The following is a 230,686-nucleotide window of genomic DNA, read 5'->3' as shown; positions in this document are numbered from 1 at the left end:
CATCTCTGAACTCATCAACTATTCTGCCGCTTTCTGGACTGTTGTCCTGGTCAACGCCCTTGGTGTTGCCCTCTTCTTCCTCTATACTAAGAGCTTCTTTCTTAAAAGGAACCTGAACCAGGCGGTGCATTAAATAAGGATATTTATTCAAAGCCTAAAATAATGGGTGTTTTTCTATTGTAAATGCGAGAAATTTAGTAATTTTGCAGCGCAAAAGAGGATGAGGCCATCAGAAAACCATTAAAAAGGGATAAAAAACGGCTTAACCAGGTAAACAATTGCTTGAAAATGGAATCAAAAGAGAACAACTGGAGCGTAGGGGAAATCGTTACCTTGTCAAAAACAAAGAAACCGCTGAAAAAGAGCGGTTCGAGGACATTTGTACGTTATGTCAACTCACGTTATATCTGTATTCGTGAGGCGAAAGACGGTCAGCGTGGCATCTTGCTGAAGGTTCTTGGCAAGGCCATGGTCGACGATATAGCGATGGTTAACAGCGAGCCGTTTTGCAAGGACTTTAGCGAGGATTTGTTTGAGAGTACCACCTATTTCAGTTATCCTTTCCCTTCTACCGATGAAGTCAAGGAGGTGCTTAGCATCTTCCGCGAGCATCCTGGTCTCACCGCTGTTTTCGAGAAGGCTTCGATGCACATCAATCCCAACTCAAAATACTGGGTGCGCGAGACGTCCAGCCGACTGCTGTTCATGAAGAAGCCTCGCTATTACGATGCCCCTTCCGACACGCTTAGCAAGGCTTCCGATGATATTATTGCTTACCGTTTGACGGTGGTGTATTTCACTCCGTCGGAGTTGGTGTGGTAAACTTTCCGCTGGCTTTCACCGAGGTGCCGTCTTTAGCAGCACGGGTGTAGCCCCTAGTCCAATAGCTCCAGTCGAAGCGATTGTCGTAGGCTAGTTTGAAGACGATATCCTTAGAGGTGCCGTCATCCATATAGCCCCTGAAGTAGGTATCGCTCAGGCTGTATTCATTGATATAGACATCGTTCCAGCTGTCGGCATAGTTGATGCGGATGCTACCCTTGTAGATCTCCCAAGTAAACTCGCAGTAATAATAGTCGCTGTAGCGGCTGTTAAGGTCGTAGTCAACCTCGTAGCCCCAGCCTCCGTATGCACAGTCACGCTCAAAGTACATTGTGGTGCGATAGGTGTCGCCCGTCAGTCCCCAGCGATCGTAGTAGTAAGTATCGATAAAGCCCGACCAGGTGCCATCGAGTGTGCGAGCCTCCTCGCGGTCTTCCATATCCTCCCAAAATTCAACGTCACAGCTTGTGAAGGTCGTCAATGCCATTGTGGCTATTGCGATATAAGTAAAAATCTTTTTCATAATCGTAACATTTTAAAGGGTTCAACTTGTTTTTGATAGTGCAAAGATAGTAACTATATGGCAAAGCCGCAAGGCGTTTTTCCTATTCTATGATAGGAAAAAACCTATTGTTGAGGAGAAAACCCCTCTAACTTACTCAAGGAATACAGTACATCGTGTGTTGTATCGTACACTTTTTGTACAACCCAGAAAAGAAAAAGACGCTGCAAATACCTGATTTACAGCGTCTTTGCTTTTTAAGCTTGTACCCAGACCCGGGGTCGAACCGGGACGGGTTGCCCCACTGGTGTTTGAGACCAGCGCGTCTACCGATTCCGCCATCTGGGCTCGAAAAGCGGGTGCAAAGTTACAAAGAAAAATTGATTCCTGCAAAAGAATCTACTAAAAAAAACAAATAATGGACATTTTACAAAGAAAATCTTTGGTTTTGTCGAAATTGTTTTGTATCTTAGCACCCTGAAAAATGACTAGAAATCTGATATATGGAATTTTCAAACAGTAACTACTGTATTATCTTGGCTGGTGGCCGAGGTAAGAGATTATGGCCTTCGAGTAGAATGGAGCGTCCTAAGCAGTTTGTAGACTTTTTTGGAACAGGACGTACACAGTTGCAGTCTACCTATGACCGCATCGCAGGCATACTTCCCAAAGAAAATATTTTTGTTTGTACCTGTAAAGAGTATGAACACTGGGTGCGAGAGCAGTTGCCTGAACTGCCTGAAAAACGTATCATGACGGAGCCGGTGAACCGTAATACGGCGCCTTCGGTGGCCTGGGTAGGTGTGTGCATTCATCGAGAGTGTGCCGATGCACGCATTCTGGTGATACCTTCCGACCAGTTTATCATCAATGAGGAAGCTTTCCGTCGGAACGTGCTCGATGGTCTGAAGTTTGTCAGCGAGAACAATATCATGCTGACAATGGGCATTAAGCCCTCACGTCCTGAGCCGGGCTATGGTTATATACAAATAGGTGAGCCTACATTGTTTAGCGGCATCAACAAGGTGCAGTCGTTTACGGAGAAGCCAGAGCGCGAATTTGCCCGTATGTTTATGGAAAGCGGCGAATTTCTGTGGAACACAGGTATGTTTCTTGCTAATGTGACCTATCTGCGCGATTTTTTCCTGGAGGTCATCAAAGATATGCCTTATCGTATGGCTAACCTGCTGACGATGGAGCCAGAAGAAGCACGCCAGCAATATGTGGCCACCCACTATCCCTCATATCCCAACCTGTCGATGGACAAAGCTGCGCTGGAGATGTCGGAAAACGTCTTTGTGATGCAATGTGACTTCGGATGGGCCGACTTAGGCACGTGGCATGCCATCTATGAGTGCATGCAGAAGCAAGAAAACGATAACGTGGTGATTGACTCGGAGGTGATGATGGAAGACAGCAAGGGCAACATTATCAAACTGCCGAAAGGGCATGTAGGTGTCATCAACGGACTGGAAGGTTATATCGTGGCCGAAGAGGGCGACGTACTTCTGATATGCAAAAAGAGCGACTCATCGTCGCTCATTCGCAAGTATGTCAATGAGATTGGCATACGCTATGGAGAGAAATATATTTAACCCTTGAAGGCTGTATAAATCTTTTCGGCTATCTGCTGCATCTCCTCAGAAGGGAGTTGCAGCTTTTCTTTTCTGAAGTCCACATCGCCCTCGCTATTCATAGGAATCAGGTGGATATGTGCGTGGGGCACCTCGAGGCCCAGCACCACCTGTGCTACCTTCTTGCAGGGGAAGGCTTTCTTCAGGGCCACAGCCACCTGCTTGGCAAAGAGTTGAAACTCGGCCAGCTCGTCGTCGTCCATATCGAAGATATAGTCCACTTCACGACGAGGAATCACCAATGTATGGCCTTTGGCCAGGGGATTGATGTCAAGGAAGGCATAGAACTTCTCGTTTTCTGCACATTTGTAGCTGGGAATCTCGCCAGCAGCAATCTTACTGAAAATATCCATTGTTTCTTTTTTCGTTATGACGTTATAACGTTATGACGATATAACGACTTGATTCATTATCCAACAGTAATCTTCTCGATGCGGAGCTTGATGGTGCCGCGAGGAATCTTCACCTCCACCTCATCGCCCACCTTATGGTTCAGCAGACCCTGGGCAATGGGGGTCTGGATGCTAATCTTGCCCTCACGCAGGTTAGCCTCACTCTCGCTGACGATGGTATAGGTCATGCGGGCCTTGTTGGCCAGATTAGTCATCTCCACCTTCGACAGGATCTGCACAGAGTCAGTACTCAGACGAGAGGTGTCCACAATCTTAGCCTCAGTAATCTGCTGCTTCAGCAGATTGATTTTCGACTCCAGATGAGCCTGGGCTTCTTTGGCAGCCTCATACTCACTATTTTCACTCAGGTCGCCTTTGTCGCGTGCTTCAGCGATGGCGGCCGATGCCTTGGGGCGTTCAATACCCTCTAAACGTTTCAGTTCGGCTATGAGTTTGTCATAGCCCTCTTGTGACATATAAGCCATATATTTCTTCTTTTTAAGTTGTTATTTACAGTTTTTTCCTAAGTCAGCAAAAAAGAAAGAATCCCGACTGTTCTCTCAGAGTCGGAATCCTCGTTATCTCTCAACCTGTTGTCTTTTCTACTTTTACTGGGTGCAAAGATAAGGCTTTTTTCCGAATCAACCAAATTTTTCTAAAAAAATTCGTTTATTCCTTTTCTAATTTGTATCTTTGCAGGCAGATAACTAATTGACTATAACAATGATGAAACGATTCTACGTATTGATAGTTGCCATGCTGACCTTTGTGACGGCAAGTGCACAAACCGAGATGACAACGACGGAAGGCAAGACGCTGTATAAAACGACCAGCAAGAGGCGAGTGTCTATCCACGATCCCTCGGTGGTGTTTAATCCAACGAGCAACCGCTATTATATCTTTGGTTCGCACAAGGCAGGAGCCTATACCACCGATATGATGAACTGGACTCAGGCCAATCCCAAATGGAAAGTAGGTTCCAACAACAATGCTCTCAACAAAAATGCTTTCGTGACCCCTGCCGTCAAGAAAGTAAAGAAAGGTGGTGTGGAGGTAGACTTCCCGCAGTTTAATGCGATGGATTGGGCTGGTAAAACCGATGCCAACTACAATATAGACGGCAATATGTGGGCACCCGATGTCATTTGGAACCCTACGATGAATAAATGGTGTATGTATCTGAGCATCAATGGCGACAAATGGCACTCAAGTATCATTCTGCTCACTGCCGACAATATCACAGGTCCCTACCTGTATCAAGGCCCTGTGGTCATCAGTGGTTTCGACAATGGCGACCATTCTTTCAAGGATACCGATGTGGAGTTAGTGCTGGACACACTCGACGCCCTTCCCTCGCGCTATAACGGCACTTGGGCCACCACAACGAAGCCCAGTCTTCCAAACAACATCGACCCTTGCGTGTTCTATGATGAGGAAGGTAAGCTGTGGATAGCCTACGGCTCGTGGTCGGGTGGCATCTTCATGCTGGAACTTGACGAGGAGACAGGCTTGCGCGACTACGACGTGACCTATACGACCAGTGGAGGTGACCCCTACTTTGGCAAGCGTATAGCTGGTGGCTATTATGTATCGGGCGAAGGACCATATATTGAGCATATTGGCGACTACTACTATCTCTTTATGAGTTATGGCTTCTATTCACCTGACGGCGGCTACGAGATGCGCGTATTCCGTTCCTCCAATCCAGACGGTCCTTATAAAGACGCCTCAAACCATAATGCCATCTTCACATCTTATGTGATGAACTACGGCACAGGCGACAGTGACACACGCGGCATGAAACTCATGGGTGCCTATAATCATTGGGGAGTCCAGACGGTAGGTGAGTGTGCTCAAGGCCACAACTCCATCATCGCAGCCCCAGACGGTCGCACCTATCTGGTTTATCATACCAAGTTTAACAATGGCACCTCAAATCATCAGGTTCGCGTCCATCAGGTTTTCGTCAATAAAGACGGTTGGCTGGTGGCTGCCCCCTTTGAGTATAACGGTGAGACCATTACAGACGAACAGATTGCTACGACCCAGCCATTCACAGAGGAAGAGCTGGCAGGTACTTACGATCTGCTGATACATAAATACAAGATGGATTATCAGAACATGGAAGAGGTGACGCCTATCAGTATCACCCTGTCTGCCGATGGAAAGATTCGGGGCGACAAGAATGGTTCATGGAGCATTGAAGAAGGCACAGGCTATATCAGGCTATCCCTTGGTGGCATCATCTATAATGGTGTGGTGTTCGAGGAGACGATGGACGGGAATGGCGCTAACGTCATCAGCATCACAGCCATCTCAAAATCAGGCGTCAGTGTCTGGGCCTATAATCCTACGTTGCCCTCCACAGGCATCAAGGACCTTAAAACCTCACAAGGTCTTAAGGATGCATGGCACACCCTCGATGGACGTTGCCTCAACAGCAAGCCTACAACCAAGGGTCTATACATTCAAAACGGGAAAAAGATACTGATACGCTAAACTACAGCAAGTCCAGACAACGCTCAATGAATATGCCGCAGCAGCGATCTTCCACATCGCGGTTGCGGTATATCATTTCTCGCACCACATCCATTGCCTGACGAGTGCTGGCAGAGAGCGACTCCTGCTTCATCAGATGACCAATGAGCACAGCAGAGAAGATATCACCTGTGCCGTGATACAGTCCAGGAATCTCGTCGTAGTCGTGGAAGAAATACTTGCCTGTGGTAGCATCATAGCCACACACCTGATTCTTGTTGTCGATAAAGCAACTGGTGATGATAGCAGAGCGTGTACCTAACTTCACCAGCTTGTCGAGTAATTCACAAGCCTCGCGACGCGTCATACCTTCCTTCTTGAAAGGTTCACCAACGAGATGGCAGGCTTCTGTGTAGTTTGGGAATATCAGATGTGCCACGCTGACCATCTCACGCATCAGTCGCACCTGGTTCTCGCCTATACCATTATATAATTTACCACCATCGCCCATCACTGGGTCCACAAAGATGGTGCATCCTTGTTCAGACTGGTCGCGGCAGAACTGTTCCACCAGTCGCGACTGCTCCTCGCTGAACATCAATCCCGTACAGATAGCGTCAAAGCGGAAGCCCAGTTTTTTCCATACAGGGAGCGTCTGGCGCATATAATCCGTGGTGTCCTGCATAGCAAAATCACCATAGTCAAGGGTGTTAGACACTAATGCCGTTGGCAGATTAAAAGCGGGAATACCCATATACGACAGAATAGGCAGCATGGCAGCCATACCTACCTTGCCATATCCTGCAACATCGTTTACTAAAAGAACCTTTTTCAACTATTATCTATGAACTAAGAATTATGAACTATGAATTAACACAAAGCAGGTTTTTCTGCAACTGCTGTACACTACTGGCTCCTACCAATACAGAGGTAACGCCACGCTGCTGCAGAATCCATTCCAACGCCATCTGCGACAGAGGCTTGTTTTGCGCCTGAGCCTGTTCGTTATAAGTGCGAAGCTTTGCTAACAACTCTTCTGTCAGCATGCTCTCTTTTAGGAATTTTCCTTTCGACATACGAGAATCTGCAGGAATGCCATTGAGATAACGGTCTGTCAGCAGACCTTGAGCCAATGGCGAGAACGAGATGAAGCCGATACCCTTCTCAGCACAGAAATCCAGGATACCCTCTTCCTGAGGCGCACGGTCGAGCATATTCAGGCGACCCTGATAAATCAACATGGGCACATCGCGCTCACGCAGGTACTGCTCAGCAAACTTTGTAGCTTCCAAAGGCCAGCGCGAGATACCTACATACAAGGCTTTTCCACTACGTACAATATCCACCAAAGCCTGGAGTGTCTCCTCCAGAGGTGTCTCAGGGTCATAACGATGACTATAGAAAAGATCCACGTAATCCAGGTGCATACGCTTCAGACTCTGGTCGAGCGAAGCCATCAGGTATTTCCTGGAACCCCAGTTGCCATAGGGACCAGGCCACATGTCGTAACCTGCCTTTGTAGAGATGAACAGCTCATCACGGTAAGCACGGAAGTCATCGTCCATCAGTCGACCCATCGTTTCCTCTGCCGACCCATAGGGTGGGCCGTAGTTGTTAGCCAAATCGAAATGTACGACGCCGTGGTCAAAGGCGTAATGGGTAATCTCTCTGGCTCGTTCGTAGGAGTCAACACCTCCGAAGTTATGCCAGAATCCCAGTGACACCTTTGGCAACATAACCCCAGAGCGTCCACATCTCTCGTACTTCATTCCCCCGTCGTAGCGCAACGGGTCGGCAAAATAATTATCCATACTTTTACAAGTTACAGGCTGCAAAATTACGAAAACTTTATGAGAATCAAGGCCTTTTTACTATTTTTTCGTATGGAAGCCCTACAGATTACAATTAAAAAACGTAAAACCTGCATCTATTCGAAAAGTTTGCTGTAACTTTGCACTCTCTATACATATATAATAAGGTACATGAGTCTGACAGGATTAGTAAGACCGCTGTTTGCTAAACGATGGCGGGAACTGGAGAAACATAATAACCAAGGCGAGCAACTGCAACGCGATGTGCTCACCCATCTATTGGCAAAAGCCAAAGATACAGAATACGGACGTGAGCATCTGTTTGGTGCCACAAAGTCGTATGAGGACTTCGTACGCAACAACCCCGTTAACACCTATGAGGAGTTGAAAGGCGACATAGACCGCATGCGTCAGGGTGAGAGTGATGTGTTGTGGCCTGGTCGCGTGAAATGGTACGCCAAGTCGAGCGGCACTACCAACGACAAGTCTAAGTTCATCCCAGTATCGCCCGATGGCTTGAAGCGGGTGCACTATCAGGGTGGAACCGATGTGGTGGCCCTCTATCTGCGTAATAATCCCCAAAGCAGGATGTTTGACGGCAAGGGTCTCATCCTGGGTGGCAGTCATGCACCCAACTACAACCTGCCCGGGTCGCTGGTTGGTGACCTTAGCGCCATCCTGATAGAGAATATCAATCCGTTGGTTAATCTGGTACGAGTACCGTCGAAGCAGACGGCTTTGCTGAGTGATTTCGAGGTGAAGCGTGACCGCATAGCCCGTGAGGCGATGAACAAGAACGTGACCAACCTTAGCGGTGTGCCCTCGTGGATGCTCTCTGTGCTGAACCGTATGATGGAGATTACGGGAAAGACCCATCTTGAGGAGGTGTGGCCCAACATCGAGGTGTTCTTCCACGGCGGTGTAGCCTTTACGCCTTATCGTGAGCAGTACGAGAAGCTGATAACCAGTCCCAATATGCACTATATGGAGACCTACAACGCCAGCGAGGGTTTCTTCGGTATTCAGGACGATCCCACAGACAAGTCGATGCTGTTGATGCTCGACTATGATGTGTTCTATGAGTTCCAGGAGATGGGAACCGACACCATCGTGCCGCTATGGGGTGTGGAGAAGGACAAGAACTACGCCATGCTCATCTCTACGTCGTGTGGCCTGTGGCGCTATATGATTGGCGACACGGTGAGGTTCACTTCCACCAATCCATATAAGTTTATTATCTCTGGACGCACCAAGTCGTTTATCAATGCCTTTGGCGAGGAACTCATCGTAGATAATGCCGAACAGGGACTGAAATATGCCTGCGAGAAGACAGGGGCCCAGGTGCTGGAATATACGGCGGCACCAGTCTTTATGGACCAGAATGCCAAATGTCGTCACCAGTGGCTCATAGAGTTCTCTAAGGCACCAGAGAGTCTGAAGCAGTTTACCGATATCCTGGACCGTAAGCTGCAGGAGCTGAACAGCGACTATGAGGCCAAGCGTTTCAAGGATATCACCCTGCAGCAGCTGGAGATTATCCCAGCCCGTAGCAACCTCTTCAACGACTGGCTGAAGTCGAAGGGCAAGCTGGGTGGCCAGCATAAGGTGCCCCGACTGAGCAATAGTCGTGAGCATATTGATCAATTACTAAAGATGAACGCATGAGGAAACTCTTCTATATCATAGTAGCCATTTGTTGCATCGTCAGTTGTGCCAGGATGGGCAGCCCCGATGGTGGTTGGTACGACGATACCCCACCACGTGTGGTGAGTTCTACTCCACTGGATCAGGGCGTCAATGTGAAGACCAAAAAGGTGACTATCAACTTCAACGAATATATCAAGTTGGAGGATGCACAGAACAAGGTCATCATCTCGCCGCCACAGATAGAGATGCCTGAGATTAAGGCTACGGGCAACAGAATCATCGTGGAACTGAAGGATACCCTTAAAGACAGCACAACCTATACTGTGGACTTTAGCGATGCCATTAGCGATAATAATGAGGGTAACCCCATGGGTAACTACACGTTCAGCTTCTCTACTGGCGACCATATCGACACGCTGGAAGTGAGTGGCTATTGTCTTAAAGCTGAAAATCTGGAGCCTATCAAAGGTATGTTGGTTGGGCTCTACGATAATTTCGAGGATTCTGCCTTCCACACACAGCCCATGATGCGTGTCTCACGCACCAACGGTAGTGGACGCTTCACCATCAAAGGTGTGGCACCAGGCACCTATCGCTGCTTTGCTCTGCAGGACAATGACGGAGACTTTGTGTTTGGACAGAAGAGTGAGATGATTGGCTTCAATCACGACAGTATCAAACCTACTTGGAAGTTCGACACACGTCCTGACACGATCTGGGCCGACTCGCTCCATATCTTGGATATCGTCTCCGTAGGATATACTCACTTCCTGCCCGATGATATTACCCTGATGTGCTTCCAAGAGCCGCAGACAGATCGTTTTCTACTGAAGACAGAACGCAAGGATCCAGAGAAGATTGCGATGTACTTCACCTATGGCAGTGACTCGTTGCCTCGTCTTCGTGGTCTGAACTTCGACGATACAAATGCCTTTATTCTAGAGGCTTCACAAAAGAACGACACGCTGACCTATTGGCTGGCCGATACCACGTTGGTTAACCAAGACACGCTGCTCATCGAGGCTACCTATCTGATGACAGACTCGACAGGTATGCTGGTCGAACACATCGATTCCGTAATGGAGTTTACTGCCAAGGTGTCGTACGAAAAACGCCTGAAGGATAAGCAGAAGGAATATGAAGACTGGAAGAAGGAGCAGGACAAGAAAAAGAAGCGCAAGGAACCCTACGACAGTATGATGGCGGTAAAGCCTCTGACGGTGAAGATGTCTGCCAATGGACGCGTCGCACCTAATCAGCGTTTCTATATGGAGATGCCACAGCCTTTAAATCGTTGTGACACGTCAGCCATCCACCTGAATATGGTTGTAGATAGTCTGTTGAAGCCTGTGCCCTGCGAGTTGCGCCAGTTGTCTGTCAGACGTTACGAACTGGTGGTTGAATGGCAAGAGGGTGAAGAGTATAGTCTGGAGATAGACTCGGCTGCCTTTGAGGGCATCTATGGGCTGACATCGAATACGATGAAACAGACCATCAAGGTGGGTACAGTGGATGATTATAGCTCGCTATTGGTAGAGGTCAGCGGTGTGTCTCTGACAGACTCTATTGTGGTGCAGCTGCTTGACGGCTCCGACAAAGTGGTGCGTCAGAGTGTGGCCGACGCAGAGGGCGTGGCAGAATTCCTTTACTTGAAACCAGGCGCCTACTACCTGCGAGCCTATATCGACAAGAACGGCAACGGTCAGTGGGATACAGGCAACTATGACCAGAACCTGCAGCCAGAGCCCGTCTACTATCATCAAGACAAGATAGACTGTAAACAGAAATGGGATGTCAGCCGCGAGTGGAATCTCACGGCCCGTCCACTCTATAATCAGAAACCGATGGCCATCACCAAGCAGAAGCCAGATAAACAGAAGCAGCAGCTACGCAACCGCAATCTGGAGCGTGCTCGTGAGTTAGGCAAGGAATATATACCAAAAGGCATTTAAAAAAGTAAGAATATGGAAAACAGAAGTATGAGCAAGCTAATGAGTATTGTGAAGAAAGGATTACTATTCGTTTTTTTCACTATTGTTCCGTTATCCGTCTCTGCACAGCAGTGCGGTATTGAAAACAAAGCGTTCGGTAATGGCGAGTTCTTGGCCTACGACCTCTATTTCAACTGGAAGTTTGTATGGGTAAAGGTAGGTTCGGCCTCAATGTCTACCGTCAGTTCTACTTTTGGTGGTCAGAAGGCTTATCGTACTAGTCTGACCACTCGTGGTAACAATAAGTTGGATGGTGTCTTTATCATGCGTGACACCCTGCTCTCTTATTGCAGCGCCAAAGACCTGTCGCCACTCTATTTCCGTAAGGGTGCCCTTGAAGGCAGTCGCTATTATGTTGATGAGTTGTGGTACTCCTATCCCCGCAATCACAGTCGACTGAGGATGCACCGCATCGATGCCGATGGTGAGCAGCATTGGCAGGATAAAGAATACACGGACTGTGTGTACGATATGATGAGCATCTTCTTGAGAGCCCGCAATTTCGACGGCTCTAATCTCAAGGAGGGCGATATTATCCCCATGCCTATCAGCGATGCCCGTAGTCTTACCAATTCATGGCTCACTTACAGAGGCAAGGACACGTTTAAGGTCGAGGGTTCTAACGAGAAGTTCCGCTGCCTGGTATTCTCGTTCTATGAGCGCGAGGACGGTAAGAACCACGAGCTGATTCGCTTTTTCATCACCGATGACCAGAACCACATCCCAGTACGCCTCGATATGTTCCTGAGCTTTGGTTCTGCCAAGGCTTTCCTAAAGGCTTACAAGGGTATTCGGAGTCCTATGACATCGAAGATTAACTAAAAAAAGAGGCTGTCAAAAGCCTCTTTTTACTTTTTCTCTCTTTTTGTTTTTATCCTTTCAGCGCTCTCATGGCGTTGAGCACTGCCAGCATGGTGACACCAACATCGGCAAAGACGGCGAGCCACATGGTGGCTAGACCGAAGAAGGCCAGGATGAGGACAGCCACCTTGATGCCAATGGCAAACCAGATGTTTTGTCGGGCAATGCCAATGGTGCGGCGAGCTATGCGGATGGCCGTAGCAATCTTCGTGGGCTGGTCGTCCATCAGCACCACATCGGCAGCCTCGATAGCAGCATCGCTGCCTAAGCCTCCCATAGCAATACCCACATCGGCACGAGCCAGCACGGGTGCATCATTGATGCCGTCGCCCACAAATGCGAAGAGGTTTGAGGTTTGAGATTTCTTGCCTTGCAAGCGTCTTTCGGCCGAGCGGATGTTTGAGATTTGGGTGACCTTGTCTGTGGGCAGCAGTTCAGCATGATATTCATCTATCTGCAGTTGCTGAGCCACACGGGCAGCCACCTCCTCACGGTCGCCAGTCAGCATCACGGTCTTCTTCACGCCCAGTTCCTTCAGTTGCAGGATGGCCTCGGCACTGTCGGCCTTCACTTGGTCGTTAATAACGATATGACCAGCATAAACGTAGGTTGTTGGTTGCACTCTCAACACCGTATCCTCAGCAATGGCCACATGCACTATCGTTCCTTCGTCGCCGTGGTCACACTGGTGCCATTTCGCCCCCACCATATCCATCATCTTCGTGTTGCCTACGCACACCATCTTATTGCCCACCTTGGCACGAATGCCCTTGCCTGCAATCTCTTCCACATCTGACACATTGCAGCCATCAGTCCCTTCGCTGGGGAAGGCATCACGCAGGGCAGCGCCAATAGGGTGGGTGGTAGAATGCTCCACATGAGCTGCCAGGTGCAGCAACTGATACTCGCTACACACCTCAGGATGCACGGCCACCACCGAGAAGCGGCCATGAGTCAGCGTGCCGGTCTTGTCAAAGACCACCGTATCGACCTTTGACAGGATATCCAGATAGTTGGCACCCTTCACCAGGACGCCCTTTCTCGACGCGCTACCAATACCTCCAAAGAAAGTGAGGGGTACGCTGATGACAAGGGCACAGGGACAACTGACCACCAAGAACATCAGGGCGCGATAGAGCCACAGTGGGAAGAAACTCCAGAAGGCACTAAAGAAAGAGGGTGATAAACGGGTGATGGCAAACGCCATGCCCAGCGGCATGATGATGGCGATAGTTAAGGCCAGGAACACCACGATAGGCGTATAGATGCGGGCAAAACGGGTAATGAAGGCCTCGCTTTGCGACTTGTGCTCGCCAGCTTCCTCAACCAGTTTGATGATTTTCGATACGGTGCTCTCGCCAAAGGCCTTGGTGGTACGCACCTTAATGACGCCACTCAGGTTGATGCTTCCCGAGATGATGTCATCGCCTTCGTTCACTTCCAGAGGCACACTCTCGCCTGTCAGGGCCATCGTGTTCAGACTGGATTTGCCACTGATAATGATGCCATCCAAGGGCACTTTCTCGCCTGGGCGCACCTCGATGACAGAGCCTACAACCACCTTGTCGGGACTTACCGTCTCCTCCTGACCGTCCAAGCGGGCCACATCGGGACGAATATCCATCAAGTGAGAGATGCTTTCCCTGCTTTTTCCTTCGGCCAGCCCCTCGAAATACTCGCCCACCTGAAAGAACAGCATCACAAAGACGGCCTCAGTAAACTCGTTCTCGGCACCAGGCAGAAAACCAATGCAGAGGGCACCTACAGTGGCCACCGTCATCAGGAAGTGCTCGTTGAAAGGATTTCCATGTGCCAATCCCTCGACAGCCTCTTTCAGCGTGCCTGCACCTATTATTAAATAAGGTACGAGATAAACCAGCAGCAACTGCCACGTGGCCAGTGCCAGAGTCTTCTCTACTACGATGGCGGCAATCAGTAGCACTACAGCTACTGCTATTGTCCACAACTGGCGATGTCCGCCGTGCTCATGATGATGCTCATGATGGTGCTCATGATGGTGTTCATGATGATGTTCGTGGTGCTCATGACCACAACATGCGTGTTCGTGATGATGATGTTCGTGTGACATAATACGCTTGTTTCTTTAATTCTGGGTGCAAAGGTAAGATGTTTTTTTCGCAACTTGGTTGCAAAGTACCAACTTTTCACCCCTCACCTTTCACCTTTCACCATTTTTTATTATCTTTGCACCATGTTTAGTCAACAAGATTGTGAACAATTGCTCACAGAGCATGGTATCAAACCCACCGCCAACCGCATCGTCGTAGTCAAAGCATTGGCTGATGCAGAGCGGCCTATGTCGCTCACCGAACTGGAGTATAAGATTCTTTCTATCGATAAATCGGGTGTTTTTCGTGCGCTTGCCCTCTTCCGTGAGCACCATCTGGTACATGTGATTGAGGATGGTGGCGACGGCGTTCGCTATGAGCTTTGTCATAGTCATGATGGACATGACCACGATGATGACCAGCACGTACATTTCTACTGCGAGCGTTGTCACCGCACGTTTTGTCTTTCCGACATTCCAATACCGGCTGTCGAACTCCCTTTAGGTTATCGTCTCTCCAGCATTAACTATATGGTCAAAGGCCTCTGTCCGGAATGCTTATGTAGAGAATAATTGTAAGTTTTCTAGTCGAAGACGGCTGAAAATTAAAAAAATGTATTATCTTTGCAGACGTAAAACAATAACGAGCGCAAAAGAAAATTACAAGGTGCATATGAAAAGATCGTTTTTCCCCAAGGTTATCATCATGGCAGTCGTTGCCTTGGCAGTGCTTGCGGCTTGTGTAGGAAAGAGCACTCAGAACGTCATTCCAGATAAGTCGATGTACAGCAGAGCCGACAGCATGGTGATTCAAGCTGGTCAGGTAGGCGACTTCGAATGCGTTATCGCCCTTGCCGATAGTCTGGTTGATGCTGGGGAGCTTTCTCCTATCCGTGCCGACAACTACCGCGGTATTGCATATATCAGTATGGGACAGATGCAGAAGAGTATTGATTGTTTCCGTCGTGCCAGTGGCAATGACAACCCGCCAGCCGAAGATTTCTGGGAGTATATCAATGCCGGATCGAATCTTGCCCATCTGCAGAATGCGCAAAACGACCTGGAGGGGGCTATCGGTACTGCACTTCATTTCATAGAACGGCTCAGCGGTGTGGACAGTCCTCGCCGGGCAAGAGAGCTGCATAACCTGTACTTCTGTCTGGGTAACACCCAAATGAAACTGGAACGCCATGACGAAGCCGATAAGAGCTTTAACGAGGCTTTCTACTGGCTTGGAATATGCGTTGACAACGACTCTACGGGCATTGAATTGAAAGGTGCTCTGACCACTCTGGAGAACATTGCCACTGCTCAGCTTAACATTGCACAATACGATGAGGCCGAGAAGTGGCTTAACCGCGAGGATTCTCTACTGGCCATCTATAAAACAAGTGCCGTGGCCGACTCGGCCGATGTGGACTTCTATCGCGCCTTGATAACCCTTAATCGAGCTCAGATTTGTCAGGCTCGAGGGCAGGAGGCTGAGGCCGCCCGCTATTATGATGACTATGCTGCCAGCGCATACGGAAACAGTGTAGAAGGACGCATTAGCGGCTGTGCCTATCTAATGTTGGCCCACCGTTATGACGAGGCAGCCTATAACTACACCTTCCTCAACGACTTCATCACGGGCAGGGCGATAGAGTTTGACCTCGAGACTATTGCTGACGATCTGCTGCCTAAGTTCCGCTCTCAATACTACGCTGGACAGAAGGACTCTGCCCTGCAGATGGCTTTGCAGATTGCCGAGGTGTATGACTCGGCACTGATACGCCAGAAGCGTAGTGATGCTGCTGAACTCGCTGTCATTTATGATACACAGGGAAAAGAGCGCCAGATAGCCGAACAGGAGTCCAGGTCCCAATTCCTTACTGTGGTAGCTATTGCCGTAGGCGTCGTGGCGCTGTTGATTGTGATATTTGCCATCTATATGTTCCGTCTGTGGCGCATCACCAAGGAGAAGAACCGCATATTGGCCCAGCAGATTACTGAGGCAGTGGAGTATAAGGAGAAACTCAGAGAGCAAAAGAAGAGTCAAGCCGTCATAGAAGACAAAAAGGTGGGGGCAGGACTCAGCATCTCTGACTTCACTGCGCTCACCGACGAACAGCTCTTCCTCTGTCTGCGTGACTTGATTGAGAACGAGCATCTGTTCTTGCAACCAGATTTCGGTCGCCAGACGCTCATGGAACATACTGGTCTCTCTAAAGAGTGCATTGGTGCCGCCTTCGCCCAGGGTAGCGGGAGCAGTTCGTTGCCAGCCTACGTCCGTGAGTTACGTCTGGACTATGCCATCAGACTGATGAACAATCAGCCCGATATCAGTATAGACACCGTGAGTCAAGGCAGTGGTTTTACCAGCGCCGACACTTTTACCCGAAATTTCCGCGCAAAATATGGTATGACGCCAACAGCTTATAAACAAACAATTATCGACGCATAGCCGACAACTTGTCGGAAACGTCCGACGGTTTGTCGAAACATCCGACCATTTGTCTGAAACCATCCGACCATTTGTCCGTGCTCTTGCGAGTACGGACTTTTTCTTTTATCTTTGCAAATGAAATCCTAATTCATACGTCTTTCTTTACTAATATATAATTATTACCTGTCGTTTTAAACGACGAATGTGAATCTACTACTGACCTGAGGCACGACCCGACACTCTGACGACTGCTGAGAAGCATGTTCGTCGGAGTCGGGGAAATGCCGAAGGAGACAAAAGAGAAATCAAAACAAACAAAACAATAACAATTCAAGATAGACAAGTATATGGAAATAACAACCCTGATGATTCTGATGGCCTCAGCACTGGTGGTGCTTGTCATCTTGGTACTCGTGTTGGTGCTGAACCTGTTTAGCAAAAACGATGAGTTGAAGGAGAAAAACGACGTCATCGTTCGTGAGGTACGCCGCAATCAGGACCTCATTGACCGTGCTGTACAGAATGGTGTGAAACGCGCATCGTTGCTCTCACAGTTTTAGTTATACGGTACCAAATTATTAATTACCATTATCGTTTTTTATCTAAAACTTCATTCAACCTTTTTGTTTTTCGTTCGTCCAATCTGCAAGTAACTCAAAAGACGATATGAAAAAAATGCTTTTATTGGCACTGCCTTTACTGATGAGCAGTGTGTGTCATGCTGAGGATATTACCATCCGTTACAACGGCACCTCGGCAAAAGTGGAACAATCATTGAAAGACAGCGTGAAAGTTACCGTGAAAGGCGCCAACGTCAACATCGAGAGCCTTTATCAAGACCATAAGCTCACCCTGCTATTGAAGGGCAAGAGCGATAATGGACAACTCACCCTGAAGACTGCCGGCAAGGCCAAGGTAACGCTCCAAGGACTGAATCTTACCAGTCAGGAAGGAGCACCGCTCGACCTGAAGAATAAGAAGAAGGTGGAGGTGGTGGCTGTCAAAGGTACGGAAAACACGCTTTCCATCACAGCCTGCAACGATACCGTCAACCACAAGGCGGCTGTTATCTGGGCCAAAGACAAGCTGCTGCTTTCTGGTAAGGGAACACTCAACATCATTGCTACTGGCGATGGCTGTAGAGGTATCAAGACCAAGAAGGACATCACGATCGAAGACCTCACGCTCAATGTGACCACCTCTGGTGATAACCTGGGAGAAAAGCCTTTCGGCTTTGGTGATTTCGGTGGATTTGGTAATGACAGCACGATGTTTGGAGGCTTCCCTGGTGGTATGCCTAATTTTGGTGGTGGCATCCCTGGCTTCGGCAATGATAGCACCATGCGTGCTAATTTTGGCGGTGGAATGCCGAATTTCCCCGATGGAATGCCGAATTTTGGCGGTGGAATGCCTAACTTTGGCGGAGGTTTCCCTGGTTTCGGCAATGATAGCACCATGCGTGGTGGTTTCCCCGGTGGAATGCCGAATTTTGGCGGTGAAATGCCGAATTTTGGCGGAGGCTTCCCTGATTTTGGAAACAGAGAAGAGAATGGTGAAGACGACGAAGATGGCGAAGGCGGTGGCATGGGCTTTGGCGGCAAGCACAAATATATTGCTTCAACCAAAGGCATCGCCTCGAAGGGCAAGATTACTATCAACAGCGGCAATGTCACCGTACGTACCACTACCGCAGGTGCCGAGGGCATCGAGGGTAAGAACGGTATCGTGTTCAATGGCGGCAATGTAGATGTGATGACTACCGACGATGCCATCAACGCCAATGCCTGTATTGAGTTCAATGGTGCACACGTCATAGCTCGCAGCAGGGGCAACGATGCCGTGGACTCTAATCCCAAGAACGGATTCTTCATGCCTTTTGGCAACAATAATACCTCTCAAGACGATGCAGACCCTGCTATCATCGTTCGCGGTGGCACCGTCTATGCCTGGAGTCAGGTAGGTTCGCCTGAAGAGGGTATGGACTGCGACTTTGCCCCACTCGTGGTTGAGGGCGGCACCATCTTCTCCGTTGGCGGCGGCATGGGTGAGATGCCTTCTGTGCCCTCCAACGCGCACGCCAAGCAGCCCACCGTCCTGCTCATCGGTCTCGATGTTGTGAAGAACGAACCTATCTCTATCTACGAAGGCAACAAGCTGCTCGACACCGTCACCATACCCTTCTCCTTGAAGCGCAGCGCCAGTCTCGTCACTAACGCCGCCTTCAAGCTGGGCAACACCTACACGGTGAAGACAAAGGGTTACGAAAAGACCTTTACCCTTAACGAGAATTTCACAGCCGTACGATAATGACCATACGAAAGAATGAAGAGCACACGGAGATTTTCGTGTGCTTTTTTTGTTTCTGTGGTTAAAAGAATACAAATATGAGGTTAATGAATGTATAAATTTGCTGACATTCGAAAGAAACAGGTATCTTTGTGGCCGCAATCATCAATGATTAAAAACACTCATGAAGAAAACCATCCTTAACGCTTTTCTCATTCTCGTTGCGCTGCTTTTTGGCAATGTAACGGCACAAGCCGACGTCGTCAAAGGTCGTGTGGTAGATGCCGAGACCAAGGAGCCGCTGCCCGAGGCACAGGTAACATTCGAGACACTCGACTATGGCTGGATATGGGCCTATTTTAAAACAGACTCGCTGGGCTGCTTTTCCATAAATGCAGAAGGTCGCAACACAGTAACAGCCGCGATGTTAGGCTATTACTCCAAGAAGAAAACATTCCTCGCCTTCAGCGATAGTAGGAAAGACACACTCGACCTGGGTGATATCGAACTGACCATGTCGCCACAGATGCTGAAGATGGTAGAGGTGAAGGGCCGCGCCCGTCGCTTCACAGTCAAGGGCGACACCATCGTCTTCCATCCCGAGGCATTCCACCTGCAAGAAGGAGCCCGCCTTGACGAGCTCATCCGCCAGTTGCCAGGCGTGCAGGTTGACGAAAACGGCACGCTCTCATGGAACGGCAAGCCCATCCGCATCACCATGGGTGGCCAGAGTCTCCTGGGGGGCGATGATATCGTGGGGCAGTTGCCTGCTGAAGCTGTGCAGGACATCAAGGCCTATAACAAGCAGTCTACATTCAGCGAGCGCACGGGCAAGGATGACGGCACAGAGGATATGGTGCTCGATCTCACCATCAAGCCCGGCTTCCTGGATCGCTGGTATGGCGACGTGACGGCCAGCGCGCAGAGCCCTCAGCACTATGAAGGCTTGCTGGTGATGAACCGCCTGTCGATGACCGACCCCGTCTTGGTCTTTGCCGATGTCAACAACACAGGAGCGAGTCATGAGCGCAACATGCGCGACTGGACCATCTTTAGTGGCGGCAGGGGCTACGGTATCGAGCAGGGTCTTTCCACTGGCTATCAGCACAACATGCCCAAGAAGATGGGCACCCACGACCTGGAGAACTCTTACGATGTCACTGGCGGTTTGATTCACCATGATGATTGGAAGACCAGCAACCAGATTACGGAGAACTACTTCCCCAATACCGCTGCCACCCGTTCCACCTCCGAGAACTATCAGCGCAGCCATTCCCTCGCGCCAAGACTCAAATTCGAGGTGGATTGGAGCCCCGACACTCTCAACACCTTCTATCTGACTGCAGGTGTGAATTATTCCAAGACACGCTCACACAGCCGTCAGACCGTCGAGGAAGAGGAGATGCAGGCTGGCACCTCCGTCTATGCGCCAACGCTGTCGCAACTCACCTCCCAGCACGATGAAGGACACCGTACCAGCCTCTGGTCTCGCAGTGGATGGGAACATTTTGTCAAGGACGGCTCCTTTGGCATCAACTACTACATCAGATACCAGGAGAATAAGACTGAGAGCTGGACCACGCGCACCATCACCTCACATACCGCATCTATCAGCTCCTCGCAACTAAACCAGTCTCACACCTCGCCCTCAAATACGTTCCAAACCTTCGGCGAGGTCTTCTTCAACCGCTGGCTCACTAAGAATTGGCGCGTGAAAGCATCCTACAGGCTGGATTACACCCGCGACCGTAGCGACTGCGACTTCCTGACAGACGGCTTGGTTGACGACGCCAACAGCTATCAGGACCATCACACCACCCTGATTCACGACTTTAACATCAGTCAGACCATCAATCTCGCCCCCTTCCAGCTGCTGCCCAACGTCTCAGCCCGATGGATGCGCGAGAGTCAGGACTACCAGCGGGGACAGCTCGATACGGCTGCCGTGCGTCATAGCTTCCAGATAGACCCCTCATTGCGTGCTAACTGGAAAATCACCAAGACTATCGGCTTCGAAGTGAACTATAGCTTCAAGACCAAAAAGCCCACCTTGCTCAACACGCTGGCCTATCGCGACCTCACCAACCCGCTCTTCATCGTAGAAGGCAACCCCCAGCTGAAGGACACCCACACCCACGAGGCCTCGCTGTCATATAAGATGGTATTGTCAAAGAGTCAGACCTCGTTCAACCTCACCATGAGCTATCGCTCTTCTGACCGCGAGAACATCAGCGCCCTTACCTACAACCCCATTACTGCTGTCTATGTCAGCCGTACAGAGAATGTGAAGGGCGGCCAGGCATGGACGTTCCGTCTGAACCTTGACCAGGCTTTGGGCGATTACTTCCGTCTGCAAAATGATCTGAACATCAGCACCGAGCAGCGCTATGGCTACCTGACCCTGCTGTCCACGCAAACGGAGCGTACCCTCAACCAGCAAAGCAGCTTCCATCCAAAAGACAAGATCACCCTCTCATTCGACCACACCTGGCTGAAGACCTCTGTCTTTGCCGAGATTGACGCCAATCGCCAGCGTTACGATGCCTCACCCGAGCAGAACACCACGCTGTGGAACAACAGATTTGGGCTCAAGGGCGAGGTCACAGTAGGCAACTTTGTCTTCAACACCGACCTCACGGAGAGCACCCGCCGAGGCTACAACGTGCAGTCGATGAACAAGAACCTCCTTTTGTGGAATGGCTCTGTGACTTGGAAGATTCTCAAGAACAAAGCCAAACTGGGCTTGGAGTTCGAGGATATCCTCAACAACGAGGACAGCTTCCGTGCCGACCAGACCGCCTACCAGAAGACCACCTCGTGGAGCGACTTCCGCCATCACTACGTCGGCATCAGCTTCACCTATCACCTTGATGCCAAGAAAAAGGACTAATATACAGTAAATATCATCATGAAACTAAAAACCATCATCACCATCCTGCTCGTCCTCGTTGCAATGACGGGGCTGGCAAATACTTACAAAACCATCAAGAGCCCCGTGGCAATGGCCTGCGTAAATGTGTCGGATGGTGAGTTGAAAGTCCGTGAGGTCATCATGCGTGACACGGCGACGACCGTACATTTCACGATGGAATACGAGAAAGGACATCACTTCCGCTTCGTCAAGGAGAGTTACCTCATGGACGAGGACGGCCACCACTATCCGTTGCGCTCAGCCGAGGGAATCGCCCTCGACGTATGGGTGCAGTCGCCTGAAAGCGGCGTGACCAACTTCACGATGCACTTCAAGCCATTGCCGAAAAAGGTGCAGGTGTTTGACTTCATCGAGGGCGACGGAGCTGGTGCATTCATGCTGCTTGGCATCCACGACGGTCATGTCAAACTGAATACCCCTACGATGCAACAACTCTCTGCTGCCAATCCATTCACACTACCAGACTATTGGTTCAACACTGCCGCCATCACCATTCGCGGACGTATCGAGGGGTATGATGCAGAACGCTTCGGATTCAAATCGTTGGAAGGTTTTGTTGGCGATGTTTTTGCGAAGGAGAATGGCATGATGGTCATCGACATCGCCCCAGACGGCTCGTTCGAAAAACAGTTCATGGCCAGCTATCCCGTCAGCACTAAGCTCTACGCCAAGGAGACGAAGGTTGATTTTGACGAGATACCCTTCTTTGCGCTTCCTGGTGAGACTATCGACATCACAGTACGGAGAAACGCTGAAGGCTGCCATGAGTGCGTCTATCATAATGGAAGTAGCCACGAGGTAGAGCGATGGCTGAAATCGAAATTAATGACGGGCAACCTGAGTAATCAGCTGGCATTGTTTCAAGGCTCCTTCAGCGATGCCGCGATGCTGGCTGAGGAGGTGTGGCAGAATATGCTTTATCGCATCGGCATGGTGAGTCATCGCGACCATTTCACACCGATGGAGGTGCAGCTGGCACTCTCCGACGCACAGGTCTATCTGGCTAATGCCTTCTTAGATTATGCCATGACGATGAAATACTACGTCAGAAAACAGGTTGACGGCGTGTATTATGACGAGATTGTTGACAGCGTCAACTGGAAAGCGCTCAATGACGTTAATAGTTACGCGCCTTTGCACCGCGTCGATTTCAATAATCCTTTGATGATGTCAAACAGCCATTTGTATTCCCTTGTCAACCGCATCCAGTATGCATCACCCGCCACGCGAGCCTATTTCAGCGCCGCAGGTCAACAGCGGTTGGATGATTACTATGCGGTTTTGCGCAAAATGCTCGGCAGCAAGGACAACACTCTCATGGCCCAACTCTGTTTGTACCAACAGATGCTGACGGAGTTCCGTAGTTGGCGGACGGAGAAAGAACGTACCATAGAGGCATTGAAGAACTCGCCTAATTTGCCTGACTCGCTAAGACAAAGCGTATTGAACAACATCCCTACCGTAGAGTCGAAATATAAGATGTTCAGCAACACGTTTACGCATCCCTACGTCAAAACCAAGGCCGATGAATTCTACTCTCAGGAAATGGGGCAGACGGAATGGGCAACGCCCCTGCCCGATGCGCCGATGGCCGACCTCATCCGCTCGCTCTCAGCCAAATATCCAGGACGCTATCTCATGTTAGACTTCTGGGGCATGAGCTGCGCCCCCTGTCGTTCTGCCATCCAGGAGAGTAAGGAACTACGTGCCGAGATAGCCAAGCGCGATGATGTGAAACTTGTCTTTATTGCTGGCGAGCGCACCCTCGAGGGTAGCGATGCCTATAAGAAGTACGTGGCCGAGTGGTTAGCCGACGAAGAGACCGTCTGCGTCACCAACGACGACTTCACCCGCCTGCAAGAACTCTTCCACTTTTCTGGCATCCCTCACTACGAAACCATCACGCCCGACTGCCGCCGTGTCCGCGATGACCTGCGACTTCAGGGCTTCTGGAACTTCGACAATGAACTGAAAAAGCTAATAGAAAGGCTGAAATAACAAAAAATAAGACTGAAAAACTCATGAAGAAACAGTTTTGGATCATGGTGAAGCAGTTTCTGCTCTACCTCTTACTTGACCAGGGAGTCGCTGTGATATTGATGATTCCGTTAGTGATTTATGGCGCAATACAAGGCTATAAGGGAGAGGCGATGCAGGATCTTCTGACTACGTCAAGCGGTGCCTTATGTATAATGATAATGTGCAGCATCTTGACGATAACGGTATTCCTGAAGAAACGATATGTCAGGCTGAGGCCAGGACGCATAGCCCGCACAGACTGGACTAGGGCAGCAGGCTATGCCGTGCTGATAGCATGGGGCTGGATGTTTACCGAGGCGGCTCTCTTGCAAATCGTCGATGTTGACTCACTCTTCCCGCAAGAGGAAGAACATTTCGAGTCGATGTTGAAATTATTTGCTAATCCCCTGGGTCTTATCGCAGGAGGCATACTGGCACCTATCGTCGAGGAGATGGTCTTTCGAGGCGTATTGGTGGGCGGCCTGCTCCGTATGCGACAAAAACCTTGGGTGGCTATCGTACTGCCAGCCCTTGTCTTTGCCCTTTTCCATGGCACCTTTACCCAGATTGTTGGCACCACCATCTTCGGCATCATCTGTGGTTGGCTCTATTGGCACACAAAGAGTCTCCTGCCAGGTATCCTCGTCCATATCGTCAACAACACTACGGCATTCGGTATAGCAGTATTCAGCGACGATCCTAACGCCGATATTCCCATGATTTACTGCCTGCTGTTTCTCGTCATATGCCCACCCCTGCTGGCAATCGGCTTAAGGTGGTATAACAAAAACGCACCAACTCAGCAATGAGTTGGTGCATTTTACTTTTTACCTTTACATGCATCCCATGCAAGAAGTCGTCTCCAGCGCGTGTTTAATGTATTTCGCTGACGCATTTTGATTGAAAAATCCGCCTCCCCCGTGGGCGCGTAAATTTTTTCTCGTGGGCGCGTAAATTTCCTCTCTCAAATGCATCGCAAAAGTACTACATTGGTATTGAGTCTGTGACAAATCGTGGTCAAAGTGGTCATGGTCAAAATGGTCAAAATTGATTTCGGGAACGCGGTCATTGCTCACTATATATAAATAATTTATTTATATTATAGTGGCGGTTTTGACAGTCTGTTTTCGATTTTGACAAATGACCAAATGACCAAATGACCGCGCCACACACACTGATTGTATAAAAAAGTTAAAGATATTTCAAAATAAAATGAACGATTTCCCGTTTCAAGTGTATGCTATTATTAAATAACCCTCTAAAGAACAGAATGAAAATTGAAACCATTACCACCATCCTGCTTGCCCTCGTCACAATGACAGGACAGGCTCAAATCAAATGTCATGTTGTTGGGACTGTTGCTGATGGTGTGGAGCGCCAGACATTCTACATAGCGCAGCAAAGCACTGCAGACTATAATAATAAGGAATGGATGGAGGTAAACGTTAAGGATGGATGTTTCGCCCTCGACATTGAAGCCGACAAGACGGAGATGTACGAAATCATAGAAGACCATTTCCAAGGCGGGCACTTCGCCCTCTTTCTTCTGGAGAACGACACGGTACGTATCGATATCACACCCGATGACGATGGTGCACGTCTGGAGGTAGTTGCTGGAGGACCTGAGCAGGAGAAGTGGCTGAAGATGCAACGTATGTCCAAAGACATCTTCTTTCAAGAGGCAGAGGCGTTAGATCACAAACTAGACTCCATGTATGATAATGACCTCCTCTATTCCGAGGCATATAATCGCTTGATGGAGGAGCGCAAAACGTATGACCGTGCTAATCCCGACCACGTTCATGCCCTTGAAGTGATCTACGCACGAAGAGACTCTATGCTGCACGATAAAAGTGCCTACTCGCCAGAGGGTCGTAAATTGGTGCAAGCAAACGACTCACTTCATGCACAGGTTGACGCCTGGATAAAAGCTTACAAAGCCGGCCATCCGATGCTCTACGGGTTGCTTAACTTGGAGACAAGTATGCGATATACATACGATGACATAAACGAGGCGCAGCCTTATCTAGACGAATACCATCAGCTATATGAGCACCTTTTCCCAGAGCATCCTGCTCACCGCCGCATCGCATTAAAAGAACGTGGACTTCGCCTGCAGCCAGGACAGCCATACTTTGACGATTACGAAGCCGCAACTGTCGATGGAGAGACCGTCAGCGTCGGCTCTCTCTATCGTGGACAAGTAGCCATCATCATTATGTGGGGCTCATGGTGTGGTCCATGTCGCGCCCATGCCAAGGCACTCATCCCCATCTATGAAAAATACCATGATGCTGGACTTACCGTTGTTGCCATTGCCCGCGAGTGGAACATGGACTCCTTCCACAGTGCCATTGAGCGTGATAAATACCCGTGGCCCAGCCTTGTGGACTACGAAGACAAATACAGTGTGTGGGAGAAGCATGCTAACAAGGGCGGATCTGGCAAGATTCTGCTCATCGACCGCGATGGCACTATCCTCTCAACCTCCAGCGATGCTCAAGAGTTAGAACCAATAATCAAAAAAGCACTAAACATATAATAAAACATGAACAAGCAAACCATTACCACCATTTTGCTTGCCTTCGTCACAATGACTGGGCAGGCACAAAGTCAACAACAGGAAGAACAGAACCAGGATACGACCATCAACAACGAGATGAACGCTATACTGACAGAATCAAAGCAGAACACCAGCAATCCTACACTTTTCCGTCAGAACATCTACAAAATTGTCAATGGCATTATAGAAAAGCATCCCAATCATATCGCATCATCGTTCCTTATCGATTGGTGCAAAAGCAGCTTTACACCCACTCAAGCCCTTGGACTGCATGGAGAAGCCATTGAAAAGAAACTGGCAGAACTTTTTGAACCATTTGATGAAAAAAATTCAAAATAAAATGAACGATTTTGCGTTTCATGTGTATGCTGTCATGAAATAACCCCAAAACAAGAACAGTATGAAACGGAAAATGATGACACTTCTGGCAGCCGTCACGATGATGACAGGAGCCAGCGCACAGGAAACGGAACGTATAGACAGGAACGAGATTCTGCCCCTATACAGTAACGTGGAGAAGACTGACAGTCTGTATAACTTCTGGAACACCTACGTACAGGTGCACCCCAAGGACGAGGTGGCTTGGCGTAACCTCTTCGACGTGTCGGAGAGAAAGATATTCAATATGGTGTCGGCTACCAAGGACTGGAATGGCGGCGAGCAGCTGCGCAAGCAGTTGAACGTGGTGGGACGTATGGAGAAAGCCATACCCGGTACCTACACCTTTTATTATAGTGCCTACGAGGGCTGCTATCTGCCAGAGGAAGAAGAGAAGCTCTATAAGGAGCATGACATGTTGACGCTGTATGCGCACTACGATGAATATGCCGACTCTGCCATCGCCACACTGCCCGTCAAGGCCTTGGCCGCTGACTACGAGCGCTGGATACAATACCTCATCCCGAAGTGTGACACCGTGAGGATCAACAGCCTCTTGAAACGTTTATACGAGAGCGGACAGTATCCGGAGGAGACATTGCAATACCACTTCAACGAGCTGCAGGGCATGGACGAAGGTGCCGTCTATTGTGGGGCCCACGAGGGCGACATCATCGGCAAGCTGATACTGCAACGGGTGTTGGGCGTGCATCAGGACAAGATTCTCTATGACGAGAATGCTGCTATGAATCCCGAGTATCTGAAGGTTGTGTTTAAGCACATCGGCATTCCCTTCGACATGGCATGGTTTGAGGAGGGTCTCTACGACCAGGTGGCGAAACAGCGGTCTATCATGAGCTATATCTTCGAACACTCGAAGCGACCCGTCTATCTGTCGGCCCATAATATGAAGCAATATGTGTTAGGACTGGGACTGAAGGACGAGGATAAGGCCCGACTATACAACGAGGGACTGACCATGCGCTACTCCGCCAAGCCCTACGACAATATGGCTGTGAAGCGCCGCAACATAGAAAAGCGCTACCGATTGGAGTACCTGCGCATGCCGTTCCACCCTGAGATAAAGGACACACAGCTCTTCTCGTTCAGTGCCGACGCCTACGCCATGAACTACATACGACTGCTGCACGACCAGCTGCCCTACTACAAGCAGCATAACAAGGAGCGCTATCAGTGGCTACGCGACATCTTTACCGACATCATAGAGCGGTTGGAGAAGGAAAACTTCGATGTGGATGAATTCAAAGGCTATCTGAAATGAGCATCTTTCATCTGAAACCCCTGCGCCAGCAGACTGACGAGCAACTGATGACGCGTGCTGCGGCAGGCAGCGATACAGCTTTCGAAGAGCTGTATCGCCGCTATGCCCGTCGACTCAAGGGCTTCTTCTTCATGCAGTTGGGCGGTGACGAGGAGTTGGCTGCCGATGCCACGCACGACGTCTTTCTCAGAGCCTACGAGGCCCGCGACCGCTATCAGGAAGGTCGCAGGGTGGATACGTGGCTCTTCACCATCGCCTATAACATCTGTCGTAATCACTATCGCAGCAATGCCTACGAGGCACAGCTGATGGCCTCGCTGGATGCCGAGCCCGTGACAGACCAGCAGATAGAGGTGGAACTCGATGCTGCCCTGCTCGACGAGGCGCTCGCACAAGTGCTCTCAGAGCTGCCTGCCCCCCTGCACCAGCTGTTCTCTCTCCACTATCAGGAGGAACTCACCATCCCGCAGATTGCCGAGATCGTCGGCATTGCTGAGGGAACGGTCAAGTCGCGACTTCATAAGACAATGAACATGATCCGTAATAAACTCAAGAATTATGCAAATAACAAATGAACAGATTATACAGTCGGCCCGCCGTCAGCGTCAGGCCGTAGATAGTCGCATGGTCGTAGAGCCCTGGAAGCCTCGCCATCGCAAACCTTATGGTCTCGCCGCTGTCATAGCCATTGCTGCCAGCCTAGTCAGCTTCATTGCCGGCTATGCCATTCACGCCAACCTTCAACCTTCTGACGTACAACAGCCGTTGGCACAGGTCGTCGAGGTACAGCACGACACCATTATGCAACAGGAGATAGTCCGCGATACCATCTATCAGACGCGCACCGTGACAAGATATGTGGATAGGCAGATAGCGCAGGCAGATACGCAGTCTGCAGAAGTGGAAACACCATCAGCAACGTCATCGCACCAGATGGCCTGCTCCATGCTCTGTGACGATATCCCCTACGACCTGCTGGCCCAGCCCTAACCCTCGTCGATAAAAGTGAGAATAGGGAAAAGCCTATGCAATTTAGGGAATTTTTTCATCGTAGTTATGGAAAAATGGTTACCTTTGCAGGCGGAAACTTTTTAAAATTAAAAGCATATGAAAGATAATCGTTTATTAGCAGCAGCATTGATTGCAATCGGAATCATGTTTCTGGGATGGTACATCAAGGGTGGTATTGACAACTTTGCCAATAAAGACCGCCACGTAACCGTGAAAGGACTGGCAGAGCGCGAGGTGCCTGCCGACAAGGTGACATGGAGCATCAGCACCAAGGTGACTGGTAACGACCTGCCTATGCTCTATGAGGGCCTCAACCTTCAGACGGACAAAATCAAGAAGTTCTTGAAGCAGAACGGACTCGACGAGAAGGAGATCACCGTCAATCCGCCATCAATCAGCGACCTTGAGGCACGTGAATGGGGCGAGAACAACAAGAACTTCCGTTACATCATCTCAACCACCATCACCGTAGCCACCAACAAGGTGGAACAGGTGAACAAGGCCATCTTCCGTCAGGGCGAGCTGTTGAAGCAGGGCGTGGCCATTGAAAACAGCTATGCCAACTACGAGTATGCCTCGTTCCAGCAGATGAAGCCAGAGATGATGGCTGAGGCTATTAAGAACGCACAGAAGACTGCCGAGCAGTTTGCCGAGGCCAGCAATGCCAGTCTTGGAGAGATTCAGACCGCTGGTCAGGGACAGTTCGAGATTGACGATCGCGACCAGAACACACCTTATATCAAGAAGCTGCGCGTGGTGACCACCATCACCTATTCTTTGAGAAATTAAGCTTAATAAAAGTAAGGTACGCGAAGGGTAATGCCCCGAAGCGTTAAAGATATATAATTCTTGGCGAAAACTTGGTACTTTGTATTGCAAGGTACCAAGTTTTTGCATATCTTTGCCCCCAGAAAACCAAAAACTGGGTAAAAATGAACATTGAAAATGCAAAGTCACAAATGAGGAAGGGCATGCTGGAGTATTGCGTCCTGCTGCTCCTGAAGCATCGTCCTTCTTATGCCAGCGACATTATTCAGCAGCTGAAGAATGCCGAGTTGCTCGTGGTAGAGGGAACGCTCTATCCATTGTTGACCCGATTGAAAAACGATGGACTGCTCGTTTACCAATGGCAGGAGTCCACACAGGGTCCTCCACGTAAGTACTATGCCCTGAGCGAAGAGGGCTCACGTTTCCTCGAAGGTATCGACGGTGCCTGGACGGAACTTGCTAATACCGTCAACTATCTCAAGAACTTGGAAAATTAAACATTAAGCATTAAACATTAAAACATTCAAAGCTGACTTAGTATGAAAAAGAATATCACCATTAACCTCTGTGGACGTCTGTTCCAGATTGATGAGGATGCCTACGAGATGCTGCAACACTATACGGAGTCGCTTCGTGCCTCGTTTGGTAAGGAAGAGGGTGGCGAAGAGATTGCCGACGACATTGAAGAGCGCATTGCCGAGCTGTTCGATGAACTGAAAGGCAATGGCGTGGAGGCCATCACCATAGACCACGTGAAGGATATTATCACTCGCATCGGTAAGCCCGAACAGCTGACTGGTGAGGATGATGAAGAGGAAAGTGGCGCTCGGCCGAAGGACGCTTGCTACCAGAGGGACGCAAGAAAGAGGAATGTGGAAAGTGGAAAGAAGAGAGAGGAAAGTGGTCACCGCTATGACTCGTTCCAAAGTGCTGCCAACGGATTCAGCGAACAGATGAAAGCCAGGGTGGCAGGCAAGAAACTATATCGTAACCCCTTCGATAAGATGTTGGCTGGCGTGCTTTCAGGCTTTGCCGCCTATACTGGCACCGATGCCATCTGGTGGCGAATAGGCTATGTTGTGCTGTTCCTGGCCTCTTTCAGCGTTATTGCCCCCATCCTTAAGTTGCTGCATATAGGCTTCTTCTTGATTCCTATCGAATTGATTCTCATTGTGCTCTATATCGTGCTGGCCATCGTGATTCCTGAGGCGAAGATGCCACAGCAGGTGTTGCAGATGAAAGGACAGGAGGTGACACCCCAGAGTCTGGCCGACGTGGTTATCGACAAGCAGCCGGTGCAGCAGCGCAGCACCCTGGGCACCGTCTTCTCTATCCTGTTGAAGATTCTGTTTGGCATCTTTGTCGCCATTGCCATCATCATCTGTTTCTTCCTCTGCATCTGCTTCCTGTTCTTGCTGATAGTCACCATCACCGCCTTGGTATTCCCCAATTCGGGCATCCTCTATGAGGTGGGTATGGAAGAGATCTATCACGACAACCCATGGGTGCTCGCCGCCTTCGGTGCCTCGTTGTTCGTGCTGCTGCTCATCCCCATCTATGCCATTATCCACATGGTGATGTCGCTGGCCGGGAAGGTCAAGCCCATGAGTATTGTGCAGCGCATTGTCTGGATTGCACTATGGCTGCTGGCCCTCTGTTGTCTGGTGCCGTGCAGCATTAAGATTGCCGACTGTCACAACAAGCATATACAGGAGCGTATAAAAAAGGATTATAACGAGAAATACACCACCTATCAGGGAGCTTTCATGGAGGTGTTCGACAGCGAATACCTCAAGGAGAACGGCTGGCAGTTGCTCACGCATGAGAACTGTAACAACAGCTACGTGCGTCGCGGCGAGCATTTGTCGGGCAACAGACGCAAGCGTTATCTCGATGCGTGGAACGAAGACTGCCTGCAGAGGTATCAGGTAGAGAAGAGCATCAGCGTTGAACCTGGTCAGTATCGTGTATCTTGCAATGCCCGTGCTGAAGGTCATGGGGTGTATATCTATGCCACAACGCCGTCGTCCACACAGCATCCCATCGCCCAGACCGAGATTCCCGCCTACGGCAACACAGGTGGCGAGATATGGGAAGCTGCCGGCGAAGCCCTGCAAAGCGATTCTTTGATGGATAATGTGACGCGTAAGCAACAGAGAGACATTCGTAACGCCAACAACGGTAAGGGCTATGGCTGGAGCAAGGTTGAGGTGATGATTGACATTGAGAAGCCCGAGATGCTCTGCTTTGGTCTGAGCACCGACCCCATGTTCACTGGTCATCCCCACGAGTCGGAGTGGTTCTCGGCCTGCGACTTCAAGGTGGAGCGTATAGAAAAGAAAGAATCAAAATAAGCACAATCATAAATCAAACAATAACAATATGAAAAAACTATTTTCAATTATGCTGTTTGTGGCCTTGGCTATGACAGCAGTAGCACAGAAACAGGTAGTATGGGAAAAGCCGTCGGTCTTTATGGGCAGGTATAACGACGAGTTTACAATCACGAAGGCAGAGCTGAAGCCCACGGAGACCGTGCTTCACATCATTGCCAACTACAACCCTGGCAGTTGGATTCGCTTCGACAAGAACTCGTACTTGCAGACGCCTGATGGCAAGAGATACGGCATCACGGGTGGCTTGAAAACCAACGATTCAGAGACCGACCTGCTGCTCGACTCGCTCTTCTGGATGCCTGAAAGCGGCATAGCCAATCTCGCACTTCACTTCAAGCCCGTACCCCTCGATACGAAGGAGATGGACTTCTCCGAAGGTGATTACGACGGCGCCTTCCGTTTCTGGAATATCTGCGACAGCAAGACCAAGCAGACGGTGGAACTTCCTGCTGAGTGGAAGAACGTAAAGTACGCCAAGGACGAGACCTTACCCGCTGCCAAGATCAATAAAGGCATCGCCACCATCAAGGTGAAGATGCTGGGCTACAAGAAGGGCATGAACATGGATTTCTATGTAGGTGGTTTCAGGCCATTAGGTTCTACAGAACGCTTCGACAAGTTGTTCCCCTTTGCCGACGACGGCACCGTTAGGATTGAGATTCCTTTGTGGCTGGCTCGTGAAGTGACTGTCGGCGTCTCAGGAATGGCATACCCCAGCATCATCATTGCTCCAGGACAAGAAACCGAAATCCTGATGAAGGTCACAAGCGACCATCGGCCATTCGTAGCCTTCAAGGGCTTTATGGCTAAGACCAACATGGATTTGGTAGAAGCTTACCACTCTTTCGAGCCATTTGCAGATGACGATAAGACCTACCTGAAGGTGAAGGACTGCAAAACGAAGGAAGAGCGTCTGCAATGTCTCACCAACATTTTCCAGCAGAATATTGCTGCCATCAAGAAGACAAAACTCACCACAGCAGCGAAAGACCTGTTTTGTATGGCTGCTGAAGAGCGGTTCGTTAGCTGGACGCGCGACTTTACTGCCCAGTTCAGTCCTTTCGGCGTGGACGAAAAGGGAGAGGTATATATGAGCTACGAGAATCTTGAAGAGAAGATGAGGAACAACTGGCAGTTGCTCATGCTTACTGACGAAGAGCGGGCCTACACCTGGAAGTATCTCAATGAGCCAGGGTCGCCTTGCAGCGACGCGTTCTGGCGGGCGGCTTTGTACACGTATAACAAGAAAGCCAAAGAGAAGAATGCCTACAATGTGGTTCTTCGCACAATACCACAAATAATTTCGAATGATAACATTGGAGAAGATCAAATCAACAGCATCGCCTTTGAGGACTGCAAGGCCGTAGTCCTTGATTATAAAGCAGAACAGAAGCGCATAGCAGAAAAACTGAATAACCAGCAGAGCGTGTATTACAAGAAGTTGGACGATGTAGCGCCTGAGAACATCCTACAAACCATCCTCGACAAGTATAAGGGCAAAGCTGTGCTCATCGACATCTGGGCTACGTGGTGCGGTCCCTGCAAGGCTGGTCATAAGGCGATGGCTCCTTGGAAGCAGGAGTTAAAGGGCAAGGATATCCAGTTCATCTATATCACTTCCCCCACCTCGCCCCTCGCCACTTGGCAGGAGATGATCAAAGATATCGATGGCGACCACTATTACCTCACAAGGGATCAGTACAACTATATCCTCAACAAATTCGAGTCGCAGGGCATCCCCACCTACGCTCTCTATGATGCGCAGGGAAAGCAGACCTTCAAGAACATCGGCTTCCCTGGTCTCGAACCTTTCAAGGCGGCAGTAGATAATGTGTTGAAGTAAGGGTAAAAAAGTAAAAAAGAAATGAAATCAACCATTATTACTATTCTGCTCGCTCTTGTCACAATGACGGGCTGGGCACAGAAGAACGAGAGAGTCTGGGACAACGTGGTCTTTGGCAATACCAATGTGGCTTGGAGCGAAGTCACGAAGGTGGGGCTCTACGCTGACCGTACGGAAGTGGGACTGCGTATCAAATATCGTCAGGGTTCATGGATAAGGATTGCCAAGAATACCTTTATAGAAGCCGATGGCAAGCAATATCCCATCAAGGATGCCACCGTGATAGGACTCGATAACCAATACACGCTGCCAACAGCCTCGTTTGACTTCACACTCATCTTTGAGCCTGTGCCACAGCATACAAAGACCTTAGACGTAATAGAGCCAGGTGGATGGGAATACCGGCATCTACGCAATGCCAATGACCTGCCTGAAGGTATCACCGACACTTACTGGCGCAGCGAGAATACGGGCGACTGGCTCGTTGGCTTCACGGCAAACCACGCCGTATATAATAATAAGGTGTGGGATATTGTCAGCCAGACAGAGAAGAAGGATGCTTATAGCCTCATGCTCGCAGGTGGACTGACCATCAAGGTTGACAAGCTGAAGAAAGGCAAGCGCAGCATCACTATCGGCAACGGGAAACCCGTTAGCTGCAGCCCCATCACCACAGCAGCCTTACCCGACTATCCCACGAAGGACTTGCGTACGGGCTTTGTTGATAATGATTACAACGCGAACGACAGCATCACCCTTATTGGATGGATGAAGGATATGCCCGAACGGGCTTGGAAGCAAAGCGGTGAGTTTGAGGTCAGTTTCGCTAATATCTTCACGGACGAGCAGCAAAAGTTCTATGCCAAGATGGACTCGCTGGGACGTTTCAGCCTTCGCATACCTCTTGTCAACACGTCGCAGGCATACCTCGACCTAAGACGCTCATCGGTGGGTACTATCCTGGAGCCAGGCAAGACCTATTTCTTCCTTAACGACTTCAACACAGGACAGAGACTCTTTATGGGCGACGATGCCCGCGTGCAGAACGAGCTGCTTGCCTATCCCGACGAGTGGAATTATGCACGTATTGAGGAGAGTCAGGACGCCATGCAGTTCAAGGCCCAGATGGACAGCATCTGCAATGCGATAAGGATAGAACTGGAGGAGCATATCGCCCTGCGCCCCAACCTATCGCAGCGCTATATTGACTTTGTCAAGGGCTGTTGCCTGACGGGTCAGGGAGAGTCGATGATGCAGGCTCGCTATGACTTGCAGAACCAGATGCCCAAGGAGTATATGGACTTTGTGACTACCGAGTTGTGGCAGAAAGCTCCCAAGCCCTACACCCTCTATCGGCCTTTCCCAACCTTCATGCGTGACTATATTGATTATATGTCGCAGGTCGACTATACTGTTCCTGCTGGAGGTTATACTTTGTATGTCAGCGACGGCCTTTTCTCTTCTGTACTCCGCAAGAACAGAGCCGAGGGCAAGGTCTCTATTACTGATGCAGAATTGGACTTGTTTGACCGCTATGCCACCAGCTATAAAGCTTTCTTAACCGCTCAGTTCAAGGCCCGTGTAGATGCAGGCGCTACGAATATTAATGATATCCTAAACATCGATAGTGTGGTGACGCAGCAGTTCCAGCAACAGGACTGGGTGCAGCAACGTAACGCCCTGTTGGAGCGCGAAGACGTAGCCAAGGTGCTGCAAGACGAGGCGCCCTTCTTCGAGATTTACAAGATTCTGAGAATGTTCGACACGACAGGGTCCGACGCAGTTCTGAAGGATATCGCACTGGCTCACCATTTCTACACTCAGATTGACCAGACGCGCAAGCCGCTTGCACCTGCTATGCTGTCTTTCTTCGAGCAACAAGTCCATCTGCCTGCAGCCCTTGCTTTGGTGAATACCGTCAACGACAAGTATGCCGCCCTCGAACGTTCTGACTTCGCTAACGCCGCAAGCCTGCGTCCGTCATCCGACGTTGAAGGTATGAGCGATGGTGAGAAGATCTTCCGCAAGATCATCGAGCCGTATAAGGGTCGTATCATCTATCTCGACATCTGGGGTACGTGGTGCAGCCCTTGCAAGCGCAATCTGAAGGAGTCGTGGAAGGTAAAGGAAGCCCTAAAAGACTATGACATCGTATATCTTTACCTTGCCAACCGCAGCAGCGACGAGTCGTGGAAGAATGTTATCAAAGAGTATAATCTTACTGGCGATAACTGTGTCCACTACAACCTGCCCGAGGACCAGCAGGCTGCCATTGAGAACTATGTCGGCGTCAATGGCTATCCTACCTACAAGCTGATAGACAAGGAAGGCAATATCCACGACCTGCACTGGCTCCACCACGAAGACATGAAGAGCTTCCTGGAAACCATTGACAAAATGAGTAAATAAAATAGGATACTTATCCGTACTGAAAACAAGGCTCGCTCACAATCCGATGTGAGCGAGTTTTTCTTTTATTCCTGTTTCGGCAAACGTTCCTTGGCCTTGAGATAGGCTTTATAGGAGGCAAAGCCACTGGCTTCTGCCGCTGCCTCCTCGGTGGAGTTAGGATGCTGAGACCTGTAGCGTTCAAAGTAGTTGATACGCAGTCCGTTGACATAGTCGTAGAAACTGCCAAAACGCTCTGTGAAGACACGGGAGACGTAGCTGCGGCTGAAACTGCAACGCTCTACCACCTGTTCGAGTTTCAGATGGGAATCGAGATAGGCGGCCTCAGTCATCACAAACTGCTCTATCTCTGCCGCAATTCTCTCCGTACGTTCCTCCGCCAGCTCGTCGTTCTGTTCAAGGACGACGTCTGCATCGTTCTCCTCAACATCGGAAAGGATGGCTACACGTCGCCATACGGGCATCACATTGAGCAGTAGCACAATATTAAATACGGCGAGTAGAATACTCATGAAAGCCATGACTGTGGGGGAGTCCGTAAGATAGCCTGGCCACAGCATCGGGGTGAGGATGATGGGGGCGAGCCACATGCGGAGGGCATATTCGGCAGGAAAGTCCTCAGGATTGGAATAGTTCACATCGCGAGCCATCTTCACCCACTGCCATACCTGCCACATAGCCACACCACAATAGCCCACATTCAGCGCAATGACTGCCATGATGACGTAGTTCCAGATATGGAGGAAATGAGGACTGAACAGTCCGCTGGGCCACCATGCATTGAGGACGAGGGGCAGCATGGCCAGGGCGGTGATAAGGGCTGCCAGGCGGTTGTAGGTCTTCCACATCTTCCATTGCTTTACGGTGCCAAAGAAGCAGAATATCAACGCGCCGCAGTAATAATAATAGGTACACGGGAAGTACGTCTTCATCAGAAGCCACGCCGACTCGCTCTCAGGGTTCAAGACATAGGGTAAAAGCACGGTGCCGAAAAGATATATCCTCACCTGCATCTTACGATCGGGCCAGATATAGTCTCGGCGTTCCTTGGGAGTACCACAATTGTGTATTCCCCTGACTACGGAAAATATCCAGCAGGTCACAATATAGACTGCTGCCGATAGTCCATACCAATAGATAATGTTTGTTTGTATCATAATCGATGGCAAAGATACAAAATATTTCATAATTCATAATTCTTTTTGAGAAAAAAGCGATAAGACGAGTGCATAATTCATATTTTTTTTCTATCTTTGCCGGAAATTACTGATATACGATGGAACTAGTCTATTTAATTATTGCCATCATACTCCTACTCGCTATGCTCGGGTTTGGATTCTTTCATTATTTCCGTCTTCGGGAGGCAAAACGTCTCGAAGAAGCCTATCATGAACTGGAGATTGCCAATGCCCGTGTAGAAGAGTCGTCACGCATGAAGAGTGATTTTATTCAGCAGATTTCACACGAGATACGCACACCGCTCAACATTCTTTCGGGATTCACCCAGGTGCTCACCACGCCTGGTACGAATTATGATGAAGCCACGCTTCAGGAAATCAGACAGAAAATCACGGAGAACACCGAGCGCATCACCAGTCTGGTCAACAAGATGCTTGAGCTCTCTGACGCCAAGAGCCACACTGTCATGGAATGTCATGATGAAGTCCCTGTGGCACAGATAGCTACAGAGGCCATCAATATGTCGGGCATAGAAAAAGCCCGTCACCTTTCCTTCCATCTCATGGTGTCGCCAAACATTGAGGAGATGACTGTCAAGACCAATCTTCAGGCTGCCGTTCGTGCCCTGTGGCTGGTGCTTGACAATGCTCGCAAATTCACCGCTCCCGCCGAGTCGCGTCAGCATGAGAAGCCTGCCGACCACCAGCAGAAGGTGGTGCTGCGCATCAGTATGTCGTCGCAGCGGCTCTTCTTCTCGGTAGAAGATACGGGCATCGGCATTCCTCACAAGGAAGCAGAGCGTATCTTTGAGGAGTTCGTACAGTTGGATGAGTATTATGACGGCACAGGCATTGGTCTCACCGTGGCCCGTTCCCTGGCACGACGCATTGGTGGTGACATCGTACTCGACACGGCCTATATCGGCGGCTCACGTTTTGTCATGACATTGCCCATCACACAAAAAAAGGCCCATCGGCATGACCGACGGGCCTAGAGGCTTATTTCTTCATCACCACCTTTTTGCCGTTGATGATGTAAAGACCAGGCTTGAGATTTGAGTTTTGAGAATTGAGGTTTGAGATTCTTCGTCCGCTGAGGTCGTAGACGGTATCCTCATTCCACTTTCCACCTTCCTCATTCCACTTTCCACTTTCCTCATTTTTGATTTCATTGATGCCAGTAGCAACGAAGCTTGTTGCCTGAATGGTGGCCGGACCTAAGACGAAATCGGAGTTCTTGGCAGCATCGGTATAGAACACCAGCACATAGTCGCCAGTCTCAGGAATGTCGAACTGGAACGTCTGCTGGGTCACACCCGTGAACTTTTTATCTACCTTACCACCAATGTTGACGTTAGGCGTATAGACCTGCGAGGCCACCTCCTCGCCAGCAAGCGTCTCAATAGCGACGGTGACAGGCGAGAAATCAGACCTGTTCCAGTTGCACAACTTATATCTCAGGGTATAGCGACCAGCATGCAGCGTCATTTGCGAGCGGCCTGTGGGGTCGCCGAACTTTGCCCAGGCGGCCTTCTCCTTGTTGACGGCGTTCTGGATAAGCAGTCCATATTCAAAGGCTTTGGTAGCGTTGGTGAAGCGCAGGATGCGGTTGCCGCTGGTGCTGGCCATTCCACCACCCACGGTCTTCTTGGTGCCATTGCTCACATACCAGTTCTGAGGTACAACGCCCTCTATTTTAAACGTCTGAATCAGGTTGTACGACGTTGTGGTGGCGGTATTGTTCACCTGACAGGTGGCTTCGCCAGTCTTACCCTTGTTGTCAGTCACCACCACACGGAAGTTGTGCTTGCCGTTCTTGGGTGTGGGCAGCGTAACGTTGTAAGGAACTTCTGTCAGTGAGTCAATGAGTGTCTTGCCGTCGTAGAACTCCACCTTCACCACCTGGGAGCCAGTAGCAGCCTTGCCAGTGGCTTTTATTGTGATGTCAGGGAATGAGGCCTGACCTGTGGGAGCGATACAGAGATGGGTCACATCGCCTGAGGGCTCTGTAATCCTTGCCAAGGGCTGGTTCAGCGAGAAGCGTTTGCAGAAGTTCCAGAGAAGATGCGGGTTCTGGTCGTTGGGCCAGTGTCCACCATTATTATATGAATAGAGCCACACCTCGCCGCCGTTGGTGCCACCAGTCCATTTCTCCAGGTCGCCGTCGAACCAGCAGCCGCTTCTGGGTCTATAGCCCGTCTGCTTTGTGTATTTCGTGTGCTTGTCGTGCTTGGCATAGTTCTCTATGTAGCCATGAATATTATATTGTTCGTAGCCAAACACATCGTCGCCATAGGCAATGACCTCCAGCAGATTGACAGGCTTATTACAGCCATTCCAGGGTGTTTGGTTTTGCAGAATGCCGCTGGTAGGAGCAAAGGCTGCTATCTTGTTTTGCATATTGCCTATGCAATGGTGAATCAGCATGGAGCCCATGGAGAAGCCCGACCAGTAGACGCGGTCTGTGTCGATGTCGTAGCGTTCAACCATCTCGTCAATGGTCTTACTCACGAAGTTCTGGTCGTTGGTGCCACCAATATCCCAAGTGTTACCATCGCTGCGCAGATAGGTCACCACGAACTTGGCGGTGTCAATCAGGTTATACATCTTGTCAGAGCCATACTGATACTCAGGGTCTTGGTTCATGCCGTGAGTGATGATAAACAGTGGCGACTTGGCAGGCAGGGAGTTGGGCACATAGACCACCATGTTCCTTGACTTGCCATTCACGGTAATGTTGATTGACTGCTGCTTGTAGGCAAAGGCCTGCAACGAGAGGATAAGGGTTAGGATGACGAAAAGTGTAGAACGTTTCATAATGGTTTGAGATTTTTTGTAATTTTAAGTTGTTATTGTATTTCGGCTGCAAAAGTAAGGCTTTTTTCTGAAACAGCCACTACTTTAAGCAATTATTTTCACTATTTCTTGCTCAAACACGCAAAAAACAGTACCTTTGCAGCCATAATAGGTTGAAACCAGCTGATAATCATTAAACATTCAATATGGAAAAGAAGGTACTAACCATCTGTCTGCTTCTGCTGCCGTTGATGCTGATGGCAGCACCTATTACTCAAGAGCAGGCCAAACAGAAAGCAAGTGAGTTTATGACGGGCCACGCCAAGATGGCGAAAGGCAGGATGCTCAAGGCAGCCCAAGCCCCGTTGAAGATGCAACAGGCTGAGACTGCTGCCAGTTACTACGTATTTAATGTGGGCGAGCAGGAAGGCTTCGTCGTGGTGAGTGGCGATGACCGCACCCCCGCCATCCTGGGCTATGCTGCCAACGGCACCTTCGACGCTGCCAACATCCCTGCCAATATGCAGGCTTGGCTTCAGGGCTACGAGGCCCAAATCAGTAAGCTCGACCAGTATCCCGCAGCTCAGGCTTCCGTTGCCAGCCACGAGGCCATCGCTCCGTTGATAAAAAGCACATGGGGCCAGGGTGCTCCCTACAACTTGATGTGCCCTATAGACCCTTCAAACAACGAGAGTTCTTATTCTGGCTGCGTGGCTACGTCTATGGCGCAGGTGATGAATTACTATAAGTACCCCGAGATGACCACTGCCGTCATTCCTGCCTATACGACAGATTCCTATGGCCTTTCGATGCGTGCCATTGCCAAGACCACTATTGACTGGGACAACATGCTCGACCAGTATGACGATAGTGGCACCGAGGCACAACAGCAGGCTGTGGCACAACTCATGCTGCTTTGCGGTCAGTCTGTAAAGATGGACTATACGGCCTATGGCAGTTATACCTATAGTAGTTATGTTACCACGGCCCTCAGCAAATATTTCGGCTACGACAAGAATGTGCACTATGCCATAAGAAACCTCTATCGTGCTGCCGAATGGGATAATCTCATCTATCAGGAGCTGCAAGAGGGTCGTCCTGTGATTTATCGTGGTTCGTCGTTGAGGGATGGACATGCGTTTATTATCGACGGATACAGCGAAGACGGTCTTTACCATGTGAACTGGGGCTGGAATGGCAACTATGACAGCTACTTCCTGCTTTCTGTGCTCGACCCTTATGTTGAGGGTGTCAATACCACCATTTCGCCAGATGCCTTTAACTTTTATCAGGAGGCTGTGGTGGGCATACAGAAGCCTACGGAGGCAGAACCATCGGAAGATGCGCTGGCCTTGGCAACCGATTATCTGATTATTGATGCATACGAAACCGAGTTTGAGCGTCAGGCCGACGGCACGTTCGTGCTGCCCGTCTATATTAGTATGGTGAATCTCACTGCTACGACTCGCTCCTTCGACATTGGCTGCGGCATCTATAATGACCAGAACGAGCAGGTGGAAGCGGTTAAAATGTTTACGAAAAGGAACCTGGCCTATTATGATTATGGGTGGATGAGTACTACGCTGACATTGCCGGCCAGTCTGCCTGACGGCACCTATTCCATCAAGGCTGTCAGCAGACCCGTCAACACAGATAAATGGCTTATAGGCACTGGTGATTTTGAATATTACATAGGACTGACCATCAAGGACAACGTAGCCTACGCCAGCAGCTTCGGCACCTTCGACCTCAGCGGCACTATTGTCAGCACCATCGGGCAGCCCACCCTGGGCAGCCCTGTGCCCATTCGCGCCACGATTACCAACAATGGCAGAAACTTTAATCAGGCTATGGACCTCATTGTTAATGGCAGTAATATGGGTGGTTTCCACATCGAGGCCGAGGCTGGCGAGACGGTGGATGTTGACCTGAGCTACATTCCAACCCGCAGCGGCGCCAATGAAGTAAGTCTGCAGCAGGAACGCTACAATGGTGGTGTTGTTGCCAGCGGTGTTGTCAACATCCTGGGTTCTGAATCCGCACAGCTGCTGTTCGGCTTTAACGTGAAAGACCGTCGTGTGAATGCCAGCGTGCCTCACACGAATCTCGACGTCACCACTCTCATTCATAACAATAGTCGCAATGCCTACAACAAAAGGGCTTCCATCGTGCTGTACAAACGTAATAATGACGGCGGATGGGATGTGGCAGAGGAGAAAATGCTGAATATGACACTGGCTGGCGACGCCGACAGTCTGCTGCAACTGTCGTTCGAGGGTCTGGAGAATTACACCGACTACTACCTGTATGGCTACTATCTGGGCGATGATGACCACTTCCATGCTAATGACAATGAAGTGGTGTTCCTTACCACCAACGAGTCGGCTGACGGCAAGGAGGATATGACCTATCTGATTAACAACCCCGACTTTGAATGGGGTGAGTCAGGATGGACCATTGACGCCGCATCGGGTGGCCATGTGCAAGTGGGCGGTACTGGCGACAACTACTGCTTCGAGGCATGGAACAACCGACAGTTTGATATCTACCAAAACGTGACGGGACTGCCTGTCGGCATCTACGAGATACAGGTGCAGGGCTTCTATCGCAACCGTCGCGACATCAATGCATGGAATGCTTATCAGGGCGGCAACATCAACGTGCCTGTCTATGTCTATCTGAACAACAGTGCCACACCACTGAAGAACGTATTCGAAGAGCCTGCCGAGGCTGGTCTCTACTCTGGCGACTACTATGTATCGCCTACGGGACTCTACTTCCCCAACGACATGGCAACATCGGCTCAGGCCTTCAGTGCAGGCAAGTATCACCAGAGTGCCTATGGACTCATCATGAACGAGAACGAAGTGGTGAGCATCGGTGTGAAGGGTGCTACAAACCAGAACGGCGACAGCTGGGCCATCTGGGATAACTTCAAACTGACTTACCTCGGCTTCAATCCGGAGTATATGCGTCCTGCCCTGCAGCAGGCCCTCACCACCGCTGACGGTCTGGTAGGACAGATGATGGGCAAGACCGTCTATGGAAAACTGGTCGACGTCATAGCAGAAGCCAAGGCCTTGGAGCAGTCAACAGACGGTGAACAGATGTTCCAGGTGCTGAGCCGACTCTATGCCATCAGCGATGAGGCTGTGGCCTCTGCCACAGCATTCCAGGAGCTGGCCACAGCACTCGAGGAGTTGCAGTGGGCCATCGACACCTATCATGCGGCATCGGCCTCCGTGCAGCAGCAGAGTGTCGACATGCTGGAGCAGACTACGGCCAATGCCTTGAACCATCAGTATGAGGAACAGGACATCTATGTTCTTATCGACCAGATTAACGAGTTGATTGCCAAGCTGCGTATCCCTGCAAATATGGATCATGCCTCTATTACCGACCCTGTAGACTGTACTTCGCTGCTCATCAACCCAAGCTTCGAACATAATGGCGAGAATACCATCGATGGCTGGTACGGATCGGGCTATATCAACTTTGGTAATGATGACTTCCAGAGACAGGCCCTGGCCCTGGAGGTGTTCCAGAACAACCTGACGCTCTATCAGCCAGTGTACAATATTCCTAATGGATGGTATGTCATGCAGCTGTCGGCTTTCTACCGTTTTGGTACGCCTGACCAGGATGCCGAGAGATATCGTCAGGGGGTGACCCAGAGTCATGCCGTGATTTATATGGATGACCCCGTCAATGGTGGCGCTCAGGTGACGAAGCCTCTGGTGGCGCTGTCGTCGGAGCATGCTACTGAGCGACTGAGCAATGGCGAGGAGTGGTTTACAACAGATGGTTTCTATGTGCCAAACGACATGGTGTCGTCAGTTGCCTACTTCAAGGCAGGTCACTACAAGAACCGCCTGATCTTCCATGTCACAAACAACAGCCTGCTGATGGGTATGGCCAAGACCAGCACCGTGGCAGAAGACTGGGTGATGATGGACGATTTCCGCCTGTACTACTATGGTACGGAGCAGCCCAGCGAAGAGATTGTTGGTATTGTCGAGGTAACAAGCTGTACGGAAGATGGCAGAGGTCATGAGCTGTATGACCTGAGCGGACGTCGTGTGTCAAACAGCGCAAAGGGCATCTTAATCCTTCGTCAGCAGCAGCCCAACGGCACCGTGACGGTACGTAAAATAAAACAGTAATAATGCGCCAAGAGCTTGTTCCACACACCGGAGCAGGCTCTTTTCCGATTACAGGGCTATCAATAGGTCTGATAGACCAGGTAGTATCCGTCGGACTGGATGGAGAACGAGTCGGAGAGGGCCTCGTTGAGTGTGCCTTGCCACCATTGGTTGAAAGGTGAACAGGGCCACTTCAGGTTGCTGGAGGCGAGACGAGTGCTGCCGAAATTGAAGATGCTGACTTGCTGACCCTGCAGCGACGAGAACGTCTGGTCGCCATAGGCTGGGGTGAAGAAGCCATAATCGGTGAACATGATGCCATCGACCTGCAGCTCTCGGAAATAGCGCATCAGCAGGCTGATATTGCCAAGGGTGTGGTCTTCGCGCATCCCCGTGGCTCCTAAGTAGGCAATACGATGCCAGCCCTGCGACATACAATAGCGGGTGGCCTTGGTGAGGTCGTTGTCGTCCTGCTCAGAAATCTGAATAAGACGTGAACGGTACTCAGAAGGCACGCTGTCGCCATCGCCAATGACTACCTCGGCATTAGGCAGACGGCGGATGGCTCCGTCGCAACACACCACATGAGGGGCCTGACGGAGAACGGCGAGTGGCACATGATGCGAAGGGAACTCGCCGTTGGCAACAACTACTACATCGAATGCTTTTTCAATCACGGATTATTGATTTAAAAACCACGAACTATTATACTACGGACTGTTTCTTGGCAAGTGAGTTCCACTTGAGATAGCCAGCGAAGGCGATGATGACATAAAGCCCATAGAGGCCGGCCTTGAAGGGTATGCCCTTCTGTATGTAGAGGATGGTGCAGACCACATCGACCACCATCCAGAAGAGCCATTGCTCGACATATTTTCGTGCCAAAGCCCAGAGCCCCACAAAGGAGAGGGCATTGGTGAACGAGTCGAGGACAGGCACTGTGGAGTTAGTCCACCTTATTAATATATAGTAGACCACGCCCCAGGCCACAAAGAAAAAGACGGTGACAGGCAAATACTGTCTGACGGGCATGTGGATGATGGGGAGCGGTTCTTTCTTTGTTCGCGTCTTCTTAAACTTCCACACCATCAGGCCATAGACGGCAGCGAGGGTATAGTAGCAGGCCATACCGGCATCGCCATAGAGTCCGTGCTGCCAGTATAGCACCACATCGAGTGCTGGCATCACGATGCCGATGACCCAGAGGGCGATATGAGCACGATACTCGAGCCAGATGTAAATCAGTCCGAGTATCGTGGTGAGTATGTCAAGCCAGTCGAGCGTCATTTGAAACAGGGCTTATTTAGAAGTTCAATGACAGATGGGCCATGAAGTTGAAGGGGGCAGAGGGTGCGAAGCCGGCTGCCCACTGGTCGCGCAGGGCACCATCGGTGGCGTAGCTGCCGTTATAGGCCACCACCTGACCGTTGGCGTTCTTCTTATAGGCAGGCGCAGCCCATCCGTTATTGTCAAACTCGGCGCTGAAGATGTTGTACATCGAGACACCCAGCGTGATGCTCTTGATGTCCAGGTTCTTATACTTCATGTTGAACGTATAGCTCAGGTCGAGGTTCGTTGAGAAGTGGCCGTCGAGGGCAATCGACTCAGAGGTCTCGTTGCCGTCGGCATCCCATCCCGTCATCGTGTCGAAGCCGGAGTTGGTCATATATTGCTTGCCTATATACTGGCTCTGCACCGATGCCTTCATGCCCTTATAGTTGAACGAGAAGATATTGTTGAAGATAACATCGGGCGAGAACGACAGGGGTGCTTCGCCCACAGAGACGGTGGTGTAGTCGTCGAGGGTGACCTTCGAGTCCTTCACACGGTTTTTAGAGAAGGTGGCGTTGGCATCCCAGCGGAACCAGTCTATAGGCATCCAGGCTGCCTCCAGCTCCACGCCCAGACGATAGCTCTTGGGCACGTTCATAGCCACAGCCTCGCCTATTTCGTTGAGGGCACCCGTCAGCACGAACTGGTCTTTATAGTCCATCCAGTAGATATTAGCACCAGCTGAGAAACGGGGCGACAGGAACTTATAGCCCACCTCAAGGTCGTTGAGGCGCTCTGAGGTCACCGCCAGTCCCAAATTGTCCTCGTAATTGTTGCGAACAGGCTCTTTGTGGGCAATGGCATACGAGGCATAGATCTTATGCTGGGCGTTGATGTCGTAGCTCAGTCCGAACTTGGGGTTGAAGAAGTTGAAGTTCTCGTCCACCACATAGTCGCCGTTGGCATTATAGCCCCAGCTGTCGGCAGGGTCCTGCATGCGGTAGTTGATATGACGATACTGCAGGTCGGCATAGCCGCTCAAGCCCTTGAAGAAGGTGTAGTTGGCCTTGGCATAGACGTTGAAGTCGGTCTTCTTGGCGTTGGTGTTGTAGTAGTCGAAGCCGGGCAGGGCACCCTTGGCATCGCTGAACTCATAGAAATACTTATTGCCTGAGGCATCCTTCCATTTCGCGTCGTTCTCCTTATTATAATAGTACTTATAGGGGCTGGCACTGTTCCAGACGATACGTCCGAAGTGGTCGCCGTCGTATTTGTTCCAGCCACCGCCCAGCACAGCCTCCAGGTTGTCGCGGTTGTTGTAAATCAGCGAAGCCACAGCACCATAGAAGTCGTTTTTCATCTTCTTCTGGCGCACCAGGTCGCCCTTTACAATGGGCTTATACACCAACTGGGCATCGTCGGTCTTCGTGTCGTTGGCATCGGCTGTCCACAGACCATAGCTGGCCCATTTGGCATCAATCTTATACTGCTCGTAGTAGCCCTCACCCCTTGTATAGTGCAGGCCGGCATTAAGGCTCAGGTCATGTGTCAGATACTGGTTCAACAGCAGCTGATAGTTCTGCTGGTGGTAGTTATCTGTCTGTTTGTCGTAGAACACATCGTTGTCCCACGTCATAGCGCCACAAGAGTTGAAGCGGCGGCCATAGATCGACTGCTCGTATTTTGACGTGTAGTCCCAGGCGTGATAGGTCTCCTCAATGCCGTTCCACGTAATCAGCTTCACCACGGTGTTATCGCCAAAGTAACCTGCCTGCAGCAGATAGGAGTTGAGCTTGGTAGAGGCACGGTCCAGATAGCCATCGGAGGTGATGTTCGACAGACGACCCTGGAAGCCCCAATGGTCGTTGATGATGCCTGTGCCGAAACGCAGCGTCTGCTTATGTGAGTTATACGAGCCGCTGCTGACGTCGAGAGCCAGATAAGGAGATATGCCAATGTTCTCGGTCTGCATGTTCAGCGTGGCACCAAAGGCGCCGGCACCATTGGTCGAAGTACCAACACCGCGTTGTATCTGCATAGACTGCACGCTGCTGGCGAAGTCGCCCATGTTCACCCAGAAGAGTTGCGCACTCTCGGCATCGTTCATAGGAATGCCGTTGGCTGTGACGTTGATGCGTGAAGGGTCGGTGCCGCGTACTCTTAATGTGGTGTAGCCTATTCCGTTGCCTGCATCGCTGGTCATCGTCACCGAGGGTGTCAGCGACAGCAGGTAGGGAATGTCCTGTCCAAAGTTTACGGCTTTAATCTGGTCTTGGTTCATGTTGGTGAATGCCATTGGCGTCTTCTTCGAGGCACGAATGGCCACCACCTGCACGTTCTGCAACTCCACATTCTTCAATGAGTCGATAGGCATCTCTGCCAAGTCGCTCGCCGCCTTCTCTTCGGCGGCTGCATTCATAGCAATGAATGCTGTTAATCCTAAAAGAATCTTTTTCATCCCTTTTTACTTTTTAAAGTGTTAATTTTTTAATTGGTACCAAAAAGGGGGGATTGTTCCTGAATATGTTTCTCTATCATCCCTACGCCGGTATAATCCGTATCAGGTTAAGAGGGTATCATCTCAGCCGCCAAACTGACGGCACCCCTTGATAAAATCGGGTGCAAAGGTAGTGCTTTCTTATGAACTGGCCAAACAAATGGAAGAAAAAGAACCAAAAATGGGCGTAAAATACACAAAAAGCAAAAAAGTGTGCAATACGTTTTGCCGTTTCATGAAAAATAGTTACCTTTGCACGCCGAAAAACGGAAAGACAGAAAATAGTTTCTATCCATCATGGGTAATATTGAAATAAAAAAAGTTACTAGCCGAAAGCAGTTGCGCCAGTTCGTGCAGTTCTACTACGATCTCTATCGGGGCGACGAACATGCTGTGCCATATCTATTCTTCGACGAGATGGCCACACTGCGAAGCGATAAGAATCCCTCCTTCGAATGCTGCGAGGCAGAGTATTTCATGGCTTTCCGCGATGGAAAGATGGTGGGACGCATTGCTGCCATCATCAATCATCGCGCCAACGAACGCTGGAATGTGCACCAGGTGCGCTTTGGCTGGTTCGACTTCATCGACGATATCGAGGTGTCGGGTGCTTTGCTGAAGGCTGCCGAGGAATGGGGACGTTCGAAGGGCATGACGGAGATTGCCGGTCCTCTGGGATTCATCGACACAGACCGCGAGGGTATGCTGATAGAGGGTTTCAACGAACTCTCCACGATGTACGTCAACTACAACTATCCTTATTACCCCAAACATATTGAGCAGTTGGGCGGTTTCCGCAAGGATAACGACTATATGGAGTATCTGGTGCAGGTGCCAGAGGTGGTGCCAGATAAGTTTGCCAAGGTTTCCGACATGATTATGCGCCGCTATGGCCTGCGTGTTCATCACTTCACACGCCATGAGTTGGTGCAGGAAGGGTGGGGAAGAAAGGTCTTCGAACTGGTCAACGCCACCTATAAGAACCTCTACGGCTATTCTCAACTCTCGCAACGACAGATTGATAAGTTGGTCAACGACTATATCAAGATTGCCGACCTGAACTTGGTGACTGCCGTGATGGACGGTGATGAGATGATTGGCTTCGGCGTCACCTTCCCCTCGTTCTCACGTGCCTTGCAGAAAACCCACGACGGCAAACTCTTCCCCTTGGGATGGTGGCAGTTGCTACGTATCCTGAAGTGGCACAAGACCGACACCGTCGACCTATTATTAATAGGTGTGCTACCCGAGTATCGTCAGAAGGGTGCCAACGCCCTTATCTTCAACGACCTAATACAGCAGTTCCAGCGCTATGGTTTCCGCTATGCCGAGGCCATGCCGCAGATGGAGGACAACGAGGCCGTCCGCTCGCAATGGCAGTATCTGGAGAGTCGCCAGCATCGTCGTCACCGCTGTTACCGTAAGACGCTCTAACGAGTCACTTTTTACATTGCAAAATAAAAAATCGTACCTCCACCGTACGATTTTTGCATTTTTATTTGGTGGATATGAGTTTTTTATCTACTTTTGCAAACGATAACATTGTCTATCACAAAAAAAACAATTAAAACACAATCAAAGTAATGAAAGGAAACGTCAAGGAAATTATCTGCTGCCGAGCGGTGCGAGGGCGAAGTTGAAAGCTTTTGCTTTGTGCCGACAGGGAGCATGATGCCCTGACGTTAACACCGAAGTGTTCTTTGACTTGTTGTTACAATTGTTGCTTTTGTGATAGAGATTCCTGAAAAGAAGACTCTATGATATTATCGGGCATCTGCTTCGGCATTTGCCTGTAAACTCTTGCGCTCTATTTTACGAGTGTATTTCGTTTTCCGATAACATTCACACACCAAACACACTGACTATTATGAACCATCCACACAGACTCATTTATGATTTCAAGAAACAGAATAAGAAGACCATTTGGAAACACCTCAGCGCAATGGCTGAGAACTATGTTGTCTACTCAGAACATATCAAGGGTATCGCACCCCATCTGGAAAATAATGATATCTACGCCTATACCTTAAGCAACGATCTCGTGTTGGTATGCGTCGACCTTAACGTCAAGGAGGAAGAACTGGCCGACGAAGAGCGATTCTATGACGAACCGCCACTATATTTCTCACAGACTTCCCATCGTGTCAGCCCCGTATGGAAGCTCTCTCAGGCCATGAAGCAGATTTCCGAGAAGCTGGTCTCTATCGAACACGACTATTGGAACGTCTGGGGCGTGTTGCTCTCTGGCAGTCATTTCCTCAATGCCGAAGATATGCAGGGGGTCTGGGAGGCGATGCACATCACCGTCATCGACCAGCTGACCACCATCCGTCGCCATAAGATAGAGGTAAACAATGACCTCGGAATACCCTCTGGCATTGAATTCAGGGAATGTTTAAAGGACCTGCTAACCCCAAAGCCCGAGCAGTCCGATGAGACCAATGAGTCCAACGAGTCTCACGATAATGGCGCTTTCGACGAAGACTTCCAAGCCCTTCTCGACGACTTCATCAAACGTATGGATTCCGAGATCGTCGACACAGATGAAAAATCCGACGAGGAGGAAACAACCGAAGCCCATGACGACGACGAACTGGATAATGACTGGAGCCTCGACGATGACGGACCCTTCGATACCGACGACCCTCTCGCCAATATCGACCTGCCTACCGGTAACATCGAACAGAACGGCAACATCAGCGTACGGGTAAAAATCTTACCCCCCATGGCCAACCCCAGGGAGGAACTCGACAAGCTGGTGGGCTGCAAGGATATCAAGAAACGCATCGACGAGTTGCTGGCACTTACCACCTATAACAAGATGTTGCGCGAGTCGTTCCCTGGCGCCAAGCAGCACGAGGTGTCGCTGCACAGCATCTTCTTCGGACGACCTGGTACCGGCAAGACCACCGTCTGCAAGATATTCGGTTCGCTGCTGCGCGAGGCAGGGGCTTTGTCCAAGGGCCATGTGGTGGTAGCTGACCGAGGCACCTTCATCGGAACCCTTTGGGGCGACGAGGAGCGCAGCGTGCGGCAGGTGCTGGAGAAGGCAAAGGGTGGTGTGCTGATGATTGACGAGGCATACCTGCTCAACGGCAAGCACGACAACGACCCGGGACGACTCGTTATCCAGCTGCTCATGGAACTGCTCGCTGACGAGACACAGCGAGACATCGCCGTGGTGCTCTGCGGATACAAGGAGCCCATGCAGAAGCTGCTCGATATGAACCCCGGTCTGCACTCGCGCTTCCCCAACCGCTTCGAGTTCACCGACTTCACCGTCGACGAACTGCTGGAGATTACAAAGCGTAGACTGAGCGAATACGAATATCAGTTCACCCAGCCCGCATGGCAGAAGTTCAAGGAGGTCATCAACTCGGCCTACCAGGTGCGCGACCCTCAGTCATGGGGCAATGCACGTTTTGTGGCTAACCAACTGGAGCGAATCTACATACAGCATGCACAGCGCTGTGTGAAAGAGCCGCCAAAGGACAAGGCGCAGATCCGTGTGCTGATACCCGACGACATCACTCCCATCGAGGTGCCACGCCCTAAGCCACGCATCGGCTTCTGATATGCGCTTTTATACCAAAACAGACTCGAAAAGTGAAAATATTTTCATTTTTCAGTCTGTTTTTGCATAAAAAACGATGTTTTTGCAAAAAATTTCACTTATCACTTATCACTTATCACTTTTTTTATGTAACTTTGCACCCCGAATTTCGATATCACATCTTTATATATATAACAAGTGCTATGGCAGAAAATTTGGAAGTGAAGGAGCTCGACCAAGTGGTCGTTCGTTTTTCAGGAGACTCCGGCGACGGTATGCAGTTGGCCGGAAACATTTTTTCTACCGTCTCAGCTACGGTAGGTAACGGTATTTCAACATTCCCTGACTATCCTGCAGACATCCGCGCCCCGCAAGGCTCGCTCACAGGTGTATCTGGTTTCCAGGTACACATCGGTTCAGGAAAGGTTTACACCCCTGGCGATAAGTGCGACGTTTTGGTAGCCATGAACGCAGCTGCGCTCAAGACTCAGTATCGCTACGCTAAGCCCGGTGCTACTATCATCATCGACACCGACTCATTCGGTCCTAAGGATCTGGAGAAGGCTCAGTTCAAGACAGAGGATTACCTCGGCGAGATGGGTATCGACCCAGACCGCGTAATCCAGTGCCCACTCACCACTATGGTTAAGGACTGTCTGGCCGACAGCGGAATGGACAACAAGGCCATGCTTAAGTGCCGCAACATGTTCGCACTCGGACTCGTTTGCTGGCTCTTCGACCGCGACCTGAACCTGGTAGGCAACTTCCTGAAAGAGAAATTCGCCAAGAAGCCCGCTATCGCCGAGGCTAACATCAAGGTTATCCAGGCTGGTTGGGACTACGGTCACAACACCCACTCAAGCGCCATCAATGTTTATCGTGTAGAAACCAAGGAGAAGACTCCTGGACGCTATATGGACATCACAGGTAACAAGGCTACAGCCTATGGTTTCATCGCAGCTGCCGAGAAGGCTGGCCTGCGCCTCTACCTGGGCTCTTATCCTATCACACCTGCTACCGATGTTCTGCACGAGCTTTCTAAGCATAAGTCATGCGGTGTAATCACTGTTCAGTGCGAGGACGAGATCAGCGGTTGCGCATCAGCACTCGGTGCTTCGTTCGCAGGTGCTCTCGGCGTAACATCTACCTCAGGTCCTGGCGTATGCCTTAAGAGCGAGGCTATGAACCTGGCTGTTATCATGGAGCTTCCATTGGTTGTTCTCGACGTACAGCGTGGTGGTCCTGCTACTGGTCTGCCAACCAAGAGTGAGCAGACCGACCTGCTGCAGGCACTATTCGGACGTAACGGTGAGAGTCCAATGCCAGTAATGGCTGCTACCAGTCCTGCCGACTGCTTCGACGCTGCTTATCAGGCTGCCAAGATTGCTCTCGAGCACATGACTCCTGTTGTACTGCTCACCGATGCTTATATCGCTAATGGTTCTTGTGCATTCAAGCTGCCAGAGATGGCTAAGCTCGATGCAATTAATCCTCCATATGTTCCAGAGGAGCTGAAGGGTAAGTGGACTCCATACATGCGTGCCGAGAACGGAACACGCTACTGGGCTGTTCCTGGTCGCGAGGGATTCACTCACATCCTCGGCGGACTTGAGAAGGACTCTGAGACAGGTGCTATCTCTACCAACCCAGAGAACCACGACCTGATGACTCGTCTGCGCCAGCAGAAGATTGATAATATCCAGGTGCCCGACCTCGAGGTTGACGGCGACGTACAGGATGCCGACCTGCTGATTGTAGGCTTCGGTTCTACTTACGGCCATCTGCACTCTGCTATGGATGAGCTCCGTGCTAAGGGTTACAAGGTAGCTCAGGCTCAGTTCAAGTATCTGAACCCACTGCCAAAGAACACTGCCGACGTACTGAAGAAGTACAAGAAGGTGGTAGTAGCCGAGCAGAACATGGGTCAGCTCGCTGCTTACCTCCGCATGAAGGTCGACGGCTTTGTACCTTACCAGTTCAATCAGGTAAAGGGTCAGCCATTCGTAGTAGAAGAGTTAGTGAACGCATTCGAGGACATTTTAAAGTAACCGCTTTAGCGCTTTTACAAAGCGTAGCGACTAAAAGAAGTAAACTATTATGAGTTATACAGCACAAGATTTTAAGAAAGGCCAGCCTCGTTGGTGCCCTGGTTGCGGCGACCACTTCTTCCTGGCTTCACTCCATAAGGCTATGGCCGAGATTGGCGTAGCTCCCGAGAACGTAGCAGTTATCTCTGGTATCGGTTGTTCCAGCCGTCTGCCCCACTACATGGCTACCTACGGCATGAACACCATCCACGGTCGTGCTGCTGCCATCGCTACTGGTGCAAAGGTAGCTAACCCCAACTTGACCGTATGGCAGGTATCAGGTGATGGCGACGGACTGGCTATCGGTGGTAACCATTTTATTCACGCCAACCGTCGTAACATCGACCTGAATATGATTCTCTTGAACAACCGTATCTATGGTTTGACCAAGGGTCAGTACTCACCTACCTCACCTCGTGGTTTTGTATCTAAGTCGAGCCCTTACGGCACTGTAGAGGATCCATTCCGCCCAGCAGAGCTCTGCTTTGGTGCACGCGGACACTTCTTCGCACGCTGCGTGGCTACCTATGCCAAGGGTACTGTAGAGGTACTGAAGGCTGCTTATGAGCACAAAGGTGCCAGCGTAACTGAGGTTCTGCAGAACTGCGTCATCTTCAACGACCACTGCCACGATGTGGTTTACAACAACGAGGGCCGTAAGAAGAACGCCATCTACGTACGTCACGGCGAGAAGCTGGTATTCGGCGAGAACAACGAGTTCGGACTGGTACAGCAGGGCTTCGGACTGAAGGTGGTTGAGATCGGTAAGGATGGCTACACCATCGACGATGTATTGGTTCACGATGCTCACTGCGAGGACAACACTCTGCAGCTTAAGCTCGCCATGATGACTCCTGAGGATGGATTCCCCATCGCACTGGGTGTTATCCGCGATGTAGAGGCTCCTACCTACAACGATGCTGTTCACGCACAGCTTGCTGAGGTAAGCGCTCAGAAGAAGTATCACAACTTCGAGGAGCTGCTCGAGACCAATGATATTTGGGAAGTTCGCGAGTAAGTGAGAACAAAGCGAATTTATTCGCTCTGTCGAACGTGAGCGAACTCGAAACGAAGTTTCAGGTTAAATAACCTCGCAAAAGACACATACTTGAAGCCCCGCTTACATCTGTAGGCGGGGCTTTTTTTGCTGATTATTTGGTGTTTTCAAAATTTTGTTCTACATTTGCAGGGTAATTACTAACAATTAACGTCATGAAAGGACGAATCTACACACTACTATCCTTCTTGCTACTGACACTTTCGTGCAAGCATGGTGTTTTCAAATGGAACGGCAAGATTGATAATGCCACGAAATTGTATACTGTCTTGCGGTCATCATAGGGGCAAGCCCCTACACTTGGTTATTTGACCCCTTCGGGGCCCTTATATTCTCCAATTCTCATATACGTCATGATAGATCACTATAGGTCTATCTATGACTATATGTCCCTATCTATAGGGATAGGGACTATATTGTATATAGTCCTTATAAAGCAACTATCGGTATTTCCCGACGACTCTGCGTAAATTCGACCAGAATTCTGCGTAAATTCTCCTCGAATTCTGCGTAAATTCAAGTCGAATTCTGCGTGCAAACTATCGCTCTGGTATGCAGTTCTGTGACTGACGTCATCTTACACCCGTTCCGACGTCATCTTCGGGTGTTTCCGATGGCATCTACGACTCGTTCCGATGATACTTTACCCCCCTAAAGTATCATCGGAACGACCGCAAAAGACCATCGGAACGGATGAAAGGAACGTCAGGAAAGACCCGAAAGTGACTGCCCGAATGAAACCATCAGCCATCTTCCATTTGGCGAGACGTTCACCTGTCTCAAAAAATATGAAGGCTCGCTTCACAGCGAACCTTCACCAAATAAATTAATCAACCATAAACCTTAACCATTAAAAATCTTAAACAATGATTTTTTTCAAAACCATTATCTGGGCTGCAAAGGTACGAATAAGCGAGCAAATAACCAAAAGATTTTTGAGTTTTTTCGAGCGAGAGTATCTTAGACCGTAGGTCAGAGGTACGAATAAGCGAGCAAATAACCAAAAGATTTTTGAGTTTTTTCGAGCGAAAGCAAAAACAAAGGCGGACTCAACATCTGTTGGGCCCGCCTAATAATGTCACACAGATAACACAGAAATCTTGCGTCCCGATGGTAGCAAGCGACCAAAGGTCGAGCGCACAGATTTTTATTTTAAAGGTCCCGCAGAAATAAAAGAAATCACAGAAATTTTTCTATTCTCCCTTCACCTTTCACCCTTCACCATTCACCATGATAAGGTCACACAGATAGCGCAGAAAGCGCAGATTTTTGTATAAAAACAAATTACCGTAATGCGTGTTTGCGCATTACGGTAATTCGTTTCTTAAAACCTAATGTGTTACTTTATTACTAATTTGCCGTTCTGGATGTAGAGACCCTTGCGGACCGTCTGAACCTTCTGACCATTGAGGTTGTAGATGGCGGAGTTGGCATCCTGATGGGCCTTCACGGTGACGATGCCGGTAGACTCGCTGAGCTTCACCTTGTTGGCATTGACCACATTGCCGGTGGCAGCGTCGATGAGCAGGGCAATGATGTTCACCTTGTTGACATCCTGGATGACGGGCTGGCCGGCTGTGTTGACGGCATAGTCAAGATTGAACGAGTACTGAAGCTTGATGGGCGTGTCGGCAGTGGCAGCGGTGATGATGTTGTTTCTGCCAGAGCCACCCCACTGCTCGGAGGTCATGACGGCCACATCGTTGAACACCAGTCCATAGACAGTAGATGCGCCACGGGTGAAGGTGTCCATATACATGGGATAGCCATAGCTGCCGTCGGCATAGTAGTTGCTCTGTCCCCATGTGGGATTGGAGAGTCCGTCGGCAGTTAAGATGTACTCTACAATGAACTTGTTATTGGTCATGTCGTAGGGGAAGGTGACCTCTGCGGCGACGTTGACCATTGACTCTCCGTCGGCCTTTGTTGCAGAAACGTTGATGTCGGCCTGTCCGAACATCTTGTTGCGCTCTGCCAGGTCGTCGGCAATACCCAGGTCTTTCTTACCATAGTTGATGCCGTAGTAGGCATCTACCTCAACGGCGCGGTCCATCCATGCATCGGGGAATCCTTCAACGGTTGAGGGGAACGCGTTGGCATTCATGATTTCCATATCGTCGTCGTTGTGATAGCTGACGAGCACATAGTCGTCGGGATAGAGCTCGGCGAGCTTCTCCAGACCTACGTAGCCACGGGGGCAGTAGCCGCACCATGTGCCGGTGTACTCCTCGAGCAGGGTGCGCTTCTGGGGAACGGTGTTCAGCGCCACAATAGGGATGGTAGCGCTGGCGGTGGCATCCTCGTTGACGGCGTCGTTCACCTTGTCGACCTTGAGGGCCAGCTCGTAGTTGCCCTTGTCGGCGATGGCAGGAATGGTCATATTGACGGTGGCCGACTTGCCGTAGAAGGCATCGACAGTGGTGTTGATGTGCTGCGTATCGGTCTTGCCGGCGAGGCTATAGGTGATGTCGACCGACTGGATGCCCTTGGCACCGTGGTTGGTAACGGTTACGGGAACGGTGAAGTCCTGGCCCGTCATCACATACACTGTCTCATCCTTGGCCATTGAGGCGGCATTGGCCTTGATGCTGCTGCCAGCCAGTTTCACCTGGATGATAGAGCTGCCGTTAAAGCCCTCAGAGACATCGAACCACTTCAGGAAGCCGTCGGAGGTGTGGAGATAGAAGCCACCCTCGTTAACGCTAGGCATGACGGCGATAGGCATGCTGTTGGCCTCGCTGCTGGCATCGTTGATGGTGAGCGAATAACCTACATAGACACCGCCCTCGGGAATGAGATAGGGCTTGTCGAGCTTGACGGTGATGAAGCCGGGCTCGGCAGGTGTGACGGCCTTGACGGCCAGGTCGGCAGCGTTCTTGCCGTTCTCGACGCGCAGCTGTGAGGTGAGGAACACATTGATGTCGGACACTCCCTCAACTTCCTGCAAGGGGAAGGTGATGCTCTCGATGACAGTACCCACCATGGTGGGATCGGCAAGCTTGATGGCTACGTCGTAGGTCTCAGGCTTGTAGTTGTTGGTGACGGTCTTGATGTCGCCGTCGCCAGTATAGAAGCCATAGTCGATGCGGTTGTCGTTCTCGGCCAGGGTCACGTCGGGATAGGCTGGGGTAGCGGCAGCGGGCTGGATCTCAGCGCCCATTCCGAATGCCTCAGCCCAGGCAATCTCTGAGCGATGCTCCTCGCCGCCTCCACGGTAGATGGTCTGAATGCCGAAAGCCTCAGGACCGATGATGTAATAATAAATATAATTGGTGGTGATGTCCCAGTCGTCGGAGTAGCCGTAGGGGATCTCGGTCATCGTGGGCTCCTGCTGTTCTTTGTAGTCATACCAAGACAGCGTCAGGGGCTCAATCACGCCGTTGACCTTCGTATAGAGCTGATAAGAGAGCTTCTCGGGCAGGATGAAGTTGCCCTCGGTGTCGGCGCAAGGAATCTCAAATTCAACAGTACCCCAGCCATAGCCGTAAAGATAATCATCCCAGCCAGCCTCAGAGAGGTTCACTTCGGCAGGAGCAGGTGTGGCAGCCACCTCGACGAACTTTGTCAGCTTGGCGTTGTTGAAGTTATAGAGGTAGTTGACGGCACTCTTGCCGGTATTGAGCAGGAACGGTGTGCTTTCAGACAGGGTCTTAGTGGCAGCATCGTAGGTGAACTCGATGTCGGAAGTGTCGAAGACATAGGTATCTATGTACTCTTCGTACCAGTCGTCCCACTCCTTTTCCGCCTTAGCCGACATCATATATATATGATAGTTCGCTACCTCGTCGGCACCAACATACTGACCGTTCTTGAAGGTCACCTTGTTGCCGCTGATGGTACCCTTCACCCAGTTGTCGGGGAGGTTGCGGTCGATACCCTGTACATAGACGTCGTTGCCATCGAAGCCCACGTTGACCAGTGAGCCGTCATAGCCTTCACCACTCAGCGAATACTGTTCGGTGGTCAGGCCGGCAGGAGCCTCTACCAGTGGGTCTGCCACAGTAGTCATGGTAATGTTCCAGTCGCCAAAGCCACACCAAGAGCCGTCATCATCGTAGGTAAGACCGATGATGTCCTCAGCGGTATTCAGCTTACCAGTAGTGGCGATGGTTCCGTTCGCAGCATTGTAGGCCAACTTGATGGTCTGGTTGTCAGACTTGTAGTACCATCCGTCGTTATAGGTCAGCCTTGATACTTCCAGACAGTAGCCGTCTTCAGGGTAGTAAGTCACGGTCTGAGGCAGCTGGATGGTAATGGTGGAGCCGCTGATGGTTCCCTCGATCCATGTACCGAGGCCGGCCTGCGACACAATGTCCTTGATGTACACCTTGTTGTTTTCGCCGAACACGACAGCGCCTACGGCACCATCAAAATCTGCTTGACCTATGCCGAAGAGGGAGTAATAGTAGGCAGAACCGCTGCGAGAATAGGTTTTCTTAGTACCCTCGGGCTGATCGTAGATGATGTCGGCAGCAGCGCGGCGAGAGGTGCTGTGCTTCCTCACGGCTTTCTTGCCCGTCAGCATGTTGTGGGCTGCGACAGAGGCACGCAAGCCTTTCTGCTTCTCCACGCTATTCAGCATCTGCAGCGACTTCATGGAAGGCTGCTGCTGCTCATTCTTTCCCAGTTGCTGGGCAATAGTAGGAAGATGTTTCTGCGACAGGACGCGCTGCGTCTGTGCAAAACTGCCTGCAACAACAAAGAGTGTTGCCAGCAGAATAAGCGTCATCTTTTTCTTCATAAGCTTATTATAGTTAGTGAATGAATATTTTAATTAAGAAACGAATTAGAATAATTGGAATAATTTATCTCACGAATGAGAATAAAAACTCTTTAATGAGAATAAAAAATATTCGTTCTAATTCGTTTCTTATATTACTTTATTACCCTTTTACCGTTTACGATGTACAGGCCCTTGACGGGACGAGCCACACGGCGGCCCTGCAGGTCGTAGTAGGTGACGGGGCGGCGGCTCTTGACAGCGCTGATGCCCGACGTGCTGTATGTAAACTTAAGTGTGATGGTGGGACCATACTTGTCGACGGTCCACTTCTGGGTGATAACATTCTTCTTGTAGGTAACCAACTGGTAAGCCACTGTGCAGGTGCCTTCGGCCGTGGGCAGCCATTCCGTCTCCATAGACTTCACCTGGCCAGCGCCCAGCGCACCGTCCTGCGTGGTATAGTTGCCCACCTGAGATGCCTGCATGCAGTTTGTGGGGAAGCACGACTGGAAGGCGCCGTTGCTCATCGAGCTGATGATAAAAGCACCGCCACACTGCACCTCGTCGCTGCTCGTATTCTTCACAGAGAGTCCCGAAGGCATGATGATGCCGCCAAAGCCGTCGTCTTCGGCCTCGGTAATGTTCAGCGTGGTACCGTCGGTAACCTCGTTGCCGTTCTTGTCAACGAACTGCAAGGGAAAATCACTTTGTGCCTGAATGGCAAGGGCTGCGAAAAGCCCCAGGCATAACGAAACTATTTTCTTCATAAACCTTTATTTAACGAACTATCTTTTTACCATTTTGGATATAGAGACCCTTGCGGGCTTTCTGGACCTTCTGACCATTCAGGTTGAAGACGGCCTCGGCGGCGTTGTCGGCCTTCAGGCTCTGGATGCCGTCGACAACAGGCAGCTGATACCATACGCCGAAGTTGTCGAAGAAGTAGTCGGTAGCGCTCTTCTCCTCCTGCAGGTTGAAGGCAATGCTGAGCACGCCCTCACCGTTACCGTTGCCGTTGTCGCCCTTGGCCATAGCGTCGGTGACCTCGACATCGGCAGAGAAGTGCTGCCACTCGGCGGTGAAGCTTACATCGCCAATCATGGCCCAGTGCAGGTAGGAGCCAGGAGCGGCGTGAGACTGGGTGGTGACCTTAGCGGCCTGCGAGGCTTTATAGTCGAACTCTACGTGCAGCTTAGTACCCGTTGGCAGGGCCTGGTTGAGCTTGATCCAGAACTGAGAGTCCCAAGCCTGAGCACCTTCGTTCTGGGTGTCGTCGCCAGCCTTCACCACGATGCCGCGGCTGTTGTTCTTGCCGGCACCAGGCACGATGATGGCGTCAACGATATTGGCAGAGGGATATTCCTTGGCGGCATAGCTGGTGACTACCGAGTCGGCGAGGTTGCCGTTGGCGATGGCCTTGATCCAGCCTTCGGGGGCCTCGAGCTCAAGATCGTCGGGATTGACCACGACGGTGTCGGGATCAATGACCTCGGGCTGCTGCAGTTCAATCTTAGCCTTGGCGGCGTTGACAATCTTCTTGTTCTGGTCAACAACCAGGGCGATGATGTAAAGCTGATCCTGCTTCATGGCGTTCTTCAGCGTGGTCTTGGTGGGCAGGGTGAGGGTGTACTCAGCCTCCTTCGACTCGCCGCCAGCCAGGGTGCCCAGAGCAGGGGCCTTGTTGCTGCCGTTGACGTAAGAGCTGCAGAGAGCTACATCGTTGAAATACCAGCCCGAGACAGAGCTCTTGCCGTATTTACCTCCCTTGCAGAAGATGGCCATGTCGTTGCCGACGCCCCATTGTGCTGTTGTGCCCTGATAGTAGTAGTTGGACTGGTTCCAGGCAGTGCCGGTACCCTTGAGGCTGTCGCCCACCACCACGAATTCCAGCGAGAACTTAGAATCGTCGATCAGGGCCTTGATCTCGGCTTTGGCCTCGACCTTCGTCAAGAGGGTGTCGACCACACCACTGACGCTCACCTTAGCCAAGGCGGGTACGGTCATCTCGTCGGCGAAGTCGTTGCAGATGTCGTTGCTGCTGCCGTAGTAGGGGTCTATCTCATCGCCACGGTCCATACGGCACGAGGGTGCGCCGCCGAAGGACAGCTTGGCATAGGCATTGGAATTGATATACATGGCATCGCTTGTGTTATACTGGTGCAGACCGATGCCGATGAAGCGGTCGCCATAGGTCTTGCGTAGCTTCTCCATGCCGATGAGTCCGCGGGGACAGTAGCCACAGCCGGTGCCAGTGTACTCCTCGACCACCACGTTGCGGTCAACCTTTTCGGGCAGGGTGTAAAGGGTAAACTGGGCACCCTGGTCGGCCTGGGCGTTGTCGCTGCCATTGACCTTGGTGATGTTCAGCGTCTTGGTGCTTGCGTGGGCAGCGGTGTCGGCAGGCACGGTGATGCTGATATAGTCGGTATTGTTGAAAGCGATGGGAGAGGTGATGTCGATATGCTGCTCAGCGCTGGTCACACCGTCGGAAGTAATGGTATAGTCGATGCTGCTGAGGGGCGTGGTGCCGATATTGGTAATGGCAAACTGGCCTGTGACAGGCTGTCCCAAAACGGTATAGAAAGGTCCGAAGTCAGCGGGCGTGGCAGCATTCTCGAAGAACTCGCCTTCGAGCAGCACCTGCAGGAAGAGGCTGCCATAGCCATTGCCGTATAAGTTGCTCCACTGAGGTACATTCTGGTCGGTCTTCAAATACAGTCCGTTAGAATTATCGCTGCCAGTGGTGAAAACAGGATACTGGTCGTCCTGCGTGCTTACCTTGCCAATGGTGAACGAATAGCCCACATAGACACCGCCGGCAGGAATGGTGTAGGGCGACGTCAGGTTGACATCGATAGTCTGGCCAGTAGTGGTGACGTTGACAATCTGAAGCGTGTTGGCCGCGGTGATCTTGGAGGGCAGGCTTGATGCCAGCCACACCTTTACGTCTTCGGCACCAGCTGCCGTGAGTCCGAAACGTACGGCCTTGATGGTCTTACCCGAGGCCACAGCCTGGTTGCCGGGAATGAAGATGGCACAATGGTAGGTGTCGGCAGCTTGTACGCCCAGACCTGTTCTCTGTGTGTCTTCAGAAACATAACCCCACCAGTGTTCTTGAGTCTCATTCTGCGCCTGCGCAACAGATGTCAGCAGGAACGCAGCAAAAAAGAATAAAAGCTTTTTAATCATAATGGTTTTGTATTTGTTTGTTGTTTTATCTTAATACTTTGCGTATGGCCTGTTCCACGCCATTGTCGTTATAGACGAAGGCCACGATGCTGAGGTGGGAAGGGTTCCACGTGGCATCGACAGCCTGCTGATAGGTCTGCGTCTTGGACTCGTTGGCATCAAACGTGACAGCCTCGCCCCAGGCGCCGTTGACAGCAGCGCGCAGCACGTGGTTGTGGACATAGTTCTTGTCGTTGATGGTGACGTTATCGTCGTCGATAGGATCGTGACGCGTCTGCGTAGCGGTGATGCTGTCCTCGAGCACCCAGATCTGCAGCTTGCCGTCGTAGGCGCCGATACTCCATTCAGAGACGGTGATGGTTATCTGGTTGCCACTAAGCAAGGCATCAAGACCTATGTCAATGGTCGATGTCTTTGTCATCTCCTCTCTGACTTTGGTCATCCAGTCGGTGTAGTTTACGGCACCATGACGGTTGATGAGGCCCACGGGCTGATATTCCAGTTGCCAGTGATTGTAGTACTCGTCGCCCAGGTCGGTGGCCAGTCCCAGCGTGGTGGCGTTGCCCTTGAATCCTAAGGGTCCGCTGTGGATGCCCACGGCAATAATGCCTTCGCCATAAGCCTCCTGTAATTGTTCGATAACCTTGGTGCCTCTGGGGCAATTAACACACTTCTGACCTGTGAAGTCCTCCAGCAATACGGTACGCTGAAGTGGCTCGGGTTCCACATAGATGAGCCGGTCGTTCTCGTCGATATGGTCACAAGCCATCGTGAAGAGACTTACCAGACTACATAAGAATATCTTGGTTTTCATGTTTGCTTAAAAATTATAGTTGTACGACAGTGTGAAGCCGCGAGTGGCGGGCACAAAGCGGCAGACACCTCCCGAGCAGTTATAGCCGGCACGGGTGCGGCCATAGCCCAGCTGGATGCGATGGGAGTCGAGGTTATAGGTCAGCTGTCCTTGATAGTAATGTGTCTTGGTGTCGCCGTGGTTCCACAGGTCGCTGGCAGTAATCATCCAATGAGGAGCCAGCGACAGCTCGGCAAGGGCAAAGGCCCAGTCGTGCTCGTCCTGACGGGTGGTGAGATACTGCAGTTCGGTGCGCAGCTTGGTGGTGCGTGCCAGCTGGAACATGGCGTCGGCCACGAAGATGTTGGAGTGGATGATACCTCCTTCGCCGCCCTCGATGACAGTCTTGTTGTAACGCTGGTTCATATACATGAGGTTCAGCTTCACATCGCTGGTCAGACGGCGCGTCATCTGGATGTTCAGGTCCTGATAGTAGGTGTCGCTGCCCCATTTGAACCAAGCGCTCTGGATGGCACGGACATAAGAGTAGTTCAGCTTGACGTTCATGCCGTACTTGCCGCCAAGCGGTGTCTTGCGCTTGAAGTTATAACCCACCTCGGCCTGATAGGCCCACTCGCCAGAGGCCAGCTGCGTGGCGTAGGGATAGAGGGCAGCAAGGGTGTAGGTGTGGTCGAGGGTGAAGGCAGGCAGGTGGTTGATGAACAGGGGAGTGCCCATCTGACTGCGCATGCTGCGGAACGACATGTTCTCGCTGCGCTTGGCCTGAAGCAGAATGCTCAGTCCCTTCTTGGAGTAGGAGGTGGAGAGCATGGCCACATGACCGTTATCGTAAGAATAGCTGTTGTCGTACGAGGGGTCTTGGGTCTTCTGTGCATATTCCACCAAAACGCCCCACGGCCCGTGGTTCAGGCTGGTGCGCACATCCCATGCATTAACAAACTTGGGGAAGTTCAGGCGATGGGTGATATCCCAGAAGAAGTCCTCGTCCTCTTCGTATTTGTTCACCCACGAGGCACCAAGACTGAGACGGGTGTCGTGTTGCTGCAGGGAAGGTATCCACTCGTCGAGACTCACCTCGGCATCGGCACCCGATACCAGTCCGCCGTCCCATTTCCAGTAGTGGCGCTGCTTGCCCGAGAGCACCTTGAGGGTGACACCGTTCATGGGCTTTACTATCAGACGGCCACCTAACAGCGAGTTGTCGATGCCCAGCGAACGCTCCTCGTAGCTGCGAAGGATGAACCCCGAGCCAAACTGCTCGTAGAAGGTGCCTGCCGTCAGCTCTACCTTGTCGAGCTTGCCCTTCACCCAGAAATGAGGCACGCCCCAGCCTTTGAAGTCGTTCTCGAAGCCAGGCAACGGATGTTCCATATATTCCATGCGGGCCCCGGCATCGATATACTGGCTCTGTAGCAGCACATCGAGATAGGTGTTGGTCATGAAGTCGCCAGATTCGTAATACTTGTCATCCTCGTTTTGCGTTGACAACAGCATATCGCTCTGAACGCTTCCAGAGACGGTGACATCCTGCTGGCCTTGGGCCGTCAGCATGCTGCACAAGGTCGTGGCTAATAAAAATAATCGTTTCATTCCTTAATGAGTTCGCGTACCTTTTCTATGAGTTCTTCCTCAGCGCCATCGGTATAGCCGTTGTGGCGATAGACAATGTTTCCCTTGCCGTCGCACACCACCACGAATGGTATCATCTGTGCACCCAGCGCCTTGCGGAAGTCGCTGTTGGGGTCGAGCAGCACGTCGTACTCCCAACCGTGGTTGTTGACCAAGGGTTTCACCTTCTGGATGTTCTGTGCCTGGTCTACCGAGACGGCGAAGATCTTGACGCCAGTCTCTTCCTGCCAGTCGGCATAGACCTCGCTGATGGCGTCGAGCTCGCGATTGCAGGGCTTGCACCAGGTGGCAAAGAAATCAATGATAAACGGTTTGCCGTTGTTCGACAGCGTGTCGGTCTTGATAGCCTGGCCGTCCATAGTCTTCAACGTTACAGCAGGCAATTGGGCTGTGGCTGACTGTGAGAGACTTAAAAACGCGATCACCATCATCAGATGGAAAACAATCTTTCTCATACGCAATGTTTCATTTTGATTCTGGGTGGCAAAGGTAGGTATTATTTTCGGAAAGACCAAATATTTTAGCCATAAAATAACTACCCCAAATTGCAAACTCCACTTGACAAACTTAATGAAAACGCTGTGAAACTGCCACGTTTTTGCATCTGCATACGCTCTCTATACAAAAATAAACTACCACCACAACGTGCTAACTCTTTTCTTTTTACTACCTTTGCACCCAAATTTGAAAAAGAAACCATAAAAAAAATTAAGAACAATGCTTAGCACTTACAGGGGACTGCAAATAGTAGAAGCAGCCCGAAAATTCCGACACGAGCATAAGTACGAGCCCAGCAACACCGTGAAGCGCATCGTCAAGATCGCCATCGTTGCCATCGTCACACTGCTGCTCTGGAACATGCCTGCCGAATGGTATGGCATCAACAACCTTACTGTTATTCAACAGCGCGTCATCGCCATCTTCGTATTCGCCACGCTGATGTGGATACTCGAAATCGTTTCATCATGGGCTACCTCGGTGGCTGTCATCGTCATCATGCTGCTATTCTGCACAGATAGCGGTATACTACCCATGGTCAACGAAGAAGAGGTGGGAACACTGCTTTCCTACAAAGGCGTGATGGCCACCTTTGCCGATCCCGTCATCATGCTGTTTATCGGCGGCTTCGTGTTAGCCATCGCTGCCACGAAGACAGGTCTCGACGCTCAGTTGGCCAAGGTGCTGCTCAGACCTTTCGGAACAAGGAGTGAGAACGTGCTGCTCGGATTCCTGCTGATCACGGGCTTGTTCTCGATGTTCGTGTCAAACACGGCTACAGCAGCCATGATGCTCACCTTCCTGACTCCCGTGTTCCGTCAGTTGCCTCCCGAGGGCAAGGGTCGTATCGCCTTGGCTCTGAGTATTCCTGTGGCAGCCAACCTGGGTGGTATGGGTACGCCAATTGGTACACCTCCTAATACCATTGCTTTGAAATACCTGAACGACCCCGAGGGCTTGAACCTGGGTCTGGGCTTTGGTCAGTGGATGATGTTCATGTTCCCCTTGGTTATTTTGCTGCTGTTTGTCAGTTGGTGGATTCTGAAAAAGATGTTCCCCTTCAGCCAGAAAACCATCGAACTGAAGATTGACGGTGAGATGAAGAAGGATGCTCATTCATATATTGTTATCATCACCTTCTTTGTTACTGTGTTGCTCTGGTTGCTTGACCGTGTTACAGGTATCAACTCATATACTGTGGCAATGATTCCTTTCTGTGTGTTTGCACTGACAGGTGTTATCAATAAACGCGACCTTGAACAGGTGAACTGGAGCGTTATTTGGATGGTGGCCGGTGGCTTTGCACTGGGCTATGGACTGAATAAGTCGGGCCTTGCCGAAAATGCTGTTGAGAGCATTCCCTTTGGAGAGTTCTCGCCCGTGCTGATACTGATTCTGGGTGGCGCCATCTGCTATCTGCTGAGTAACTTCATTTCAAACTCAGCTACGGCAGCCCTTTTGATGCCTATCCTCGCTATTGTTTGCGGTGCTATGGGTGACAAACTGGCTCCTATCGGTGGTACTCCTACCGTTCTTATTGGCGTAGCCATAGCCGCATCAAGTGCCATGATTCTGCCCATCTCAACTCCGCCAAATGCATTGGCATTCTCTACCAACCTGGTGCAGCAGAAAGATATGGCCAAGATAGGTATCATCATGGGTATCATCTCTATGGTGCTGGGCTTTGGCCTTGTCTATCTCATGGGTGTCCTCAACGTATTATAAGTCTTAATTTTCCAACAATATGAAAAAATTACTAACAACAGCTCTATTCCTCCTGACAGCCATCATGACTCAGGCTCAGGAGATGCCTGCCATACCTGTTGACGCAGATGTCAAGATTGGTAAGTTAGACAACGGACTCACGTATTACATCCGTCATAACGCATGGCCCGAACAGCGTGCCGAGTTCTACATCGCACAGCGTGTAGGCTCTATTCAGGAAAACGACGAGCAGCGCGGACTGGCTCACTTCCTGGAGCACATGTGCTTTAACGGCACCGAGAACTTCAAGGGTAACGATATCGTGAAATGGTGTGAGACCATCGGTGTGAAGTTTGGCACCGACCTCAACGCCTATACCTCTATCGACCAGACGGTATATAATATAAGTAATGTACCCACGACGCGCGAGGGTATCATCGACTCTTGTCTGCTGATTCTGCACGACTGGGCCGACGGACTGCTCTTGGAGCCCGAGGAGATTGACAAGGAGCGTGGCGTCATCCATGAGGAATGGCGCTTGCGTACCAGCGCTCAGATGAGAATGCTGGAGCGCGACCTGCCCCGTCTCTATCCCAATTCAAAATACGGTCACCGCATGCCTATCGGTTTGATGGAGATTATCGATAACTTCAAGCCCGAGGTGCTGCGTGCCTATTATGAGAAGTGGTACCGTCCCGACAACCAGGCCATCATCGTGGTGGGCGATGTCGATGTAGACAAGGTGGAGCAGAAAATCAAGAATCTGTTCGGCCCTATCAAGATGCCTGAGAACCCTGCTGCCGTGGTGGCAGAGGATGTGCCCGACAATAACGAGGCTATCATCGTGGTGGATAAGGACAAGGAGATGCAGTACAGCATCGTGGAACTGCTGTTCAAGAGTGATCCGATCCCCGATGAGATCAAGGGAAATATGCAGTATCTGGTCATCGACTACCTCAAGGCAGCTTGCCTGGGTATGCTCAACGACCGTCTTGCTGAGTTGGCACAGAAAGCTGACTGCCCCTTCCTCCAGGGTTCTGTGGGATACGGACAGTATCTGCTCTCTAAGACCAAGGATGCCTTCGAGGTTAGCGTCCTGCCCAAGGAGGGTCAGACCGAGGCTGCCCTCAAGGCTGCTTATGTCGAGGCACGCCGTGCTGCCAAGTTCGGATTCACTGCCACAGAGTATCAGCGTTATAAGTCAAACTTCAACAGCCAGCTCGACAAACAGTACTCTAACAAAGAAAAACGATACAACAGCCAGTTTGTCAACCAGTATGTGCAGCACTTTCTGGCAAAGGAGCCCATACCCAGTCTTGACGACTACTATCAGGTGATGAAGCAGCTCACACCTGCTCTCCCCCTCGAGGTTGTAAACCAACTCATGGGCGGACTCTTCGAGGATACCGACACCAACCTCGTGCTGCTCAACATGAACCAGGAGAAAGAGGGTGCTGTTTATCCCACTGAGGCTTCGCTGAAGCAGGCCATCAACGAGGCTCGCGCACAACAGCTCGAGGCTTATGTGGATAATGTGAAGGATGAGCCCCTCATCACCAACATGCCCAAGGCCGGCAAGATTGTGAAAGAGGTTGACGGTCCTAAGTTCGACTATAAGGAGCTGACACTGAGCAATGGCGCCAAGGTTATCCTGAAGCACACCGACCTGAAGAAAGACCAGGTGATCCTGGCTTCTGAGGGCTTCGGCGGTAGCTCGCTCTATGGCGAGGCCGACTTTGCCAACATCAAGATGTTTGACGATGCCATCGAGGCCAGCGGACTGGGTAACTTCTCACACACCGAACTCGAGAAGGCTCTCGCAGGCAAGATTGCCAGCGCTAATCTGGTACTGGGCACCGAGCGCGCCAACATCACTGGCTCATCAACTCCTAACGATGTAGAGACCATGCTCCAGCTGGTTTACCTCTACTTCACTAACATCAACAAAGATCAGGAGTCGTACGACAACATGATGAAGACCACCGAGCTGATGCTGAAGAACAAACTGCTGCAGCCCGAGGCTGTATTCAGCGACTCGCTGACCCTTACCATCCAGAACCACAGCAAGCGCTTTGCTCCACTGTTGATGGACGACCTGCAGAAGGTAAGCTACGACCGCATCCTGCAAATGGCTAAGGAACAGACTAGCAACGCTGCTGCCTTCACCTTCACCATCGTCGGTAACTACGACGAGGCTACCATCCGTCCGCTCATTGAGCAGTATCTGGCTGCACTTCCCGGCGATGCCAACAAAGTAGTGAAGGGTAAGGATGTTGACGAGATGTTCAAGGGTGAGGTCATCAACGACTTCAAGCGTAAGATGGAAACGCCAAAGGCACTCGCCGTCATGGTATGGGCCAACACCGATATGAACTACACACTCGACAATATCATTCGTGCCGACATGGTAGGACAGATTCTGTCGATGATCTACACTGAGAAGATACGTGAGGAAGCAAGCGCTGCCTATAGCGTCATGGCACAGGCCGGACTGAGCCGCGATGACTATCGCACCGTAGGTACGGTACTCGTCTATTGTCCCATGAAGCCTGAGAAGGGCGACATCGCCACGAAGATTATGCTCGACGAGGTCATCAACATGGCGAAAAACGTGGATGCCGAGAAGCTGAACAAGGTGAAGGAATATATGCTGAAGAACGTGGACGACCAGGCCAAGACTAACAACTACTGGATTCGTACCATCGGTCGCTTGCGTGACTACAGCGTCGATACTCACACCGACTACAAGCAGACCGTTCAGGCTCAGACACCTGAGACCATCGCGGCCTTCATGCAGGAGTTCCTGAAGCCCGGCAACCGCGCTGAGATCATCATGCTCCCTGAGGAATAATCCTAAAGGTCAATCAAATTTCAAATTACAAACCTCAAAGGTCAAAGAACTGCGTCAATGAAGATTCTGATAACAGGAGCCAGCGGATTTATAGGCTCATTCATCGTGGAAGAGGCTCTCCGTCAGGGGTTCGACACTTGGGCTGCCGTCAGAGGCAGCAGCAAGCGCGACTTCCTGCAGGACGAACGCATCCACTTCATAGAGCTGAACCTGAGCAGTCAGGAACAGTTGGAGGCGCAGCTCAAAGACCATACTTTCGATTATGTGGTGCATGCCGCTGGTGTGACGAAGTGTCTGAACACCAGCGACTTCCACCGCATTAATACAGAGGGCACAAAGAACTTGGTGCAAGCACTCATCAAACTGCAGATGCCCATCAAGCGCTTTGTGTATCTCAGCTCACTTAGCGTCTTCGGCGCCATTCACGAGCAACAGCCCTACACAGAGATCAAGGAGACAGACACGCCACAGCCCAACACGGAATACGGTAAGAGTAAGCTCGAGGCAGAACAGTGGTTAGAGACTCAAACATCAAACCTCATATCTCAAACCTCAAATCAAGAAGTCCCCTTCCCCTACGTTATCCTGCGTCCTACAGGCGTCTATGGCCCCAGGGAGCGCGACTATTTCCTTATGGCGAAGAGCATCAAGCAGCACAGCGACTTTGCGGTGGGCTATCAGCAGCAGGATATCACCTTCGTCTATGTGCTTGACGTGGTGCAGGCCGTATTCCTGGCTTGCGAGAAGGGTGAGACGGGACGCAAGTACTTCCTCTCTGACGGTAAGGTATATCAGTCGGCTACCTTCTCGAACCTTATCCGTAAGGAACTGGGCAACCCCTGGTGGATTCGTATCACAGCTCCCATCTGGGTACTGCGTGTTATCACTTTCTTTGGTGACAAATGGGGACACCTTACAGGTAAGATCTCTGCTCTGAACAACGATAAGTATCATATTCTGAAGCAGCGCAACTGGCGTTGCGACATTGAGCCGGCTCGTCGTGAACTGGGTTACGAGCCCAAATACACGCTGGAAGAGGGTGTGCCCCTCACCATCAAATGGTATAAGGAGAACGGATGGCTGTAGAGAAAACGAAGAAGGGACTCATTGCTGTGGAGTGGGCCACACTGGTCTACACGCTGATTACCACCATATTTATATTAGTCACCTACGTTAGGCTGACTCATCCCACTGAGATGCTCTGGTTCAGGGCTCAGGCTGTCGTGCTCACGCTGGCCTTGTGGGGTGTCTATCGCCTCTGCCCCTGCAAGCTCACCATGCTCTTTCGCATCACAGGACAGTTCCTGCTGCTCTCCTGGTGGTATCCCGACACCTATGAGATGAACCGCATCTTCCCCAATCTCGACCATGTGTTTGCGGGTTGGGAGCAGTCGCTCTTTGGCTTCCAGCCTGCGCTGTCGTTCTGTCAGACCTTCTCTCACCCCATCTTCAGCGAGCTGCTGTCGATGGGCTACGTCAGCTACTATCCGCTGTTCGTAGGTATCACCATCTTCTTTTTCTTCTTCCGCTACGAGCATTTCGAGCGCACGGCCTTTATCATTATCGGCTCGTTCTTCCTGTTCTATCTCATCTTCATCGTCCTGCCAGTAGCAGGACCGCAGTTCTATTTCAAGGCTGTAGGTGTAGACCAGATAGCGCAGGGCATCTTTCCCAATATCGGCGACTATTTTAATACGATTGAGTTCGACGTCCACAATCGCGATTTCATCTTGCCCATTCCAGGGTGGGAGGATGGTCCTATGTACAAGGCTCTCGTCATTGCCCATGATGCTGGCGAACGCCCTACGGCGGCCTTCCCAAGCAGTCATGTGGGAGTGGCCACCATCGTCATGTGGTTGGCATGGGAAGCTAAGAACAAGAAGTTATTCTTTATCTTCCTGCCCTTTGCTGTTCTACTTTTCTTCGGTACTTTTTACATCCAGGCTCATTATGCCATCGATGCCATTGCCGGTCTCTTCTTCGGCACCCTCTTCTATTTCCTCCTGAAGTGGGGATATAATCTTATTCGATAATTGTTTAGAATCCGCCAGGGAATCCACCGCTTGGGAAGCCTCCGCCAGGGAAGTTGCCGAAGGGGAATTGCATCTTTTTCTCAACGAGCGGCTGGATGCGGGGTTGCCAGTCGGTGTCGAAGCGGGCAATGTTGCGGTCGAGGAAGGCGAGACGGTCGGCAAGCCACTGCTTGAGAATCTGGATTTCCTCTTCATAACTGCTGACACGATAGGCTGCAAACATTCCTGTCATATCAAACTGGAAATCTCCCATCTGTGGGAAACCTTGTCCCATTTGAGGAAAACCTTCTCCCATTGAAGGCATTTCACCCATTTGAGGAAATGCTCCCATTTGAGGAAAACCGCCTTGAGGCATCTCACCCATTGGGGGGAAACCACCGCCAAAGGGAAAGCCCCCTATCTGCGGCTGCTGCGCTAGCTGCTGCTTGCGCTCTTCGCTGACTAACAATTCAGGATAGGTCTCGAAATGATGGTCCTTGGCCTTGCTGAGGAGCTTGGCCTGGCTATCGATAAAGGCATTGATGGCTTTGGTGCTGAGCACATTCTTGCGCAACTGTTGATAGCGGGTCTTCACCGCCTTACGGAAGGCGGGGTCTTGCAACAGTCGTTGCCACATGGCTGGCGTTGGGTTGTTGCTGGCACCTTCGAAGCACCAGGCCTCCAGGTTGTTGGCATTGGCAAAGTTGCAGTTACCATAGGCCAGGTTATAATCCCAAACGGGTCCTGCCACGAGTTTGCCGCCAGTACCATCCTCATGTTGTTTCTCCTTATAAAAATAGGCGCTACGCTTATAACCATCGGCATTGAGACTCAACTCTGTGTGGATGAAATAATCGACAAACGAGGGTACGTCGATATAGTGGGCATAGCCCTTCTGAGGGTCGGCAAAATAGTCGGATTGTATGACCTGTTCCACGGTGTCTATATAGTTCTGTATATAGGCAAACTGCTCTGGCTGCAGGTTTTTCTTCTTGGGATAGATGCATGACCAGATGACCTCGCTGGACATGTTGCCCTCGCCAATGCCGGGCACCTTCGAGGTGAAGGTGGCATCATCGTCGTTGAAGGTGTCGATGCGCAACAGATAACCACCCGTCAGTTCACGTCCGCTGGTGTCGCCCTTCTTCAGTTTGCTGATATCCACACGGTCCTTACCCTTCTTGATGGCTTCCGAGAGGATATAGATGCCACGATACTCTCCATCCACCGTAACCTCGCACATCACCGTTCTGGGTCCCCAATGGCCCATATCACGCCACAGCTGGAAAGCCAGTGGGTCGCGCATCATGGAGACATCGGTATAGGGGGCCAGCAACACCCACTTGCTGTGGGCAGGCATACCTAAGAGACTCACGTCGAGGTCTTTGCCGTCGGCATCGCGTGTCTCGATGGTGTATTTCTTCTGGTTGAAACCAAGTGAGCTGTTGCCACGCAGTTTGATACCGATAGGACCGTCGTAGCCCTCGGTCTTCATGTGAGCCGCCACCTTCTCTTGTGCATTTAGTGGGGTAGAGGTGGTGATGGCGATGGTGGGCAGACTCTTCTGAGCCTGTGTGCTGATGGTGAAAGCCATCATGCAAATGATGGCGATGAGGAGTATCGTTGCCTTTTTCATCTTTTATAGATGGCCTCCCATGCCTCGTACGGAACGAGAGATGAGAGGCCTGGAATATTGAGGTAAATGATTGAATTATCTTCTGGGAGCAGCACCAGCAGCAGGTCTGGCACCAGGAGCACCAAAGCCGAAGCCACCCTGTCCTTGAGGAGCAATCTCGGGCTCGCCATAAACAGAAGCCTCAGCGTCCTTGTCGTTCAACTTGAACACCATGAACTTAGGATTCTGCTCTGTGCAGGGCTTCCAGTCGCCACCTTTCGGACCGTTAGGATCGCTATACTTGGCAAAGTTGGTCCAAGCAGTGAGCATCTTTTCGCTCAGATCCCAGTCGCCCTTGGTCCAAGGACGCCAGCAATGTTTCAGACTCTTGAATACGAACCAGAGGTCAGAAGAGTGGAAAGCACCCTTCAGACGCTGGGTGACCTCAGGATGAGAACCATCATCGGGCAGAGGACGAGCAAACTCGTAAGCCCAAGCCTTACCACCCTTCTCTGCGCGAACCTTACAGAACTCTGCAATGTTGGGAGCCATATTACCCATATCGTTGAGGGTGAAGCCAATCATATAAGGTACATCAGCCAGAGTGCCCTCGCGAGTGGCATCATCGAAACTCTTCACGCTGACATAGCCATCAATCATTGGCATAAAGCCCATGCCCATACGCATCATACCCATCATGCCACCGCCTTGCTGTGCAGGGCTAGTAACCTGCTGATAGATAGTTGGCAGAGCGAAGACGGTCTCGGTAGATGCCTGACGCATCTTCTGCAAATCAGTCATGCCAGCCCAGTCGAACATCTTCTTGGCATTGTTAGCAGCATCCTCGATAGAGCCACCGCTATAACGACCACCCATCATACCACCACCGTTGGGGTTGGGGATGCTGAGGCCCTGTGCACTCATGATGACAGCCTTGTGGAACAAGCCGCGAGCCAGAGGAGACTCACACAGCGTACGAACGCTGCCACCACCGGCACTCTGTCCGAAGATAGTTACGTTATTGGGGTCGCCACCAAACTGGGCGATATTCTTCTTAATCCACTTCAAAGCCTCAATCTGGTCGAGGATACCATAGTTGCCTGATACCTTGTTGGGGCTCTCCTCAGCCAAAGCAGGATGACAGAGGAATCCGAAAATGCCGAGACGGTAGTTGATAGAGACGAGCACCACATCCTTAGCACCCCACTCCTGTCCGTCGAACTCAGGCTCTGAACCAAAGCCCTCACGATAACCACCACCATGAATCCACAAAGCTACAGGTAACTTTTTGTTAACCTGACCAGGAGCCTTAGTCCACACGTTCAGATACAGACAGTCCTCGCTGAAGGCTGCCTCCTTGCCATAGCCCCACTCAGTGTAGTAACCGCCAGTATACTGGATGGCCTGATAGCTGGGGCGACCAAAGGTGTCACAAATCTTCACACCCTTCCAGGGCACTACGGGCTGTGGGGCCTTCCAACGGTTCTCACGGATGGGAGGAGCAGCATAGGGAATGCCACGATAAACAAACACGTCAGAATGATCGTCAGCCACGACGCCCTTTACCTGACCACCTTCGATTGTTAACACAGGATTTTCTGTAGCATGTGCAGTTACTGCCATCAAGAACAGCAGAGGCAAAAACAGTTTTTTCATAATTGGTTATTGTTTAACAAGTGTACAGTTGTTTCGGGGTTATTAATATCAACTACTTAGACTCCTAAACTCGCAAATGGTTTAAAACCCTCAAATAAATTTGGTATTTCTCTCACTTATTCGTACCTTTGCACCATGAAATTAAACGACTTTGAAATCATGGCTCCTGTGGGGAGCCGCGACTCGCTAGCAGCAGCGCTGAAGGCAGGTGCCGACTCCGTGTATTTCGGTGTGGAGCAACTGAACATGCGGTCGCACTCTGCCAACCACTTTACGATTGACGACCTGCGCGAGATAGCAGCCACCTGTAACGAGGCTGGCGTCAAGACCTATCTCACAGTTAATACCATTATTTATGGTGAGGATATCGAAACGATGCACCAGATTGTGGATGCTGCCGTCGAGGCAAAGATATCGGCTGTCATTGCTTGTGACATTGCCGTGATGACCTACTGCCGTAAGGTGGGAATGGAGGTACACCTCTCTACCCAGTTGAATATCTCGAATGTCGAGGCTCTGAAGTTCTACGCTCAGTTTGCCGATGTGGTGGTGCTGGCCCGTGAGTTGAAGATGGAGCAGGTGGCTGACATCTATCGTCAGATAGAGGAGCAGCATATCTGCGGCCCCAGCGGCGAGCAGGTGCGCATTGAGATGTTCTGTCATGGTGCCCTTTGTATGGCTGTAAGCGGCAAGTGTTATATGAGTCTTGATAACACAGGACGCTCTGCCAATCGTGGTGCCTGCATGCAGATATGTCGCCGTTCGTATATCGTCACAGACCGCGAGACGGGTACAGAACTCGAGATTGATAACAAGTATATCATGTCGCCCAAAGACCTGAAAACCATCCGTTTCATCGATAAAATGATGAAGGCCGGCGTACGAGTTTTCAAGATTGAAGGACGTGCCCGTGGTCCTGAATATGTGCTCACCGTGGTGCAATGCTATAAGGAAGCCATCCGAAGCGTGCTCGACGGCACCTTTACAGAAGAGAAAAAGGATGCTTGGGACGAACGACTGGCTACGGTATTTAATCGTGGTTTCTGGGATGGCTATTACCTGGGTCAGACGTTGGGCGAATGGAACTCGAACTATGGCTCGAACGCTACGGAGCGTAAGCAGTATATCGGCAAGGGTGTTAAGTACTTCTCGAAACTCGGCGTGGCAGAATTTGCTGTCGAGGCAGGAACCTTCAGCGTGGGCGACAAGATGCTTATCACCGGTCCCACCACAGGTGCCCTCTATGTCACAGTCGATGAGATTCACGACGATGTGCAAGCCGTAGAGACCGCCCAGCAGGGCACCCGTGTCAGCATCAAGGTGCCAGAGAAGGTGCGCCCCAGCGACAAGCTGTTTAAGATAATTAAGGAATAAAAGTCGGTAAATCGAAATGTCGTAATATCGATATATCGAAAAAATGTGATAACGAAAATAACGAGATAAAATGACAATCAACGAGAGACAAGACGAGATTATTGAGGAGTTCTCGGACTTTGATGACTGGATGGACCGCTACCAGTTACTGATAGACTTAGGTAATGAGCAGGAACCCCTTGACGAGAAATACAAGACAGAGCAGAACCTGATTGACGGTTGTCAGAGTAGGGTGTGGCTGGTGGCTGACTATGCTGACGGTAAGATTCATTTCCAGGCCGAGAGTGATGCCTTGATTGTGAAGGGTATCGTAACCTTACTCATTCGCGTGTTGAATGACTCGACACCCCAGGAGATTCTGGATGCCGACCTCTATTTCATTGATAAGATAGGATTGAAGGAACATCTGTCGCCTACCCGCAGCAATGGCTTGCTGGCAATGGTAAAGCAGATGCGAATGTATGCGCTGGCCTTCCAGACAAAGGGTTAATCATCTTCCTCATCTTCTGGCTCACACCCTTCATCGTAGGCATTGATGCTCTGCAGGTAGAAGTCGCGAAAATCCTGCCAGTGATAAAACGGGGCAACGTCTGTCTTCAGAGGCAGTGTGGCCTCGTTTTCGTTGAGTAGCACCTTAACCAGAATATCCTGATCGTGACAGCCGTTTCTGTAGAACACCAACTGCAGGTTGGCTGCCATAGGAATAATCTTATAGTCGGCCCATCCGCTGTGTTCCATCTTGTCAAGGTCTGATGTCTGAAGGTCATAACCGTTGATTCCCATCAGACATACTAATGGTAGCAGGGCTGTGTCGTGACCAAATCGCAGGGTAGCACTAGGATGGTCTAATTTCAGACAGCTGTCAGCCTGCTCAATGATGTTACGAAGTAGAAAACGCTGGGCAAAAGGCATCTTGCCACCATTGGTGGGAGCAAAGCCAAAGCCTAAGTACCAGAACACATTATCCTTGCGCCAGTTTTCATAAAGTTCTTCATCCGTAAACAGGTCATAGAGCGTCATCTTCTTTCTAAGGTCCATATCCTGCAATACGGAGGCCAGTCGGAAGAGATAGCTGTTAAGCTTCTTGCCATCCACATGCTGGTTCAGATAGGCTGTGTCTGCATAAAGCTGACCTACGACACGCTCCCAGGGCGAGTGGGCATCCACAAAAGCATTGTATAGTCCCACATTCTTCTCGTCAAGTGATTGGGTTGACAGCAATTTGTCGTTGTGTCTTAAATAACCCATATCGTGCTGACTGGCATCGAGTTTGACAGTCAGCTTAGGATTCATAGCCTGCAACTTCAACAGGAGGTTAGCCATTGAGAGAATGCTACGGATGGATGTGGTGCTCTTGGCTTCAATGGTAACATTACCTTCGAACACCTGAGGGAATCGGCGCATCATACGCTCAGCTATCTCCTGCTGTTGGGTAGCTCCCAAAGAGGTCAACTCGCCAGCACGAAGGTGTGCCTCCTGCTCCATCCTGATGACACGCTGCAGCACATCCTTGCCCAGTGGGGTGAGTGCATGTTCCTCGTCGCTTTCCTTCAAGGTCTTGATGACATACTCAAAGTCGTCGGTTTTGGTCGGATAGCGTGAACCGTGACGACCAAAATGACTGATATAAAACGGTTTCTTACCCTTAGGGGCTGACGTCTGTTTATGAGTCGACGGACCAGGATAGGCCAAAAACGACCCTCCTGACAGTCGAAGGTTTTTCTGAATGTCCTTTCGCGAATTTTGGGCCGTGATACAAAGTATCATCCCCAAAGCGCAAAGTATCATAAACAGCTTTTTCATGTCATTTTTTACAATAAGTGACCGCAAAGATACAAAAAAGATTGTTAATGAGATGAAGATTTCAGATTTTTTTGTAATTTTGCGGCATAATTCATGAATTTATGGCAAAGAACACAGTATGGCACGATGACGATTGGCTGCTGTTGATGCAGAAATACCTTCAGAAGCCGATAGGCGTAAAGCCGCTTTACAGTCGTCCGATGGTTGAACTGAGCTTGGAGCTGCACATAGCACCTCAGGTGCTACAGTCTAAGATGCAACAGATTGCCCGGCTGGACACACCACGTATAGAACGTATCTGGAATACCTATAGCCAGAATCCGCGTCGCTTGGCAAGGGCTGTACGTTTGTGGCGAGAGATGAAAGGCTTCGGCTTTGCTGACAACTTCTATGATGGTGTAGAGGTGCAGGAAACCTTTGAGAAGGACTTCCGTTCGCTACCCGAGAATCCGCTTTACACCCCCGTCATGCTTATCCTCATTCTCGACCTTTTCTTCCGTCTGACACCAGCCACAATGGTGGCAGAGACGCCAGAGGTGCAGGAGTTAGCACGACTGTTGAAGTTGAAGCCTACCGATGTGACGCTGGTGCTGAATGTCTTCCAACGCTGTGACCCCTACCTGAATCGTGATAATCAGATTACTTCAGAATTGATGGCTCCTTGTAAGCAAGTGTGGCAACGCTATGGCACCATTGCCACTGAGCAGTTGGCAGCGTATGCTGAAGAACTGAAGGAATACTATAAAAGCTAATGGCACAGAGTCAAGGTCAGATACAGGAACAGAAGCTGGAACAGAAACTGCAGCAGAGCATCTCGCAGCAGCAGCTGTTACAGTCCCAACTGGTGGAGCTACCCCTCCAGCAGCTGGCTGAGCGTATCGAAACTGAGATGCATGATAACCCTGCGCTGGAGACCACCTCTGATGACCCTGAGTTTACGGAATACCCAGAATACAACGATGATTCCGAGACCTCTGACGACTATGATATTCAGCGAGAACGTGAAGAGCGTAGTGATGCGTTGGATGCCGCTCTTGAGAATATTGGACGAGATGATGAAGAATTGCCGGTATATCAAGGTGGGCGCCCTGCCTATGAAGAGCATGAGGATATGGTGCTGGGTGAGTCGCAGTCGTTCTATGACCAGTTGTTGGAGCAGGTGGGCGAGTTAGAACTTTCTGACCAGGACCGTTATGTGATGGAATACCTCATCCGTTCACTTGATGACGACGGTCTGTTGCGTGCCTCCATCGAGGGCATCTCCGACGAGCTGGCTATCTACCATAATATTGACCTCACCAAGGAACAGATTGAAGCCGTGCTCCACAAACTGCAACAGTTGGACCCCCCAGGCATTGGTTCCCGTTCGTTGCAGGAATGTTTACTTTTACAGGTAGACCGTAAGGAAAAATCATCGCTAACGAATCTGATGAAGCGTGTGCTGACCGACTATTTCGATGCCTTCACCAAGAAGCATTGGGACAAGATACAACGAGCCTTGGCACTTGATGACCTGCAGACTGATGAGCTACTGCGCGAACTGCGTCGCCTGAATCCCAAGCCAGGCGCAGCGATGGGTGAGACGATTGGTCGCTCGATGCAGCAGATTACACCCGATTTCATCGTTGATACGCAAGATGACGGCACGGTGACCTTCACACTCAATAGTGGCGACCTGCCGCAGTTGCAGGTATCACAGTCGTTTGCCGATCTGCTCAAGGACTATCAGAACAACAAGGAAGGACTGACCCGTCAGATGAAGGAGGCCCTGCTCTATACCAAACAAAAGGTGGATGCCGCCCAGAGCTTTATCGATGCCGTTCAGATGCGTCGTCGTACGCTGACACTTACCATGAAGGCTATCATCCGTCTGCAGCATAAGTTTTTCGAAGAGGGCGACGAGTCGTTGTTGCGTCCTATGATTCTAAAGGATGTGGCTGAGAAGACGGGATTGGACCTCAGTACCATCTCACGAGTGTCGAACTCAAAATATGTGCAGACCCGCTGGGGTATGTTCCCCCTGAAGTTCTTCTTCAGCGATGGCTACGTCACCGAGAGTGGCGAGGAACTCTCCACCCGTGAGATCAAGGCAGCTCTGCGCGATATCGTCGAAGCCGAGGACAAGCGCAAGCCGATGAGTGATGAGGCCTTGTGTGATGCCCTCAAACAGAAAGGATACCCCATAGCCCGACGTACGGTGGCAAAATACCGTGAACAGCTGGGCATACCTATAGCAAGAATGAGAAAGTAAGAAGAGACAAGAGAAAAGTGACAAGAGAAAAAGGATTCATCTACGGTGCGCGTGTTGTCAGTCTGATTTTCACGCCGTTCTATCTGCCTCTGGTAGGTCTGATAGCCCTGTTCACGTTCAGTTATCTGAACTTGCTTCCGATAGAATATCGGCTGCTGGTTGTCGTGATGGTCTATTTCTTCACCATCCTCCTGCCCACATTCCTCATCCATCTCTATCGTCGTCTGCAGGGCTGGTCGCTATTGGAGTTAGGACAGAAGCGTCGTCGTATTGTTCCTTATGGCATTAGTATCTTCTGTTATGCCATGTGTCTGTGGGTGCTGCAGTCACTCCATATTTACCATTTCGTGTCGAGTATCGTCTTTGGTGCCCTCGTGGTTCAGATTGTCTGTGCCATTATTAATATGTGGTGGAAGATATCTACACATACGGCAGCTATTGGAGGAGTGGCAGGCGCCCTGTTTGTCTTTGCCGACATCTTCGGGTTCAATCCTGTGTGGTGGTTCTGTCTGGTGTTCTTCCTGGCAGGCTTGCTGGGATCGGCACGCATGTATCTGCGTCAGCACACCCTTCCACAAGTGGTGGCAGGCTTCGGCATCGGAATTGTCTGTGCTGTGTTTGGCATCATCTTTTATTAAGGAGAAAAAGTAAAAAGTAAAAAACAAGATATGAAACCAATCGTTAGTATTATCATGGGCAGCACTTCTGACCTGCCCGTTATGGAGAAAGCCTGCAAGTTGCTCGACGAGATGCAGGTACCGTTTGAAGTCAACGCCCTCTCTGCCCATCGCACCCCCGATGCCGTTGAGGAGTTCGCACGTACTGCCAAGGATCGTGGCTTGAAGGTGATTATTGCTGGTGCCGGTATGGCGGCAGCCCTGCCTGGCGTCATTGCCGCTTCTACCACATTGCCCGTTATCGGCGTACCCATCAAGGGCATGCTCGATGGTCTCGACGCCATGCTTTCTATCATCCAGATGCCTCCAGGCATCCCTGTGGCTACAGTAGGTGTTAACGGTGCTCAGAATGCTGCCATCCTCGCTGTCGAGATGCTGGCCCTGAGCGATGAGGCTCTGGCTCAGCGCCTGAGCGACTATAAGAGTGGCCTGAAGGCAAAGATTGAGAAAGCCAACAAGGACTTAGCAGAGGTGAAGTATGAGTACAAGACGAACTAGTAGTGTGGCCCATGTGGGCAATATTGCCATTGGTGGCGACAACCCCATCCGCATCCAGTCGATGGCTACTACCGATACCAACGATACTGAGGGGTCTGTGGCTCAAGCCAAGCGCATCATCGATGCTGGTGGCGAGTTGGTACGCTTCACCACTCAGGGCACTCGCGAGGCTGAGAATATGAAGAACATCTCGGCCCAGTTGAAGGCTGATGGATACAATGCCCCATTGGTGGCCGATGTGCATTTTACTGCCCATACTGCCGATGTGGCTGCACTGTATTGCGAAAAGGTGCGCATCAACCCAGGTAACTACGTAGACCCAGGTCGCACATTCAAGCATTTGGAGTATACAGACGAGGAGTACGCCGCTGAGTTGCAGAAAATCGAAAAACAGCTTGTGCCATTCCTCAATATCTGTAAGGAGCACCACACAGCCGTGCGTATCGGAGTGAATCATGGTTCGCTCTCAGACCGCATCATGAGTCGCTATGGCGACACGCCAGAGGGTATCGTAGAGAGTTGTATGGAGTTCCTGCGCATCTTCCGTCGCGAACAGTTCAACGATGTGGTCATCAGCATCAAGGCCTCGAATACCGTGGTGATGGTAACCACCGTCCGTCTGTTGGTGAAGACGATGGACAAGGAGGATATGCACTACCCCTTGCATTTAGGCGTTACTGAGGCTGGCGAAGGCGAGGACGGCCGCATAAAGAGTGCCGTAGGCATCGGCGCCCTGCTTACCGAGGGCATTGGCGACACCATCCGCGTCTCTCTCTCCGAGGAGCCAGAATGCGAGATACCTGTGGCTCGTAAACTGGTTGACATGATACCAGAGTGCACAGCTCTGCGCGAAAAGGCTGAGGCCAGCATCAAGGATGATACCATCACTCTGGAGGTGGATGCCCCAGACTGGGAGACACTGCAATTGAAAGCTGCTATGGCCGTAGGTGCCCTGCTTATCGATAAGAAGGCCCACAATCTCTCAATTGTCAATTCTCAATTTTCAACTGAAAAGCTCACAGAGCTTTCTGACGCCATTCTGCAGGCTGCCCGTATCAAGTTCACCAAGACAGAGTATATCTCATGCCCTGGATGCGGACGTACACTCTACAATCTGCAGGAGACCATCGCCAAGATTAAAGCTGCCACCAAGGACTTGGTAGGACTTAAGATTGGTATCATGGGCTGCATTGTGAATGGTCCAGGCGAGATGGCCGATGCCGACTATGGCTATGTGGGTGCAGGTAGAGGAAAGATCAGCCTCTATCGTGCTAAGGAGTGCGTTGAGAAAAACATTCCCGAGGCTGAGGCTGTTGACCATCTCTTGGCTTTGATAAAAGAAGATAGAGGATAAAGGTAGGAGTTAGGTAGGAGTTAAAGATACACCTACCTATCTCAAACCCTTTACAGCAGAGCCTTTCCGAAGATTTAGGTAGGAGTGAGGTGTTTTTGAAAGAAACTCATGCTGATTTCTTTTTAAGAGAACAAAAAATCTCCTTTTGAGTCATGGAGATAGGCTCTTTGAGTGAAAGAGATAGGCGTTTATGTTGAAAGGAATAATCCCTTTACCCCTATAGGGATAATCCCTTTCACTGAAAAGTCCTATCCGCATGAGGAAAAGAGATTATCCGGATAAACCTAAAAGATAATCCCCGTATGAGGTTTTCTTTGGTTGCAAATTAACGAAAAAAAAGCAAATTCCATCGAATATTTGGCGTTATTTGAGAGGAAATTTATAACTTTGCACCAATAAATACTTATCAATATGAAAAAAATAGTGAACTGGATGCTCACCGCCATCCTTCTTTGCGGTGCTATGAATGCTCAGGCACAAGTGATGAAAGCCGCCGATTTGGAGAAATATGCCAAGGAAAAGTATGGTGACAAATGGCTCGATGCCGCTGCCAACCTGGCCAAGGAACTGAAGTTCGATAAGAACGAGTCGCTTTCGTATCAGCAGATTATCGAGGCCCCTGGCAAGACCAAGGAACAGCTTTATATTGCAGTTAACTACTGGGTGACTGCCACCTTCAAGGACAAGCAGGCCATCACGTTGAACGATAAGGATGCCGGATGTATCATCATCTCTTCATCCATCGATGGTATTGCCGATCATACAGGTACGTTGAACCGTTATGTGGTGAGCATCACCCCCGTCATCAAGATTGATATCAAAGAGGGTAAGGTGCGTGTGACCTATACCGTTCAGAACTATGATATCCTGAAGGCTGAGAGTGCTGGATGGATTGGCGGAATCCTCGATAATAGCGAGAACCGTACGGAGCGTCAGAACTACTATGGCGACGGAAAACGACTGAAGGGTGACAATACCGACCGCCGTCTGTACGACGAGCAGTGGGAGATTATCAAGCACTATCCCTTTGTGGAAAAGGACAACAAGAAGCGTACTTGCTCGAAGGCGCTTGTGATGACCCACGCCTATTCCAATGCCATCATCGACAAGGTTGAGGAGGCTATTAAGAACGGCATCGTGGGCAATGAGGACGATGAATGGTAAGTGATAAACAATAAGCGATAAGTGAAGAAACTATTTATTGAGACTTACGGCTGCCAGATGAATGTAGCCGACTCCGAGGTGGTGGCCTCGGTGATGCAGATGGCTGGCTACGAGACTTGTGAAAGTCTGGATGAGGCTGATGCCGTGTTTTTGAATACCTGTTCGGTACGCGATAATGCCGAACAGAAGATTTACCACCGCCTGGAGGCGCTGGGCGCTATCAAACGTAAGCGCCCGCTGATTGTTGGCGTGCTGGGCTGTATGGCCGAGCGCGTGCAGCAGGATCTGCTGGAGAATCACGGTGCCGACCTGGTGGCTGGCCCCGATGCCTACCTGACCTTGCCCGACCTGGTGGCTCAGGCAGAGACGGGCCATAAAGCGATGAATATTGAGCTGTCCACCACCGAGACCTATAAGAACGTGGTGCCCCAGCGTTTGCATGGTGCCAAGTTGAGTGGTTTTGTAAGCATCATGCGAGGCTGTAATAACTTCTGTCATTACTGCATTGTGCCCTATACCCGAGGCCGTGAACGCTCCAGGGATGTGGAGAGCATCCTTCGTGAGGTTCGTGACCTGCGTGACCGCGGCTTCAAGGAGGTGACGCTGTTGGGACAGAATGTGAACAGCTATAAGTGCAATGAGACGACATTCCCAGAGCTGTTGCGCCTGGTGGCAGCAGAGGCTCCTGGGATGCGTGTGCGCTTCACCACCTCGCATCCCAAGGACATGAGTGACGAGACCTTGCAGGTTATTGCCGAGGTCCCCAATGTCTGTAAACATATCCACCTGCCTGTGCAGAGTGGCTCGGACCGCATTTTGAAACTGATGAACCGTAAATATACCCGCGAATGGTATCTAGATCGTGTCGCAGCCATCCGCCGCATCATACCCGACTGCGGCCTTTCTACCGATATCTTTGTGGGTTATCACGATGAGACGGAGGAAGACCATCAGTTGAGCCTGAGTCTGATGCGCGAGGTGGGCTACGACTCTGCCTTTATGTTCAAATACTCGGAGCGCCCAGGCACCTATGCCTCGAAACATCTGCCCGATAATGTGGCTGAGGAGGAGAAGATTCGTCGCCTGAACGAGCTCATCGCCCTGCAGACAGAGATGTCGGCCCAGCGTAACAAACAGGATGAGGGTAGGGAGTTCGATGTGCTGGTAGAAGGCTTTTCGAAGCGTAGTCGTCAGCAGTTATGTGGTCGCACGGAGCAGAATAAGATGGTGGTCTTCGATAAGGGCAACCATCATATCGGCGAGACGGTGCGCGTCAGGATTACTGGCAGCACCAGCGCTACACTCATGGGAGAAGCGGTAGAAGGCAATTGAGAATTGAGGATTGAGAATTGAAAGAGAGAGTATTTTTTCTGCTGAAGTTCTTTTTGCTCACGGTGATAATCTTCATCGTGGGCAAATGCGGTTTCATGGTCTATAACCATGATGCAGCCACATGGACGATGGCAGATATGCTGGAGGTGATAGGCCACGGACTGAGTCTGGATGTCTCGACCGCCCTTTATTTCCTGATTATCCCGTTCTTCGTGGCGTGGGCCAGCATCTGGCTACCCATGCCTCGTTGGCTCATGAAGCCCTATTACATCTTTGTGGCTATTGCCTTTTCGTTGGCTTTTGTCTATGACACCTGTCTCTATCCCTATTGGCACTTCAAGCTCGACGCCTTGTGTCTGCAATATCTGGAGACGCCATCAGAGGCGATGGCCAGCGTGTCGACAGGTTACATCCTGTTGTTGCTGCTGGCTCTGATTGTGGTGGCAGTCATCATCTCCCTGGCTTATATCTATGTGGTGCCAGTATATCGCCTGAAGAAAGGCCACTGGTGGGAGTCGTTCTTGTTTGTGCTGTTGATACCAGTCATGGTGATAGCTATTCGTGGCGGTCTGGACGAGTCGACCACAAATATCGGTCAGGTCTATTACTCGCAGAACCAGTTCCTGAACCACTCGGCAGTCAACCCCGTCTTTTCGTTCCTGTCGTCTTTTGAGAAAACCGCCAGCTACGTGCCTGACTATCAGTTTATGGATGATGACGAGTGTGAGGCTATGATGCAGGGACTCTATCCCACCACGAGTGAGAATCCTGACACCCTGCTCACCACGCAGCGTCCTAATGTGGTTGTCATCCTGATGGAGAGCTGTGGAGGCGTCTTCACCCAGGATATCGGCGGAAAGAAAGAGGTGATGCCCAACCTGAACAGACTGGAGTCAGAGGGCGTTTATTTCTCCCGTTTCTACGCCAACTCCTATCGTACTGACCGTGGCACGCTCTGCACCTGGAGCGGTTATCCGTCGTTCCCTCGTTCGTCGGTGATGAAGATGCCTGCCAAGACCCGTCTTCTGCCAGGTATCGCAGGCAGTATGCTGCGCGAGGGCTACACCACGTCGTATCTTTATGGTGGCGACATTAACTTCACCAATATGCGCGGCTATCTGGTGAACATTGGTTTTGAGGACCTGTATTGGAAGACGGACTATACCCTTGAGGAACAAGAAACGGCAGAATGGGGCGTTCGTGACGACATCACCTTCAAGACGCTGTCGCAGATGGTGGAACAGAAGTCACAGCAGGAAAAGCCTTTCCTGATAGGCTATTCCACGCTGTCGAGTCATGAGCCTTGGGATGTGCCCACACACCGTCTTGACGATGAGATTCTGAATGCCTTCAATTATCTGGACGAGTGTATTGGCAACTTTATCAGCGAGATGAAGAAGTCGCCAGCATGGGATAACCTGCTGATTATCCTGCTGCCCGACCACGGTTACAGCTATGGTGAGGTAGGCGAGGAGCATCCTATGCATGACCATGTGCCCATGCTTTGGTTGGGAGGTGCTGTCAAAGAGCCCAGACGCATCACTCAGATTTGTAATCAGACCGACCTGCCTGCCACCTTGCTGGGACAGTTGGGCATAGACCATCAGGACTATCATTTCAGTCGTGATGTGCTGAGCAAGAACTACACCTATCCCTTTGCCACTCATACCTATAATAATGGTATTAGCATGGTGGACAGTACAGGTTTTGCTGTGCTCGACCTGAATGCCAACATGATAGTGACTGACCAGAGCACCGATGCCCAGGCATTGATCAAGAAAGGAAAGGCCATTCTGCAGATGGCCACCCGTGAACTAAAGAATATGAAATGAAGAGACTGTTACATACATATACTGCCCCGCTATTCGCATTGCTGCTGAATCTGTTGCTGGTCTATGTGGTCTATTTCATAGCCCGCGTAGCCTATCTGTTGGATAACTGGAGCTATTTCTCAGAAAGCTTGTCGTGGGAGATATGGCAAGGAGGACTGGTGTTCGACACTTCTGCCATTCTGGTGACCAACATCCCCTATATTGCGATGATGCTGTTCCCTTTGCATTGGAAGGAATGCAAGGTGTGGCATCTGGTGTGCAAGTGGTGGTTTGTTATCATCAACACGCTGGCGTTGGTTCTGAATCTCTGTGATGCCGCCTATTTCCCCTATACCCTACGGCGCACCACGACAACGGTGTTCAACGAGTTCCAGAACGAAGGAAACCTGAGTGGAATCTTCCTCACCGAAACCCTGCATCACTGGTATTTCGTGGTGCTGGCAGTCATCGTGGTCTATGGGCTTTGGAAACTCTATACCACACCCAAATTAGAAGTCAAAAAACTCTCTTGGTGGCGTTATGACCTGATAACGTTTGCATCGTTGGCAGCTGTGGCACCCTTTGTGGTAGCAGGAATCCGTGGTGGTTTTACCACCGCCGTGCGTCCCATCACCATCAGCAACGCCAATCAGTATGTGAACCGTCCTACAGACGCAGCCTTGGTGCTGAATACGCCCTTCTCTTTCTATCGAACCATTGGCAAAAATGTCTTCGTGGTGCCCGACTATTACGAGAGCGAGGAAGAGATGGCGCAGGTCTATTCACCTATTCATGTGCCCAACGACAGCGTGGCGTTTACCCCGAAGAATGTGGTGGTACTTATTGTGGAGAGCTTTGGTAGAGAGTATATCGGAGCCCTCAACAAGACGCTGGAGAACGGGCAGTATAAAGGCTATACCCCCCATATAGACTCGCTGATTGCGAAGAGTACCACCTTTAAGTATTCTTTCTGTAATGGCAGGAAGAGCATTGACGGAATGCCCAGCATCCTGAGTAGTATCCCGATGTTTGTGGAGCCTTTCTTCCTGACGCCATCCTCTATGAATCATGTCTCGGGCATTGCCTCCTTATTAGATACTAAAGGTTATCAGACGGCCTTCTTCCATGGAGCCCAGCGTGGTTCTATGGGCTTTATGGCCTTCGCCCGCAGCACAGGCTTCCAGGAATACTATGGACGAGAGGACTTTAATGAAGACCCGCGTTTCGATGGCGACAAGGACTTTGACGGCATGTGGGCCATTTGGGACGAGCCTTTCCTGCAGTATTACTGTACCAAGATGTCGGAGATGAAAGAGCCTTTTATGACGGCTGTCTTTACGGCATCGAGTCATCATCCCTATGAGATACCAGAGGAATACAAAGACGTCTATCCAGAGGAAGGCATCATCATGCACAAGTGCATCCGCTATACGGATATGGCGTTAGGTAAGTTCTTCCAGGCTGCCAGTCGCCAGCCCTGGTTCAAGAACACTATCTTTGTGTTGACCAGCGACCATACCAATATGAGTGACCACGACTATTACCAGACCGACCTGGGTGGTTTCTGTTCACCTATTATCATTTATGAGCCGGGTGACACCTTGCGTCAGCCTGAGATGCAGGACAAGATAGCACAACAGATAGATATACTGCCAACGGTGATGGGTATGCTGCATTATGACCAGCCCTATTTCGGTTTTGGTATCGACCTCTTCAACACCGCAGCAGAGGATACCTGGGCCGTAAACTATCTGAACGGCATTTACCAGTATGTGAAACATGGCCACGTGTTGCAGTTCGACGGAGAACGCACAACAGCCATCTATGCTCTGCAGGACTCGCTGATGCAGCATAACCTCCTGAATGATAATCCTCAAACGAAAGAGATGGAGCGTGAGGTGAAGGCCATCATTCAGCAGTATATGGAACGCATGACACAAGACAGGTTACAACCTTAGACAGGGCAGATATGAAGAAAAGAAAACTCAGCATACCGCATTTCCAGGCTGCAGCACCTCTGGCTGTGGTCTGTAATATCCTGCTGGTCTATGTGGCTTATTCCATCACCCGTCTGGTATTCTTCCTTGAGAATATCAGACAATATACCCATCTGATGCAATGGGACAGGGCGTGGCAGATGTTCTGGGCTGGCTTGTATTTCGACTCCTCTGCCATCGCCTATACCAATATCTTGTATCTGCTGTTGATGCTCTTCCCTTTGATGAAGAAAGAGACTGCGGTCTATCACCGTATCTGCAAGGGTGTCTTCCTTGTTGTTAATGGCTTAGGGCTTTCGCTGAATCTGATGGACTGCGTCTATTTCCAGTACACATCCCGTCGCACTACGATGTCGGTGTTCAACGTGTTTGGAGCCGATGACAAGGTTGGCAGCATCATTGGACTGGAATTCCTCAATCACTGGTATCTGGTGCTTTTGTTTGTGGTGCTGATGGCGCTATTGTGGATATGCTATGTGACGCCCAAGCCTATCAAGTCGGTTGCCAAGTATTACATCGTCCATAGCGTATCGCTCCTGTTGATAGGATTCCTTTCCTGGGCAGGTATGAGAGGCGGTTTCTGGGACAATCGACCTATCAGATTGAGTACGGCAACCCAGTTTATCGTGCAGCCCAACGATGCCTCGCTGATTCTCAATACGCCATTCTCCATGATTCGTACTGTGGGAAAGAATGTCTATGAGATGCCTGACTATTATGCCAATGAGGAAGAACTGGAAAAGGTCTTCTCACCGATACACGCTCCGTTTGTTGCAGACTCTATCACTACAAAGAAGAATGTGGTGGTGATTATCTTGGAGAGCTTCTCGCGAGAATATGTGGGCTACTTTAATAAAGAGGTGTTGCCTGGCTATGAAGGCTATGCACCCTTCCTGGACTCTTTGGCTTCACAATCGCTGACCTTCCGCTATTCTTATGCCAACGGCAGGGCCAGTATAGATGCGATGCCTGCTGCATTGTCAGGACTACCGATGTTCAAAGAGTCGTTTGTCGCTGCCTCGTGTGCCACCAATCACCTAGAGGGCTTGGCAGGCTGTCTGACCACGATGGGCTATCAGACCGCCTTCTTTCATGGTGCCCCCGCATCAAGCCTAGGATTCCAGGGTTTCACCAAGTCTACAGGTTTTCAGGCGTGTTGGAGTGAGGAAGACTATGATGCAGACCCTCGCACTCACGGCGAAGCTGACTCGGACAACTGGTGGGGCATCTGGGATGAACCCTTCCTGCAGTATTTCCGCATGAAGATGACGGATATGCAGGAGCCGTTCATGACAACTATCTTTACGTTGTCGAGTCATCATCCCTTCCAGATTCCAGAACAATATAAGGATGTTTTCCCTGAGGGAGAACTGCCTATCCATAAATGTATCCGATATACAGACCATGCGTTGCGTGAGTTCTTCCGTGCTGCCAGTCAGGAGCCTTGGTTCAAGAATACGGTGTTTATTCTTATTGGTGATCACGTAAACAAGAGTAATCATGAGGAGTATAAGCGGGGCATGAATATGTTCAGCAGTTCGTTGATTATCTATAGTCCCAGTGGTGACATCACCCCAGGAATGCGTGACGGCATTGCCCAGCATACCGATATTTATCCTACCATGTTGAACTATCTGGGTTATGACAAACCCTATATGGCTTTTGGTTGTGACCTGCTGTCAACACCTGCTGACCAAACCTGGGCTGTCAACTATCTGGACGGCATCTATCAATATGCGAAGAATGGTTATGTGTTGCAGTTTGACGGTGAGAAGAGTATCGGATTCTATAAGCTTACCGATTATCTGATGGCTCATAATTTGGTGGAACAGAGGTCTGAGCAACAGCAACAGATGGAACAAGAGGTGAAGGCCATCATCCAGCAATATATGATGCGAATGCTTGAAAACAGGTTAGTACCAGAGGGAAAGGAGGCAGATAAATGAATCGTCTCAAACAGATAAACTGGCTGAAGCCCGTTACGACTCAATGGCCTTTGATGCTGGCTTATGTCGTGATGATTGGCTGGTCGTCGGTGACTAAGAACCCCATTCCCCGTTGGTTTCTTATCTTTCTACATGCTTATTTGGTAGCAGCATTGGTGACTGTTACCAAAAGCCGTATCATCAAGGGCTTAGCGTATATTGTCATCTACTGGCTCTTCCTGACCGAGATTGTATTAGAGTGGATATTCGGCATGTCCATATCGCCCAATGTGCTGGTACTGTTGGCAGAGACCACGGGTCGCGAGACTACCGAGTTTTTTGAATCATTACTTGACAAGCCTCAGCTATGGCAGGTGGTGCTCTGTGGCATCTGTTTTGTCATAGCGAATGTGATGCTTGAGGTGTGGCGGCCTCGTATTAATCAATGGGTGAAGGGCTGGCTTCGAGTCAAGGTGTTGAAAGTTATTGTGGCAGTGTTATTGGTGTCTGGTTTGGCTTTTAGCTATTATTACGTCAACCTGCTGAGCTGCGACGAGATGAACCAGGTGGATGAGTGGCGTAGTCATATGCGCAATCCCGACGATCTGGTCACAAAAGTGTTGGTTGCCTTGTGGGATGTGCGCCTCTCGGAAAAAGAGATAGACCGTGTGGCCTGGCAGGCAGAACATATTGACGTAGAGCCTCAGACAGAGGCCGATGATTCGCTGAACATCATCTTTGTAATAGGAGAGTCATTTATCCGTGAACATGCAGCGCTTTATGGCTATCCATTGCCAACCACGCCATTCATGTCGACAGAGCAACAGGCAGGTCGTCTTTTTGTCTTTAATGATGTGGTGAGCCCCTATAACCAAACCACTCGTGTACTGCGTAACCTGCTTTGCACAAACAGTCTTGGCGATGGTGAGGACTGGTCGGCGTTCCCGCCTTTATCCGCAGTATTTAAGAAAAACGGTTTCAGGGTTAGCATGTACGATAACCAGAAGACCTTTGACTTGGGACGCCATGTGTTTGCCTTTTCGCTGAGCACCTTCCTTTATCATCCACGAATGTTGGAGGCCTGCTATCAGGAAGTCTGCGACAGCACCTTCGAATATGATGGAGAGCTGGTGGATTATCATCGCCGCCATCTGCCCTCTGAACCTACGAGCCGTCAGTTGATAATCTTTCATCTTATAGGTCAACACGTGTCTTTCCGTTATCGCTATCCCGAGGGCTATGACTACTTTACGGCAGACAGCATTCGCTTTAGACAAGAGGCTTGGCTAACGGATGAGATGAAGGCAGAGATAGCTCATTATGACAATGCGACCCGCTATAATGATGACGTTATTCGGCAGTTGGTCAGCATGTATCAGGACCAGAACACCGTGATGGTTTATCTCTCAGATCATGGTGAGGAGGTTTATGACTATCGTGATAACTATGGACGTGATGACTGGAGTATGGGCAATGAACCTCAACAAGTGTTACGTTATCAGTATATGGTTCCCATGGTGGTATGGTGTTCAGACAAATACCTGACATTACATCCTGAGATGGCCGAACTGCTGAAGCAATCAGCAGATAAGCCTTTTATGCTGGATAACACCTGCCATCTGCTGTTCCGTCTGGCCAATCTGCTTACACCTTATTATAATAATAGGCGAGATATCCTGTCGCCAGATTACAAATGCCCTAAGCGCATCATCAACGATCAGTTTGATTATGATGAGGTGATGGCTAATCAGGAGATGTAAAGACTGTCGAACACACGTGACAGATGGTCGAAATCGCTGAACGATGACAGCTGCAATGGTGCTTTGGCATCAACAATCCAATAAAGATGATTGTTCTGATACATCGAGGCTATCAGGGTGAAAGTGCTGGGTGCTCCTATTAGATAATGACAACGTGACAGCAGACACAAGTCCTCTGTAGGACTGCCATTGGGGAAGTGTACGTGGCTTGCTCCAAACTGCTGCTGATAGAGGTTCTTGTCTAGTTTGGGATCATTGCCACAGATGAAGATTTCTATCTGCTTGTCTGGAAAGAGTGCACAGAACTGTTGGATGATGCTGGCATATTGGTTGTCGTCATAGAAATAATGTCCTCCGCACCAAGTGGCATAGTCGCCCCTGCGGATATGAACGCCTAAGCGAATCACATCGTCAGCATCGTGGCTGAACTGTTGTTCTGTCTTCTTGATAATCTTTTCATCGAAAGCAAACAACTGTAGAATCTCGTCCTTGTATTTATCAAACAGATCGTAGAAACGTATACACCAGCCAGTAGCCAACACCCAACGTCGGGTCTGCAAGATATGCAAATGCTTCTTGTAGTCGCTTTTGAAATCATTAAAGTCGACAATAGGGATAAGTCCCAGTTTCGCAGCATATTTGGCTACGACATAAACCAGGAAGTTATGATGGCGGGTATGACAGATATGGAAGTCCTTGTATTTATATGCGAACCGCATCGACATCGTCTTCCTGCCATGCTCACGCCCCCAAGCGTAGAGATGACCATACTGCAGGATATTATTACAAAGTCTTCCCTTGTCTGTTACGAATATCATGATTGCTCAGTTGTTGATTGTTGTCGTCTTCTCTTCTCCTTAAGTTCTTCTACCGAAGAGATGATGTCCACCTTACCTGTCTCAGGATCCAGTCGCAGGTTGAACTCCTCGCGAGTACGCTTCCAACGTTTATGCGACCACAGCCAATACTGCGGTTCGCGGTTGATGGTCTGCTCAAGCATTTGGAAGTAGGCATCGGTGATGGCGTATTCTTCCATCTGCTGTGGTGTACGAGTGATGAGCTTCAGCTCCACCTCATAGTAGCCTCGTTTGGGCCGGCTTAGATCCATATAGAGAACAGCATGGTTCAGCTTGCGTGCCAACCGTTCAGTACCTGTCAGTACGGGTGTGTCCTGATTCAGGAACTGACACCAATGGTGGATGTTGTTCCAGAAAGGCACCTGGTCGGCAATGTATCCGATGACCACAGGCTTGTTTTCGCTCTTGAACTTCAAGAGCTGGCGCAGGGTCTCTGCCATAGGTATCGATATGGCTCCCAATCGTTGACGCACATGCAGCAACACCTGGTCTACGATGCCGTTTTCCATAGCGTGATAAATCTGTCCGCATTGTGCCTCTTCTGGTGCCCAAAGGGGCAATGAGGTGACCCACTCCCAGTTGCAGTAATGTCCCAGATAAACGGCACACGACTGTCCGTCCTTGACAATCTCGTTGATGACCTCTGCATTCACAAACTTCAAACGCTTACGAATCTGCTTGCGACTGATGGATGTCAGTTTGATGGTCTCTACGGCATAGTCACATAACCACTTATAGAACAGCCGTTCTGTCTGTCGTCGTTCTTTCTCCGTCTGTTCAGGAAACGAGCGGCTTAGGTTCTGTCGAACCACCTTTACCCTGTAGCCCAGAACCTTATAGACCAGTAGATACATCACGTCAGAGCATAGGTAGTGCACCCACAGCGGTAATAACGACAGCAGGTAGACAAGTCCGTAAAGTAGCTTGGCGCGTTTGTTCATGGCGCAAAGATACGAATTTTTTGGGAAACAAGGGTCATGGATAGCGTAATTTTTGATTTTTATCAGATTATTTCATTCTGTTGTCAAATACTCAATCTGCGGATTAAATGTAAAGCCATCCCATAGCCCTCGGTTGTTTTGCTTCAGAAGAGCTTTCTCATCTTCTTTTGGAAGGTGACGTGATTTGATGCGGTGAGCATGAGTGCGGAAGCAGTTCAACTGGGCGAATAGGAAGCGAAACCACCCTTTACGTTTACGTCTCATGAACGACTCATTTCGCACACCATAATATAACTTCCAAGCCTCAGCGGGAGGCATGGTTTTCAATGATGAGACATAGTTCACTCGTGTTTTATGTAAAACGATACTGTCTTTAACCAAAACACCATAGTAACCATTATTCGAAATACGTGTTGTGTATTCTGCGTCATCACACCAAATAAAAAACTCTTTATATGGAAGACCTAATTTCCAAGGAATACTACCCCTGACGAGTAAAGACACAAAAGAAGCCATACTAACGAGGTCTGTTTTTTCAAGAGGTTGACCAGTAGAGCTTAGAATTGATGTCTTCATGCTTTGGTCTTTCAACACGGTAGGACAATTCATCAGATGAGGAGTCCCGTCAATCCATACAACCTTGCTACATACAAAGCCCACCTCATCTACGCTGGTATAAGGCAACAGCTGCTCCAACGCATCTTCTTGGGGAATGGTATCATCATCCATTAACCACATCCAATCAGCATGTGCATAGGCCGCCTGTTTTACTCCTTCAGAGAAGCCTCCAGAACCACCCACATTCTGTTCCATGGTAACAATCTGGAAAATACTATTCTCTTTGGCAAGATTAGCCAAATAGTCAGATGTACCATCAGTGGAATGATTATCAACAATGATAATCTTGTATAAGGGATGAGTCTGATTTAATAATGCACTGATACTTTCTTTCAGAAGAGAAAGCCGGTTATATGTAACAACAATTGCAATTATTTTCATATTATTCCTTGTTTTTGTTTGCAAAGATACTAAAAAAAAGGAAAACGTATGGTTGTTTGATATATTTTTTATATCTTTGTCCTGTGAAAAATAAAGAAGAGAAGGGGAAAAAGATGAGGATACTCTTTTTGCTGAGTAGATTCCTTGACGGCGGCATTGATATGGTGCTCATTGATTATTTGCGCCATTTGTCACAAGACTCTTCATACAGTCTTACATTGGCTATTGCCACAGACATGGGGGATTTGGAGGTTTTTGCAGACCGTATTCCCCAAAACGTTGCAGTTGTTCATATGGTTAAGGCAGATTGTTTGACTCGTTGGCGAAAGCGCAAGATAAAAGAGCAAAAATTGCCTTTGCCTGTGAAGCTCTATGATGAGATTGCACTTGCGCCTTTGCGCCGCTTTCTCGTAAAAAGAGAACTGAAAAAGTTGGCGGCTAACCATGATGTCATTATAGATTTCGATAGCTGCTTTTATTCTTTTCTCCGACATGTTCACGTGCCAAAGGTTGCATGGTTTCACTTCAGTTTCAATCAGTCTTTGCAGCAGAACCGACGTCGTACTCTTCGCATAGGACGCCGATTACAGTATTACAATCGTATTGTATGTATTTCAGAGACTATGCAACAAGAGTGTGAGAGTCTCTTCCCTGAGTTGAAGAATAAGCTTAGTGTTATTTACAATGCGAAAGACCGTGAGACTATACTTGCCCGTGCTTCTGAATCTTTGGAAGACACACGTATTCGTCAACCTTATCTCTTAGCCGTTGAACGTTTGGAAGAGAGTCAAAAGGATTTGACAACCCTCTTGCATGCTTATAGTTTATTGCGCAAACAATGGCATCACACAGAGCCTCTCTACCTTTTAGGTAAAGGTCATTCAGAGGCTTATCTCCAACAGCTGGCTGTGGAACTGGGCATAGCAGAACATGTGCTGTTTCTTGGATTTAGCAGCAATCCTTATCCCTGGATAGCTAATTGCCAGTTGCTTGTACATAGCGCGAAATTCGAAGGCTTGCCCACCATCTTGATAGAAGGCTTGATGCTTGACAGGATGATTGTTGCAACTGACTGTCCTACTGGACCCAAAGAAATCCTGAATAGAGGAAAGGCGGGTTTGTTAACCCCTGTAGGAGATGTTCAAGCAATGGCAGAAGCCATGCATAATGCTCTTACAGATAAAACCTTGCAGACTCAGCTTTTAGTCAATTTGCAGGAACACAGACAGCAGTTTATGTTTTGTCATACAGAAAAACAATTTAAACAACTGATTAACGATATCATATGACAACAAAACAATATGATTTGCTTATCGTTGGCGCAGGCCTCTTTGGTGCCACATTTGCATGTTTGGCCAAAAGAAAAGGACTGAAATGTCTTGTTATTGACAAACGTCCTCATCTAGGAGGTAATGTCTATTGCGAAAACCGTGAAGGTATTAACGTGCATAAATATGGCGCTCACATCTTCCACACGTCAAATAAAGAGGTATGGGATTTTGTAAACTCTTTTGTAGAGTTCAATCGTTACACCAATTCGCCTCTGGCCAATTATCAGGGGAAATACTACAACCTGCCCTTTAATATGAATACGTTTCATGCCATGTGGGGCGTAAAAACACCTGATGAGGCTCAGCAGATCATAGCCGAGCAGCGTCAGGAGGCGTTGCTGAAGATGCAGGCAAAGGGAGCTGTTGAGCCTGCAAACTTAGAAGAACAGGCTTTGCTACTTGTGGGACAAGACATTTACGAGAAACTGATTAAGGGCTATACAGAGAAGCAATGGGGACGATCTTGTACAGAACTACCGGCATTTATCATCAAGCGCTTGCCTGTTCGTTTCGTTTTCGACAATAATTACTTCAATGATCGATACCAAGGCATCCCAATTGGTGGTTACAACCGATTGATTGACGGATTGCTGGATGGTATAGAAACAAGAGTAAATACCGACTTCTTTGCTGACAGGCCAGCCTTGGAGCCATTAGCCGATAAGATGGTGTTTACTGGTATGATAGATGAATACTATGATTATCGCTTGGGACGCTTACAGTATCGTACGGTGAGATTCGAGGAGGAGGTGCTCAATACGCCCAACTATCAAGGCAATGCTGTAGTCAACTATACAGGCAGCGATGTTCCCTATACCCGTATTATCGAGCATAAGCACTTCGAGATGTTTGGTGCAGACATTGAGAAATGCCCCAAAACGGTGATTTCCAGAGAGTATTCAACAGAGTGGCAAGCAGGTATGGAACCCTACTATCCCATTAACGATAATCGAAACAATCGTCTAAGTGCCGAGTATGCCCAACTGGCAGCGCAGGAAAAGAATGTTATCTTTGGAGGCCGACTGGCAGAATACAAGTATTATGATATGGCACCTATCGTCGAAAAGGTGTTATGCAATAGCTACCTTTTAGGCACCTCTGTATGACCGAAAGACAGATAGTATAGGATCTTGTCAAAGATATGCTTCCATCGTTTTATGAACTTCTCATGGCTATATGATTTACGCAAAGACTCGATGTGAAGGCTATAGTCTTTCGTGGTGTCTAAGAGTAAATAACTACCATGGCAAGTTGGTTCCTGGACTGGACGCATATAGTCACCATACATAGATGTGAGAATGGCATCATATCCTATGGGAACAGGCATTTGTATGTCTTCGAAAGGCATATAGAGAGTATCAGAGAAATCTTTAACATTGATTTGTTGGTTGGCATAGTTGTCAAAGTCGAAAGAGATTTCCCCAATATATGAGTCCTCTTTGAGAGGGTGTGCTCTAAATAGATTCTCATAGTTTGCGTAGGCCTTTGTAAAACCTATCTGACTGATTTCCTTTCTTATTCTTTTATGTCTGAAGTATAAAACAGGACTTGAGAAGACCTTCCAGAATCGCATCTTATCACAGTAGCTGAACAACTTTTCTTTCTGTGTGATGACTTGCTGGCGAAGCGTCTCAAGTTCTTTGGCGTCAGAAGGGACAACATCGTAAACGAAGATGTCAATAAAGATACCCATGTGGAATGGCTTGTCAACATCGTTTGGCAGTATGGCAGTCGTGTTTCTCATTCGCAACTGTGCATGTCCACGAGGGTATTCCTTATCACTATAGGCTGTTTGGAAGAAGAAGCGACCAGTAAACTCCTGTTGACTAATCTCGACAAGTTTGTCATAGTCTGGACGCAGCATACCCATGTCTATGTCATCATCCCAAGGAATATAACCATGTTCGCGCACTGTTCCTATGAGGGTGCCAGAATCAGCCCATATTCTCAGGTTGTTTCGTTTACAAACCTCTAAGAGTTTCTTTAATAAAACTAATTGTATGGACCGCACTTCCTTCATTTGATCCGTTACAACAAATGTATTTGCTTCAGTGTTCATGTTTTCAGTATTATACTCCTGTTAACGTTTATTTCTTGCGCTCTTCCATGAGTTTCGACACGATGATAAACTGATAATAGCCGTCCAGCAGGGCATGAATCAAACCAGGCTTTCCATCGAGGAAACCTTTCTTGATGATATATGACTTCACAAAGCGGAAGGTGGGACGGCTAAAGAGTGCCCACAGCCCATAGTTCTTATGGCGACGGCGAGGCAGTTCATAGTCTGAATAGGTGTTAGACTTGCGGAGGATGTCGCTGACGGAGTCATTAGCCAAGTGCTCCAAGGCCAGCTCTTTATGCTTGGCAGGAATACGTACAACGTTGCCATCAACCTCTGGCGAGCAATGGATTACGGCAGGCCAATGAGTCTTCTCCTTTTGGAAGAAACGCAGCACATAGTCTGGATAGGCCGAATGCAGGAACTGTCCCATGAAATAGTTCTTGCGAGGGATGGCAATGCCTGTGGGACCTTGCGACTGTGAAATCTGTGAATAAAGATAGTCCTTCAGCTGAGGTGTTACCACCTCGTCGGCATCTATCACCAACACCCATTTATGAATGGCTTCATGGATGGCAAACTCACGGGCCGGCTCCACGATGGTGTGGCCCTCCTTGGTGAAAGTCACAATCCTGCAACCATATTCGCGGGCTATCTCCAACGTAGAGTCCGTACTCTCCATGTCGCACACCAGCACCTCGTCGAAGCCTTTTACCGACTCCAAAACCTTGCGCAGATGCTGCTCCGCATTCCACGTGTTGATAACTACCGATATCTTATTTTCTTCATTCATCGGCACAAAGGTACAAAATTTTCTCATTTCTCACTTCTCATTTCTCATTTTTTTTGTACCTTTGCGCCGATTAATCATAACCAAGATGGACATAAAGGGAAAAATCAGTTCGTTTCTGAAGCATCCGTTGTTGCACGACTACAGGGTGTTGATGGGTCTGTGGGTGCTGTTGGCAGTCATTGGCGCCATTGCTAAGATGAAGCCTGAGCGCTGTAACAACTTCCTGATATTCAAGGGCACTTTCTGGCATGCATGGGATGGCACCTCGCTCTATGCCGCCTATCCGGAGGAGTATTTCGACGTGAACCACTATGGTCCACTGTTCTCGTTAGTTATTGCGCCTTTTGCGGTGATGCCACATTTCCTGGGTCTGCTGCTTTGGCTGGTAGCATTGACGTTGTTCCTCTATGCCGCCGTCCACTGGTCACAGTTTACGTTGCGCCAGCAGATATTTGTATTCTGGTTCTGTGCCCACGAGCTGCTCACCGCTCTTTATATGCAGCAGTTCAATATCGCCATTGCAGCCATCATCCTGCTGGCCTATTATTGTATAGAGAAGGAAAAGGACTTCTGGGCAGCGTTCTTCATCATGCTGGGCACCTTTGTCAAGCTCTATGGTATTGTGGGACTGGCGTTTTTCTTCTTCTCCAAGCATAAAGGTAAGTTCGTAGGCTCCTTGTTGCTCTGGGCTGTCATCATGTTTGTGGCACCAATGGTGTTTCATGGTCCGGACTATATCATAGGGCAGTATCAGGAATGGCTAACTGGCTTGGCAGGCAAGAACGACGAGAACCTGACGTCAATAGCCCAGAACATATCTCTTTTAGGTATGGTGCATCGCACCACAGGACTCTCGTTTAGCGATCTGTGGCTTATCATACCAGGACTGGTGTTGTTTGCCTTGCCATATGTGCGCTACTTGCAGTTTAGGAATGTGGCATTCCGCCAGACGCTGTTGGCCTCTGTGCTGATGTTTGTGGTACTGTTCTCTACTGGTAGCGAGTCGAGTGGCTATATCATCCCGTTTGTAGGCGTTGTTATCTGGTATACCGCAGCCCCGTGGAAGCGCAATAACTGGGATATTGCCCTATTGGTCTTCGTCTTTGTGCTGAGCAGTCTGTCGCCCAGCGACCTCTTCCCAGCCTATCTGCGCAAGGAGTGGGTACAGCCCTATGCGCTGAAGGCCCTGCCTGTGACGCTGGTATGGCTGAAGCTCAGTTATGAGATGCTGACGAAGAACTACGTAAGGTAACCGATTCCCGTTTCCCGTTATAAGAGTTCACGAAATATCCTGGGCGTCCTTTTACCTCGTTAAAGACTCTGCCAAGATATTCGCCGATAATACCAAGGCTGAGCAGCTGAACTCCACCCAGGAAAAGCATGGTAACCATAATGGTAGGATAGCCCTGAACGGGTTCTCCAAAGAAATTGGTAACTATGATTATATAAATAAGGTAGAAGAACGCAACTACTGATACGACGACACCCATGAAGGATGCTATTCGCAAAGGTGCTGTGGTAAACGAGGTGATGCCATTTATCGCCAGATTGATAAGCGAGAAAGTGTTCCATTTCGATACACCTTCCTGTCGTTCTTGTTGCTGGTAGAAAATGCCTTTCTTTCGGAAACCTATCCACGAATACATTCCTTTTGTATTTCGTTCTGACTCACGCATCTGCCTGAGGGCCTCGATGCACGACTTGTCCAGGAGTCGGAAGTCGCCAGTATCCTTCTGGATAGGGACCTTTGTCGTTGACTGAAGTATTTTGTAGTACCAATGTGAAGTCTTACGTTTTATCCATGACTCCTTGCTGCCCTGTCGCTGTGCATAGACGTCGTCATAACCCTCTTCCCAGTATTTCAGCATGTCTGGGATGACGTTGATGGGGTGTTGCATATCGGCATCCATAATGATAAGGGCATCACTGTCGGCATAGTCAAAGCCTGCCATCATGGCTATTTCCTTGCCATAGTTTCTGGAAAGGTCAATATAGCTGTAGTGATGATCTTCCTCATGTAAACGAATCATTTGTTGAAGCGTATTATCTGTGCTTCCATCATTGACAAGCAAGAACTCCCATTCATAGTTGGGATTGTCTGTCAACACTTGATTCATGTTCTGCCTGATAAGCTGAAAAGAAGCCTCTTCATTATAGGCAGGGAGTAAAATGGTTACCTTTTTCATTGGCAATTAACAAAATCCGTATAGGTGATAAACGTGCTTCCTTGTTTCTTCAGCATCTTGATGAGGTTATCCAGACGTTGTACCATCTGGCATCCACTATGGTTCTTGATGATAAACGGCATCTTAAACTCTGGATGCTCCTTCAGGTCGTAGAACTCCCAGGGATGGAAGTAGGTCACAAAATGTCCGTCGTGCTTCAAGGTGCGACGTACCAGCCAGTGGTAAAGACCCTCGGGCAGGTTGTGCAGCGACAGCCAGAACAGGGGAAAGCGCAGCAGGGGCGTCACAGAGGCGGGAATCTGCAGCACACCATCCTTCATAAAGGGTGTGCGAGGTGCCGTCAGATGCATATAGCGACCTGGTATGAAGGCAGGGTTGAGCGACGAGTTATAGAGATAGCCGGCACGCTTGATCTCTGATTCCACCACAGGAAACATCCTGGGCTGGCGATAGCCATTGACTTTCAGACCCGTCACCTGCTCTACAATCTGTTTCGACTCCACGAAGTCGGTCTCCTTGGGTTGCCAGTGGTCCACACCATGACAGGCCACCTCGTGACCCTCATCCATAATGCGCTGCATCACCTCTGGAGCCAGTCGCGCAAAGTTGCCTGTGCAGAAAAACGTGGCCTTAACTCCGTTCTGCTTCAGCACGTCAAGGATGCGGCGAGTACCTTCACGAGATACCTCCATGCCTTGCTCCAGCGTGAAGTCCACCCCATGCTCTTTGGGTACGTCAAACTCTTCTGTGTCGAAACTTAAAAGTATCTTCATGCCCGTCATACTGAATTTTTGCTGGCAAAGATACTAATAAACGAGCGAAATGCAAAAGAAAAAGCCGTTTTTCTTTCCTTTTCCGTCAGTAAGAATTTTCGGCGATGCTAGAGAGAGAAAAAAAATGATGAATTATAGGTAATGAATAATGAATTATTTGTATCTTTGCATCCGAATTATGGAAGATAGCATCAAAATAGGGCTGGATGCCAAGCGCATTGTGAGAAACGGCACAGGGTTGGGCAGCTACGGACGTACGCTGGCTAACGACTTGGCTGGCATTGACGGGCTGGACCTGATGCTGTATGCACCAGACAAAGGGCGCGACAGCTTGCGAAATCAGGTGGCCGAACGCGAGAACCTGCACTTCTGCTATCCCAATGGCCTCTACCAAACGGCGCTGGGCAAGGCGTTCTGGCGTTCAAAAGGCATTATCAGTCAGATGCAGCACGATGGCATTCAGGTCTATCACGGTCTTTCTGGCGAGTTGCCTGTTGGCATCCGCAAGAGTGGCATCAAGTCTGTTGTCACCATCCACGACCTTATCTTCATGCGCCATCCGGAATACTACCATAGTGTAGATGTGAAGATCTACACCCGCAAGTTCCGACAGACCCTTCAAGAGGCCGATCGAATCGTTGCCATCAGCGAATGCACCAAACGTGACATCTGCGAACTGGGAGGCATTGAGCCCGAACGTGTAGATATCATCTATCAGAGCTGTGCACGCCGCTTCTCCGATTCTCCAGAAAACCGACAGTTATGGCAGGTTCGCGACAAGTACGGACTAGCCGATCGCTATATCCTCAACGTGGGCAGCATAGAGCAGCGAAAGAATGTGTTGCTGGCTGTCAAAGCCTTGAACCGTCTGCCTGAGGATGTCTCATTGGTGATAGTTGGACGACACACGTCTTATGCCGACGAGATTCTGCAATATGTTAATGAGAACCGTCTGCACGACAGAGTGCAGATATTGCATGGCGTGCCTGACGAAGACCTGCCTGCCCTCTATCGCATGGCCGATGCCTTTGTCTATCCCTCACGCTACGAGGGCTTCGGCATTCCCATCATCGAAGCCATCCGCTTGGGACTGCCTGTGGTGGCCTGCACAGGGTCGTGTCTCGAAGAAGCAGGCGGTCCAGACAGCTTGTATGTCGATCCTGACGACGACGAGGCGATGGCCCATGCCATCAGTCAGGTGCTTTTCGGAGTGAAAGGGCGCCAGCGTCGCATCGAGTTGAGCCAGGAATACGTCAAACGTTTCGAGAATACGGGTGCTGCCCAGCGATTTGCCGACTTATATAGAGAAATGCTTTAAGATATGGAAAAAAAACGTGAAGCGCTGAAAAAGCTGCTTTCTGCCGTAGAAAAGGAACTGCTGCACAAACCTAACCGTAAAACCCTCGACCGCCTTTCCCTCTTAGTGGGCTTCCAGGACTGGGACTCCTTTCAGGAAGCTTTGCAAGGCGAGGCCGATGGTCGTACTAACTACGAATCACACGACAGGGATAGCTCCAACTGAGTGACTTGCCATCATCGCCACAGTAAAACAAGTTGTTTTACCTTGAAAAGTATGGCACTTTACAATGAAAGGGATTATTCCTTTAATAGTAAAACAAGTTGTTTTACTGTGACGATAATGGCACCTTTATATTAAACAGAACAGGAACTGCTGGTCAGCATATTCCCATTGTGCAACATGGAAGCGGATGAGGCGGGCCAGAAGGGTGATAACTTTCTGGCGGGGGAGGGTAGAGCGACGTACCAGCTGGTTAAGGGTAAGACGCTGGTCGTGCAGGGCATCGATGAGCTTTCGTACGGCATCGGTATAGGTCATCATAGAGCCTTGCGGGTTTTGCGACTCTCGCCAGATAGCCAGATGAACGGGTGAGGCCACGATGTTCTCGTCGGCAATGCGGATATAGGCCCGCTGTTTGCCATCGTCGCTAACGGCGCAGATGGGGCGCTTCTCTGAGGGAGAAACGGTGGCAACGACAATGGTGCGGAGGCCCCGGCTGCCATCATGCGTATCGGAAGGACTGACATGGAAGGTGTCGAACTTGATGCTGGCCTCAGGATGGCAATAGCGATAGGCGGCCTGGTGCATCATATAGATCTCCTCCTCGTCGCGAACGCCAGACATGTGACCATCATCACGAACGCCAATCAGCAGGCGTCCTCCGTCAGTATTGGCAAATGCCGATACTGACTTGGCCAGCTTCTGGGCATCGGACACCCTGTACTTGAAGTCCTGCTGCTGGTGCTCGCCTTCATTGATGAGGCTCTGAAGATATCGTCTGTCGTCCATTGTAATAGAAATGGGCTACCGTTTTGCAGTAGCCCATGTCCTTATTTCACATATTCTGAAAAGTCTGTGAGATGCATGTCGCCCTTTCGTGCCAGCGTGTCGTGCATGGCGAAGGCGGCAGGCAGGTTGTGGCGTGTCTGGCCCATCTTGGATATCTTCAGATAGTCCCAAAGCAACTGCTTGTAGTCTGGATGTGCGCAGTTCTCGATGATAGCCTCGGCACGCTGGATGGGGCCCTTTCCGCGCAGGTCGGCGATACCCTGCTCTGTGACGATGATATTCACATCGTGCTCAGAGCTGTCCTGATGGCTGACGAAGGGAACAATTGAAGAGATGACACCACCCTTGGCCACAGAAGGACAGGTGAAGATGCTCAGATAAGCATTGCGGATGAAGTCGCCAGAACCGCCGATACCGTTCATCATCTTCGTACCGCTGATGTGGGTAGAGTTGACGTTGCCATAGAGGTCGGCCTCGATGGCGGTGTTGATGGCGATAACACCTAAGCGACGGATAATCTCAGGCGAGTTGCTGATCTCGCTCTGACGCAGCGTCAGGTGCTGCTTGAAGTAGTCCATATTGTCGTAAACCTGCATCAGGCACTCATTGGAAACGGTGAGCGAGCAGGCTGAAGCATCCTTTACACGTCCGTTGAGCATCATGCCTACCACAGCATCCTGCAGCACCTCTGTGTAGATATTGAAGTCGGGCACATGCTTGTCCTGACCTAGGGCACCCAGGATAGCGTTGGCGGTAGAACCCACACCACTCTGCAGGGGCAGGAACTCCTTGGGGATGCGGCCTTTGTGCATCTCCTCAACGAGGAACTCGGCTGTCAGGAATCCGATTTTGTCAGTCACAGGATCGCTGTCTTTGAAGGCACGGGCCTCGTCAGGGATGTTGCACTCAACAACGCCCACTACCTTGTCCTTGGGGATGCTGACGTATGGCAAACCAATGCGGTCGCCTACATGCTCAATGGGGATAGCCTTGCGGTATGGGGGGTCCAGCGGCTCGTAAACGTCGTGGATATACTTGGCATTGGGGTTGTGGAAGCTGTTCAGCTCAAGGATGACGTGCTTGGCCAGATGGGCAGCCGTAGGCGAGATGCCACCAGCGGCTGTCAGATAAACGTGATAGTCGTTGCCCACCTCCTCAATATCACACACCTCGAGGATGGCCCAGTCCAACGGACCATAGAAACCATAGCGCAACTCCTGTGCCATGTGGCTCAGGTGCAGGTCGTTGTAGGGAATCTCACCCATGTTCACATGCTTGCGGAAGTCAGGGTTGGTGGTGTAAGGGGCACGATAGAGGATAGCCTGAGCGTTTGCCAGGTCACCATCGGTGCTCTGTCCAGTAGATGCTCCTGTAAAGATAGCCACCTTGAACTCGCGGCCAGCCTCATGCTCAGCCACAGCAATCTTTGCTAACTCTTTCGTTGTTGCCTTGGCCACACCAGCAGGTGTGAAGCCACTCATGGCGATGTGCTCACCATTCTTAATCAATGCTGCAGCCTCAGCAGCGGTCATACGTGTATAAGCCATTCTAATTGATATTTAGGACGTTTTTTTATTTATAGGGCGCAAAGTTACTAAAAAATGCGAAAAGTAGCACCTTTTTTAATTATTTATTATCTAAACACCTTATTTAATTAATAAATTTTGTATCTTTGCAACGAAAATGAATCAACTTTCGTTGAAAATATAAACCATCATCTGTTTGTGTCTGTTTCGCTTGAGGACATGGGCTCAGGACGACCTTGAGCTTGATCATCCCACTACTTTGCTGCCTTCATGTATTTCTTTGTAAGATAATAAAAGTCCTATGAGAACTCATAGGACTTATAGGGTATAGACTTATTGGGCCTATAGGGCTCATTGGCCCCATTTGCTTGGCTTAGGGTGCTGGGTTGAAACCACCACCAAAGCCTCCACCGAAGCCGCCTCCGCCGAAGCCACCGCCTCCAGGACGACCTCCGCCGAAGCCACCACCGCCACCAGGACGGCCTCCACCGAAGCCTGGGAACTGAGTATCGGCCTCACGTCCAATTTCCAGCAGCAGTTTTACGAGGGCACGGCGACGCTGTGACCATGTGGGATAATCATCGGCACGTAGTACTCTGGGAGAGAAGCCAGGCATACGCATACCGCCACCACCCTGAGGCATAAAGTCCATAGCGCTGGTGGTTACAATGCAAGGCTTGGTTTTGCCGTCGGCCAGCAGACGGTCGATGATAGCGTCGGCACCTCCAATCTTGAACCAGCTCTCCATGGTATCATCCTTACCAGGAATCAGCTGGATAATCTTAGGCATCGACATGCCCTGCTGACGAGGCATGGGTGAAGTATACCATGCTTCTTTGGCTTCCAGGTCATAAGCCACGCGACCATGCTCTATCTCACCTTGAGAAGCGAAGTTGAAGGGCGACAGGGGATTGTCGGCTATGCTGAACTTGAAGCCTCTGTCAGGCGAGAGATACATATTGCTGGGGTCGGCAACGGCTGTTCCGTCAACGATAAAGCAATATTTGAAGGTCTCGAAGATATAGTCTTTCAGTTCTGTGCTCCACACGCCGTCAGAGTCGCGCTCCATGACGATGCTTTCAGGAATCATCTCGCAAAGCAGCTCTACCTTCTTGGCCTCAGGAGCTTTGAAACGGAAGGTGATACCGTCTGGTGTGTATTCTGGAGAGATGATAGGACGTGGGAACAGGCGGGCCATGACACCAGCAGTGAACTGCTGCTCCTGACCAGTCTTGGCGGGAGCGGGCTTGGCTTCCTTCATGGCAGCCTCAGCAGCCTTCTTGTTGAAAAGCAGCGGCAGCGTCTGAGCCAGGAAGCACTTGGCATTCATCCAGGTGTGGCCGAACTTGTCGGTGGTGAAATACTTGACGCTGGTAATGCCCTTCTCGTCGAGGAACTGCATATAGTCGCGAGCATTGCCATAGAGGAAATCGTCAGTACCTACGCCGAGCCAGAAGAGATGAATCTTCTTGTTGGTGTCGGCGGCCTTGTCGTAGACATTAGGAATATCTGTCGAGGTGAATGAGCTGTAAGAGCAGAGGTAAGAGAACTTGTCGAGGTTCGACAAACCATTCATCAGAGCCTGGTTGCCACCACGAGAGAAACCGCCTATAGCACGGTTGTCGCGATCGTTCTTCGTACGATAGTTTGCCTCGATATATGGCATCAGGTCGTTGATGAGGTCCTTGCTGAACACATCGCCGCCAAAGCGCATCTGGGGAGCACCGCCAGCCTGAGCATTATCGGGCTTGGGAGCTAGCAGCTTGGTGGGGTTGCCATAAGGCATCACCACAATCATCTCCTTGGCTTTGTCCTCAGCCAGCAGGTTGTCCATGATATAGTTCACACGTCCCACCTTGTAGTAAACTTCCTCAGTATCGGTGGTGCCGCTGATGAGATAGAACACTGGGTACTTCTTCTGCTGATCCTCCATATAACGGGGAGGCAGATAGACCACAGCATTGTTAGTACCTCCCAGACTCTTAGAATAGTAATGTATATACTCTACACGTCCATGAGGCACCTCACGGATGTCGTGAGGCAGGGCTCCGTTCTTTGAAGGAATCTCCACCAGACTGTTCTTAAAACCCTCGTTGGGGAAATACTGCTGGTTCAGGGGGTCCATCACGCTGACACCGTCAACGATAAAGCAGTAGGGATACATGTCTGGAGCAACAGGTCCCAGCGTTACACTCCATACACCATCGGCACCACGTGTCATTTCTTTCTGTCCTGCAAACTGTACATCGACCAGCACTTTCTTGGCTGAGTCGTTCTGATAACGGAAGGTTACAGTCCCATCATCATTGGCACTCGGTTGCGCTGAACCTGTGATTGCACAGGTCATCAGCGCTAACATAAGCATTGTTTTTTTCATTATTAATATCGATAAAAAAGGTTAGTTATTGAGTTATTTCACGGTAAAATCAAATGACTTCAGGTCCTTGTCCAGTGACGAGGTGCCATAGAGAATCTTATAGCGACCAGGCATGACGCTCAGCTCGTCGATATTCTCGTTGTAGTACTCGAAAGCCTCACCATCGAGAACAATCTCGGCTTTCTTCGTCTCGCCAGGCTTCAGACTCAGCTTCTGGAAGCCCTTCAGGGCCTTGATGGGAGCACCGGCATCATCGAGACGCTTCACATAAACCTGAATAGTCTCAGTGCCTTCACGCTTTCCGGTATTGGTGACAGGAACGGTGACGCTTACCTTACCATCTTTCTTCATGCTCTTGGCGCTGAGCTTACCCTGACCTACGTTGAAGGTGGTGTAGCTGAGGCCGTAGCCGAAAGCATACTGAGCTACGCCAGTGAAGTAGCGATAGGTGCGGTTCTTCATAGAGTAGTCCATGAAGTCGGGCAGGTCGGCAGTAGAGCGATAGAACGTAACAGGCAGCTTGCCACCAGGGTTGTAGTCACCAAAGATGACGTCGGCCAGTGCCTTAGCACCACCCTGACCAGGATACCAAGCCTGTAGCAGCGCATCGTATTCACCCTCTACGCTACCGAAAGCGATGGCAGAGCCAGAGCAGTTCACGAAGATAACGGGCTTGCCAGTCTTGTGCATAGCCTGAACCAGCAGCTGCTGTACCTTAGGTAGTTCGATGTCGGCCTTATCGCCACCTTCGCCTTCCATACGAGCCGAGATACCTCCGATGATGATGATGGCGTCAGCCACCTTCAATTCATTAGCCAGGTCGGTAAAGTCAGCCAGCTTACGCTCGCAGATATCGCCACGCAGCATAGCGAAGTTACCATTGCCACGACGATATTCTATGACGATGTCATAGGTGTTGCCCTCCTCAACATTGAATGACTTATACTCAGCACCGCGACGTCCTCCGAAGCCGAAGCCACGACGTCCACCGCCCTTGTTCTCTTCAACTACCTGTCCATTGACTTTCAGCACATAACCATTATCGGTAGAGAGGGTGTACTTCATCTCGCCGGTGAAGGTGGCGGTGTACTTGCCACTGATGCGAACAGCAAGATTATCGTTGGTGACACCCTCGGCAAAGCCCCAAGCACCAAAGGTTGAGAAGTTAAGCTCGGTATAGTAACCGCTCTTAACGGGATTCTCGAAGTTGGTATTTCTGTCGTTCCAGAATTCCACCTTCATACCCTTGCCGTCGTTGAACTCCTGCAGATGGGGTACAGTGATAAATTCATCGTTAAGCTCACAGGCCTTACGATAGATGATGTTTGCACCAGGCACAGCAGCCTTGATGCCGCTGAGCAGTGAGTGCTGGTGCTCCTTGGTGGGTGTGCCGCCGTAGTTACCATTCAGCAGTTCCACATCGTCGGCATTAGGACCGATGACAGCCAGTGTCTTGATGCTCTTCGAGAGAGGCAGCACGCCTTTGTTCTCCAACAGCACCATCGACTCACGGGCAGCCTGAGTGGCCAGGATGTCGTGTTCCTCGCTACTGATATTAGATGCGGGAATATTGGCCCAAGGCAACATCTCGGCAGGGTCGAACATACCCAGCTCGAAGCGGCCCATCAGGGTCTTACGCAGATGTCCATCGAGGTCAGCCTCTTTGATGAGGCCTTTCTTCAGACCTTCTGTTAGCGACATAAACACCTTTCCGCACTCCAGGTCGGTACCGTTCAATACGGCATCGACAGAAGCTGAGAGTCCGTCCTTGTGTGTCTCGTGCTGTCCACGATTGAAGAAGTTATTGATGGCGTCGCAGTCAGTCAGCACAATACCGTCGTAACCCCACTTGTTACGCAGGATATCAATCAGCAGACGGTCACTGGTGCAACAGGGCTTACCTTCGAAACGCTGATAAGCACACATCACCTCACGAACGTTGGCTTTCTTTACCAATGCCTTGAAGGCGGGCAGATAGGTCTCCCACAGGTCGCGGTTGGTGGGGTCCACATTCATGGAGTGGCGCAGGGGCTCCGGACCGCTGTGTACAGCATAGTGCTTGGCACAGGCATGGGTCTTGAAGTACTTATCGTTATTGCCCTGCATACCCAGAACAGTCTGAACGCCCAGGACGGCATTCATATAGGGGTCTTCACCGCAGGTCTCCTGACCACGTCCCCAACGAGGGTCACGGAAGATATTGACATTAGGACACCAGAACGTCAGCTCAGGGTTGCCAGGATAATAGGTCACACCCATAGGGACGTTGAAAAGCTTCGGGTCATTGTGGTCGGTACGGTTCCAGTTGGCACGAGCCTCGTCGCTCACTTGCGAGAAGACATCGTGTACAAGCTGTGCGTTGAAGGCCGCAGCCATACCAATGGGTTGGGGATACACGGTGTAGTCACCTTGGCGTACACCATGACAAGCTTCACTCCACCAGTTGTAGGAGGGAATGCCCAGACGGTCGATGGATACACTCTTGTTCATCATCAGACCGACTTTCTCTTCGGGAGTTAACATTCCCAGCAGGTTTTCTACACGTTCTGCTCTTGGCAGTTTCGTGTCCTGCCAGGGATACTTTACTTGTTGTGCTTTTACGTTTGTGGCACTCATGACAACGGCTAAGGTTGCCAGCATCATTCTTGTTTTCATGCTTCGTTTTTAATTAATGGTTTTCACACCGCAAAAATACAAAAAATCCGGTGCGTTGACTGCACCGGATGTATCAGGAATTTTTCTGTTTGTCGCATTTAGTGTTTACGGTTGGCTCGTTGCTCCCTATACTTAGCTTTTTGCTTAGCAGAACCACTACCATGAGCCCCCGTAATATACTTTTTCTTCTTGGCCTTGGTTTTCACCTTTCCCTCGTTGGGGTCCTTGCGTTCGCCACCCTTACCGAAGGAAATACCATTCTCAAGAATGCTCTGAAAATCGTCTTCGCCTACTGCCATAGCCTGTGGGTTTAATGATGGAACAGACGAACGCCAGTGAAGGTCATTGCGATGCCGTACTTGTCGCAAGTCATGATGACATGATCATCACGCACCGAACCACCAGCCTGGGCGATGTACTGTACACCACTCTTGTGGGCACGTTCGATATTGTCACCGAAGGGGAAGAAAGCATCACTACCCAGACTCACTTCCGTGTTCTTGGCAATCCATTCCTTTTTCTCTGCCAGTGTCAGCACCTCGGGCTTCTCTGTGAAGAACTGCTCCCAAGCACCGTCACGCAGCACATCATCGTGTTCATCCTCAGAGATATATACGTCGATGGTGTTATCACGGTCTGCACGACGGATACCCTCCTTAAAAGGCAGGTTCAGCACCTTTGGATGCTGGCGCAGCCACCAGATATCAGCCTTCTGTCCTGCCAGACGGGTGCAGTGGATGCGGCTCTGCTGACCGGCACCGATGCCGATTGCCTGACCATCCTTGACGTAGCACACTGAGTTTGACTGGGTGTACTTCAGGGTGATGAGGGCAATCATCAGATCGCGCTTGGCCTCTGCAGAGAAGGTCTTATTCTGTGTGGGGATATTCTCAAACAATGCGGGGTCGTCAAGCTGAATCTCGTTACGTCCCTGTTCGAAGGTGACGCCAAACACCTGCTTGGTCTCAACGGGAGCGGGTTTGTAGTTAGCATCAATCTTGATGACATTATAGGTACCCTTGCGCTTTTCCTTCAGAATCTCGAGAGCCTCAGGGGTGTAGTCGGGAGCGATGACACCATCAGAAACCTCACGCTTGATAATCAGGGCTGTGGTCTTGTCGCAGGTGTCGCTCAGGGCGATAAAGTCACCATAGGATGACATACGGTCGGCACCACGGGCACGAGCATAGGCACAGGCAATAGGTGACTCATCCAGACCAGGAATGTCGTCGACGAAATAGATGTGCTTCAGTGTGTCGCTCAAAGGCAGACCAACGGCAGCACCGGCAGGTGATACGTGCTTGAACGAGGCGGCAGAAGCCAGACCAGTAGCCTGCTTCAGTTCCTTCACCAGCTGCCAGGAGTTGAAAGCATCCAGCAGGTTGATGTAGCCGGGACGGCCGTTAACGACTTCGATGGGCAGTTCAGAGCCATCGGCCATATAAACACGCGATGGTTTCTGATTCGGATTACATCCGTACTTCAAGGGTAATTCTTTCATTTTTGCGATGCAGTTTGGTTTGTGGGTGCAAAGGTACTAATAAGCGCGCAAAATACCAAATTTTCGAGCAGCGAATATATGGAATGCTCCTGATGTTTCTTTGAACTTAGAATTTCCAGCGTAGCTGCAGGTCCAAATCGGTGGTATGCGCTTGTGCTATCTGTTGTTGTCCTGTGCCGATGACAGAGCGGTCAAAATAGTTTGTGTAGCCTAGCTTTGCCGACAGTCGCAGGTTCTTGACAACGTCAGTACGAACATAGAAAGCCAGGCGGAGTCCCTCGCCATAGAACATCGGGAAGGCGATGTCGTGCTGCATCTGATGTTCGTAGAGATAGATGCGGCTGTTGTAATCATCGGTATTGAAATAACCTGTAGCCAGGTTCCACTGCCAGTTTTTCTGTTGCCACCCCAGATGCTCACTCACCATATAACCCTTGCAGGTAGTCTTATAGGCAGAATGCGTATAATCCAACTGAGTCTTGGTACTCCATGCCGTAGGATGGGTATAGGTAACGGATAGTCGTCCCCGGTGTTCGTTGTCAGGAATCAGTGCTGTTGCTTCTTCATTATTCTTCTGTCTCATACGCAGTCTGTGTCGTGCTTTTATGCCCCAGCGCTGTAACTGCCAGTCGCCCTGAAGCAGGAAGTCCCAAGCATGCGAGGTGTCCATCGCCTGATAGCGTGCCCAAGGGAAATAGGCATAGTCAGCATAGCCCTGCAGGTGCAGGTGTCCCATTGGTGTCCACGAGAATCCCAGGTAGAAGCCACTCTCGTTCTGGGCACGGGAGTTATCGCCGAAGCTATGTGCATGATAGCCCGTATAACGATAGCTGTAAAAACGTTGCAGCGCCATTAGACTGAGCGCACTCGATGGCTGAAAGCTAAGAGAATGAATGGTGGCTAGCGCACCATGACGGTCTGTAGCCGTCTCGCCGTTCAGCGAGAAGCGGTGGTGCGTATAGCCGTAGTCCAAGCTCGCATTGAAGAAGTGTTCACCCTGCGGATAGTATCTGCGATAGATGACAGAGGTATCAGGCTGTAGCTTGCGATCCAGCGTTGTCAATACAGCATGAGCCCCCAGATGCAGTCCACCCTGTCTGAAGCTGATGCTGCCCCCAAGGTCCGTCTCGTGGGTGTTGCCTTTCTTCTCGTATTCCGTCGGTGTGCGGTGATAGCCGCTGGTGATGATGGTAGTTGCCGAGCCGTCATCATTGAGGGTGGCATCCAGTGGACGGTAAGAGGCAAAGAGTGTGACGGAAAGCGGTTGTAATACTCTCAGCGTTGCCGCAGCCCCCTGGAAATAGTCGGCCTCAGAACGTGAGCTGTGGACGCGCAGCGTGTTCGTTTGTCGTCCCAGCTTTTGCAGCATGGATAGCTTTCCCAGCGAGAAACTGGTGTTGAGCACCAGTCCTAAACCCGTAGAGACCTTGTATTTTCCGACGATAGCATTCTCCAGACATCCCAGTCGCTGCACCTGTATATAATAAGAATAGGTGTCGTAGCCCCAGGAGTTACGCTGTCCGAAAAACGGTTCGCCAGCATCCTGAGCGCCTATCAGTCCTGCCTTCACATAGTTGCCATACGAGAACTCATAGCGCAGTGAGTGACGGTATTTATATCCCAGATAACCCTGTTCATCGCCTTTCCGCTGATAAAAAGGGATGCGTCCTGTTGCCGTCAGCGTATGTCGGCCCTCTCTGGCAATAGTTGACCATCGTGGAAAGGACGTTGTGTCTTCTGTCTTTTCCTCCAGCGTGATGAAGAAAGGCAGCAACGCCAGCTCACGCTGTCCCATGGACTTCAGCATACGCAGCTCTCCGAAAGAGCGCATAGGTCCATAGCGATAAAGATACTCCATCATCTCCTCTATCTGCTGTTCAGAAAGGAAAGGTAACTGCTCCAGCTCCTCATAACTGGTGCTGTTCAGGTCGATGGGATGTGCCGCCAGTTGCTGCAGACATTCATAATCCTCTGTCAGCTCCTCTTCGTCCATATCCTCAGGGTTGGAGATGTCGTGCCATACTTGTTCCCATGTCGGCTGTTGCTGTGCAAAGGCCGTCATTCCGCATAACAGACACAGGATAACAAGCCAATGTTTCATAGATAGAAGATACTTTCCGGACCCATGTTAAACAGGAGGTCCAAGATGCTGAGGTTGGGCAGGAAGCCGTATTTCTGCTGGTAGACCTGATAATAGGGGCGGGGTATGAAGTCGGGGTCATCGCCAGGATGCTTGGGATTGATGACCTCCCGGAAATCGGCGGGGTGGTGGGGCGTGTATTCTGTGGTGTGGTGGATGGTGGGGTGGATATCGAGTAGCTCGCACATTTTCCGACAGATGGCATCGTTATAGTCAGTGAGGCGTTCCCAGTTGTGCTCCGTGAAGAAAGGACGCAGGTCGTCCTCATAGTACTCAAAGAATGGTGACTCGCCATAAGCCGACTGCAAAGCCTGCCAATGCAGATGGCGCCAGTTGCCGTGATTGCTGATTCTTTGGTTGAAAGTTGAAAGTTGAAAGTTGAAAGAGGATAGTTCTCCTGCATGACAAACAGGCACCGTCAGTGCCTGAATGCCGTTGGTAGTGGCAATAAGGCAACGGTTGCGAAAGGTCTGTTTCGGGAAGGTCTCATACTGTTCAATGAGTACGCTATCATAGCGATACAGCTTCTGATACCATTGAACAGGTCCGAAGTATGTGGTTGACAACAGGGCGGTGGTCATAGGGGCAGGAATGTTCTACTGGTGCGCCAGCCCTTCCAGAACGACTCTTGCGGGTCAAGGCTGTATACCACCATGAAGGCTCGTCCGATGATACGCTCTTCGGCAATGAAGCCCAGTGTATGCGAGTCGATGGTGTTGTCGGGATTGATAGACTCCATCCAGTAATAGTCGCCATCGGCACAGTCGCTGAGGCTGGGCACGATGAGTGTCTGTCCCTCGTGGACGACAGAGTCGCCAGGCAATGCGGCACAGCGACAGATGAGAATCTGACTGTTGTCCTGTGGATGTTCAAACGCCACCAGGTCGCCTTTGCATACCGGATGGCGAACGATGCGTCCATAACCGAAGAAGCTCTCCTTTCCTCCTACTCGCAGGCCGTAGCTCCATCTGTTCACCATGATTCGATCGCCCGCCTGGAATGTTGGTTCCAGACTGCTACCGTCGATGGTGTAGATGGTGACACCCGCTATCCTGATAACCATCATCAGCACGAAGGCTATCAGGAATGCCAGTAGGAATCGGAGGGTCTTCTTCATTTGATATTCTCAACCAAGTTGAACAGGCGGCTCCAGCGGATGCCACCGCTGAAGAGACCACGGTCTGGGTCGCTGCTCCACCAGATAAAGATAGGTTTACCCACGATATGATCCTCGGGCACAAAGCCCCAGTAGCGTGAGTCGGCAGAGTTATGACGGTTGTCACCCATCATCCAGTAGTAGTCCATCTTAAAGGTATAGCTGTCAGCCTTCTCACCATTAATAAATATCTGTCCATCACGCACCTCGAGGTCGTTTTTCTCATACACCTTGATGGGACGTTCGTAGATGGCGATATTGTCCAGGTTCAGTTTGATGGTAGCATCCTTCTTTGGAATCCAGATGGGACCGTAGTTGTCGCGTGTCCAGTCTTTCACCATATTCAGCGGGTAGAGCTCTGCAGGGTTGCTCTCTGTCACAGGCGAGATGGCCTGTACCAGGTCCTTACGTGAGGCCAACACCTGAGCCGTTGCCTCTGTCATCGGCATGATGACGCGGTTGTTGCGGAACTGCTGTGTCAACTGTATCTGTCCTTCGCTACGGAAGTATTTGCGGTCTGCGTCGCTCAGTCCCAGATCCTCACAGGTGATGCCGTTCTCCTCGCAGAAGTCGCTGGTGATGGTAGCACCGTCGTTGAACAGCACATCATAGCTGTACTGCACGTTGTCTGGCTCTTTGTTGGCTTTGCCGTTCAGATAGACGATGTGATTGATAATCTGAAGCGTGTCGCCAGGCAGACCCACGCAGCGTTTCACGTAGTTCTCTCTGCGGTCTGTGGGACGATAGCCGATATCGCCAAACGTATTTCTGTTGAGCACCAGATACTGTCTTCCCCAGTTGTAATATTCGGCAAAACGCTTCATCTGCTCTGTACGTGACAGCGAGTCGATGGGTGCTGCCTGAGGATTAATCTGTTCGTGATAGATCTTTGTGCCGTAGTCATAGCACATGCGATAGTACTCCGTCTGATAGGGATAGTTAGCGCAGATGGTATCGCCGGCGGGATAGTTGAACACCACGATGTCGTTGAGTTCCACCTTACCTAATCCTGGAACACGACGGTATTCCCAATGGGGCCATTCGATATACGACTTCAGGTCGCCGATAGGCAAGGTGTGCTGTGTCAAAGGCACGGTGAGCGGGGTCTCAGGAATACGTGGACCGTAGCTCACCTTCGACACGAAGAGGTAGTCGCCAGTCAGCAGCGACTTCTCCAGTGATGATGAAGGGATGACGTAGTTCTGGAAGAAGAACTGGTTGATGAAATAGACAGCCACCAATGCAAAGACGATGGCATCGACCCACGACATCACCGTGCGCATGGGACCCTCAAGGTCCTGCCACCACTTCCAGTTAATCTTCTTGGTGATATAGGCATCGTAGATAAAGGGAATGACCAGCAGTCCCAACCACGATTTCACCCAGTAAAGGAAGAGCAGATAGAGCACCATTACAATGATGAACTTGGCCCACTGCTTCTTCATATTCAGTTTGGCTTTTTCTCTTTTTTCCATAATTCTTTTAACTTCTTCTATCTCCTTCTAGCTTCTTTAACTCCCTTAGAAAGAAAACATATCGCTGATGGTCAGCAGACCCTGATGGTCCTTGGTATATTCGGCAGCGAGTACGGCACCGAGGGCAAAACCCCTGCGACTGTGTGCATCGTGGGTGATGGTGATGATGTCGGCATCCGAGTCATAGCGGATGGTATGGATACCGGGCACCTCACCTCTGCGGATATGGTCTACACGCAGGTACTTCTTGTCTGTCGTATCTTCCTTCCAGGCCTCCTTGCGGTCTATGGCCTCCACAATCTCCTCGGCCAGGGTGATGGCGGTGCCACTGGGGTGGTCGAGCTTATGCACGTGGTGCGTCTCTTCCATCTCAACGTCGTACTGGGGAAACTGGTTCATAATCTTGGCCAGATAACGGTTCACGGCTGAGAAGATGGCTACACCTATCGAGAAGTTCGAGGCCCAGAACAGCGTCTTGCCGTTCTCACAAGCCTGACGGACATCGTCGCCATGTTCTTTCATCCAACCTGTAGAGCCGGAAACAACCTTTACACCCTTGGCCCACGCCTTCAGATAGTTGCCGTAGGCTGCCTGTGGCGCCGTAAATTCAATGGCAACATCGGCCGATGCAAAGGCCTCGCTCTCAAACTCCTGTTGGTTGTCAATATCAATGATACTCACAATCTCATGGCCGCGGCTCAGGGCTATCTCTTCTATCATCTTACCCATTTTGCCGTAGCCGATTAAAGCTATTTTCATTTTAATTCGAATTAAAAACGGTGCAAAGTTACAACTTTTTTAGGGAGTAAAGGAGTTAAAGGAGTTAAAGGGAGTTAAAGGACAATAGTTTTGCAAAAAAAAGATGTATCTTTGTGGCAAATATAAACCAAAAAGCGACGATTATGGGGAAAAAAGGCGGTAAACGATTGAACAAACGTATGGTTGCCGATGCCGTACAGGCATTGTTCCAGGCCCATCCTGGTGAGACACTGGGTTTTAAACAGATATTCAAGGCGCTGAAGCTAGATACTCATCCTGCTAAGATGCTGGCCATCGACGTGATGGAGGAGATGGCGTGGGACGACTATCTGTCGAAGGTCTCCGACAGCTCGTATAAGCTGAACCTGAAGACGCAGGTGCAGGAGGGAACCTTTATCCGCAAGGCCAACGGCAAGAACTCGTTCCAGCCCGACGATGGCGGCAAGCCTGTCTTTGTGGCAGAGCGCAACTCGATGTTTGCCCTCAATGGCGACCGTGTGAAGGTGGCTTTCATGGCCCGTCGTCAGAACCATATCAAGGAGGCTATCGTTACCGAGATCCTGGAGCGTAAGCACGACCAGGCGGTAGGTATCCTGCAGGTGGAGAAGGACTTTGCTTTCCTCAATGCCGAGGGCAACTTCTTTGTGAGTGACATCCTCATTCCCAAAAAGAAGCTGAAGGGCGGCAAGACTGGCGAGAAGGCTGTGGTGAAGATTACGCAGTGGCCTTCTGCTGAGTCGAAGAATATCGTTGGTGAGGTCATCGACGTCTTAGGCAAGCAGGGTGAGAACAACGTGGAGATGCATGCCATCCTGGCACAATACGGTCTGCCCTATAAATATCCCAAGAAGGTGGAGGATGCCGCCCAAAAGATCAACGCCGAGATCTCGGCTGAGGAGATTGCCCGTCGTGAGGACTTCCGTGATGTCTTCACCTGCACCATCGACCCCAAGGATGCCAAGGATTTCGACGATGCCCTGAGTATTCGCCAAACTTCCAACCTCAAATCTCAAACCTCAAACCTCTACGAGGTAGGCGTTCACATCGCTGACGTCTCTCACTACGTCACCGAAGGCAGCACGATAGACCGCGAAGCCGAACAGCGTGCCACAAGCGTCTATCTGGTAGACCGCACCATCCCTATGTTGCCAGAGCGCCTCTGTAACTTCATCTGTTCGCTGCGCCCTGACGAAGAGAAGCTCTGCTATAGCGTCATCTTCATCATGGACGAGGAGGCCAACATCAAGGACTGGCACTTGGCTCATACCGTCATCAAGAGTAATCGCCGATATGCCTATGAGGAAGTGCAGGAGATTCTTGAGTTGAAAGTTGAAAGTGGAAAGTTGAAAAGTAAAAGTGACACTGATCCCTATGCCAAAGAGTTGCGTTTACTTGATAAGATGGCGAAGAAGTTGCGCGAGCGCCGGTTCAAGAATGGAGCCGTGAAGTTCGACAGGGAAGAACTGCACTTCGATATTGATGACGATGGCAAGCCCACACGTTGCTACTTTAAGAAGTCTACAGATGCCACCCAACTCATCGAGGAGTTCATGCTGCTGGCCAATCGCACCGTAGCCGAGTTTATTGGTAGGAAAGAGGATAGAGGAAAGAAGAAAGAGGAAGGTGGAAAGGCTCAAACCAAGGGTAAGACCTTCGTCTATCGTATCCACGATCAGCCCGACCCACAGAAGCTGGAGAACCTACGTACAGCGTTGGCACCTTTTGGTTATAAGGTGAAGACCAGCGGCACCAAGGGTGCCATCTCTAAGAACCTCAACAAGCTGATGGAGGATGCTCAGGGCGAACGTGAGCAGAAGCTGGTGGAGACACTCACCCTGCGGGCTATGATGAAGGCTAAGTACTCGACGCATAACATAGGTCACTATGGTCTGGCCTTCGACTACTACACCCACTTCACCTCGCCTATCCGTCGTTATCCCGATACGATGGTGCACCGCCTGCTCACCCGCTATCAGGACGGGGCACGTAGCGCCAATCAGGATCACTACGAGGAGCTGTGCGAACACTGTAGTCAGATGGAGCAGACTGCCCAGAATGCGGAGCGCGACTCTATCAAATATAAGATGGTGGAGTTTATGGCCGACAAAGTGGGCTTGGAATTCGATGCGCATATCAGCGGCGTACAGTCGTATGGCCTCTACTGCGAGATTGACGAGAACCACTGTGAGGGTCTGGTGGGTATGCACGACCTCGATGGCGACTATTATGAGTTCGACGAACGCAACTACTGCCTGGTAGGACGCCGTCATCATAAGAAATACCAGCTGGGCGATGCCGTCCGCATAAAGGTGGCTCGTGCCAACATCGAGAAACGACAACTCGACTTCCTCCTCGCTGACTAAACCATAAACCTCCAACCTCAAATGTCAATAAGGTACACAAAGAAGGAAGAAATCTGGAATACTTGGTCCCACGCCGGCGGTGCTATCATGGCCGGCGCCGTGGGCATCGCTTTTATCATCGTGGTGTGTCTGGGCAATATGGACCGCATGTGGGCCGGCATTGGTGTGGGCCTCTACCTCTTAGGTATGACAGGCAGCTACCTGGCCTCTACCATCTATCACGCCCTGAAGCTCAGGAACCCCTGGCGAGAACGTATGCGTAAGTGGGATCATGCCGCCATCTATTGGCATATTGCCGGCTCCTATTCCCCCATCACGCTGATGGCGATGCGAGATCATGGTATGTGGGGCTGGATGCTCTTCACGTTTGTATGGTCCTGTGCCATCATTGGCACCGTTATTAGCTTCATCAAACTCAAGGACCATTCCAACATCGAGACGGCCTGCTTCTGTATCATGGGACTCAGCGTGCTGGTAGCCTTCAAACCGCTCCTCGACACCGTATCTACCAATGCCTTTGTGTGGATTGTGCTCGAGGGCATCTTCTATATCACGGGTGCCGTGTTCTATTCGTTCAACAAGACGAAATACATGCATACCGTATTCCATTTCTGTGTCCTCGCAGGCAGCATCTGCCATATCGTTGCCGTTTGGGACATCCTTATTCGCGACATTTTCTAAACAAACAAAACATAACCTATGAGAACAACTAAACTAACCCAAATGCTGATGGCAGTATTGCTGCTTACAGCGTGTGCCCAATCCTCCCGACTGAAAAGTATCGTGGAAAGTGAAAACGCCACTTGCCCCTATGAACTCGAGGAAGATGTGACTGTTAACAGTGTGGAGCTGACGGATGAAAATACTGTCACCTACTATATTGAGCTGGCAAACCATTTCGATTATCTAATTGATGACGAAGAGTCTAAAGAGATTCTTCATGACGGACTGTTGCACTGGTTTACCGATGGTGACTCGCCGTTTGATGAAGTTGTGAATGCCGTTATCAATGAAGAAGGCTACATAAGCTGTGAAGTGCAGAACTCTAAGGGAGATTCTTGGAATTGTGAGTTCTCAGCCTATAAGCTCAAAAAAGGCAAGGAAGAGAATGACGATATTATCGACAGCGACGACAGCAGCGATGACGACGTAGATATAGACGAGATGGACGACGACACGGTGGAAGAAATGCTGAAGTTGGGCATTAAGGAGGCCGATAACAATATGCCCGAGGATTTGGGCGACGGTCTGACGATGAAGTCCATCCGGCTGAAGGACGCCAACCTGGTTTACACTATTGAGTGCGATGAGGACGAGGTTTCCATCGAATCATTGAAACTGGCGAAAAAAGAGATGAAGACAGCTATGGTTGATATGGTGAAGGAGGGCGACGACGACATAATCTTCATCTGCAAGGCACTGGTAAGAACCAATCGTGGCATGGACTACAAATATGTGGGCGACGTCTCACGCGAGTCCCTCACTATCCATCTGACAACCCAAGATCTCAAGCGTGCGTTAGGACTCTGACACTTAGTGTCTCACGGTCAAACGCCACATCCCCACCTCTTTCTATAAACTGGCTCAAGGCTCCGCTTTGTGCCAGTTCGTGTGGTGTTCCTATCTGGAGTTCTTTCCTCTTTCCACTTTCCTCTTTCCTCTTTCCACTTTTAGTCATCAGCCAGATGGTATCTGCCACCTGCAGCGCCAGTTCCAGGTCGTGTGTCGACAGGAATATCGTTTTCTGCGCCTCGCGACTGATGCGCCTCAACAGCAACAGCATATCCACCTTGCTGGGATAGTCGAGGAAGGCCGTTGGCTCATCGAGGAAGATGACGGGTGTCTGCTGCGCCAGCGCCTTAGCTATCATCACTTTCTGTCGCTCACCGTCGCTCAGCGTCTGCACCATCCGGTCTTTCAGCGGCTCAATGCCTATCAGTGCGATGGCTTCATGGCAGGCTTTGCGGTCAGCTTCGTTCAGTCGGCCCCAGAAGCCCGTGTAGGGTGCTCGTCCCATCTCCACCAGTTCCATCACCGTCATCTGCTGCACGTCGGGTTTCTCTGTCAGCACGATGCCGATGGTGCGTGCCAGCTCACGTTCGCTATAGCTCTCCAGCTCACGGCCCCCAATCATAATGCTGCCGCTGAGTTTGGGCTGAAAGGCAGCCAGTGTCCTCAGTAGCGTCGATTTTCCTATGCCGTTCTCGCCTAGCAGGCATGTCAGTTGTCCGCGTTGCAACTGGGCCGTCAGCCCTTCAGCCACCACTCTGACGCTTTGCTTTGACCTGTAGCCAATGCTCAGGTCGTTCAGTTCCACAGAATTATTGTTCATTCACCAACTTCTTGAGTCTTGATACCTTATGTGCAGCATTTATCTTACAATCTTCGTTGTCGCTCGAATACCAGTAATAAAAATCCTGCAGGATATCCACGTTCAGATCATTCTCCGAGTCATAACCGAAGTCATAGCAGAAGTCCTGCATCAGGATGATGCACTCACCGTCGTACTTGCCGAAGAAATCGCCCTTCGGGTTACCATTCTTATAGGTAGCATCCAGTGGAACCCAGCCATAGCCCTCCAGGTAGAAGTCCACCCACACATGATAGCCGCCGCCCACTGTCACGCAGATGTTATGACGTGAGGGTATGCCCTTATAGCGCAGCAGGTTCACCACCAGTGTTGAGAAGTCGCCGCACTCACCGCCGCCATCCTTCAGTATCTGCTCCAGCGTGCGCCACGGGCCTTTGATATATTTGAAGTTCGAAGCCACATACTCATAGCAGCGGCGTGCATAGTCTATCACGTCTTCCGACTCAGCCCACAGCATGTCGCCAGTCTTCACGATATAGGGGTTCGACGTCACGATATACTCACCTCTGTCGCCCAGATACAGCTTGCAGGGCTCACTCTTAGGGTCGTAGGGCTGAATATTGTTGATTTTCGACACATCCACCACCATCTTCTTCGTGTGTATGTCGAATGTTGTCTCCATGATATATTCCGTGCTCACAAACTCATCACGGTCCACATAGAGTGCCTTGTTACCGTAGTTTTTGTCCGTCAGCACCTTTCCCTCAATATAGTTCAAGTTCTCTACCGTTTGGTAGATGTTCGACTGGGGTAGGGGCATCAGTGCCGAGAACTTAATGATGTGTCCGCTGCCTGACTTCTTAAACGTCACCTTGTTCGACATCTGCCAATTCTCCACATTGGCCGTCTGTATCGTAGGTCCTTGTATCAGGTCGTCGGCCTCCTCGTTCTGGCTACACGACGTCACCATCAGTCCCCACAACCCCCAGCAAACTATCGCTGCCAGCAAGCTCCATTGTCTCATCTTTTCCATATTTATAGTTTTTATTTCTGCAAAGGTACAACTTTTTCAGGCAACTGCAAAATTTTTCGGGAAAAAGAACAGGAGACCCATGCGGCGTTCCCTGCTTTATTATAAAATAAAATAGGTATATAAGTTCGATTGGCAAGTTGTCCTCCTCATCCTCATCGTCCCAGTCATCGTAGCGACGATTTTCTCACTTACTCATTTAAGACATTTGGGATAGGATACTCATACCTTATTCATACCTCATTCATGGCTTATTCTTGGCCTTGGAGATAGAGTTCGCATAGAGAGGTCTATGAGAGGTCTATGAGAGGTCCATGAGAAGTCCATGAGAAGTCCATGAGCAAATATCGGGCAAGGTTTGAGGTATTTTGACCTGAATAGAAGCCCTATCATGTGAATTTATTCGTGTTCCGCAAAAATGAAGAAAGAGGTCAATAATCGTTGAGGATCTCCTGTAGGCGTTCCTTGCGATTCTTCTTGGGACCCTTCTTCCATTTCTTGGGGATGAGGTAGCCGAGGAGGCCGAAGAGGTTGCCGTTAGGCTGGGCACCCGCCAGCTGTAGCTCGCTCTTGGGCAGTTGGAAGCGCTTGTTGAGCTCGGTGTAGTCTTCCACCTCGGGTGCCTTGCCGAAAATTACCACCTCTTTAATATTTAGAAGCTTTGAGAGGAGGAAGATGGTGTCGTGCACCTCGTTGAGGTTGATGAGTCGGCTCTCGTAGTTGACATGTGAGAAGATGAGACTGCGACAGGTGTCGGGCACAGTGACGAAGCCGAGGGTGTCGGCCTGCGTAGTGAGTCCGTTGCCTACGACGTTGGCGCCGCCGACGGGTGCGTTGGTTTCGTAATCTACGACAACCAGCCGTCTCTGGGCAGAGACAGCCTGACAGCACATGAGGGCTGTGACGATGAGTAAAAGTCCGTATGTCGTCTTCATCGGGTGCAAAGTTAGAGAAGGGTAGTGAGGTGTACAAATTATTTTGAGCTATTTAGCCATTATCAAGTCGGATTAACTTAAAAAGTGCACAACTTGTGTGAACAACTAAGAAAATGGGCAGTTTCTTCTTAAGAAACATTAAAAACTAAAGCTTTTAGTTGCATAGAACTAAATTTTTTAGTTACTTTGCAGCGGATACAGATACTGACGCAATTCTGATGAAAGATAAAGCGTTGCACTTTAGAATAGAATTAATTTCAGATATGAAAAGGCTGACAACGAAAGAAAAGGAAATCATGGACCTGTACTGGGAGCACGGGCCGATGTTTGTGAAGGAGCTCTTGGAGTATTACGACGAGCCGCGTCCTCACTTCAACACGCTATCGACAACGGTACGCATACTGGAGAAGAAGGGATTCCTGGATCACAAGCAGTATGGCACTACCTACCAGTACTACCCCACGGTGACTGAGAAGGAATATGGACGTTCGAGCCTGGCCGGTGTCATCAAGAACTATTTCGGCGACTCGTACCTGAGTGCCGTCAGCAGTTTCGTAAAAGAAGAGAAGATATCGGTAGAAGAACTGAAAGAACTCATAGAACAAATAGAAGAATCAAAAGGTTAAGTTATAAACCTCAAATCAAGAAAGTATGATGGAGTTTCTGATATACGACCTGAAGGTAGCTGGCTGCGTGGCGGTATTTTATATGTTCTACCGCCTGATGCTGAGCCGCGAGACGTTGCATCGCATGAATCGTGTGGTGCTGCTATCCACTGCTGTGGCCTCGTTTGTGCTGCCGCTCTGTGTCATCACCGTCCATCATACGGTAGTGGTGCCGCAGACGACGGGTAGCGTGACTGCCGGACTGCCCATGATGGCAGTGGTAGAGGAGTCGCAACCCCTGTGGCAAGAGATGGTGCTGGCGCTGTTCTTTGCAGGCATCGCCGTCACGTTGGGCAAGATGCTGTGGTCGGTGGGTCAGGTGGTGAGCCTGATACGTCGCAGCGAGTGCCATCCGCAGGCCGACGGCACCATCGTTGCCGTTACCGACAAGGATGTGTCGCCCTTCAGCTGGATGCGCTACATCGTGCTCAACCGAAAAGATTACGAAAGTCCGGACCCGGCCATTATGGCCCATGAACGGGGACATATCAGCAAGCGTCACTCGCTCGACGTGCTCCTCGTTGATACACTCACCGTGTTGCAATGGTTCAATCCTGCTATGTGGATGCTGCGCCAGGATCTGCGCGCCATCCACGAGTATGAAGCCGATGCAGCGGTACTCTCTCAAGGCATCAATATGCGTCAGTATCAGTATCTACTTATCCAAAAAGCCGTCCGCGCCTGTGGGTACTCAGTCGCCAACGGTATTAGTCACAGTACCCTTAAAAACCGCATAAATATGATGCTTACCAATAAGAAATCTACACGCATGAGCTGGCTGAAAGTGCTTGCTCTGCTGCCCATCGTGGGTCTTGCCCTGGCGCTGAACGCCGAAACCGTGAACGACTATGTGTATGACAACAGCCAGCAGCAGCCACAGAAGAAGGTGGTGAAGAAAGGCAACGCCAATGCACAGGTGAAAGTGGGCTCGAAGACCGTTGAGGTGAAGAAGGTCCAGCCAGTCAAGACCGCCGAGAAGAAGACTGTAGAAAAGAAAACTACAGAGAAGAAAGCTGTGGAGAAGAAGCCTGTAGAGACGCAACCTGTGGTGGCAAAAGAAACGAGTGACCCCTCGAGAGTCTTCGACGTGGTGGAGGAGATGCCAAAGTTCCCTGGTGGTGACGAAGGTATGATGCAATTCCTGAATAGTGAGGTGAAATATCCCAAAGAAGCTTTGGAGAAGGGCACTCAAGGACGAGTGGTTGTGACGTTCATCGTCAACACAGACGGTAGTGTCTCCGATCCAAAGGTTGTCAAAAGTGTGAATCCCGCACTCGATGCCGAAGCCATCCGAGTTGTCAACGCGATGCCTAAGTGGACACCAGGCAAACAGAATGGTCATACAGTCCGTGTGAAGTTCACCATTCCCGTCACGTTCAGACTGAAATAGAGATATTCAACCGAATGACTTGTATGAAGACTTATCCCGCAGGCAGCGATGCCTGTGGGATTTTTTTTTGCCTTGAAGGCTTAAATAAAACTAATTTTTGGCTTGGGATGATACTCGTATCATGGAAAATGTTTAATTTTGCACGCAATTTTTGAGATTACACATTATTATATTTAAGAGAAAGCATGGATAAAGTAAGTTATGCCCTGGGTCTGGGCATCGGACAGCAACTGGCACAGATGGGTGCCACGGAATTGAACGTGGATGATTTTGCACAGTCAATCAAGGACGTGCTGAGCGGCAGCGAGCTGAAGGTGTCGCATCGTGAGGCACAGCAGATTGTGCAGGACTATTTCGCCAAGAAAGAGGCTGCCATGAATGCCGCACGTGCCGAGCAGGGTAAGGCTGCCAAGGAAGAAGGCGAGAAATATCTGAAGGAGAACGCCAAGAAGGAAGGCGTCATCACCACCCCCAGCGGTCTGCAGTATCAGGTGCTGAAGGAAGGCAACGGCAAGAAGCCTACCGCCAAGGACTCGGTGAAGTGTCACTATGAGGGTTTCCTCATCGACGGTACCGTGTTCGACAGCAGCGTACAGCGTGGTGAGCCCGCTGTATTTGGTCTGCAGCAGGTTATCGCTGGTTGGACCGAGGGTCTGCAGCTGATGCAGGAGGGTGGCAAGTATCGTTTCTTCATCCCCTACCGCCTGGCTTACGGCGAGGGTGGTGCAGGTGCCATGATTCCTCCCTTTGCCACTCTGATCTTCGATGTGGAGCTGATTGAGGTGATGTAATAGATTAAAGATTAAACATTAAAATATTAAAGACAATGAAAAAGTTTTTCTCTGTGGCTATCGTAGCCGCTGTGGTTGCAACGATGATGTCGTGTGGCAACAACCCCAAACCCAGTTTGAAGAATGATGTTGACACCCTGAGCTATGCCATCGGTGTGGTACAGAGCCAGGGCCTGATGGACTATCTGGCCAACGCCAAGGGCGTGGACACCACCTATATCGCAGAGTTCCTGCAGGGTGTGAACGATGGTGCAAAGGCTGGTGACGACAAGAAGAAGGCCGCCTACTTCGCTGGTATCGAGATTGGTCAGCAGATCTCTAACAACATGATGAAGGGTCTGAACTACAACCTGTTTGGTGAGGACTCTACCCAGAGCGTTTCTCTGAACAACTTCCTGGCTGGTTTCGTCAGCAGCGTTACTGGTAAGGACTGCAAGCTGACTGTAGCTCAGGCCGACTCACTGGCTCAGGTGCTGTTTGAGAGCATCAAGGCCAAGAGCGCTGAGAAGAAGTATGCCGCCAACAAGGAAGAGGGTGCCAAGTTCTTGGCAGAGAATGCCAAGAAGGAAGGTGTGCAGACCCTGCCTTGCGGTGTGCAGTACAAGGTGCTGAAGGAAGGTAATGGCGTGCTGCCTGTCGACACCAACGTGGTGGTAGTGAACTACGAGGGTAAGCTGATTGACGGTACCGTGTTCGACGCTTCTGCCAACCACGGTGACCAGCCCGCTGAGTTTGCTGTAACTCGCGTCATCAAGGGTTGGACCGAGGCTTTGAAGGCTATGCCTGTTGGTTCTGAGTGGGAGATCTATATCCCCGAGAACCTGGCTTACGGTGCCAATGGTCAGGGTAACATCCCTCCCTTCTCAACTCTGATCTTCAAGGTAGAACTCTTAGAGGTAAAGTAATGCGGGTATGAGAAAACTCATCCTTATAGCACTCGCCGTTCTGGCGAGTGCTTCGTTTAACAACGTCGACGCTGCTAAGAAGAAGACGAACGACAAGAAGGCACCTGCCATGAAGATGGCGGTGAAGCTTGCCAATAGCAGCGACTCGCTGAGCTATGCCGCTGGTGTGGTGGTGACCAACGGCCTGCTGCCCTATCTGCAGCGTCAGTTTGGTGTGGACACCACCTATATGGCCGATTTTATCGAAGGTTTCAACGAGGCGCTGGATAATATGAACGACCCTCGCATGAAGTCTCGTTTGGCAGGTATGCAGATTGCCAATCAGGTGACCGACCGTATGCTGGCCAGCATCAAGAGCGAGCTGGATAATGCCGTTGACTCAGTGGTTGACCCCCTGTTCTATCGTGGCTTCACCGACATCCTGATGAACGACACCACGGTGATGACTATGAAGAAGGCGCAGGGCATCCACGACCAGAAGATGAAGCACAACCAGGATGTGAAGACCGAGAAGCTGACGAAGGCCGGCAAGGACTTCCTGGCTCAGAACGCCAAGAAGCCCGGCATCAAGACCACTGCCAGCGGACTGCAGTATGAGGTGCTGAAGCAGGGCAACGGTGCTGTGCCCACGAAGACCGACAAGGTGAAGGTGAACTACGAGGGTAAGCTGATCGACGGTACCGTGTTCGACAGCAGCTACCAGCGCGGTGAGCCCGCCGTCTTTGGTCTGAACCAGGTCATCAAAGGCTGGACCGAGGGTATCGCCCTGATGCCTGTAGGTTCTAAGTGGCGCCTCTACATCCCCCAGGAGCTGGGCTATGGTGAGCGTCAGACCGGTAAGATTCCTCCCTACTCTACACTCATCTTTGATGTCGAATTGTTAGGTATAGAGAAATAAATTCGCACTTTTTTCGTAAAAAGGTTGCAAGTTTCAATAAAAAAGTGTACTTTTGCTATCAAAATGCAAAAGTACACTTTTTAAATGGATAAGATTGATAACTTAGACAAGAAAATACTGAGCATCTTGTCAAAAAATGCCCGCATCCCGTTTAAGGATGTAGCAGCAGAATGTAACGTGTCGCGTGCCGCCATCCATCAGCGAGTGCAACGCCTGATAGACAGCGACGTCATCACAGGTAGCGGATTCGATGTCAACCCCAAGTCGCTGGGCTACAGAACCTGCACCTATGTGGGACTCACGCTGGAGCGTGGTTCCATGTATAGAGAGGTGGTGAAGCGTCTGGAGCTGATTCCCGAGGTGGTGGAGTGTCATTTCACCACAGGTCCCTACACCATGATGGTGAAGCTCTATGCCCGCGACAACGAGCAGCTGATGCACCTCATCAACGGCCAGCTGCAGGAGATTCCTGGTGTGATGGCTACTGAGACACTCATCTCGTTGGAGCAGAGCATCAAACGTGAGATTCCCGTACACTTTGAGGAGATAGAATAATATGAAACAGTTTGATCTGAACGCCATTATGGCCGACATGCATCAGACGTTTCCTGTGGCACAGCATCGGCCAATCATTGGTATCACGGGCAATTACGGCGAGCTGACATGTAAACTCGGCGAGGGCTACTACAAGCAGGTGGTGGCAGCAGGAGGTGTGCCAGTCGTCATACCCCCTGTGGCAGATGCTGCCGTGCTGGCCAATACGCTCGACCATATCGACGCCCTGCTGCTGAGTGGTGGTGCCGACATCAACCCGCTCTATCAAGGCGAGGAGCCAGTACCCGGACTGGGAGGTATCAACAGCGAGCGCGACCTGCCCGAGTTGTTGATAACCCGCATGGCCTATAACCGCCAGTTGCCCATCTTAGGCATCTGCCGAGGCATCCAGACCTTGGTGACCGCCCTGGGGGGAAAGGTGGTTCAGGACCTGGGGTCCAATGGATCTAATGGGCTCATCAAGCATTCGCAGGATGCTGACCGCTCGGAGCCTACGCACAGCGTCACCATCGAAGAAGGCTCCACCTTATATAATATATACGGCGGTAGGAGTTACGTCAATTCCTTCCATCATCAGGCCGTAGGCGAGCCTGGTCCCAGTCTGCGGGTGGTGGCAAAAGCTGCCGATGGTGTGATTGAGGCGGTAGAGAGCACGGAGTTCAAGCCTATCGTGGGTGTGCAATGGCATCCCGAATGTATGGGCGAGAGTGGCCTGCCTATCTTTAAGTGGCTCGTTGACGAGGCTGCGAAGCATCAGGAGGTGAAGTGCCTGCATCATCATATACTGACCCTCGACACCCATTGCGACACCCCGATGTTCTTCCCACAGAACGTGGACTTCGGCAGTCGTGACTCCCGCATCCTGGTCGACCTGCATAAGATGACGGAGGGACGCCTCGATGCCACTATCATGGTGGCCTATCTGCCGCAGGACAGGTGGACGAAGGCTGAAGATAAGTGGTTGAAGGATCATGAAGGCTTTACGCCTAAGACCTTTGCTGATGATATCTTCGACAAGATAGAGCAGATGGTGGCTCGCAATAGTCAGTATCTGGCGCTGGCCCGCACGCCGCAACAGTTGTGGGACAACAAATGGGCTGGCAAGAAGAGCATCATGATAGGTATAGAGAATGGCTTAGCCCTGGAAGGAAAAGTAGAAAATATCCGCCATTTCAAGGAGCGCGGCGTGGTCTATATCACCCTGTGTCATAATGGCGATAATGATATCTGCGACTCGGCACGAGGCAGTCAGACACATGGTGGTGTCAGCGCCTTTGGCCGACAGGTCATAGGCGAGATGAACCGCCTGGGACTGATGGTAGACCTGAGTCATGCCCACGAGAAGAGCTTCTATGATGCTCTCGAACTGTCGAAGACACCTATTGTGTGCAGTCATAGCTCGGCACGTGCCCTGTGTGACCATCCCCGCAACCTGACAGATGACCAGATGCGGGCGCTGGCCCAGAAAGGTGGCGTCTGTCAGATCACCCTCTATAACGGTTTCCTGAAGAAAGATGGTCAGGCTACCATCCTCGACGCGATGGCACACCTGGAGCATGCTATCAGCGTGATGGGCATAGACCATGTGGGACTGGGTACCGACTTCGACGGCGATGGCGGCATCTGTGGACTGGCCAATGCCAGCGAGCTGACACTCTTTACCCGTCAGTTGTTGGCACGACGCTTCAGCGAGGCTGACATCCAGAAGATATGGGGTGGCAACTTCCTGCGTGTGATGCAACAGGTCCAGGAGGCAGCAGAATAGAAAAGTTCAAATTACTTATTAAATATCAAACAACAAATTTTATGGCAAATCTATTTTCATTGGAAGGTAAGAACGCGTGGATTACTGGCGCCTCTTACGGTATTGGATTCAACATCGCCAAAGCTTTCGTGGCTGCTGGCGCAAAGACCATCATCTTCAACGATATCAATCAGGAAGCCCTGCAGCGCGGTCTGGACAACTACAAAGAGGCCGGCATCGAGAATGTGAAGGGTTATGTGTGCGACGTGACGAAGGAAGACGACGTGAAGGCACTGGTGGACACCATTCATAAAGAGGTGGGACAGATTGATATCCTGGTGAACAACGCCGGTATCATCAAGCGTATCCCTATGCACGAGATGAAGCGTGCAGAGTTCCAGCAGGTCATCGACATCGACCTCGTAGGACCGTTTATCTGCTCTTCAGCTGTCATTCCCGAGATGATGGAGCGTCGTGAGGGTAAGATTATCAACATCTGCTCAATGATGAGTGAACTGGGTCGTGAGACCGTGTCGGCCTATGCTGCCGCCAAGGGTGGTCTGAAGATGCTGACCCGCAACATCTGCTCGGAGTATGGTGAGTATAACATCCAGTGTAACGGTATTGGCCCTGGCTATATCGCCACACCACAGACAGCTCCCCTGCGTGAACGTCAGGCTGACGGCTCGCGTCATCCCTTCGACTTGTTCATCTGTGCCAAGACACCCGCTGGTCGTTGGCTCGACCCTGCAGAGTTGGGTGGTCCCGCTGTGTTCCTGGCCTCTCATGCCTCTGACGCCGTCAACGGACATGTGCTCTATGTCGATGGAGGCATCCTGGCCTATATTGGCAAGCAGCCCAAATAAAAACGGTAAGATACTACAAACAGAAAAGGCACTCCCGAAGGAAGTGCCTTTTCATTTTTTCTTTACAAAATATTAGTTCAGAGCGTCAGCAAGTTCTGCACCAGCCTTGAACTTTGCAACCTTCTTGGCAGCAATCTTAATCTTTGCCTTTGTTGCGGGGTTGATACCCTCACGAGCGGGGCGCTCGCTAACTGCGAATGTACCGAAACCAACGAGAGCAACCTTGTCACCAGCCTTCAGAGCGTCCTTAATAGCTGCTACTGTAGCGTCCAAAGCCTTCTTTGCATCAACTTTTGAGAGACCAGCACCTGCTGCGATCTTCTCTACCAATTCTGTTTTGTTCATAATTTTGATAGGTTTTTAAATTAAAAATATGGTTTGTTTCCAAATTCTTCCGCAAATATAATTGTAATTCTTTGAAAAACAAACAAAAAAGAAAAAAAAATCACTTTTTTAATGAAAAAAAATGCCTAAAGGCCCATTTTTGTACTAAAAAACAGATATTTTTCGTAATTTTGCGCCCGAAAGAGCAAATTTCTTGTAATAAACGTAATTTTAAACAATAGAAAATGTTTCGAAACATACCTATAGTAACAAAGTATCTGCTCATCATCAATGTGGTGGTGTTCATGATAGAGTATTTCACCACCTTGACGGTTCCTGAGCGCTCGACGCTGGCTGAGTGGGGTGCCTTGCATTTCTTCATGGCTTCCGACTTCAATCCGCTGCAATTCGTCACCTATTTATTTCTGCATGCAAGCTGGTATCACCTGTTTGGAAACATGTTTGCATTGTGGATGTTCGGTTGTATGATAGAAGATGCGTGGGGTCCGAAGAAATTCATAATATTTTACATTCTGAGTGGTATCGGTGCCGGCATCTGCCAAGAAATAGTGCAGTTTGTGGAGTTCTATTTCATGGCTATCTCACAGTTTCCCAGCTCCAGCTTCCAGGATGTGATAACCATCTTGCACAACAGCAACCTGAACGGGGCATGCACCATTGGCGCCTCTGGTTCGGTCTTTGCCGTCCTGCTGGCTTTTGGCATGACGTTCCCCAAGCGGGTTATCGGTGTGCCCCTGACTATCGTGGCATTTATCCTGTTGGAATTGGTCAACACGCATCCTATGATAGAAGGTGTACTGACAATTTTGAACAACCTCTTCTTCATTGCTATCTTCATCACGCTGCTCAGTCCCGCCAGTGCGCTGACACGTTCTCTTTGGCGTTTCTTTTTTATCAAACCTATTGAGGCACGATGGGTGGTGTTGGGATATATCGTGCTGGAGATCTTGTTTATATGGAAATTCCTGCTGGCTGACCCTGTGGCCCACATGGCTCACCTGGGCGGTGCGTTGGTGGGCTTCCTGCTCATCATTCTGTGGCGTTTCATGGATAAGAAGAAGCAGATGAGGGTGGCAAGCACCTACAACCCCAAGAACAACCCCAAGAACGACTGGAAGAGACCTGAAGACGATATGGCGTATAATGCCCGTAAGAAGGCACGTCAGGATGAGGTGGATGCCATTCTCGACAAGATCCGTACGAGTGGCTACGACAGTCTGACGAAAGAGGAGAAGAAAAGGCTCTTTGAGGCCAGTCATGAAAAATAACGATTCTGCACACTCATGTTAGACCACGTTAAGAAAGCCTTTGTGGGCATGCTGACGGGAGCCAGCGTGGTGACGGCGCTGCTGATGGTGGCTGTGGGCTATAGTGACCATATCCACCCCGAGTCGTTTCCGGAACCGCTGTTGGCTTGCATCGGACTGACCTTCCCCTTCTTCATTGTGGCAAATATCATATCGCTGGTAGTGCTGCTGCTGGTCAGATGGAAGCTTTCCATCATCCCCATTGTGGGATTCGCGCTCGCGTATGTGCCTATACGTACCTATTTTCCTATCAATGTGACGAGTGACGGTCCTGATGACTGTATCAAGATTGTGACGTATAATGTGTGCGGCTTTGGCGGCAACTATCGTTATGAGAAGGCGGTGGACACAGTGGCTAACTACCTGCGGCGTATTGATGCCGACATCGTATGCCTGCAGGAGGTGCAGGGCGGCAAGGGCGGCAACGGCTTTCAGAAGATGAAAGAGATTTATCCGTATTGCGACTCCACAAAACTGTCGCTTAGCGAGGTCCTGGTGAATGCGTTAGGCATCTTCACACGCTATCCCATCATCCGTAAGGAAATCATTGACTATCAGTCTAGTTGTAACGGGTCGGTGGCATACTATCTGCAGGTGAATGAGGATACCATCATCGTCATCAACAACCACCTGGAGGCGACCCATCTCTCTTCCGACCAGCGGAAGCGCTATAAGGAAGTACTGAAAGGCGAGATGGAGCAGGATGAGGCCGAGGAGGAGATGATTATGATTTTTGAGAAGCTTGCAGACAATATGCGGAAACGTGCCCCCGAGGCCGAGGCTGTGCACCAATATGTGGAAGCACACAGCGCATATCCCATTATTGTGTGCGGCGACTTCAACGACACACCGATATCCTATACCCGTCATATGATGGCGAAGGGACTGACAGACTGTTTCGTGTCTGCCGGCAATGGTTTCGGTTTGTCATATAATCAGAAAGGATTCAACCTAAGAATAGACCATATGATGTGTTCTTCCCACTTTGAACCCTATCATTGCTTCGTTGACGATAAAATGGATGCCAGCGACCATTATCCGCTGATTTGCAGACTAAAAATGGACGATAATCATTAAAAAATGTATGAAAGTTGCCTAAAAATTTTCCAATGTGTAAAAAAATCACTATATTTGCAGGCTCAATTGCGCGAATTATATAATACATAACATAACAAACAAAATGCAAAACAAAGGAATTGTAAAGTTTATTGCAGTTGCACTCATTCTGGTGTGCTGTTTCTATCTTTCTTTCTCGTTTGTGACTCGCCACTATGAAAGCAAGGCCGAGGCACTGCGTGCAGAACTTGGAAACAAGGCAGCAGAAGAGTATCTGGACTCAGTTTCTTCCGAAGACCATGTGTGGCTCGGAGCATGGAGTCTGGACGAGTGCCGTGAGATGGAGATTGGCCTGGGTCTTGACCTGAAGGGCGGTATGAACGTTATCCTGGAAGTGTCAGTACCTGACATCGTGAACTTCCTCGCTGGTAACAAGTACGACACCGATGAGGGTTATCGTAAGGCTTTCGATGCCGCCAAGGCCGATGGTAAGAACAATCAGTCAGATTTCATCGCTCACTTCGTAGAGCGTTGGAAGGAGTTCGGTGGTGGACGTAACCTGAACGCTATCTTTGCTACACAGCAGTTGCGTGACAAGGTGAACACCAAGAGCACTGACGATGAGGTGATAGCTGCCCTGAATGCAGAGGTGGACGCCGCTATTGACAATGCCGAGACAGTGGTTCGTACCCGTGTCGACAAGTTTGGTGTGGCTCAGCCCAACATCCAGAAGCTGAGCGGTCAGAGCCGTATCATGGTGGAGATGCCTGGTGCACAGAAGGACAAGGATCGTATCCTGAAGCTCCTCGCTGGTAGCGCCGACCTGCAGTTCCACGAGACCTATATGGCTGAGGAGGCTCTGCCTTACATCGCACAGCTGGCTAACGCCTATATGGCTGAGATGAGCAACGTGAATGCTGACAAGAAGGCTGCTGTGGCTGATACCACTGTAGCTGCTGCAGAGCCCGAGGCTGAAGTTACTGAGGAAGCTGCTGCTGACAGCGTGAACGCTCTCGATCTGGCTGCTGCCGCTGCCCAGAAGGAAGCTGGTGTACAGGAAGGTCAGGATGACGTTGTCAACCTGCTCAGCGTGCTCGATACCCGCTTTGCCGGACAGGAGAGCCTCTGTATGGTGGGTTATGCTCACGTTACTGATACCGCTGATGTCAACAAGGTCATCAACTCTGACGTTGCCAAGTCGGTGCTTCCTAAGGAGATGCGTCTGTTCTGGGATGCCAAGGTGACTAAGCTCGAGACTCAGAACGGTAAGAAGGTCAAGGTGCTGGCACTCTATGCCATCAAGATTGTTGACCCCATGGGTAAGGCTCCTCTGACGGGTGACGTAGTAACCACCGCCAAGGACGACTATAGCAACGAGATTGGTAACATCGGTCCTGTGGTGTCTATGCAGATGAACACCGAGGGTACCCGTATTTGGGCTAACCTGACCAAGATGAATGTGGGTCGTGCCATCGCCATCGTACTCGACAACGCTGTTTACAGCGCTCCTCGTGTTAACGGTGAGATTCCTAGTGGTAGCTCACAGATCTCTGGTAAGTTCACACAGGCTGATACCAAGGACCTGGCAAACACCCTGAACTCAGGTAAGATGCCCGCCCCTCTGTCTATCGCTTCTTATCAGATGGTAGGTCCTTCACTGGGTGCACAGTCTATCCAGCAGGGTATCGTTTCATTCATCGTAGCTTTCGTGCTGTTGATGTGTGTCATGATCCTGCTTTATAACTGGATCCCCGGTATGCTGGCCAACTGCGCCCTGCTGTTCAACCTGTTCTTCACCTTGGGTATCCTCACCTCGTTCCAGGCTGCACTGACAATGCCAGGTATCGCCGGTATCGTGCTGACACTGGGTACTGCTGTGGATGCTAACGTGCTTATCTATGAACGTACGAAGGAAGAGCTGCGTAAGGGTCTCAACATCAAGGAGGCTCTGAACAAGGGTTATGCTAACGCCTTCTCGGCTATCTTCGACTCTAACTTGACATCATTGATCACTGGTATCATCCTGTTCGTATTTGGTACAGGTCCTATCCGCGGTTTCGCAACGACCCTCATCATCGGTATCTGCGTATCGTTCTTCACCGCCGTGTTCATGACCCGTCTGGTTTATGACCGTCAGATGAAGAAGGACAAGTGGCAGAACCTCACCTTCTATACCCCGATTTCAAAGAACCTCATGCAGGGCACGAAGTTCAACTTCATGGGTGCATTCAAGACCTCTTACCTGGTATGGGCAGTAGCTGCTGTCATCTTCGTTGTCAGCTTCTTCGTCCGTGGCCTCAGCAAGAGTATTGACTTCACCGGTGGTCGTAACTATGTTGTCGTGCTCGACAAGCAGGTTCCCGTCGAGGATGTACGTGCTGCCTTCACTGGTGCTTTCTCTACCAACGACGAGCAGAGTTCTAACCCCGGTTCACCTGCCAGCACCACCATCATCGCTTTGGGTGATGCTTCTAACCGCACCGTACGTATCTCTACCAACTGGGACTACGACGTGAACAGCCCTGTGGTTGACGACGTTATCGAGGACAGCATCTACAGCGTGCTCTCTAAGGCTGGACTTATCCAGGCCGAGACCACCAAGGATGAGTTCCGTACACCTCCCGCAAACGAAGAGGATAACTCTAAGGGTACCATCGTCAGCTCTACAAAGGTAGGTCCTTCTGTGGCTAAGACCATCACCAAGGGCGCTATCATCAGCGTGCTGCTGGCTCTGATTGCTATCTTCCTCTACATCCTGCTGCGCTTCCGCAACGTGGCCTTCTCTATCGGCTCTATCGTTGCCCTGGCCCTCGATGCTCTGGCAGTTATCGGTTTCTACTCACTGCTGCACACTTGGGTGCCTATGTCACTCGAAATAGACCAGACGTTCATTGGTGCTATCCTGACTGTGATTGGTTACTCAATCAACGATAAGGTGGTGGTCTTCGACCGTATCCGTGAGAACATGGGTCTCTATAACAAGCGTGACCGCAAGAGCCTGTTCAACGATTCGCTGAACCAGACCCTGGCTCGTACCATCAATACCTCAGTGACGACGTTGATCGTGTTGCTCACCATCTTCTTCTTAGGTGGCGACAGCATCCGCTCATTCGCCTTCGCTATGATTCTGGGTGTTATCTTCGGTACACTGTCTTCAATCTTCATCGCAGCTCCTACTGCTTATCTCACCATGAGCAAGAAGGACCGCAAAGAAGATCTTGAGGCCATCTAATAGCAGAAAAAATAGTTTGTCTTTATATAAAGATGTACGCGCATGAGTATGTGCGTACATCTTTTTTTATATCACAGCAACGCTGTTGCTGCAGAGGTGACAACAGCTGATATCCTTCAGCATATCATGTGATGTCCTTCATCTTATCATGTGATAAACTACGGCTTATTCTATTGTTATCCTTTAGCTTGTTCTATTGCTATCCTGCGACTGTATCGTACAGCACATATTCAAGTAAGTTGGTGTAATAGAGTTTATTACCAGGACTTTAAGGAAGCGGCAGTGTAGTGGCCTTCTTTTCCGAGGTCAAGGAATCGAAAATTTTTCATTTAATTTTTGTGAAAAGCATTGGTTATTTTCCGAAAGTTTTGTATCTTTGCACTCGATTTCGGTTGGCAGAAATGGAAAACTTTTTGCAACCCAAAAATGAAAAAGTTATCCAAAACGGAAAACCTATTCACTGTCATAGGCCTAAAAACAAACGTAAAATAACATAATAATGGAAATAAAGAACTTTACCATCACGAAGCGAGATGGCTCTAAAGACCGCTTCTCCTTAGACAAGATTATGAACGCCATTACAAAGGCGTTCGAGAGTGTTGACGAACCCGCTGACTTGGGTACTATCTCCAAGATTATCAGTCACTTGGATATCAAGGATGATATCAAGGTGGAGGATATTCAGAACCAGGTGGAGGTAGCCCTGATGCGCGAAGGTTTCTATAAGGTGGCAAAGTCTTTCATCCTTTATCGTCAGGAGCATACCGAGGATCGTGAGACATTGGAGAAGATGATGTTCCTCTCCGAATATATGGAGTCGGTGAACGCAGCAACAGGTTCGAAGTATGACGCCAATGCCAACGTGGAGCACAAAAATATTGCCACGCTGATTGGTGAGCTGCCTAAATCAAACTTCATCCGTCTGAATCGCCGTCTGCTCACCGAGCGCATCAAGAAGATGTATGGCAAGCAGCTGGCCGACGAGTATATCGACAAGCTGACACACCACTTTATATATAAGAACGACGAGACCAGTCTGGCTAACTACTGCGCCTCTATCACCATGTACCCCTGGCTCATCGGTGGTACGCTGGCCATTGGTGGCAACTCTACCGCCCCCACCAACATGAAGTCGTTTGCCGGTGGCTTCGTCAACATGGTGTTTATGGTTAGCTCCATGCTGAGTGGTGCCTGCGCCACCCCCGAGTTCCTCATGTATATGAACTACTTCATGGGTAAGGAGTATGGTCTGGACTACTACAAGCGAGCTGACCAGCAGGCTGACCTGAGTCTGAAGAAGCGCACCATCGACAAGGTCATCACCGACTATTTCGAGCAGATTGTCTATACGCTGAACCAGCCCACTGGTGCCCGTAACTACCAGGCTGTGTTTTGGAACATTGCCTACTACGACAAGTACTACTTCCAGAGCATCTTCGGCGAGTTCTACTTCCCCGATGGATCACAGCCCGACTGGGACGGTCTTTCTTGGTTGCAGAAGCGCTTCATGAAGTGGTTCAACAAGGAGCGCACCAAGACCCTGCTGACCTTCCCCGTAGAGACGATGGCACTGCTGGTCGACGAGAATGGCGAGTGCAAGGATAAGGAGTGGGGTGAGTTCACCGCCGAGATGTATTCCGAGGGCCACTCGTTCTTCACCTATATGAGCGACAATGCCGACTCTCTGTCGAGCTGCTGCCGTCTGCGCAACGAGATCACCGACAATGGCTTCAGCTATACCCTGGGTGCCGGTGGCGTGTCAACAGGTTCTAAGTCTGTGCTCACCATCAACTTGAACCGTTGTATCCAGTATGCCGTCAACAACAAGATGGACTATCTGGAGTACCTGGGTGGCATCATAGACCTGTGTCATAAGGTGCAGATAGCCTACAACGAGAACCTCAAGGAACTGCAGGCTCACGGCATGCTGCCCCTCTTCGATGCAGGCTATATCAACATCAACCGCCAGTATCTCACCATCGGTATCAACGGCTTGGTAGAGGCTGCCGAGTTCATGGGACTGAAGATTACCCCCAACGATGAGTATAAGGCATTCGTACAGGGTATCCTGGGCTTGATCGAGAAGTACAACAAGCAGTATCGCACTAAGGAGGTGATGTTCAACTGCGAGATGATTCCTGCCGAGAATGTTGGTGTGAAGCACGCCAAGTGGGATCGTGAGGATGGCTACTTCGTGCCACGCGACTGCTACAACAGTTATTTCTATGTTGTTGAGGACGACTCACTCAGCGTTATCGATAAGTTCAAGCTGCACGGCGCACCCTATATCGAGCACCTCACTGGTGGCTCAGCTCTGCACATGAACCTGGAGGAGCACCTGTCGAAGGAGCAGTACCTGCACCTGCTGAAGGTGGCTGCTATGGAAGGCTGCAACTACTTCACGTTCAACATCCCCAACACCGTTTGCAACAAGTGTGGCCACATTGACAAGCGTTATCTGCACGAGTGTCCTGAGTGCCACTCTAAGGATGTGGACTATATGACCCGTATCATTGGTTATCTGAAGCGTGTCAGCAACTTCTCACAGGCTCGTCAGGAAGAGGCCGCACGCCGCTTCTATGCTCACGCAGAAAAAATTAGTAATTAGAAATTAGCAATTAGTAATTATGGTTACCATGCAAGCCTTTCATTTGTCATCCGCATTTGTCTGCGGCATGTCTAATCATAATTACTAATTACTCATTATTAATTACTCATAAAAAAACATCATGCTGAAGTACGTAAATACAGGAGTTGTTTTTCAGGAGATACCCGACGAGGTGACGCTGGCCATCAATATCAGCGGTTGCCCCTGTCGCTGTCCAGGCTGTCACAGCCAGTATCTATGGGAGGACATCGGATTGCCACTCAATACCGAGGCGCTGGATGATTTCATCGAGCGCTTCGGCAACGATATCACCTGTCTGGCTTTCATGGGAGGCGATGCCGACCCGAAAGGAGTATGCATGCTGGCAGAGTATATCCATGTGACGTACCCACAGTTTAAGGTGGCTTGGTACAGCGGTCGCTTGCGTCTGCCTTCCAACATCAAAAAGACCGACTTTGATTATGTCAAGATAGGGCCTTATATCCGTCATTTAGGTCCTTTGAAGAGTCCCACTACCAACCAGCGGCTTTACCGTCAGACGGAGGACGGTAACTTTGAGGACATTACCTACCGCTTTTGGCGCAAGGTGGCTCTGTAAGAAGAGTGTTTTTAGGTAACAAAACGGCCCGCAAACAGAGAGTGTTTACGGGCTGTTTCTTTTTTTGTCTCCCTTAGGGACTGCAGAAGTATATCAGGGTTTGACGAGTACCTTCTTTCCGTTGATGATATAGAGACCACGGATAGGCTTGGCGACTCGCTGTCCGTTGAGGTTATAGTATGTTTGTATAGCTTCGTTCAGACCTCTTATTTCATGGATGCCTGAGGCTTCGTCACCCAGATACTCCAGGGTGAAGTGATCAAACTTACAGTCGTTACTGGTGTAGTTCTTCAGCTCTACGCCAAGGGTCAGCATGCCGTCGGTGACGTTGGTGGTGACGCTGGCGGTGCTATTCTTCAGCTTTGTCATATCGGCCTTGTCGGCATTGGCAAAGAGCCAGGCACCACTATGGATGGTGGAAGCGCTGGTGCGCACGCTGAGACGGTATTTGCCGCTGGGCAGCCCGCTGACCTGCTGAGAGATGGTGCGGTCGGTGAGGTTGCCAGAGCCCTGCCACTTGTTGAAGTAGCTGTCGCCCACCTTGGCAGGCAGGTAGTTGGCATACTCCACTTCGAAGGCGTCGCTCTGCGAGAGTGTCCATCCCACGGGCTGCTTGGCGTGGAAATTGTTGTAGCGGGTGGCGTCGGCATTGGTGATGACGTAGGAGATATCGATGGCATTATCCTCACTAGCCTTGGCGATATTCTCGGCAGCAGCGACGTAGTTACCACGCAGGATGGCGTAGATGTCATAGTGTCCGGCATCGTCGATGGTGTTGTTGCCGCAGATCTCGTTGGACCCATCGTAGCGTCCCAGAAAGCCATCCCTATTGCAAAGCCGCCATGAGGCATCGGGCATAGTGGCATAGCCTGCCACTATGTAGGCACGATCGACCCATCCCTCGCCGTTGTTCTCAGTGCGGTAGGTCCACTCGTTAGGTGCGTCGTTGCTCTGCAGACAGACATCGGGATAGCCTGCACAGGTGATGACGGCATATTGCGGTATGGCAGCCAGGTTGAACTTGATGGGGTTATGGTTGGAGTCAAAGCCATCAATAGTAAAGATGGCCCGTTTGTTGACCTCGGGATAGACGTCAGACTGGTACCACAAGGTCTGGTAGGACGAGCCCTGACGGTTGCCGGTGCCGAGTACCAGACCCGTATCGGTGTCGTGTTCGTAGATGGCAAAGAAATACTGACTGGCATCGCCCAGATTCACACACTTCTCCCAGCCGTTAGCCTCGGAGTGCATCTCACCAGCCTCCTTAGGGGTGTAGAGGCACACCTGCTCGGCACGGAACTCCTGAGTGGCAGAGCCATTGAGCAGGTCGGCCTGGAAGCCGATATAGACCTCGGTCTCGGCGTCTAACTGGAAGTAGAGGCCCTGTGTGGTGAGGTCGCCTGTGCACTGGCTGATGGGATAGTAGGCGATGCTCTGGGTGGGGATGTCGGCAGTGGCGCAGAGCTGCGTGCTGACAAACATATAGGCCTGGGCACTCATATTATAAGTGGTGTTATAGGCCGCGCCGAAGTAGTACTTACCTGCAGGAAGCGTCATTTTACGATAGAGGCGGGCGTTAGAGAGGTTGCCTGTGGTGTTCTTCGAGGCATCGTTCCACACGCCGAGCATCAGGGCCTCGCGACCACTATATTTGTCGAGGCCCTGCTTGGTGCCGTCGCTGCCATTAGGGATGTTGAAGTTCTCGACGGTCCAGTATTTGGGCTTACCGAAACGACTGCTACCGCCTGCAGCACGTGAAAAATCCTGTGCCTCGATGAGCTGTTGCGTGGTGAGGTTCTCATCGATGGCGCCGTTGAAGGCACCACCCTTATTGACGCCATCGCTGAGGAACAGTCGGTAGGCTGCAGCAAGGGCTTCACGGGCTGAGATGCACATATCGTCAGAAGAGCCGACATTCACGCCTTTGGCCTTGGCGAGGGCTTCGCGCAGCTGGTCGAGCTTGGCAGGACTCAGCTTGCCAGTGTTATAGGCCTGTACCTTCGTGGCGGACTCATTAACAACAGTTTCCACACCATTGATGAGCTCCTGCAGCACGTCGTAGGCATTGCGCTCGTCTGTCTTGAAAGTGATGCGGAAGACGGGGGCGATATTGTTGGGCTTTGTACTGGGAACTTGTATGGTGAGGCCGTTGATGTCCTGCGTGAACGCCACGTCACCACCGCCAAGGAGGGTCACCTTGTCCACCTCGCCGACATACGACGGTTCAGCGATGGAGAATGCCTTGAAGGTAAAAGCACCTGCTGCGGGCCAGGCCATGATGGTGGCGTAGACAGTTGAAAGGTGAGAGTTCTTGGACAAGCCAAGCGGCAAAGCCGAGCGTAAAGTTGAAAGTTTCTGCACGTAACGCACATCCTGTGCCGAGTAGGCCTGTCCCTCGTTGAAGCCCTGAGCATTCATGGGGTTGGCAGCCTCTGCCAACGGACCTTCACCGAAGGTCTTCCACATGCGGGTGCCGTAGATACTCTCGCCATTGATGTCGAGCCAGGCCTTGATGTCGGCCAACACCTGTCGCTCACGGCTGTCGATGGTGCCATTGCCTTTGACGGGGATAGACAACAGCAGGTTACCATTCTTAGAGACCACATCGATGAGCATACGGATGACGGTGGCACCACTCTTATAACCATTATTATTATAGACATTCTGGTCGTAGTGCCACTGGCCTATGCAGGTGCAGGTCTGCCAGTAGTTCGTCTGCGGACGGTCGGGGATGCCACGCTCCACGTCCCACATCATATAACCTTTCTGCTGGTCGGTGAGCTGTTTTCCCGTTACCACCACCTGCTGCTTGCCGTCGTGGCCCTCGGCACTGTGGTTATAATAGTGCTGCAAGATATTCTTGCCTATTTGGTCGTCGCAGCCATAGAATGGCATGGCGGTATCGTCGAAGTAGATCATGTCGGGGTCGTAGTCGTTGATTAGTTCCAGCACACGGTTCTGGAACTTCTGCTTATAGGCCTGCGAGGGCTGTGAGGCACCATTGCCCCACTCCCACTGCGAGTGTATGGTGCCGCTGTTGTCCCAACCCGTGGAGTGGGTGTGGTTCTGGGCGTAGAGCTCCTGAGGGTCCATTCCCTCCCACCACTTGCCGGTGCCGTCGTCCTTGGTCAGGTTGCCATCATAGCGCTGCGAGGGCTCGAGCCATGTCCAGGCATGTGAGGCGTGAATAGAGACACCCAAAGGTAGTCCCTCGGCCTTACAGGCGTCGCTCCATCCTTTGATGATATCTTTCTTTGGTCCTACGTTCACCGAGTTCCACTCCTGATAGGGTGAGTTCCAGTTATCGAAGTTGTCGTGATGATTGCCCAGAGCCATGAAATAGCGGGCACCCACACTCTTATAGAGGCTCACCAGCTCCTGCGGGTCCCACTGGTCGGCCTTCCATGCATTACACAGGTCCTTCAGTCCGAAGTTCTTCGGATTGCCATAGTGCGACACGTGGTAGTTATACTGTCCACTGCCCTCGTAGTACATAAAACGTGCATACCAGTCGCCATCCTCGGCCTGACACTGTGGGCCCCAGTGTGCCCAGATGCCGAACTTGGCATCCATGAACCATTCGGGACACTCCCACTGGCTTAGCGACTCCCAGTCGTTGCCAAACGTGCCGGTCTTCACGGCAACATCATCATTCTGTGCACCAACGGACAATGACACTGCCGTCAGCAGCAAAACAAATAGCTTCTTCATTCTTTTAATCTTCTTGTAGTTAGTATTTCGGCTGCAAAATTACAAAACTATTTGTTTTCCATGCCACAATATTTTATCCAATGATAGGACAAAATTGACAAATAGTTAGTACCCCGACCGAGAATCGAACTCGGAACTAAGCTTTAGGAGAGCCTTGTTATATCCATTTAACTATCAGGGCATCAGCGTTTGCGGGTGCAAAGATAGTGAGAAAAGCGCAAAAAACCAAAAAAAGGAGCATGAAAATCATCATGCTCCTTTGCTTTTATGGTTTACGACGTTAGAACGCCACGTTCATACCGAAGTTGAAGCTGACATTGCTGTCGAGGGGAACCATCGATTTACCAGTCTTACCAATCATGTGGTCCATGCCGAGGAAGATGTTCATGGCATTGGGGTGGATATTGAGCACCCAACCCATGGTGGTGCAATAAGAGGTCACTGCCATGTTGAGGCCGCCATTGAGCCACTTCAGGGGCTCGTAGTTGGCGCTGAGGCGTCCCTCGGTCCAGCTGTAGATGCCGTCGAAACGATGGGTACCCAGCAAGCCGAACTTCACCTTGTCATAGACGGGGAGGGGATACTCCACACCCAGACGCATGGTAGCTGCCAGCGCCTTGGTCTTACCGCTCTCGGTGCCCTTGTCCTGCAGGTTGGCAAAGTCCTTGAAGTCATCGCTGATCTCGTCGCCACCGCTCTCGAAGCTGCCATTCTCATAGCGCATCTTGAAACCAGTAAACTCGAAGGGGTCGCCTGACGACTCAGCCACCATGGTGTTGCTCCAGCTGATGAAGCCGAGGTCCTTCAGGGCCAAGCTCACCTTGGCACCATTGAGCCAGTCGAGGTCCATATCCTTGAACTCATACACGGCACCGAGGTCCAGTCCGAGACCGAAGCCACCAATCTTGGCGTTGTCGTAGTCCACACCGTCCACGCGGTTAAAGTACTGACCTGGATGGGTCTTATACTCTTCCTTTACGTTCTTGAACTTAGCGCCTTCCATCATTAGTTCGCCACGTGCCTTACCCTGGATGAGCCAGGTGTCGCCAACCATCTTGGCCGAGACACCATTCATGGAGAAGTCGGCATAGGCAGCGCCTAACAGAATCTTAACCTTGGCACCCACACGCAGGTTGTCCATAATCTTGCGAGAGTGACCGAACGCTATCTCAGCATAGCTCCAGCCGCGCATGCCGAGGTCGTCGAAGGAATACTCCTTGTTACTCATGTTCTTTGCAAAGTCGAAGAACTCATATGGCAGCTGCATGCCCAGATGGGTGCGCTCCATAATCTCGATGGTGTTGTAACCGCCCCAGCTCTTGAAACCAACAGAAACGATGGGGATGTCCATATCGAATATCAGGTCGTTGCCGTTCTTGTCAAGTCCCTTCAGGGCCTCGTCGGCGCTGATGCCCGGATGCATAAAGGTAGCCGTCTTCTTGGCGTTGGGATACTTCGGATTGCCGTAGTAGGGGTTCTTAAACAGTACGTCGCCCACGCCAAACGATCCTTGCAGCTTAACGTTGAGGTTACCCAGGACAGGGATGGCGATATAGGTCTGCTCGTTACCATAGGCGGCATTCATGTCGTGGCGATACTTGAAGTCGTCGGTGAAGTAGGCCGAGTTCAGTTCCTGCGCCATCATGGTTCCAGCCGATGCCGTAAGTGCTGCGGCCAGTATATATTTTCTAAATGATGTTTTCATAATCTGTGAAGTCTTTTAGTGTTTGATAATATATTCTGTTTCGCACTACGGTTTAGTTGTCCAAATTGATAGTAATCTTACCGTTCAGCTTAGCCTTCATGTCCTTAATCTGGATGGTGTGCTTGCGACCATTCAGCGGCGTGGTGTCGCCGTTCGACTTGGCATAGACTGAATACTTGATACCGTCGAGCTTCTTCAGACCGTCGCCAGTGGTTGTAACCACCATGGTTATCTTGCTTGAAGTGTTGGGGCTGACGCTTACCTTGGTCATGTTGATATTGACAATGCTGCTGATGTCGGTACCACCAACACCCATCGGAGTGGGCTTGTCGATCTCCAGTACCAGCGGGGTGTTGTTGATAATCTCACCCTCAACGGTCAGCGTTGATGTGCCGTCCAGGTCGATGTCGTTGTCGTTCAGGTCTTTGTTCCAGTCATCGGTTTTGTCGTCATAGACAATGCACGAGCCATCGTTGAGCGACAGGGGAGCCTCGATGAAGTAGGTGGGCTGGATGCTGTAGTTCTTGTTCAGATAAACCTTATAGAAGTTGGCAGAGTCGGCCTTGGCGTCGCAGTCGAACTCAATCTCGTCAGGAATATTGGTCAGCAGGTTGCCAATGTCGCCAGAACCGTCGGCATCGCCCTTCCAGTGGTAGTCGGTATATCCGCTCTTGCTGGCGCGGTTGTCCTTACGGCTAATCAGCACCTTCGACTTAGAGTTCTGGTTAATCTTGATGCCGTTAACCACGATAGAGGCCCTCTTCGACTTGTCGATGACTGGCGTCATCTTCACACTCACGGTGCCAGGCAATGGCATGGTGCTGGTGACACCCAGCTCCAGGAACAGGTCTGCGAGGTCGATATTTACGCCGTCCTTGGTCAGGAAGTCGGGGATATCGGTAATCTTCACGGGGTCGATGCTCAGGTCGATATCGGGGAAGAAACGGCCTGTTACGTCGCGGAACTCCATCTTAGGCTTGTAGCCCTCACCCAGGGTGAACACACTGCTGATATAGAAGTCGTCATCGCTCTTACCTATGATCTGTGTGATGATATCATCAGCCAGGTCATTCTCGTCGTACTTCACATCAATGAATACCAGACCCTTGATAATCACCTGTGCCAGGTCCTGCTTGAAATTAGTAGAAGCATTGAACTTCAGCTCCTGAATGTCGGTGCCAAAAGTCTTCTTGGCTTTGGTGAAGTCCATGGCTACGATGTTACCAGTGATAATCAGGTCAGAACCGGTCTTGATTTCTGTGATATGTATCTTACCGTCGGTGACAGGCATTGACACTTCGCCTTCGCCATTCATCTTCACGCGTACCTCATTATTCTCGAAGCTGAAGAAGTCGGGCAACTCCAGCTCCAGTTCCGTGAACTTACCCAGAGCATTGGCCAGAGCATTAGAGAACTGCTCAGTCAGCTTAAAGGGCACGGGGGCGATTTCAGCATTCTGCAATTCGCGGATGGCACCCGTCAGGTTGTTCTCCGTAAAGTCGAAGGTGGTAATCGTCTTGTTAAAGTTGTAGACAGCTCTCCTCATGTTCACTTCGCGAGCGTTGTGGGTCGAGGCGATAGGCACCACAAACTTATAGGTCTGAATCTTGTTGGCATCCAGGTCCACGCTCACGGGGTCGATCTTCACGTCGGTGGCGTCGATGCCGTCATCGTCCTTGTAGAAGCGATAGTTGCCACCGAAGATGGTGTCGATACAGTCGCTGTCGTCAATCTTGAAGATGTTAATCAACTGGATGGGATCGGAGCCACCACCAGGGATGGTGAAACCATTCGTACCCACACCCAACAAAGTGTCTACCTCACCAACGTCGATGCCGTCGTCGGTGGAGCATCCTGCCATCATCAAGCCGCCTGCAACTAAGAAGCAGCACGAAAGCATTTTCGTCATTTTTGTCTTCATACTTTTAGGTTTTAAATATTATTATTAATAATTGTTGCTGCATTTTATATTGGCTTTGCAAATTTAAACAAATTTAATTTAACAGCCAAGAAAAATCACAATTATTTAACGATTTGTCGTAAAATATAGGCTAAGAGTACAAATTTTGCCGCTATAATGCAGTCGAGAGGGATTTTTTTCGTAACTTTGCACCCAATTATTAATAAGGAGAAAACAGATTATGGAATCGAAATTGGTTATCTACAATACGCTGACGCGCCAAAAAGAGCGCTTCGAGCCGTTGCACGCCCCCAATGTGGGCATGTATGTCTGCGGTCCCACCGTCTATGGCGACCCCCATCTGGGTCATGCTCGCCCTGCCATCACCTTCGACTTGGTGTTTCGCTATCTGAAGCACTTAGGTTATAAGGTAAGGTACGTGCGCAACATCACCGATGTGGGCCACCTGGAGCACGATGCCGACGAGGGTGAGGACAAGATAGCCAAGAAGGCCCGCCTGGAGCAGCTCGAGCCTATGGAGATAGCCCAGTACTACACCAACCGCTACCATCAGTATATGGATGCGCTCAACGTGCTGCGCCCCTCTATCGAGCCCCACGCCACAGGCCATATCATCGAGCAGCAGCAGCTGGTGCAGCAGATTCTTGACAACGGCTTTGCCTACGAGAGCAACGGCTCCGTCTATTTCGACATCGAGGCCTACAATAAGAAGTTCAAGTACGGCATCCTCTCTGGTCGCAGCCTTGAGAACATCAAGGACGAGAGCCGCGAGCTGGCTGGCGTAGGCGAGAAGCACAATCAGGCCGACTTCGCCCTGTGGAAGAAAGCCCAGCCCGAGCATATCATGCGCTGGCCCTCACCCTGGAGCGACGGCTTCCCTGGCTGGCATTGCGAGTGCACAGCTATGGGTCGTAAGTATCTGGGCGAGATGTTCGACATCCACGGTGGCGGCATGGACCTCGTCTTCCCCCACCATGAGTGCGAGATAGCCCAGGCTCAGGCCTCTATGGGTCATCCTGCCGTGAAGTACTGGATGCACAACAATATGCTTACCATCAATGGTCAGAAGATGGGTAAGTCTTACAACAACTTCATCACCCTCGAGCAGTTCTTCACGGGCAATCATCCCTTGCTCGAAAAGGCCTACTCGCCCATGACCATCCGTTTCTTCGTGCTCTCTGCCCACTATCGCGGCACCGTCGACTTCTCTAACGAGGCCCTGCAGGCTGCCGAGAAGGGTTATGAGAAGCTGATGAACGCCATCGCCGACCTCGAGCGCATTCAGGTTTCCGACAAGTGCGATGCCGAGACCGAGAAAGTAGTCAAGGCCCTGCGCCAGAAGTGCTACGACGCTATGAACGACGACCTGGCCACGCCGCTGGTGCTGAGCCACCTCTTCGAGGCCTGCACCGTCGTCAACAAGCTCGTCGACCACAAGGCCACCATCTGCGCCGAATGCCTCAAGGAGCTCAAGGAGACCATGCACCTCTTCACGGAGGATATCCTCGGCCTCTCAACTCTTTCAACTTTCAACTCTCAACTATCAACTTCCAACAACGCTCGCGAAGAAGCCTTCGGCAAGGTTGTCGATATGGTGTTGGAGCTGCGTGCCAAGGCCAAGGCCGACAAGGACTGGGCCACCAGCGACAAGATTCGTGATGAGTTGGCAGCTGCCGGCTTCGAGGTCAAGGACACCAAGGACGGCGTCACTTGGAAGCTCAATAAATAAGATCTTTGTTCAAGAAGACCGCTATCGTCTTCTTCATGAAATATCCGTATGCGAGGTACATCAGTCCTCCATACGGATTTTCTTTTCCCCACGAGTTCTTCATGATGAAATAGCGATTGCCCTCCTCGTCGTGGGCCAGTCCCACAATCGCCATGCAATGATTGTCCGAGGTGCTGCCGTTCCATAGCGACGTCACGGCATAGCCCTCCTCCCAGTTAAAGCCCCATTCGCTGATGTCGCCCTCCCAGGCTACGCCGTGTCCCGTCCTGATGGCCCTCTCCGTGGTGCTCAGCAGCGAGTCCATAGGCAGGTTCAGACACTCACCCCTGTCCCAGTTGTCAGGCACGTCCAGCAGCGCCATCTCGCCGTAGGGTGCCTCGTCCGTCGACATCAGTCCAATGTATTCCCCTGGTGCACACACACTTCTCGCAAACTCCCCCAGCGTGTATTCACAGCCCAGCATATAGGCATGATGCGGCGGCAGATACTCTGTCGTGGGCATCGACTGATAGGGCACGGCACCATATTTCTGCAGCAGCCTCAGGGCCGTCAGGCAAGTGCCCCGTCCTGTTGATGGTGCCTCCGTCTCCTGCTCCATCATCCTTTCTATAAAGGCCACGGACAGGTTCACCGAGTCGCCTCGCATGATGTGCTCCGTCTCTATGGCGGCCAGCATGGCGTATGCCCAGCACAGCTGCGACGAGTCCTGGTTCTTCACAGGTGTGTAGCCCAGCACCACGTCGTCAGTCAGGTGCTGCGGCCGCTGTACGCAGCTGCCCATCAGCACCCCCGCCATCATCACCACCACTATCAGTCTCTTCATCATTCTTTCCTTTTCTTATCAGCCTGCAAGGCTGCGGTTAAGCGAGTGCCATGATGCTTGCATCGATGGCCGAGCGTGAGCAGGCTCGCAGGCTTCCAGCCTGCAAAGTTAATAAAACCTCCAATTCAATCCAAATTTTAAAGAATAATTTTGTAAAACTAGCGAACATATATTTTCACTTCATTTCTCCGTCTCTTTTTCTCGTTTTTGCAGATACTTTCAAAATTTTCTTCTGTTTTATTTGGTTTTTCAAATCTATTTTGTATCTTTGCACCGAAAAAAATTAACTTAAGACAAGTGCATTACGCAAACATACAAATTATTACGCCAGTCCGTGAAAGCGGACAGGCTCAACTGCCTTCCAAGGCAGGCCATTTTCATACAAAATAGTGTAGCACATTTTATAGATTGTTTTATATCATAAACGACATCTCCACCTGCTGTGAAGCCCGCGGAGTTTTTTTTACCCCAGTAAGCTCTGGGTTCTTATTTAAAGTATATGTACGTAGTTAATAGAGATTGACGTACTCCGCCAGCTGTGAAGTTAGCGGAGTTTTTTATGGTAAAAATGAGTCAGAGCCGTGTACAGCTCGGTCACAGAAGGGCATTAATATCATTGGTGGAAAAAAAGTCGTGATTAAGTGAATATAAGAAATAAAACATCAAAGGCACCAACTCTTCTCTGAGTCGGTGCCTTCGTTCTGTTCTAGTGAAGCGGACGGGTAGGGCAGAGCCTATCCTCCCTTCACCCTTCACCCGTCACCCTTCACCCTACATGATTCCCATGCAAGATGTCGTTCCCAGCGCAGTCAGCGCTGCCGTCAGTATCGATACGATAATCTGAATAACTGTCTTCCAACTTTCTTTCTTCATAGCTAATTAAAATTTTAATTGTTATTGGTTAAAGGTTGGGGCCCCTTTAATCATAGGGACAAGCCCCTATGCTAGGTTATTCGACCCCTTCGGGGCCCCTTGGTCTATTCTCTTTGACCTACGGTCTAGTCTGCTCACGCTCGGTAGAGCTCAAGCGAGCTTGGCTCTCCTCTCGCTTACTCGCAGCCTTCACCTTTCACCTTTCACCTTTCACCTTAGTTGTACCCGTCGTCACCACCTTCGCCGCCAGAGTTGCCTCCGGTGTTGTCACCACCGCTGGTGCCACCGCCCTGGGTGCCGCCGTTGCCTCCGTTCTGGGTGCCACTACCATTTTGGTTCTGGTTTTCGTTGCCACCCTCGTTTTCGGGATCTTCGACGTTACCCTCGTCAGTCGAGGTCACGCGCTTCACCTCCTTGCCCTCGCGGTCGTAGCAGGTGATCTGCACGGCAGTCTTCGACAACTCGTCCTTCAGGTCGACGTCAGGAGTGAAGATGATGCGTCGACTTGAGATGAGGCCAGCCTTCACCTTGTTCACGTCGTCCACGCTCTTGGCGCGCAGACCGAAGCGCATGGTGCCCAGTCCAGGCAGAGCCACGCTGTGGCCTTCTGTTGCCCATGCCTTGATCACCTCACCGGCTGCATCCCAGCAGGCCTTCATCACGCCCTGACTTACGCCGCTGCGAAGGGCAGCCTCCTTGATGACCTTCGCCTGGGTCAGGGTAGAGTACATCTCAGGCTTCATCACATAGCGGTACTTGCCCGCCGATTCCTTGTCAAACTTCAGCAGTCTTTCCACTGCCTTTACCTTAAGTGCCATAATTGTTATAAATTTTAAGGGTTGTAAAAATTTTTCCTCTTCCTTAAAACCTATTCCTTTGTTCCTCGATTTTGCGGTTATACTATGCAGAACTTCCTCGTGCACTAAGAAAAATTTTCTGTATGGCCATCCCGCAAATTTTAGACGCTTTTGTCTGTTTTGCATCTATGATGCAAAGGTACGAATTTTTCGCGACATATGCAAGAAATAAGCAATTATTTTTCAGAAAATTTACATCAGCAATCAAGCCCTCTTCCATTGTCGAGCAAGTTACCCACTTACCCAGTTACCCACCTATGACAGGAAGGTTTTTCAATTTGGGAAATAGTGTACTATAGATATTATATATATTATAATATATATAATATTAATAATAGATAAATTCTATTCTCTCTCCCAGTTCAACCCCCTTGATTTTCGGCGAGCACTTTTACTCGCTCATTTAGCTTACTAAAACCTTCCTGTCATAACTGGGTAAGTGGGTAACTGGGTAAGTTCTGGTATAGATAAATATGTAATGTACCTGTCCCATTGAGGTTATTCACTTATTCACTTATTCACTTTGGACATCTGTATTCTTCGATTTCTTGAAATAGAACTTTTATGTTATATATATTATATATAATATATATAACATAATATATAATTTGAATAAATTATCACACCACCATGTCTTGTCACCCATTTTCCTCATCTTTCCCCTCCCTTCCCGTTTTGAAAAACCTAAATGTCCAAAGTGAATAACTGAATAAGTGAATAAGTTCCCGCATACAGAGGAAGGGGGAAAGAGGAATGAGGATAGACCAAGAACCCCGAGGGGTCAAATAACCAAGCGTAGGGGTTTGCCTCTATGATGCCCGAAGGTCAAAGACGATGTGCGCTGACCCAGTAAATGGGTCGGTGCACTTTTTGTTTCTGTTTATTAATGTTAATTGTTTGGTTGTTTCAGAAATAGTTGCTAATTTTGTCAATTCAGTAACGAATATAAGGTTTAGATACGCTTATGAGAATAGGAATTATAGTGGCAATGGACAAGGAGCTGCGGCAGCTGCAGCAGGTGTTTAAGGATAGTGACGTCATCGTAGAGAAATGTGGCATAGGCAAGGTGAACGCTGCGCTGGGTGCACAGCGGATGATCAACACCTACAAGCCGGACTGCATCATCAGCAGCGGATGCGCTGGCGGCAACGGCGACGACATCAACATCCAGGACATCATCGTCAGCTCGGAGCTGTGCTACCACGACGTGTATTGCGGCAGAGCCATCGACGACACGACGGTATATGGACAGGTGCAGGGACTCCCCGCACGTTATCAGGCTGACCCTGAGCTGCTGAAGAAGGCGCTGAGCATTAAGCCTGCGGATATCAGACTGCATAAGGGGCTGATAGTGACGGGCGACTGGTTTGTGGACTCGAAGGAGAAGATGCGCGAGATAATTGGCCATTTCCCTGAGGCGAAGGCCATCGATATGGAGTCGTGCGCCATAGCTCAGACGTGCTATATTAATAAGGTGCCGTTTATCTCGTTCCGAGTAGTCAGCGATATTCCGCTGCGCGACACGGATGCCTCGCAGTATCATAACTTCTGGGATACGGTGGCGGAGAAGTCGTTTGAGACGACAAAAACGTTCGTTGAGAAGGTGAAAAGTGAAAAGTGAAGGCTGCTAGTAAGCGAGAGCAGAGCAAACTTGTTTGAGCTATGCCGAGCGAGAGCAGACTAGACCGAAGGTCAAAGGTGAAAATAATTAGTAATTATGGAGGTAATACAGAGTTTTACGATAGACCACACGCAGCTGAAGCCAGGTATCTACGTGTCGAGAGAAGACAAAGGGTTTACGACGTTTGACCTGAGAATAACGGAGCCCAACAAGGAGCCGGCAGTAGCCCCAGCAGCGATGCACAGCCTGGAGCACCTGATGGCTACATGGTTCAGAAACAGTGAGGCGAAGGACGATGTGGTGTATGTGGGACCTATGGGATGCCTGACAGGGATGTATATCATCATGACGGGCAACTACTCGGTAGAAGATATGCGACAGCTGACCATGCGTTGTCTGGAGTGGATACTGACACAGACGGAGGTGCCTGCCACACGTCCTGAGGCCTGCGGCAACTACCTGCTGCACGACCTGCCGATGTGCCTGTGGGAGAGTCGCCGCTATCTGGAGCGATTGAAGAACGACTTCCACTGTGAGTACACGAAGCTACAGGTGGTGCTGGATGACGGCAAGGTATTTGCCGACGCATAATTTGACTTTCCCTTCGGCCGTCGACCGTTGGTTCTGTGATATCTGTGTGACATTAATATCTGTGTGAGATGAAAAGAATCTGTGCAATCATACTGACTTTGCTGCTGATAGTGCTGACGGCTGCCGCCCAGGATAAGGCGGAGCAACTGAAGCATATCAGGGAGGTGTATGCCCATGCCCACCAGAAGGCGGCTGACAACGGCAAGGGTGGCAAGGCGCCGATGGATGTGTTCATCAGCCAGATAGACATGGGGATGGCCGACGCAGAATATAGCGTGGAGGAGGATACCGAGACGCGCTATTTCTTTGAACGTGCCAGCGTTGACAGGGAGGAGGACTTCCCAGGGAAAGCGGTGTGCTACCTGATAACCAGAAACTGGATGGCAGACGGACATACGAACTACCGCGAGATGCTGTTCGACCCAGTGAAGGGACACCTGCTGTTCTCGTTTATGAAAGCGGAGACACATGCGGGTTTCAAGGTGGAGACACGCTATTACTACGACGAACAGGGACGGTGCATAGAACAGAAACATAAGGTGCAGGACGAGGAGACCACGGCGGACAGTCACAGCTGGAGCTCATGGGACGGTGACCTGGAGATGGGCAGAAACGAGCTGGCGCTGTTTAACCAGATTGTCAACACGCGGCCGCCCTACGAGGAGGTGGGCAGCGCACCTAACCCTGCCACCACACCCAAGGCGCAGCGGCTGAAGGAGATTCGCGCCGCCTATGCCCAGGCTAAAGAGAAGATGGCAAAGAACGACAAGGGCGACGGCGTGAAAAACGAGATAGAGATAATGGTGAATGACCAGATGAGTGAGGACATTCCTCCCTCTACCACCAGGCTGAAGTGCTACTATGAGCATGTGAACAAAGACGAGCTGTTTCAGCATTGTTACTTCATCACAGAGAAAAGGGAGTCGATGTACGAGGAGAGCTACGAGGAGTATCTCACAGACCCTGACCCAAAGAGTGAGAGCCTGATATTCAACTACTGCAAGGGGACGTTAGAGGGCATCGATGTGGAGATGCGCTACTACTACGACGACAACGGATATTGCGTGGAGTCGAAGGTGTCGGATATGGTGGAGGCGGAACCTGTGCAGGTGAGAAACAAAGCCGGATACCTGTTTGATATCTTCGATAGGATCATGAAATAAAAAATCCCTCGCCAACAGGCGGGGGACTTTTGTTTTATGTTTCAAGTTTCATGTTTACTGACGGGCAGCCTTCTTGCGCTGGTCGTGGTCGAGGATGACCTTGCGCATTCGCATGGACTTAGGCGTGACTTCGACGAGCTCGTCTTCCTTGATATACTCGAGGCACTCCTCCAGACTCATCACCACCTTGGGGATGATGCGGGCCTTCTCGTCAGTACCAGAGGCACGCACGTTGGTGAGCTGCTTGGCCTTGCAGACGTTGATGACCAGGTCGTTGTCGTGAACATGCTCGCCAACCACCTGACCCATATAGACATCCTCGCCCGGGTCGATGAAGAACTTACCACGATCCTGCAGCTTGTCGATGGCATAGGCATAAGCGTTGCCCGTCTCGAGGGCAATCATAGAGCCATTGACACGACGCTCAATCTCACCCTTATAGGGCTGGTACTCCTTGAAGCGGTGGGCCATGATGGCTTCGCCCTGAGAGGCGGTGAGCACATTGGTGCGCAGACCGATAATGCCGCGTGAGGGGATGTCGAACTCAATATTGGTGCGCTCGCCCTGACTCTCCATAGACGTCATCTCGCCCTTGCGGCGCGTCACCATGTCAATCATCTTCGAGGCAAACTCCTCGGGCACGTTGATGGTGAGCTCCTCGATAGGCTCGCACTTCACACCGTCCACCTCTTTATATATAACCTGTGGCTGACCCACCTGCAACTCGTAGCCCTCGCGACGCATGGTCTCGATGAGCACAGAGAGATGGAGCACACCACGACCTGAGACAATCCACTTATCAGTAGAGTCCTCGAAAGGCTCCACACGCAGGGCGAGGTTCTTCTCGAGTTCCTTCTCCAGGCGGTCGTTGATATGTCGCGAGGTGACAAACTTACCCTCCTTGCCGAAGAAGGGTGAGTCGTTGATGGTAAACAGCATAGACATCGTGGGCTCGTCGATGGCGATAGGCGTCATGGGCTCGGGGTTCTCAAGGTCGCAGATGGTATCGCCAATCTCGAACTTATCCAGTCCGATGACGGCACAGATATCTCCACAGTCAACAGAGTCGGTACGCACATGGCCCATACCTTCGAAGGTGTGGAGCTCCTTGATCTTGGTCTTCTCCATAGAGCCGTCGCGATGGCTGATGGTAACCTGCATGCCATCCTTGAGCTGTCCGCGATGCACACGGCCCACGGCGATGCGTCCCTGATAGCTGCTATAGTCGAGTGAGGTGATGAGCATCTGGGGGGTACCCTCAATCTGCTGCGGAGCAGGAATCACCTCGATAATCTTATCTAATAAATAGGTAATGTCTGTGGTGGGCTTGTTATAGTCCTCACCCATCCAGCCGTTCTTGGCAGAGCCATAGACCACAGGGAAGTCAAGCTGGTCCTCGGTGGCATTGAGTGAGAACATCAGGTCGAACACCATCTCGTAGACCTCCTCAGGACGGCAGTTGGGCTTATCGACCTTGTTGACAACGACGATAGGCTTCAGACCTATCTGCAGGGCCTTCTGCAGCACAAAGCGTGTCTGGGGCATGGGGCCCTCGAAGGCGTCGACAAGCAACAGGCAGCCGTCGGCCATGTTCAACACACGCTCTACCTCGCCGCCGAAGTCGGAGTGACCCGGGGTGTCGATGATATTGATTTTGACGCCCTTCCAGTTGATACTCACATTCTTGGAAAGGATGGTGATGCCACGCTCACGCTCCAAGTCGTTGGCGTCGAGCACTTGGTCACTAAGATTCTGTCCCTCACGGAAAAGATGTCCTGCCAGCATCATCTTGTCAACCAACGTCGTCTTGCCGTGGTCTACATGCGCTATGATGGCAATGTTTCTAATGTCTTGCATATACTAATACCTTAAAAAAAAGTGCCGAAGAAACATCCCTCGGCACAATCCTGCATTTCGTTGTAAGTAGCGGGAGCCGGGATTGAACCGGCGACCTCATGATTATGAATCATGCGCTCTAACCAGCTGAGCTATCCCGCCATCTGCTCGTAAGCGGGTGCAAAGGTACTGCTTTTTAAGTGAAAAGTGAAAAGTGAAAAGTGAAAAGTTTTCTTTGTTAACGTTTTTTATGAATTTGGTTTTTTTTTTCTTCCTTTTGAGCGGTGTTTTGTAACCTTTTTTGTACCTTTGTAGCCGAAATAACATAATTCCCTAATGGCGAATGACTAACTTGAACATTATGCAGAAACAACGATTAAGCTTGGAATATCCTCTTTCAGCCCGCAAGCCGGATCTTCTGTGGCAGCTGTTGAGCACTGACCACGGACTGGAGCGATGGTTGGCCGACCGCGTTGTTGAGGACAACGGCGTGTTGAATCTCACCTGGGGCAACCCCTACGGCGAACACCACACACTGAAGGCCAACATAGTGGAACGACAGAAAAACAGTCATATACGCCTCAGATGGGTGGACGAAGAAGAGGACGACGCCTTCTGGGAGATGCGAATAGGTCGCAGCGAGCTGACTGACGAACTGTGTCTCTTTGTAGAGGATTATGCTTATGCCGAGGATATCGACGACCTGCACGAGCTATGGGACGGCAATCTGGACCGTCTGCACCAGTCGAGCGGGTTCTGAAATAAAACTGAGGAGTTGAAGGATTGAAAATTGATAATTGATAATGAATAATGCTTAATAACAGATAATTTTCAATTATCAATTATCAATTTTCAATTTTTATCACTACCTTTGCAGCCTGTTAGCATGTTTAGAATAAAAAAGTTAGACATTTTTATTACCAAGCAGTTCGGGTTGCTGTTCTTGGGAACTTTCTTCATCTGTCTGTTTGTACTGATGATGCAGTTCCTGTGGCGCTATGTGGACGAGATGATTGGTAAGGGCCTCTCGATGGAGGTGCTGGCACAGTTCTTCTGGTACATGGGTCTGGGACTGATGCCGCAGGCCTTCCCTCTGGCCATCCTGCTGTCGTCGCTGATAGCCTACGGTAACCTGGGTGAGAGCTCGGAGCTGACTGCCATCAAGGCGGCAGGTATCTCGCTGATGCAGTCCATGCGTTCGCTGATTGTCTTTGTCTGTCTGATTGCGGGAATCTCGTTCTTTTTCCAGAATATCGTGGTGCCTTATGCTAACAGACAGTTTGCACAGTTGCTGATATCGATGAAGCAGAAGAGTCCGGAACTGGAAATCCCAGAGGGCATCTTCTACGACGGCATACCTAACTCGAACCTCTACGTAGAGAAGAAAGACCTGAAGACGGGTAAGCTCTACGGTATCATGATCTACAGACAGTCGCACACCTACGAAGACCAGACCATCATCCTGGCAGACTCAGGTATGCTGCAGTCTACTGAGGAGAAGATGCACTTGCTGCTGACACTATGGAGTGGAGAGTGGTTTGAGAACATGAGGTCGCAGGATGTGGGAGGTACTGCCGAGGTGCCCTACCGCCGTGAGACCTTTGCACATAAGACTATCGTGCTGGACTTTGACGGTGGCTTCAACCTTGCCGACATGGCAGGAATAGCTGGCGACGCCACCTCGAAGAACGTGGTGCAGATACTCACAGACCTGGACTCTATCCGTTTAGCACACGACTCGATAGGCAGGGCCTTCTATCACGAGGCATGTAACTACACGCTGTTTGCAGCGCAGCTGCCTGCCGAAGACTCGGTAAGGCTGAAAGCCACGCCAGTGGAGGAGATGCCGGACATCGACACCCTCTATGCCCACCTGAATAAAGACCAGCAGCGTGATGTGACGCGTATTGCTGCACGACAGGCTCAGAATGCTGCCAACGACCTGGATATGAAGAGCGACTATGCGAAATACTTCAACCGCAATGAGCGTATACACATGATTGAGGCCATTGGTAAGTTCACATTGGCACTGTCGTGTATCATCTTCTTCTTTATAGGCGCACCGCTGGGAGCCATCATCCGCAAGGGCGGTCTGGGTGTGCCTGTCATCATCTCGGTGCTGGTGTTTATCGTCTATTACATATTCGAGAACTCCGGCATGCGTATGGCTCGCGACGACAACTGGACGGTGTGGTTCGGCAAGAGCATCTCGACACTGGTGCTGGCGCCCTTGGCGGTATTCTTCACCTATAAGGCCAACGGCGACTCCACCGTATTTAATATTGATGCCTATAAGATGCTGGTGATGCGGATGCTGGGACTACGCATGAAACGTAATATCGCATGGAAGGAGGTTATCATCGATGAGCCGAAATACCGTATGGATGCCACCATGCTGCAGACCATCAACGAGGATATAGCCATCTATTCCGAGAGTCACAAGCTGTTGCGCTGGCCTAACCCCATCAACGTGTTCTTCAAGGCTGGAGACGATCATGAGATAGAACATATCAATGATGTGTTGGAGACGGCTATCGATGACCTGGGATACACACGCAACAAACGGGTGTTGCATGAGCTGAACAACTACCCCATACTGGCCACTCACGCCCACACCAGACCTTTCGGCCGCAAGTGGCTAAACATCATCAGCGGACTGCTGCTGCCGTTGGGCATCTTCTTCTATTTCCGCATGCTGCGCTTCCGCTTCAGACTCTATCGTGACCTGAAAGAGATTAATAACACCAGCAACCGACTGCTGCCGTTAATACAGGAGTTGGCAGAAAAGCAGAAGGATACATTGGTTGACGAGACATATAAAGACTATACAAAACTTGAAATACAACAAAATGATGGAGACAATCAAGCTGAACAAGATAAGTGAAGCCATCGACGACTTCCGTGAAGGCAAGTTTGTCATAGTGGTTGACGATGAAGACCGCGAGAACGAAGGCGACTTGATATGTGCCGCCGAGAAGATCACACCAGAGATGGTGAACTTCATGCTGAAATATGCACGAGGCGTGCTCTGCGCACCTATCACCCTGAGCCGCAGCGAGGAGCTGGACCTGCCCAGGCAGGTCAGCGAGAATACCTCGGTGCTGGGTACTCCCTTCACCGTCACCGTAGATAAGCTGGAGGGATGCACCACTGGCGTGTCGGCACACGACAGAGCAGCCACCATACAGGCACTGGCCGACCCAACGTCGAAACCCGAGACCTTCGGACGACCAGGACATATCAACCCGCTCTATGCACAGGACAACGGCGTACTGCGTCGCAGTGGACATACCGAGGCTGCCATCGACCTGTGTAAGCTGGCAGGTCTCTATCCTGCTGGTGCGCTGATGGAGATTATGAACGATGACGGCACGATGGCTCGTATGCCCGAGCTGATGGTCTTTGCCAAGGAGCACCAGCTGAAGATTATCACCATCAAGGACCTGATTGCTTACCGACTACAGCGCGAGTCGCTGATTGAGGTGGGTGTTGAGGCTGACATGCCTACGGAATACGGACACTTCCGTATCATTCCCTTCCGTCAGAAGAGCAACGGACAGGAACATTTCGCACTGATCAAGGGAGAATGGAAGGAAGACGAGCCCATCCTCGTGCGTGTTCATTCTTCTTGTATGACAGGCGATATACTCGGTTCGCGACGCTGCGACTGTGGTGAACAGTTGCATAAGGCCATGCAGAAGATAGAACAGGAGGGCAAGGGCGTCATCGTCTATATGCAGCAGGAAGGTCGCGGCATCGGTCTGATGAATAAACTGGCAGCCTATAAGTTGCAGGAGGAAGGTTACGACACTGTGGATGCCAACCTTTGCCTGGGATTCAAGGCTGACGAACGCGACTATGGCTGCGGAGCACAGATGCTACGCCATCTGGGAGTACATAAGATGAGACTCATGACCAACAACCCCGTGAAGCGTGTAGGACTGGAGGCTTACGGACTGGAGATAGTAGAGAACGTACCCATCGAGGTGACTCCCAACCAGTATAACCTGCGCTACCTGAAGACCAAACAGGAACGCATGGGCCACACGCTGCATCTTAAATAGGTGAAAGGTGAAAAGTGAAAGGTGAGAGAAAAAAAGGTAAAAAAGTAAAAAGGAAAGAATAAAATGACGCAAAAGTTCGTTTAGAAGCAATAAAATGATTACTTTTGCAGGCTGAAAGAAACATTCTGAACAAATATGGCACAATTATCCAACCGTTTGCAACGACTTGCACCCTCGGCCACACTGGCTATGTCGCAAAAAAGCTCTGAGATGAAAGCTCAGGGTATTGACGTGATTAATCTGAGCGTCGGAGAGCCCGACTTTAACACGCCCGACCATATTAAGGATGCTGCCAAACGCGCTGTAGATGAGAACTACTCACGCTACTCGCCCGTTCCTGGCTATCCTGAACTGAGGAAGGCTATCGTGGAGAAGTTGAAGCGCGAGAACGGACTGGACTATACCACTAATGAGATTCTGGTGAGCAATGGCGCTAAGCAGAGCGTTTGCAACACCGTGATGGCACTGGTGAACCCAGGTGAGGAGGTAATTATCCCTGCTCCCTACTGGGTGAGCTATCCGCAGATGGCCCTGCTGGCAGGCGGTACCCCCGTCTATGTGGAGGCTACTTTCGAGCAGAACTTCAAGATGACACCCGAACAGCTCGAGGCTGCCATCACCCCGAAGACTCGTCTGCTTATCCTCTGTTCGCCCAGCAACCCAACTGGCTCTGTATATAATAAAGAGGAACTGCGCGCACTTGCAAACATTATTCTAAAACATGAAGATTTGTTTGTGCTGGCCGACGAAATCTATGAGCACATCAACTACGTGGGACACCACGAGTCAATAGCTCAGTTCCCTGGCATGAAGGAGCGCACCATCATCGTCAACGGCGTCAGCAAGGCTTATGCTATGACGGGCTGGCGCATCGGCTATATCGCAGCACCCGAATGGATTGTGAAAGGCTGTAACAAACTGCAGGGACAGTACACCAGCGGACCTTGCTCGGTGAGTCAGAAAGCTGCCGAGTTTGCTTATACGCAGAGTCAGCAGTGTGTAGAGGACATGCGACAGGCTTTTGAGCGCCGTCGTGACCTCATCGTGGAGCTGGCACGTCAGATTCCAGGACTGGGTGTGAACGTACCAGAAGGTGCCTTCTATCTGTTCCCCAAATGTAGCAGTTTCTACGGCAAGAAGACGCCTGCTGGCAAGACCATCGAGAATAGCACCGACCTGGCGATGTATCTGTTGGAGACAGGTCATGTGGCTACCGTTGGAGGTGACGCCTTCGGCGATCCTGATTGCTTCCGCATGAGCTATGCTACTAGCGATGACAACATACGCGAAGCGATGCGTAGGATTGCCGAGGCTCTAAAATCGTTAAAATAAGCGTTAAATGTAGTTAAACTCTGCCGAAGTAATCGTTTTATTTGCTACCTTTGCGAGGTCAAAGTGCCCATTGGCGTTTAGCCATTGGTGTCTCTATAGCTAACTAGCGTTAAATCGAATAAAAAATACAAGTCATTCATTTAATAACTTAAAAACAAAACAAAAATTATGGCAACAACAAAACCTGCTGCTCCTGCAGCAAAAAAGTCAAGCAGCGTCGGTATTAAGGACGCTATCTGGGTGATCGTCATTTGCGCTATCATCGCTTTCTTGAACTTCTTCCTGAACTTCGGACAGTCAAGCAACTTCGAAGGTGGCGATCCCGCCGGTTCTCCTCTGAACATCTGGGGTACCATCTACAAGGGTGGTGTTATCGTGCCTGTGATCCACACTCTGTTGCTCACCACTATCTTCATGGCTATCGAGCGCGTACTCGCTCTCAGCAAGTGTATCGGTAAGGAGAAGCTCGCTGCTTTCCTCGCTAAGATTAAGGCTGACCTGAAGGCTCTGAACTTCGACGCTGCTCTGCAGCACTGCAACGCTCAGGGTGGTTCTGTAGCTAACGTTGTTCGCGCTACCGTTATGGCTTACAAAGAGGCTGACGCCGCTCAGGGTGTGAAGAAGGAAGTGAAGATTGCTCGCATCCAGGCTGCTCACGAAGAGGCTATCGCCGTTGAGATGCCTACACTCACAATGAACCTCCCCATCATTGCTACTATCGTTACTCTGGGTACTCTGACTGGTCTGCTCGGTACTGTGGTAGGTATGATCAAGTCATTCCAGGCTCTGGCACAAGGTGGTGGTGGTGACTCTGTTGAGCTGTCTGCTGGTATTTCTGAGGCTCTGATTAACACGGCCTTCGGTATCGGTACTTCTTGGCTCGCTGTTGTATCTTACAACTTCTTCACCAACCGTATCGATAAGATTTCGTTTGCACTCGACGAGATTGGTTATTCACTGGCTCAGACCTACAACGCTACACACGCAGACGAGGCTTAATTTTGTCTAACCCTTTAAACTTTTTACTACTATGGGTAAGATAAAAATTAAGAAAACAGACGTCTGGATCGACATGACGCCCATGTCGGACGTGATGGTGCTGCTGCTGACGTTCTTCATGCTGAGTGCAAACTTCACGAAGAACGAGGTGGTGAAGGTGGTTACGCCTGGTTCTACAACTATGGCTAAGGTATCTTCATCGGCAGTGCTTGACATCACGATCGACCCCGAGGGCCGCGTGTTGATGGCAACAGACAAGACCGTGACGCTGGAGAAAGCTCTGGAGCAGATGCTGAAGGAGCGCGAGACCACGCTCACACCTGAGCAGAAGAAGGAGTTCCTCGTCAGTCCACAGGTTGGTATTCCCGTGAAGAGTCTGCCCGAATTCCTGGGAAGAACACACGAGGACCAGGTGAAGCTGCTGAAGAGCACGGGTATCCCCACCGACAGCTTGCAGAATCGTGAGGACAAGATGAGTGAGTTCCAACTCTGGGTGAAGGCCATGAAGAATGGCTATAAGGAGTGGTATAACGACCTTGAGGATGCCGAGAAGATTGGCGTTGCCAATAAGCTCGAGATCTGCATCAAGGCTGACAAGACCACACCCTACAGTGCAGTGAAAATGGTTATTGCCGAACTGCAGGATATCAACGAGAGCCGCTACAAGTTGGTTACACAGTTAAAGAAATTGGAGGAATAAGCTATGGCAAAGAAAAAAGAAAGCAAGCAGAAAAAGATGAATGTCCGCGTCGACTTCACGCCGATGGTGGATATGATGATGCTTCTTATTACCTTCTTCATGCTGTGTACTACCCTGGCAAAGCCTCAGGCTATGCACCTGACCATGCCTGCCAAGGATGACAACATGACTGCTGAGGATAAGGATAAGTCGAAGACAGAGCAGACCATCACGCTGTATCTGGCTGCCGACGACAAGTTGTACTACTACATCGTGGACAAGAAGGAAGACTTCGGTAATCCCGAGTTCCTGAAAGAGACCACATGGGGTAAGGAAGGTATCCGCGAGGTGCTCCGCAACCACCGTCACGCTCCTGCAAAGGTGCTGATGGATGCCAAGAAGCAACTCGATACCTGGTTCAACAATCTGCCCAAATCTCAGCAGGAGGCCAACGACTCAGTCTATAACCGCGCACTTATCATGATTAAGAAAGGTCATGTGGACGTGGTACAGAACAACGAGCTTGTCAAGGCCAAATATGAGAAGGTGGATCGTGATATGAAAGAGTACACCGAGAGCGACATGGTGCCCACACTGGCTGTGAACATCAAGCCTCTGGACAACTCTAACTACGACAATCTGGTGACTATCCTCGATGAGATGCAGATTTGCTGTATCGGTAAGTACGTGATCGATAAGATCAACGACAAAGATTCAGAGATTCTGTCAGGTAATGGCATCGCTATTGAATAACCCATTAAAAAGGAAAGAACTATGTCAAAGATAGATCTATTAGACCAAAAATGGATTGACCTCGTGTTTGAAGGCAAAAACGAGGCCTACGGTGCTTATGCCCTTCGTCAGGATACTAGCAAGCGTAATCTCTTTGCTATGCTGGCACTCTTCGCCGGACTTATCGCTATCGTGGCTACCTTCCTTATCGTCAACGTGGCTTCTGAAGCCATTGCACGAGCACAGGCAGAGCACGAGACCGAGGTGACGCTTGAGCAGATTGAAGAAGAGGCTGAGGAACAGGAAGAGGAAGAGGTGGTCTACGAAGTTGAGGAGCTGGAGCAGCTCGTGGCTGAAGAGACTGTCATGAACTCTGAGAAGTTCACCGCCTACGAAATGGAAGATGACGCTCCCGAACAGGTAACGAAGACACAGGATGAGGTCGCACAGAGCGACGTCGCCATCGGTGCCATCGACTATGACCAGGGTAGTGACGAAGCTGAGCACGTGCTGAAAGTGAACGAGAAAGTGGTGGACGAGGTTCCCCCTGCAGTTGAAGAAACCAAGGTGTTCGACGTTGTAGAGCAGATGCCACAATATAAGGGTGGTGACCAGGCTCTGATGGATTACCTCAACAAGAGCATCAAGTACCCGGTTATCGCCGAGGAGAATGGTATTCAGGGACGTGTGGTTTGTACGTTCGTTGTGGAGCGCGACGGTTCTATTACCGATGTAAAGGTAGTACGTTCGGTTGACCCCTCACTCGATAAGGAAGCTGTGCGTGTGCTGAAGGCTATGCCGAAGTGGATTCCTGGTAAGCAGAACGGTTCGGCTGTGCGTGTGAAGTTCACTCTGCCTGTCACCTTCAAACTCCAGTAAGCATCAAACAAAAATGAACAGATCCCAATTCAATATTCTTTTAATTGGATTGTCACTCTTTATAGGCTTGTTCCCCTCATGTGGGAACAAGCCTTCTGACGATAGATACATGGCGCAATGTAAGTACTTTGCTGCCGATGAAAGTCTCAGTCCCATTATCGATGAGGAACTGGACATCTTCAATATGAAGAACAAGCGCGACTCCATATATCCGCTCTACATCAGTGAGCAGGAGGCTATCGAGAAACTGATGAACCAGGAAGTGCTTCTGGTGTTTACCACCCGAAGACTGACTCCCAAAGAAGAAGAATCGCTGAAGGAACTGAAATATAAGCCTACGTGCACCGAGCTGGCCTACGATGCACTGGCACTCATTGTCAATAAGGCAAACCCAGACTCGATGATCACCGTCGAGAACTTCCGTAAGATTATGTCGGGTGAGGTGACATCATGGGAAGAACTGAACCCTGACAATCATATGAAGAAGATTAAGGTGGTATTCGACAATCCCAAATCGGCTACTCTGAAATTTGTGGTCGACTCCATCATGCAGGGTAAAGAGCTGAAGACCGATGGCAACGTACAGGCTGCGATGACCAGTGCCGAGGTGGTGGAATATGTTGAGAGCCACGAGAACGCTATTGGTGTGGTAGGTAGCATCTGGCTCAACGACCAGCGCGACACCACCAATCTTATTTATAACCGCACTATCAAGGTGATGCGGGTAAGCCGAGCCTCTGAGGCTACACGTAGCAACAGCTACACCCCTGACCAGTATAACATCGCCTACAATTACTATCCCTTTATCCGCACCCTCTATGCCATCTGCATTGACCCGCGTTCTACAGGTGTGCCTAGGGCCTTTAAGAATTTCTGCTGGCTGCCAAACCCTGGTCAGCTCATCTTCTTCAATGCAGGTCTTTTCCCTGCCCGTGCAGAATACTCCGTCAGGGATGTGGTGATAGAGTGATTAAACGTTTTAACATTTGAATCATCAAAAGAACATAGGATATAACAACACAAGTCTCACTATTTTAAACCAAAATGATTATGAAGACAATGAAATATTTACTGATGGGTGCTCTGCTGTTTGGATGCAGCGCTAGCACAATGGCACAGACCGGCACAAGCGCCGATATTGATGCCTTGAAAGAGATTATCAAGAACAAGCCTGCCGACTATGACAAGCAGGTGAAGAACTACGTGAGCAAGAACAAGAAGAATGCCGAGAACCTGGTGGCATTCGGACGTGCCTTCTTCGAGGCTGAGGATTCTGTGAACGCTAAGGAGTGTGCCATGAAGGCCAATGCGCTGAAGAAGAATAACTATGCTCCTGCCTATATCCTGTTGGGTGACCTGGCCGCTATGGGCGACAGAGGCGGTGAGGCTGCCAGCAACTACGAGCAGGCTATCCTGGCTGACCCCAAGAACCCCGATGCATACCGTAAGTATGCCATCGTATATAGCAGGGTAAGTCCTGAGGGTGCTGTGGCAAAGCTTGAAGAGTTGCGCAACGAGGTTCCCAGCTATCCCGTTGACCGTCTCATTGGTCATATCAGCTACAGCCAGCAGCGCTATGCTACTGCTATCGAGGCCTTCTCAAAGGTTTCTACCAGCGAGCTGACCCGTATGGACTTCATTGAGTATGCCCGTGCCCTGCAGCTGGCTCGTAAGTACGACGAGTCACAGAAGGTTGTAGTGGCTGGTCTGGCTAAGGAGCCCCTGAACGCCACCCTGAACCGCTTCGCCATGATGAACTGCAACGACCTGAAGCAGTATTCTGAGGCTCTGAAGTATGCTGAGGTGCTGTTCACCAAGGTTGACAAGGACAGCGTGAAGCTCTCTGATCTTGACTATCAGAATTATGGTAAGGCCCTCTTCGGCAACGAGCAGTTTGAAGAGGCTATCGCCAAATATAAGGAAGCTCTGGCACAGCCTGGTGAGGATAAGAGCCTGCATGCTGACCTCTATAAAGGCATCTCTGACTCCTACAAGAGCCTGAAGGACTATCCTAACGCCATTGAGAGCTATCAGTCATACCTGAATGCTAAGGAAGACGCTGACGCTACCGATCAGGCTGGTCTGGGTCTGCTGCAGAACAGCTACGCCCGCTCACTCGAAGGTGAGGCTAGGGCAGAGGCTTTTGCAAAGGCTGACAAGATGTGGGAAGAGCTCGCTGTGAAGTTCCCCGATGCTGAGGAGTATGCTCTCTGGCAGCGTGGTCGCCTGATGGCTCAGCAGGATACTGACCTGACTGGTCTGGCTAAGGCTAACTTCGAGCGTCTCATCGAACTCGTCACAGCTCACGAGGAAGTTGACGCTACCGATAAGACCCGTCTGTTCGACGCTTACTCTTACCTGATGCGTTACAACGTGAAGCAGAAGAACAACAAGGCAGCCTACGAGAATTCAAAGAAACTGCTGGAACTGCAGCCCGACGATGCCGAAATCAAGAAGGTGGTTGAGGCGCTGGAGAAAGCAGCAAACTAATACAACCAAAAAGGGAGTTCCAATCGGAACTCCCTTTATTTTTTATAAAGCTAAAAGGATTAGCCCAGGCTGATAGCCTCAGAAGGACAAACGCTAGCGCAAGTGCCGCACTCTGTGCAAGCATCAGCGTCGATTACATACTTGTCTGCACCCTCAGAGATAGCCTCAACGGGGCACTCACCTTGACATGTACCGCAAGAGATACAGTCGTCTCCAATTACATATGCCATAATTCTTAAAGTTTGAATAGTTAATACTTAATTATTGTGATGCAAAGATACGAACTTTTTTCGTAACAATACCAAACTTTAGGTATCTTTTTTGCCAATTTATACAATGTCGAAATAGCAACCAGGACAATAAGACGTGTTTTTTCACGTTATTGATAATGATGAAACGTCTTATAACAGTCATATTGCTCGTCGCTATCGGCCTGACAGCAGCGGCGCAGAAGCGTAAGGTTCAAAATAAACCTTACATCGATTTGCGTCCCTTCCATTTCGGCATCAGCATGGGTCTGAACCTGCAGGATGCCGAGATGAGCAATGTGGGTCCACAGTTGTTAGAAGACGGAACCATGCGTACAATCACTTGTGACGTTGACAACTGGAACCCAGGCTTCAGCGTGGGTGTGCTGGGCGACTTCCGCCTGAGCGACAACTTCAACGTTAGGATATCACCAACCATGCATTTCGGTTCGAAGCATCTGGTATTTCGTGACTTTAATGACCTGAATGATGCCGGACATCCACGTGAGACGACACAAGACCTGAAGAACAGCTATCTGGCTATTCCTCTCGACCTGAAGTTCTCAGCACCACGTTTTAACAACTACCGGCCTTATGTTGTAGCAGGTTTCAGTCCAATGATCAACCTGGCAGGCAAGGACCAGGACTATGTCCGTCTGAAACGTTTCGATGCGATGGTGAACGTGGGTCTGGGTTGTGACTTCTACCTGCCTTACTTCAAGCTGATTCCTGAACTGAAGTTCTGTTATGGACTTACCAACGCCCTCGATAAGGATCACGTCAACGAACTCATTGACGTGAACAAAAGAGTCTACGCCAATAGTATCAATGGCGTAGACGGTGTGCGTACCAAGATGTTTCTCTTTACGCTTTATTTCGAGTAATACTCCTATTTCTTCTCCAGCGTCAGCAATATCTTTCCTATAAAGACTCCATGTTTGCCCTCATGGTCTACGGGTACTTGCTTACCTGTCTTGTCTGTCTCGTAGCCTAGGGTCTTCAGATAGGTGTGACTATGTCCACCTAGCACCAAGTCAATGCCGCTGGTGTTCTTGATGAGGGTGTTGTCTGGATACTCCGTTACCTCCCAGCCCAGATGACTCAGACAGATAACCACGTCGCACTTCTCCTTGTTTCTCAGTACATCTACCATGCTGTTAGTCACCTCCACAGGGTTCAGGAACTTCAGCGGGCCGTAGTTCTTTGTAGATACCAAGCCTTCGAGTGGCGGACAGAGGGCAAAGACGCCAATCTTCACACCCTGGCGCTTCAGCACGACATAGGGTTTTACGATATCCTTCAGCTCCGTATTGCCAAAGTCGTAGTTCGAGCATACAACGGGGAAGTTGGCCATCTTAAACAGGCGTATCATATTGTCCAGGCCGAAGTCGAACTCATGATTGCCAATGGTGACGGCGTCGTAGTGCATCTGGTTCATCAGTCCTACCTCCACGTCGCCCTTGAACATGGTGTAGTAGCTGGAGCCCTGTGAGAAGTCGCCACAGTCAAACAGTAGCAGGTTTGGGTCTTTAGCCCGCTCCTGCTTCAGCATGCTGATGCGCCGCAGGAATCCTCCTCGGTCGGCCAGCATCGTGTCGGCCAGGTTCTTATTCAGAGGCAGTATGCACGAGTGGGTGTCGCTGGTGTGCAACACGGTAATCTTCTTCGGCCCCTTAGCGCCGACACCCACGAATAAACAAACTAATATCGATATGATAGCAATTCTTTTCATTTCTATACCATGATTATTGTTTCGAACACGAATCTTTTCTCCCTTCACCTTTCACCCTTCGCCTTTCACCTCACAATGATACGTCCTTCAACCTTTGCATCAACAGCCTTGCCGGCCTTCATCATCTCGCGGAAGTAATCGGTAATCACATAGCGGGCATTGTTCTTGTCGTCCTTGGGTGAGTTCAGGTCTGTGCCGCTTTTGAAGGCTGGCATGCCGTCGTTGCCCTGAGCCAGATAGTCGATGGTGGTGATGCGATAGCTGGCCTGCGGGTCTATCTCCTTGCCATTCACACGGGCCGACAGCAACTGACCGTCCTTCGTAATCACCAGTTGCACGCCCTTGCTCACGCCCTCGCCGCCACGCATGGCAATCTGCGAGAACAGCTCCAGCACCTTGTCGCCACTCAGCGTCAGGAAACAGATCTTATTCTCAAACGGTGCCACATCGAGAATGTCTCCGTAGGTCACCTTGCCCTTCGACAACGCTGCACGGATACCGCCCATGTTATATACGGCAAAGTCGGGCTTCTCGTTGTAGTGCTGCGCCATGTGCATAAAGATATCGGGCAGCAGGTTCGACAGCGTACTCTCAGGACGTTCGGCTGCCATATCCCTGGCCACTTCGCCCACCACAGGCCCCATCACCGAGTCTACCGTTTGTTTATATGGAGCCAAAAAGGCAGCGGCAGCAGCATCAGGGGCAGCGTCATAGGTCTTGTCAATCAGGATGCGAGTACGCGACACATCCGTCAGTTGGTAGTGTGACGAACAGGCTGTGAGCATCATCACAGAAGGCACAGCCAGAAGCAACAACAGTTTTCTCATAACATCAAATTTTTGTGCAAAAATAGCAAAAATACTTCATAGTCTGCATGTTAGCCTTGATAATTTATTCCTAAAAAACGTTAACAAAGAGCACTTTTCACTTTTCACTTTTCACTTTTCACTTAAAAAGCAGTACCTTTGCACCCGCTTTCCGCGTAATCGCTGGCAGGAAGATAGGAGAGTTGCCTGTTATGTTGCGTTGGAACGATACAACAAATTTAATTATCAAAGAAAAATGGATTTAATTAAAGTTGCTGAAGAAGCATTTGCAACCGGCAAGCAGCACCCCACCTTCAAGGCTGGTGACACTGTGACTGTCGCTTACAAAATTATCGAGGGTACCAAGGAGCGTATTCAGCTCTATCGTGGTGTAGTCATCAAGATTGCTGGTCACGGAGAGAAGAAGCGTTTCACTGTTCGCAAAATGTCTGGCACCGTGGGTGTAGAGCGTATCTTCCCCATCGAGTCGCCCAACATCGACAGCATTGAAGTGAACAAGGTTGGTAAGGTTCGCCGCGCTAAGCTGTACTACCTGCGTAAGCTCACTGGTAAGGCAGCCCGTATCAAGGAGAAGCGTTCGGCCATCGTCGCCAAGGGCGAGGATTAAGAATCACCTTCACACAAAGAATAAGCACCGCTGTTCCTCGAGGAGCAGCGGTGCTTTTTATCTAATTACTTAAGAGAATGCTTAGAATGGGATCTTGTAGCCCAGGGTCAGCATGAAGACGCTGTTTTTGTTGCTCTTGTTGCCAACCTTGTTGACCTTGCTGGTACCAAGATTGTAACGAGCATCAATCACAAAGTCAGAGAACTCGTAAGACAGGCCCACAGGAATTGCCAAGTCGAAAGACTCGCAGTCATCCTTAATATCAGTATCACCCATTTTTGCCGACATCAGGAATCCGGGCTGCACACCAGCCTTAACCTTCAGACCATCCATCAGCTGATACTGAGCCAGAATGGGGACATTCAGATAATCAAGCTTAAGTTTGTCATCAGCATCCTTAAAGGCTGATCCCTGCATCGTATAGAGCAGACCACCAGAAACACTGAATGCTTCGGTAATAGGATACTCCAGATTAGCACCAGCAACGAGGCCAACCTTCATCTTAGAGTCATCATAGTCTGTAGCTGTAGCCAATGTGGCACCCACCTGAGGAGTCAGAACGAACTGAGCTTTTGCTACCATACCGCAAACGAGCATTGCTCCTAACAACAAAAATTTTTTCATAATACTTAAAGGCAGGGTTCTAGGTTTGTAATATGTCATTGAAGGGGGCGAACCCTTTTTACCTCCCAACGACCTTGGTTAGTTGCTGCAAAGATAATAAAAATTCATTATATTTCATGAAAAATTCGAACAAAAGATTCTTTGTTAACGTTTTTTTGCAGATTGTCGCTTGCCTATATGCCGAAAGCCCCTATGGTATAGGGTTTGAGGTGGGTGATGGATGGCATTTCATGTGCCGCTAGTCCGACTTCATTTTTTGTCACTTAACTGGAGAATTTTATCTCGCTAGTTAGGAAAATAATTTTTTCTAGTTAGGGAGTCGCTCGACATCCCTTTAGGGTGGTGCTTGCTAGGGGATGAAAAAAGAAAAAGGGCACTCCATATGGGGTGCCCTTTATTGATAGAATTAGTGTGTGATTATACAAAGCTAATGACTCCCTGCTGAACATCAGGGGCATCGTGACGGACGACGTCCTCCTCGATGATATCCTGACTGCTGCCAATACTGGCGAGGATCTCACGGGTTCGCTTGTAGGTGGGCGTCTGCTCTACAGCGGAGATGACATCATCGTTGTCGAGGTCTTCAGGGCTGAAGATATAGATGTTGGGACGACGCTTGTAACGACGGGCGGAGTCGCTGTCGCCATAGAAATGACCACGACGCTCCTCACGCTTTGCAGCACGCTCTGCCTCCTCGGCCAGACGGTTGGCGTCCTCACGGGTCTGCTGCTTAAGCAGACGCTCTTCCATACCGTCGATGCTCTGGATGCCAAAGCCTGTAGCCAGGATGGTGACCTTTACACGTTTGCCGAGCTCTGGGTCTACGGCAACACCCCATTTGAACACGAAGTCGTTGCCAAAGCGATCCATGAATTCGTGGACGTAATTCATCTCTTCCATCATGAAGTTATCCTTCGAATCCTTCTGATGTGAGAACGAGATGTTGAGCAGGATCTTCTTAGAGTTGAAGATATCGTTATCGTTGAGCAGGGGTGAGTTGAGAGCGTCTTCGATGGCTTTCTTCACACGATCCTCGCCCTCGCCATAGCCAGTAGACATGATGGCGACGCCACCGTCCTGCAGCACGGTCTTGACATCGTTGAAGTCAAGGTTCATGGTGCCGTGGAGGGTGATAATCTCAGCGATAGACTTAGCTGCCACGCTGAGGGTGTCGTCGGCCTTGCCGAAGGCATCGAGAAAGGAGAGGTCGGGATAGATCTCACGCAGGCGTTCGTTGTTGATGACAAGCAAGGCATCAACATGCTTCTGCATCTCCTCAACACCGTCGAGGGCCTGGTCAATCTTCTTGTTACCCTCGAAACGGAAGGGGATGGTGACGATACCCACGGTGAGGATGTCCATCTCCTTAGAAACGCGGGCAATGACAGGGGCGGCACCAGTACCAGTACCACCACCCATACCAGCGGTGATAAATGCCATGCGGGTACCGTCGTCGAGCATCTTGTGGATGTCGTCGATGCTCTCCTCGGCAGCGGCACGCGCCTTCTCAGGACGGTTGCCGGCACCAAGACCCTCATGGCCCAGCTGCAGTTTGACAGGCACAGGCGAGTCGTTAAGAGCCTGATTATCCGTGTTACACACTACGAAGGTAACGTCGTGAATACCTTCTCTGTACATGTGGTTGACAGCATTGCCGCCACCGCCGCCAACGCCGATGACCTTGATGATGCTGTGCTTCTCTTCGGGAACGCCGAAGTCGAGTATCTCGTTTGTTCTATTGAAGTCTTCCATTGTTGTTGTTTTTTAATTGTTACTCTTCGCTGACAATATCCTTGCCGAACTTGGTGAGGCCTTTCTTGAACTTGGTAAACCAACTGTTCTCCTTACGGATACGGCGCTCCTCCTCGGCCTGACGTTCCTCTTCCTCACGGCGCAGACGCTCTTCCTCTTCCTTCTTGCGGCGAGCCTCCTCGGCAGCCAGCTCCTCTTCGCGAGCCGTGCGGATGGTGCCTGTCTCAAGATCACCAATCTGACGGGGACGACGTTCCTGGGCTACGGGCTGCTGCTCGTGTTCCTCAAACAAGTTGCCGTTGGGGTCGATATAGTTGCCTGCGCAGTTGATGTCGCCCTTGGCCAGCAGTCCCAGTACGGTGCAGTACATGCCGTTGTGGGCCTTGAGCTGCTCGTTGCTGGTGTTGATGGTGGTGGTGACGAACTTGGCCACTCGCACCTTTTCGATATGGGTGTACTTGGCAAAGGCCTGTTCAATGTTCTTCAGGTTAGAGCCACCGCCAGTGATGACGATACCGCCCAGCAGCTTGTCGTAATACTCGGAAGGTATCTGATAGCGCACGTTCTCGATGATTTCCTCGACACGTGCCTCGACAATCTCGATGAAGCGGCGGCTATCAACCTGTCGGTTGGCATCGATAGAGTATTTCAGTTCAGGATCAATCTCGCTGTTCTCGGTATAGGCCACCGCATACTTCAGCTTCATCTGCTCGGCATCGCTCTCCTCCATCTGCAGCGAGGCGATGTCCATGGTGACATTATTAGAACCCAGAGGTATGACAGCCAGATGGCGCAGCACATTTCTTGAGAAGACAGAGACGGTGGTGGTGTCGGCACCGATATCGACCAGCGCACAACCGGAACGTTTCTCCGTCTCGGTGAGTACGGCATTGGCAAGGGCTAGGGGAGCCAGATACATGTCGGCCACCTTGATGTTGGCCGTCTCGAAGCAGCGATTGAGGTTCTGGAAGAACGATGTGCGCTCGAGGATGTTCAGGAAATTGCCCTCCAGACGTGTGGCACGGATGCCCACAGGGTCCATCTGCATCTGTGTGTCGACGCGATATTCCTGTTCAGCCACATCCAGAATCTTCTTGTCAGGATAATCCATGCCGCGATTGGCATCCATCAGTTCAACAACCATCTCCTGCGTAATAATGGTGTCGGCAGGAAGGTCGCGCGTAATAGTGTTCTTGACACTACGGATAGACTGTCCGCCCACACCTACGAAGACCTGGGTGATGCGCGTCTGCAGCTGCGCCTCCAGCTTCTTGATGATGGACGTGAGGCACTGCGCCGTCTTGTCAATGTTGTAAACCACACCCTTGCGGATGAACGAAGACGAGTCTTCCCTGACCAGGGCGAGCACCGAGATGCTGCCGTCGGGTTTCTTCTGTCCGGCAATGCCCGTCACTTTTGCTGAACCGAGCTCAATTGCCACAATAAAATCCTTAAATTCTGCCATACTCTATTTGGTTTTTTATTTCCTTTTGCACACTATTTGATTACTGAACTCCACGTTGATGCGCTTGTATTTGTTCCAGCCAATGACGTTGAGGGCCTTGGCATAGAACTGACGCAGACGCTTCAGCTTCTTTTCAATATCGACGGGTTGACCCAGATAGACCACATGGTTGCCCACGCGGGGAATCATCTCCAGGGAACCGTCGGCCAGCACGTTGAGCTGCACAATCTGGTTCTTCCAGAAGGGGTCGCGCAGCACCATGTTAGCAATAGGGGTGAGCCATTTCTCAGCGTAAGGCTTGCTGACATGACCTGTAGCCACTATCAGGTTGCAGGGATAGTCGGTGCCAGGCATAGGTTTGCCGTGACTGTCGACATAGAAGTTCTCACCGCTGTTGTTCATCACCCTGATGACAGGAATGCGCTGGCGGATGTTGATGCACACTTGACCTTCCTGACCCTTATAGCACTCCACGTTCTCGATGAGCTCCTTGGCCTGCAGCGTCTCTTCGATAAGACGCAGGTTGACCTGAGGCATGGACCGTCCCTGGGGGTTAATATGATCCAGGGTCAGCATGCGCTTCACATCGTCGACAGAGAGGAATCCTTCGACAATATCTTCTTCCAGATGGATGTCCACTCCCTGACATATCTGCTCTTCATCGGGCTTGTTGAAGGCAGTCATAGCCAGCACCATATAGGCAGCCAGCAGGAGGGCTAAGGGTACCAATGCAACTTTTTTCCAGCTCATTCCTAACACGTTCTGTTTTTATTTCTTCTTGCTGTTGAGTATCCTGGCAATCTGGGGCACCTGGTTGTCAAGGTCGCCAGCACCAAGAACGATAAGTACATCGAACGAACGACTCTTCACCAACTGCAGTACATCGTCTTTGTTGACAAGCTGCTTCTCGACGTTAGGAGCCAGACGGTCGAAGATGAGTTTTGACGTGACACCCTCGATAGGCTGTTCACGTGCAGGGTATATCTCTGTCAGTATCACCTCGTCCAACTGACTCAGCGCATCGGCGAAGTCCTGATAGAAGTCGCGAGTGCGAGTGTAGAGATGAGGCTGGAAGATGGCGGTGATATGACGGTCTTTATAGAGCTCGCGAATACTGCGTGCACTCTGATAGATTTCTTTGGGATGATGAGCATAATCGCTGAGGAACACCAGATTGGGGGTCTTGATCTTGAAGTCGAAACGACGGTCAACACCTCCATAGGTCTTAATACCGCAGCGCAACTCTTCTGCCGTGCAGCCTGCCAGCTGAGCCATAGCCATGGCGGCGATGCCATTCTCTATATTAATAGGTATAGGCTGTCCCAATTGCACGTTGCGTACATTCTCGATGGGTGAGATGAAGTCGAATGTTATCTCGCCATTCTCAATCTTGATGTTCTCGGCATGGAAATCACCCTCGGTGAGTGCATAGTCGAAGCGGCGCACACCCTCTTGCAGGTGCTCCTTCATCTCGAGGTCGCGATGGATGATAAGAGCGCCACCGGGCTGTATGAGCTCGGTATAATGGCGGAAACTCTCGAGATAGGCCTCTTTGGTGCCGTAGATGTCAAGATGATCAGGGTCGGTAGAGGTGATGACAGTCATCCAGGGCGAGAGCCAGTGGAAGGAACGGTCGAACTCGTCGGCCTCGATGACAACATAGTTGGAGTCGGAGACGATATAGTTAGTGCCGTAGTTCTTGGTGATGCCGCCGAGGAAGGCGTTGCAGTCCAGATGGCTCTGGTGCATGATGTGGGCACACATGCTCGATGTGGTGGTCTTGCCGTGGGTGCCTGCTACGCAGAGTCCTTTCTTTTGGCGGGTTAGGGTGCCCAGCACTTGGGCTCGCTTTTGAATCTCGAAGCCGTTGTCACGGAAATACTGCAGTTCTTTGTGTTCGGCAGGGATGGCGGGAGTGTAAACTACAAGGCAGTGCTTAGGATTCTTACACAGATGGGGAATCTCGTCGATGTTCTCCTCATAATGAATCAGCGCGCCCTCTTTCTCCAAGCGGCGTGTCAGTTCTGAGGGTGTTTTGTCGTAACCTGCCACTACCAGTCCGCTATGAATGAAATAGCGCACCAGGGCACTCATGCCGATACCACCGGCACCAATGAAATATACTGCTTTAATATCTTTCAGTTCCATGATAGTTTATTTATTCTGCTTTTGCAAGTTTCAATACTTCCTGAGCGATGATACGTGCCGAGTCGGGCAGTCCCAGCTTCAGCACATTCTCGCTGAGCGATTTCAGGAGGGCGTCGTCGCCCACTGTCTTGATGGCCAGTGGGATGAGCTGCTCCTTGGCCTCGCCGTCCTTCACATAGAGGGCGGCATCCTTGTTGACCAGCGCCAGCGCATTCTTGGTTTGATGATCCTCGGCCACATTAGGGCTGGGCACCAGAATGACGGGCTTGCCGATGAGACAGAACTCGGAGATGCTGCTGGCACCGGCACGACTGATAACGAGGTCGGCAGCACGATAGGCGGCACCCATGTCGCTGATGAAGTCCATCACGCGAAGGTTCTCGGGTTGTCCTTTTTCTTTGAGTTCGGCAGCAATCTGCTCACTATAGAATTTACCTGTCTGCCAGATGAACTGCAGACCAGACTCTGCTATCTCCTTGAGATGGGAAAGAACACTCTCGTTGATGGTGCGGGCACCCAGACTGCCTCCCACCAGCAGCACGGTCTTGCGGTCGGCTTTCAGACCAAAGGTGTTCAAGGCCTCCTCGCGTGATATGGTGGTGTTAAGCAATGACTGGCGTACGGGATTGCCCGTCATCATAATCCTGTCGGCAGGGAAGAAACGCTCCATGCCCTCGTAGGCCACACATATCTTGCTGGCCTTTGATGCCAGGTTCTTGTTAGCCAGACCGGCATAGCTGTTCTGCTCCTGTATCAGCGTGGGAATGCCAAGGCTGTTAGCTGCTCCCAGAGCAGCACTGCTGGCATAACCGCCAACACCCACAGCCACCTGTGGCCCGAAGTCGCGCAGTATCTGCTTGGCCAAGCGTTTGCTCTTCAGATAGTCGAGGGCCACGCCGATATTGGCGGGCTTCCACAACGGACGGAGAAAACCACGGATGGGCAGACCCTTGATGTTGTAGCCAGCTTGTGGCACACGTTGCATCTCCATGCGTCCCAGAGCACCGATAAAAAGGATGTTGGCATCGGGACGTAACTCGCGAATGGCGTTGGCTATTGAGACGGCGGGGAATATATGTCCACCGGTTCCGCCTCCACTGATGATGACTCTTAACTCTTTCATGCTTTCACCGTTTGAGTTTTATCTGACAGGTCCTTGCGCTTGGCACTACGGCTAACGCTGAGGATGACTCCTATATAGGCACAGTTAACAATAGTAGAGGTGCCACCTTTAGACACCAAAGGAAGAGGCTGTCCGGTGACAATGCCGAAGTCGACAGCAACACACATATTGATGATGGCTTGGAACACCAGCAAGAGTGTGAGACCCATGACGAGGAAGGCGGGGAAGTTGTTCTCGCACCGACTGGCTATGCGGGCAGCGCGGAACAGCAAGATGACATAGAGGAACACCACGGCGATGGCGCCTATTAGTCCCATCTCCTCGATGATAATGGCATAGATGAAGTCGGAGAAGGCCTGTGGCAGATAGTCGCGTTCAACGGAGTTTCCAGGACCTTTGCCTATGATGCCTGAGGTGGCGATGGCCAGATTGGCATGAGTTACCTGGAAGTTCTTGTCAGTCACCTTATACTCTTCGGCAGGCACGTCGTTATCCTCCTTACCGGCAATACGGTTCTTCCACGTCCAGAAACGGTGGGTCAGTTTCTCCCATGCCGACTTGTCTTTCTTGTCGATTTTCACCACTTGCTCGGTCTGACCGTTGGCCTCAGCCTGCTCCAGAGCCTGACCTTCCTTGTCGAGCTTGGCCATCCAGAAGACCAATCCCAGGAACAAACCTGCCAGCAGTACCAGCACACCAGTGAGCTTGCCCATCTGCTTCATGGGTACACGGCCCAGGAACATCATGACGAAGATGACACTGAAGAGCAGAATGGCGGTAGAGAGATTCTCCAAACCAATGAGGAGGGTAGCGGGAACCACCAGCCATAGGATATACTTCATGGCGGTGGGGTCAGCGCCACTATTGTCGTCGCGCTGCATGGCACTCAGCACCTGTGCTGCCGTCAGAACCATGGTACCCTTGGCAATCTCGGAAGGCTGGAACGTGAAGCCCGGCAACTGAATGACGCGGTTGGCGCCATTGATACTCTCACCACCAATGAGTACCCACAGCAGGGTGGCGTAGGTAATCAGTAGCATGAGTGGCGTGATGAGCTTGAAGTAGCGGCACGGGATATTTAGCGTGACGATGGCTACGACGACTCCCACGAGAATCATGCCACAGTGATAGATGAGCGGACTCAGGTAGTTATGGGTCTTATAGGTCAGCGTGCTCGAAGCCGAAAAGACCTCGACAACGCTGATGAGACACAGGAAAAGGAACACTGTCCAGATACCTTTGTCGCCCTTGAAGAGATTGCCTATTTTCTTTTCCATTTTTTCTTTTTCTTATTTTATGGGCCTTATGGGCTAATGGGCCTATAGTGAGCGCACTAGTTCCTTGAACTGTTCACCGCGGTCCTCCATATTCTTGAAGAGGTCGAACGAGGCGCAGCAGGGGGAAAGAAGTACTGTTTCGCCAGGCTGAGCCAACTCGTAGCAGGCGGCCACACAATCTTTCATAGAATGGGTGTCGCGAACGGGCAGTCCCAGCGCATCGAAATTATCGTGCAGCTTCTGATTGTCAGCCCCCAGATAGACTAGGGCAGAGCACTTCTCACGGATGAGTGGCTTGATGGGGTCGTAGTCGTTGCCTTTGTCCTTGCCACCCACGATGAGCACTACCTTGGTCTTCATAGAGTCGAGAGCATACCAGCAGGCATCGACATTGGTAGCCTTGGAGTCGTTGACATAGTGCACACCACGAACGGTGGCCACCTTCTCCAAACGATGCTCCACACCAGGGAAGTCGCTCAGACTCTGACGGATAACGTCTTTTTTGATACCGGCGATATCGCCAGCGATACCAGCAGCCAGGGAGTTATAGATATTATGACGGCCTGTCAGGCTCAGCTGCTCCTGCTCCATGTTAAAAGGCTCGGGCTGCTCGATGGTATATTCGCCCTCAGAGATATAGCCGATAGAGCCTTTCTCCTTCAGTTCAGAAAATGGATACTGGATGGCCTGTATGTCGTATTTCTTCAACTCGCGCTGGATAATGGGGTCGTCATTCCAATAGATGAAGGCATCCTGTGCTGTCTGGTTCTGGATGATACGCATCTTGGCATCGACATAGTTCTGCATCTCAAAACCATAACGGTCCAGATGATCAGGGGTGATGTTGAGCAGGATGGCGATGTTGGCACGGAAGTCGTACATATTGTCGAGCTGGAATGATGACAGCTCAATGATGTAATACTCGTGTGGATCCTCGGCCACCTGCAACGCCAGTGAGTTACCGATGTTGCCAGCCAGACCGGCATCGTAGCCTGCCTTCTTGAATATATGATAGATGAGCGAAGTCGTGGTGGTCTTACCATTAGAGCCAGTGATGCAGATCATCTTCGATTTGGTGTAACGGCCTGCAAACTCAATTTCACTAATGATATTAATACCCTTTTCCTTGGCTTTCACCACCATAGGTGCTGTCTCGGGGATGCCAGGCGACTTGATAATCTCGTCGGCATTCAGTATCAGCGACTCGGTGTGCTGACCTTCCTCCCACAGAATATGATGGTCATCAAGCATCTGCTTATAACGAGGGGCAATCTTCGACATATCGGAAACGAACACATCGAAACCCTCTTTCTTGGCCAGAACAGCTGCTCCGGCTCCACTTTCTCCTGCTCCTAAAATAACTATTCTTTTCATCGTATTTTCAATGTTATGATGGTTAGTGCTGCCAGAATGATGGTGACAATCCAGAAGCGAATGGTAATCTTTGACTCGTGGAAGGGACGGTGAGGCCAGCCCTTCAGGATATATCGCGACGTAGCATCGAGTTGCTTATCCAATTTACGGAAGTTGTCGTGAATAGGTGTGGCACGGAACACACGAACACGCTGTCCCTTGCGCTTCATGAACTTGAACCACTGCGTCTGGATGATAACACTTAGACTCTCGATAAAGAAGATGCCGCAGAGGATGGGCAACAGCAACTCCTTGTGAATAATCACAGCACATACACCGATAATGCCACCAATGGTCAGGGAGCCTGTGTCGCCCATGAAAATCTGGGCAGGGAAGGCATTGTACCACAGGAAACCAATCATGGCACCTACAAAGGCACTGAGGAAGACTACCAGTTCCTCACTATGGGGGATGTACATGATATCGAAATAGGAGGCATAACCTATATGTGACGACACATAGGCCAGAATGCCCAGGGCTACGCCCACAATGGCAGAATTGCCCGCACACATACCGTCCATGCCGTCATTGAGGTTGGCACCATTCGAAACGGCTGTCACCACGATGATGGTCATGATGACAAAGAGTATCCATCCGGCAGCAACCTTATGCTTTCCTACAAATGACATAATCTCAGAATAACTCAGATTATGATGCTTGGTAAATGGGATGGTAGTCTTCAGCGACTTATGCGCCTCGCTTTCGTGCTTTACTATCTCTGTCTTGTTTTCCTGCTGAGGTACACTGATATTCTCGCGCATCACCACATCAGGACTCAAGTATAGCACCAGTCCGACGATAAAACCGATAGACACCTGACCCACTATCTTGTATTTTCCTTTCAAGCCTTCCTTGTTGCGACGGAAAATCTTGATATAGTCGTCCATAAGGCCCAGGAATCCCAGCCAGATGGTGGTTATTACCATCAGAATGAGATAGACGTTGCGGATTCGGCCAAGCAACAGCACAGGTACCAGAATGCTGACAATGATGATGATGCCACCCATGGTGGGCACACCTTTCTTCTCCACGCCAAAGGGGTCGATGGCGGGGTCGCGCTCTGTCTCAAAGATCTTACGGCGCTTCATCCATTTGATGAAGAACTCACCAAACCATGCCGAGATGACCAGCGAGAGGATGAGAGCCAACAGCGCACGAAACGAAATGTAGCTCCACAGGTGAGAACCTGGGATGTTGAATTGCTCTAAAAACCGGAACAGATAGTAAAGCATATATTTTCGTTATTTCGTTATGACACTATTACAATCCAAAGATTTCTCGCACCACCTCGCGATCGTCGAAGTGATGTTTCACACCCTTAATCTCCTGATAGTCCTCATGGCCCTTGCCGGCAATGAGAATCACATCGCCTCTCTCTGCCATCATGCAGGCCGTGCGGATGGCTTCCTTACGGTCTACGATGCTGATGACTTTCTTCATCTGTTTCTGGTCCAGACCGGCCAGCATGTCGTTGATAATATCTTGCGGCTCCTCGAAACGGGGGTTGTCGCTGGTGATTATCACACGGTCGCTCTGCTTAACGGCTTCTTGTGCCATCAGCGGACGCTTGCCTTTGTCGCGATTGCCACCTGCACCACAAACGGTGATAATCTTTCCTTCCTTGCCGTCAAGCACCTCGTGGATAGCCTTCAGCACATTTTCCAATGCATCGGGGGTGTGGGCATAGTCGACAACAGCTGTATAGCCCTCAGGCGAATGAATGGGCTCCAAGCGACCTGCCACACTCTTCAAAGTGCTCAGCACTAGCAGTACATCTTCGGGTTTCTGACCCAGCATCACCGCAGCACCATATACAGCCAACAGGTTGCTGACGTTGAACTTGCCAATGAACTGCACGCCAACCTCGTGTCCGTCAACCTCCAGATACATTCCCTCGAAGTGACATTCCACGATGCGGGCCTTGAAGTCGGCAATGGTTCGAATGCTATAGGTCTTTACCTGTGCTTTGGTGTTCTGAACCATATAAAGTCCGTTCTTATCATCAGCGTTGGTAATAGCGAAAGCACCCTTTGGCAGCATGTCGAAGAAGGCTTTCTTGGCATCACGATAATTCTCGACTGTCTTATGATAGTCCAGATGGTCGCGTGTCAGGTTCGTAAAGATGCCACCAGCAAATTTAAGTCCACCAATGCGTTGCTGGGCGATGGCATGACTGGAGCACTCCATAAATGCATACTGACAACCAGCTGCAACCATTCGAGCCAATAAGCTGTTCAGCTCAATAGGGTCGGGGGTGGTATGGCTGGCAGGAACAGCCTCGTCTTCAATATAATTGCATACAGTAGAGAGCAGCCCGCACTTATAGCCCAGTTTGCGGAACATATTATATAATAAGGTGGCGATGGTAGTCTTGCCGTTGGTGCCGGTAACACCTACAAGTATCAGCTTTGAGGTGGGGTTGCCATAGAAAGTCGTTGCCACAGGACCAATAGCAGTCTCGGTGGAAGGTACTTGAATATAGCTGACGCCTGACTTCCTCTCGGCAGGCATCTCCTCGCACAGAATGGCAGCGGCTCCTTGCTCAACAGCCTTTGAGATATATTGATGACCATCGGTCTGTGTGCCTTTGATGGCCACAAACAGGTGTCCTTCTTTAACCTGTCTGGAGTCTATGTCAACAGCGGTAATCCCTACTTCGGAAGATCCTTCCAAAGTAGTAACCTCAACATTTCTCAGTAGTTCACTTAGTTTCATATCCATAGTTCTTTATTGTAGTTCCAATACACAAACCATACCTTGTTTTAACTCGCTGCCGGCGGCGATGCTTTGACGTTTAACACGTCCCATGCCGTGCAACTGTACTTTCACCCCTTGACGTTCCAACAGGTAAATGGCATCACGGGCTCCCATGTCTATTACATCAGGCATCTTGCCTTCTGTTATTTTGACTGGTGTTTCTGGAGTAGCAGCATTCTTGATGCCCAGCTCGTTCAATATGTATGTTGATGCAGCATTGTCGCCGCCTTTAACGTCAGGTGCAAATGCTAACAAAGAGTCGCGTGCATCCTCTACACGCAGTTTCAGACTCTTGGCCATAACGCCTTCAGAGATATGATGGAATATGCCACCCGACATCAAGCCGCCAGAGGCTGGCAACCCCATCTTCTTGATACATACAATACAAGTATAACGTGGATCGTCTGAGGGGAAGTAACCACAGAACGACAGCCAGTATTCTACAGTGCCTGACTTATAGCCGCCTGCCTTTGCCACTTGGGCTGTGCCAGTCTTTCCTGATACCTGGAATGAATGAGAGCCTGCACGCTTTCCCAGACCTTGACTCACCACATGGCGCAGGATGGTCTGCATCGTCTTGATGGCTTGCGGTTTAGCTATCTGTTCCTTGATGACCTCGGGCTGCGTCTCATACACCACCTGTCCCTCCTTTAGGAACTGCTTCACGAAACGTGGACGCATCATGCGGCCATTGTTGGCAATGGCGTTATAGAATGTCACGGTGTTAATGGGTGCTATCTGGGTCTCGTAGCCAATACTCATCCAAGGCAGCGTCGTCTTACTCCAATATAAGGCTTTGTTGCTGGTCTTCGTGTCCGGCATGCGGATATTGGGAGGCAGATAACCCACAATAGGCAACTTCAGATCCTGACCGATACCTACACGATACAGCCCCTCCACGTATTTCGTGGGGTTAGATCCATAGAACTTGTCAATCACGTAGCTCACGCCAATATTACTACTTACCTCCAAGGCACGGGCCACATTGATGGTACCGTAGCCGCCATGATGCCAGTTATGGTCTTTCATGTTGGCACCATGCATCTTCATGATACCATTACCGGTAGGTATTTGGAAACTGGTGTCGCCAGGGATGACGCCATCGTCGAGTGCCACGAGGAATGATGCTACCTTAAACACAGAGCCAGGCTCGCAACGATAGCTGATGGCATCGTTGAACTGCTCGTGATATTCACCATCGGCACCACGGCGCATATTCACAATGGCTTTCACATCGCCAGTCTTCACTTCCATCAGAATTGCGACACCCATTGATGCGTTCCATTTCTTCAGACCTTCAATAACAGCTTGCTCTGCCAGGTCTTGCATGCCTACGTCGATGGTCGTCACAATATCAGCTCCATCAACGGGAGGTTTCACGGTAAAGGATACCTTCTTGTTCAATACCTTCTCCTTACGCTCAATGCCGTACTTGCCACGTAGAATAGAGTCATATGACAATTCTATGCCGAAACGGGCTGTATCTTTTCCACCCTCAAAGCTTCGAATATCACCGATGGTACGCTCTGCTAACGAGCCGAAGGGACGGCGACGGGCCTCAAACTTCTCTGCATGGAAACCGCCTTTGTTTGACGGCATGTTAAAGAACGGCAATTCTTGTACCTCACAATAGGTGTTATAGCTGATGCGCTTAGGCCATACTGCCCAGTGGCGTGCACCGATGGTCTTTTCACCAGTCTTGGAGTTGGTAATCTCTTTATGTTTTCCTTCTTCCAGTCGAGCCTTGAACTGCTCAGGGGTCCATTCGGGGAAAATGTGATTCAAGCCAATGCACAGGCTGTCAAGGTCGGCATACCAGATACTATCACGCTTTCGTGCCCAGGCAGTATCCTCTTTGCTACCGGCCTGATAGTCCATGAAAATCTTATATTCGGGTATACTGCTGGCCAACAACTGACCATCGCTACTCAATATATTACCACGATTAGGACGTACGCTGTCGCTATCGCTGCGTAAACGCTTAGCCACCGTCTCCCAGTAGCTTTTTTTAACCGTCATCGTTATTCCTGCTTTTGTGACAACAGCCAACCCGATAATGGTTAGCATCACAGCCAGGAATAAATATCGCGGCAGCACCTTTTCGCTGTTAAATTTGCTCATTCTCTATTCTCCTTTTCTTAATCCTCGTCCACATCAATGATATACGGCGGCTGGTCACTCATCATTAGGAGTGTGTCCGCATTCTCGTGTAACACCTTCAGCACATTGCTTTGTCTGCATAGCTCTGTCAAATTGCTTGAACTAGACATGGCTTTGTATTTCGCATTTACTAAATCTTTTTCCAGTTGGTCTATCTCGAGTACATCCTGTTCGCATTGATAACGCACACCAACATATACCGTGCACAACAACACAATGAGCATAATGAGCCATATATGATGGCGGACCGCTATAAACAGATAGTCACCACCAACAATCTGCTTCAATGACAGTGAGCCTATAGGTGCTGTATCATCCTCGCTCACCTTCTCTTTGATGCGCTGAAGGGCCGATGATGTATCTTCCTGTGCTTGTGCCTCCTCCAGCTTGTCATCTTGAGCCGGATTGGCAGATGACGACTCTGGCTGAGACTGTTCGCTGCCAATCTCAACGGTCATTTGTAGCTCGTTGTTTTCTTCCTTCATCTTTATTATATTTTTTCTGCTATTCTCAGTTTTGCACTTCTGCTTCTTGGGTTGCGTTCCAACTCTTCTGCCGAGGGTACTATCACTCTATTATTAATAAGGTGTAATGGTGATTTAGTCTTTCCAAAGAAATCCTGTTCCACCTTCCCTTCTGCGTTGCCAGCTCGCATCACGTTTTTCACTATACGGTCTTCTAACGAGTGGTAGGTGATGACACTCAAACGACCTCCTGGCTTCAGCAATTGACAGGCTCCTTTCAGCATTTCTCGCAAGGCGTCCATCTCGTGATTTACCTCTATACGTAGCGCTTGAAACAGTTTTGTTTCTTCTTTTTTCTCTCGCTCTCTGGCAAAGAGTTTTTCCGTCAACTCCAACAGTTGTCCTGTGGTAGTAATTGGCGACTCCTGTCTTGCTCTCACGAGGGAAGAAGCTAGCTTGCGAGCATTTTTCAGTTCTCCATAAAGGTAGAACACGTCGGCCAGTTGCTCTTCCGTGTATGTGTTTACTATGTCTGCGGCCGTCATCCCAGCACGTTTATTCATTCTCATATCAAGCGGCGCGTCGAAACGGAACGAGAAACCGCGTGACTCGTCATCAAAATGATGTGATGATACTCCCAGGTCGGCTAGTAGTCCATCTAATTGCTCCACCTCATAATAGCGCATCCAATTCTTCAGATATCTAAAGTTGCTGCGAACAAAGGTGAATCTATCATCGTTCACGATATTTAACTCTGCATCGGCATCTTGATCGAAGCCATAAAGATGGCCGTTTCCCCCCAGTCGTCTGAGTATCTCCTGAGAGTGCCCACCTCCGCCAAAAGTAACGTCTACATAAATGCCGTCGGGCTGGATGTCCAGCCCGTCGACGCTTTCCTTCAAAAGGACAGGAATGTGATACGTCTCTGCTGTCTTAACCATTTTGTCATTGGGTGGTTGTCATGATTGCTTTCAGCTTTTCCGCAAACTCTTCTTGCGGCAAGAACGGTTGCTGTGTCTTTTCTACAGCCCATATCTCGATGGCATCATTGATGCCGATAAATCTGACTCCCTGTACGATGTCAGCTATTTGCAGGTAGCGCTTAGGTATCAGGAAGCGTCCATTGCCGTCAAGCGACATTACTTCAGCCTCGGAAACATACTGGCGCAATACCTGTTGTCCTACATCGTCCCATTCGTTGACTTTCTGTATAAGAGCGTCCATTCTGCGATTCCAGGTGCTTTCCGGATAGAGCACGAGGCATTTCTGGTGTACGTCCTTGCGCATCACCAATACCTCCTCGCCTGCTGCCTGCAACACTTTTCGGAAAGTGGCAGGTAGAAAGACGCGTCCTTTGGCATCTATTTTGGCTTCTATATTACCTAAAAATCGCATACGTTCCATATTATAATGAGACTTCGGTGCAAAGTTAATCATTTTCCCCCACATTCCTCCACAATTCCCCACTTTTTTTTATAAAAATATTATTTTTTTTATTCCTGACCCATTTCGGCCCCTGTTTTTTACACATTTGCCAATATTTGTGCAATGCAGTTTGCATGATTATGAATGTCAAAAATGCAACACGAGAACTTAATATGTGTAAAAATGTACATTAAAAATAAAAAAAAATGTCGAAAGCAAAAGTTTTTCTGTAATTTTGCAGTTCAATTTCTATAGTCTATAGAATAGAAGTAGATGGAGAAGACGATTGACATAGACCAGATTCTCAAAAACAAGATGGGTAAGAAAGCCCGATGGGTACCACGTCCTTTGGTGTGGTGGCTGAAACATATTGTTCATGAAGATCAGATTAATGAACATCTATGGCAAAGCCGCGATTTGAAAGGTACGCCATGGCTCAAAGCCACACTTGATTTCCTAAAGGTACGTATCGAGGTGAAAGGAATAGAGAATCTGCCTTCTAAGGATGATCCGAGTCGTTATACTTTTGTCAGCAACCATCCTTTAGGTGGTATTGACGGTGTGGCTATTGGTTCTGTCATTGGTGAGCATTATGATGATAACTTCCGTTATTTGGTCAACGATCTTCTCATGAACCTCCCAGGTCTGGCTCCACTTTGTATTCCTATCAATAAGACTGGCAAGAACGGACGTGACTTTCCTGCTATGGTGGAGGCGGGCTTCAAGGGTGATACCCATATCCTGATGTTCCCCGCTGGACTTTGTTCACGTCGTAGAAATGGTGTTATCCGTGACTTGGATTGGAAAAAAACATTTATTACCAAGAGTATAGAGACCCATAGAGATGTTGTTCCTATCTATTTCGAAGGCCGCAACAGCAATTTCTTTTACCGTCTCTCAAACATCTGCGATCGTCACATAAAGAAAGTGAATATTGCGATGCTGTTTTTGGTTGATGAGATGTTTAAAAACACGGGTAATACATTTACCATAACGATTGGCAAGCCCATACCTTGGCAGACGTTTACTAGTGAGAAAACATCGATGGAATGGGCAAATTTTGTTAAAGAAGAAGTATATAAACTCCCATAAATAAGACTCAAAGCAAACAATTAAAACGATGGAACAGCCAATTATTGACCCGATTCCTGTAGATGTTCTGAAAAAGGAACTGACACCCGACCTTCAGTTGCGCATGACTAACAAGAGCAACAACAAAATCTACATCATTACGGCCCATAATGCGCCGCATGTGATGCAAGAGATTGGACGTTTGCGTGAGATTGCTTTCCGTGAGGCAGGTGGAGGTACTGGCAAGGAAGTGGATATCGATGAATTCGATACTTGTGATAATTGTTATAAGCAACTCATCGTGTGGAATCCAGAGGCTGAGGAGATTATTGGTGGTTATCGTTATTTGGAGGGAAATAAATGGCAACTTGATGAGAATGGACAGCCTATTTTGGCAACTAGTCATATGTTCCACTTCTCAGAAAAATTCCTCAAGGAATACATGCCATATACCATCGAGTTGGGTCGCTCGTTTGTTAGTTTGCCTTATCAGAGTTCTAAGATGGGTGCCAAAAGTCTGTTTGCCCTCGACAACCTGTGGGATGGCCTTGGAGCATTGACTGTCATCATGCCCAATGTGAAGTATTTCTTCGGAAAGATGACCATGTATCCAAGTTATATACGTGAAGGTCGTGACATGATTCTATATTTCCTAAAGAAGCATTTTTCTGATAAAGACGAATTGGTTATTCCTCTTAAGCCGCTGAAGATTGAGACTGATGAGCGTGAGCTCGCAGCCATCTTTACTGAGAATGATTTCAAGGAGGATTATCGCATCCTCAATCAGAGAATTCGTGCATTGGGTTATAATATACCTCCATTGGTTAATGCTTATATGAGCCTTTCTCCTACCATGAAGCTCTTTGGCACGGCCATTAACTATGGCTTCGGTGATGTGGAAGAGACAGGTATCCTTATAGCAATGGATGAGGTTCTTGAAGAAAAACGTGTACGTCATATTGATTCTTTCATCAAGGAGCATCCAGAAGCCCTAAAAATTACTAGTGGCGCCAATAAGGTTATATACAAAGAGAGAAATTGACATAAATCAATAATTCATGCTGTTTGCGCAAACAAATTGCACAAAAGCATGTTTGATTGTCAAAAAAGTATTACCTTTGTATTGTAGTCGTGACGACTACGCACGTTATTCATTAGGTTAGTAGTTAATAGATTTAAGGTAAAGATTATGTTATTAGATTTACAGACAACGAGTCTGTTGGCGTTAGTGGCTATTTCCACTATTCTGAGTATTGTTACTCTGATGAACACCAACATTCGTTGAAAGGAGCGCGGGGTGAGCGATTCATACCGCGCTCTTTTTTTTTGTCTCATAATGATAAAAGGGGTAAAGAATAAACCTGTGCAAAAGGGTGATATGCGACAATTGTAATAATGCATGAAACAAAACAATAATCATTAATCAAGGATTCTTCGTAATTTTGCACCGTCATTCATCAATAACGCAAATCACTAATAAATATGAAACGACCAATACTTGCAATCGCTATGGGTGCCCTGACTTTGATGGGAGCCACACAAGCACAAAAGGCTAACGCCGAAGTAGATCCCAACTTTTATATTTACCTGTGTTTCGGACAGTCAAACATGGAAGGCAATGCTCAATGGGAGTCAATAGATAATTCCGTGGACCCACGATTTAAGATGCTGGCTACCTGTAACTTCTCCTCGCCGTCGCGTACCTTGGGAAAGTGGTATGTTGCCAAATGTCCAATTGTCAGTCCGGTAGGCAAACTCGGCCCCACTGATTATTTTGGTCGCACCATGGTAGCCGCCCTTCCTGCCGACGTGAAGGTGGGTGTGGTAGCTGTGGCCATGGGTGGTAGTCCTATTGAGATGTTCGATAAAGACAAATACCAGCAGAAATTGAACCAGAACCCCAATGAGTGGTGGGCACAGATTGCCAAAAACCATTACGGCGGTAATCCCTATGGACGTCTCATCGACATGGCCAAGAAGGCACAGGAATCGGGTGTCATTAAGGGTATCTTGCTGCATCAGGGTTGCTCGAACAACGGAGACCCTAACTGGCCCAATATGGTCAAGAAAATCTATAACGATATGTTGACAGACCTCGGTCTTTCTGCCGACAGTGTCCCCCTGTTCGTTGGTGAGACCCTGCGTCAGGAAAATGGTGGTTCATGTTATGGTCATAACGTGCAAGTGGATCGTATGCCCAGCGTGGTTCCCACTTCGCATGTCATCAGTTCCGAAGGACTGCCTGGCAATGGTCAGGATCCTTGGCACTTTAGTGCCCTGGGCTATCGTATCTTGGGTAAGCGCTACGCTTTTGCCGCCCTTGAGTTGATGGGTAAGGAGCTGCTTTGTGACACAGCCTATAATCTGACTTATGGTTATAAGAATTTCTATCTGGCAAAGAGTGTCAACATGGAAGTGCCTGAAAGCATGTCGGCTATGCCCGGTCAGTACATAGGCCATAACATTTCTGCCACGGCTACCTTCAAAGATAATCATAAGGAAGACGTGTCTGGAAGTCTGATTTTCAATAGTGAAGACCTTGTTATCAATAATGGCGTCCTTTCGCCCAAGTATGAGGGTAGTGGTGCTGTCGAAGTCATTTATATGGATTTCCTGCGCAACGAACTGAAGAAGGATACCACCATGCTCGACGTGAAGTTCTTCCCCTTCAAGCAGGAGAGTCTGACCCTTTTCAAGGGTAATGCCAGTTTCACTGAGGCAGACAGCACATTCTCCATGAAAGCCACATCGCAGATAGGTTGGGCATATGATGCAGGTGCAGACATGTCTGATTATAAGTATCTGGTAATCAAGCTTAAGGAACCTGTCCAGAAGCAAAGTTGCACAGTGCGCATCTTCGCTCAGAACGATGCTTCGTCTTCCAGCTATTTTAGCAAGACAATCGGCAAGAATGATACGATGGTATATATAGACCTTAACGATATGGTGCGTTCGGGTCGTAAAATCAGTCCGTCACATGTTTGTATCGTCAGTTTCTATAGTACTGCAGTAGTTACTCTTAAGATGGAAGATATCTATCTGACTAATGAGGATATTACTGGTATTGAGGCTATTAACAATGATCCTGTAGAAAACGCTGCGACTTACGACCTGTTGGGCCGTCAGGTGCATCAAAAGATTCTACGACCAGGTATCTATCTCAAAGGCGGAAAGAAGATTTTAATTAAATAATATCAACCAATAACATCTTTATGAAATCAATCATCAAATTATTGCTGGCCATGGCACCCTTGTCGGGTATGGCTGATGAACCTGAAGTACCACTGGTTTTTAAAGCGGAGAATACCTTTGCTCTTTACAAGAAACCAGCCCTGCCTTCCGTAGACAAACTGCCCATTATTAGAGAGTTACCCGATCCTCTGAAAGGTGTTAAGAAATATAAAGATTGGGGCAAACGCCGTGCTGAGATCGCAGCCCAGATTCAGCATTACGGCATTGGAGAGAAACCTGCGGTGAAGCCCGAGCAGGTGAAGGCTCGCATGGATGGTGACACGCTGATAGTCGATGTTACTGTCAATGGACAGACACTGACCTTGCGTTCAGAGATTCGTTATCCCAAAACAGGTCAGGCACCTTATGCTGTTATGATAGGCACCAGTGGTATCTCCCTGCCCAGAAAACTGTTTGATGATAGACCCATTGCTACAATGGTGTTCCACGAAAAACAAGTGAACGACTACGGACAGTTTGGCCGCCACCATGAAAGAGGAGAACATAATTTCGACCGTCTCTATCCTGATTTGAAGGACAATGGCGCTTATAGCGAATGGGCTTGGGGATTGAGCCGTATCATCGACGGACTGCAGCAATTAGGTCCTGAAGTAACGAAGATTGACACTCAGCATATTGGTGTTACGGGTTGTTCGTATGCCGGAAAGATGGCCCTTTATTGCGGTGCTTTCGATGAACGTGTGGCGCTGACTATTGCTCAAGAACCTGGTGGCGGTGGTGCTGCTGCCTGGCGTGTATCACACACTCTGGATGAAGTGGAGAGCCTTGACAGAACAGACTATCACTGGTTTAAGGAGAGCCAGCTCGAGAATTTCCATGGTGACTCGGTCTATCGCCTGCCTTATGACCAGCATGAGTTGTGTGCGCTCGTCTTCCCTCGTGCCCTGCTGTTATTGGGCAACCCCGACTATAAATGGCTGGCCGATGAAGCTATGTTGCCCTCTGCACAGGCAGCCCGTAAGGTCTGGGAGCGTTTTGGCGTAGCTGACCGCATGGGGTGGAGTATTGTTGACGGTCATGGACATTGTCAGCTACCCGATAGTCAGGTGCCAGAGGTTCAGGCATTTATCGATCGCTTCTTACTTGGTCGTTCTGCCGATACCAGCGACGTCAGGATAGTGAAAACCGACAAGTTTAAACACTAAAAAATATGGTTTTGGACGCAAAATCGCGCGCACAAACCTAAAAACAACTTAAAATATAGGCTATAAAGATATATTTTATTTAATAAAGCGGTCATTTTGGCCGCTTTTTGCTTTTTTGTGCGTAAATTTGCAGGCAAAATTGAATAAAGAAGACTCAATGAAAAGAAATTATCGGGTGCTGTACATCCTATTCGCACTCTCGCTGACAGTCACATCGTGCCTCAAAGACAATGACACGGACTCTGATGTAGCCTATAGCGATGCGGCTGTCACTGCCATCACTTTAGGTTCTCTGAACTGCTATACACAAACCACATCGTCAAACACAGGAAATGATACTATTATCAAGACGGTGTTGACAGGTTCAAATTATTACATGACTGTAGATCAGGTCAACAACCTCATCTACAACAATATTGAACTGCCGCAAGGTACAGACCTTGCCCATGTGCTTCTCAGCAGTATCTCAACCAAGAATAACAGTATCGCTACGATGAAAGATCCTTCCAATGGCAAATATGCGCTCATCAGCGCCTATGACTCCATTGACTTCACGACTCCCCGTATTATTCGTGTATACTCATCTGATTTGACCTATGAGCGTGACTACACCATGACGCTCACAGTCAGTAAGACCGATGGTATGAAGCTGGGATGGAAGAAGACGGCTACTGAGACAGCACTTGAAGGATGGGCAGACAAGGTTCTCGTTGCTTTTGCCGACAGCGTCAGATTGGTTGATCGAGGTGTTGTGGTGAAAGATGGCATTGCCTACAGAATGAATGGCACCAAGGTGCAGCAATCTAGTGACCTGGACAACTGGCAGGATGTCGCCACAGCCGACCTCAGCCTCTTGCTGGGTTCTGCTTCTGCCGAGCTTTTTGCAAAGGGTAGCGATGGAAAGATGAAACACTCTGTTGACAATGGCGTCACTTGGCAGGATGAGGCTCTCGACGAGGATGCCTCCTTGCTGCCTACCAGCCAGATTGCCATGACATATTGGAATTATACTCCTATCGATTCTGCTGACTTCGTGCTGATGGCAGGTACCAACCAACAGGGCGATGTGTGCTTCTGGCGCAAAGTCAGTCAGTATGGTGGCGATTACAAGGGAGGTCAATGGGTGTACATGCCCATTGAGGCCGGCAACTATTTCGTATTGCCTCAGCAGAACAACCTGTCGATTGCATATGTTGATAAAGTGCTTTATGCTTTAGGCAGTAACAAAATTGTTTACACCTCACGTGACCAAGGTCTCACTTGGCATCAGAATAGCAATTACGAACTGCCTAGCGATATCCAAGGCACAGCGTTCGCCATGACTGCCGATAAACAGGGTAACCTTTGGCTGGTGACCAATGCCGGACAGGTCTGGAAACGTTAAACCTCATACCACTGCCTACATGAAATTCTCCATTTCATCGTCCATCTTGAGCATCTGCTTTCTGCTGCTAGCCGTTATAAGGCCAGCAGCTGTTTGCGCACAGGACGAGCCGGAGTATAAGATGGAGATTGGAGCTGGCGTAGGTCTCATGAACTATCTGGGCGACTTCAACGGCAGCCTGCTGAAAGACTTCCAACCCATGGGTGGTATTGTGGCAAAATACAAGAGTAACCCAAGGGTGGCATGGAGTGCACAGTTGAACTATGGAACGTTGAAAGGCTACTCGAAGAATGCCAACACCTGGTATCCAGAGTCTGCTGACCAGCCCGGTGCTATGGAGCCAGTGTCTTTCAAGACAAAGTTGGCCGACCTCAGCCTGAAATTCGAGTATAACTTCTGGCCTTATGGCACGGGACGCGAATATTATGGCGCCAAGCCTCTCACTCCTTATATCGCCCTAGGCGCTGGTCTGGCCTTCGCCAAGGCAGATGAGTCGGTAGTGGCTTTTCAAATGCCTATCGGCTTCGGTGTGAAATATAAGTTGCAGAGTCGACTTAACCTCTCGTTAGAGTGGATGATGCACATCTCGGGCAGCGACAAGCTTGATGGCATTCGCGACCCTTACGGCATCAAAAGCACCGAACTGTTTAAAAATACCGACTGCTACTCCACCATACAAGTCGCACTGACCTATGAGTTTCTGGAGAAATGCAAGACATGTCATAACGACAGAGAATAAGAAAACAATATAGTGATTATGAATAATCAATTAGATATGACCCGCATACCACAGCACATTGCCATTATCATGGACGGCAACGGTCGCTGGGCCATGGAGCGTGGCAAGGAGCGCACCTTCGGCCATCAGGCTGGTGTAGAGGCCGTGCGACGCATCACCTCAGAGTGCACCCGACTGGGTGTGAAGTTCCTCACGCTCTACACCTTCTCTACTGAGAACTGGAATCGCCCCGACAACGAGGTGGCAGCCCTGATGGGACTGGTGCTTAGCTCGCTGGAGGATGAGATCTTCATGAAGAACAATGTCCGCTTCCGCGTTATTGGCGATGTCAAGCGCCTGCCCGATGCTGTGCAGCAGAAATTGCACGAGACAGAGGAACATACAGCCAAGAACGATGCCATGACCATGGTAGTAGCCTTAAGCTATAGCAGCCGCTGGGAGATTACCAATGCTGTGAAGCAGATTGTCAGTGAGGTACATGACATGGATGAACTTCCCGAGAACATCTTTAAGAACATCAAGACGGGTGGCATCCGCGCCGAAGATATCACCGAGGAGTTTATCAGCCAGCATCTCTGCACCAACTTCATGCCCGACCCCGACTTGCTCATCCGCACAGGCGGCGAGGTGCGTATCTCCAACTATCTGTTGTGGCAGATAGCCTATTCAGAGCTGTATTTCTGCGACACCTATTGGCCTGACTTTGATGAAAAAGAGCTTCACAAGGCTATAGAGAGTTTCCAGAGTCGCCAGCGTCGTTATGGAAAGACAGAGGCTCAGGTGGAAGAGGAGGAAAGTGAAAAGTAAAAAAGAAATAAAGAAGATAATAAAGTGATCTGTTTTAGTATCATAGATAAGGTAAAAGGATTGGTGAGGGGTGTTCTGCCTTTCTGCCTTTTTGCCTTTACGCCTATTGGAGCCTTCGCGCAAAACAAGATTGTCAATCCCGATATCTCATATGCCGGCACACCGCGTCAGTGTGAGATTGGAGGTATCACCGTCAAAGGTGTCGACGACTACGAGGATGTTGTGCTTATAAACCTGTCTCAGCTTTATGTGGGTCAGTCCATCGAAGTGCCGGGTAGTGAAATCACAGAGGCAGTGAAGCGCTATTGGAAGCACGGCCTGTTCTCAGAAGTATCAATCACTGCCGACTCTATTGTCGACTCGAAAGTTTATCTTTGCATCCATTTGTCTCTGCGTCCACGTATCAGTGATATTCAGTATCATGGTGTCAAGAAGGGCGAACGTTCTGACTTGGAAAGCAAACTCGGAATGGCTAAGGGTACCAGTCTCACCAAGAATGTCATTGACCGTGCCACCATCCTGGCAAAGAAATATTTCGATGACAAAGGTTATAAGAATGCTGAGATTGATATCCGCCAGAGTGATGATATCACTGGCAAGAACCAAGTGATTCTTGACGTTTATATTGACAAGAAAGACAAGATGCGTGTCAAGGAGATTATCCTCGAGGGCAACGATAAGTTATCCGATAGTCAGATTAAAGGACAGTTCTTTTCCAAGAGTGCCCTGAAGACCCTTCATGAGGCTGGCAAGCTGAAGAACCTTTTTAAGACGAAGAAGAAATTCACCCCAGAACGCTATGCAGAAGCCAAGCGCAACCTCATAGACTATTACAACGAGCTGGGATTCCGTGATGCCGCCATCATCGAAGACTCTGTGTGGAATGTGGATGAGAAACATGTCAGTGTGCTGTTTCACATTGATGAAGGCGACAAATATTACTTGCGCAACATCTCGTGGGCTGGTAATACGGTGTTCAATACCGATGATCTTAATGGCCTGCTGGGCATGAAGAGCGGCGATGTTTATAACCAGAAGCTCATGAATAAGCGCCTGTTTGAAGACGATGATGCCGTACACAACTATTATTATAATAATGGTTATGTGTTCTCCAACGTTGAACCCACCGACATCAATGTTGTAGGTGACTCCATCGATGTGGAGGTACGTATCCAGGAAGGTCCTCAAGCCCACCTCAATAAGGTGAACATCTATGGTAACGATCGTCTTTACGAGGAAGTGGTACGTCGTGAATTGCGTACCAAGCCTGGTGACCTCTTCAGCAAGGAGGCTATTATGCGTTCTGCCCGTGAGATTGCGTCGATGGGTTATTTTGACCCAGAGTCGGTATCTCCCGATGTGAAGCCCGACTATGAGAATGGTACCGTTGATATCGACTGGAATCTCGAACAGAAGTCCAACGACCAGTTGGAACTGTCGTTAGGATGGGGTCAGACAGGTATCATTGGTCGTGTGGGTATCAAGTTCAACAACTTCTCTTTACGCAACTTGTTGGGTAAGAATAAGTTACATCGTGGGTTCCTGCCTGCTGGTGATGGCGAGCAGATTGGACTGAATTTCCAGACCAACGGTCGTTACTATCGTTCTTATAACGCCAGCTATTCTACGGGATGGTTTGGTGGCAAGCGTCCTAACGCCCTCAGCGTCGGTGTCTATTACTCTAAGCAGACCGACGTGTCGAGCAACTACTACAACTCGGCCTATCTCAACTCCCTGAGCTATATGTACTCAGGTATGGGTTATTATAATAATGGTTATTACAATAACTATGAGAGCTATCTCGACGATGACAAGTATATTCAACTTATTGGTGTCTCGTTAGGGTGGGGTAAGCGTCTGCGCTGGCCCGATGACTACTTCCAGTTGTCAACCACGCTGGCATATCAACGTTATATGCTGAAAGACTGGCAGTATTTCCTTATCTCTAATGGTAACTGTAATAATATTAACCTGAGTCTGGCTCTGTCACGTACCTCGACGGACAACCCCCTCTTCCCGCGTCAGGGTTCAGAGTTCATGGTGTCTGTATCACTCACCCCGCCTTGGTCACTCTTCGATGGCAAAGACTATGCTAATTTGGCCACGCAGACCACTTATAACAATGACTACGACCGTTGGCAGAACGAGCAGGCTGAGAAATATAAATGGGTGGAGTATCACAAGTGGAAGTTTAAGAACCGCACCTATACCGCCCTTAGCAGTGGACAGAAGTGCTTCGTGCTGATGACACGTGTGGAGTTTGGACTTTTAGGCTCCTATAATAAGAATAAGAAGTCACCCTTCGAGACCTTCTATGTGGGTGGTGACGGTATGAGTGGCTATTCTACCAGCTATGCAGAAGAGACCATTGGTCTGCGCGGATATGACAACGGTTCTATCTCATCAACGGCTTATGTCATGGGTGGAGAGTGGACAGGCAGTCGCTATAGTTCCTACGATGCCTATGCCTACGACCGCTTCACGCTCGAGTTGCGTTATCCCTTTATGTTGGGTAACACCACCATCTACGGACTGGGCTTCCTCGAAGGTGGTAATGCTTGGGCTAAGACACGCGATTTCAATCCCTTCGACATGAAACGCTCCGCAGGCTTCGGCGTACGTCTCTATCTGCCAATGGTTGGATTGATGGGTATCGACTGGGCCTACGGTTTCGACAAGGTCTACTATAGTGGTGGCTGGCAGCGTGGTGGCGGACAGTTCCACTTCGTACTGGGACAAGAGTTCTAATATAATTGAGAATAGAAATTCAGAATTGATAATTAAAACAGAGAGTTATGATTAAAAAAGTTCTTTTCTGCGTTTTATGCGCTTTCTGTGTGACATTGACTTCTTCTGCCCAGAAGTTTGCTTTGGTCGACATGGATTATATCTTTAAGAATATCCCTGCCTACGAACGAGCTAACGAGCAACTCTCGCAGGTGTCAAAGAAATGGCAGGCTGAGGTCGATGCGCTTACCACTGAGGCCCAGACCATGTACAAGAACTACCAGAATGAGGTAGTGTTCCTCTCAAAAGAACAGAAGAAAGCCAAGCAGGATGCCATCATGGAGAAAGAGAAGCAGGCTAGTGACCTGAAACGTAAGTATTTCGGTCCTGACGGTGAATTGTTCAAGAAACGCACTGCTCTGATGACACCTATTCAGGATGAGGTCTATAATGCCATCAAGGATGTGGCCGACCTCCGTGGTTATCAGTTGGTGCTCGACCGTGCCAGCGATGCCGGCATCATCTTCGGTTCACCCAAGATCGACATCTCCGACGAGGTGCTGAAGAAATTGGGATATTCTTATTAATAATATATCGACACTCCGATAATAACAAAAAAATAAACAATAAAAACAATTAAGTCAAAATGAAAAAGTTTATCATTTGCGCTATTTGCGCTTTCTGCGGTCTCACCGCATCTGCTCAGGCCAAGTTCGGCCACGTTAATTCACAGGAAATCATTCAGGCCATGCCTGAGTTCACTACCGCACAGGCCGACATTCAGAAGCTTACCCAGCAGTATGAGGCCGACTTGAAGAGTATGCAGGACGAACTGCAGAAGAAAGCTGAGGCTTTCGAGAAGGAAGAGAGCACACTGCCCGACAACATCAAGCAGCGCCGCAACCAGGAGCTCAACGACCTCTACCAGCGTATCCAGCAGACCTATCAGGACAACCGTAACGCTCTTGACAAGGCTCAGCAGGAGAAGATGCAGGCCATCACCAGCAAGGTGCTCGATGCCATCAAGGCTGTGGGCCAGGAGGGCAACTATGTCTATATCATGGAGATGGGTGCCGGCATTCCCTATATCAGCACAACGCTGTCTACCGATGTTACCGCTCTGGTCAAGACAAAACTCGGTCTGAAATAATATGAAGCATACCCTCATACTGATACTCATGATCCTCCTCGCTGTGCCTGTTTCGTCACAGGAGGAGGTTCCTGTTTCTACGGTACAGCCCAACGTTATCATCGGCTATCTCAGCTATGACTCCGCCCTGGTGTCTATGCCTGAATATAAGTCGGTGATGGATCAGCTGGACAAACTTCGTCAGGCTTACGAGGCAGAGCTGCAGCGGGTCGAGGAGGAGTTTAATCGCAAGTACGAGGATTTCCTCGACGGACAGAAAGACTTTCCCCGCACCATCCTGTTGAAGCGGCAGGGCGAGCTGCAGGACATGATGCAGCGCAATCTGGCGTTCAAGCAGCAGGGGCTGGCCGACCTGTCCAAGGCCGAACGTGAGTTGCTGGCTCCGTTGCGCATCCGTCTTAACGAGACCATCGCCACGTTGGCCCGTAATAAACACCTGGCTGTGGTGGTCAACACCGATTCCAATGCCTGCCCGTTTGTCGAGCCGATGTTGAGTGTTGACCTCAACGAAGAGGTGATTCGCCGACTGAAGAGATGACATTACCACAAGGACCAGGTCCCATAGGGGTGTTCGACAGTGGCTATGGTGGTCTTACCATCCTGCATGCTATTCGTCAGCGCCTGCCCGAGTACGACTATCTGTACTTGGGTGATAATGCTCGTGCACCCTATGGCTCCCGTTCTTTTGATGTCGTCTATCAGTTCACGCGTCAAGCCGTGCTCCGTCTCTTCGAGATGGGCTGCCATCTGGTGGTGCTGGGCTGTAACACCGCCTCGGCCAAGGCTCTGCGCACCATTCAGCAGAAAGACCTGCCCCAATGGGATGCCGACCGCCGTGTGCTGGGCGTCATCCGTCCCACTGCCGAGATCATCGGCAATATCACTCAGAGCCGTCATGTGGGCGTGCTCGCCACCGAAGGCACCATCCGTAGCGAGAGCTATAACATGGAAATTACCAAGCTGCATCCCGACATCAGCGTCACGGGTGTGGCTTGTCCGTTTTGGGTGCCGTTGGTAGAATATAATGAGGCCGACTCGCCTGGTGCCGACTATTTCGTCAAGAAGCGCATCGACCAGATTATGCACCTCGACCCGGCCATCGATGCCATCATTCTGGGTTGTACCCACTATCCGCTGCTGATGCCAAAGATATTAAAGTACCTGCCTGCGGGCGTGTGTGTGATACCTCAGGGCGAGTTTGTGGCCGACAGCCTTGCATCTTATCTGCAGCGTCATCCTGACATGAAGCAGCGTTGCTCCACAGGTGCCACCGCACGTTATCTAACTACTGAAAATCCTGACAAGTTCAGTGAGTCGGCACGTATCTTCCTTCACGAACCTGTCGAGGTAGAACATATCACACTTGAAGGTTAATGGATTGGATACAGCTTATATCAAACTGCCGTCTGGGACAGGAGTCCCGTCATTTGGAGCGTCATGACGATCGTACGGAGTTCAAACGTGACTACGACCGTCTCATCTTCTCAGCACCCTTCCGTCGTCTGCAGAACAAGACGCAGGTGTTCCCACTGCCTGGTAGCGTCTTTGTACACAACCGCCTCACCCATTCCCTCGAGGTGGCCAGCGTCGGCATGTCGTTAGGCAATGATGTGGCTCGCCATCTCTGTCGTCGTGATCCTGCTCTTGCCGATACCCTCGTTGCGGAGATAGGACAGATTGTGGCCACTGCCTGTCTGGCCCATGACCTGGGCAATCCGCCCTTCGGCCATTCTGGTGAGAAAGCCATCCAGACCTTCTTCACCGAGGGCAAGGGCGCCTATCTGCAGCAGCATGTGTCGCCTGAGTTCTGGTCCGACATCACCCGTTTCGATGGTAATGCTAACGCCTTCCGCCTGCTTACTCATAGCTTCAAGGGACGCCGTGTGGGTGGTTTCGCTATGACCTACAGCACCCTCGCCAGCATCGTTAAGTATCCCTTCCCGTCATATAGTGCCACAAAAAACAAATTCGGCTTCTTTACTACAGAGCGTATCCACTATGAGGCGCTGGCCCAGCGTCTGGGCATCCCTCAGATTTCTTCCGAGCCTGGCCACGAGCGATGGGCCCGTTATCCCCTGGTCTATCTTGTTGAGGCTGCCGATGATGTCTGCTATGAGATTATGGACCTGGAGGATGCCTTTAAGTTGAAAATCCTCACCTATCAGGAGACGTGCGACCTCATGCTGTCCTTCTTCGATGCTGAGAGTCAGCAGCACATCCTTGCCCGTATTGACGAGGAGCAGCTCACTGATGTTAATGAGAAGATACAGTATTTACGTGCCTGTGTTATCGGCAAACTCGAAAACGAGTGTGTCAGCGCCTTCATTGCCCATGAGGACGAGATACTCAATGGCACCTTCAGTGGTTCGCTCATCGATGCCGTAGCGCCCATCCAGCGTGAGGCCTATCGCCACTGCACCAAGATATCCCGTGAACGTATCTATCGCAGTCAGCCCGTGCTCGACGTCGAGCTCTCCGGTTACCGCATCATGGCAACCCTCATGGAACTGATGGTCGAGGCTATTGAGCATCCGGAACGCTACTATTCCCAGCAGCTCATTGGTCGGGTGAGCAGTCAGTACGACATTGACAATCCCGACCTCGAGACACGTCTCATGGCCGTCATCGACTATATCAGCGGCATGACCGACGTCTATGCGCTTGATGTCTATCAGAAAATCTGTGGCATCTCCCTGCCTATTATATGATATTGTTAAGTTCAATATAAAACAAACTGAGGGCGCGGATTTCCGCGCCCTCGTCTGTCTTAGTAGATGTAAATCTTGAAGTCTTTCACGCTGCCTGGTGCGCCTTGTTCGGCACGTGGCAGATACTCAAGGGCTTTTACGCTTTGCTCTGAGCCGAGGTCAATGACAAGGAGGTGAGGAGCCGAGGCACCCTTCTCCGTCTGCCAGTAGGTGGACTCTTGCAGGTCGAAGACCTTGTCGCCTAAGTGGTTGCCGCCTTCATCCTCGCTGTTGGCATACTTCGTCTTCCAAGGCTCGCGAGAGAGGCGCTTGCCGTCGTTGCCCTGCAGATAAATCTCGGCGATGGCTACGCGGTCGTTGGCCGTCTGAGTAGAGAGACACTCGATGGCGAGATAGCGACCTTTGGCGGTCTTACCAAACTGGATGGTCTGCCAGCCATTGCCAGCCTTGAAAGCGCCTGCGCTGACAGGTGTAGCGCTGTTGAGGTCGGGCTTGTCGCCAATGTTATTGTGTTTATTGCTCTTCTCCAGTTGCAGCTTGTTCAGCTCAGGCTCGGCCTGTCCCCAGACTACAGTCTCCTTAGGACCAACCACGTCGAGCACGATGACCTCGTTCTTACCTTTCTTCAGCCAGCAGCCAGGCACATAAAGTGTCTGTTGCGGACCGATGCTCCAGATGCGGCCCATGGCATGGCCGTTGACATAGACCTGCCCCTTACCCCAAGTCTCGAAGTTCAGGAACGTGTCACCTACTTTCTTCAGGTCGAAGTAGCCGCGATAGTAGCCACGATTCCCCAATGCAAGAGGCTTTCCGAAGGCATTAGGATAGGCATCAGAGTCGAAAGAACGGGCAGCTCGGTTGTAATCATCAGAAATAGGTGTCATCGTCCATTTCTTCAGCGTCCACGCTGCTTCGTTGCCATATTCGTCAGCCTCTGCGTTGATGACGACATCGCCAACGATACCTTTGAAGTCCTTGATGGCACGACCGAAGTTGATACGGCCCATAGCTTCAACGAGGATAGCCAGCTTCTGTCCTTTCTTTACAGGGGGCAGGGTAAGTGACTTCTCATTCTTTACGCGGTCAATCTTTCCGATATATACGTCATCGATGAACACCTGGGCATAGTCGTGAGCCTCCAGTGTGAGTGTGCTCTGCATGGGAATCTCGGGAAGTGCTGTCACATAATAGGTCATACCCCAACCTAAGTCCATCTCTTCGAAAGTCTGTGGGTTGACGCTGGGGATAAGATGCTGGTTGCGATAGAACGGTGCAAACTCCGTCAGCTCAAACTTAGGTACGGTCACTATAGGCATGGGAGCCTTGGGCACGGCGGGAAGTTTCTTGCCGTCGTTGTATTTCTCCATCATCTTGCGCAGCTCCCAGAACTTCGGTGTAGCCTGGCCATATTCATTGATGGGGGCGTCGTAGTCATAACTGGTGACGTCAGGTGCAAAGCCTGGGCTGTTGGCACCTGCCCAGTGGCCGAATGAGGTACCTCCGTGAGTCATATAGAGCGAGAAGCTGATGCCTTTCGACAGCATTTCGTCCATACCCTCCACCATATCCTTGGCAGGACGGGTCTCGTGACGTGCACCCCACTTGTCGAACCAACCGCTCCAGAACTCAGAACACATCTTAGGTGCATCGGGACGCAACTGACCCAGACGACGGAACTGGTCGTCGATGTTGGCACCAGTACCGAAGTTCATCGTCCATGTCAGGTCGTCGAGGCCGTTCTTCTCGAAGTTGCTCGACCAGTCGCACTGGAACAGCGACAGTTCCTTGCCGTAGATGCCACGCAGGCAGTCACGGATCTCGCTGACATAGGGCTTATCCTCGCCATACGAGCCGTACTCGTTCTCTACCTGAATCATGATGATTGGGCCACCGTTCTGAATGGTCAGCGGCTTCAGCTGTTCGCCCACCTTCTCCTCGAAGATTTTTACGCGTTCCAAAAAGTAAGGATCACGCTCACGGAGCTTAATGTCTTTCTTTTTCAGCAGCCACCAAGGCAAGCCGCCCATCTCCCATTCGGCGCAGACGTAGGGGCCGGGGCGCACGATGACGTAAAGCCCGTTTTTCTGTGCCAGCCGGCAGAACGCTGCCACATCGTTGTTGCCTGTGAAGTCGAATTGTCCCTCACGCTGCTCATGGATGTTCCAGAAGATGTAGATGCACACGGCGTTCATGCCCAATGCCTTACACATTTGGATGCGGTGCTCCCAGTAAGGGCGCGGGATGCGGGGGTAGTGCACCTCAGCCGCCTTTACCACGAATGGTTGGCCGTTCAGCAGAAAAGTGTTCTCGCCTGCCTTAAAACTGCCATTCGCGGTTTTCGGCTGTGCATACGCCGTCAGTGCGCATGCCAATAGGATGGCTGTCAGTAAGTGTTTCATAACGCAGGCCCCATTTTTCCGTTCCACTTCAGATACCAGTTTTCCTGGTTGCGGAGCTTGCTTCGGATGTCCTCTGAAGCATTGCCGCTACCAGCACGGGCAGAGATAATGTTGCCCATGAATTCACCGGGATCACTACTGCGCAGTGCGAACCGCATGACATCGTAGAAGCGTGTGCCTTCAAAGGCAAACTCCAGCGCTTCCTCGGTGAGCAGCAACTGGCTGACATATTCCTGCTGGGCAGCCAAGGGTACGGCCTGCTTCTGGCCGTCGACCTCGATGGAATCGGGGAACTGGTAATACTCATTCAGCGGTGTGAAACCCGACCCACGGGTATGAATGCCAATGGTGTTCATGTTGTTGGTACTGCGATTGTACGCCAGGGCCTCGGCTGTGAAAATGCCGTAGCGCGAGGTGGGGAAGTCTAACTGACGCAGCCATGTGGAGTCGCTCTCACTGTAATATGGGCATACCTCGTTGATAATAACGTCGTTGTTCAGACCCTTCGACAGAATCTGGAAAGCCATACGCGGATAGCCGGCCATGTTGAGGGCCTCAGCCATGCGCAGGTAAACCATCATCTTACGGTAGATGTGAACATTGCGGCTGGCATACTTTGTTATGAGCTGTGTCTCAATGCGTTCGCCAGTGATTCTGTCGCTGGTGTAGCCCTCGCCCCAAGAAGTGACGAGGCGCAGATCGCCTGAACGGTGCAGTGAGAGGTTCTTTGGCGCATAGATCACGCTGGTGCCATTGGTACCCACGCAGCAGTGCCACTGTGCGGCAGAGATTTCCTGTATGCGCTGTGAGGGCGTCAGACTGTACTTATAGTCGTTCTCATCAGTGGAGTTAAACAGGTTGCGCAGCTCGCTGTAGTTACCCTCAGAACGGGTGGAGTCGCACGGTATCATCGTGATGAGTTCGCTGTTGGGCATGTAACTCTCATTGGTATCCAAGCCTCCCCCCCAGTATCTCAGGGAGAGCCACGTGGTGCTACCCGGTACCCAGGTGTAGAGGTTGACACCGACGGGATAGGTGGAGTTCTGACCATTGCGCTCACTGATGTATCGATAGTATCGTAGGGCGGCCTGCCGGTACAGTTCGGTATCGCCGGAGGCACTGGCCTGCCACAGGTAGAGATCGCCCATCACGATATTGATGGGGAACCACAGGAAGCGTGCATCGTTGCCACGGATGGAACCATAGCCGGGATACTCGCGGCCGTAGCGCTCGGCCAGCGGCTGCAGGTCCTTGATGAAGTAATCGCATATGGCATCGAGGTCGTAGGTCGGGTAGGTGAGTTCTGCCTCATGCTTTGTGAGAATCGGCTCAGTGACGAACACGACCTTGCCATAGTTCAAAACCATCTGCAGGTAAGTCCATGCGCGGATTGCCTTTACCGCTGCATACTCCTTCATGAAGATAGACTCATTGCGGTTGTTCTTCAGTGCTGTGTCGGCATGTGCAATGAAGTAATTGCAATTGTTGATGATGGCGTAGTAGTCGCGGGGGTTATTGTACTGGTTGTCGTCACCAATCTGGAACAGGGCGACATCGCGCAGATCGCTCGAAGCCACACTGGTTATACTGGTCAGATCGCCGCGCACCTCACCAAGCAGTATGGTGCGGTCGGCTATGATCTGGAGCTTCTTCAGGATGCCAGTGACGGAATAGATGGAGTCGGTGGAGCTGTTCAGATGGTCTGTGCCAGCATAGATAATCTCATTGGATTCCTGTTCGAAGAAGTCGGAACAGGAGATGAGGAGGAGTGAGGAGTGAGGAGTGAGGAGTGAGATTAGTCCTGCCATCATAATCCTCGCCCATTTCTTACGTCCGCAAGCCGATTTCTTATCGTTTATCTTTGTATTCATAAACTATAAACTTTAAACTCTAAACTATAAACTTTAAACTCTAAACTTAGAGGTTGATTTTCACACCAGCCACCAGCGAGCGGCTTTGAGCCAGGCGTCCCAGGTCTATGCCTTGTCCGATAACGTTGCCTGTCATGGCAAACTCGGGGTCAGCGCCTAAGTACTTGGTGAACGTGAATACGTTGTTGGCCTGAATCCAGAACTGCAGACCCTGTATGTATTCCGAATTGAGAGGTAGGTCGTAGCTCAGCGTGACACTCTTGAGTCGCAGGTAGCTGCCATCTTCTATCCAGCGGTCGCTGAAGCGGGAGTTGCCCATGGGATCCTGGAAGGTGATGCACGGTATGTCGGTCTGTTGTCCTTCAGCCCGCCAGCGGCGTTGCAGTGCTGTCCCCTGGTTCATGAAACGCGAGCCGCCTTCCAATTGTGCACGCATATAGTTGTAGACATCGTTGCCTACAGAATAGTTGAAACGCATGTCGAATTTCAGCCGTTTCCATGCCAAGGTTGCGGAGAGGTTACCATAGATATCAGGATTCGGGTCACCGATAATGGTGCGGTCGGCCGTTGTAATCTGATGGTCACCATCAAGGTCGGCAAATTGTATGTCGCCGGCACCGAAGTAGTTCTTGTCAACACCATTGTCGCCCAAGACATACAGACTGGCGGCCTGTGCCTCTTCAGTCGTAGAGAACACACCCAATGCTTTATAGCCGTAGAAGGCATTGGCCACCTGGCCTACCTGGGTGCGGACGGTGGCTCCATAGACCTCGCTGTCCATATACTGGGCATTGTCTGCCAGTTCAGTAATCTTGTTCTTGTAGTGACCCAGACTACCGCCCACCTGCAACTGCCAGTCCTTGAGATTAAGCACCTTGTAGGTGACATTGACATCGAAACCGGTATTCTCCAGTTTGCCGCCGTTCGACCAGTTCTTATCCAGTCCGGAGAGGAAACCCAAAGACTGTTGTGTCAGCAGGTTATTTGTCCAGCTCTTGAATGCGTTGAACGACAGGGCCATCCGGTTATTGAACAGACTGGTTTCGAATCCGGCATTGAGACGGCGTGTGGTCTCCCATTGTATCTCGGTGTTTCCGATGCCGCTGAACGACAGCTCTGCAATGGCATGCAGGTACTGCTGTGCGCGGAAGTAGCTGCGGGCAGCGTAGTAGTCGATATCATCGTTGCCGCTGACATCGTAGCCGGCAGTAAGACGCAGGTAATCAATGCCTTTGACCTTGGCCAGCCAAGGCTCATTGCTCATGACCCATGAAGCCTGTATACCAGGGAAGATGCCCCATGCGGCATCAAACAGACGGAGGTCACCGCCGTCCTGTCCGAAGCGTGAAGAACCCTCGACGGTGAGGTTGGCTTGCAGGAAGTAGCGGTTCCTGAAGTTATAAGATGCCTGTGCATACCAGGCCAGTGAGTTCCAGTTGTCGTTGGCACTGGCATCGTCGGCATTCTTTAAGCTGGAACTCATGAATGGGGTCTTATCGTTACCGGTATCATAGCCTAACTGTGAGTTCATGGTGTAACTCTCCCAGTTGATGCGGGCTCCAGCAAAGAGGTGTACGAAATGGGCATCGTAGCGGTTTTGCCAGTCAATGCGGGTATCGCTCATGACGGAGTTCTGCTTCGAGGCCAGTGAGCGTACTTCGTTTTCGCGATAGGCACCAATGGAACTGACATAGTAACTGGGCGTGCCGTTGATGGGGATGTAGAACATCTCCCTGGTGTTCACCAGATTGTAGCTGAAGTGCTCCGATAGTGAAAGGTTCGTGTTGAACCGATACGTCGGGGTGACCGTCAGGTTGAGCATGGAGTTTTCGAAACGGTTCTTGTTTTCTGCGTCGGCATACTCATTGATGGCGGCGGGGTTGCCCAACTGCCAGTTGTAACCGTTATAGTTTGCCAGCGCTTCTGTCAGATAAGATTCCTCTTCAATGTCGAAGTGCGAACTGCTGAGTACGCCGCGGCCATAGCTGTAGGGACTTAGGAAAGGACTCTTCACATAAGCCAGAAAACCAGGTGACGTCGGTGTCCCCTCGTCGTAGCTTTCCGGCGCACCGTCGTTGCGGATGTTGCGTGTGCTTTTGGCAAACGACGCATCGAAACGGACGCCGAAGCGTTCGGTGAGACTGATGTCCGTGTTGAAGCGGATATTCAGACGGCCCATGTCATTATACTTCAGTGGACTTTGTTGATCGACATAGCCTACCGACAAGTTGTAGTTGGCCACATCATCACCACCCTCCACGTTAATGCCGTAGTTCTGGGTCATGGCCGTATGGTAGACAAGGTCTTTCCAATCGGTATTCTGGTGGTACTGGGTGTAATAATAGTAGTCGGGATTCTCGTTGAGGAACTTGAACTCGCGATTGGTGGTGTTGGTAGTCTTCAACAGTTCTGAGGCATAGCTGCGATACTGCTCGGCACTCATCACGGAGAGGAACTTCGGCTCGAGTACCACGCCAGCCGACACGTTAGCCGTAATACGCGTAGCCATCGACTTGTTACGACGTGTTTGGATGAGGATGACACCATTGGCACCTTTCGCACCATAGAGTGCCGTACCATTGCGCATCACAGTCACCTTCTCGATGTCATTGGGATTGATGTTCGACAGGATGTCATTGTAGAATCCGTCGTGCAGCATGGAACGGCCATACTGCTGATCAATGATAACACCGTCGATCACAATGAGCGGTTGTGCGTTGACATTCAGAGAGTTGAGTCCCTGAATGAACATCACGCTGCCGATGCCGGGCGCACCACTACGCTGCTGCGTGTACACCGTTGCGCCAAGTTGCTTCTGCACCTCTTCCTTGATGTTCACGGAATTGGTGTACTTGAAGTCACTGGCAGTAAAGTCGTTCATTACGTTGATCTCAGCCTGATACTCGCTACTGAATGATGTGGGATACAAGCGCGACTCCTTCTGTTGCTCATCGATGAGCAGACCCTGCCTGACAGGGTTGTGGTCAGGCGAAGTAATGTAAAGGGCCGTCGTAAACACGGGTACCTTCAGCAAATAGGTGCCGTCGTCTTCTGTAAGGGTACTGTAGCCATTCAGACCGTCGGCCTTCACAATGGCACCTGCTATGGGTTGCCGCGTAGCAGCATCCACGATGAGGCCGCGAACCGTCCGAGTTTCATATTGATTCTGCTTCTCAACGATGGTACGTTTACGTGCAGGCTCTTCCTCGTCGTCTGTATCATCCTGGGCCGAAACACAGAATGGCATGGCAAGGAGCGCCAGACTCAGCACCATCCTAAAAGACTGATGGAAAGCGACAGACAGCATATCTGTCAGATTTCTTCCGTATATCTTGGTAATCATAATTCTTTTCACTTTTCACTTTTCACTATTCACTCTTCACTCTTCATGTGGTTTCAGGATGATACAGTCGATACGCATGGTACGTGTGTACTCGTTGTTGCGTTGCTGTGTACTAGTGACATAACTCTCAACCTTCAGCGATACCTGTGGTTCATCCTCTTCAAGACCATAGGAAGCTACGGGGAACATAAAGTTCTCGGCCACCTTGATATAGTCCACTTCATCGGGCTGGTTCACCACAGCGGTATTGTTCACCAAGGGCACACCCTCGTTGTTGCCCGTCTTCACCGTCTTTCCGTCCTGCGTGTGATGGTAGAGGGTGAATTTCAGACGTGTGGGTAGTCGCTGTATGTCGGTGGCATTGCTGTCGTTGGCCAGAGCTGGAGCGGTGACTACATAGATATCGTAGCCAATGTTCGAGAGCACATCCTTGATATTGAATGTCACACTGTGGTTCACGGTGGTACGTGTTGGCTCGAACTCTACGAAGCCGTTGTTCGACACCTTATTGTAATAGGTGTTACCCGATTCCACATAGCGGTTGCGTGGTACAATGGTTTCAATCCAGGTCGTATCTTTCGAGCCGTCTTCTTTGGTAGTGACCTTGTCCACAACCTTGCTGACTTCACGGATGCTTCCCTGGCCTTCAGCTTCAATGATCTTTGTCTGGAAGAAAGTCTCACGCTTGTCAATTTTCCAGTCATTAACTTTCATGGCTATGCCATTACTGCACGCCATATTCGTATTGCCGGTAAAGATACCGCTCAACGGGTTGAAGTACTGGTAGTAGTGCAGATCGTCGGCTCCCCATGTGTACTTGCGTGAGTTGTAGAAGAGTACGGCATTGGTCGACATGGCCGAATCCAGCAGCATGGCATCCGTGTTGATGGTGCGGCTGAAGGCTGTTCCCTTCATGATGGCCATGCGGGTGTTTGTGTAGAATACGGAGTCGCGTTTGTCGACCGTGTTGTCATAGTTGAAATAGTTCTGGTATTCGTCTACGAGTTTACGCCACACCTCATTAGTGGGCATCAGCATCCAGTAAGTGCTGTCCTCATTGTTCAGGCGGGCATTGAGGAATTGGCTGTCGAAGAGATCGTTCTGTTGACGGAACACAGAATCGAGGTAGATGGTACGTCCGTCCACGATGCCGCCTTCCACGCTCTTGCTGGCCTGGAACTCCTTGCGGTAGAAACGCTCATTGTAAAAGAAACTGTACAGACTGTCCAACTCAGCATCGCGACGCATATACTCAAACACGTTCGGGAAGTAGTCAACCTGACTGCCCACGGTAAACAGCACACCATTGTCATAGATCTTGTTGCTGCTGGTCAGCGGACTGTTGCCAATCTTGCTGGAAGTGAGCAGAATGTTCTTGCCGTTCATCATCATGATGGTGTCGTTGCTGGATTGAGACACGGAGTAGTTGTACAAAGCGATATGGTTTTGCAGGAACTCCTTGATGGTGCTGTTGTCTCTGTCGTCAACCTTACCCTTCTCGGCATGATAGGCTGCAATGAGTTTGTCGGCCTCTTCCTTGGAGAAACAACTGTTGGTAGGCGCAAAGACGGTGAACACCTGTGCTGAGGCCAGCGACTTGTCGTAGCCACAAGCCTCGACAACACTACTGAAGTTGCTCAGTTCCGGGTTCTGCTGGATAGCCTGCCATAGCGATCCCTCTTCTACGCCCTCTGGAGCCCTATTGTTGTGGTCGTCCCACGTGTCGGAGCAGGCGCCGAAGGTGAGGGCGGCTATTGCCAGCCCTATCACCTTATTATATATATGATTAGTTGTCATAATTTTAAACTTTTCACTTTTCACTTTTCACTATTCACTTCTTAGAGGTCGTCCTCCATCTCGCCCTCGCCGTCGACGCCATAGACGCTCTTAGGCACAAGCTCCAAGTAGTCGAGCATGAACTCGTTGTTGTTACCCTGCTTACCGTCGCTCGCCACACGGAACCGCACGTAGTGATCCTTGTTCGCGTCCATGTAGGTTTGGCATAGCACACGGCGGTGCGTGCGGTAGTTACCAACGAAGTAGTTCTTGGACGATGTACTGAAGTGGAACAGGGAACGTGGTGCGCGGTAGGCACCAAGATTCTTGAGCACTTTCTGCTCGGCCGCCTTCTGTTCATCGGTCATCTGGTCATAGTTGTTAGGCTCCTCGTCGAATACGAAACGGTCACCCAAGAAGGCTTCGTCGTTGAGGAACTGTGTCATATCGAGCGGAATGCCTTGTGGTACACCGTCGAAATACACTTGCGCCACACCGCGGGTGGGCAGGGCACAGAAACCCAGACGCACCTGCCAGTCGCCGCTGTAGGGTACGGGCGGTATGCGGAACTCGAAGTCATAGTCGCCGAAGAGGTTCCACTCGTCGCCCTGCCACGACCAGAAGTTGATGTGTGGTCGGCGCAGTACAACATAGCAGTTTGAGAATGTTACACCGTCCAGGTAACCCATGGGGAAGTAGTAGTTGCGGCCGTTCTTAGGCGTTGAGGCATCGTCAGGTACACCGGAGTTGTCATCCTGTGTCGGATCGCCCTCAAAGCGTAGGTGATTGGACATCACTTCGGGGAAGACACTTGAGAAGTCGAGTCGGATTCGCATGTTCTGGATCTTGTTCTGAACCTCGTCGCTGAAAACGACAAGGTCGTCAACAAAGAACATGTGGCCGTTCAGGGCATCATGGTCGAAGTTTGCCTCGATGGTCGGGCTAACATGGACCCCCTCTATTTTGTATTGATTGTCGTAGCGGCGGTTGATGTAGCGCTCACCCTTCGTGGCGTTGCCAAGCCATGCTGTCACGGTGGCTTTCTCAATCTTTACCAGGGTATGAGGCAACAGTGTATGGAACCACTCTATGGGATTGATGAGTGTTTCATCGAAACCGAATGCCCCCTGCACGACACCGATATTGACATCCATTGGTGTCAAATCTGCGGTACCGGCGGTATAGCGCGTCACCACGTGATACTGCATGAAGCGTTTCAGTGGGTTGATGCTGTCTGTCAGGTTCTCAAAGCTATGACCTTCCTTGCTGACATCTTTGGGATATACCTTGTCATAGATGCTGCATGCCAGATCATAGAGGGCACGGATGTCGCCTTTGGCTATGCCGTACTTCCGCTGCAGCACCTCATCGGGCTCCACAAAGACAGTGTAGCCATAGAGTTTCTGGTCGGGAACCCATGCCACTTCCTTCCAGAAGTCGGAAGTGTAGTAGTATTTGGAATACGCATCCTTATCGTAGTCCTCATCTTCTACAAGGGTCATCTGGCTGATGACATCAGTGGCTACCAAGGCATTGTAGAAGGTCTCGAATGGTGACTCGCTTGTTGCGGCATGTTCTCGCAGGATGTCGGCAATATAGCTGTTTGACTTTTCAATAACCATATCGACAGGCTGCATGATACCATTTTCCACAGAGTCGTCCTTCAGCTCAAAGATGATGTGTGCTGTGCCCTGGAGGAATACAACGGCATTGCTGTCGCTGTCGAAACCCTGTGAGGTGGCCAGGTAGCGCCCCAGCATATTACAGGTAGCCAGACGGTCCTGCGTCATTTCCATCGTGGTGTACATGTTATTCACTATATGTGTGCGGGCTATCGTGTCGCAGTCTGCATCGGAGAGTTGCGACACACTTGTCAGGCCGCGCGCCCGCAGATAGACATTCACTGCGCTGTCTGAAGGAACGAAACATGTTAAGTGTCCGTATGAGGATAGCACTTTCATCACGTTGGCGCGCTCTACAATCTCTGTAAATTTGCTGTACTGCCTGCGGTTCTTCAGAAAGTCGCTGGCCATCTCACCCGTAAAGGTGTAGAAATTGCTTTTGTCCGGCTCGTCAGAACAGGATCCCAGCGTCATGCTAAATGATATATAACAAATGATGAATGATAATCCTATCAGATGTTTTTTCCTTATCTTAGTCATCATAATTCTCAATTTTCAATTATCAATTCTCAATTCAAGATCAGTTGCTATTCTGGTAGCTGCTGTCTTCTCCGCTGCTGAAAGCGGGATTCTGCACCAGGTTCTTGTTAACCTTGATTTCATCGTTGTTGTAAGGCCAGTAGATGGCATCCATCTTTGTCAGCTTGTTCTGGATGAGCGAGCTGCCAGTGGTAACCTTCCGCAGGGCGGCATTGACCAGTGCCCGCGTGTTGCCGTCGCGCTGAGAGCGACGCACCAGATCGTACCAGCGTTTGCCCTCGAACATCAGTTCACGCTGACGTTCCTGAAAGACCAGTTCTTCTATCTGCGACTTTGTGTTGTAGTCGGTGGCCACGAGCGTATCCTGCAGGGTGGTCTGACAGATGGCGCGTTTGTTGACGGCGTTGATCAGACTGAAAGCTTGTGCCAGAATCGGTGCGTTATAGGCTACGGTCTCGTTGTCGCTGCCTTCACGCATGGTCTGCGCCAGTGCCTCGGCCTTGAGCAGCATGATGTCGGTCAGGCGATAGATGACCCAATTGGCACCATTGTTGCCGTCAGCGTATATGCCGGAATAGGAAAGAGACGTCGGTGAACTGGACGAACCGGCAGCCTGAATGAGAACCTGCTGCGAGGTGTACTTGTTGATGCTCTTAGTCAATATGTTGCAGTTCTCATAGATGCGGGCATCAATATTCTTGTTCTTGTCGGAAAAAATGGTACGTCCGCTTTCCTTAGCGATGTCGTCAATCACATAGTCCGATGGTGCCAGATAACCGCGCATTGCACTGGCGTTACCATAAAAGACGTTGACGGCCGAGTTTGCAAGCATACTGTTGCCGCTTGGGTCATCCTTAAACACCAACTGGAAGATGATCTCCTGACGGGCCTTTGCCTGTTCGGACTCCACATCCCGGCCAAACAGCGTGGAATAGGCATTGCCGTAGAATCCACTCGTAACCTGCTCACTCACAAGCGGGAATCCGTTATAGCGCTCGAAAGCGGTCGCACTGCTGGAACCCGTAGAACTGCCGAGGGTGCTGCTGGAACTGCCGCTCATGGCCAAAATTTCCTCGGCCATGGTCTTCTTTGACGCGATGACCTTGTCTGCGTAGTTAATGCACTGCTGGTAGTCTTTCTTCCACAGATACATCTCGCATAACATGGCATGTATGGCATCCTGTGTGATGTGTCCCGTCTGATAGAGTGGGGTCGTGGTAGGATAATACTTCACGGCTTGGCCTTTTACACGTTCCAGATCGTTGATGAGTGAATCGAGCACTACGTCGAACTTTGTGGCTGGCAAATCCATCCTCTGGTCGTCGTTGGTGTAGGCCTCGGTGGAGTAGGGCACATCGCGGAACGTACGTATCAAGTAGAAGTAGCACAGTGAGCGCAGTGCCACCATCTCTGCAATGTTTGCCTGCAATTCGCTATCGGAATAGCTGGGGTCGCTGGCTGCCACTTGGGGTGCATACTTGATGACGGTGTTACAGCGGTTGATAATGTTGTAGAAACACTCCCATGAAGTATAGCCGTTAGTGGCCATAATATTCTCGTTTAGCACGTTCAGAAGATTGGCATCGTTGGTACTGTTCAGTCCGGCACCGATATTCTCGCTACGTGCTTCTCCCCAAATGATCATGCGACGTATCATGGCATCGGATTGCATGCCGGAGTAGCAGCCTGCGATGATGCCGTCGACATCGGCCTTCTCGTTCCAGAAGTTATTCAGCACGATGTCGTTCAACGGCTCTATCTCCAGAAAGTCGGAACAGGAGATAAAGAGATAAGAGGTGAGAGGTAAGAGGCAAGAGATGACTCCTGTCATTACCTTGTTATATATTCTGTTGGTCATCATAAACTTCAATTTTTCAATTCTTCAATTTTTCAATGCTTCAAAAGTCTACTGTGATACCAAGGGTAAAGGAGCGTGAACGTGGTGTCTGAGCCCAGTCGATGGCGGGATCGTAGCCGCGGGCAGAGATGTCAGGGTCAACACCAGAGTACTTCGTGATGACAAATGGATTGTTCACACTGGCATATAGTGAGAGACGTGACAGACCGATCCACTTCAGATACTTCTTCTTGATGGCATATGATATCTGAGCATAGCTCATACGGAGGTAACTGCCGTCTTCCACAAAACGGTCGCTGACCAGTGTATTGTAGCTCGATGTGGATCCGTACATCGCACGTGGAATGTTCGTTACATCGCCCTCCTTGCGCCAACGATAGTTTACGGCCTGACTCTGGTTGTTGTTGCCAATCATAGCTTCAGCATTCATACGTGCCATGTTCAGAATCTTGTTGCCATAACGGTAGTTGAACTGAGTGGTCAATCGCCAGTCGCCATAGTTGAAGGTGAAACCGAAACCACCCGTCAGCTTGGGCAGTGAAGAGCCGAGGTAGACAATATCAAGGGCATTGATCTGACCGTCGTGGTTGATGTCCTCATAAATGGCATCACCACCGCAGAAACGGTAGTTTTTGCCCGTTCCGTCGTTGGTGTAGTTATATATCATGCGGAGCGGGTTGCCTTGTGCATCGTAGATGATTTCACCCTCCTCGCTGAGACCGACGGGTGCTGTCTTCCCCGACTGAAGGAACGCTTCCCGCTGGCTGTCGCTCATCTTGTTGAAGGTAGAGTAATTGTACTGATAGACCCCCTTGTAGCGGAATCCGTAGATGGCACCTAACGGGTTTTCCAGTTGCACGCGGCGTAGTGTTTCGCTGTTGGAATAGCCGAAAGTAGAGTTGAGGCTGTTAAGTACATATTCGTCCATCTCCAATATCTCGTTGCGGTTGTTGCCGAAGTTGGCATTCAGGTCAAAGGTGAACTTGCCCACCTTGACAAGATCACGGGTGTTGATATGGAATTCCCAACCGGTGTTTCGCATCTTACCGTTGTTGTGGTACGGTACGGTAGCAAAACCAGAGTTGGATGGAATGCGGTAGTTTTCAAGCAGCATGTCCGATGTGGTTGATGTGTATAATTCAACAGCCATGGTGAGTCGGTCGTCGAAGAGTCCCAAGTCTAAACCGAGGTTATAGCTTGACACCATTTGCCACCTCAGGTCTGTCAGTTGGATGTTGATGGGGTACATGGCACTCTTGTCAATGTATTTATCGGTGACTCCATACTTCGATGTGTACAAGTACTCCTTGTTGGGTTGGTTACCCACACGTCCCCAACTGGGACGTATGGCAAGCATCGACAGCGTGGGTTTATATTTCTCCATCCAAGGCTCGTCGCTGACAATCCATTTCAGCGATGCCGACGGGAAGTATCCCCAACGGTTGTTTGGGCCGAACTTGGTGGTACCATCAGCACGCAGTGTAAAATCGGCAATGTAGCGGCCCTTGTAGGCATAGTGAGCCGAGAAGGTGAAATACATGGAACGCCACTGATTGTACCAACTGCTCATATTACTGATCTGGCCACCGGCATCTGAACCATCAATACCTGATGCAGCTCCCTTCTTGTCTTCTGACTGACCGGAAGAAGAGCCGCTGGTTAGTTCAAATCGGGCAAGGGCCAATGCAGAGTGGTCTTTGTTTTTGAAGGCAGGAATGAGTGTCAATGTCTGCTTGGTGTTGATCGATACGCTTTCCGATGATCCGTCATAGGTGGCGTTCACGCCAGATCCATTATCCCACTTCACAGAACGCAACTCCTGCGGATAGTAGCGGTTGTTGAATTCATTATAGATATTCATATACACCGAGCCGCGCCAATTCAATTGCCAGTGGTCTTCATCCATGCCTAAGAGCTGATACTGGATAATGAGCTCCGGGGTCATGTCGTAAGTGCGCTGCTGGTTCTTGGCCAGATGAGCACTGGCTACGGGGTTGGGATATTTCTTCTGGTCGCCGTCGAAGATGCTTGAGCCGTTCTGCAGCATCATGTAGTAAGTATCGGTGTCTAAACCCGTCAAGGGATCCTGTTCGTAGATGCTCATGTTTGGCATCTTCTTCAGCGCCAATGCCAACAGACCTTCGCCGTCGCCTTTGAAGCTCACCCAATCGCCTGTATTATACACCCAGTTCTTGTCATTCTTGGTGTACGTCAGTGCGAAGTTGGTACTGACACGGATACGCTCACTGACATTATAGTCCAGTGCCACTCGCGTTGAGAAACGGTTCAGTTTCTGTTCGATGATGGTACCGGTCTCATGGTCGAATCCACCACCAATGCGGAACGAGGCTTTCTCGCCGCCACCGCTGACAGTGACGTAGTGGTTCTGACGCAGACCCCACTGTGTGATGGCATCGCGCCAATCGGTGTTGTTGTTATACTGCTCATACTCTGAGAATGTCGGGGTATAGTTGATCTCGCTGATGGTGGCAGAAGCAACGTCATCCTGCGAAGGATTGAAGTAAGCCTCTTTCAGCAGCATGGTGTAGTCGTCGCCACTCAGCATGGGATAACCATTTGGCTGATAGGTGCCGGTGAGCTTCAGTGAGTAGGTGATTTTCGGTGCACCGCGTGTACCGCGTTTTGTTGTCAGTTCGATGACACCATTACCACCTTGTGAACCGTAGATGGCAGTGGCGGCGGCATCTTTCAGCACGCGGATGTCCGCAATATCCTCAGGGTTGATGTTCAGCAATTCTGCAAATTTCTCATTGTTGGCAGCAGCCATGTCGAAGTTGTCAAGGCTCACTTCACGGATGTTGCCGTCAACGACAATCAGTGGATTGGCGTTAGTCAGCGTTGACAATGACGAAGCACCGCGCAGACGCATTGTTGAACCGGAGCCCAAGTCTCCGCTGTTGCCCACGATGTCCAGACCGGCAATACGTCCCTGCAGGGCTTCATCCACGGTCGTGAAAGCCATACCCTCTACATCTTTCATCGAGAAGCTCTGTGTGGCACTCGATACCTCTCTCTGCGGAATGGGCAGTCCGTTGCCTGTCACGCGGCGCTTGGACTTCACAGTCACCTCTTTCAGTGTGGTGGCTGACTCCATTTTTACAGTGTATGTGGTCTTGTTGATGGGTAGGGTCTGTGTTTTCAATCCTACGAAGCTGAAGCGGATCTTGTCCTTCTGGTTTTTCACCTTCATGGTGAAGTTACCGTTCAGGTCGGTAACGGTCGATTCGATGATACGCCCATTGCCGTCAATCTCGCACACCGTTGCTCCCATCAGTGGTCCCATATCATCACTTATCGTTCCATGGACCGATGTGATGTTCTGTGCATTGACAACTGTTGTAGCCAACAGCGCCAGCACTATTATGATAGATTTCAGTGTTCTCATACCTTTACTTCCTCCTTATGGTTTTAAGTAGCTCGCGCCAGGGGGTCATCTCTTCATAGAACAGTGGTGCGTCAATCTGGTGTACCACGGCATCAGAGGCCATAAATATTCTGGCCGTATTGCCTGAGCCGTTAAACCAGTATTCGCGGCAAATATTGTTGTAGAGCCCGTCCTGTTTCGTCACATGGCGTACATTGCCCATGACATCCTTCACAGTCAGTTGCCCGTTACTGTTGTCACTCTCCAGTCCGAAGAAGCGCCCCGTATCGTAGTTACGTTTCATCGATTCGAAGATATTTACATAAGATGGGGTCTTTACACCTGTCTCCAGGTCTTCATCGTATAGTTCGGGAGCCATGTTGATGGCCACGCTGTGGTCTTGCACATGGTAACGGATAAAGTTGACGATGATGCTCTTGATAATCTGTTGTGCGCTGTCAACGGCAGCCTCGTCGGCAAATCCTTCGTTTTCCATTGCCTCGTAGTCATCCCATGTGGGGAGCAGTCCGCGGTCTATAAGGTCGCGTATCGACTCGTTGGTGGGCACATAGATTGTGTAGTTGTAGTTATCGAGCAGTGTGAGATTCTTCGAGCCCTGTGCTGACAGTCCTGCATTGTATTCATTATTGAGTTTTGTGCCCAGTAGATTGGCACCGTCATTGTCAATCAGGGTGAGGAATTCCGAGAAGGCCTCGTTGCCTTTCAGCGTCAGGTAAATGGATTTTTGTGTGCCCATGGGTACCTCGTTGTTCAACTGGTATGACTTACCGTTGTCCTTGGGATAGATCTCATTGGTTTCCACAGGAAGTGGTTTTGCGTTATGCTCCATCTGCCAGCCTCCGCTGAAGGCTATCCTGCCGTCGGCAGTGCGGCTGACACGAATCAGCGATCCTCCCTTGGTCTTATAGTATTCGTGACCGTCCTCCACATCGCCCACAATGATGAGGTCGTCCATGAGGCGCTTCAAGCGGTCGTCAATTACGCTACGGTCTACAGTGGCCTGCGTACGCACACCCTTGGCGATGTTGCCGTCCGTATCTACGGTGGTGTTGAAACGGCGCGCCTGCACGCGCTCTGACAAGGGTTTCGACGCATCATAGTAGAACTCTAAGGCCGTTGGCGCCTCCATGCCCGACAGGCGGTCTATGCCCCCATACGTTGCAGGGTCGAGATACCATAGCAGCGCCTCGTTGGTGGGCAGCAGCACGCTGTATCTCGAGTCCATTGACAATAGGTAAGGCAGGAAGTTCAACTGGTCGATGGCCCAGTAGATTACGTTCATCGTCGATTGGTGCGCCAGGGCAGGATAGGCCACAGACGCATATTCGGCTGGCGAAAACACCTTGTTGACCATGTAGACCACGCCGTTACATGCCATAAAGCATGAGTCGACGTAGCGGGCTTCAATGCCCAGATTCTCCTTGGCATCGTTCAGCACCCGTTCGAACTTCGACGGGACAGCCTCTGTGAATGTGGGTAGCATGTTGACATTGATCAGCTTGGCCAGCGTGGCATTAGGCACATTCTCCCACGATCCATATTCCATTTGCAGGTCTTTGCCCTCATTGTTCCACCAGGTATCCAGCGCCTCATTGGTGGGTGCTATCATGGCCCCCGCATCATAGTGCAGGTCGTAGCCCATGGTGTTGTTGTACATATACTGGTTCCAGCCCGGGTCAAAGGTCAGCAGTGCGGCAGCCACCTCTCCGTCAGGATTCTCCGTCAGCGACGTACCACCTTCAGACCGTTTGCTCAGATAGCGCATGGTGTAGACAGAGTCCTCGTTGTTGAACAAACGGTTATACTCACGTGTCGCCGTGGCATTATAATAGGGTGCCGAGAAACGGTCGACAAGCGCGGACCACTTTGACAGCTGCGGATGCTGGCGGAGCACTTCGGCCATGTTGGTCATTGGCTCTATCACACCGTCGATTCTCTGGATGTAGCCGTTCTTGCACGTTATATCGCGCTCAAGCACCTTGCGTGAGTTTACCCATGCCTCGTCGGCCGAAGTGGCCTGGTGATTGGTGAGCACGGCAAGGTCTTCGCTGTTGATATTGTAATACTCCATGAACTTCGGCAGGAAGTGGATCATGGGCGGCGTGGTAGCATCTTTCAGTATGGGGATGCTCTTGCGCTGGTCGCGGAACCGTTGCCAGACAGCCGTAGCCGGCATCTTGTCAGGTGAAATAATCTCTACGGAGTCGTAGATGGTCGTAGCGGTCTCTCGGCGCATGCACATTCCCTCCAATGGTGGCGTACCGCTGACATTGGATAACAACTCGATGAGGTAGGGATTGTTGATCATCGTGTTGTTGAGTAGCATTTTCTTCTGGGCCGTGCTGAGTTGTGAGTAGTTTTTTACGCCCCATTTGTTGTTGGCGAACCAAGCCTGGAAAGCCGAGTCGTTGGCAGCAAAGAGTGTCTTCGAACCCGAGTGGCTGAGCACCTCCGTCTGTTCTAGGTCGTCGACCAGCCGTAGCAGGGTGGTGTAATTGCCATCTTCCTGCAGTCGCTCATAGATAGAGTTACCCAACCACGAAGGTTGACCTGTCAGGGTGTATTCGTCTTTACACGACTGCACCGTCCAGGCTCCCATTAGCAGACAGCAGGTCACAATGGCCACCGCGCGACCTTGTCTTGCGATTGATCTGAATTCCATACAATTGTTATTTAGTTATTTTATCGTTATTTTTTGTCCGTTGCTGATATAGATGCCTCGTTGTGCGGCGTTATCATGAAGGCGCTGGCCTTTCAGGTTATAGACCCCATCCTCGCGTCGTCCGTTATCGTCTCTGACTGCCTTTACACTTGTCAGTGGACCGAGGTAAGTCAGTGAGAAATTATCGAAACAGCACCAGTCACTGTCTAACCAATCAGTCTTATAGAGTCCTATCACTAAGGTTCCGTTGGTAACGGTGGTTTCTACCTTATTGTAATATAGGCCATAGGAGTTGAAAGCCTGGTTGGCCTGTGTCACGTTATCGGGATAGTTGTTGTAGCTCGCAGTGCCGTAACGCTTGGCAGCACTGTTGTCATAGAGACTCATGACTGGTGTCTCGGCATTGTTGGCAAACAGCTTGGCGTTCAGTTGCTCCGTTCCGTTCCGATGGGCCTGAAAGGCGACATCCCGCGAGCCATATCGAAAAAAACTCTGCACTCCCACCTCATAGTTACCGTCAGGCAGTCCTGATATTGTTTGCGACATGTAGAAGTTCTTGTTCCAGAACTCGGCCACATAGCCGTTGGCCGCCGTAAAACCGTTAATGGTATACCAGGCGGCATCTCCTTTTGAGAAATCGGCATTTTCAATCATGCAGGTCAGGTCGCCATGGCCGTTTTTTACGGCCTCCTCAATGGCAATCTGGCGTGTATCCGTCTCGCAGGCCTTCAGCAGCTCCAAGGCCTTCTGCATGGCAGCGGCATTCTCAGCAAAAGTTGTGCTGTTGGCCAGCGCAGCCTCAGCAGCTTCAATGGCCGTCTTGTGTTGATCGGTCGGTTTTACCGCATGGAAAGCCTTCACCTTCGGCAGCAGTGTCACCACCTGATCCCAGGCTTTCAGCATATCGCATTCTGCCTGTGTAATCTTCATGACACAGCCGTGTTGGGCTTTCAGGTTGCCGTTGATATTGTGACCTACTGGGTCAACGCCCATGCAGTGCTCATCCATATAGCGCATGCGGTAAGCGTAGCCTCCGCTATAATTGATATATGCCAGACGCCAGCGCAGATCTCCGATGGGACGCCACTGCGTCATGCCCTCGATGGCCTGATTATTCTCTCCGACGTGGAAATCCTTGGTAACTGTCCAAACAGTAGTACCTGTAGCATCCTTCTCCGGCACTAATTTGGGTGCTGTAGCACGGTCAAAGCCGTTTGTTGACTCACATTTGAACAACATGACATACTGCTGGTCAACTGCGTTCCACACAATGTCGGCATCGATAATGTCATATCCTGGTGAGAAGTACACGCGCGGTTCGCAGAGGATGTTGAGTTCTTCGTCAATCTGTTGGTAGAATATATAATGCTTGTCACCCTTCACGCCTACGCTATAATAGAGTATGTATGTCTTTGTGACGGGGTCGTAGATCACCTGTGGGGCCCAAGCCGCTGTCATCAGGTCGGCTGTCATGGTACGTCCTAATGCCTTGCCGATGGCTGCGAGATTCTCATTCGTTTCCAGGTCAATGAACACCTCTTTGGTCCAGTGAATCAGGTCTGGCGAAAGCATAAGGTCCATGATGTGATTGCTCTCCCATCCAAGGCGCGACGTCATGTCGGTACCGACCAACATGAAGCCGTTGCCGCTCTTTAGGCGGTAGGTGAATGCATCGCGCATGCCGCCGGTCTTGGTGTACTGCGAGGTGGGAAACACTTCGCCGCTCGCTAACAGGTCGTTCCAGTTGTTGCCGCCTGTGTTCAGCGCATAGCAGGTGTATTCGCCGGTCTCGTGCATGTGGGCATAGAGATATGCCACCATGTCCTTGTCCTCCTCCACGTATTCAGGATAGTCGGCCCAGGTCTTCTGTGGCTCTTCTGCCAGCAGTCCCGTGACGGGGAAACGGTAGATATTGAGCGAGTAGGCAGGAATGTCAAGTTGGAAAACTGCATTTGTATTTTGTCCAGGAAATCCTATGAGTTCTGATGCCCCTTCGACGCCCTCCAAGGGTGATGGCTTCACCTTATCTGGATTCTGCATGGTGTTTTCGTCAGTACCGTATGTGGACGTCAGTCGTTCCACCGTACCGTTACCAATGCTGAAGTCGGTGTCCAACACCAATTGTTGCGTCTGTCCGTGGGGGTTCACCACCTTGAGAATCATCTCCTGTCCGTCTTCACTTATCTGACAGCTCTGATAGAGGGTACGCTCCGATTCAAGCGTCAGCTCATGATACTTCTGGCCGTTGATATAGCAACTGATGACATTGCCGTCAACCTCCACTCTCAGATCTACCCAGTCGCCAGTGGGCACTGCGTAGTTGACTTTGCTATATTGTGCCTTTGAGCCACCTCGGCATATCTCGATGGCATTCTGCGTGTTGCCCCAACCACCGATGTTCCACCATGCATAGTTGTCCTCGTCCTGATAGTCGAAGATGATGAGGAATCCTTCAGCACCTCCGTCCTTGCGGGCGCGAAGCGTATAGGTATACGCAGAGCCGTCGAATTTCGTTAGGTAGATACTTCGACAACCCTTATCGTTGTTGGTTCCACTCCCCGTCTGTTTCTTCACACCGTTGCTGACACTCCATGAGCCGCCATTGTCTGTCCAACCATTATTCGCAGAGAAGTTGTCGCTAATAATGGTCTCGCCGTTTATCGTAACTTTGACGTCGTCAAACGAAGCCTGTGTGTCCCATGTGGCCAATCCCACCTGATGCGTGGTTGTGGCCGTGATGCTGTTGCCGCTTTCTGTCCACAGCAGGTTCTGATAGCCTAAATTATGAGCCATCATCTTCTGCACGTGATAGCTGGGCGTTACGAAGTTGGAACCTGAGTTGAAATGAATCATGTCGTAGGCCCATGCAGGGTTGTTCTCATGTGTAAAGATGGGTGCAAACGATCCCATCACGCATACATCGCTGTTACGTTCCTGCCCCAGCATGTAGACAGCCTCGCCCAATGCAGAGTTCAGGTTGCCATATGTGCCGTAGCCGCCACTGTTGGCAGCGTATTCGCCGTTATAAACTTTGACATCGCGGGGATAGTTGTCGTACTTCTTGTAGTTTTGTTTCATCCAGGCGTGCGAGCGATAGTAGTGCTCGTCAACGATTTCAACTGGGTATTCGTTGCGCCATGTAGGGATGTCGGTACCCCACGCCTCCACATTGCCGATGGTGGTGATTTCCGGATATTTTTCTTTGATGGCCTTGTAGAACTTATAGTAGCGCTCGGGATACTGATAGCTCTGGTCACTGTTCGACCCCATGTCGTAGTTATAGTTCTCGTTGCCGATCTCAATGAATTTCAAGTTATAGGGAGCCGGATGTCCGTTTTTGATTCGCATGGCTCCGTATGTCGTCGTGCCGTCGCCGTTGGCGTATTCAATGGCATCAAGTGTATTCTGTACCAGTGTGTCCAAGTCGGCCATGGGAACATACCAACCGTGTCCCAGTCCGACGTTGACAACGAAGAGTGGGGCAGCCCCCATGTCCTCGGCCAGCTGAAGGTATTCATCAAAGCCCAGGCCGTCGCTGCTCCAGTAGCCCCAGTTGTGGCTCATGTGCCCGTGTCGTTGTTCGATGGGACCTATGGTGCGCTTCCACTGCCAGGTGTCGTCGAAGCTTTGCTGTCCTTCGACGAAGCATCCGCCGGGAAAGCGGAGGAATGTTGGTTTCGTATCGGCCAGCAGTTGTGCCAGATCGGGGCGCAGTCCGTTGGGCCGGTTGTTCCAAGTGTCAGGGAACAGTGACACTACATCGATATAGAGGTGTCCGCCGTTGCTGGTCAGCAGCAGCAACTGTCCACTGTGGTCTGTATCTTTTGCCGTAAGTTCGGCGGTCAGTTTATTCCATTTGTCGGTGTACACTTCGCCTGTCAGGGCAATGGTGTCGCTGACGGCAGTCTTGCCGTCATTTTTCAGTAGCGCGGCATAGACGCGCCCTGTATAATTATTGTTATTACCTTTCGCATAGAGCGACAGATGATAGGTTTTGCCTTTTTCAAAATTCATGCCCCAGAAACCTTCGTTTCGGATGCCGCGTTTGCGGGCCTCACTGGTAGAGGAACTGGTATACAGGTCGAGGCAAACGTCCTGTGCATCGTTCAGCAGAGGCGTGTATTCGGCAGTGCGGCGGTAGATGGAGGAACTTACTGCCTGCCAGCCATTGTCATATTGAGACTCCTCAAAAGAGCGGTTTCTCACGAGTTCGGCATAGAGGCCACCATCACCGGCATGGTTAATCTCCTCGAAGAAAAGTCCCCACTGGTAGGGACTGGTCAATGGTCCGCGCTGGGCGGAATTGATGTTCATGACCACTTGTGCGCTCGCGCCCGCGCATATATATAATAAGGTGGAAACAAATAAGGTCTCCAGGTGCTTTTTTGTCATAATGGGTAGTTTGGGAAGTCAGTTTTTAGGAAAGAAACTGAGCGCACAAGGGAAATAACCCCTATGTGCGCTCAGAATGATTGTCGTTTACTTCACCACAGCCTTTCGTACCTTAACAGTACCATCGGCCATTGTCTGCTTGATGATCATGACACCACTTCGTGGTGCATTGATGCGAGCACCATTCAGGTTGAAGAACTCTGTGCGAACTACCTGGCCATTGCTGAATGGAGCTGCGATGCCAGTAGTCTCTGGCTTAGTACTGTTCTTGCCGTAGTAGGTCAAATTCCAGTTACTCCAAATACACCAGTCACTACCGATGGCAGCAATCTTCTGCAGACCAATGCGTACCTTACCTTCTGCATCAGGCTTGAAGGTGATGGAAGTTCCCAGATAGTGGCCTTTCGAGAACATCTCGGCGGCTGTAGCCATGCCGTTGCAAGCACGCTGACCTGTAGCACTCTCACCGTCCTCGGCAACCGTATAGGCACCTGCCCATACCCACTGCCAGTTGTTGTCGTCTGACGACCAGAACTTCTTGTTGCCGTTATCGTCGACCTTAGGAGTACCGTCTTCATTGGTGTCCCACTTCGTGCTGGTGTAAGTATCTGTAGCGATGCACAGGCGAGGCATGG

At 50.3% G+C, this 230,686-nt stretch carries 172 protein-coding genes, 3 tRNA genes, 1 pseudogene and 1 riboswitch (1 of these 177 cut by a window edge); of the genes and pseudogenes, 97 read left to right on the top strand and 79 right to left on the bottom strand.

Going from position 1 to position 230,686, the window contains the following annotated elements:
- A protein-coding gene (locus Q0R57_RS01890; protein ID WP_294743382.1) for an MFS transporter crosses the window boundary here: on the top strand, positions 1 to 133 show its final stretch. 1,097 nt of this gene lie to the left of the window's left edge; the window shows 133 of its 1,230 coding nt (coding positions 1,098–1,230); its start codon lies off the left edge, out of view; the stop codon is at positions 131 to 133.
- A gap of 155 nt (positions 134 to 288) precedes the next feature.
- On the top strand, positions 289 to 822 hold the full coding sequence (locus tag Q0R57_RS01885; protein ID WP_294743381.1) for a hypothetical protein: 534 nt from the start codon (positions 289 to 291) through the stop codon (positions 820 to 822).
- On the opposite strand, the gene Q0R57_RS01880 is transcribed toward Q0R57_RS01885, so the two are convergent.
- Positions 797 to 1,345, bottom strand: a complete 549-nt coding sequence (locus Q0R57_RS01880) for a hypothetical protein (RefSeq protein WP_294743379.1) — start codon at positions 1,343 to 1,345, stop codon at positions 797 to 799. The two genes, Q0R57_RS01885 and Q0R57_RS01880, sit on opposite strands and share 26 nt — an antisense overlap.
- A gap of 245 nt (positions 1,346 to 1,590) precedes the next feature.
- Positions 1,591 to 1,672, bottom strand: a tRNA-Leu gene (locus Q0R57_RS01875).
- Between the two features lie 155 nt (positions 1,673 to 1,827).
- On the opposite strand from Q0R57_RS01875, the gene Q0R57_RS01870 reads away from it, so the two are divergent.
- Positions 1,828 to 2,919, top strand: a complete 1,092-nt coding sequence (locus Q0R57_RS01870; RefSeq protein ID WP_294743377.1) for a sugar phosphate nucleotidyltransferase — start codon at positions 1,828 to 1,830, stop codon at positions 2,917 to 2,919.
- Here the strand turns inward: Q0R57_RS01870 and Q0R57_RS01865 are convergent.
- Together Q0R57_RS01865 and greA are read right to left on the bottom strand one after the other, a co-directional pair.
- Positions 2,916 to 3,311, bottom strand: coding sequence for an HIT family protein (locus tag Q0R57_RS01865; RefSeq protein ID WP_294743375.1), 396 nt, complete (start codon positions 3,309 to 3,311; stop codon positions 2,916 to 2,918). The genes Q0R57_RS01870 and Q0R57_RS01865 overlap by 4 nt on opposite strands.
- Before the next feature lie 56 nt (positions 3,312 to 3,367).
- Positions 3,368 to 3,835, bottom strand: a complete 468-nt coding sequence (greA, locus tag Q0R57_RS01860) for a transcription elongation factor GreA (RefSeq protein WP_294743373.1) — start codon at positions 3,833 to 3,835, stop codon at positions 3,368 to 3,370.
- A gap of 238 nt (positions 3,836 to 4,073) precedes the next feature.
- Between greA and Q0R57_RS01855 the strand changes: the two genes are divergently transcribed.
- Positions 4,074 to 5,849, top strand: coding sequence for a glycoside hydrolase family 43 protein (locus Q0R57_RS01855; RefSeq protein ID WP_294743371.1), 1,776 nt, complete (start codon positions 4,074 to 4,076; stop codon positions 5,847 to 5,849).
- A 1-nt stretch (position 5,850) separates the two neighbouring features.
- Here the strand turns inward: Q0R57_RS01855 and Q0R57_RS01850 are convergent, their stop codons facing one another.
- Together Q0R57_RS01850 and Q0R57_RS01845 are read right to left on the bottom strand one after the other, a co-directional pair.
- On the bottom strand, positions 5,851 to 6,663 hold the full coding sequence (locus Q0R57_RS01850; RefSeq protein ID WP_294743369.1) for a pyridoxamine kinase: 813 nt from the start codon (positions 6,661 to 6,663) through the stop codon (positions 5,851 to 5,853).
- A gap of 28 nt (positions 6,664 to 6,691) precedes the next feature.
- A complete protein-coding gene (locus Q0R57_RS01845; RefSeq protein WP_294743367.1) occupies positions 6,692 to 7,639 on the bottom strand; it encodes an aldo/keto reductase in 948 nt (315 codons plus the stop codon).
- 171 nt (positions 7,640 to 7,810) lie between these two features.
- Between Q0R57_RS01845 and Q0R57_RS01840 the strand changes: the two genes are divergently transcribed.
- The 3 genes from Q0R57_RS01840 to Q0R57_RS01830 are packed head-to-tail and all read left to right on the top strand — an operon-like array spanning position 7,811 to position 12,099.
- Positions 7,811 to 9,304 carry a GH3 auxin-responsive promoter family protein gene (locus Q0R57_RS01840; RefSeq protein ID WP_294743364.1) on the top strand — a complete coding sequence of 498 codons (1,494 nt, stop codon included), beginning with the start codon at positions 7,811 to 7,813 and terminating at the stop codon, positions 9,302 to 9,304.
- Positions 9,301 to 11,238 carry an Ig-like domain-containing protein gene (locus tag Q0R57_RS01835; protein ID WP_294743362.1) on the top strand — a complete coding sequence of 646 codons (1,938 nt, stop codon included), beginning with the start codon at positions 9,301 to 9,303 and terminating at the stop codon, positions 11,236 to 11,238. Before Q0R57_RS01840 ends, Q0R57_RS01835 begins: the two co-directional genes overlap by 4 nt.
- 12 nt (positions 11,239 to 11,250) lie before the next feature.
- The gene (locus Q0R57_RS01830) at positions 11,251 to 12,099 is read left to right on the top strand and encodes a DUF3108 domain-containing protein (protein WP_294743361.1); all 849 of its coding nucleotides are present in this window, start codon (positions 11,251 to 11,253) and stop codon (positions 12,097 to 12,099) included.
- A gap of 49 nt (positions 12,100 to 12,148) precedes the next feature.
- Here the strand turns inward: Q0R57_RS01830 and Q0R57_RS01825 are convergent, their stop codons facing one another.
- Positions 12,149 to 14,227: a heavy metal translocating P-type ATPase gene (locus Q0R57_RS01825; protein WP_294743359.1), complete on the bottom strand. Its 2,079-nt coding sequence runs from the start codon at positions 14,225 to 14,227 to the stop codon at positions 12,149 to 12,151.
- 123 nt (positions 14,228 to 14,350) lie between these two features.
- Here Q0R57_RS01825 and Q0R57_RS01820 point away from each other — a divergent pair, with 123 nt between their 5' ends.
- The 17 genes from Q0R57_RS01820 to Q0R57_RS01740 all read left to right on the top strand — a co-directional run bounded on the left by Q0R57_RS01820 (position 14,351) and on the right by Q0R57_RS01740 (position 36,518).
- Positions 14,351 to 14,779 carry a transcriptional repressor gene (locus tag Q0R57_RS01820; protein ID WP_294743357.1) on the top strand — a complete coding sequence of 143 codons (429 nt, stop codon included), beginning with the start codon at positions 14,351 to 14,353 and terminating at the stop codon, positions 14,777 to 14,779.
- A gap of 100 nt (positions 14,780 to 14,879) precedes the next feature.
- Complete coding sequence (locus Q0R57_RS01815; protein ID WP_294743355.1) at positions 14,880 to 16,649, top strand: AraC family transcriptional regulator; 1,770 nt, start codon at positions 14,880 to 14,882, stop codon at positions 16,647 to 16,649.
- A gap of 329 nt (positions 16,650 to 16,978) precedes the next feature.
- Entirely contained in the window at positions 16,979 to 17,191 is a 213-nt protein-coding gene (locus Q0R57_RS01810; protein ID WP_294743354.1) for a hypothetical protein, read from the top strand.
- Between the two features lie 106 nt (positions 17,192 to 17,297).
- Positions 17,298 to 18,938: a carbohydrate-binding domain-containing protein gene (locus tag Q0R57_RS01805; protein ID WP_294743353.1), complete on the top strand. Its 1,641-nt coding sequence runs from the start codon at positions 17,298 to 17,300 to the stop codon at positions 18,936 to 18,938.
- A gap of 163 nt (positions 18,939 to 19,101) precedes the next feature.
- Entirely contained in the window at positions 19,102 to 21,807 is a 2,706-nt protein-coding gene (locus Q0R57_RS01800) for an outer membrane beta-barrel protein (RefSeq protein WP_294743351.1), read from the top strand.
- An 18-nt stretch (positions 21,808 to 21,825) separates the two neighbouring features.
- The gene (locus Q0R57_RS01795) at positions 21,826 to 23,847 is read left to right on the top strand and encodes a hypothetical protein (RefSeq protein WP_294743349.1); all 2,022 of its coding nucleotides are present in this window, start codon (positions 21,826 to 21,828) and stop codon (positions 23,845 to 23,847) included.
- Positions 23,848 to 23,870: 23 nt separating this feature from the next.
- Positions 23,871 to 24,677, top strand: a complete 807-nt coding sequence (locus tag Q0R57_RS01790) for a type II CAAX endopeptidase family protein (RefSeq protein WP_294743347.1) — start codon at positions 23,871 to 23,873, stop codon at positions 24,675 to 24,677.
- 461 nt (positions 24,678 to 25,138) lie between these two features.
- Entirely contained in the window at positions 25,139 to 26,410 is a 1,272-nt protein-coding gene (locus tag Q0R57_RS01785; RefSeq protein ID WP_294743345.1) for a TlpA disulfide reductase family protein, read from the top strand.
- Positions 26,411 to 26,416: 6 nt separating this feature from the next.
- Entirely contained in the window at positions 26,417 to 26,770 is a 354-nt protein-coding gene (locus Q0R57_RS01780) for a hypothetical protein (protein WP_294743343.1), read from the top strand.
- A 61-nt stretch (positions 26,771 to 26,831) separates the two neighbouring features.
- A complete protein-coding gene (locus tag Q0R57_RS01775) occupies positions 26,832 to 28,091 on the top strand; it encodes a hypothetical protein (RefSeq protein WP_294743341.1) in 1,260 nt (419 codons plus the stop codon).
- A complete protein-coding gene (locus Q0R57_RS01770; protein WP_294743340.1) occupies positions 28,088 to 28,666 on the top strand; it encodes a sigma-70 family RNA polymerase sigma factor in 579 nt (192 codons plus the stop codon). The genes Q0R57_RS01775 and Q0R57_RS01770 overlap by 4 nt, the downstream gene beginning before the upstream one ends.
- The gene (locus tag Q0R57_RS01765) at positions 28,650 to 29,081 is read left to right on the top strand and encodes a hypothetical protein (protein ID WP_294743338.1); all 432 of its coding nucleotides are present in this window, start codon (positions 28,650 to 28,652) and stop codon (positions 29,079 to 29,081) included. Before Q0R57_RS01770 ends, Q0R57_RS01765 begins: the two co-directional genes overlap by 17 nt.
- A 117-nt stretch (positions 29,082 to 29,198) precedes the next feature.
- A complete protein-coding gene (locus Q0R57_RS01760; RefSeq protein ID WP_294743336.1) occupies positions 29,199 to 29,891 on the top strand; it encodes an SIMPL domain-containing protein in 693 nt (230 codons plus the stop codon).
- 143 nt (positions 29,892 to 30,034) lie between these two features.
- Positions 30,035 to 30,367 (top strand): PadR family transcriptional regulator, encoded by a 333-nt coding sequence (locus Q0R57_RS01755; protein WP_294743335.1) that lies wholly within the window; start codon positions 30,035 to 30,037, stop codon positions 30,365 to 30,367.
- 42 nt (positions 30,368 to 30,409) lie between these two features.
- A complete protein-coding gene (locus Q0R57_RS01750; protein ID WP_294743333.1) occupies positions 30,410 to 32,224 on the top strand; it encodes a PspC domain-containing protein in 1,815 nt (604 codons plus the stop codon).
- 28 nt (positions 32,225 to 32,252) lie between these two features.
- A complete protein-coding gene (locus Q0R57_RS01745; protein WP_294743331.1) occupies positions 32,253 to 34,109 on the top strand; it encodes a TlpA disulfide reductase family protein in 1,857 nt (618 codons plus the stop codon).
- Between the two features lie 21 nt (positions 34,110 to 34,130).
- A complete protein-coding gene (locus tag Q0R57_RS01740) occupies positions 34,131 to 36,518 on the top strand; it encodes a TlpA disulfide reductase family protein (protein ID WP_294743329.1) in 2,388 nt (795 codons plus the stop codon).
- Positions 36,519 to 36,583: 65 nt separating this feature from the next.
- On the opposite strand, the gene Q0R57_RS01735 is transcribed toward Q0R57_RS01740, so the two are convergent.
- On the bottom strand, positions 36,584 to 37,675 hold the full coding sequence (locus Q0R57_RS01735) for an AraC family transcriptional regulator (RefSeq protein ID WP_294743327.1): 1,092 nt from the start codon (positions 37,673 to 37,675) through the stop codon (positions 36,584 to 36,586).
- A gap of 119 nt (positions 37,676 to 37,794) precedes the next feature.
- On the opposite strand from Q0R57_RS01735, the gene Q0R57_RS01730 reads away from it, so the two are divergent.
- Positions 37,795 to 38,691, top strand: coding sequence for a HAMP domain-containing sensor histidine kinase (locus Q0R57_RS01730; RefSeq protein ID WP_294743326.1), 897 nt, complete (start codon positions 37,795 to 37,797; stop codon positions 38,689 to 38,691).
- Between the two features lie 4 nt (positions 38,692 to 38,695).
- On the opposite strand, the gene Q0R57_RS01725 is transcribed toward Q0R57_RS01730, so the two are convergent.
- The gene (locus Q0R57_RS01725) at positions 38,696 to 40,513 is read right to left on the bottom strand and encodes an Ig-like domain-containing protein (RefSeq protein WP_294743325.1); all 1,818 of its coding nucleotides are present in this window, start codon (positions 40,511 to 40,513) and stop codon (positions 38,696 to 38,698) included.
- A 185-nt stretch (positions 40,514 to 40,698) separates the two neighbouring features.
- On the opposite strand from Q0R57_RS01725, the gene Q0R57_RS01720 reads away from it, so the two are divergent.
- The gene (locus tag Q0R57_RS01720) at positions 40,699 to 44,655 is read left to right on the top strand and encodes a C10 family peptidase (protein WP_294743323.1); all 3,957 of its coding nucleotides are present in this window, start codon (positions 40,699 to 40,701) and stop codon (positions 44,653 to 44,655) included.
- Positions 44,656 to 44,714: 59 nt separating this feature from the next.
- Here Q0R57_RS01720 and Q0R57_RS01715 read toward each other — a convergent pair whose 3' ends face one another.
- The 3 genes from Q0R57_RS01715 to Q0R57_RS01705 are packed head-to-tail and all read right to left on the bottom strand — an operon-like array spanning position 44,715 to position 48,325.
- The gene (locus Q0R57_RS01715; protein WP_294743321.1) at positions 44,715 to 45,311 is read right to left on the bottom strand and encodes a thiamine diphosphokinase; all 597 of its coding nucleotides are present in this window, start codon (positions 45,309 to 45,311) and stop codon (positions 44,715 to 44,717) included.
- 28 nt (positions 45,312 to 45,339) lie between these two features.
- Positions 45,340 to 45,921, bottom strand: a complete 582-nt coding sequence (gene pnuC, locus Q0R57_RS01710) for a nicotinamide riboside transporter PnuC (RefSeq protein ID WP_294743319.1) — start codon at positions 45,919 to 45,921, stop codon at positions 45,340 to 45,342.
- 16 nt (positions 45,922 to 45,937) lie between these two features.
- The gene (locus Q0R57_RS01705) at positions 45,938 to 48,325 is read right to left on the bottom strand and encodes a TonB-dependent receptor (protein ID WP_294743401.1); all 2,388 of its coding nucleotides are present in this window, start codon (positions 48,323 to 48,325) and stop codon (positions 45,938 to 45,940) included.
- A 101-nt stretch (positions 48,326 to 48,426) separates the two neighbouring features.
- A riboswitch (TPP riboswitch) is annotated at positions 48,427 to 48,523 on the bottom strand.
- Between the two features lie 177 nt (positions 48,524 to 48,700).
- On the opposite strand from Q0R57_RS01705, the gene Q0R57_RS01700 reads away from it, so the two are divergent.
- The 4 genes from Q0R57_RS01700 to Q0R57_RS01685 all read left to right on the top strand — a co-directional run bounded on the left by Q0R57_RS01700 (position 48,701) and on the right by Q0R57_RS01685 (position 55,061).
- Positions 48,701 to 49,837: an N-acetyltransferase gene (locus tag Q0R57_RS01700; RefSeq protein ID WP_294743318.1), complete on the top strand. Its 1,137-nt coding sequence runs from the start codon at positions 48,701 to 48,703 to the stop codon at positions 49,835 to 49,837.
- Positions 49,838 to 50,270: 433 nt separating this feature from the next.
- Positions 50,271 to 51,977: an AAA family ATPase gene (locus tag Q0R57_RS01695; protein ID WP_294743316.1), complete on the top strand. Its 1,707-nt coding sequence runs from the start codon at positions 50,271 to 50,273 to the stop codon at positions 51,975 to 51,977.
- Between the two features lie 182 nt (positions 51,978 to 52,159).
- Positions 52,160 to 54,004, top strand: coding sequence for a 2-oxoacid:acceptor oxidoreductase subunit alpha (locus Q0R57_RS01690; protein WP_294743314.1), 1,845 nt, complete (start codon positions 52,160 to 52,162; stop codon positions 54,002 to 54,004).
- A gap of 46 nt (positions 54,005 to 54,050) precedes the next feature.
- A complete protein-coding gene (locus Q0R57_RS01685) occupies positions 54,051 to 55,061 on the top strand; it encodes a 2-oxoacid:ferredoxin oxidoreductase subunit beta (RefSeq protein ID WP_294743400.1) in 1,011 nt (336 codons plus the stop codon).
- A 1,378-nt stretch (positions 55,062 to 56,439) separates the two neighbouring features.
- On the opposite strand, the gene Q0R57_RS01680 is transcribed toward Q0R57_RS01685, so the two are convergent.
- The 6 genes from Q0R57_RS01680 to Q0R57_RS01655 all read right to left on the bottom strand — a co-directional run bounded on the left by Q0R57_RS01680 (position 56,440) and on the right by Q0R57_RS01655 (position 65,910).
- Positions 56,440 to 59,841 (bottom strand): thioredoxin family protein, encoded by a 3,402-nt coding sequence (locus tag Q0R57_RS01680; protein ID WP_294743312.1) that lies wholly within the window; start codon positions 59,839 to 59,841, stop codon positions 56,440 to 56,442.
- A 134-nt stretch (positions 59,842 to 59,975) separates the two neighbouring features.
- Positions 59,976 to 60,590 (bottom strand): hypothetical protein, encoded by a 615-nt coding sequence (locus Q0R57_RS01675; RefSeq protein ID WP_294743310.1) that lies wholly within the window; start codon positions 60,588 to 60,590, stop codon positions 59,976 to 59,978.
- 10 nt (positions 60,591 to 60,600) lie between these two features.
- Positions 60,601 to 63,012, bottom strand: a complete 2,412-nt coding sequence (locus tag Q0R57_RS01670) for a hypothetical protein (protein ID WP_294743309.1) — start codon at positions 63,010 to 63,012, stop codon at positions 60,601 to 60,603.
- A 25-nt stretch (positions 63,013 to 63,037) separates the two neighbouring features.
- A complete protein-coding gene (locus Q0R57_RS01665; protein WP_294743308.1) occupies positions 63,038 to 63,826 on the bottom strand; it encodes an Omp28 family outer membrane lipoprotein in 789 nt (262 codons plus the stop codon).
- Positions 63,827 to 63,832: 6 nt separating this feature from the next.
- Positions 63,833 to 65,377: a DUF6029 family protein gene (locus Q0R57_RS01660; protein WP_294743399.1), complete on the bottom strand. Its 1,545-nt coding sequence runs from the start codon at positions 65,375 to 65,377 to the stop codon at positions 63,833 to 63,835.
- A 35-nt stretch (positions 65,378 to 65,412) separates the two neighbouring features.
- On the bottom strand, positions 65,413 to 65,910 hold the full coding sequence (locus Q0R57_RS01655) for a TlpA disulfide reductase family protein (protein ID WP_294743306.1): 498 nt from the start codon (positions 65,908 to 65,910) through the stop codon (positions 65,413 to 65,415).
- A gap of 262 nt (positions 65,911 to 66,172) precedes the next feature.
- On the opposite strand from Q0R57_RS01655, the gene Q0R57_RS01650 reads away from it, so the two are divergent.
- The 4 genes from Q0R57_RS01650 to Q0R57_RS01635 are packed head-to-tail and all read left to right on the top strand — an operon-like array spanning position 66,173 to position 72,541.
- On the top strand, positions 66,173 to 67,678 hold the full coding sequence (locus Q0R57_RS01650; RefSeq protein WP_294743304.1) for an SLC13 family permease: 1,506 nt from the start codon (positions 66,173 to 66,175) through the stop codon (positions 67,676 to 67,678).
- 19 nt (positions 67,679 to 67,697) lie between these two features.
- Entirely contained in the window at positions 67,698 to 70,508 is a 2,811-nt protein-coding gene (locus tag Q0R57_RS01645) for a M16 family metallopeptidase (protein ID WP_294743302.1), read from the top strand.
- 57 nt (positions 70,509 to 70,565) lie between these two features.
- Positions 70,566 to 71,594: an NAD(P)-dependent oxidoreductase gene (locus Q0R57_RS01640; RefSeq protein WP_294743300.1), complete on the top strand. Its 1,029-nt coding sequence runs from the start codon at positions 70,566 to 70,568 to the stop codon at positions 71,592 to 71,594.
- Positions 71,585 to 72,541 carry a phosphatase PAP2 family protein gene (locus Q0R57_RS01635; RefSeq protein WP_294743297.1) on the top strand — a complete coding sequence of 319 codons (957 nt, stop codon included), beginning with the start codon at positions 71,585 to 71,587 and terminating at the stop codon, positions 72,539 to 72,541. The genes Q0R57_RS01640 and Q0R57_RS01635 overlap by 10 nt, the downstream gene beginning before the upstream one ends.
- A gap of 4 nt (positions 72,542 to 72,545) precedes the next feature.
- On the opposite strand, the gene Q0R57_RS01630 is transcribed toward Q0R57_RS01635, so the two are convergent.
- Positions 72,546 to 74,156, bottom strand: coding sequence for a CotH kinase family protein (locus Q0R57_RS01630; RefSeq protein ID WP_294743296.1), 1,611 nt, complete (start codon positions 74,154 to 74,156; stop codon positions 72,546 to 72,548).
- Positions 74,157 to 74,231: 75 nt separating this feature from the next.
- A complete protein-coding gene (locus Q0R57_RS01625) occupies positions 74,232 to 75,791 on the bottom strand; it encodes a carboxylesterase family protein (RefSeq protein WP_294743294.1) in 1,560 nt (519 codons plus the stop codon).
- A gap of 135 nt (positions 75,792 to 75,926) precedes the next feature.
- On the opposite strand from Q0R57_RS01625, the gene Q0R57_RS01620 reads away from it, so the two are divergent.
- Positions 75,927 to 77,165, top strand: coding sequence for a U32 family peptidase (locus Q0R57_RS01620; RefSeq protein ID WP_294743292.1), 1,239 nt, complete (start codon positions 75,927 to 75,929; stop codon positions 77,163 to 77,165).
- A gap of 70 nt (positions 77,166 to 77,235) precedes the next feature.
- Positions 77,236 to 77,655 carry a SufE family protein gene (locus Q0R57_RS01615; RefSeq protein WP_294743290.1) on the top strand — a complete coding sequence of 140 codons (420 nt, stop codon included), beginning with the start codon at positions 77,236 to 77,238 and terminating at the stop codon, positions 77,653 to 77,655.
- Here Q0R57_RS01615 and Q0R57_RS01610 read toward each other — a convergent pair.
- The gene (locus Q0R57_RS01610) at positions 77,652 to 78,968 is read right to left on the bottom strand and encodes a histidine-type phosphatase (protein ID WP_294743288.1); all 1,317 of its coding nucleotides are present in this window, start codon (positions 78,966 to 78,968) and stop codon (positions 77,652 to 77,654) included. The two genes, Q0R57_RS01615 and Q0R57_RS01610, sit on opposite strands and share 4 nt — an antisense overlap.
- A 101-nt stretch (positions 78,969 to 79,069) precedes the next feature.
- Between Q0R57_RS01610 and Q0R57_RS01605 the strand changes: the two genes are divergently transcribed.
- From Q0R57_RS01605 to Q0R57_RS01555, 11 genes are all read left to right on the top strand, one after another.
- Positions 79,070 to 79,720 carry a hypothetical protein gene (locus tag Q0R57_RS01605; RefSeq protein ID WP_294743287.1) on the top strand — a complete coding sequence of 217 codons (651 nt, stop codon included), beginning with the start codon at positions 79,070 to 79,072 and terminating at the stop codon, positions 79,718 to 79,720.
- Positions 79,720 to 81,219 (top strand): RNA polymerase factor sigma-54, encoded by a 1,500-nt coding sequence (gene rpoN / locus Q0R57_RS01600; RefSeq protein WP_294743286.1) that lies wholly within the window; start codon positions 79,720 to 79,722, stop codon positions 81,217 to 81,219. Before Q0R57_RS01605 ends, rpoN begins: the two co-directional genes overlap by 1 nt.
- Before the next feature lie 17 nt (positions 81,220 to 81,236).
- Positions 81,237 to 81,857 (top strand): phosphatase PAP2 family protein, encoded by a 621-nt coding sequence (locus Q0R57_RS01595; RefSeq protein ID WP_294743284.1) that lies wholly within the window; start codon positions 81,237 to 81,239, stop codon positions 81,855 to 81,857.
- A gap of 30 nt (positions 81,858 to 81,887) precedes the next feature.
- Positions 81,888 to 82,394, top strand: a complete 507-nt coding sequence (gene purE / locus Q0R57_RS01590; protein ID WP_294743283.1) for a 5-(carboxyamino)imidazole ribonucleotide mutase — start codon at positions 81,888 to 81,890, stop codon at positions 82,392 to 82,394.
- The gene (gene ispG / locus Q0R57_RS01585) at positions 82,375 to 83,748 is read left to right on the top strand and encodes a (E)-4-hydroxy-3-methylbut-2-enyl-diphosphate synthase (RefSeq protein ID WP_294743282.1); all 1,374 of its coding nucleotides are present in this window, start codon (positions 82,375 to 82,377) and stop codon (positions 83,746 to 83,748) included. The genes purE and ispG overlap by 20 nt, the downstream gene beginning before the upstream one ends.
- 411 nt (positions 83,749 to 84,159) lie before the next feature.
- Positions 84,160 to 84,912 (top strand): DUF4468 domain-containing protein, encoded by a 753-nt coding sequence (locus Q0R57_RS01580; RefSeq protein WP_294743280.1) that lies wholly within the window; start codon positions 84,160 to 84,162, stop codon positions 84,910 to 84,912.
- A 21-nt stretch (positions 84,913 to 84,933) separates the two neighbouring features.
- The gene (gene miaB, locus Q0R57_RS01575) at positions 84,934 to 86,244 is read left to right on the top strand and encodes a tRNA (N6-isopentenyl adenosine(37)-C2)-methylthiotransferase MiaB (protein ID WP_294743278.1); all 1,311 of its coding nucleotides are present in this window, start codon (positions 84,934 to 84,936) and stop codon (positions 86,242 to 86,244) included.
- 17 nt (positions 86,245 to 86,261) lie between these two features.
- On the top strand, positions 86,262 to 88,076 hold the full coding sequence (locus tag Q0R57_RS01570) for an alkaline phosphatase family protein (RefSeq protein ID WP_294743277.1): 1,815 nt from the start codon (positions 86,262 to 86,264) through the stop codon (positions 88,074 to 88,076).
- A complete protein-coding gene (locus tag Q0R57_RS01565; RefSeq protein ID WP_294743275.1) occupies positions 88,073 to 90,013 on the top strand; it encodes an LTA synthase family protein in 1,941 nt (646 codons plus the stop codon). The genes Q0R57_RS01570 and Q0R57_RS01565 overlap by 4 nt, the downstream gene beginning before the upstream one ends.
- 11 nt (positions 90,014 to 90,024) lie before the next feature.
- Positions 90,025 to 91,998, top strand: coding sequence for an LTA synthase family protein (locus tag Q0R57_RS01560; protein WP_294743274.1), 1,974 nt, complete (start codon positions 90,025 to 90,027; stop codon positions 91,996 to 91,998).
- A complete protein-coding gene (locus Q0R57_RS01555; protein ID WP_294743272.1) occupies positions 91,995 to 93,737 on the top strand; it encodes a phosphoethanolamine transferase in 1,743 nt (580 codons plus the stop codon). The genes Q0R57_RS01560 and Q0R57_RS01555 overlap by 4 nt, the downstream gene beginning before the upstream one ends.
- Here Q0R57_RS01555 and Q0R57_RS01550 read toward each other — a convergent pair.
- The 3 genes from Q0R57_RS01550 to Q0R57_RS01540 form a co-directional block, all read right to left on the bottom strand.
- On the bottom strand, positions 93,725 to 94,555 hold the full coding sequence (locus Q0R57_RS01550) for an alpha-1,2-fucosyltransferase (RefSeq protein WP_294743270.1): 831 nt from the start codon (positions 94,553 to 94,555) through the stop codon (positions 93,725 to 93,727). The two genes, Q0R57_RS01555 and Q0R57_RS01550, sit on opposite strands and share 13 nt — an antisense overlap.
- Positions 94,552 to 95,535, bottom strand: a complete 984-nt coding sequence (locus Q0R57_RS01545) for a lysophospholipid acyltransferase family protein (RefSeq protein WP_294743269.1) — start codon at positions 95,533 to 95,535, stop codon at positions 94,552 to 94,554. Before Q0R57_RS01545 ends, Q0R57_RS01550 begins: the two co-directional genes overlap by 4 nt.
- A gap of 72 nt (positions 95,536 to 95,607) precedes the next feature.
- Positions 95,608 to 96,534 carry a glycosyltransferase family 2 protein gene (locus Q0R57_RS01540; protein ID WP_294743267.1) on the bottom strand — a complete coding sequence of 309 codons (927 nt, stop codon included), beginning with the start codon at positions 96,532 to 96,534 and terminating at the stop codon, positions 95,608 to 95,610.
- Positions 96,535 to 96,617: 83 nt separating this feature from the next.
- On the opposite strand from Q0R57_RS01540, the gene Q0R57_RS01535 reads away from it, so the two are divergent.
- Positions 96,618 to 97,823 carry a glycosyltransferase gene (locus Q0R57_RS01535; protein WP_294743266.1) on the top strand — a complete coding sequence of 402 codons (1,206 nt, stop codon included), beginning with the start codon at positions 96,618 to 96,620 and terminating at the stop codon, positions 97,821 to 97,823.
- Positions 97,820 to 98,971, top strand: coding sequence for a UDP-galactopyranose mutase (gene glf / locus Q0R57_RS01530; RefSeq protein WP_294743264.1), 1,152 nt, complete (start codon positions 97,820 to 97,822; stop codon positions 98,969 to 98,971). Before Q0R57_RS01535 ends, glf begins: the two co-directional genes overlap by 4 nt.
- Here glf and Q0R57_RS01525 read toward each other — a convergent pair.
- Both Q0R57_RS01525 and Q0R57_RS01520 read right to left on the bottom strand, forming a co-directional pair.
- A complete protein-coding gene (locus Q0R57_RS01525) occupies positions 98,947 to 99,885 on the bottom strand; it encodes a LicD family protein (RefSeq protein WP_294743262.1) in 939 nt (312 codons plus the stop codon). The two genes, glf and Q0R57_RS01525, sit on opposite strands and share 25 nt — an antisense overlap.
- 67 nt (positions 99,886 to 99,952) lie before the next feature.
- Positions 99,953 to 100,717: a glycosyltransferase family 2 protein gene (locus Q0R57_RS01520; protein WP_294743398.1), complete on the bottom strand. Its 765-nt coding sequence runs from the start codon at positions 100,715 to 100,717 to the stop codon at positions 99,953 to 99,955.
- Between the two features lie 85 nt (positions 100,718 to 100,802).
- Between Q0R57_RS01520 and Q0R57_RS01515 the strand changes: the two genes are divergently transcribed.
- Positions 100,803 to 101,969 carry a glycosyltransferase family 87 protein gene (locus Q0R57_RS01515; RefSeq protein ID WP_294743260.1) on the top strand — a complete coding sequence of 389 codons (1,167 nt, stop codon included), beginning with the start codon at positions 100,803 to 100,805 and terminating at the stop codon, positions 101,967 to 101,969.
- Here the strand turns inward: Q0R57_RS01515 and Q0R57_RS01510 are convergent.
- The gene (locus Q0R57_RS01510) at positions 101,932 to 102,903 is read right to left on the bottom strand and encodes a glycosyltransferase family 2 protein (protein ID WP_294743257.1); all 972 of its coding nucleotides are present in this window, start codon (positions 102,901 to 102,903) and stop codon (positions 101,932 to 101,934) included. The two genes, Q0R57_RS01515 and Q0R57_RS01510, sit on opposite strands and share 38 nt — an antisense overlap.
- On the bottom strand, positions 102,900 to 103,676 hold the full coding sequence (locus Q0R57_RS01505; protein ID WP_294743256.1) for a polysaccharide deacetylase family protein: 777 nt from the start codon (positions 103,674 to 103,676) through the stop codon (positions 102,900 to 102,902). The genes Q0R57_RS01510 and Q0R57_RS01505 overlap by 4 nt, the downstream gene beginning before the upstream one ends.
- A gap of 178 nt (positions 103,677 to 103,854) precedes the next feature.
- Here Q0R57_RS01505 and Q0R57_RS01500 point away from each other — a divergent pair, with 178 nt between their 5' ends.
- Positions 103,855 to 104,994 carry a glycosyltransferase family 1 protein gene (locus Q0R57_RS01500; protein ID WP_294743254.1) on the top strand — a complete coding sequence of 380 codons (1,140 nt, stop codon included), beginning with the start codon at positions 103,855 to 103,857 and terminating at the stop codon, positions 104,992 to 104,994.
- A 3-nt stretch (positions 104,995 to 104,997) separates the two neighbouring features.
- Positions 104,998 to 105,198 carry a hypothetical protein gene (locus Q0R57_RS01495; protein ID WP_294743252.1) on the top strand — a complete coding sequence of 67 codons (201 nt, stop codon included), beginning with the start codon at positions 104,998 to 105,000 and terminating at the stop codon, positions 105,196 to 105,198.
- Between the two features lie 126 nt (positions 105,199 to 105,324).
- Here the strand turns inward: Q0R57_RS01495 and Q0R57_RS01490 are convergent, their stop codons facing one another.
- The 11 genes from Q0R57_RS01490 to dapB form a co-directional block, all read right to left on the bottom strand.
- A complete protein-coding gene (locus tag Q0R57_RS01490) occupies positions 105,325 to 105,984 on the bottom strand; it encodes an ATP-binding protein (RefSeq protein ID WP_294743248.1) in 660 nt (219 codons plus the stop codon).
- A 41-nt stretch (positions 105,985 to 106,025) separates the two neighbouring features.
- Positions 106,026 to 107,531, bottom strand: coding sequence for a succinate CoA transferase (locus Q0R57_RS01485; protein WP_294743245.1), 1,506 nt, complete (start codon positions 107,529 to 107,531; stop codon positions 106,026 to 106,028).
- A 352-nt stretch (positions 107,532 to 107,883) separates the two neighbouring features.
- The gene (locus Q0R57_RS01480; protein ID WP_294743243.1) at positions 107,884 to 109,887 is read right to left on the bottom strand and encodes an alpha/beta hydrolase-fold protein; all 2,004 of its coding nucleotides are present in this window, start codon (positions 109,885 to 109,887) and stop codon (positions 107,884 to 107,886) included.
- A 33-nt stretch (positions 109,888 to 109,920) separates the two neighbouring features.
- Positions 109,921 to 112,542, bottom strand: coding sequence for a glycoside hydrolase family 3 C-terminal domain-containing protein (locus tag Q0R57_RS01475; RefSeq protein WP_294743240.1), 2,622 nt, complete (start codon positions 112,540 to 112,542; stop codon positions 109,921 to 109,923).
- A 98-nt stretch (positions 112,543 to 112,640) separates the two neighbouring features.
- Positions 112,641 to 112,841 (bottom strand): hypothetical protein, encoded by a 201-nt coding sequence (locus tag Q0R57_RS01470; RefSeq protein WP_294743237.1) that lies wholly within the window; start codon positions 112,839 to 112,841, stop codon positions 112,641 to 112,643.
- A gap of 11 nt (positions 112,842 to 112,852) precedes the next feature.
- Positions 112,853 to 114,043 carry a phosphoribosylaminoimidazolecarboxamide formyltransferase gene (locus Q0R57_RS01465; RefSeq protein ID WP_294743234.1) on the bottom strand — a complete coding sequence of 397 codons (1,191 nt, stop codon included), beginning with the start codon at positions 114,041 to 114,043 and terminating at the stop codon, positions 112,853 to 112,855.
- Between the two features lie 106 nt (positions 114,044 to 114,149).
- The gene (locus tag Q0R57_RS01460; protein WP_294743232.1) at positions 114,150 to 116,144 is read right to left on the bottom strand and encodes a helix-hairpin-helix domain-containing protein; all 1,995 of its coding nucleotides are present in this window, start codon (positions 116,142 to 116,144) and stop codon (positions 114,150 to 114,152) included.
- Complete coding sequence (locus Q0R57_RS01455) at positions 116,141 to 116,764, bottom strand: WbqC family protein (protein ID WP_294743231.1); 624 nt, start codon at positions 116,762 to 116,764, stop codon at positions 116,141 to 116,143. Before Q0R57_RS01455 ends, Q0R57_RS01460 begins: the two co-directional genes overlap by 4 nt.
- Complete coding sequence (gene lepB, locus Q0R57_RS01450; RefSeq protein ID WP_294743227.1) at positions 116,761 to 117,300, bottom strand: signal peptidase I; 540 nt, start codon at positions 117,298 to 117,300, stop codon at positions 116,761 to 116,763. The genes Q0R57_RS01455 and lepB (Q0R57_RS01450) overlap by 4 nt, the downstream gene beginning before the upstream one ends.
- Positions 117,297 to 118,814: a signal peptidase I gene (gene lepB / locus Q0R57_RS01445; RefSeq protein WP_294743224.1), complete on the bottom strand. Its 1,518-nt coding sequence runs from the start codon at positions 118,812 to 118,814 to the stop codon at positions 117,297 to 117,299. The genes lepB (Q0R57_RS01450) and lepB (Q0R57_RS01445) overlap by 4 nt, the downstream gene beginning before the upstream one ends.
- 45 nt (positions 118,815 to 118,859) lie before the next feature.
- Complete coding sequence (gene dapB, locus Q0R57_RS01440) at positions 118,860 to 119,573, bottom strand: 4-hydroxy-tetrahydrodipicolinate reductase (protein ID WP_294743222.1); 714 nt, start codon at positions 119,571 to 119,573, stop codon at positions 118,860 to 118,862.
- 143 nt (positions 119,574 to 119,716) lie between these two features.
- On the opposite strand from dapB, the gene rnr reads away from it, so the two are divergent.
- The 3 genes from rnr to Q0R57_RS01425 are packed head-to-tail and all read left to right on the top strand — an operon-like array spanning position 119,717 to position 123,466.
- Entirely contained in the window at positions 119,717 to 121,936 is a 2,220-nt protein-coding gene (rnr, locus tag Q0R57_RS01435; protein ID WP_294743220.1) for a ribonuclease R, read from the top strand.
- Positions 121,937 to 121,957: 21 nt separating this feature from the next.
- Positions 121,958 to 122,617 (top strand): hemolysin III family protein, encoded by a 660-nt coding sequence (locus tag Q0R57_RS01430; RefSeq protein ID WP_294743218.1) that lies wholly within the window; start codon positions 121,958 to 121,960, stop codon positions 122,615 to 122,617.
- An 18-nt stretch (positions 122,618 to 122,635) separates the two neighbouring features.
- Positions 122,636 to 123,466, top strand: coding sequence for a hypothetical protein (locus Q0R57_RS01425; protein WP_294743214.1), 831 nt, complete (start codon positions 122,636 to 122,638; stop codon positions 123,464 to 123,466).
- Here Q0R57_RS01425 and Q0R57_RS01420 read toward each other — a convergent pair.
- The 3 genes from Q0R57_RS01420 to Q0R57_RS01410 form a co-directional block, all read right to left on the bottom strand.
- Entirely contained in the window at positions 123,444 to 124,268 is an 825-nt protein-coding gene (locus Q0R57_RS01420; protein WP_294743211.1) for an ABC transporter ATP-binding protein, read from the bottom strand. The genes Q0R57_RS01425 and Q0R57_RS01420 overlap by 23 nt on opposite strands.
- Positions 124,258 to 125,280, bottom strand: coding sequence for a transglutaminase domain-containing protein (locus Q0R57_RS01415; RefSeq protein WP_294743210.1), 1,023 nt, complete (start codon positions 125,278 to 125,280; stop codon positions 124,258 to 124,260). The genes Q0R57_RS01420 and Q0R57_RS01415 overlap by 11 nt, the downstream gene beginning before the upstream one ends.
- A gap of 428 nt (positions 125,281 to 125,708) precedes the next feature.
- On the bottom strand, positions 125,709 to 126,212 hold the full coding sequence (locus tag Q0R57_RS01410; protein ID WP_294743208.1) for a hypothetical protein: 504 nt from the start codon (positions 126,210 to 126,212) through the stop codon (positions 125,709 to 125,711).
- A 263-nt stretch (positions 126,213 to 126,475) separates the two neighbouring features.
- On the opposite strand from Q0R57_RS01410, the gene Q0R57_RS01405 reads away from it, so the two are divergent.
- The 8 genes from Q0R57_RS01405 (at position 126,476) to Q0R57_RS01370 (ending at position 134,026) form a co-directional block, all read left to right on the top strand.
- Positions 126,476 to 126,838 (top strand): BlaI/MecI/CopY family transcriptional regulator, encoded by a 363-nt coding sequence (locus Q0R57_RS01405; RefSeq protein WP_294743206.1) that lies wholly within the window; start codon positions 126,476 to 126,478, stop codon positions 126,836 to 126,838.
- Positions 126,839 to 126,863: 25 nt separating this feature from the next.
- Positions 126,864 to 128,267 (top strand): M56 family metallopeptidase, encoded by a 1,404-nt coding sequence (locus Q0R57_RS01400; protein WP_294743204.1) that lies wholly within the window; start codon positions 126,864 to 126,866, stop codon positions 128,265 to 128,267.
- 185 nt (positions 128,268 to 128,452) lie between these two features.
- Positions 128,453 to 129,058 carry an FKBP-type peptidyl-prolyl cis-trans isomerase gene (locus Q0R57_RS01395; protein ID WP_294743202.1) on the top strand — a complete coding sequence of 202 codons (606 nt, stop codon included), beginning with the start codon at positions 128,453 to 128,455 and terminating at the stop codon, positions 129,056 to 129,058.
- Positions 129,059 to 129,093: 35 nt separating this feature from the next.
- On the top strand, positions 129,094 to 129,963 hold the full coding sequence (locus tag Q0R57_RS01390) for an FKBP-type peptidyl-prolyl cis-trans isomerase (protein WP_294743200.1): 870 nt from the start codon (positions 129,094 to 129,096) through the stop codon (positions 129,961 to 129,963).
- Between the two features lie 7 nt (positions 129,964 to 129,970).
- Positions 129,971 to 130,861 carry an FKBP-type peptidyl-prolyl cis-trans isomerase gene (locus Q0R57_RS01385; protein WP_294743197.1) on the top strand — a complete coding sequence of 297 codons (891 nt, stop codon included), beginning with the start codon at positions 129,971 to 129,973 and terminating at the stop codon, positions 130,859 to 130,861.
- Positions 130,862 to 130,945: 84 nt separating this feature from the next.
- Positions 130,946 to 131,416 carry an Lrp/AsnC ligand binding domain-containing protein gene (locus Q0R57_RS01380; protein ID WP_294743194.1) on the top strand — a complete coding sequence of 157 codons (471 nt, stop codon included), beginning with the start codon at positions 130,946 to 130,948 and terminating at the stop codon, positions 131,414 to 131,416.
- A gap of 1 nt (position 131,417) precedes the next feature.
- Positions 131,418 to 133,181, top strand: coding sequence for a membrane dipeptidase (locus Q0R57_RS01375; protein ID WP_294743191.1), 1,764 nt, complete (start codon positions 131,418 to 131,420; stop codon positions 133,179 to 133,181).
- A 41-nt stretch (positions 133,182 to 133,222) separates the two neighbouring features.
- Positions 133,223 to 134,026, top strand: coding sequence for a gluconate 5-dehydrogenase (locus Q0R57_RS01370; protein WP_294743189.1), 804 nt, complete (start codon positions 133,223 to 133,225; stop codon positions 134,024 to 134,026).
- A 72-nt stretch (positions 134,027 to 134,098) separates the two neighbouring features.
- On the opposite strand, the gene Q0R57_RS01365 is transcribed toward Q0R57_RS01370, so the two are convergent.
- Positions 134,099 to 134,371 (bottom strand): HU family DNA-binding protein, encoded by a 273-nt coding sequence (locus Q0R57_RS01365; protein ID WP_248505221.1) that lies wholly within the window; start codon positions 134,369 to 134,371, stop codon positions 134,099 to 134,101.
- Positions 134,372 to 134,595: 224 nt separating this feature from the next.
- Between Q0R57_RS01365 and Q0R57_RS01360 the strand changes: the two genes are divergently transcribed.
- The 5 genes from Q0R57_RS01360 (at position 134,596) to nrdG (ending at position 143,172) form a co-directional block, all read left to right on the top strand.
- A complete protein-coding gene (locus Q0R57_RS01360; RefSeq protein ID WP_294743179.1) occupies positions 134,596 to 135,639 on the top strand; it encodes a rhomboid family intramembrane serine protease in 1,044 nt (347 codons plus the stop codon).
- Between the two features lie 15 nt (positions 135,640 to 135,654).
- Entirely contained in the window at positions 135,655 to 136,755 is a 1,101-nt protein-coding gene (locus tag Q0R57_RS01355) for an endonuclease/exonuclease/phosphatase family protein (protein ID WP_294743177.1), read from the top strand.
- Positions 136,756 to 136,858: 103 nt separating this feature from the next.
- A complete protein-coding gene (gene secDF, locus Q0R57_RS01350; protein ID WP_294743174.1) occupies positions 136,859 to 139,966 on the top strand; it encodes a protein translocase subunit SecDF in 3,108 nt (1,035 codons plus the stop codon).
- 499 nt (positions 139,967 to 140,465) lie between these two features.
- Complete coding sequence (nrdD, locus tag Q0R57_RS01345; RefSeq protein WP_294743172.1) at positions 140,466 to 142,574, top strand: anaerobic ribonucleoside-triphosphate reductase; 2,109 nt, start codon at positions 140,466 to 140,468, stop codon at positions 142,572 to 142,574.
- A gap of 121 nt (positions 142,575 to 142,695) precedes the next feature.
- A complete protein-coding gene (nrdG, locus tag Q0R57_RS01340; RefSeq protein ID WP_294743169.1) occupies positions 142,696 to 143,172 on the top strand; it encodes an anaerobic ribonucleoside-triphosphate reductase activating protein in 477 nt (158 codons plus the stop codon).
- A 93-nt stretch (positions 143,173 to 143,265) separates the two neighbouring features.
- On the opposite strand, the gene Q0R57_RS01335 is transcribed toward nrdG, so the two are convergent.
- The 4 genes from Q0R57_RS01335 to Q0R57_RS01320 form a co-directional block, all read right to left on the bottom strand.
- Positions 143,266 to 146,883 carry an alpha-L-fucosidase gene (locus Q0R57_RS01335; RefSeq protein WP_294743165.1) on the bottom strand — a complete coding sequence of 1,206 codons (3,618 nt, stop codon included), beginning with the start codon at positions 146,881 to 146,883 and terminating at the stop codon, positions 143,266 to 143,268.
- Positions 146,884 to 146,992: 109 nt separating this feature from the next.
- Positions 146,993 to 147,064: transfer RNA gene (locus Q0R57_RS01330), tRNA-Arg, on the bottom strand.
- A gap of 99 nt (positions 147,065 to 147,163) precedes the next feature.
- Positions 147,164 to 148,588: a DUF5723 family protein gene (locus tag Q0R57_RS01325; RefSeq protein WP_294743163.1), complete on the bottom strand. Its 1,425-nt coding sequence runs from the start codon at positions 148,586 to 148,588 to the stop codon at positions 147,164 to 147,166.
- A gap of 52 nt (positions 148,589 to 148,640) precedes the next feature.
- Positions 148,641 to 150,509, bottom strand: a complete 1,869-nt coding sequence (locus Q0R57_RS01320) for a hypothetical protein (RefSeq protein ID WP_294743161.1) — start codon at positions 150,507 to 150,509, stop codon at positions 148,641 to 148,643.
- 220 nt (positions 150,510 to 150,729) lie between these two features.
- Between Q0R57_RS01320 and cysS the strand changes: the two genes are divergently transcribed.
- Positions 150,730 to 152,238: a cysteine--tRNA ligase gene (cysS, locus tag Q0R57_RS01315; protein ID WP_294743158.1), complete on the top strand. Its 1,509-nt coding sequence runs from the start codon at positions 150,730 to 150,732 to the stop codon at positions 152,236 to 152,238.
- Here cysS and Q0R57_RS01310 read toward each other — a convergent pair.
- The 3 genes from Q0R57_RS01310 to Q0R57_RS01300 form a co-directional block, all read right to left on the bottom strand.
- Positions 152,228 to 153,064 (bottom strand): cysteine protease, encoded by an 837-nt coding sequence (locus Q0R57_RS01310; protein WP_294743156.1) that lies wholly within the window; start codon positions 153,062 to 153,064, stop codon positions 152,228 to 152,230. The two genes, cysS and Q0R57_RS01310, sit on opposite strands and share 11 nt — an antisense overlap.
- A 768-nt stretch (positions 153,065 to 153,832) precedes the next feature.
- A complete protein-coding gene (locus tag Q0R57_RS01305; protein ID WP_294743153.1) occupies positions 153,833 to 153,934 on the bottom strand; it encodes a smalltalk protein in 102 nt (33 codons plus the stop codon).
- 215 nt (positions 153,935 to 154,149) lie between these two features.
- On the bottom strand, positions 154,150 to 154,752 hold the full coding sequence (locus tag Q0R57_RS01300; protein WP_294743147.1) for a DNA-binding protein: 603 nt from the start codon (positions 154,750 to 154,752) through the stop codon (positions 154,150 to 154,152).
- Between the two features lie 1,003 nt (positions 154,753 to 155,755).
- Here Q0R57_RS01300 and mtnN point away from each other — a divergent pair.
- From mtnN to Q0R57_RS01285, 3 genes are all read left to right on the top strand, one after another.
- On the top strand, positions 155,756 to 156,412 hold the full coding sequence (mtnN, locus tag Q0R57_RS01295; RefSeq protein ID WP_294743146.1) for a 5'-methylthioadenosine/S-adenosylhomocysteine nucleosidase: 657 nt from the start codon (positions 155,756 to 155,758) through the stop codon (positions 156,410 to 156,412).
- A 96-nt stretch (positions 156,413 to 156,508) separates the two neighbouring features.
- Positions 156,509 to 157,003 carry an S-ribosylhomocysteine lyase gene (locus tag Q0R57_RS01290; protein WP_294743143.1) on the top strand — a complete coding sequence of 165 codons (495 nt, stop codon included), beginning with the start codon at positions 156,509 to 156,511 and terminating at the stop codon, positions 157,001 to 157,003.
- A gap of 68 nt (positions 157,004 to 157,071) precedes the next feature.
- Positions 157,072 to 158,166, top strand: coding sequence for a hypothetical protein (locus Q0R57_RS01285; RefSeq protein WP_294743139.1), 1,095 nt, complete (start codon positions 157,072 to 157,074; stop codon positions 158,164 to 158,166).
- Between the two features lie 54 nt (positions 158,167 to 158,220).
- On the opposite strand, the gene typA is transcribed toward Q0R57_RS01285, so the two are convergent.
- Together typA and Q0R57_RS01275 are read right to left on the bottom strand one after the other, a co-directional pair.
- Positions 158,221 to 160,023, bottom strand: coding sequence for a translational GTPase TypA (gene typA, locus Q0R57_RS01280; protein WP_294743136.1), 1,803 nt, complete (start codon positions 160,021 to 160,023; stop codon positions 158,221 to 158,223).
- A 67-nt stretch (positions 160,024 to 160,090) separates the two neighbouring features.
- Positions 160,091 to 160,164, bottom strand: a tRNA-Met gene (locus tag Q0R57_RS01275).
- Between the two features lie 199 nt (positions 160,165 to 160,363).
- Between Q0R57_RS01275 and Q0R57_RS01270 the strand changes: the two genes are divergently transcribed.
- The 10 genes from Q0R57_RS01270 to Q0R57_RS01225 all read left to right on the top strand — a co-directional run bounded on the left by Q0R57_RS01270 (position 160,364) and on the right by Q0R57_RS01225 (position 171,177).
- Complete coding sequence (locus Q0R57_RS01270) at positions 160,364 to 160,762, top strand: START-like domain-containing protein (protein ID WP_294743133.1); 399 nt, start codon at positions 160,364 to 160,366, stop codon at positions 160,760 to 160,762.
- A gap of 126 nt (positions 160,763 to 160,888) precedes the next feature.
- A complete protein-coding gene (locus Q0R57_RS01265) occupies positions 160,889 to 162,886 on the top strand; it encodes an LptF/LptG family permease (RefSeq protein ID WP_294743131.1) in 1,998 nt (665 codons plus the stop codon).
- Entirely contained in the window at positions 162,855 to 164,066 is a 1,212-nt protein-coding gene (locus tag Q0R57_RS01260; protein WP_294743397.1) for a bifunctional 3,4-dihydroxy-2-butanone-4-phosphate synthase/GTP cyclohydrolase II, read from the top strand. The genes Q0R57_RS01265 and Q0R57_RS01260 overlap by 32 nt, the downstream gene beginning before the upstream one ends.
- A 135-nt stretch (positions 164,067 to 164,201) precedes the next feature.
- A complete protein-coding gene (locus Q0R57_RS01255) occupies positions 164,202 to 165,398 on the top strand; it encodes a pyridoxal phosphate-dependent aminotransferase (RefSeq protein ID WP_294743128.1) in 1,197 nt (398 codons plus the stop codon).
- Between the two features lie 168 nt (positions 165,399 to 165,566).
- The gene (locus tag Q0R57_RS01250; protein WP_294743126.1) at positions 165,567 to 166,397 is read left to right on the top strand and encodes a MotA/TolQ/ExbB proton channel family protein; all 831 of its coding nucleotides are present in this window, start codon (positions 165,567 to 165,569) and stop codon (positions 166,395 to 166,397) included.
- 31 nt (positions 166,398 to 166,428) lie between these two features.
- Positions 166,429 to 167,097 carry a biopolymer transporter ExbD gene (locus tag Q0R57_RS01245; RefSeq protein ID WP_294743124.1) on the top strand — a complete coding sequence of 223 codons (669 nt, stop codon included), beginning with the start codon at positions 166,429 to 166,431 and terminating at the stop codon, positions 167,095 to 167,097.
- A 3-nt stretch (positions 167,098 to 167,100) separates the two neighbouring features.
- Complete coding sequence (locus tag Q0R57_RS01240; RefSeq protein ID WP_294743122.1) at positions 167,101 to 167,829, top strand: biopolymer transporter ExbD; 729 nt, start codon at positions 167,101 to 167,103, stop codon at positions 167,827 to 167,829.
- A gap of 21 nt (positions 167,830 to 167,850) precedes the next feature.
- Positions 167,851 to 168,687, top strand: a complete 837-nt coding sequence (locus tag Q0R57_RS01235; protein WP_294743119.1) for an energy transducer TonB — start codon at positions 167,851 to 167,853, stop codon at positions 168,685 to 168,687.
- Positions 168,688 to 168,700: 13 nt separating this feature from the next.
- Complete coding sequence (locus Q0R57_RS01230) at positions 168,701 to 169,657, top strand: substrate-binding domain-containing protein (protein WP_294743115.1); 957 nt, start codon at positions 168,701 to 168,703, stop codon at positions 169,655 to 169,657.
- Positions 169,658 to 169,737: 80 nt separating this feature from the next.
- Positions 169,738 to 171,177, top strand: coding sequence for a hypothetical protein (locus tag Q0R57_RS01225; protein ID WP_294743112.1), 1,440 nt, complete (start codon positions 169,738 to 169,740; stop codon positions 171,175 to 171,177).
- A 59-nt stretch (positions 171,178 to 171,236) separates the two neighbouring features.
- Here Q0R57_RS01225 and Q0R57_RS01220 read toward each other — a convergent pair whose 3' ends face one another.
- The gene (locus Q0R57_RS01220; protein ID WP_091813699.1) at positions 171,237 to 171,407 is read right to left on the bottom strand and encodes a 4Fe-4S binding protein; all 171 of its coding nucleotides are present in this window, start codon (positions 171,405 to 171,407) and stop codon (positions 171,237 to 171,239) included.
- Positions 171,408 to 171,568: 161 nt separating this feature from the next.
- Here Q0R57_RS01220 and Q0R57_RS01215 point away from each other — a divergent pair, with 161 nt between their 5' ends.
- Entirely contained in the window at positions 171,569 to 172,309 is a 741-nt protein-coding gene (locus tag Q0R57_RS01215; RefSeq protein ID WP_294743396.1) for a porin family protein, read from the top strand.
- A 5-nt stretch (positions 172,310 to 172,314) separates the two neighbouring features.
- Here Q0R57_RS01215 and Q0R57_RS01210 read toward each other — a convergent pair whose 3' ends face one another.
- Both Q0R57_RS01210 and Q0R57_RS01205 read right to left on the bottom strand, forming a co-directional pair.
- The gene (locus Q0R57_RS01210; protein ID WP_294743105.1) at positions 172,315 to 173,157 is read right to left on the bottom strand and encodes a metallophosphatase; all 843 of its coding nucleotides are present in this window, start codon (positions 173,155 to 173,157) and stop codon (positions 172,315 to 172,317) included.
- Positions 173,158 to 173,222: 65 nt separating this feature from the next.
- Positions 173,223 to 173,984, bottom strand: a complete 762-nt coding sequence (locus Q0R57_RS01205) for a 5'-nucleotidase (protein ID WP_294743103.1) — start codon at positions 173,982 to 173,984, stop codon at positions 173,223 to 173,225.
- 235 nt (positions 173,985 to 174,219) lie between these two features.
- Between Q0R57_RS01205 and rplS the strand changes: the two genes are divergently transcribed.
- Positions 174,220 to 174,591 (top strand): 50S ribosomal protein L19, encoded by a 372-nt coding sequence (gene rplS / locus Q0R57_RS01200; RefSeq protein WP_294743101.1) that lies wholly within the window; start codon positions 174,220 to 174,222, stop codon positions 174,589 to 174,591.
- Positions 174,592 to 174,672: 81 nt separating this feature from the next.
- On the opposite strand, the gene Q0R57_RS01195 is transcribed toward rplS, so the two are convergent.
- The 14 genes from Q0R57_RS01195 to Q0R57_RS01130 all read right to left on the bottom strand — a co-directional run bounded on the left by Q0R57_RS01195 (position 174,673) and on the right by Q0R57_RS01130 (position 191,169).
- The gene (locus Q0R57_RS01195) at positions 174,673 to 175,215 is read right to left on the bottom strand and encodes a porin family protein (protein WP_294743098.1); all 543 of its coding nucleotides are present in this window, start codon (positions 175,213 to 175,215) and stop codon (positions 174,673 to 174,675) included.
- Positions 175,216 to 175,632: 417 nt separating this feature from the next.
- Entirely contained in the window at positions 175,633 to 176,967 is a 1,335-nt protein-coding gene (gene ftsZ / locus Q0R57_RS01190) for a cell division protein FtsZ (protein WP_294743094.1), read from the bottom strand.
- A 19-nt stretch (positions 176,968 to 176,986) separates the two neighbouring features.
- A complete protein-coding gene (gene ftsA / locus Q0R57_RS01185) occupies positions 176,987 to 178,432 on the bottom strand; it encodes a cell division protein FtsA (protein ID WP_294743092.1) in 1,446 nt (481 codons plus the stop codon).
- Between the two features lie 15 nt (positions 178,433 to 178,447).
- Positions 178,448 to 179,182: a cell division protein FtsQ gene (locus tag Q0R57_RS01180; protein WP_294743088.1), complete on the bottom strand. Its 735-nt coding sequence runs from the start codon at positions 179,180 to 179,182 to the stop codon at positions 178,448 to 178,450.
- 18 nt (positions 179,183 to 179,200) lie between these two features.
- A complete protein-coding gene (gene murC, locus Q0R57_RS01175; protein WP_294743086.1) occupies positions 179,201 to 180,580 on the bottom strand; it encodes a UDP-N-acetylmuramate--L-alanine ligase in 1,380 nt (459 codons plus the stop codon).
- A 10-nt stretch (positions 180,581 to 180,590) separates the two neighbouring features.
- Entirely contained in the window at positions 180,591 to 181,703 is a 1,113-nt protein-coding gene (murG, locus tag Q0R57_RS01170; RefSeq protein WP_294743084.1) for an undecaprenyldiphospho-muramoylpentapeptide beta-N-acetylglucosaminyltransferase, read from the bottom strand.
- Positions 181,700 to 182,980 carry an FtsW/RodA/SpoVE family cell cycle protein gene (locus Q0R57_RS01165; RefSeq protein WP_294743082.1) on the bottom strand — a complete coding sequence of 427 codons (1,281 nt, stop codon included), beginning with the start codon at positions 182,978 to 182,980 and terminating at the stop codon, positions 181,700 to 181,702. Before Q0R57_RS01165 ends, murG begins: the two co-directional genes overlap by 4 nt.
- Positions 182,981 to 183,022: 42 nt before the next feature.
- The gene (gene murD / locus Q0R57_RS01160; protein ID WP_294743080.1) at positions 183,023 to 184,354 is read right to left on the bottom strand and encodes a UDP-N-acetylmuramoyl-L-alanine--D-glutamate ligase; all 1,332 of its coding nucleotides are present in this window, start codon (positions 184,352 to 184,354) and stop codon (positions 183,023 to 183,025) included.
- On the bottom strand, positions 184,351 to 185,625 hold the full coding sequence (locus Q0R57_RS01155) for a phospho-N-acetylmuramoyl-pentapeptide-transferase (RefSeq protein WP_294743077.1): 1,275 nt from the start codon (positions 185,623 to 185,625) through the stop codon (positions 184,351 to 184,353). Before Q0R57_RS01155 ends, murD begins: the two co-directional genes overlap by 4 nt.
- Before the next feature lie 28 nt (positions 185,626 to 185,653).
- On the bottom strand, positions 185,654 to 187,108 hold the full coding sequence (locus Q0R57_RS01150; protein WP_294743395.1) for a UDP-N-acetylmuramoyl-L-alanyl-D-glutamate--2,6-diaminopimelate ligase: 1,455 nt from the start codon (positions 187,106 to 187,108) through the stop codon (positions 185,654 to 185,656).
- A gap of 12 nt (positions 187,109 to 187,120) precedes the next feature.
- The gene (locus tag Q0R57_RS01145; RefSeq protein WP_294743075.1) at positions 187,121 to 189,271 is read right to left on the bottom strand and encodes a penicillin-binding protein; all 2,151 of its coding nucleotides are present in this window, start codon (positions 189,269 to 189,271) and stop codon (positions 187,121 to 187,123) included.
- A 17-nt stretch (positions 189,272 to 189,288) separates the two neighbouring features.
- Positions 189,289 to 189,795, bottom strand: coding sequence for an FtsL-like putative cell division protein (locus Q0R57_RS01140; RefSeq protein WP_294743073.1), 507 nt, complete (start codon positions 189,793 to 189,795; stop codon positions 189,289 to 189,291).
- Between the two features lie 5 nt (positions 189,796 to 189,800).
- Complete coding sequence (gene rsmH / locus Q0R57_RS01135) at positions 189,801 to 190,715, bottom strand: 16S rRNA (cytosine(1402)-N(4))-methyltransferase RsmH (protein ID WP_294743071.1); 915 nt, start codon at positions 190,713 to 190,715, stop codon at positions 189,801 to 189,803.
- 4 nt (positions 190,716 to 190,719) lie between these two features.
- Positions 190,720 to 191,169: a cell division/cell wall cluster transcriptional repressor MraZ gene (locus Q0R57_RS01130; RefSeq protein WP_294743394.1), complete on the bottom strand. Its 450-nt coding sequence runs from the start codon at positions 191,167 to 191,169 to the stop codon at positions 190,720 to 190,722.
- 303 nt (positions 191,170 to 191,472) lie between these two features.
- Between Q0R57_RS01130 and Q0R57_RS01125 the strand changes: the two genes are divergently transcribed.
- The 13 genes from Q0R57_RS01125 (at position 191,473) to dgt (ending at position 206,182) form a co-directional block, all read left to right on the top strand.
- Positions 191,473 to 192,291, top strand: coding sequence for a 1-acyl-sn-glycerol-3-phosphate acyltransferase (locus tag Q0R57_RS01125; RefSeq protein WP_294743068.1), 819 nt, complete (start codon positions 191,473 to 191,475; stop codon positions 192,289 to 192,291).
- A 28-nt stretch (positions 192,292 to 192,319) separates the two neighbouring features.
- Positions 192,320 to 193,312, top strand: a complete 993-nt coding sequence (locus tag Q0R57_RS01120; RefSeq protein ID WP_294743066.1) for a GNAT family N-acetyltransferase — start codon at positions 192,320 to 192,322, stop codon at positions 193,310 to 193,312.
- A 440-nt stretch (positions 193,313 to 193,752) separates the two neighbouring features.
- Positions 193,753 to 195,462: a sialate O-acetylesterase gene (locus tag Q0R57_RS01115; RefSeq protein WP_294743064.1), complete on the top strand. Its 1,710-nt coding sequence runs from the start codon at positions 193,753 to 193,755 to the stop codon at positions 195,460 to 195,462.
- Positions 195,463 to 195,482: 20 nt separating this feature from the next.
- A complete protein-coding gene (locus tag Q0R57_RS01110) occupies positions 195,483 to 196,667 on the top strand; it encodes a hypothetical protein (RefSeq protein WP_294743062.1) in 1,185 nt (394 codons plus the stop codon).
- Positions 196,668 to 196,824: 157 nt separating this feature from the next.
- Entirely contained in the window at positions 196,825 to 198,051 is a 1,227-nt protein-coding gene (locus tag Q0R57_RS01105; RefSeq protein WP_294743061.1) for a DUF6242 domain-containing protein, read from the top strand.
- A 19-nt stretch (positions 198,052 to 198,070) separates the two neighbouring features.
- Positions 198,071 to 198,790 (top strand): DUF6089 family protein, encoded by a 720-nt coding sequence (locus Q0R57_RS01100; RefSeq protein ID WP_294743060.1) that lies wholly within the window; start codon positions 198,071 to 198,073, stop codon positions 198,788 to 198,790.
- An 18-nt stretch (positions 198,791 to 198,808) separates the two neighbouring features.
- On the top strand, positions 198,809 to 199,597 hold the full coding sequence (locus tag Q0R57_RS01095; RefSeq protein WP_294743059.1) for an isoprenyl transferase: 789 nt from the start codon (positions 198,809 to 198,811) through the stop codon (positions 199,595 to 199,597).
- A gap of 63 nt (positions 199,598 to 199,660) precedes the next feature.
- The gene (locus Q0R57_RS01090) at positions 199,661 to 202,345 is read left to right on the top strand and encodes a POTRA domain-containing protein (RefSeq protein WP_294743393.1); all 2,685 of its coding nucleotides are present in this window, start codon (positions 199,661 to 199,663) and stop codon (positions 202,343 to 202,345) included.
- Positions 202,346 to 202,392: 47 nt separating this feature from the next.
- A complete protein-coding gene (locus tag Q0R57_RS01085; RefSeq protein WP_294743056.1) occupies positions 202,393 to 202,911 on the top strand; it encodes an OmpH family outer membrane protein in 519 nt (172 codons plus the stop codon).
- A gap of 59 nt (positions 202,912 to 202,970) precedes the next feature.
- Positions 202,971 to 203,474 carry an OmpH family outer membrane protein gene (locus Q0R57_RS01080; protein ID WP_294743054.1) on the top strand — a complete coding sequence of 168 codons (504 nt, stop codon included), beginning with the start codon at positions 202,971 to 202,973 and terminating at the stop codon, positions 203,472 to 203,474.
- Between the two features lies 1 nt (position 203,475).
- Positions 203,476 to 204,012: an OmpH family outer membrane protein gene (locus Q0R57_RS01075; protein ID WP_294743052.1), complete on the top strand. Its 537-nt coding sequence runs from the start codon at positions 203,476 to 203,478 to the stop codon at positions 204,010 to 204,012.
- Positions 204,009 to 204,848, top strand: coding sequence for a glutamate racemase (gene murI, locus Q0R57_RS01070; RefSeq protein ID WP_294743050.1), 840 nt, complete (start codon positions 204,009 to 204,011; stop codon positions 204,846 to 204,848). Before Q0R57_RS01075 ends, murI begins: the two co-directional genes overlap by 4 nt.
- Positions 204,848 to 206,182: a dGTP triphosphohydrolase gene (gene dgt, locus Q0R57_RS01065; RefSeq protein WP_294743048.1), complete on the top strand. Its 1,335-nt coding sequence runs from the start codon at positions 204,848 to 204,850 to the stop codon at positions 206,180 to 206,182. The genes murI and dgt overlap by 1 nt, the downstream gene beginning before the upstream one ends.
- 59 nt (positions 206,183 to 206,241) lie before the next feature.
- On the opposite strand, the gene Q0R57_RS01060 is transcribed toward dgt, so the two are convergent.
- The 10 genes and pseudogenes from Q0R57_RS01060 to Q0R57_RS01015 form a co-directional block, all read right to left on the bottom strand.
- Positions 206,242 to 208,581: a beta-galactosidase gene (locus tag Q0R57_RS01060; RefSeq protein ID WP_294743047.1), complete on the bottom strand. Its 2,340-nt coding sequence runs from the start codon at positions 208,579 to 208,581 to the stop codon at positions 206,242 to 206,244.
- On the bottom strand, positions 208,578 to 210,452 hold the full coding sequence (locus Q0R57_RS01055; RefSeq protein WP_294743044.1) for a RagB/SusD family nutrient uptake outer membrane protein: 1,875 nt from the start codon (positions 210,450 to 210,452) through the stop codon (positions 208,578 to 208,580). Before Q0R57_RS01055 ends, Q0R57_RS01060 begins: the two co-directional genes overlap by 4 nt.
- A gap of 46 nt (positions 210,453 to 210,498) precedes the next feature.
- Positions 210,499 to 213,795: a SusC/RagA family TonB-linked outer membrane protein gene (locus Q0R57_RS01050; RefSeq protein ID WP_294743042.1), complete on the bottom strand. Its 3,297-nt coding sequence runs from the start codon at positions 213,793 to 213,795 to the stop codon at positions 210,499 to 210,501.
- 36 nt (positions 213,796 to 213,831) lie between these two features.
- The gene (locus Q0R57_RS01045) at positions 213,832 to 215,592 is read right to left on the bottom strand and encodes a fasciclin domain-containing protein (RefSeq protein ID WP_294743039.1); all 1,761 of its coding nucleotides are present in this window, start codon (positions 215,590 to 215,592) and stop codon (positions 213,832 to 213,834) included.
- A gap of 41 nt (positions 215,593 to 215,633) precedes the next feature.
- Entirely contained in the window at positions 215,634 to 217,736 is a 2,103-nt protein-coding gene (locus Q0R57_RS01040; RefSeq protein WP_294743036.1) for a fasciclin domain-containing protein, read from the bottom strand.
- Positions 217,737 to 217,773: 37 nt separating this feature from the next.
- Positions 217,774 to 219,594: a RagB/SusD family nutrient uptake outer membrane protein gene (locus Q0R57_RS01035; protein ID WP_294743033.1), complete on the bottom strand. Its 1,821-nt coding sequence runs from the start codon at positions 219,592 to 219,594 to the stop codon at positions 217,774 to 217,776.
- A 37-nt stretch (positions 219,595 to 219,631) separates the two neighbouring features.
- Entirely contained in the window at positions 219,632 to 222,997 is a 3,366-nt protein-coding gene (locus Q0R57_RS01030) for a SusC/RagA family TonB-linked outer membrane protein (RefSeq protein WP_294743031.1), read from the bottom strand.
- 4 nt (positions 222,998 to 223,001) lie between these two features.
- Positions 223,002 to 225,659 carry a fasciclin domain-containing protein gene (locus Q0R57_RS01025; protein ID WP_294743027.1) on the bottom strand — a complete coding sequence of 886 codons (2,658 nt, stop codon included), beginning with the start codon at positions 225,657 to 225,659 and terminating at the stop codon, positions 223,002 to 223,004.
- A gap of 15 nt (positions 225,660 to 225,674) precedes the next feature.
- Positions 225,675 to 229,973, bottom strand: a complete 4,299-nt coding sequence (locus tag Q0R57_RS01020; protein ID WP_294743026.1) for an alpha-L-arabinofuranosidase C-terminal domain-containing protein — start codon at positions 229,971 to 229,973, stop codon at positions 225,675 to 225,677.
- A gap of 165 nt (positions 229,974 to 230,138) precedes the next feature.
- A pseudogene (locus Q0R57_RS01015) lies at positions 230,139 to 230,686 on the bottom strand (hypothetical protein); the annotation flags it as partial.

It is taken from the genome of uncultured Prevotella sp. (assembly GCF_946407605.1).
In the GTDB taxonomy this organism is placed as follows: domain Bacteria; phylum Bacteroidota; class Bacteroidia; order Bacteroidales; family Bacteroidaceae; genus Prevotella.
Note: the sequence above shows the minus strand (reverse complement) of the source record. Positions and strands in the feature narration are given on the sequence as shown.

Excerpts from the sequence above, each read along its gene's own strand:
- Q0R57_RS01505 (WP_294743256.1), bottom strand. The coding sequence starts at position 103,676 with ATGAAGATACTTTTAAGTTTCGACACAGAAGAGTTTGACGTACCCAAA.
- Q0R57_RS01820 (WP_294743357.1), top strand. The coding sequence starts at position 14,351 with ATGTTTAGTCAACAAGATTGTGAACAATTGCTCACAGAGCATGGTATC.
- lepB (WP_294743224.1), bottom strand. The coding sequence starts at position 118,814 with ATGGAAAAAAGAGAAAAAGCCAAACTGAATATGAAGAAGCAGTGGGCC.
- Q0R57_RS01785 (WP_294743345.1), top strand. The coding sequence starts at position 25,139 with ATGAAAATTGAAACCATTACCACCATCCTGCTTGCCCTCGTCACAATG.
- Q0R57_RS01495 (WP_294743252.1), top strand. The coding sequence starts at position 104,998 with ATGGAAAAAAAACGTGAAGCGCTGAAAAAGCTGCTTTCTGCCGTAGAA.
- Q0R57_RS01720 (WP_294743323.1), top strand. The coding sequence starts at position 40,699 with ATGGAAAAGAAGGTACTAACCATCTGTCTGCTTCTGCTGCCGTTGATG.
- Q0R57_RS01840 (WP_294743364.1), top strand. The coding sequence starts at position 7,811 with ATGAGTCTGACAGGATTAGTAAGACCGCTGTTTGCTAAACGATGGCGG.
- mtnN (WP_294743146.1), top strand. The coding sequence starts at position 155,756 with ATGAGAATAGGAATTATAGTGGCAATGGACAAGGAGCTGCGGCAGCTG.
- Q0R57_RS01885 (WP_294743381.1), top strand. The coding sequence starts at position 289 with ATGGAATCAAAAGAGAACAACTGGAGCGTAGGGGAAATCGTTACCTTG.
- Q0R57_RS01260 (WP_294743397.1), top strand. The coding sequence starts at position 162,855 with ATGGAGACAATCAAGCTGAACAAGATAAGTGAAGCCATCGACGACTTC.
- Q0R57_RS01800 (WP_294743351.1), top strand. The coding sequence starts at position 19,102 with ATGAAGAAAACCATCCTTAACGCTTTTCTCATTCTCGTTGCGCTGCTT.
- Q0R57_RS01425 (WP_294743214.1), top strand. The coding sequence starts at position 122,636 with ATGAGAACAACTAAACTAACCCAAATGCTGATGGCAGTATTGCTGCTT.
- Q0R57_RS01215 (WP_294743396.1), top strand. The coding sequence starts at position 171,569 with ATGAAACGTCTTATAACAGTCATATTGCTCGTCGCTATCGGCCTGACA.
- Q0R57_RS01645 (WP_294743302.1), top strand. The coding sequence starts at position 67,698 with ATGAAAAAATTACTAACAACAGCTCTATTCCTCCTGACAGCCATCATG.
- Q0R57_RS01245 (WP_294743124.1), top strand. The coding sequence starts at position 166,429 with ATGGGTAAGATAAAAATTAAGAAAACAGACGTCTGGATCGACATGACG.
- Q0R57_RS01240 (WP_294743122.1), top strand. The coding sequence starts at position 167,101 with ATGGCAAAGAAAAAAGAAAGCAAGCAGAAAAAGATGAATGTCCGCGTC.
- Q0R57_RS01870 (WP_294743377.1), top strand. The coding sequence starts at position 1,828 with ATGGAATTTTCAAACAGTAACTACTGTATTATCTTGGCTGGTGGCCGA.
- rsmH (WP_294743071.1), bottom strand. The coding sequence starts at position 190,715 with ATGGTTAAGACAGCAGAGACGTATCACATTCCTGTCCTTTTGAAGGAA.
- Q0R57_RS01835 (WP_294743362.1), top strand. The coding sequence starts at position 9,301 with ATGAGGAAACTCTTCTATATCATAGTAGCCATTTGTTGCATCGTCAGT.
- Q0R57_RS01555 (WP_294743272.1), top strand. The coding sequence starts at position 91,995 with ATGAATCGTCTCAAACAGATAAACTGGCTGAAGCCCGTTACGACTCAA.
- Q0R57_RS01045 (WP_294743039.1), bottom strand. The coding sequence starts at position 215,592 with ATGACAACTAATCATATATATAATAAGGTGATAGGGCTGGCAATAGCC.
- Q0R57_RS01415 (WP_294743210.1), bottom strand. The coding sequence starts at position 125,280 with ATGGAAAAGATGAGACAATGGAGCTTGCTGGCAGCGATAGTTTGCTGG.
- nrdD (WP_294743172.1), top strand. The coding sequence starts at position 140,466 with ATGGAAATAAAGAACTTTACCATCACGAAGCGAGATGGCTCTAAAGAC.
- Q0R57_RS01695 (WP_294743316.1), top strand. The coding sequence starts at position 50,271 with ATGAACCATCCACACAGACTCATTTATGATTTCAAGAAACAGAATAAG.
- Q0R57_RS01830 (WP_294743361.1), top strand. The coding sequence starts at position 11,251 with ATGGAAAACAGAAGTATGAGCAAGCTAATGAGTATTGTGAAGAAAGGA.
- Q0R57_RS01300 (WP_294743147.1), bottom strand. The coding sequence starts at position 154,752 with ATGGCACTTAAGGTAAAGGCAGTGGAAAGACTGCTGAAGTTTGACAAG.
- Q0R57_RS01490 (WP_294743248.1), bottom strand. The coding sequence starts at position 105,984 with ATGGACGACAGACGATATCTTCAGAGCCTCATCAATGAAGGCGAGCAC.
- Q0R57_RS01155 (WP_294743077.1), bottom strand. The coding sequence starts at position 185,625 with ATGCTTTACTATCTGTTCCGGTTTTTAGAGCAATTCAACATCCCAGGT.
- Q0R57_RS01395 (WP_294743202.1), top strand. The coding sequence starts at position 128,453 with ATGGATAAAGTAAGTTATGCCCTGGGTCTGGGCATCGGACAGCAACTG.
- Q0R57_RS01430 (WP_294743218.1), top strand. The coding sequence starts at position 121,958 with ATGTCAATAAGGTACACAAAGAAGGAAGAAATCTGGAATACTTGGTCC.
- Q0R57_RS01400 (WP_294743204.1), top strand. The coding sequence starts at position 126,864 with ATGATGGAGTTTCTGATATACGACCTGAAGGTAGCTGGCTGCGTGGCG.
- Q0R57_RS01370 (WP_294743189.1), top strand. The coding sequence starts at position 133,223 with ATGGCAAATCTATTTTCATTGGAAGGTAAGAACGCGTGGATTACTGGC.
- Q0R57_RS01665 (WP_294743308.1), bottom strand. The coding sequence starts at position 63,826 with ATGAAAACCAAGATATTCTTATGTAGTCTGGTAAGTCTCTTCACGATG.
- Q0R57_RS01355 (WP_294743177.1), top strand. The coding sequence starts at position 135,655 with ATGTTAGACCACGTTAAGAAAGCCTTTGTGGGCATGCTGACGGGAGCC.
- Q0R57_RS01270 (WP_294743133.1), top strand. The coding sequence starts at position 160,364 with ATGCAGAAACAACGATTAAGCTTGGAATATCCTCTTTCAGCCCGCAAG.
- Q0R57_RS01795 (WP_294743349.1), top strand. The coding sequence starts at position 21,826 with ATGAAACTAAAAACCATCATCACCATCCTGCTCGTCCTCGTTGCAATG.
- Q0R57_RS01205 (WP_294743103.1), bottom strand. The coding sequence starts at position 173,984 with ATGAGAAAACTGTTGTTGCTTCTGGCTGTGCCTTCTGTGATGATGCTC.
- Q0R57_RS01755 (WP_294743335.1), top strand. The coding sequence starts at position 30,035 with ATGAACATTGAAAATGCAAAGTCACAAATGAGGAAGGGCATGCTGGAG.
- Q0R57_RS01750 (WP_294743333.1), top strand. The coding sequence starts at position 30,410 with ATGAAAAAGAATATCACCATTAACCTCTGTGGACGTCTGTTCCAGATT.
- Q0R57_RS01540 (WP_294743267.1), bottom strand. The coding sequence starts at position 96,534 with ATGAAAATAATTGCAATTGTTGTTACATATAACCGGCTTTCTCTTCTG.
- Q0R57_RS01460 (WP_294743232.1), bottom strand. The coding sequence starts at position 116,144 with ATGAAACATTGGCTTGTTATCCTGTGTCTGTTATGCGGAATGACGGCC.
- rnr (WP_294743220.1), top strand. The coding sequence starts at position 119,717 with ATGGGGAAAAAAGGCGGTAAACGATTGAACAAACGTATGGTTGCCGAT.
- Q0R57_RS01745 (WP_294743331.1), top strand. The coding sequence starts at position 32,253 with ATGAAAAAACTATTTTCAATTATGCTGTTTGTGGCCTTGGCTATGACA.
- Q0R57_RS01225 (WP_294743112.1), top strand. The coding sequence starts at position 169,738 with ATGAAGACAATGAAATATTTACTGATGGGTGCTCTGCTGTTTGGATGC.
- Q0R57_RS01465 (WP_294743234.1), bottom strand. The coding sequence starts at position 114,043 with ATGAAAGAATTACCCTTGAAGTACGGATGTAATCCGAATCAGAAACCA.
- Q0R57_RS01475 (WP_294743240.1), bottom strand. The coding sequence starts at position 112,542 with ATGAAAACAAGAATGATGCTGGCAACCTTAGCCGTTGTCATGAGTGCC.
- Q0R57_RS01760 (WP_294743336.1), top strand. The coding sequence starts at position 29,199 with ATGAAAGATAATCGTTTATTAGCAGCAGCATTGATTGCAATCGGAATC.
- Q0R57_RS01150 (WP_294743395.1), bottom strand. The coding sequence starts at position 187,108 with ATGAAACTAAGTGAACTACTGAGAAATGTTGAGGTTACTACTTTGGAA.
- Q0R57_RS01210 (WP_294743105.1), bottom strand. The coding sequence starts at position 173,157 with ATGAAAAGAATTGCTATCATATCGATATTAGTTTGTTTATTCGTGGGT.
- Q0R57_RS01515 (WP_294743260.1), top strand. The coding sequence starts at position 100,803 with ATGGACATAAAGGGAAAAATCAGTTCGTTTCTGAAGCATCCGTTGTTG.
- Q0R57_RS01080 (WP_294743054.1), top strand. The coding sequence starts at position 202,971 with ATGAAAAAGTTTATCATTTGCGCTATTTGCGCTTTCTGCGGTCTCACC.
- Q0R57_RS01730 (WP_294743326.1), top strand. The coding sequence starts at position 37,795 with ATGGAACTAGTCTATTTAATTATTGCCATCATACTCCTACTCGCTATG.
- Q0R57_RS01365 (WP_248505221.1), bottom strand. The coding sequence starts at position 134,371 with ATGAACAAAACAGAATTGGTAGAGAAGATCGCAGCAGGTGCTGGTCTC.
- Q0R57_RS01040 (WP_294743036.1), bottom strand. The coding sequence starts at position 217,736 with ATGATGACTAAGATAAGGAAAAAACATCTGATAGGATTATCATTCATC.
- Q0R57_RS01815 (WP_294743355.1), top strand. The coding sequence starts at position 14,880 with ATGAAAAGATCGTTTTTCCCCAAGGTTATCATCATGGCAGTCGTTGCC.
- Q0R57_RS01780 (WP_294743343.1), top strand. The coding sequence starts at position 26,417 with ATGAACAAGCAAACCATTACCACCATTTTGCTTGCCTTCGTCACAATG.
- Q0R57_RS01320 (WP_294743161.1), bottom strand. The coding sequence starts at position 150,509 with ATGAAGACAAAAATGACGAAAATGCTTTCGTGCTGCTTCTTAGTTGCA.
- Q0R57_RS01640 (WP_294743300.1), top strand. The coding sequence starts at position 70,566 with ATGAAGATTCTGATAACAGGAGCCAGCGGATTTATAGGCTCATTCATC.
- Q0R57_RS01380 (WP_294743194.1), top strand. The coding sequence starts at position 130,946 with ATGGATAAGATTGATAACTTAGACAAGAAAATACTGAGCATCTTGTCA.
- Q0R57_RS01375 (WP_294743191.1), top strand. The coding sequence starts at position 131,418 with ATGAAACAGTTTGATCTGAACGCCATTATGGCCGACATGCATCAGACG.
- Q0R57_RS01675 (WP_294743310.1), bottom strand. The coding sequence starts at position 60,590 with ATGAAGAAAATAGTTTCGTTATGCCTGGGGCTTTTCGCAGCCCTTGCC.
- Q0R57_RS01635 (WP_294743297.1), top strand. The coding sequence starts at position 71,585 with ATGGCTGTAGAGAAAACGAAGAAGGGACTCATTGCTGTGGAGTGGGCC.
- Q0R57_RS01165 (WP_294743082.1), bottom strand. The coding sequence starts at position 182,980 with ATGGAAAAGAAAATAGGCAATCTCTTCAAGGGCGACAAAGGTATCTGG.
- Q0R57_RS01560 (WP_294743274.1), top strand. The coding sequence starts at position 90,025 with ATGAAGAAAAGAAAACTCAGCATACCGCATTTCCAGGCTGCAGCACCT.
- Q0R57_RS01085 (WP_294743056.1), top strand. The coding sequence starts at position 202,393 with ATGATTAAAAAAGTTCTTTTCTGCGTTTTATGCGCTTTCTGTGTGACA.
- Q0R57_RS01455 (WP_294743231.1), bottom strand. The coding sequence starts at position 116,764 with ATGACCACCGCCCTGTTGTCAACCACATACTTCGGACCTGTTCAATGG.
- nrdG (WP_294743169.1), top strand. The coding sequence starts at position 142,696 with ATGCTGAAGTACGTAAATACAGGAGTTGTTTTTCAGGAGATACCCGAC.
- Q0R57_RS01020 (WP_294743026.1), bottom strand. The coding sequence starts at position 229,973 with ATGAACATCAATTCCGCCCAGCGCGGACCATTGACCAGTCCCTACCAG.
- Q0R57_RS01180 (WP_294743088.1), bottom strand. The coding sequence starts at position 179,182 with ATGAGCTGGAAAAAAGTTGCATTGGTACCCTTAGCCCTCCTGCTGGCT.
- Q0R57_RS01705 (WP_294743401.1), bottom strand. The coding sequence starts at position 48,325 with ATGAATGCAGCCGCCGAAGAGAAGGCGGCGAGCGACTTGGCAGAGATG.
- Q0R57_RS01470 (WP_294743237.1), bottom strand. The coding sequence starts at position 112,841 with ATGGCAGTAGGCGAAGACGATTTTCAGAGCATTCTTGAGAATGGTATT.
- Q0R57_RS01055 (WP_294743044.1), bottom strand. The coding sequence starts at position 210,452 with ATGAATACAAAGATAAACGATAAGAAATCGGCTTGCGGACGTAAGAAA.
- Q0R57_RS01235 (WP_294743119.1), top strand. The coding sequence starts at position 167,851 with ATGTCAAAGATAGATCTATTAGACCAAAAATGGATTGACCTCGTGTTT.
- Q0R57_RS01525 (WP_294743262.1), bottom strand. The coding sequence starts at position 99,885 with ATGAAGGAAGTGCGGTCCATACAATTAGTTTTATTAAAGAAACTCTTA.
- Q0R57_RS01195 (WP_294743098.1), bottom strand. The coding sequence starts at position 175,215 with ATGAAAAAATTTTTGTTGTTAGGAGCAATGCTCGTTTGCGGTATGGTA.
- secDF (WP_294743174.1), top strand. The coding sequence starts at position 136,859 with ATGCAAAACAAAGGAATTGTAAAGTTTATTGCAGTTGCACTCATTCTG.
- Q0R57_RS01145 (WP_294743075.1), bottom strand. The coding sequence starts at position 189,271 with ATGAGCAAATTTAACAGCGAAAAGGTGCTGCCGCGATATTTATTCCTG.
- Q0R57_RS01845 (WP_294743367.1), bottom strand. The coding sequence starts at position 7,639 with ATGGATAATTATTTTGCCGACCCGTTGCGCTACGACGGGGGAATGAAG.
- Q0R57_RS01865 (WP_294743375.1), bottom strand. The coding sequence starts at position 3,311 with ATGGATATTTTCAGTAAGATTGCTGCTGGCGAGATTCCCAGCTACAAA.
- Q0R57_RS01510 (WP_294743257.1), bottom strand. The coding sequence starts at position 102,903 with ATGAAAAAGGTAACCATTTTACTCCCTGCCTATAATGAAGAGGCTTCT.
- Q0R57_RS01615 (WP_294743290.1), top strand. The coding sequence starts at position 77,236 with ATGACAATCAACGAGAGACAAGACGAGATTATTGAGGAGTTCTCGGAC.
- Q0R57_RS01110 (WP_294743062.1), top strand. The coding sequence starts at position 195,483 with ATGAAATCAATCATCAAATTATTGCTGGCCATGGCACCCTTGTCGGGT.
- typA (WP_294743136.1), bottom strand. The coding sequence starts at position 160,023 with ATGCAAGACATTAGAAACATTGCCATCATAGCGCATGTAGACCACGGC.
- Q0R57_RS01290 (WP_294743143.1), top strand. The coding sequence starts at position 156,509 with ATGGAGGTAATACAGAGTTTTACGATAGACCACACGCAGCTGAAGCCA.
- Q0R57_RS01610 (WP_294743288.1), bottom strand. The coding sequence starts at position 78,968 with ATGAAAAAGCTGTTTATGATACTTTGCGCTTTGGGGATGATACTTTGT.
- Q0R57_RS01130 (WP_294743394.1), bottom strand. The coding sequence starts at position 191,169 with ATGCGATTTTTAGGTAATATAGAAGCCAAAATAGATGCCAAAGGACGC.
- glf (WP_294743264.1), top strand. The coding sequence starts at position 97,820 with ATGACAACAAAACAATATGATTTGCTTATCGTTGGCGCAGGCCTCTTT.
- Q0R57_RS01855 (WP_294743371.1), top strand. The coding sequence starts at position 4,074 with ATGATGAAACGATTCTACGTATTGATAGTTGCCATGCTGACCTTTGTG.
- Q0R57_RS01285 (WP_294743139.1), top strand. The coding sequence starts at position 157,072 with ATGAAAAGAATCTGTGCAATCATACTGACTTTGCTGCTGATAGTGCTG.
- Q0R57_RS01620 (WP_294743292.1), top strand. The coding sequence starts at position 75,927 with ATGAAATTAAACGACTTTGAAATCATGGCTCCTGTGGGGAGCCGCGAC.
- rplS (WP_294743101.1), top strand. The coding sequence starts at position 174,220 with ATGGATTTAATTAAAGTTGCTGAAGAAGCATTTGCAACCGGCAAGCAG.
- purE (WP_294743283.1), top strand. The coding sequence starts at position 81,888 with ATGAAACCAATCGTTAGTATTATCATGGGCAGCACTTCTGACCTGCCC.
- murG (WP_294743084.1), bottom strand. The coding sequence starts at position 181,703 with ATGAAAGAGTTAAGAGTCATCATCAGTGGAGGCGGAACCGGTGGACAT.
- Q0R57_RS01305 (WP_294743153.1), bottom strand. The coding sequence starts at position 153,934 with ATGAAGAAAGAAAGTTGGAAGACAGTTATTCAGATTATCGTATCGATA.
- ftsA (WP_294743092.1), bottom strand. The coding sequence starts at position 178,432 with ATGGCAGAATTTAAGGATTTTATTGTGGCAATTGAGCTCGGTTCAGCA.
- Q0R57_RS01700 (WP_294743318.1), top strand. The coding sequence starts at position 48,701 with ATGGGTAATATTGAAATAAAAAAAGTTACTAGCCGAAAGCAGTTGCGC.
- Q0R57_RS01405 (WP_294743206.1), top strand. The coding sequence starts at position 126,476 with ATGAAAAGGCTGACAACGAAAGAAAAGGAAATCATGGACCTGTACTGG.
- Q0R57_RS01655 (WP_294743306.1), bottom strand. The coding sequence starts at position 65,910 with ATGAGAAAGATTGTTTTCCATCTGATGATGGTGATCGCGTTTTTAAGT.
- Q0R57_RS01265 (WP_294743131.1), top strand. The coding sequence starts at position 160,889 with ATGTTTAGAATAAAAAAGTTAGACATTTTTATTACCAAGCAGTTCGGG.
- Q0R57_RS01765 (WP_294743338.1), top strand. The coding sequence starts at position 28,650 with ATGCAAATAACAAATGAACAGATTATACAGTCGGCCCGCCGTCAGCGT.
- Q0R57_RS01520 (WP_294743398.1), bottom strand. The coding sequence starts at position 100,717 with ATGAATGAAGAAAATAAGATATCGGTAGTTATCAACACGTGGAATGCG.
- dapB (WP_294743222.1), bottom strand. The coding sequence starts at position 119,573 with ATGAAAATAGCTTTAATCGGCTACGGCAAAATGGGTAAGATGATAGAA.
- Q0R57_RS01030 (WP_294743031.1), bottom strand. The coding sequence starts at position 222,997 with ATGAGAACACTGAAATCTATCATAATAGTGCTGGCGCTGTTGGCTACA.
- Q0R57_RS01095 (WP_294743059.1), top strand. The coding sequence starts at position 198,809 with ATGAATAATCAATTAGATATGACCCGCATACCACAGCACATTGCCATT.
- Q0R57_RS01255 (WP_294743128.1), top strand. The coding sequence starts at position 164,202 with ATGGCACAATTATCCAACCGTTTGCAACGACTTGCACCCTCGGCCACA.
- Q0R57_RS01775 (WP_294743341.1), top strand. The coding sequence starts at position 26,832 with ATGAAACGGAAAATGATGACACTTCTGGCAGCCGTCACGATGATGACA.
- murD (WP_294743080.1), bottom strand. The coding sequence starts at position 184,354 with ATGAAAAGAATAGTTATTTTAGGAGCAGGAGAAAGTGGAGCCGGAGCA.
- Q0R57_RS01485 (WP_294743245.1), bottom strand. The coding sequence starts at position 107,531 with ATGGCTTATACACGTATGACCGCTGCTGAGGCTGCAGCATTGATTAAG.
- Q0R57_RS01335 (WP_294743165.1), bottom strand. The coding sequence starts at position 146,883 with ATGAAGAAGCTATTTGTTTTGCTGCTGACGGCAGTGTCATTGTCCGTT.
- Q0R57_RS01580 (WP_294743280.1), top strand. The coding sequence starts at position 84,160 with ATGAAAAAAATAGTGAACTGGATGCTCACCGCCATCCTTCTTTGCGGT.
- Q0R57_RS01550 (WP_294743270.1), bottom strand. The coding sequence starts at position 94,555 with ATGATATTCGTAACAGACAAGGGAAGACTTTGTAATAATATCCTGCAG.
- Q0R57_RS01735 (WP_294743327.1), bottom strand. The coding sequence starts at position 37,675 with ATGATACAAACAAACATTATCTATTGGTATGGACTATCGGCAGCAGTC.
- Q0R57_RS01690 (WP_294743314.1), top strand. The coding sequence starts at position 52,160 with ATGGCAGAAAATTTGGAAGTGAAGGAGCTCGACCAAGTGGTCGTTCGT.
- Q0R57_RS01790 (WP_294743347.1), top strand. The coding sequence starts at position 23,871 with ATGAAGAAACAGTTTTGGATCATGGTGAAGCAGTTTCTGCTCTACCTC.
- ispG (WP_294743282.1), top strand. The coding sequence starts at position 82,375 with ATGAGTACAAGACGAACTAGTAGTGTGGCCCATGTGGGCAATATTGCC.
- Q0R57_RS01105 (WP_294743061.1), top strand. The coding sequence starts at position 196,825 with ATGAAAAGAAATTATCGGGTGCTGTACATCCTATTCGCACTCTCGCTG.
- Q0R57_RS01805 (WP_294743353.1), top strand. The coding sequence starts at position 17,298 with ATGAAAAAAATGCTTTTATTGGCACTGCCTTTACTGATGAGCAGTGTG.
- ftsZ (WP_294743094.1), bottom strand. The coding sequence starts at position 176,967 with ATGGAAGACTTCAATAGAACAAACGAGATACTCGACTTCGGCGTTCCC.
- Q0R57_RS01100 (WP_294743060.1), top strand. The coding sequence starts at position 198,071 with ATGAAATTCTCCATTTCATCGTCCATCTTGAGCATCTGCTTTCTGCTG.
- Q0R57_RS01545 (WP_294743269.1), bottom strand. The coding sequence starts at position 95,535 with ATGAACAAACGCGCCAAGCTACTTTACGGACTTGTCTACCTGCTGTCG.
- lepB (WP_294743227.1), bottom strand. The coding sequence starts at position 117,300 with ATGAAGAAGACCCTCCGATTCCTACTGGCATTCCTGATAGCCTTCGTG.
- greA (WP_294743373.1), bottom strand. The coding sequence starts at position 3,835 with ATGGCTTATATGTCACAAGAGGGCTATGACAAACTCATAGCCGAACTG.
- Q0R57_RS01050 (WP_294743042.1), bottom strand. The coding sequence starts at position 213,795 with ATGATTACCAAGATATACGGAAGAAATCTGACAGATATGCTGTCTGTC.
- Q0R57_RS01670 (WP_294743309.1), bottom strand. The coding sequence starts at position 63,012 with ATGATTAAAAAGCTTTTATTCTTTTTTGCTGCGTTCCTGCTGACATCT.
- Q0R57_RS01125 (WP_294743068.1), top strand. The coding sequence starts at position 191,473 with ATGGAGAAGACGATTGACATAGACCAGATTCTCAAAAACAAGATGGGT.
- Q0R57_RS01880 (WP_294743379.1), bottom strand. The coding sequence starts at position 1,345 with ATGAAAAAGATTTTTACTTATATCGCAATAGCCACAATGGCATTGACG.
- Q0R57_RS01120 (WP_294743066.1), top strand. The coding sequence starts at position 192,320 with ATGGAACAGCCAATTATTGACCCGATTCCTGTAGATGTTCTGAAAAAG.
- Q0R57_RS01115 (WP_294743064.1), top strand. The coding sequence starts at position 193,753 with ATGAAACGACCAATACTTGCAATCGCTATGGGTGCCCTGACTTTGATG.
- pnuC (WP_294743319.1), bottom strand. The coding sequence starts at position 45,921 with ATGACGCTCGACTGGCTTGACATACTCACCACGATACTCGGACTGATT.
- Q0R57_RS01310 (WP_294743156.1), bottom strand. The coding sequence starts at position 153,064 with ATGATGAAGAGACTGATAGTGGTGGTGATGATGGCGGGGGTGCTGATG.
- Q0R57_RS01220 (WP_091813699.1), bottom strand. The coding sequence starts at position 171,407 with ATGGCATATGTAATTGGAGACGACTGTATCTCTTGCGGTACATGTCAA.
- murC (WP_294743086.1), bottom strand. The coding sequence starts at position 180,580 with ATGGAACTGAAAGATATTAAAGCAGTATATTTCATTGGTGCCGGTGGT.
- Q0R57_RS01825 (WP_294743359.1), bottom strand. The coding sequence starts at position 14,227 with ATGTCACACGAACATCATCATCACGAACACGCATGTTGTGGTCATGAG.
- Q0R57_RS01770 (WP_294743340.1), top strand. The coding sequence starts at position 28,088 with ATGAGCATCTTTCATCTGAAACCCCTGCGCCAGCAGACTGACGAGCAA.
- Q0R57_RS01025 (WP_294743027.1), bottom strand. The coding sequence starts at position 225,659 with ATGGAATTCAGATCAATCGCAAGACAAGGTCGCGCGGTGGCCATTGTG.
- cysS (WP_294743158.1), top strand. The coding sequence starts at position 150,730 with ATGGAATCGAAATTGGTTATCTACAATACGCTGACGCGCCAAAAAGAG.
- Q0R57_RS01420 (WP_294743211.1), bottom strand. The coding sequence starts at position 124,268 with ATGAACAATAATTCTGTGGAACTGAACGACCTGAGCATTGGCTACAGG.
- Q0R57_RS01140 (WP_294743073.1), bottom strand. The coding sequence starts at position 189,795 with ATGAAGGAAGAAAACAACGAGCTACAAATGACCGTTGAGATTGGCAGC.
- Q0R57_RS01250 (WP_294743126.1), top strand. The coding sequence starts at position 165,567 with ATGGCAACAACAAAACCTGCTGCTCCTGCAGCAAAAAAGTCAAGCAGC.
- rpoN (WP_294743286.1), top strand. The coding sequence starts at position 79,720 with ATGGCACAGAGTCAAGGTCAGATACAGGAACAGAAGCTGGAACAGAAA.
- Q0R57_RS01385 (WP_294743197.1), top strand. The coding sequence starts at position 129,971 with ATGAGAAAACTCATCCTTATAGCACTCGCCGTTCTGGCGAGTGCTTCG.
- Q0R57_RS01230 (WP_294743115.1), top strand. The coding sequence starts at position 168,701 with ATGAACAGATCCCAATTCAATATTCTTTTAATTGGATTGTCACTCTTT.
- Q0R57_RS01325 (WP_294743163.1), bottom strand. The coding sequence starts at position 148,588 with ATGAAAACATCATTTAGAAAATATATACTGGCCGCAGCACTTACGGCA.
- Q0R57_RS01660 (WP_294743399.1), bottom strand. The coding sequence starts at position 65,377 with ATGCTGACGGCCCAAGGCCAGCAGGATGTCACCGTCTCTGGAAGCGTT.
- Q0R57_RS01740 (WP_294743329.1), top strand. The coding sequence starts at position 34,131 with ATGAAATCAACCATTATTACTATTCTGCTCGCTCTTGTCACAATGACG.
- murI (WP_294743050.1), top strand. The coding sequence starts at position 204,009 with ATGACATTACCACAAGGACCAGGTCCCATAGGGGTGTTCGACAGTGGC.
- Q0R57_RS01035 (WP_294743033.1), bottom strand. The coding sequence starts at position 219,594 with ATGATGACCAACAGAATATATAACAAGGTAATGACAGGAGTCATCTCT.
- Q0R57_RS01680 (WP_294743312.1), bottom strand. The coding sequence starts at position 59,841 with ATGAAGAAAAAGATGACGCTTATTCTGCTGGCAACACTCTTTGTTGTT.
- Q0R57_RS01625 (WP_294743294.1), bottom strand. The coding sequence starts at position 75,791 with ATGAAAAAACTGTTTTTGCCTCTGCTGTTCTTGATGGCAGTAACTGCA.
- Q0R57_RS01500 (WP_294743254.1), top strand. The coding sequence starts at position 103,855 with ATGGAAGATAGCATCAAAATAGGGCTGGATGCCAAGCGCATTGTGAGA.
- Q0R57_RS01075 (WP_294743052.1), top strand. The coding sequence starts at position 203,476 with ATGAAGCATACCCTCATACTGATACTCATGATCCTCCTCGCTGTGCCT.
- Q0R57_RS01410 (WP_294743208.1), bottom strand. The coding sequence starts at position 126,212 with ATGAAGACGACATACGGACTTTTACTCATCGTCACAGCCCTCATGTGC.
- Q0R57_RS01390 (WP_294743200.1), top strand. The coding sequence starts at position 129,094 with ATGAAAAAGTTTTTCTCTGTGGCTATCGTAGCCGCTGTGGTTGCAACG.
- Q0R57_RS01480 (WP_294743243.1), bottom strand. The coding sequence starts at position 109,887 with ATGAAAAAAACAATGCTTATGTTAGCGCTGATGACCTGTGCAATCACA.
- Q0R57_RS01565 (WP_294743275.1), top strand. The coding sequence starts at position 88,073 with ATGAAGAGACTGTTACATACATATACTGCCCCGCTATTCGCATTGCTG.
- Q0R57_RS01725 (WP_294743325.1), bottom strand. The coding sequence starts at position 40,513 with ATGAAACGTTCTACACTTTTCGTCATCCTAACCCTTATCCTCTCGTTG.
- Q0R57_RS01360 (WP_294743179.1), top strand. The coding sequence starts at position 134,596 with ATGTTTCGAAACATACCTATAGTAACAAAGTATCTGCTCATCATCAAT.
- Q0R57_RS01060 (WP_294743047.1), bottom strand. The coding sequence starts at position 208,581 with ATGAAACACTTACTGACAGCCATCCTATTGGCATGCGCACTGACGGCG.
- dgt (WP_294743048.1), top strand. The coding sequence starts at position 204,848 with ATGGATTGGATACAGCTTATATCAAACTGCCGTCTGGGACAGGAGTCC.
- Q0R57_RS01810 (WP_294743354.1), top strand. The coding sequence starts at position 16,979 with ATGGAAATAACAACCCTGATGATTCTGATGGCCTCAGCACTGGTGGTG.
- Q0R57_RS01605 (WP_294743287.1), top strand. The coding sequence starts at position 79,070 with ATGGCAAAGAACACAGTATGGCACGATGACGATTGGCTGCTGTTGATG.
- Q0R57_RS01630 (WP_294743296.1), bottom strand. The coding sequence starts at position 74,156 with ATGAAAAAGGCAACGATACTCCTCATCGCCATCATTTGCATGATGGCT.
- Q0R57_RS01650 (WP_294743304.1), top strand. The coding sequence starts at position 66,173 with ATGCTTAGCACTTACAGGGGACTGCAAATAGTAGAAGCAGCCCGAAAA.